The 219,773-nt window shown below is 65.4% G+C and carries 236 protein-coding genes and 4 tRNA genes (2 of these 240 running past the window's edge); 140 read left to right on the top strand and 100 right to left on the bottom strand.

Annotated features, from left to right (window positions below; genetic code table 11):
• Together CP958_RS16910 and CP958_RS16905 are read left to right on the top strand one after the other, a co-directional pair.
• Positions 1 to 12, top strand: the 3' portion of a protein-coding gene (locus CP958_RS16910; RefSeq protein WP_197706413.1) for a DUF2924 domain-containing protein. 402 nt of this gene lie to the left of the window's left edge; the window shows 12 of its 414 coding nt (coding positions 403-414); the start codon falls outside the window, past its left edge; its stop codon occupies positions 10 to 12.
• A complete protein-coding gene (locus CP958_RS16905) occupies positions 9 to 1,526 on the top strand; it encodes a recombinase family protein (protein ID WP_197706412.1) in 1,518 nt (505 codons plus the stop codon). Before CP958_RS16910 ends, CP958_RS16905 begins: the two co-directional genes overlap by 4 nt.
• 357 nt (positions 1,527 to 1,883) lie before the next feature.
• Here CP958_RS16905 and CP958_RS16900 read toward each other — a convergent pair whose 3' ends face one another.
• Entirely contained in the window at positions 1,884 to 2,612 is a 729-nt protein-coding gene (locus CP958_RS16900; RefSeq protein ID WP_009871150.1) for a response regulator, read from the bottom strand.
• Complete coding sequence (locus tag CP958_RS27075) at positions 2,609 to 3,982, bottom strand: ATP-binding protein (protein ID WP_160295528.1); 1,374 nt, start codon at positions 3,980 to 3,982, stop codon at positions 2,609 to 2,611. The genes CP958_RS16900 and CP958_RS27075 overlap by 4 nt, the downstream gene beginning before the upstream one ends.
• A gap of 174 nt (positions 3,983 to 4,156) precedes the next feature.
• Here CP958_RS27075 and CP958_RS16890 point away from each other — a divergent pair, with 174 nt between their 5' ends.
• The 14 genes from CP958_RS16890 (at position 4,157) to CP958_RS16830 (ending at position 15,924) form a co-directional block, all read left to right on the top strand.
• A complete protein-coding gene (locus tag CP958_RS16890) occupies positions 4,157 to 4,582 on the top strand; it encodes a FixH family protein (RefSeq protein WP_096703374.1) in 426 nt (141 codons plus the stop codon).
• Between the two features lie 75 nt (positions 4,583 to 4,657).
• On the top strand, positions 4,658 to 5,914 hold the full coding sequence (locus CP958_RS16885) for a TolC family protein (protein WP_160295529.1): 1,257 nt from the start codon (positions 4,658 to 4,660) through the stop codon (positions 5,912 to 5,914).
• On the top strand, positions 5,911 to 7,356 hold the full coding sequence (locus CP958_RS16880; RefSeq protein ID WP_009871154.1) for an efflux RND transporter periplasmic adaptor subunit: 1,446 nt from the start codon (positions 5,911 to 5,913) through the stop codon (positions 7,354 to 7,356). The genes CP958_RS16885 and CP958_RS16880 overlap by 4 nt, the downstream gene beginning before the upstream one ends.
• Before the next feature lie 19 nt (positions 7,357 to 7,375).
• The gene (locus CP958_RS16875) at positions 7,376 to 10,510 is read left to right on the top strand and encodes a CusA/CzcA family heavy metal efflux RND transporter (protein WP_009871155.1); all 3,135 of its coding nucleotides are present in this window, start codon (positions 7,376 to 7,378) and stop codon (positions 10,508 to 10,510) included.
• Positions 10,503 to 11,135: a cytochrome c gene (locus CP958_RS16870; protein WP_009871156.1), complete on the top strand. Its 633-nt coding sequence runs from the start codon at positions 10,503 to 10,505 to the stop codon at positions 11,133 to 11,135. The genes CP958_RS16875 and CP958_RS16870 overlap by 8 nt, the downstream gene beginning before the upstream one ends.
• A 32-nt stretch (positions 11,136 to 11,167) precedes the next feature.
• The gene (locus tag CP958_RS16865) at positions 11,168 to 12,391 is read left to right on the top strand and encodes an HD-GYP domain-containing protein (protein WP_009871157.1); all 1,224 of its coding nucleotides are present in this window, start codon (positions 11,168 to 11,170) and stop codon (positions 12,389 to 12,391) included.
• 19 nt (positions 12,392 to 12,410) lie between these two features.
• Positions 12,411 to 12,860: a DUF411 domain-containing protein gene (locus tag CP958_RS16860; protein WP_009871158.1), complete on the top strand. Its 450-nt coding sequence runs from the start codon at positions 12,411 to 12,413 to the stop codon at positions 12,858 to 12,860.
• Positions 12,861 to 12,991: 131 nt separating this feature from the next.
• Positions 12,992 to 13,312: a hypothetical protein gene (locus CP958_RS16855; RefSeq protein WP_009871159.1), complete on the top strand. Its 321-nt coding sequence runs from the start codon at positions 12,992 to 12,994 to the stop codon at positions 13,310 to 13,312.
• Between the two features lie 164 nt (positions 13,313 to 13,476).
• A complete protein-coding gene (locus tag CP958_RS16850) occupies positions 13,477 to 13,815 on the top strand; it encodes a hypothetical protein (RefSeq protein ID WP_009871160.1) in 339 nt (112 codons plus the stop codon).
• 161 nt (positions 13,816 to 13,976) lie between these two features.
• Complete coding sequence (locus CP958_RS27380) at positions 13,977 to 14,105, top strand: hypothetical protein (protein ID WP_269078874.1); 129 nt, start codon at positions 13,977 to 13,979, stop codon at positions 14,103 to 14,105.
• A gap of 246 nt (positions 14,106 to 14,351) precedes the next feature.
• Positions 14,352 to 14,750: a flagellar basal body protein gene (locus CP958_RS16845; RefSeq protein WP_009871161.1), complete on the top strand. Its 399-nt coding sequence runs from the start codon at positions 14,352 to 14,354 to the stop codon at positions 14,748 to 14,750.
• A gap of 11 nt (positions 14,751 to 14,761) precedes the next feature.
• The gene (gene flgC / locus CP958_RS16840; protein ID WP_041040847.1) at positions 14,762 to 15,172 is read left to right on the top strand and encodes a flagellar basal body rod protein FlgC; all 411 of its coding nucleotides are present in this window, start codon (positions 14,762 to 14,764) and stop codon (positions 15,170 to 15,172) included.
• Positions 15,173 to 15,193: 21 nt separating this feature from the next.
• Positions 15,194 to 15,565: a hypothetical protein gene (locus tag CP958_RS16835; protein ID WP_041040849.1), complete on the top strand. Its 372-nt coding sequence runs from the start codon at positions 15,194 to 15,196 to the stop codon at positions 15,563 to 15,565.
• A 32-nt stretch (positions 15,566 to 15,597) separates the two neighbouring features.
• Positions 15,598 to 15,924, top strand: a complete 327-nt coding sequence (locus tag CP958_RS16830; RefSeq protein WP_041040851.1) for a hypothetical protein — start codon at positions 15,598 to 15,600, stop codon at positions 15,922 to 15,924.
• Here CP958_RS16830 and CP958_RS16825 read toward each other — a convergent pair whose 3' ends face one another.
• Together CP958_RS16825 and CP958_RS16820 are read right to left on the bottom strand one after the other, a co-directional pair.
• On the bottom strand, positions 15,925 to 16,221 hold the full coding sequence (locus CP958_RS16825; protein WP_041040853.1) for a hypothetical protein: 297 nt from the start codon (positions 16,219 to 16,221) through the stop codon (positions 15,925 to 15,927).
• A 27-nt stretch (positions 16,222 to 16,248) separates the two neighbouring features.
• Entirely contained in the window at positions 16,249 to 17,328 is a 1,080-nt protein-coding gene (locus CP958_RS16820; RefSeq protein WP_141400554.1) for a class I SAM-dependent methyltransferase, read from the bottom strand.
• 201 nt (positions 17,329 to 17,529) lie between these two features.
• On the opposite strand from CP958_RS16820, the gene CP958_RS16815 reads away from it, so the two are divergent.
• The 8 genes from CP958_RS16815 (at position 17,530) to CP958_RS16780 (ending at position 26,680) form a co-directional block, all read left to right on the top strand.
• On the top strand, positions 17,530 to 18,801 hold the full coding sequence (locus CP958_RS16815) for a hypothetical protein (protein WP_041040879.1): 1,272 nt from the start codon (positions 17,530 to 17,532) through the stop codon (positions 18,799 to 18,801).
• 156 nt (positions 18,802 to 18,957) lie between these two features.
• Positions 18,958 to 19,377, top strand: coding sequence for a hypothetical protein (locus CP958_RS16810; protein ID WP_141400553.1), 420 nt, complete (start codon positions 18,958 to 18,960; stop codon positions 19,375 to 19,377).
• 83 nt (positions 19,378 to 19,460) lie between these two features.
• On the top strand, positions 19,461 to 19,916 hold the full coding sequence (locus CP958_RS16805; protein ID WP_096703370.1) for a hypothetical protein: 456 nt from the start codon (positions 19,461 to 19,463) through the stop codon (positions 19,914 to 19,916).
• Between the two features lie 38 nt (positions 19,917 to 19,954).
• Positions 19,955 to 20,221 (top strand): hypothetical protein, encoded by a 267-nt coding sequence (locus tag CP958_RS16800; RefSeq protein ID WP_096703369.1) that lies wholly within the window; start codon positions 19,955 to 19,957, stop codon positions 20,219 to 20,221.
• The gene (locus CP958_RS16795; protein WP_141400552.1) at positions 20,218 to 21,450 is read left to right on the top strand and encodes a TolC family protein; all 1,233 of its coding nucleotides are present in this window, start codon (positions 20,218 to 20,220) and stop codon (positions 21,448 to 21,450) included. The genes CP958_RS16800 and CP958_RS16795 overlap by 4 nt, the downstream gene beginning before the upstream one ends.
• Positions 21,447 to 23,027, top strand: coding sequence for an efflux RND transporter periplasmic adaptor subunit (locus tag CP958_RS16790; protein ID WP_096703367.1), 1,581 nt, complete (start codon positions 21,447 to 21,449; stop codon positions 23,025 to 23,027). The genes CP958_RS16795 and CP958_RS16790 overlap by 4 nt, the downstream gene beginning before the upstream one ends.
• Before the next feature lie 13 nt (positions 23,028 to 23,040).
• Positions 23,041 to 26,175, top strand: coding sequence for an efflux RND transporter permease subunit (locus CP958_RS16785; RefSeq protein WP_096703366.1), 3,135 nt, complete (start codon positions 23,041 to 23,043; stop codon positions 26,173 to 26,175).
• Between the two features lie 10 nt (positions 26,176 to 26,185).
• Positions 26,186 to 26,680, top strand: coding sequence for a hypothetical protein (locus CP958_RS16780; protein WP_141400551.1), 495 nt, complete (start codon positions 26,186 to 26,188; stop codon positions 26,678 to 26,680).
• On the opposite strand, the gene CP958_RS16775 is transcribed toward CP958_RS16780, so the two are convergent.
• Positions 26,656 to 27,291 carry a cation transporter gene (locus tag CP958_RS16775; RefSeq protein WP_096703364.1) on the bottom strand — a complete coding sequence of 212 codons (636 nt, stop codon included), beginning with the start codon at positions 27,289 to 27,291 and terminating at the stop codon, positions 26,656 to 26,658. The genes CP958_RS16780 and CP958_RS16775 overlap by 25 nt on opposite strands.
• Before the next feature lie 63 nt (positions 27,292 to 27,354).
• Here CP958_RS16775 and CP958_RS16770 point away from each other — a divergent pair, with 63 nt between their 5' ends.
• Positions 27,355 to 27,759, top strand: coding sequence for a helix-turn-helix domain-containing protein (locus CP958_RS16770; RefSeq protein WP_096703363.1), 405 nt, complete (start codon positions 27,355 to 27,357; stop codon positions 27,757 to 27,759).
• 10 nt (positions 27,760 to 27,769) lie between these two features.
• On the opposite strand, the gene CP958_RS16765 is transcribed toward CP958_RS16770, so the two are convergent.
• The 6 genes from CP958_RS16765 to CP958_RS16740 form a co-directional block, all read right to left on the bottom strand.
• Positions 27,770 to 28,096 (bottom strand): YnfA family protein, encoded by a 327-nt coding sequence (locus tag CP958_RS16765; RefSeq protein ID WP_096703362.1) that lies wholly within the window; start codon positions 28,094 to 28,096, stop codon positions 27,770 to 27,772.
• Positions 28,097 to 29,119, bottom strand: coding sequence for a DMT family transporter (locus tag CP958_RS16760; protein WP_096703361.1), 1,023 nt, complete (start codon positions 29,117 to 29,119; stop codon positions 28,097 to 28,099). It abuts the gene before it with no gap.
• 158 nt (positions 29,120 to 29,277) lie between these two features.
• A complete protein-coding gene (locus tag CP958_RS16755) occupies positions 29,278 to 29,877 on the bottom strand; it encodes a hypothetical protein (protein ID WP_096703360.1) in 600 nt (199 codons plus the stop codon).
• Positions 29,878 to 29,879: 2 nt separating this feature from the next.
• Positions 29,880 to 30,317, bottom strand: a complete 438-nt coding sequence (locus CP958_RS16750) for a structural protein (protein WP_096703618.1) — start codon at positions 30,315 to 30,317, stop codon at positions 29,880 to 29,882.
• 62 nt (positions 30,318 to 30,379) lie between these two features.
• On the bottom strand, positions 30,380 to 32,707 hold the full coding sequence (locus CP958_RS16745; RefSeq protein WP_096703359.1) for a host specificity factor TipJ family phage tail protein: 2,328 nt from the start codon (positions 32,705 to 32,707) through the stop codon (positions 30,380 to 30,382).
• The gene (locus tag CP958_RS16740) at positions 32,704 to 33,141 is read right to left on the bottom strand and encodes an NlpC/P60 family protein (protein WP_096703358.1); all 438 of its coding nucleotides are present in this window, start codon (positions 33,139 to 33,141) and stop codon (positions 32,704 to 32,706) included. The genes CP958_RS16745 and CP958_RS16740 overlap by 4 nt, the downstream gene beginning before the upstream one ends.
• A gap of 41 nt (positions 33,142 to 33,182) precedes the next feature.
• Between CP958_RS16740 and CP958_RS16735 the strand changes: the two genes are divergently transcribed.
• Positions 33,183 to 33,431: a type II toxin-antitoxin system Phd/YefM family antitoxin gene (locus CP958_RS16735; protein ID WP_068490561.1), complete on the top strand. Its 249-nt coding sequence runs from the start codon at positions 33,183 to 33,185 to the stop codon at positions 33,429 to 33,431.
• Complete coding sequence (locus CP958_RS16730) at positions 33,428 to 33,841, top strand: type II toxin-antitoxin system VapC family toxin (RefSeq protein ID WP_096703357.1); 414 nt, start codon at positions 33,428 to 33,430, stop codon at positions 33,839 to 33,841. Before CP958_RS16735 ends, CP958_RS16730 begins: the two co-directional genes overlap by 4 nt.
• 6 nt (positions 33,842 to 33,847) lie before the next feature.
• Here the strand turns inward: CP958_RS16730 and CP958_RS16725 are convergent, their stop codons facing one another.
• Genes CP958_RS16725 through CP958_RS16670 form a run of 12 tightly spaced genes read right to left on the bottom strand, consistent with a single transcriptional unit; the run spans position 33,848 to position 44,495 of the window.
• Positions 33,848 to 34,372, bottom strand: a complete 525-nt coding sequence (locus CP958_RS16725) for a DUF1833 family protein (RefSeq protein WP_096703617.1) — start codon at positions 34,370 to 34,372, stop codon at positions 33,848 to 33,850.
• Positions 34,365 to 34,697 carry a hypothetical protein gene (locus CP958_RS16720; protein WP_096703356.1) on the bottom strand — a complete coding sequence of 111 codons (333 nt, stop codon included), beginning with the start codon at positions 34,695 to 34,697 and terminating at the stop codon, positions 34,365 to 34,367. The genes CP958_RS16725 and CP958_RS16720 overlap by 8 nt, the downstream gene beginning before the upstream one ends.
• Positions 34,698 to 34,703: 6 nt before the next feature.
• Positions 34,704 to 34,973 carry a hypothetical protein gene (locus tag CP958_RS16715; RefSeq protein ID WP_096703355.1) on the bottom strand — a complete coding sequence of 90 codons (270 nt, stop codon included), beginning with the start codon at positions 34,971 to 34,973 and terminating at the stop codon, positions 34,704 to 34,706.
• A gap of 15 nt (positions 34,974 to 34,988) precedes the next feature.
• A complete protein-coding gene (locus tag CP958_RS16710; protein ID WP_096703354.1) occupies positions 34,989 to 37,196 on the bottom strand; it encodes an RCC1 domain-containing protein in 2,208 nt (735 codons plus the stop codon).
• A gap of 17 nt (positions 37,197 to 37,213) precedes the next feature.
• Positions 37,214 to 37,858: a hypothetical protein gene (locus tag CP958_RS16705; protein WP_096703353.1), complete on the bottom strand. Its 645-nt coding sequence runs from the start codon at positions 37,856 to 37,858 to the stop codon at positions 37,214 to 37,216.
• 6 nt (positions 37,859 to 37,864) lie between these two features.
• On the bottom strand, positions 37,865 to 38,362 hold the full coding sequence (locus CP958_RS16700) for a hypothetical protein (protein ID WP_096703352.1): 498 nt from the start codon (positions 38,360 to 38,362) through the stop codon (positions 37,865 to 37,867).
• The gene (locus CP958_RS16695) at positions 38,359 to 41,349 is read right to left on the bottom strand and encodes a tape measure protein (protein ID WP_096703351.1); all 2,991 of its coding nucleotides are present in this window, start codon (positions 41,347 to 41,349) and stop codon (positions 38,359 to 38,361) included. The genes CP958_RS16700 and CP958_RS16695 overlap by 4 nt, the downstream gene beginning before the upstream one ends.
• A 10-nt stretch (positions 41,350 to 41,359) precedes the next feature.
• Complete coding sequence (locus CP958_RS16690; protein ID WP_096703350.1) at positions 41,360 to 42,334, bottom strand: radical SAM protein; 975 nt, start codon at positions 42,332 to 42,334, stop codon at positions 41,360 to 41,362.
• Between the two features lie 15 nt (positions 42,335 to 42,349).
• On the bottom strand, positions 42,350 to 42,535 hold the full coding sequence (locus CP958_RS16685; RefSeq protein WP_096703349.1) for a hypothetical protein: 186 nt from the start codon (positions 42,533 to 42,535) through the stop codon (positions 42,350 to 42,352).
• A gap of 26 nt (positions 42,536 to 42,561) precedes the next feature.
• The gene (locus tag CP958_RS16680; RefSeq protein ID WP_096703348.1) at positions 42,562 to 43,077 is read right to left on the bottom strand and encodes a hypothetical protein; all 516 of its coding nucleotides are present in this window, start codon (positions 43,075 to 43,077) and stop codon (positions 42,562 to 42,564) included.
• The gene (locus CP958_RS16675; protein WP_096703347.1) at positions 43,074 to 44,039 is read right to left on the bottom strand and encodes a phage tail tube protein; all 966 of its coding nucleotides are present in this window, start codon (positions 44,037 to 44,039) and stop codon (positions 43,074 to 43,076) included. Before CP958_RS16675 ends, CP958_RS16680 begins: the two co-directional genes overlap by 4 nt.
• A 27-nt stretch (positions 44,040 to 44,066) precedes the next feature.
• A complete protein-coding gene (locus CP958_RS16670) occupies positions 44,067 to 44,495 on the bottom strand; it encodes an acyl-CoA transferase (protein WP_096703346.1) in 429 nt (142 codons plus the stop codon).
• 50 nt (positions 44,496 to 44,545) lie between these two features.
• Between CP958_RS16670 and CP958_RS16665 the strand changes: the two genes are divergently transcribed.
• Both CP958_RS16665 and CP958_RS16660 read left to right on the top strand, forming a co-directional pair.
• Complete coding sequence (locus CP958_RS16665) at positions 44,546 to 44,803, top strand: type II toxin-antitoxin system RelB/DinJ family antitoxin (protein WP_096703345.1); 258 nt, start codon at positions 44,546 to 44,548, stop codon at positions 44,801 to 44,803.
• A complete protein-coding gene (locus CP958_RS16660) occupies positions 44,800 to 45,072 on the top strand; it encodes a type II toxin-antitoxin system YafQ family toxin (protein WP_096703344.1) in 273 nt (90 codons plus the stop codon). The genes CP958_RS16665 and CP958_RS16660 overlap by 4 nt, the downstream gene beginning before the upstream one ends.
• Positions 45,073 to 45,078: 6 nt before the next feature.
• Here CP958_RS16660 and CP958_RS16655 read toward each other — a convergent pair whose 3' ends face one another.
• From CP958_RS16655 to CP958_RS16615, 9 genes are read right to left on the bottom strand one after another with little or no spacing between them, the layout of a single operon-like run.
• The gene (locus CP958_RS16655) at positions 45,079 to 45,717 is read right to left on the bottom strand and encodes a DUF6441 family protein (RefSeq protein WP_096703343.1); all 639 of its coding nucleotides are present in this window, start codon (positions 45,715 to 45,717) and stop codon (positions 45,079 to 45,081) included.
• Positions 45,714 to 46,010, bottom strand: coding sequence for a hypothetical protein (locus tag CP958_RS16650; RefSeq protein ID WP_096703342.1), 297 nt, complete (start codon positions 46,008 to 46,010; stop codon positions 45,714 to 45,716). Before CP958_RS16650 ends, CP958_RS16655 begins: the two co-directional genes overlap by 4 nt.
• A 2-nt stretch (positions 46,011 to 46,012) precedes the next feature.
• A complete protein-coding gene (locus CP958_RS16645; RefSeq protein ID WP_096703341.1) occupies positions 46,013 to 47,035 on the bottom strand; it encodes a major capsid protein in 1,023 nt (340 codons plus the stop codon).
• Positions 47,036 to 47,049: 14 nt separating this feature from the next.
• On the bottom strand, positions 47,050 to 47,439 hold the full coding sequence (locus CP958_RS16640) for a head decoration protein (RefSeq protein ID WP_096703340.1): 390 nt from the start codon (positions 47,437 to 47,439) through the stop codon (positions 47,050 to 47,052).
• A 12-nt stretch (positions 47,440 to 47,451) separates the two neighbouring features.
• Complete coding sequence (locus CP958_RS16635; protein ID WP_096703339.1) at positions 47,452 to 48,660, bottom strand: S49 family peptidase; 1,209 nt, start codon at positions 48,658 to 48,660, stop codon at positions 47,452 to 47,454.
• Positions 48,657 to 50,450, bottom strand: a complete 1,794-nt coding sequence (locus tag CP958_RS16630) for a phage portal protein (protein WP_242442946.1) — start codon at positions 50,448 to 50,450, stop codon at positions 48,657 to 48,659. The genes CP958_RS16635 and CP958_RS16630 overlap by 4 nt, the downstream gene beginning before the upstream one ends.
• 2 nt (positions 50,451 to 50,452) lie before the next feature.
• On the bottom strand, positions 50,453 to 50,662 hold the full coding sequence (locus CP958_RS16625) for a hypothetical protein (RefSeq protein WP_024080787.1): 210 nt from the start codon (positions 50,660 to 50,662) through the stop codon (positions 50,453 to 50,455).
• A 2-nt stretch (positions 50,663 to 50,664) separates the two neighbouring features.
• Positions 50,665 to 52,623 (bottom strand): phage terminase large subunit family protein, encoded by a 1,959-nt coding sequence (locus CP958_RS16620; RefSeq protein WP_096703338.1) that lies wholly within the window; start codon positions 52,621 to 52,623, stop codon positions 50,665 to 50,667.
• Complete coding sequence (locus CP958_RS16615) at positions 52,589 to 53,149, bottom strand: elements of external origin (protein WP_096703337.1); 561 nt, start codon at positions 53,147 to 53,149, stop codon at positions 52,589 to 52,591. The genes CP958_RS16620 and CP958_RS16615 overlap by 35 nt, the downstream gene beginning before the upstream one ends.
• Before the next feature lie 99 nt (positions 53,150 to 53,248).
• On the opposite strand from CP958_RS16615, the gene CP958_RS16610 reads away from it, so the two are divergent.
• The 3 genes from CP958_RS16610 (at position 53,249) to CP958_RS16600 (ending at position 54,343) form a co-directional block, all read left to right on the top strand.
• On the top strand, positions 53,249 to 53,470 hold the full coding sequence (locus CP958_RS16610; RefSeq protein WP_096703336.1) for a hypothetical protein: 222 nt from the start codon (positions 53,249 to 53,251) through the stop codon (positions 53,468 to 53,470).
• A gap of 102 nt (positions 53,471 to 53,572) precedes the next feature.
• Positions 53,573 to 54,136, top strand: coding sequence for a DUF3489 domain-containing protein (locus CP958_RS16605; protein WP_096703335.1), 564 nt, complete (start codon positions 53,573 to 53,575; stop codon positions 54,134 to 54,136).
• 9 nt (positions 54,137 to 54,145) lie between these two features.
• The gene (locus CP958_RS16600; RefSeq protein ID WP_096703334.1) at positions 54,146 to 54,343 is read left to right on the top strand and encodes a hypothetical protein; all 198 of its coding nucleotides are present in this window, start codon (positions 54,146 to 54,148) and stop codon (positions 54,341 to 54,343) included.
• A gap of 101 nt (positions 54,344 to 54,444) precedes the next feature.
• Here the strand turns inward: CP958_RS16600 and CP958_RS16595 are convergent, their stop codons facing one another.
• Together CP958_RS16595 and CP958_RS16590 are read right to left on the bottom strand one after the other, a co-directional pair.
• Positions 54,445 to 54,714, bottom strand: coding sequence for an HU family DNA-binding protein (locus CP958_RS16595; protein ID WP_170959006.1), 270 nt, complete (start codon positions 54,712 to 54,714; stop codon positions 54,445 to 54,447).
• A gap of 66 nt (positions 54,715 to 54,780) precedes the next feature.
• Positions 54,781 to 54,990 (bottom strand): hypothetical protein, encoded by a 210-nt coding sequence (locus CP958_RS16590; protein WP_096703333.1) that lies wholly within the window; start codon positions 54,988 to 54,990, stop codon positions 54,781 to 54,783.
• A 92-nt stretch (positions 54,991 to 55,082) separates the two neighbouring features.
• On the opposite strand from CP958_RS16590, the gene CP958_RS26465 reads away from it, so the two are divergent.
• Entirely contained in the window at positions 55,083 to 55,247 is a 165-nt protein-coding gene (locus CP958_RS26465; RefSeq protein ID WP_170959005.1) for a hypothetical protein, read from the top strand.
• A gap of 2 nt (positions 55,248 to 55,249) precedes the next feature.
• The gene (locus CP958_RS16585; RefSeq protein ID WP_242442945.1) at positions 55,250 to 55,459 is read left to right on the top strand and encodes a hypothetical protein; all 210 of its coding nucleotides are present in this window, start codon (positions 55,250 to 55,252) and stop codon (positions 55,457 to 55,459) included.
• Here the strand turns inward: CP958_RS16585 and CP958_RS16580 are convergent.
• The 6 genes from CP958_RS16580 to CP958_RS16555 form a co-directional block, all read right to left on the bottom strand.
• Positions 55,446 to 56,714 carry a site-specific DNA-methyltransferase gene (locus CP958_RS16580; RefSeq protein ID WP_096703615.1) on the bottom strand — a complete coding sequence of 423 codons (1,269 nt, stop codon included), beginning with the start codon at positions 56,712 to 56,714 and terminating at the stop codon, positions 55,446 to 55,448. The genes CP958_RS16585 and CP958_RS16580 overlap by 14 nt on opposite strands.
• Positions 56,715 to 56,716: 2 nt before the next feature.
• Positions 56,717 to 57,583, bottom strand: coding sequence for a phosphoadenosine phosphosulfate reductase family protein (locus tag CP958_RS16575; RefSeq protein ID WP_096703331.1), 867 nt, complete (start codon positions 57,581 to 57,583; stop codon positions 56,717 to 56,719).
• Complete coding sequence (locus CP958_RS16570) at positions 57,580 to 59,256, bottom strand: DNA cytosine methyltransferase (protein WP_096703330.1); 1,677 nt, start codon at positions 59,254 to 59,256, stop codon at positions 57,580 to 57,582. The genes CP958_RS16575 and CP958_RS16570 overlap by 4 nt, the downstream gene beginning before the upstream one ends.
• 343 nt (positions 59,257 to 59,599) lie before the next feature.
• A complete protein-coding gene (locus tag CP958_RS16565) occupies positions 59,600 to 60,088 on the bottom strand; it encodes a DUF6362 family protein (RefSeq protein ID WP_096703329.1) in 489 nt (162 codons plus the stop codon).
• Positions 60,081 to 60,272, bottom strand: coding sequence for a hypothetical protein (locus tag CP958_RS16560; protein WP_096703328.1), 192 nt, complete (start codon positions 60,270 to 60,272; stop codon positions 60,081 to 60,083). Before CP958_RS16560 ends, CP958_RS16565 begins: the two co-directional genes overlap by 8 nt.
• Positions 60,269 to 60,736: a hypothetical protein gene (locus tag CP958_RS16555; RefSeq protein ID WP_096703327.1), complete on the bottom strand. Its 468-nt coding sequence runs from the start codon at positions 60,734 to 60,736 to the stop codon at positions 60,269 to 60,271. Before CP958_RS16555 ends, CP958_RS16560 begins: the two co-directional genes overlap by 4 nt.
• Before the next feature lie 665 nt (positions 60,737 to 61,401).
• Between CP958_RS16555 and CP958_RS25990 the strand changes: the two genes are divergently transcribed.
• Genes CP958_RS25990 through hxsC form a run of 4 tightly spaced genes read left to right on the top strand, consistent with a single transcriptional unit; the run spans position 61,402 to position 64,673 of the window.
• Complete coding sequence (locus CP958_RS25990) at positions 61,402 to 61,707, top strand: hypothetical protein (RefSeq protein WP_141400549.1); 306 nt, start codon at positions 61,402 to 61,404, stop codon at positions 61,705 to 61,707.
• 5 nt (positions 61,708 to 61,712) lie between these two features.
• Positions 61,713 to 62,063, top strand: coding sequence for a His-Xaa-Ser system protein HxsD (gene hxsD / locus CP958_RS25985; protein ID WP_242442980.1), 351 nt, complete (start codon positions 61,713 to 61,715; stop codon positions 62,061 to 62,063).
• Entirely contained in the window at positions 62,056 to 63,552 is a 1,497-nt protein-coding gene (gene hxsB / locus CP958_RS16545) for a His-Xaa-Ser system radical SAM maturase HxsB (protein ID WP_141400547.1), read from the top strand. Before hxsD ends, hxsB begins: the two co-directional genes overlap by 8 nt.
• Positions 63,540 to 64,673, top strand: coding sequence for a His-Xaa-Ser system radical SAM maturase HxsC (gene hxsC, locus CP958_RS16540; protein ID WP_096703324.1), 1,134 nt, complete (start codon positions 63,540 to 63,542; stop codon positions 64,671 to 64,673). Before hxsB ends, hxsC begins: the two co-directional genes overlap by 13 nt.
• Before the next feature lie 68 nt (positions 64,674 to 64,741).
• Here the strand turns inward: hxsC and CP958_RS16535 are convergent, their stop codons facing one another.
• From CP958_RS16535 to CP958_RS16480, 12 genes are all read right to left on the bottom strand, one after another.
• Entirely contained in the window at positions 64,742 to 67,252 is a 2,511-nt protein-coding gene (locus CP958_RS16535; RefSeq protein ID WP_096703323.1) for a VapE domain-containing protein, read from the bottom strand.
• On the bottom strand, positions 67,249 to 68,556 hold the full coding sequence (locus tag CP958_RS16530; protein WP_242442944.1) for an AAA family ATPase: 1,308 nt from the start codon (positions 68,554 to 68,556) through the stop codon (positions 67,249 to 67,251). The genes CP958_RS16535 and CP958_RS16530 overlap by 4 nt, the downstream gene beginning before the upstream one ends.
• A 2-nt stretch (positions 68,557 to 68,558) precedes the next feature.
• Positions 68,559 to 69,155, bottom strand: coding sequence for a hypothetical protein (locus CP958_RS16525; protein WP_096703322.1), 597 nt, complete (start codon positions 69,153 to 69,155; stop codon positions 68,559 to 68,561).
• Positions 69,152 to 69,949 carry a hypothetical protein gene (locus tag CP958_RS16520; protein WP_096703321.1) on the bottom strand — a complete coding sequence of 266 codons (798 nt, stop codon included), beginning with the start codon at positions 69,947 to 69,949 and terminating at the stop codon, positions 69,152 to 69,154. Before CP958_RS16520 ends, CP958_RS16525 begins: the two co-directional genes overlap by 4 nt.
• Positions 69,950 to 69,957: 8 nt before the next feature.
• Positions 69,958 to 70,185: a DUF6511 domain-containing protein gene (locus CP958_RS27070; RefSeq protein WP_242442943.1), complete on the bottom strand. Its 228-nt coding sequence runs from the start codon at positions 70,183 to 70,185 to the stop codon at positions 69,958 to 69,960.
• Between the two features lie 140 nt (positions 70,186 to 70,325).
• Entirely contained in the window at positions 70,326 to 70,553 is a 228-nt protein-coding gene (locus CP958_RS16510) for a hypothetical protein (protein ID WP_096703320.1), read from the bottom strand.
• 37 nt (positions 70,554 to 70,590) lie between these two features.
• Positions 70,591 to 71,331 carry a hypothetical protein gene (locus CP958_RS16505; protein WP_096703319.1) on the bottom strand — a complete coding sequence of 247 codons (741 nt, stop codon included), beginning with the start codon at positions 71,329 to 71,331 and terminating at the stop codon, positions 70,591 to 70,593.
• Positions 71,332 to 71,350: 19 nt separating this feature from the next.
• Positions 71,351 to 72,187: an ATP-binding protein gene (locus CP958_RS16500; protein WP_096703318.1), complete on the bottom strand. Its 837-nt coding sequence runs from the start codon at positions 72,185 to 72,187 to the stop codon at positions 71,351 to 71,353.
• A gap of 98 nt (positions 72,188 to 72,285) precedes the next feature.
• Positions 72,286 to 72,765, bottom strand: a complete 480-nt coding sequence (locus CP958_RS16495) for a hypothetical protein (RefSeq protein ID WP_096703317.1) — start codon at positions 72,763 to 72,765, stop codon at positions 72,286 to 72,288.
• A gap of 2 nt (positions 72,766 to 72,767) precedes the next feature.
• A complete protein-coding gene (locus CP958_RS16490) occupies positions 72,768 to 73,058 on the bottom strand; it encodes a hypothetical protein (RefSeq protein WP_141400546.1) in 291 nt (96 codons plus the stop codon).
• Positions 73,055 to 73,270: a hypothetical protein gene (locus tag CP958_RS16485; protein ID WP_024078965.1), complete on the bottom strand. Its 216-nt coding sequence runs from the start codon at positions 73,268 to 73,270 to the stop codon at positions 73,055 to 73,057. Before CP958_RS16485 ends, CP958_RS16490 begins: the two co-directional genes overlap by 4 nt.
• Entirely contained in the window at positions 73,260 to 73,490 is a 231-nt protein-coding gene (locus CP958_RS16480) for a hypothetical protein (RefSeq protein WP_052473386.1), read from the bottom strand. Before CP958_RS16480 ends, CP958_RS16485 begins: the two co-directional genes overlap by 11 nt.
• An 89-nt stretch (positions 73,491 to 73,579) precedes the next feature.
• On the opposite strand from CP958_RS16480, the gene CP958_RS16475 reads away from it, so the two are divergent.
• The 10 genes from CP958_RS16475 (at position 73,580) to CP958_RS16435 (ending at position 78,511) form a co-directional block, all read left to right on the top strand.
• Positions 73,580 to 74,272 carry a LexA family transcriptional regulator gene (locus tag CP958_RS16475; protein WP_096703315.1) on the top strand — a complete coding sequence of 231 codons (693 nt, stop codon included), beginning with the start codon at positions 73,580 to 73,582 and terminating at the stop codon, positions 74,270 to 74,272.
• Positions 74,273 to 74,312: 40 nt separating this feature from the next.
• The gene (locus CP958_RS16470; protein ID WP_096703314.1) at positions 74,313 to 74,621 is read left to right on the top strand and encodes a DUF3572 domain-containing protein; all 309 of its coding nucleotides are present in this window, start codon (positions 74,313 to 74,315) and stop codon (positions 74,619 to 74,621) included.
• 52 nt (positions 74,622 to 74,673) lie between these two features.
• On the top strand, positions 74,674 to 75,204 hold the full coding sequence (locus CP958_RS16465; RefSeq protein WP_096703313.1) for a phospholipase D family protein: 531 nt from the start codon (positions 74,674 to 74,676) through the stop codon (positions 75,202 to 75,204).
• A 2-nt stretch (positions 75,205 to 75,206) separates the two neighbouring features.
• Positions 75,207 to 75,428: a hypothetical protein gene (locus tag CP958_RS16460; protein WP_082036694.1), complete on the top strand. Its 222-nt coding sequence runs from the start codon at positions 75,207 to 75,209 to the stop codon at positions 75,426 to 75,428.
• A gap of 9 nt (positions 75,429 to 75,437) precedes the next feature.
• Positions 75,438 to 75,644, top strand: a complete 207-nt coding sequence (locus CP958_RS25980; RefSeq protein ID WP_141400545.1) for a hypothetical protein — start codon at positions 75,438 to 75,440, stop codon at positions 75,642 to 75,644.
• A 139-nt stretch (positions 75,645 to 75,783) separates the two neighbouring features.
• Positions 75,784 to 75,987 (top strand): hypothetical protein, encoded by a 204-nt coding sequence (locus CP958_RS16455; protein ID WP_096703312.1) that lies wholly within the window; start codon positions 75,784 to 75,786, stop codon positions 75,985 to 75,987.
• Positions 75,984 to 76,433, top strand: coding sequence for a DUF2924 domain-containing protein (locus CP958_RS16450; protein WP_096703311.1), 450 nt, complete (start codon positions 75,984 to 75,986; stop codon positions 76,431 to 76,433). The genes CP958_RS16455 and CP958_RS16450 overlap by 4 nt, the downstream gene beginning before the upstream one ends.
• Positions 76,430 to 77,770, top strand: a complete 1,341-nt coding sequence (locus CP958_RS16445) for a recombinase family protein (protein WP_096703310.1) — start codon at positions 76,430 to 76,432, stop codon at positions 77,768 to 77,770. Before CP958_RS16450 ends, CP958_RS16445 begins: the two co-directional genes overlap by 4 nt.
• Positions 77,767 to 78,171 (top strand): hypothetical protein, encoded by a 405-nt coding sequence (locus CP958_RS16440; RefSeq protein WP_096703309.1) that lies wholly within the window; start codon positions 77,767 to 77,769, stop codon positions 78,169 to 78,171. Before CP958_RS16445 ends, CP958_RS16440 begins: the two co-directional genes overlap by 4 nt.
• Before the next feature lie 94 nt (positions 78,172 to 78,265).
• Positions 78,266 to 78,511, top strand: a complete 246-nt coding sequence (locus CP958_RS16435; protein ID WP_096703308.1) for a hypothetical protein — start codon at positions 78,266 to 78,268, stop codon at positions 78,509 to 78,511.
• Between the two features lie 76 nt (positions 78,512 to 78,587).
• Here CP958_RS16435 and CP958_RS16430 read toward each other — a convergent pair whose 3' ends face one another.
• Positions 78,588 to 81,326, bottom strand: a complete 2,739-nt coding sequence (locus CP958_RS16430) for a DEAD/DEAH box helicase (protein WP_170959004.1) — start codon at positions 81,324 to 81,326, stop codon at positions 78,588 to 78,590.
• Positions 81,327 to 81,887: 561 nt separating this feature from the next.
• Positions 81,888 to 81,980, bottom strand: a tRNA-Ser gene (locus CP958_RS16425).
• A 181-nt stretch (positions 81,981 to 82,161) separates the two neighbouring features.
• On the opposite strand from CP958_RS16425, the gene CP958_RS16420 reads away from it, so the two are divergent.
• Both CP958_RS16420 and CP958_RS16415 read left to right on the top strand, forming a co-directional pair.
• Positions 82,162 to 82,461 (top strand): hypothetical protein, encoded by a 300-nt coding sequence (locus CP958_RS16420; protein ID WP_096703306.1) that lies wholly within the window; start codon positions 82,162 to 82,164, stop codon positions 82,459 to 82,461.
• A 535-nt stretch (positions 82,462 to 82,996) separates the two neighbouring features.
• On the top strand, positions 82,997 to 83,203 hold the full coding sequence (locus CP958_RS16415) for a hypothetical protein (RefSeq protein WP_096703305.1): 207 nt from the start codon (positions 82,997 to 82,999) through the stop codon (positions 83,201 to 83,203).
• Positions 83,204 to 83,267: 64 nt separating this feature from the next.
• On the opposite strand, the gene CP958_RS16410 is transcribed toward CP958_RS16415, so the two are convergent.
• The gene (locus tag CP958_RS16410) at positions 83,268 to 84,113 is read right to left on the bottom strand and encodes a hypothetical protein (protein ID WP_141400543.1); all 846 of its coding nucleotides are present in this window, start codon (positions 84,111 to 84,113) and stop codon (positions 83,268 to 83,270) included.
• Positions 84,110 to 84,448, bottom strand: coding sequence for a MobC family plasmid mobilization relaxosome protein (locus tag CP958_RS16405; protein ID WP_096703303.1), 339 nt, complete (start codon positions 84,446 to 84,448; stop codon positions 84,110 to 84,112). The genes CP958_RS16410 and CP958_RS16405 overlap by 4 nt, the downstream gene beginning before the upstream one ends.
• A gap of 536 nt (positions 84,449 to 84,984) precedes the next feature.
• On the opposite strand from CP958_RS16405, the gene CP958_RS16400 reads away from it, so the two are divergent.
• From CP958_RS16400 to CP958_RS16390, 4 genes are all read left to right on the top strand, one after another.
• The gene (locus CP958_RS16400) at positions 84,985 to 85,344 is read left to right on the top strand and encodes a hypothetical protein (protein ID WP_096703302.1); all 360 of its coding nucleotides are present in this window, start codon (positions 84,985 to 84,987) and stop codon (positions 85,342 to 85,344) included.
• 193 nt (positions 85,345 to 85,537) lie between these two features.
• Positions 85,538 to 86,086: an HAD domain-containing protein gene (locus CP958_RS16395; RefSeq protein ID WP_096703301.1), complete on the top strand. Its 549-nt coding sequence runs from the start codon at positions 85,538 to 85,540 to the stop codon at positions 86,084 to 86,086.
• Between the two features lie 97 nt (positions 86,087 to 86,183).
• Positions 86,184 to 86,333, top strand: a complete 150-nt coding sequence (locus CP958_RS26460; RefSeq protein WP_170959003.1) for a hypothetical protein — start codon at positions 86,184 to 86,186, stop codon at positions 86,331 to 86,333.
• Entirely contained in the window at positions 86,330 to 86,944 is a 615-nt protein-coding gene (locus tag CP958_RS16390; protein ID WP_096703300.1) for a hypothetical protein, read from the top strand. The genes CP958_RS26460 and CP958_RS16390 overlap by 4 nt, the downstream gene beginning before the upstream one ends.
• Before the next feature lie 115 nt (positions 86,945 to 87,059).
• Here the strand turns inward: CP958_RS16390 and CP958_RS16385 are convergent, their stop codons facing one another.
• The 9 genes from CP958_RS16385 to CP958_RS16355 form a co-directional block, all read right to left on the bottom strand.
• Complete coding sequence (locus CP958_RS16385; RefSeq protein ID WP_096703299.1) at positions 87,060 to 87,953, bottom strand: SIR2 family protein; 894 nt, start codon at positions 87,951 to 87,953, stop codon at positions 87,060 to 87,062.
• Positions 87,950 to 88,684: a hypothetical protein gene (locus CP958_RS25975; protein WP_141400541.1), complete on the bottom strand. Its 735-nt coding sequence runs from the start codon at positions 88,682 to 88,684 to the stop codon at positions 87,950 to 87,952. The genes CP958_RS16385 and CP958_RS25975 overlap by 4 nt, the downstream gene beginning before the upstream one ends.
• Complete coding sequence (locus CP958_RS25970; RefSeq protein ID WP_141400540.1) at positions 88,681 to 90,639, bottom strand: hypothetical protein; 1,959 nt, start codon at positions 90,637 to 90,639, stop codon at positions 88,681 to 88,683. The genes CP958_RS25975 and CP958_RS25970 overlap by 4 nt, the downstream gene beginning before the upstream one ends.
• A 533-nt stretch (positions 90,640 to 91,172) precedes the next feature.
• On the bottom strand, positions 91,173 to 92,201 hold the full coding sequence (locus CP958_RS16380) for a site-specific integrase (RefSeq protein ID WP_141400539.1): 1,029 nt from the start codon (positions 92,199 to 92,201) through the stop codon (positions 91,173 to 91,175).
• 85 nt (positions 92,202 to 92,286) lie between these two features.
• Positions 92,287 to 92,376: transfer RNA gene (locus CP958_RS16375), tRNA-Ser, on the bottom strand.
• Positions 92,377 to 92,491: 115 nt separating this feature from the next.
• Positions 92,492 to 93,013 (bottom strand): translation initiation factor IF-3, encoded by a 522-nt coding sequence (gene infC, locus CP958_RS16370; RefSeq protein WP_008619837.1) that lies wholly within the window; start codon positions 93,011 to 93,013, stop codon positions 92,492 to 92,494.
• 102 nt (positions 93,014 to 93,115) lie between these two features.
• A complete protein-coding gene (gene thrS, locus CP958_RS16365) occupies positions 93,116 to 95,032 on the bottom strand; it encodes a threonine--tRNA ligase (protein ID WP_096703297.1) in 1,917 nt (638 codons plus the stop codon).
• Positions 95,033 to 95,096: 64 nt separating this feature from the next.
• On the bottom strand, positions 95,097 to 96,026 hold the full coding sequence (locus tag CP958_RS16360; protein WP_096703296.1) for a glycosyltransferase family 9 protein: 930 nt from the start codon (positions 96,024 to 96,026) through the stop codon (positions 95,097 to 95,099).
• A gap of 218 nt (positions 96,027 to 96,244) precedes the next feature.
• Complete coding sequence (locus tag CP958_RS16355) at positions 96,245 to 97,441, bottom strand: glycosyltransferase family 4 protein (protein WP_096703295.1); 1,197 nt, start codon at positions 97,439 to 97,441, stop codon at positions 96,245 to 96,247.
• A gap of 16 nt (positions 97,442 to 97,457) precedes the next feature.
• Here CP958_RS16355 and CP958_RS16350 point away from each other — a divergent pair, with 16 nt between their 5' ends.
• Positions 97,458 to 98,252, top strand: a complete 795-nt coding sequence (locus tag CP958_RS16350; RefSeq protein WP_096703294.1) for an alpha/beta hydrolase — start codon at positions 97,458 to 97,460, stop codon at positions 98,250 to 98,252.
• A gap of 68 nt (positions 98,253 to 98,320) precedes the next feature.
• The gene (locus tag CP958_RS16345; protein WP_096703293.1) at positions 98,321 to 98,731 is read left to right on the top strand and encodes a hypothetical protein; all 411 of its coding nucleotides are present in this window, start codon (positions 98,321 to 98,323) and stop codon (positions 98,729 to 98,731) included.
• Here the strand turns inward: CP958_RS16345 and CP958_RS25965 are convergent, their stop codons facing one another.
• Positions 98,732 to 98,950, bottom strand: coding sequence for a hypothetical protein (locus tag CP958_RS25965; protein ID WP_141400538.1), 219 nt, complete (start codon positions 98,948 to 98,950; stop codon positions 98,732 to 98,734).
• A gap of 200 nt (positions 98,951 to 99,150) precedes the next feature.
• Here CP958_RS25965 and CP958_RS16340 point away from each other — a divergent pair, with 200 nt between their 5' ends.
• From CP958_RS16340 to CP958_RS16275, 14 genes are all read left to right on the top strand, one after another.
• Positions 99,151 to 100,821, top strand: a complete 1,671-nt coding sequence (locus tag CP958_RS16340) for a SpoIIE family protein phosphatase (RefSeq protein ID WP_096703292.1) — start codon at positions 99,151 to 99,153, stop codon at positions 100,819 to 100,821.
• On the top strand, positions 100,818 to 101,144 hold the full coding sequence (locus CP958_RS16335) for an STAS domain-containing protein (protein ID WP_096703291.1): 327 nt from the start codon (positions 100,818 to 100,820) through the stop codon (positions 101,142 to 101,144). Before CP958_RS16340 ends, CP958_RS16335 begins: the two co-directional genes overlap by 4 nt.
• Before the next feature lie 4 nt (positions 101,145 to 101,148).
• Positions 101,149 to 101,964 (top strand): ABC transporter permease, encoded by an 816-nt coding sequence (locus CP958_RS16330; RefSeq protein ID WP_096703290.1) that lies wholly within the window; start codon positions 101,149 to 101,151, stop codon positions 101,962 to 101,964.
• Entirely contained in the window at positions 101,964 to 102,821 is an 858-nt protein-coding gene (locus CP958_RS16325) for an ABC transporter ATP-binding protein (protein ID WP_096703289.1), read from the top strand. Before CP958_RS16330 ends, CP958_RS16325 begins: the two co-directional genes overlap by 1 nt.
• Positions 102,818 to 103,780 carry an MlaD family protein gene (locus CP958_RS16320; protein WP_096703288.1) on the top strand — a complete coding sequence of 321 codons (963 nt, stop codon included), beginning with the start codon at positions 102,818 to 102,820 and terminating at the stop codon, positions 103,778 to 103,780. Before CP958_RS16325 ends, CP958_RS16320 begins: the two co-directional genes overlap by 4 nt.
• A gap of 70 nt (positions 103,781 to 103,850) precedes the next feature.
• Positions 103,851 to 104,231, top strand: coding sequence for a GxxExxY protein (locus tag CP958_RS16315; protein ID WP_096703612.1), 381 nt, complete (start codon positions 103,851 to 103,853; stop codon positions 104,229 to 104,231).
• Positions 104,228 to 104,890, top strand: coding sequence for an ABC-type transport auxiliary lipoprotein family protein (locus CP958_RS16310; protein WP_242442942.1), 663 nt, complete (start codon positions 104,228 to 104,230; stop codon positions 104,888 to 104,890). The genes CP958_RS16315 and CP958_RS16310 overlap by 4 nt, the downstream gene beginning before the upstream one ends.
• On the top strand, positions 104,887 to 106,203 hold the full coding sequence (locus CP958_RS16305) for a TRAM domain-containing protein (RefSeq protein ID WP_096703287.1): 1,317 nt from the start codon (positions 104,887 to 104,889) through the stop codon (positions 106,201 to 106,203). Before CP958_RS16310 ends, CP958_RS16305 begins: the two co-directional genes overlap by 4 nt.
• A 63-nt stretch (positions 106,204 to 106,266) precedes the next feature.
• Entirely contained in the window at positions 106,267 to 106,881 is a 615-nt protein-coding gene (locus tag CP958_RS16300) for a histidine phosphotransferase family protein (RefSeq protein ID WP_096703286.1), read from the top strand.
• 170 nt (positions 106,882 to 107,051) lie between these two features.
• Positions 107,052 to 109,718 carry a chemotaxis protein CheW gene (locus tag CP958_RS16295; protein WP_096703285.1) on the top strand — a complete coding sequence of 889 codons (2,667 nt, stop codon included), beginning with the start codon at positions 107,052 to 107,054 and terminating at the stop codon, positions 109,716 to 109,718.
• A gap of 133 nt (positions 109,719 to 109,851) precedes the next feature.
• On the top strand, positions 109,852 to 110,262 hold the full coding sequence (locus CP958_RS16290) for a chemotaxis protein CheW (protein WP_242442979.1): 411 nt from the start codon (positions 109,852 to 109,854) through the stop codon (positions 110,260 to 110,262).
• Positions 110,263 to 110,348: 86 nt separating this feature from the next.
• Complete coding sequence (locus CP958_RS16285; RefSeq protein WP_096703283.1) at positions 110,349 to 110,714, top strand: response regulator; 366 nt, start codon at positions 110,349 to 110,351, stop codon at positions 110,712 to 110,714.
• A gap of 23 nt (positions 110,715 to 110,737) precedes the next feature.
• Positions 110,738 to 111,883: a chemotaxis response regulator protein-glutamate methylesterase gene (locus tag CP958_RS16280; RefSeq protein WP_096703282.1), complete on the top strand. Its 1,146-nt coding sequence runs from the start codon at positions 110,738 to 110,740 to the stop codon at positions 111,881 to 111,883.
• Positions 111,884 to 111,887: 4 nt separating this feature from the next.
• A complete protein-coding gene (locus tag CP958_RS16275) occupies positions 111,888 to 112,724 on the top strand; it encodes a protein-glutamate O-methyltransferase (protein WP_096703281.1) in 837 nt (278 codons plus the stop codon).
• A 100-nt stretch (positions 112,725 to 112,824) separates the two neighbouring features.
• On the opposite strand, the gene CP958_RS16270 is transcribed toward CP958_RS16275, so the two are convergent.
• Positions 112,825 to 113,541 (bottom strand): response regulator transcription factor, encoded by a 717-nt coding sequence (locus CP958_RS16270; protein WP_096703280.1) that lies wholly within the window; start codon positions 113,539 to 113,541, stop codon positions 112,825 to 112,827.
• A 91-nt stretch (positions 113,542 to 113,632) separates the two neighbouring features.
• On the opposite strand from CP958_RS16270, the gene fliI reads away from it, so the two are divergent.
• Together fliI and CP958_RS16260 are read left to right on the top strand one after the other, a co-directional pair.
• Positions 113,633 to 114,985, top strand: coding sequence for a flagellar protein export ATPase FliI (fliI, locus tag CP958_RS16265; RefSeq protein WP_096703279.1), 1,353 nt, complete (start codon positions 113,633 to 113,635; stop codon positions 114,983 to 114,985).
• A 29-nt stretch (positions 114,986 to 115,014) separates the two neighbouring features.
• Entirely contained in the window at positions 115,015 to 115,449 is a 435-nt protein-coding gene (locus tag CP958_RS16260) for a flagellar export protein FliJ (RefSeq protein ID WP_096703278.1), read from the top strand.
• A gap of 287 nt (positions 115,450 to 115,736) precedes the next feature.
• On the opposite strand, the gene CP958_RS16255 is transcribed toward CP958_RS16260, so the two are convergent.
• On the bottom strand, positions 115,737 to 116,315 hold the full coding sequence (locus tag CP958_RS16255) for a YqaA family protein (RefSeq protein ID WP_096703277.1): 579 nt from the start codon (positions 116,313 to 116,315) through the stop codon (positions 115,737 to 115,739).
• A 118-nt stretch (positions 116,316 to 116,433) separates the two neighbouring features.
• Here CP958_RS16255 and CP958_RS16250 point away from each other — a divergent pair, with 118 nt between their 5' ends.
• On the top strand, positions 116,434 to 118,917 hold the full coding sequence (locus tag CP958_RS16250) for a PAS domain-containing sensor histidine kinase (RefSeq protein WP_170959002.1): 2,484 nt from the start codon (positions 116,434 to 116,436) through the stop codon (positions 118,915 to 118,917).
• A 22-nt stretch (positions 118,918 to 118,939) separates the two neighbouring features.
• The gene (locus CP958_RS16245; RefSeq protein ID WP_096703275.1) at positions 118,940 to 119,980 is read left to right on the top strand and encodes an alpha/beta hydrolase; all 1,041 of its coding nucleotides are present in this window, start codon (positions 118,940 to 118,942) and stop codon (positions 119,978 to 119,980) included.
• 92 nt (positions 119,981 to 120,072) lie between these two features.
• Here CP958_RS16245 and CP958_RS25960 read toward each other — a convergent pair whose 3' ends face one another.
• Positions 120,073 to 120,495 (bottom strand): hypothetical protein, encoded by a 423-nt coding sequence (locus tag CP958_RS25960; RefSeq protein ID WP_141400537.1) that lies wholly within the window; start codon positions 120,493 to 120,495, stop codon positions 120,073 to 120,075.
• Between the two features lie 230 nt (positions 120,496 to 120,725).
• Positions 120,726 to 121,940 carry a DNA polymerase IV gene (locus CP958_RS16240; RefSeq protein ID WP_242442941.1) on the bottom strand — a complete coding sequence of 405 codons (1,215 nt, stop codon included), beginning with the start codon at positions 121,938 to 121,940 and terminating at the stop codon, positions 120,726 to 120,728.
• A gap of 110 nt (positions 121,941 to 122,050) precedes the next feature.
• Between CP958_RS16240 and addB the strand changes: the two genes are divergently transcribed.
• The 5 genes from addB (at position 122,051) to CP958_RS16215 (ending at position 132,006) form a co-directional block, all read left to right on the top strand.
• Complete coding sequence (gene addB, locus CP958_RS16235) at positions 122,051 to 124,969, top strand: double-strand break repair protein AddB (protein ID WP_096703273.1); 2,919 nt, start codon at positions 122,051 to 122,053, stop codon at positions 124,967 to 124,969.
• Between the two features lie 84 nt (positions 124,970 to 125,053).
• Positions 125,054 to 126,937: a potassium transporter Kup gene (locus CP958_RS16230; RefSeq protein WP_096703272.1), complete on the top strand. Its 1,884-nt coding sequence runs from the start codon at positions 125,054 to 125,056 to the stop codon at positions 126,935 to 126,937.
• A gap of 155 nt (positions 126,938 to 127,092) precedes the next feature.
• On the top strand, positions 127,093 to 128,121 hold the full coding sequence (dctP, locus tag CP958_RS16225; protein ID WP_096703271.1) for a TRAP transporter substrate-binding protein DctP: 1,029 nt from the start codon (positions 127,093 to 127,095) through the stop codon (positions 128,119 to 128,121).
• 1 nt (position 128,122) lies between these two features.
• Positions 128,123 to 130,078: a TRAP transporter large permease subunit gene (locus tag CP958_RS16220; RefSeq protein ID WP_096703270.1), complete on the top strand. Its 1,956-nt coding sequence runs from the start codon at positions 128,123 to 128,125 to the stop codon at positions 130,076 to 130,078.
• A 350-nt stretch (positions 130,079 to 130,428) separates the two neighbouring features.
• The gene (locus tag CP958_RS16215) at positions 130,429 to 132,006 is read left to right on the top strand and encodes a methyl-accepting chemotaxis protein (RefSeq protein WP_242442940.1); all 1,578 of its coding nucleotides are present in this window, start codon (positions 130,429 to 130,431) and stop codon (positions 132,004 to 132,006) included.
• 25 nt (positions 132,007 to 132,031) lie between these two features.
• Here the strand turns inward: CP958_RS16215 and CP958_RS16210 are convergent, their stop codons facing one another.
• Together CP958_RS16210 and CP958_RS16205 are read right to left on the bottom strand one after the other, a co-directional pair.
• On the bottom strand, positions 132,032 to 132,736 hold the full coding sequence (locus CP958_RS16210) for a DUF2786 domain-containing protein (protein ID WP_096703268.1): 705 nt from the start codon (positions 132,734 to 132,736) through the stop codon (positions 132,032 to 132,034).
• A 7-nt stretch (positions 132,737 to 132,743) separates the two neighbouring features.
• On the bottom strand, positions 132,744 to 133,637 hold the full coding sequence (locus CP958_RS16205) for an MYG1 family protein (protein WP_096703267.1): 894 nt from the start codon (positions 133,635 to 133,637) through the stop codon (positions 132,744 to 132,746).
• Positions 133,638 to 134,100: 463 nt separating this feature from the next.
• Here CP958_RS16205 and CP958_RS16200 point away from each other — a divergent pair, with 463 nt between their 5' ends.
• Entirely contained in the window at positions 134,101 to 134,457 is a 357-nt protein-coding gene (locus CP958_RS16200; RefSeq protein WP_096703266.1) for a hypothetical protein, read from the top strand.
• A 132-nt stretch (positions 134,458 to 134,589) separates the two neighbouring features.
• Here CP958_RS16200 and CP958_RS16195 read toward each other — a convergent pair whose 3' ends face one another.
• Positions 134,590 to 134,886 carry a BrnA antitoxin family protein gene (locus CP958_RS16195; RefSeq protein WP_242442939.1) on the bottom strand — a complete coding sequence of 99 codons (297 nt, stop codon included), beginning with the start codon at positions 134,884 to 134,886 and terminating at the stop codon, positions 134,590 to 134,592.
• The gene (locus CP958_RS16190; RefSeq protein ID WP_096703264.1) at positions 134,870 to 135,136 is read right to left on the bottom strand and encodes a BrnT family toxin; all 267 of its coding nucleotides are present in this window, start codon (positions 135,134 to 135,136) and stop codon (positions 134,870 to 134,872) included. The genes CP958_RS16195 and CP958_RS16190 overlap by 17 nt, the downstream gene beginning before the upstream one ends.
• A 155-nt stretch (positions 135,137 to 135,291) precedes the next feature.
• Here CP958_RS16190 and CP958_RS16185 point away from each other — a divergent pair, with 155 nt between their 5' ends.
• Positions 135,292 to 135,624, top strand: a complete 333-nt coding sequence (locus CP958_RS16185) for an outer membrane beta-barrel protein (protein WP_141400536.1) — start codon at positions 135,292 to 135,294, stop codon at positions 135,622 to 135,624.
• Between the two features lie 217 nt (positions 135,625 to 135,841).
• Here CP958_RS16185 and CP958_RS16180 read toward each other — a convergent pair.
• A tRNA-Leu gene (locus CP958_RS16180) sits at positions 135,842 to 135,924 on the bottom strand.
• A gap of 511 nt (positions 135,925 to 136,435) precedes the next feature.
• Between CP958_RS16180 and CP958_RS16175 the strand changes: the two genes are divergently transcribed.
• Both CP958_RS16175 and secA read left to right on the top strand, forming a co-directional pair.
• Positions 136,436 to 138,763 (top strand): methyl-accepting chemotaxis protein, encoded by a 2,328-nt coding sequence (locus CP958_RS16175; RefSeq protein ID WP_170959001.1) that lies wholly within the window; start codon positions 136,436 to 136,438, stop codon positions 138,761 to 138,763.
• A 122-nt stretch (positions 138,764 to 138,885) separates the two neighbouring features.
• A complete protein-coding gene (gene secA, locus CP958_RS16170) occupies positions 138,886 to 141,588 on the top strand; it encodes a preprotein translocase subunit SecA (RefSeq protein WP_096703261.1) in 2,703 nt (900 codons plus the stop codon).
• Between the two features lie 85 nt (positions 141,589 to 141,673).
• On the opposite strand, the gene CP958_RS16165 is transcribed toward secA, so the two are convergent.
• The 4 genes from CP958_RS16165 to CP958_RS16150 form a co-directional block, all read right to left on the bottom strand.
• Positions 141,674 to 142,552, bottom strand: coding sequence for a 3-hydroxybutyryl-CoA dehydrogenase (locus tag CP958_RS16165; protein ID WP_096703260.1), 879 nt, complete (start codon positions 142,550 to 142,552; stop codon positions 141,674 to 141,676).
• A gap of 53 nt (positions 142,553 to 142,605) precedes the next feature.
• On the bottom strand, positions 142,606 to 143,541 hold the full coding sequence (locus CP958_RS16160; RefSeq protein ID WP_096703259.1) for an FAD-binding protein: 936 nt from the start codon (positions 143,539 to 143,541) through the stop codon (positions 142,606 to 142,608).
• 162 nt (positions 143,542 to 143,703) lie between these two features.
• On the bottom strand, positions 143,704 to 144,453 hold the full coding sequence (locus tag CP958_RS16155; RefSeq protein ID WP_096703258.1) for an electron transfer flavoprotein subunit beta/FixA family protein: 750 nt from the start codon (positions 144,451 to 144,453) through the stop codon (positions 143,704 to 143,706).
• Between the two features lie 96 nt (positions 144,454 to 144,549).
• Positions 144,550 to 145,116, bottom strand: coding sequence for a cob(I)yrinic acid a,c-diamide adenosyltransferase (locus tag CP958_RS16150; RefSeq protein ID WP_096703257.1), 567 nt, complete (start codon positions 145,114 to 145,116; stop codon positions 144,550 to 144,552).
• 100 nt (positions 145,117 to 145,216) lie between these two features.
• On the opposite strand from CP958_RS16150, the gene lptG reads away from it, so the two are divergent.
• From lptG to CP958_RS16130, 4 genes are all read left to right on the top strand, one after another.
• A complete protein-coding gene (gene lptG, locus CP958_RS16145) occupies positions 145,217 to 146,320 on the top strand; it encodes an LPS export ABC transporter permease LptG (RefSeq protein WP_096703256.1) in 1,104 nt (367 codons plus the stop codon).
• Positions 146,320 to 147,042 (top strand): phosphatase PAP2 family protein, encoded by a 723-nt coding sequence (locus CP958_RS16140; protein WP_096703255.1) that lies wholly within the window; start codon positions 146,320 to 146,322, stop codon positions 147,040 to 147,042. Before lptG ends, CP958_RS16140 begins: the two co-directional genes overlap by 1 nt.
• A gap of 126 nt (positions 147,043 to 147,168) precedes the next feature.
• A complete protein-coding gene (locus CP958_RS27375; RefSeq protein ID WP_096703254.1) occupies positions 147,169 to 147,771 on the top strand; it encodes a cold shock domain-containing protein in 603 nt (200 codons plus the stop codon).
• 301 nt (positions 147,772 to 148,072) lie between these two features.
• Positions 148,073 to 148,270: a hypothetical protein gene (locus CP958_RS16130; protein WP_096703253.1), complete on the top strand. Its 198-nt coding sequence runs from the start codon at positions 148,073 to 148,075 to the stop codon at positions 148,268 to 148,270.
• 88 nt (positions 148,271 to 148,358) lie between these two features.
• Here the strand turns inward: CP958_RS16130 and CP958_RS16125 are convergent, their stop codons facing one another.
• Positions 148,359 to 149,210: an SDR family oxidoreductase gene (locus CP958_RS16125; RefSeq protein ID WP_096703252.1), complete on the bottom strand. Its 852-nt coding sequence runs from the start codon at positions 149,208 to 149,210 to the stop codon at positions 148,359 to 148,361.
• A gap of 47 nt (positions 149,211 to 149,257) precedes the next feature.
• On the opposite strand from CP958_RS16125, the gene CP958_RS16120 reads away from it, so the two are divergent.
• On the top strand, positions 149,258 to 150,010 hold the full coding sequence (locus tag CP958_RS16120; protein ID WP_096703251.1) for a tetratricopeptide repeat protein: 753 nt from the start codon (positions 149,258 to 149,260) through the stop codon (positions 150,008 to 150,010).
• A gap of 29 nt (positions 150,011 to 150,039) precedes the next feature.
• Here CP958_RS16120 and CP958_RS16115 read toward each other — a convergent pair whose 3' ends face one another.
• Positions 150,040 to 150,303: a BolA family protein gene (locus tag CP958_RS16115; protein WP_096703610.1), complete on the bottom strand. Its 264-nt coding sequence runs from the start codon at positions 150,301 to 150,303 to the stop codon at positions 150,040 to 150,042.
• Positions 150,304 to 150,458: 155 nt separating this feature from the next.
• Between CP958_RS16115 and CP958_RS16110 the strand changes: the two genes are divergently transcribed.
• From CP958_RS16110 to CP958_RS16095, 4 genes are read left to right on the top strand one after another with little or no spacing between them, the layout of a single operon-like run.
• Complete coding sequence (locus CP958_RS16110) at positions 150,459 to 151,031, top strand: J domain-containing protein (protein ID WP_242442938.1); 573 nt, start codon at positions 150,459 to 150,461, stop codon at positions 151,029 to 151,031.
• A gap of 20 nt (positions 151,032 to 151,051) precedes the next feature.
• The gene (cobS, locus tag CP958_RS16105) at positions 151,052 to 152,053 is read left to right on the top strand and encodes a cobaltochelatase subunit CobS (RefSeq protein WP_096703249.1); all 1,002 of its coding nucleotides are present in this window, start codon (positions 151,052 to 151,054) and stop codon (positions 152,051 to 152,053) included.
• Positions 152,054 to 152,069: 16 nt separating this feature from the next.
• Positions 152,070 to 153,959: a cobaltochelatase subunit CobT gene (gene cobT, locus CP958_RS16100; RefSeq protein WP_096703248.1), complete on the top strand. Its 1,890-nt coding sequence runs from the start codon at positions 152,070 to 152,072 to the stop codon at positions 153,957 to 153,959.
• Between the two features lie 2 nt (positions 153,960 to 153,961).
• The gene (locus CP958_RS16095; protein ID WP_242442937.1) at positions 153,962 to 155,605 is read left to right on the top strand and encodes a histidine kinase dimerization/phosphoacceptor domain -containing protein; all 1,644 of its coding nucleotides are present in this window, start codon (positions 153,962 to 153,964) and stop codon (positions 155,603 to 155,605) included.
• Positions 155,606 to 155,615: 10 nt separating this feature from the next.
• On the opposite strand, the gene mog is transcribed toward CP958_RS16095, so the two are convergent.
• Positions 155,616 to 156,155: a molybdopterin adenylyltransferase gene (gene mog / locus CP958_RS16090; RefSeq protein WP_096703246.1), complete on the bottom strand. Its 540-nt coding sequence runs from the start codon at positions 156,153 to 156,155 to the stop codon at positions 155,616 to 155,618.
• Positions 156,156 to 156,327: 172 nt separating this feature from the next.
• Between mog and CP958_RS16085 the strand changes: the two genes are divergently transcribed.
• Both CP958_RS16085 and CP958_RS16080 read left to right on the top strand, forming a co-directional pair.
• Positions 156,328 to 156,651, top strand: a complete 324-nt coding sequence (locus CP958_RS16085) for a YbjQ family protein (RefSeq protein ID WP_096703245.1) — start codon at positions 156,328 to 156,330, stop codon at positions 156,649 to 156,651.
• A gap of 109 nt (positions 156,652 to 156,760) precedes the next feature.
• Complete coding sequence (locus CP958_RS16080; RefSeq protein WP_096703244.1) at positions 156,761 to 157,423, top strand: extensin family protein; 663 nt, start codon at positions 156,761 to 156,763, stop codon at positions 157,421 to 157,423.
• Between the two features lie 50 nt (positions 157,424 to 157,473).
• On the opposite strand, the gene CP958_RS16075 is transcribed toward CP958_RS16080, so the two are convergent.
• From CP958_RS16075 to CP958_RS16060, 4 genes are all read right to left on the bottom strand, one after another.
• A complete protein-coding gene (locus tag CP958_RS16075) occupies positions 157,474 to 158,211 on the bottom strand; it encodes a PhoH family protein (protein ID WP_096703243.1) in 738 nt (245 codons plus the stop codon).
• Between the two features lie 329 nt (positions 158,212 to 158,540).
• Complete coding sequence (locus CP958_RS16070) at positions 158,541 to 159,824, bottom strand: HlyC/CorC family transporter (RefSeq protein ID WP_096703242.1); 1,284 nt, start codon at positions 159,822 to 159,824, stop codon at positions 158,541 to 158,543.
• A 15-nt stretch (positions 159,825 to 159,839) separates the two neighbouring features.
• Complete coding sequence (gene aroB / locus CP958_RS16065) at positions 159,840 to 160,955, bottom strand: 3-dehydroquinate synthase (protein ID WP_096703241.1); 1,116 nt, start codon at positions 160,953 to 160,955, stop codon at positions 159,840 to 159,842.
• Positions 160,952 to 161,527 (bottom strand): shikimate kinase, encoded by a 576-nt coding sequence (locus CP958_RS16060; RefSeq protein WP_096703609.1) that lies wholly within the window; start codon positions 161,525 to 161,527, stop codon positions 160,952 to 160,954. Before CP958_RS16060 ends, aroB begins: the two co-directional genes overlap by 4 nt.
• Positions 161,528 to 161,710: 183 nt before the next feature.
• Between CP958_RS16060 and CP958_RS26455 the strand changes: the two genes are divergently transcribed.
• From CP958_RS26455 to CP958_RS16045, 4 genes are all read left to right on the top strand, one after another.
• A complete protein-coding gene (locus CP958_RS26455; RefSeq protein WP_170959000.1) occupies positions 161,711 to 161,851 on the top strand; it encodes a hypothetical protein in 141 nt (46 codons plus the stop codon).
• Entirely contained in the window at positions 161,832 to 163,592 is a 1,761-nt protein-coding gene (locus CP958_RS16055; RefSeq protein WP_096703240.1) for an antifreeze protein, read from the top strand. The genes CP958_RS26455 and CP958_RS16055 overlap by 20 nt, the downstream gene beginning before the upstream one ends.
• Positions 163,593 to 163,600: 8 nt before the next feature.
• Positions 163,601 to 164,515 (top strand): site-specific tyrosine recombinase XerD, encoded by a 915-nt coding sequence (locus tag CP958_RS16050; RefSeq protein ID WP_277948886.1) that lies wholly within the window; start codon positions 163,601 to 163,603, stop codon positions 164,513 to 164,515.
• Between the two features lie 194 nt (positions 164,516 to 164,709).
• Positions 164,710 to 164,940, top strand: coding sequence for a hypothetical protein (locus tag CP958_RS16045; protein ID WP_096703238.1), 231 nt, complete (start codon positions 164,710 to 164,712; stop codon positions 164,938 to 164,940).
• A 56-nt stretch (positions 164,941 to 164,996) separates the two neighbouring features.
• Here CP958_RS16045 and CP958_RS16040 read toward each other — a convergent pair whose 3' ends face one another.
• Positions 164,997 to 166,004 carry a complex I NDUFA9 subunit family protein gene (locus CP958_RS16040; RefSeq protein ID WP_096703237.1) on the bottom strand — a complete coding sequence of 336 codons (1,008 nt, stop codon included), beginning with the start codon at positions 166,002 to 166,004 and terminating at the stop codon, positions 164,997 to 164,999.
• 205 nt (positions 166,005 to 166,209) lie between these two features.
• On the opposite strand from CP958_RS16040, the gene CP958_RS16035 reads away from it, so the two are divergent.
• The 8 genes from CP958_RS16035 to ptsN all read left to right on the top strand — a co-directional run bounded on the left by CP958_RS16035 (position 166,210) and on the right by ptsN (position 172,718).
• Positions 166,210 to 166,296, top strand: a tRNA-Leu gene (locus tag CP958_RS16035).
• Positions 166,297 to 166,383: 87 nt separating this feature from the next.
• Entirely contained in the window at positions 166,384 to 166,995 is a 612-nt protein-coding gene (locus CP958_RS16030) for a ribonuclease H-like domain-containing protein (RefSeq protein WP_096703236.1), read from the top strand.
• Positions 166,996 to 167,127: 132 nt separating this feature from the next.
• Positions 167,128 to 168,093: a KpsF/GutQ family sugar-phosphate isomerase gene (locus tag CP958_RS16025; RefSeq protein WP_096703235.1), complete on the top strand. Its 966-nt coding sequence runs from the start codon at positions 167,128 to 167,130 to the stop codon at positions 168,091 to 168,093.
• Positions 168,090 to 168,812 carry an LPS export ABC transporter periplasmic protein LptC gene (gene lptC / locus CP958_RS16020; RefSeq protein WP_096703234.1) on the top strand — a complete coding sequence of 241 codons (723 nt, stop codon included), beginning with the start codon at positions 168,090 to 168,092 and terminating at the stop codon, positions 168,810 to 168,812. The genes CP958_RS16025 and lptC overlap by 4 nt, the downstream gene beginning before the upstream one ends.
• Entirely contained in the window at positions 168,809 to 169,771 is a 963-nt protein-coding gene (locus CP958_RS16015; protein WP_096703233.1) for an LptA/OstA family protein, read from the top strand. The genes lptC and CP958_RS16015 overlap by 4 nt, the downstream gene beginning before the upstream one ends.
• Positions 169,768 to 170,565, top strand: coding sequence for an LPS export ABC transporter ATP-binding protein (gene lptB / locus CP958_RS16010; RefSeq protein ID WP_096703232.1), 798 nt, complete (start codon positions 169,768 to 169,770; stop codon positions 170,563 to 170,565). The genes CP958_RS16015 and lptB overlap by 4 nt, the downstream gene beginning before the upstream one ends.
• 8 nt (positions 170,566 to 170,573) lie before the next feature.
• Positions 170,574 to 172,088, top strand: a complete 1,515-nt coding sequence (rpoN, locus tag CP958_RS16005) for an RNA polymerase factor sigma-54 (RefSeq protein WP_096703231.1) — start codon at positions 170,574 to 170,576, stop codon at positions 172,086 to 172,088.
• Positions 172,089 to 172,253: 165 nt separating this feature from the next.
• A complete protein-coding gene (ptsN, locus tag CP958_RS16000; protein WP_096703230.1) occupies positions 172,254 to 172,718 on the top strand; it encodes a PTS IIA-like nitrogen regulatory protein PtsN in 465 nt (154 codons plus the stop codon).
• Between the two features lie 250 nt (positions 172,719 to 172,968).
• Here ptsN and CP958_RS15995 read toward each other — a convergent pair whose 3' ends face one another.
• From CP958_RS15995 to CP958_RS15985, 3 genes are all read right to left on the bottom strand, one after another.
• Positions 172,969 to 173,202 (bottom strand): DUF1150 family protein, encoded by a 234-nt coding sequence (locus tag CP958_RS15995; protein WP_096703229.1) that lies wholly within the window; start codon positions 173,200 to 173,202, stop codon positions 172,969 to 172,971.
• 2 nt (positions 173,203 to 173,204) lie between these two features.
• Positions 173,205 to 173,702, bottom strand: a complete 498-nt coding sequence (locus CP958_RS15990; protein ID WP_096703228.1) for an Hsp20 family protein — start codon at positions 173,700 to 173,702, stop codon at positions 173,205 to 173,207.
• Between the two features lie 211 nt (positions 173,703 to 173,913).
• Positions 173,914 to 174,768, bottom strand: a complete 855-nt coding sequence (locus tag CP958_RS15985; RefSeq protein WP_096703227.1) for a DUF4743 domain-containing protein — start codon at positions 174,766 to 174,768, stop codon at positions 173,914 to 173,916.
• A gap of 147 nt (positions 174,769 to 174,915) precedes the next feature.
• Here CP958_RS15985 and CP958_RS15980 point away from each other — a divergent pair, with 147 nt between their 5' ends.
• Genes CP958_RS15980 through CP958_RS15970 form a run of 3 tightly spaced genes read left to right on the top strand, consistent with a single transcriptional unit; the run spans position 174,916 to position 176,718 of the window.
• Entirely contained in the window at positions 174,916 to 175,587 is a 672-nt protein-coding gene (locus CP958_RS15980) for a glutathione S-transferase family protein (RefSeq protein ID WP_096703226.1), read from the top strand.
• Positions 175,588 to 175,633: 46 nt separating this feature from the next.
• The gene (locus CP958_RS15975; RefSeq protein WP_170958999.1) at positions 175,634 to 176,245 is read left to right on the top strand and encodes a polysaccharide deacetylase family protein; all 612 of its coding nucleotides are present in this window, start codon (positions 175,634 to 175,636) and stop codon (positions 176,243 to 176,245) included.
• Positions 176,242 to 176,718 (top strand): GNAT family N-acetyltransferase, encoded by a 477-nt coding sequence (locus CP958_RS15970; protein WP_096703224.1) that lies wholly within the window; start codon positions 176,242 to 176,244, stop codon positions 176,716 to 176,718. The genes CP958_RS15975 and CP958_RS15970 overlap by 4 nt, the downstream gene beginning before the upstream one ends.
• On the opposite strand, the gene CP958_RS15965 is transcribed toward CP958_RS15970, so the two are convergent.
• Positions 176,710 to 177,333, bottom strand: a complete 624-nt coding sequence (locus CP958_RS15965; protein ID WP_096703223.1) for a LysE family transporter — start codon at positions 177,331 to 177,333, stop codon at positions 176,710 to 176,712. The genes CP958_RS15970 and CP958_RS15965 overlap by 9 nt on opposite strands.
• Before the next feature lie 163 nt (positions 177,334 to 177,496).
• On the bottom strand, positions 177,497 to 178,348 hold the full coding sequence (pdxY, locus tag CP958_RS15960; protein WP_096703222.1) for a pyridoxal kinase PdxY: 852 nt from the start codon (positions 178,346 to 178,348) through the stop codon (positions 177,497 to 177,499).
• A gap of 91 nt (positions 178,349 to 178,439) precedes the next feature.
• On the opposite strand from pdxY, the gene CP958_RS15955 reads away from it, so the two are divergent.
• The 6 genes from CP958_RS15955 to CP958_RS15930 all read left to right on the top strand — a co-directional run bounded on the left by CP958_RS15955 (position 178,440) and on the right by CP958_RS15930 (position 184,038).
• Positions 178,440 to 179,327, top strand: coding sequence for a CoA ester lyase (locus CP958_RS15955; protein WP_096703221.1), 888 nt, complete (start codon positions 178,440 to 178,442; stop codon positions 179,325 to 179,327).
• A gap of 10 nt (positions 179,328 to 179,337) precedes the next feature.
• On the top strand, positions 179,338 to 180,417 hold the full coding sequence (locus tag CP958_RS15950; protein ID WP_096703220.1) for a MaoC family dehydratase: 1,080 nt from the start codon (positions 179,338 to 179,340) through the stop codon (positions 180,415 to 180,417).
• 259 nt (positions 180,418 to 180,676) lie between these two features.
• The gene (gene sdhC / locus CP958_RS15945; protein WP_096703219.1) at positions 180,677 to 181,054 is read left to right on the top strand and encodes a succinate dehydrogenase, cytochrome b556 subunit; all 378 of its coding nucleotides are present in this window, start codon (positions 180,677 to 180,679) and stop codon (positions 181,052 to 181,054) included.
• A 16-nt stretch (positions 181,055 to 181,070) separates the two neighbouring features.
• Complete coding sequence (gene sdhD / locus CP958_RS15940; protein WP_096703218.1) at positions 181,071 to 181,451, top strand: succinate dehydrogenase, hydrophobic membrane anchor protein; 381 nt, start codon at positions 181,071 to 181,073, stop codon at positions 181,449 to 181,451.
• Between the two features lie 4 nt (positions 181,452 to 181,455).
• Positions 181,456 to 183,237 (top strand): succinate dehydrogenase flavoprotein subunit, encoded by a 1,782-nt coding sequence (gene sdhA, locus CP958_RS15935; protein ID WP_096703217.1) that lies wholly within the window; start codon positions 181,456 to 181,458, stop codon positions 183,235 to 183,237.
• Positions 183,238 to 183,258: 21 nt separating this feature from the next.
• A complete protein-coding gene (locus tag CP958_RS15930; RefSeq protein WP_096703216.1) occupies positions 183,259 to 184,038 on the top strand; it encodes a succinate dehydrogenase iron-sulfur subunit in 780 nt (259 codons plus the stop codon).
• Between the two features lie 202 nt (positions 184,039 to 184,240).
• Here CP958_RS15930 and CP958_RS15925 read toward each other — a convergent pair whose 3' ends face one another.
• A complete protein-coding gene (locus tag CP958_RS15925; protein WP_096703215.1) occupies positions 184,241 to 184,648 on the bottom strand; it encodes a hypothetical protein in 408 nt (135 codons plus the stop codon).
• Positions 184,649 to 184,808: 160 nt separating this feature from the next.
• Between CP958_RS15925 and CP958_RS15920 the strand changes: the two genes are divergently transcribed.
• The 8 genes from CP958_RS15920 to lpdA all read left to right on the top strand — a co-directional run bounded on the left by CP958_RS15920 (position 184,809) and on the right by lpdA (position 196,233).
• Positions 184,809 to 185,741 (top strand): exopolyphosphatase, encoded by a 933-nt coding sequence (locus CP958_RS15920; protein WP_096703214.1) that lies wholly within the window; start codon positions 184,809 to 184,811, stop codon positions 185,739 to 185,741.
• A 90-nt stretch (positions 185,742 to 185,831) separates the two neighbouring features.
• Positions 185,832 to 186,995, top strand: a complete 1,164-nt coding sequence (zapE, locus tag CP958_RS15915) for a cell division protein ZapE (RefSeq protein ID WP_096703213.1) — start codon at positions 185,832 to 185,834, stop codon at positions 186,993 to 186,995.
• 297 nt (positions 186,996 to 187,292) lie between these two features.
• On the top strand, positions 187,293 to 188,252 hold the full coding sequence (gene mdh, locus CP958_RS15910) for a malate dehydrogenase (protein WP_096703212.1): 960 nt from the start codon (positions 187,293 to 187,295) through the stop codon (positions 188,250 to 188,252).
• 31 nt (positions 188,253 to 188,283) lie between these two features.
• Positions 188,284 to 189,480, top strand: a complete 1,197-nt coding sequence (gene sucC / locus CP958_RS15905) for an ADP-forming succinate--CoA ligase subunit beta (RefSeq protein ID WP_096703211.1) — start codon at positions 188,284 to 188,286, stop codon at positions 189,478 to 189,480.
• A 2-nt stretch (positions 189,481 to 189,482) separates the two neighbouring features.
• Entirely contained in the window at positions 189,483 to 190,358 is an 876-nt protein-coding gene (gene sucD / locus CP958_RS15900) for a succinate--CoA ligase subunit alpha (protein WP_011386313.1), read from the top strand.
• Positions 190,359 to 190,533: 175 nt separating this feature from the next.
• A complete protein-coding gene (locus tag CP958_RS15895) occupies positions 190,534 to 193,500 on the top strand; it encodes a 2-oxoglutarate dehydrogenase E1 component (RefSeq protein ID WP_096703210.1) in 2,967 nt (988 codons plus the stop codon).
• A gap of 17 nt (positions 193,501 to 193,517) precedes the next feature.
• Complete coding sequence (gene odhB, locus CP958_RS15890; RefSeq protein ID WP_096703209.1) at positions 193,518 to 194,726, top strand: 2-oxoglutarate dehydrogenase complex dihydrolipoyllysine-residue succinyltransferase; 1,209 nt, start codon at positions 193,518 to 193,520, stop codon at positions 194,724 to 194,726.
• Between the two features lie 97 nt (positions 194,727 to 194,823).
• Positions 194,824 to 196,233: a dihydrolipoyl dehydrogenase gene (lpdA, locus tag CP958_RS15885; RefSeq protein ID WP_096703208.1), complete on the top strand. Its 1,410-nt coding sequence runs from the start codon at positions 194,824 to 194,826 to the stop codon at positions 196,231 to 196,233.
• A 103-nt stretch (positions 196,234 to 196,336) separates the two neighbouring features.
• Here lpdA and CP958_RS15880 read toward each other — a convergent pair whose 3' ends face one another.
• Positions 196,337 to 196,774, bottom strand: coding sequence for a hemerythrin family protein (locus CP958_RS15880; protein ID WP_096703207.1), 438 nt, complete (start codon positions 196,772 to 196,774; stop codon positions 196,337 to 196,339).
• Between the two features lie 109 nt (positions 196,775 to 196,883).
• On the opposite strand from CP958_RS15880, the gene CP958_RS15875 reads away from it, so the two are divergent.
• Positions 196,884 to 198,080: an MFS transporter gene (locus tag CP958_RS15875; protein WP_242442936.1), complete on the top strand. Its 1,197-nt coding sequence runs from the start codon at positions 196,884 to 196,886 to the stop codon at positions 198,078 to 198,080.
• On the opposite strand, the gene CP958_RS15870 is transcribed toward CP958_RS15875, so the two are convergent.
• Together CP958_RS15870 and CP958_RS15865 are read right to left on the bottom strand one after the other, a co-directional pair.
• Positions 198,073 to 198,315, bottom strand: coding sequence for a type II toxin-antitoxin system RelE/ParE family toxin (locus CP958_RS15870; protein WP_096703206.1), 243 nt, complete (start codon positions 198,313 to 198,315; stop codon positions 198,073 to 198,075). The genes CP958_RS15875 and CP958_RS15870 overlap by 8 nt on opposite strands.
• Position 198,316: 1 nt before the next feature.
• Positions 198,317 to 198,601: a transcriptional regulator gene (locus CP958_RS15865; RefSeq protein ID WP_242442935.1), complete on the bottom strand. Its 285-nt coding sequence runs from the start codon at positions 198,599 to 198,601 to the stop codon at positions 198,317 to 198,319.
• 116 nt (positions 198,602 to 198,717) lie between these two features.
• On the opposite strand from CP958_RS15865, the gene pap reads away from it, so the two are divergent.
• Entirely contained in the window at positions 198,718 to 200,268 is a 1,551-nt protein-coding gene (pap, locus tag CP958_RS15860; RefSeq protein WP_096703204.1) for a polyphosphate:AMP phosphotransferase, read from the top strand.
• Between the two features lie 144 nt (positions 200,269 to 200,412).
• The gene (locus CP958_RS15855; protein ID WP_096703203.1) at positions 200,413 to 202,119 is read left to right on the top strand and encodes a cache domain-containing protein; all 1,707 of its coding nucleotides are present in this window, start codon (positions 200,413 to 200,415) and stop codon (positions 202,117 to 202,119) included.
• Between the two features lie 68 nt (positions 202,120 to 202,187).
• Here the strand turns inward: CP958_RS15855 and metW are convergent, their stop codons facing one another.
• Both metW and CP958_RS15845 read right to left on the bottom strand, forming a co-directional pair.
• Positions 202,188 to 202,811 (bottom strand): methionine biosynthesis protein MetW, encoded by a 624-nt coding sequence (metW, locus tag CP958_RS15850; protein WP_170959021.1) that lies wholly within the window; start codon positions 202,809 to 202,811, stop codon positions 202,188 to 202,190.
• On the bottom strand, positions 202,811 to 203,992 hold the full coding sequence (locus tag CP958_RS15845; protein WP_170958997.1) for a homoserine O-acetyltransferase: 1,182 nt from the start codon (positions 203,990 to 203,992) through the stop codon (positions 202,811 to 202,813). The genes metW and CP958_RS15845 overlap by 1 nt, the downstream gene beginning before the upstream one ends.
• Positions 203,993 to 204,128: 136 nt before the next feature.
• On the opposite strand from CP958_RS15845, the gene CP958_RS15840 reads away from it, so the two are divergent.
• The 6 genes from CP958_RS15840 to CP958_RS15815 all read left to right on the top strand — a co-directional run bounded on the left by CP958_RS15840 (position 204,129) and on the right by CP958_RS15815 (position 208,697).
• Positions 204,129 to 205,004: a chorismate mutase gene (locus CP958_RS15840; protein ID WP_096703201.1), complete on the top strand. Its 876-nt coding sequence runs from the start codon at positions 204,129 to 204,131 to the stop codon at positions 205,002 to 205,004.
• A 65-nt stretch (positions 205,005 to 205,069) separates the two neighbouring features.
• On the top strand, positions 205,070 to 206,131 hold the full coding sequence (gene hisC, locus CP958_RS15835) for a histidinol-phosphate transaminase (protein WP_242442977.1): 1,062 nt from the start codon (positions 205,070 to 205,072) through the stop codon (positions 206,129 to 206,131).
• A complete protein-coding gene (locus tag CP958_RS15830) occupies positions 206,128 to 207,018 on the top strand; it encodes a prephenate/arogenate dehydrogenase family protein (RefSeq protein ID WP_096703199.1) in 891 nt (296 codons plus the stop codon). The genes hisC and CP958_RS15830 overlap by 4 nt, the downstream gene beginning before the upstream one ends.
• Positions 207,019 to 207,223: 205 nt before the next feature.
• Positions 207,224 to 208,048: a VOC family protein gene (locus CP958_RS15825; RefSeq protein WP_096703198.1), complete on the top strand. Its 825-nt coding sequence runs from the start codon at positions 207,224 to 207,226 to the stop codon at positions 208,046 to 208,048.
• Between the two features lie 44 nt (positions 208,049 to 208,092).
• Positions 208,093 to 208,377 carry a type II toxin-antitoxin system Phd/YefM family antitoxin gene (locus tag CP958_RS15820; protein WP_096703197.1) on the top strand — a complete coding sequence of 95 codons (285 nt, stop codon included), beginning with the start codon at positions 208,093 to 208,095 and terminating at the stop codon, positions 208,375 to 208,377.
• On the top strand, positions 208,374 to 208,697 hold the full coding sequence (locus CP958_RS15815) for a type II toxin-antitoxin system RelE/ParE family toxin (RefSeq protein WP_096703196.1): 324 nt from the start codon (positions 208,374 to 208,376) through the stop codon (positions 208,695 to 208,697). The genes CP958_RS15820 and CP958_RS15815 overlap by 4 nt, the downstream gene beginning before the upstream one ends.
• 43 nt (positions 208,698 to 208,740) lie before the next feature.
• On the opposite strand, the gene CP958_RS15810 is transcribed toward CP958_RS15815, so the two are convergent.
• Positions 208,741 to 209,790: a CoA ester lyase gene (locus tag CP958_RS15810; protein ID WP_096703195.1), complete on the bottom strand. Its 1,050-nt coding sequence runs from the start codon at positions 209,788 to 209,790 to the stop codon at positions 208,741 to 208,743.
• Positions 209,791 to 209,997: 207 nt separating this feature from the next.
• On the opposite strand from CP958_RS15810, the gene CP958_RS15805 reads away from it, so the two are divergent.
• The 3 genes from CP958_RS15805 (at position 209,998) to CP958_RS15795 (ending at position 211,322) form a co-directional block, all read left to right on the top strand.
• The gene (locus CP958_RS15805; protein WP_141400535.1) at positions 209,998 to 210,207 is read left to right on the top strand and encodes a hypothetical protein; all 210 of its coding nucleotides are present in this window, start codon (positions 209,998 to 210,000) and stop codon (positions 210,205 to 210,207) included.
• A 65-nt stretch (positions 210,208 to 210,272) separates the two neighbouring features.
• Positions 210,273 to 210,821, top strand: coding sequence for a GAF domain-containing protein (locus tag CP958_RS15800; RefSeq protein WP_170958996.1), 549 nt, complete (start codon positions 210,273 to 210,275; stop codon positions 210,819 to 210,821).
• A gap of 45 nt (positions 210,822 to 210,866) precedes the next feature.
• On the top strand, positions 210,867 to 211,322 hold the full coding sequence (locus CP958_RS15795; RefSeq protein ID WP_242442934.1) for a gamma-glutamylcyclotransferase family protein: 456 nt from the start codon (positions 210,867 to 210,869) through the stop codon (positions 211,320 to 211,322).
• Here CP958_RS15795 and CP958_RS15790 read toward each other — a convergent pair.
• Positions 211,306 to 212,598 (bottom strand): D-alanyl-D-alanine carboxypeptidase, encoded by a 1,293-nt coding sequence (locus tag CP958_RS15790; RefSeq protein WP_096703191.1) that lies wholly within the window; start codon positions 212,596 to 212,598, stop codon positions 211,306 to 211,308. The two genes, CP958_RS15795 and CP958_RS15790, sit on opposite strands and share 17 nt — an antisense overlap.
• A gap of 179 nt (positions 212,599 to 212,777) precedes the next feature.
• On the opposite strand from CP958_RS15790, the gene CP958_RS27370 reads away from it, so the two are divergent.
• From CP958_RS27370 to clpA, 5 genes are all read left to right on the top strand, one after another.
• Entirely contained in the window at positions 212,778 to 213,431 is a 654-nt protein-coding gene (locus CP958_RS27370) for a hypothetical protein (RefSeq protein ID WP_277948885.1), read from the top strand.
• 172 nt (positions 213,432 to 213,603) lie between these two features.
• The gene (locus CP958_RS15780) at positions 213,604 to 216,030 is read left to right on the top strand and encodes a bacteriohemerythrin (RefSeq protein WP_242442933.1); all 2,427 of its coding nucleotides are present in this window, start codon (positions 213,604 to 213,606) and stop codon (positions 216,028 to 216,030) included.
• 176 nt (positions 216,031 to 216,206) lie between these two features.
• Positions 216,207 to 217,076, top strand: coding sequence for a TIGR01841 family phasin (gene phaP / locus CP958_RS15775; protein ID WP_096703189.1), 870 nt, complete (start codon positions 216,207 to 216,209; stop codon positions 217,074 to 217,076).
• 158 nt (positions 217,077 to 217,234) lie between these two features.
• Positions 217,235 to 217,567: an ATP-dependent Clp protease adapter ClpS gene (clpS, locus tag CP958_RS15770; protein ID WP_096703188.1), complete on the top strand. Its 333-nt coding sequence runs from the start codon at positions 217,235 to 217,237 to the stop codon at positions 217,565 to 217,567.
• Between the two features lie 44 nt (positions 217,568 to 217,611).
• Positions 217,612 to 219,773, top strand: the 5' portion of a protein-coding gene (clpA, locus tag CP958_RS15765) for an ATP-dependent Clp protease ATP-binding subunit ClpA (RefSeq protein ID WP_096703187.1). 133 nt of this gene lie beyond the right edge of the window; 2,162 of the gene's 2,295 nt are visible here — the first part of the coding sequence; its start codon is at positions 217,612 to 217,614; the stop codon falls past the right edge of the window.

Here is a 219,773-nt window from a genome sequence, read left to right as displayed (position 1 = left end):
CCTCGAGCATGAAGCCCCAACTTCGCCGCTGCGCGGTCTATACCCGCAAATCCTCGGAAGAAGGGCTCGAACAGGATTTCAATTCGCTGCACGCCCAGCGCGAAGCCTGCGAGGCCTTCATCCGAAGCCAGAAGGGTGAGGGCTGGAAGCTGGTCGAGACCGCCTATGACGACGGCGGCATCTCGGGCGGCACCATGGAGCGTCCGGCGCTGCAGCGCCTGCTGGCCGACATCGTCCTACGCAAGGTCGATGTGGTGGTGGTCTACAAGGTCGACCGCCTCACCCGCTCGCTCGCCGACTTCGCCAAGATGGTCGAGGTGTTCGACGCCCACGGAGTCTCCTTCGTGGCGGTGACCCAGCAGTTCAACACCACCTCGTCCATGGGGCGCCTGACGCTCAACATCCTGCTGTCCTTCGCCCAGTTCGAGCGGGAGGTCACCGGCGAGCGTATCCGCGACAAGATCGCCGCCTCCAAGAAGAAGGGTATATGGATGGGCGGCAACGTACCGCTCGGCTATGACGTCACCGACCGTAAGCTGGTGGTCAACGAGCCTGAGGCCGAAACGGTGCGGAGCATCTATCGCCGCTATCTTGAGGCGGGCTGCGTCCGGACGCTGAAGGACGGGCTGGATCGGGACGGTATCCGCTCGAAGACCGGTAACGCCTTCTCGCGCGGCGCCCTCTATGCCCTGCTCGCCAATCCCCTCTATATCGGCGAGATCCGCCACAAGGACGTCCGCCACCCCGGCCAGCACCAAGCCATCGTTGATCGCCCCCTATGGGACACCGTGCAGCAGCGTCTGGCCGACAATGGTCCCGAGCGGCAGGTCAATCGCAGGGTCGAGGCAAGTCCGCTGGTGGGCAAGCTGTTCGACGCGGCGGGCGAACGCCTCACGCCCAGCCACACCGTCAAGAATGGTCGGCGTTACCGCTATTACATCTCGCGCCCCCTGGTGACCGGCATCGCCGAGACGGCGCCATCGGGATGGCGGCTGCCGGCCCACGAGATCGAGCGGGTGGTCGCTGACGGGATCAGGACTCTGCTTGTCGATTCCAACACCATCACCAATGCCGCCCGCGACGCCGGTCTTCCCCCAGAGCGCATCCCCGCGCTTCTCGACACCATCGCCGGACAGGACGGCGATCCGCTCGATCTGGTTCGGCGGGTCGAACTGGGTAGTGAGGCCCTGACCCTGACGGTCGCCCTGGCTCAAGACCTCGCCATCACCCGCCGGATCCCCATGGTCATCAAGCGCCGCGGCGTCGAGATGCGTCTGGTCATTCCCGGTGCCAATACCGCAGCGTCGAAGGCCGATCCGGCCCTACTCAAGGCCATCGCCCGCGCCAGGGGATGGTTTGATGATCTGATCTCCGGCCGCGCCGTCTCGATGGTCGCCATCGCCGAACGGGAGGGGATCAGCGACCGCTATGTCAGCAGTCTGATGCCGCTGGCCTTCCTCGCCCCGATATCGTCGAGGCCATCGCCGCCGGTCGTCAGCCCGCCGATCTTACCGCCGAGACCCTGATCCGGCATGTCGACCTGCCCCTGGATTGGAGCGATCAGCGGGCGCTGCTGAACGTCGCCTGACCATCCATCAACCGACCTATCCCACGGCCCGGGCACCCCATCCGGGTCGTCGGCGTTTCCACGGTCGGGAAATCAAACCGAACCGCCCTACTGGCCAACGGAGAAAAGGGGAGAATACGGCGCGCAAAGATTCCGAAATCCAGTCTCTCCGGTTCGGAATGGATGGTGAAAACCGCCGGAACCCCGCGCCTTTCGGCGCAAGGTCTCGGAGAATGAGATGTCTTGAAGATGAAGTGGCGGAGGGGAGGAGGCTGGAGGAGAACCTTCTCCAAGCCAATCCATATTTATACGTATCTCAGCTATATTTCACATCCACCGTCAGCACATAGCCGCCACCGCGCACCGTCTTGAACAATTCGGGCGTTTTGGGGTCAGTCTCCATCTTGCGGCGCAGGCGGCCGACCTGGACGTCGATGGTGCGATCGAACGGCCCAGAAACCCGCCCTCGCGCCAGGTCAAGCAACTGGTCGCGGCTGAGCACCTGATGGGGATGGCGAAGGAAGGCCAGCAGTAGGTCGAATTCGCCGCTGGTTATTTCCGCCAGGACGCCGTCAGGTGAGGTCAGACGGCGGCGGGAGACGTCCAGGTGCCAGCCGGAAAATTCCAGGATTTCGACTGGTTCATCTGCTGGCGTGGGTTCTCTGGGGGCGCTCTGCATCATCTGACCAGCCCGGCGCAGGACAGCGCGGATACGGGCCAGAAGTTCGCGGGTGCTGAACGGTTTGGCGAGGTAGTCGTCGGCTCCCATTTCCAAGCCCACTACCCGGTCTGTCTCGCTGCCCATGGCGGTCAACATGATGATCGGCAGGCTGGTTGTAGCCCGCAGGTGGCGGCACAGTGACAGGCCGTCCTCACCCGGCAGCATCAGGTCGAGGATCACCAGATCGGCAGCCTCGTTCACTAGCGCCTGGCGCATGGTATCGCCGTCGCCTGCCGTGGCAACGGTGTAGCCTTGTCCCGTCAGGAATTGGGTCAGCAGGGCGCAGATCTCAGGGTCGTCATCGACAATCAGGACATGGGTCATGGCACGCCCTCCTGCGGCAAGGTCACGGTGACACGCAAGCCGCCTTCCTGGCGGTTCTGGAGGAGAATATTGCCGCCATGAGCGCGGATGATGCCGCGGGCCACTGTCAGGCCCAGGCCGATTCCTCCGGTCTTGCGGTTGCGCGAGCCTTCGACCCGGTAGAATGGGCCAAACACCTTGTCCAGTTCGGCTTCGGGAATGCCGGGGCCGGAATCCTCGATCACCACCTCGACGGCCTGATCGGTCGCATGAGCCCTGACCTTGGCCTGCCGGCCGTAGCGGGCGGCATTTTCGATCAGATTGGCCAGCGCTCGTTTGATCGCGGCGGGGCGGCAGGCGCAGACCAAGCGCCGCTCCCATTCAAATTCCGCCGCGAGGCCCATGTCGGCGGCGTTGTCGCAGATGGCCTCCAGCGTGGCGGCGAGGTCGATGGTCTCGGTCGTTTCATCGACCGCCTCGCCACGGGCGAAATCCAGGGACGAGGCCACCATGGTTTCCATCTCGTCCAGGTCGCGCAACATCTTGTCGCGCCCCTCACCCTCGGGTAGCAGTTCTGTACGCAGACGCAGGCGGGTGATGGGGCTACGCAGGTCATGGGAGATGGCAGCCAGCATCTGGGTTCGATCCTCGACGAAGCGACGGATACGGCTCTGCATTTCGTTGAAGGCCGCTACGGCGCGGCGAACCTCGCGCGGCCCGCCCTCGGGCAATCGGGGAGCATTGACATCGCGGCCCAGGCGGTCAGCTGCGGTGGCGAAGGTGGCCAGCGGGCGGCCCACCCAGCCGGTGGCCCAGGTGCCGAACACCAGGACGGCGACCATCATCACCAGAGTCGAAAGGGCGGCATGGGGCGACCACAGGGTGGCGGCACGGACCATGGCCATGTCGAAGTTCACCCAGGTTCCGCTCTCCAACTGGAAAGACACCTGCATAATCCGGTCATGGGGGAAGCCGGCAGCTAAGTTCCGCCAAAATCCAGCTTGCTCTCCGCTTTCCGTTCGGTGATGCACCACATGCAGGCGGGGATGCTCCACCGCCCCAAAATAGGGCTGCAGTGCCGTTTGCATCAACGACAGTTCCTCCTCATCCTGGTGAATGAGACCGACCTTGGGCTGGTCCGACAGGGTGATTTCGGTCAGTGCCCCACCTAGCCCACCGACGATGGCGCCTCGGTCTTGAGGAGAAGCCCGCTCGATTAGATGGGCGATGACGGCAATATGATCGGCGCACAGGCGTTCGCTGGTTTCGATGAGAGTATCATGGCGGTCGGAGGACAGCACCCAGGTGCTGGCGATGTGCGACAGCGTCAGCCCGATCAACAGGACGATCATCGTCCGACCGGCGATGGAATCGGGAAGCAATGACCTCATTCGAGAACTCTCCGGTCTTTCGGACTTACAGATCATCATTACCGCCACCGTGGCTACGGTGCGAGAGGGGATTTGGTAAAGAATCGTGTCTTGCTCATTTACATAAATTTACACGCCATCCTTCTCCCTGGGGCGTATACCGATTGTCAGGTTTGACTTGATCGGGAGCCGACGATGCGACTGAAGTTGATGGCGGTGATGAGCATGGTGGTGGGCCTGGGTGCCGCCTCGAGTACGGCCTTGGCCGACCCCAAGGATTACCGTTTCGAGGCGGTGGATTCTCAGGTGGCGGTCTCCTCCACAGCCACGGTAGCGGTACGACTGATCCATCTGCCCGATGGCAAGCCGGTGGCGGGCGCCATTCTCTTTCAGCCCAGGATGGAAATGCCCATGGGTAACATGGCCCCAATGCCGACCAAGGTGGCGCCCAACACTCCTGATGGGAAGGGCATCTACCCTTTCACCGCGGATATCGGCATGGCGGGGCCTTGGACCCTAACGGTGTCCGCCAAGGTCCAGGGTGAAGCCACGACCATTTCGGGATCCGTGCCCTTCGTCGCGGCCGCGGCTGCCCACAGTAGCGCCGACCACAAGCACTGATACCAATCGGAAGAGGAAAATATGGCGATGAACCGGCGAAATCCTGCGGTAACGGCTTTGGTCGCGGTTGGACTGATGTTCGCATCGGCAGCCAGGGCGGAAGAAGGCCAACATCGTCATGATCATCAGGCCAATGCTGCCGTTGGCGGTACGGTCGATGACCTAATCTCCATCGCCCGCCAGATGAGCCCAGAGCTTCAGATTGCCGCCCTGGAGGCTGCTGCTGCTCTGGCCAAGGTCGATGGCGCCGGTTCGCTGGCCGACCCCAAGGTGTCGCTGGCGGTCGAGGATTGGAGCACCAACCGCAATGGCGGCAATTTCCCCTCTAATCCGGCCTCACAGACCACCAAGAAGCTGCGGGTCAGCCAGGAATTGCCGTTCTGGGGCAAGCGCGACCTGAAGCGCGAGATCGCCGAGGCCGGGGCGCGCAAGGCCGCCATCCTCAAGCGGCAGGTGGAGAACGAGTTGGTGGCCAAGGTCAAGGTGGCCTATGCCGAATACCATTCCGCTCACTTGGCAATTGATGCCGCCCGTGATCTTCGGGGGCGCTTGGACACCCTGGCCAAGTTGGCGCGGGCCCGCTACGGCCAAGCCCTGGGGCGGCAGCAGGATGTTACCCGCTCCGAGGTCGAGAAGTCGGTGCTGGACACCGAGATCGTCCGCATGGACGGTGAGCGCCGCAAGGCCCGGGTCAAGATCAACCGCCTGCTGGCCCGTCCGCTCGATGCTCCCCTGGTGGAAGCCCCGGCACCGCGCGTCATCCCGGCCATGGAAGCCCTCGACCTCACCGCCTTGACGGATCGGGCCCAAAGCGCCAATCCCGAGATCATCGCGCAGCAAGTGACCATCGAGGGCTCGGACAAGGCACTTAGTTTGGCCGAGAAAAGCTGGTATCCCGATTTCGAGTTGACCGCCGGGGCGGTCAAGCGCGAGGGCGAATGGCGCGGCTATGAGGCCATGGTCGCCATGAACATCCCGCTGCAATGGAACCTGCGCACTTCAGAAATCGGCGAGGCCAAGGCCATGGCCGGCGCCGCCCGGACCAAACGCGAGCTGCGCGCCCTCGAACTGGGCAACGAGGTAGCCGATGCCTGGATCAGCCTGAAATCCGCCCGCGAGGTGGAGAGGCTGCTGCGCGAAAGCCAGTTACCCCAGGCTGAGATCGGCTTTCAGGCCGCCGCCAAGGGCTATGAACTGGGGCGGTCGGATCTGATCGACGTGCTGCAGACCGAGCAGCAGTTGTGGAAATCTAACATCGACCTGATCAAGGTGCTGTTCGAGCAGCAGATGCGCTTGGCCGAACTGGAGAAGCTGGTGGGAGGCGACCTATGAGCACCACACGCGCCATCCTGCTCGGCGGTGTCGCCGTTATCGCCGCCCTGGGCGGCGGCTACTGGCTGGGCCGTTCCGGCCAACCGCACAAAGCCCCGGCGACCAATACCGCCACACCGCCAGCTGCCGCCGGCTCCCATACCGGCCACGACGCGGCGGCGCAGGTCGCTAAAGAGCGCCAAATCTTGTTCTACCAGCATCCCGACGGCAATGCCGATTACTCGCCGGTGCCCAAGAAGGACGATAAGGGCCGCGACTACACCCCGGTCTACGCCGATCCCGAGCCGGAACCCGTTGCCGCCAAGCCGGCTGGCAAGGGCAAGATTCTCTACTATCGCAATCCCATGGGTCTGGCCGACACCTCCCCGGTGCCGAAGAAGGACGGCATGGGCATGGATTACGTCCCGGTCTATGAGGGTGAGGACGACGGCACCACCCTGAAGGTCAGCCTCGACAAGGTCCAGAAGCTGGGCGTCCGCACCGAGGCCGCCCGGATGACCACCCTGGCCCGCTCCATCCGCGCCGTGGGCTCGGTCCAGGTGGACGAGCGCAACCTCCATGTGGTGGCGTCCAAGTTCGAGGGCTACATCGAGCGCCTCAACGTCAACCAGACCGGTCAGGCGGTCAAACGCGGCCAGTCGCTGATGGAGGTCTACAGCCCCGATCTGGTGCTGGCCGAGCAGGAATTCCTGGTAGCCGCCACGGGGGCAAAATCCCTGGAGAACGCCAGCCCGGAGGCCCGCGATGCCGCCCGGTCCCTGGCGGATGGCGCCCTGGCGCGGCTGAAGAACTGGGACATCCCCACCGCCCAGATCGAGAAGCTGCGTCAGGGTGGCCAGATCACCCGCACCCTGTCTTTCGCCGCGCCAGCCTCGGGCATCGTGCTGGAGAAGCGGGCCATCCAGGGCATGCGTTTCATGCCGGGCGAGATGCTCTACCAGATCGCCGATCTTTCCACCGTCTGGGTGATCGCCGAGGTATTCGAGCAAGATCTGGCTCAGGTCAATCTCGGCCAGACCGCCCGCGTCAATTTTAACGCCCTGCCGGGTCTGACCTTCACCGGCAAGGTCACCTTCCTCTATCCCACCGTGACGCCTGAGACCCGCACCGCCAAGGTACGGATCGAACTGCCCAACCACGACGGCCACCTGAAGCCCGCCCTCTACGGCGCGGTGGAGCTGGCCTCGCCTGTGGCCGACCGGCCGGTCCTGACCATCCCCGACTCGGCAGTGTTGGACAGCGGCACAAAGCAAGCGGTGCTGGTGGAGCGCGGCGAAGGCCGCTACGAACCGCGCGAGGTCAAGGTCGGCGTCCGGGCCGGCGGCCTGATTCAGATCCAGGAAGGCCTGGCCGAAGGGGAAAAGGTGGTGGTGAGCGCCAACTTCCTGATCGACGCCGAGAGCAATCTGCGCGCCGCACTCCAGAGCTTCCACAACCACTGAGAGTGGGAAGAGCCCGATCATGATCGCCGCCATCATCCGCTGGTCCGCCAAGAATGTCTTCCTGGTGCTACTAGCCACCCTGTTCATTGTCGGCGCCGGCACCCTGGCGGTGAAGCATCTGCCGCTGGACGCCCTGCCCGACCTCTCCGACGTGCAGGTGATTCTCTATACCGAGGTGCCCGGTCAGGCCCCCCAGGTGGTGGAGGACCAGGTCACCTATCCGCTGACCACCGCCATGCTGAGCGTGCCCCGCTCCAAGACGGTGCGCGGCTTTTCGTTCTTCGGGGTCAGCTTCGTCTACATCATCTTCGAGGACGGCACCGACATCTACTGGGCGCGGTCGCGGGTGCTGGAATACCTCAGCTTCGCCGCCAAGCGCCTGCCGGCCGGGGTGACCCCGACACTGGGCCCCGACGCCACCGGCGTGGGCTGGGTCTACCAGTACGTGGTGCTGGCCAAGGACCGCACTCTCGCCGAACTGCGCACCACCCAGGACTGGTATCTGCGCTACCAGCTGGCCAAGGCCGAGGGCGTGGCCGAGGTGGCCGGCGTCGGCGGCTTCGTCCAGCAATACCAGGTGGTGGTCGATCCCCAGCGCCTGCAGGCCTACAACATCCCGCTGGCCAAGATCACCGAGGTCATCCGCAAGAGCAACATCGACGTGGGCGGCCGGGTGGTAGAGCTGGCCGAGACCGAATTCGTGGTGCGTGGCCGCGGCTATCTGCGCGGCATCGCCGATATCGAGCAGTTGGTGCTGAAGTCGGAACGTGGCACCCCGGTGCTGCTGCGCGACGTGGCTCGGGTCGAGCTCGGCCCCGACGAGCGGCGCGGCCTGACCGAACTGAACGGCGAGGGCGAGGTGGTCAGCGGCATCGTGCTGCAACGCTTCGGCCAGAATGCGCTGGACGTCATCGAACGGGTCAAAGCCAAGATCGCCGAGGTTTCCTCCGGCCTGCCCGAAGGCGTCACCATCAAGGCGGTCTATGACCGCTCCGACCTGATCCTGCGGGCCGTCGAGACCCTCAAGCACACCCTGATCGAGGAAAGCCTGATCGTCGCCGCCGTTTGCCTAGTGTTCCTGCTGCATCTGCGTTCGGCCCTGGTGGCCATCATCATGCTGCCGGTGGGCGTGCTGATCGCCGCTATCGTCATGCAGGCCCTGGGCATGACATCGAACATCATGAGCCTGGGCGGTGTCGCCATCGCGGTAGGGGCCATGGTGGACGCCGCCATCGTCATGATCGAGAACGCCCACAAGCATCTGGAGCGCATGAAACCGGGCGACAGCCGGGCCGAGGCCCTGATCGCCGCCGCCATCGAGGTGGGGCCGAGCCTGTTCTTCGGCCTGCTGATCATCACCGTGTCGTTCCTCCCCGTTTTCACCCTGGAGGCCCAGGAGGGACGGCTGTTCAAGCCGCTGGCCTTCACCAAGACCTTTTCCATGGCGGGGGCGGCGCTGCTGTCGGTGACCCTGGTGCCGGTGCTGATGATGCTGTTCATTCGGGGCAAGATCATTCCCGAGCACAGGAATCCCATCAACCGGGCCCTGATCTGGAGCTACCGGCCGATGATCACCGGGGTGATGAAGGCCAAGATCGTCACCATCGCCGTGGCCTTGGCCGCCCTGGCAGCGTCGTGGTACCCGCTGTCCAAACTGGGCAGCGAGTTCATGCCGACGCTCAACGAGGGCACCCTGCTCTACATGCCGACCACCCTGCCCGGCCTGTCCATCACCAAGGCGGCCGAGTTGATCCAGACTCAGGACAAGATCATCAAGAGCTTCCCCGAGGTCGAATCGGTGTGGGGCAAGGCCGGTCGCGCCGGGACCGCCACCGATCCTGCCCCCACCGAGATGTTCGAGACGGTGATCAACCTCAAGCCCGAGGCAGAGTGGCGGCCCGGCCTGACCACCGACAAGCTGATCGCCGAAATGGACAAGGCCTTGCAGATGCCCGGCGTGTCCAACGCCTGGACCATGCCGCTGCGTGCCCGCATCGACATGCTGTCCACCGGCATCCGCACCCCCATCGGCATCAAGGTGTTCGGCAAGGATCTGGACGAGATGGAGAAGATCGCCCGCCAGATCGAGGCGGTGGTGCGCACTGTTCCCGGCACCACCTCGGCTTATGCCGAGCGTATCGGCGGCGGCTTCTACCTCAATATCGAACCCGACCGCGCCCAACTGGCCCGCTACGGCATCACCATCGGCGATTTCCAGGAGGTGATCCTGACCGCGCTCGGCGGCGAGACCGTCACCACCACGGTGGAGGGGCGCGAGCGCTTCTCGGTCAATGTCCGCTATCCCCGCGAGTTCCGCTCCGACCCCCAGGCCATCGCCGACCGGGTGCTGGTGTCGGGCATGGACGGCGCCCAGGTGCCTTTGGGCCAGTTGGCCAAGGTACGGCTGTCCAAGGGCCCCGCTGGCATCCGCACGGAGAACGCCCTGCTGTCGGCCTATATCTACGTCGACATCCGCGACCGCGATATCGGCGGCTATGTGGCCGATGCCAGGAAGGCGGTGGCCGAGTCGGTCAAGATGCCGCCCGGTTACTTCGTCACCTGGTCGGGCCAGTTCGAGTACATGGAACGCGCCATCGAGAAGCTGAAGATCGTGGTACCGCTGACCATCGCCATCATCTTCCTGCTGCTCTACCTCAACTTCAAGCGGGTGACCGAGACCCTGATCGTCATGCTGTCGCTGCCCTTCGCCCTGGTGGGCGGGCTGTGGCTGCAATGGGTTCTGGGATACAACATGAGCGTGGCTGTGGCGGTGGGCTACATCGCCCTGGCTGGCGTCGCCGCCGAAACCGGCGTGGTGATGCTGATCTATCTCGACCACGCCCTGAACGAATTGAAGGCCAAACGCGTCGCCGAGGGGCTGCCCTTCACCCGTGCCGATCTCTACGAAGCCATCATGGAGGGCGCGGTGGAGCGGGTGCGGCCTAAGATGATGACGGTGGTGGCGATCATGGCCGGTCTGCTGCCCATCATGTGGAGTACCGGCACCGGCTCGGAGGTGATGCGCCGCATCGCCATGCCCATGGTCGGCGGCATGGTGTCGTCCACCATCCTCACCCTGATCGTCATCCCGGCCATCTACGGCCTGATCAAGCAGCGGGGTCTGCCGAACCGAAAGGAAGAGGCTCATGAATAGGCGCTCCATCACTTTTATCGCGGCGGGCCTGTTCACCGCCATCGGCGGGGCCGCCGCTATTGCCCTCTCGACCTTCGACGTATCGGCCCGAACCCGGCATTGGCCGGCGACCACCTGGGCGATCGAGACGATCCGGGACCATTCCATCCGCAACGCCGCCGCTGGCATTGCCGTGCCGGCCGGGCTGGAGGATCGGGTCAGCATCATGGCGGGTGTCGAGCACTACCGTGCCCATTGCGCCGTCTGCCACGGCGCTCCCGGCATCGAGCCGGACGTCATCGCCCGCGGAATGTACCCCGCGCCCCCCGATCTTCGCCATGCGGCGGAGCATCGTGGCCCGGCCGAACTGTTCTGGATCGTCAAGAACGGCATCAAGATGTCGGGTATGCCCGCCTGGGCCGATCACGGTGATGAGGAATTGTGGCCGGTGGTCGCCCTCATGCTGCAACTGCCCAAGATGACGGAGGCGGAGTACGTCAGACTTACGGCTGAGATCGATCAAGCCGCCGGCCATCACCAGCATGACACGGGGGCGATGCCTACCCCCGCCGCCATACCGGTGGCGGAAGCAGCCGCGCCGACACACAAGCATGATGGTCATTCCCACTCCCATGGCCATCACTGACGACGCAAACGGGTGAAGCTGACGAGGACAACATGACGACCGGCCGGCTGCGAGGATTGAGGCGCAAGATCGTCGGCCTGATCGGGCTGGGCGGCATCGTCCTGGCCATTCTTGGCGGCGGGATCACCTACATGGTGGAGATGGAGCGGCTCGACAGCTTGGTCGAGCGGTTGGCCCGTGATCAGGCCCTTCACCTCATCCACGCCCTGCGCGGGAGCCAAGGCGCGACCGGAGCGCCCACCCTGGCGACCGGCGGCTTCCTTTACCTCCGGGTCGATGCGGGCGATGGAAGTCCCACCCAGGAAATCCGGCAAGGCGATATGCCCACGTCCGCCCGGCAGCGGCTCGACACCCTGCTGTCCACGGCGGATGTCGAGCATAGCCACCTCAACTTCACCGATGGCGGCCGAACCTACATGCTGCTGTCGTTTCCCCTTGCCGATACCGTCGGCCGGTTCACCGGCCTTTACCGCGTCGAGGAGCCCCTGGCCCGTGAGTTGTTCCGGCAGGTCGTGTGGTCCGTGGCGGGTGTTTTCCTCATCGTCGTCACCTCGACCCTGATCCTCATCCCGCTCATCCTCGGGCTCGAACGACAGGTGCTGCACCATGCCCGCGATGCCATCGAGGCCAATCTCGATGCGCTGGTCACCCTGGGCAGTGCCATCGCCAAGCGCGACAGTGACACCGACGCCCATAACTACCGGGTCACCCTTTATGCCATCCGCCTGGCTGAAAGCATGGGGCTGGGGGCCGAGCGGATTCGCCACCTGATCCGCGGCGCCTTCCTGCACGATGTCGGCAAGATCGCCATTCCCGACCACATCCTGCTCAAGCCCGGCTCGCTGAGTCCCGACGAATTCGAGGTGATGAAAAGTCATGTTCGCCATGGCGTCGATATTGTCGCCCAGTCCCGTTGGCTCGCTCCGGCCGTCGAGATCATCGGCGGCCATCACGAGAAATTCGATGGAAGTGGCTATCCGCAGGGCCTGACAGGGGAGAACATCCCGTTGCTGGCCCGGATCTTCGCCATTGCCGACGTCTTCGACGCCCTGACCTCGATACGGCCCTACAAGCTGGCCTTTCCCCTTGAATTGGCCAGCAACCTTCTGGCGGAGCAGCGCGGGCGGCATTTCGATCCGCAACTGCTGGATCGCTTTCTCGACCGTGCCAATGAGCTTTACGCCCATTACGGCAACGGCACCGACCGGGATATACGCAGGGAACTGGCGGTCGAACTGAAACGCTATTTCGGATGAACCAGACAGGATGAAACCCATGATCCCTCGACGTCTCATTCTCGCCGGTGCTGTCGCTCTGGGCGCTGCCGCCACCTTTGTCGCGTTCCAGCCGTCACCCGTCGCGGCACGCGAGGCCGTCGTTTACAAGAATCCGCAATGTGGCTGCTGCAAGGGCTGGGCGACCTACCTTCAGCGCAATGGCTACAAGGTCACGGTCATCGACGTCGACAACATGGAAGACCTGAAACGGCGCCTTCAGGTGCCCGACAGCCTGCATTCCTGCCACACCGCCAAGATCGATGGCTATGTGGTGGAGGGTCATGTGCCGGTGGAGGCCATCGACAAGTTGCTGACCAAGCGTCCCAGCTTCACAGGGATTGCCTCGCCGGGCATGCCGTCAGGTTCCCCGGGAATGGACGGCCCGAAGGAGGACAATGTCGTCAAGGCTTTCGGCCCCGGTGGGATCAGGGTTTTCGGGATATATTGATCCTCAGGCTGGCTTTACAAATCTTTACACGCGCTGTCGTCTGCCATTTACGTACAGGTGGTCCAATAGGTGTGTCGCGGGAAGCAGGGGCCCCACAGGGGGGCAACGCCCCGCCCACCGAGGAGACTAAAATGAAGAAGCTCATGATCGCCGCCGCCGTCCTCGCCGCCATCGCGGTCGCGCCGGCCTTCGCCCAGACCAAGTCGGAACCGCTGGACCCTCACACCTTTCCGTCGGGTGGTGACCACCAGATGAACAACGACACCAAGCCGGCCTATGGCGCCAAGAATATCCCGGTCGATACCCATTCCCAGATCATGACGGGTCCAGAGCATCAGATGGGGCCGCAGACGAAGCCGGCCCACGATGCCAAGAACGTCCCGCTGGATCCCCATACCCTTCCGTCGGGCGGGGATCACCAGATGCCCGTCACGCCGCCCGCCAAGAAGTAGGGACCGCGATTATCCGGTAATGGATGGGGCCGGACTTCACGGGCCGGCCCCATCTCTCGATCGGAACTTACAAAACTTTACAATTCAGGTCGTTGACGATGTCCGAAGCCCTGTTCCAATGGGGCAGTCGCAGGACGCGACGGAAATCGAGAAGGAGATTGACCATGAAGACCCTGTTCGCCGTTGCCGCCGTTACCCTGATGGCCATCGCCGCGACGTCCGCTTCCGCCGCCCCGGCTTGCGAAGGCCAAGTTGCGGAAATGCAGGCCGCCTGGAAGGCCGTGCCGCATCCCTACAGCAAGCTGGCCGAAAAGAAGACCCGAGCCGATCACGACCACAACGCCATGTCCGAAACCTATATGAACGGGCAGATGCGTCAGGCCGAGTCGCTGTGCAAGGGCGGCAATGACCACGAGGCGATGCTGCGGCTCGATGTGGTCCGTGCCTGGCTGAAGCTCCCCGAGATCACCCATCCGACCGAGCACAATTACCAGCCGAAGTAAGTCCAGTGAAGCGGCGTCATCACCCCCGACGCCGCTTCGGGGCGAGAACGGTCATCGGCGCCGACCGTTTTTGCGGGCGAGCGATGATGGTCGGCGCTCCCCCCTCGCCGAGCCATCATCGCCTCTCCACACTCCGCAACACTGACCCCAGAAAGCGCCTAATGTCCAAGAAGCTCACCATCCTGATCGTCGCAGTACTGGCGCTTGCCGCCTGTGAGCCCACGGGGCGCTACCGCAACGCCGATTCCGAGCGCTCCCCATCCTACGGCGGTACCGGTCATTCGCATTAGGGCGGGATAAAAGAGGGAATATCGGGCTGCGCACACCCTCGACGGCCCGATGGGGGCGATGGTGGCGGGGCTTTCCCCCGACTGAACCCACCATCGTCTTCCTCCTCAGGCGGATGTTTACAAAAGTTTACAATCGCCGACATCAGCCATTTACATGGCGATGCTGTGATGGTGGCACCCCAGGGAGGGAGGCCACCATGGAAACGACCGGCACTGAATCGTCGAAGGGCTTGGAGGGCTAAGGACATGCTCGACCAGCTCACGATCTTCAAGATGGCGCGGGCGCGCATGGACTGGGCCGCCCAACGACAAGAGGTGCTGGCCGGGAATGTGGCCAACGCCAACACCCCACGCTATCTGCCAAGGGACGTCAGGAAATTTGACTTCAAGGAAATGCTGGCCGAGGTTCAGGCACCGCCGCTCGCCACCACCCATTCCCAGCATATCGCCGGTCCAGCCAGTAATCCCCTTGCCGTAGAAACCACGCGCAAGCCTTTCGAGAGCACCCCGAACGGCAACGGTGTGGTGCTGGAGGAGCAGATGGCGAAGATCAGCGACACCAAGGGCGCCCACAACATGGCCGCCGACATCTACCAGAAGAACCTGAAGATGATGCGCCTTGCGCTCGGTCGCACCGGCGTTTGAGGAGGATGGTCATGGACCCCTTGATGAACAGTTCGAAGATCGCTAAATCCGGCCTGAAGGTACAGTCGCAGCGGCTGCGGGTGATTTCCGAGAACCTCGCCAACGCAGATTCCCTGGCCCAGACTCCCGAGGGGCTGCCCTACCAGCGCAAGACGGTAACCTTCAAGAACGAACTCGACCGCGAGATGGGAACCAAACTGGTCAAGGTGGACAAGGTCCGCCCCGATAACGCCGAATTCCAGCGGCGCTATGATCCCAAGCACCCGGCCGCCGACCGCGACGGCTATGTGCTGGCCCCCAACGTCAACCCGCTGATCGAGATGATGGACATGCGCGAGGCCCAGCGCAGCTACGAGGCCAATCTCCAGGTGATCCAGACCTCCCGGACGATGATGGACCGGACGATGGACCTGCTCAAATAGGCCCGGCCAGAGGAGGTTGACATGACGGCATCACGACTCATTCCTGCCCTGGTGATCGCCTTGCTGGCGCCGCCGCTCTCCCTGGGAACGGTACATGCCGGCGAGGTTACCGAGGCCGAAGCCTGCCAGACCCAACTCGATGAACTCGGCGCCAACCTGCGGGGCGCCCCCATGGGAGCAATCGGTCGGCCCGGACAGCCCCCAGTCAAACTCGATAACGGGAAGTGGTATCCGGTCTCCGAGATTGATTCAATTCGGCAGGAGTTGCACCGGGCGGCAAGGCTATGCCGGGAAGGAAAAACGCACGAGGGCCTCAACGAACTGAATCTGGTCCGGCGGCATTTCGACCTTGCCGCCCTGCCGCATCCGGAAAGCCATGGAGTCCAGAAGTAGAGCCCGGGCCCCTCCAGCACGGAGTTGCCGCCATGACACGCACACCGCTCATCGTCACCCGCTCCCTCTCGTTCAACGGTATTGGCGTCGAAGCCGCAACGGCGGCTCTGGCTGCCCTCGGGGGCGGCGCCGATATTGACGCCGAATCCAGAGGAGCACGGCTGATAATCCGCTATGACCTTCGTCGCTTGCGTCTCGACGATATCGAGAAAGCAATAGCGGAAGCCGGGGGGCGGCCCGCCGGAGGCATCTTCGAGAAAGTCCGGCGGAGTTGGATGCGGTTCACCGATGAGAACCGGCTGAACAATGCCGAAGCGCCGTCGCATGGTTGCTGCAACCGGCCCCCGAGGGGGAAATAACTACGACGGTTGGACCGGCAATCGGATTTGCTGGAAGATCATCCGGCGGCAGTCGGCGATCTCGACCACGATGGCGTCGTCCCGAGAATGCTCCACGTCAAGCGATGTGACCGGATGGGCCGTCGCCAGGACGTTGGAGACATCCACGAAAAGGCCGGGGGCGGCGGCCTCATCGATAGTTGCCACCCACTCCAGACACTGCCCCCGCCATCCCCTGGAAAAGCCCAGTTGGGCGAGGGCGATCGCCGTCATTACCGATCTGGAGGCTTGGCCGAAGCGAACGGTGATCCGCAACATACCGGCCTCCTCCAGTCCGGCCACCGCTCACCGCCGATGTGTGCTGGTCGAACTGACGACCTTCTTGTAGAGCTTCTGGTTGGGTGCCATGGGGAACGGGAAGGAGGCGTCAACCGGTTGGAGCCCATGGCGGCGCAGAAGATCGTCCTCCTTGCCGGCGAACACCACGTTGCGACGAAGGTGGGACGGATAGGGGTAATGACCGAACGAGGCGGAGAAGAACAGCAGCCCATCCTTCTTCAGCAGGGCCGCCATGGCCGCCACCGCCTTCTCGACGTCGAAAATGTGCTCCATCACCTCGGTACAGACGCCGAAGTCGAAGCTTTCCTTAAAGGGATGGGGAAGACTGGACATGGCCACGTCGAGTTCCAGGTACTCGACGTTGGTGACGCCCATACGCCGGTCCTTCCAGCGGGCGAAGTCCAGCATCTTGCTGGAGAAATCAACCAGCAGGCAGCGCCCCGTGCCGGTGGTGGCCATCAGGGTGGTCATCAGACCGGAATTGCCGCCAAAGTCGAAAGCCGCCTTCGGTTTGATGTGGGTGACCGCCCAGAACGGTAGGGCCTGGAGGGCCAGTTGCAGATTATCCGAGATCAATTTTCGGAAGGTGCAGCCCACCGGGAAAGCCAGGCTGTCATAGAAACTCTTCAGGGTATCCGCCGAAAGATCGTCCTCATCGGCCGCCAGATTCTTCCAGCCGGTGTCGAAAATTTCGCCGGTCTGGGCAGCCAGCGTCATCATCTCGGCCGGAGTCGATTTGGCGTAGATGGCGTAGAGCTGCCAGATCAGATCAGGAATGGATGTCCCCTGCGGCGCTCCAACCGCGACGAGCAGTCTGGGATAAATCGCCTCGCGGATCTTGAGGGCGACCTTCTCCACCTGGACCGTCTGCTCGATCAGCGCCAGAATTTTCTGCGCGGCACCAAAATTCAGCTTCCGATATTGGTCCTGAAAGTGAATGCACCCTCGGGACAGGTCTTCCGGGTTGAGGATCGACATCCTACCGTCATTGCGGTTGATTACCGCCGCATGACGTACATAGGTTTCATCAGCATTTGGGGCGGCCAAGCCCGTAAAGATCAGGTCAATGACATCCGCTTGCGCCACGTATCCCCCCTTGGCATTGGGAAACCATGCCCAAGACCATACAGATTTTGGGAGGAACGATGGTGTAATGAAGTGTAAATATTACCTCTATCCACGGTTACAAAACTTTACATTCCTCCCTTCCGAGCCAAGGGGGCGCGGGCTTATTGCAAATGCGCCGAATGCTTGCATCATAGGGGCGGGGAAAATGCCGGAGATCTGGTGGTGGATCCTATCCGTGAATTGCTGACACGTTGGCGCGACGATCCCGGCGGCACTTATCGCCTGTGGTTCCTGTGGGAGGAGCGGCTGAAGAATTTTCGCTCGATCCGCCGGGGCGTCGCCCAAGTGGTGGCGGAGATCGAGACTGGCACCTTCGGCAATGCTTACAAGGGGTCGTCGCTGGAAACGGCGGTGGGGGCCATCGCAGAGCAGCGGCAGATATTCAAGGGGGCGGATCATGCCTTCCTGTGGAAGCCGAAGCTGCGGATTCCCGACATCTATGAGAACCGGGACAACCAGCTGGCCTTCGCCCGCTGCCTTGCCGCCTGCGCCTGCTGTAGCGGCGAGGATGCGGTGATCGCCGCCATCCGCAGGCTCGATTCTCAGGCCATCAAGGGATTGGGGCCGGCGGTGGCCAATCTGCTCTACTTCCATCACCCGACCATCATCCCGCCGTTCAACACCGCCATCGTCAACGGTTACAACGCGCTGACCGGGGCCAAGGTCAAGCTGGGGCGGTGGGAAGAATACCTGGCCATGCGCGCCGGAATCCTGGCGCTCAACGCCAAGTACCGGGATCTGCTGTCCAATGATCTCGGCGCCGTCGCCGGCTTCCTGTTCGACATCGGCAGTGGGCGTTATCCGCCGCCGCCCTTAGCCGACGACGAGACCACCCGCAATGCCTGGAAGAGCGATCTGGCCCAGGTCCGGGCGGAAGGGGCCAAGTCCGAAAAAATCCTGGCCGCCGCCCGCCAGAGCGATCTCACCCACACCGAGGTGCAGGCGTGGCTGCGCGACCTCGGCCGCTCGCTTGGCTTCGACGTCTGGGTCGCCACCAACGACCGCAACCGGCCCTTTGCCAATGGTCGGCTGTCGGATGGCTGCCTTGCCGTGCTGCCACCGGCCATCGACCAAGCCCCAGGTGCCGATGCCATCCGCCTGATCGACGTGCTGTGGCTGGAGCGTGGGACGCCCAAAGTGGTCGGCGCCTTTGAGGTCGAGCACACCACATCCATCTATTCCGGTATTGTCCGTCTGCTCGACCTCGCTCTCGGAAGCGACTTGCATTCCCCCAACGGCCTGTTCCTGGTTGCCCCCGACGACCGTGAAGGTGAGGTCTGCGCCCAACTGGCCCGCCCGGCCTTCAGCCGTGTCGGCGATCTTAAAGTGCGGTTCCTGCCCTACGGCGAATTGAAGGCAAATCGCGAGGCCATGGCCCGCTTCGGCCAGGGTATAAAGGCGGTCGAGGCGGTGTCGCGGGTATTGGTGTAATGTCTCCGGGGATTGGGCCGGAGGCGCTTTTATGAGGAGCATCGCCGAATGCAAGAAAGGCTCACTTCACCCCACTGTCATTAAAATGCGTTCATTTGCCAGCCCGTTTCCTGCATGCTATCCAATCAGATGGTGATAACTGCAAGGATCGCCTCGGTGTCCCGTTTGATGTCCTCCCTACCGGTTCGGAAGCTGGCTGCGCTGCTCAGCCTGCTGATGATCCTGCTTGGGGGGCCGGCGGGCGGGGCATTCGCCTTGTGCCTTGGCGGCGATGGGCATCTGGCCATCGAGGCCGCCCAAGCCCGGCATCACGATCACGGATCGACGGAAGGCATTTCTGCCAAGCATCATCTAAATGCTGCGGTCGATTGCATCGACATTCCCCTGGTCCAGTCCGCTCCGCCGATCATCAAGAAGCAGACTATCCCTGCTTCGGACGTGGCTCTGCCCGTCTCGCCGGCTCCGTGGGTCCTTTCCCCCAAGGAGCCGCCGACCATTGTCGCCGCCTTTCCCACGGAAGGGCCGTCGCTTGACCCGCGCTTGGTCTCCCACCGCTCGGTGGTTCTGCTGAACTGAGCTTTCTCCGGCAACCGAACGTCTTTGCGCGTCTGCCTTCGGGCGGATGCGTTCGTCCCGCGTTTGATTACGGAGATCTCTCCATGCGTACCAATGCTCTGATCATCGTGCTGTTCGCCGTGGCACTGTCGGCCTGCACCTCCACCCCCAGCATCCCTCTGACCAAGCGTCTGGAGGGCAAGACACCTGAAGATCGTCAGGAAATCCTAAGGCGCGCCTGCCTGACCGAAGCCGACTGGAATCTCGACCAGACCGCCGCGCGGATGCCGGCCAATGCTCAACACCGTTACCGTGATTCCAACACCACCCGCGAGACCAGCCATTTGCGGGCTCTGTGCCGTGAGATGGCCGACTTGCCCGCTATCCAGGGGCGCTCCCCCATCGAGACCAAGCGGCGGGCCGACCTCGCGGAGAAGTGCCGCCGGGAAACCGACGATCACCTCGATCTCCGCAGCAGGGAGAGCGCCGCCCACATGGTCCGGGTGCAGGAAATCTGCGAAGCCATGACCGGGTTCGATCTTCCCGCCCAGACGGATTAAAGCCCTCTTTTCCCATCCCCCCAAGAGGAGACCACACCATGTCCCGTTCCTTTGCCGTCATCGCCGTTGCCGCCGCCCTGATGTCCGCTCCGGCCATTGCCCAATCGTCCAAGGCCAAGTCCTGCGAACTGCTGCCCGAACTGAAGCAGGGTCTCAAGCATTTCGACGGCAAGCCCGCCGACCGCGACCGCGCCAAGTGGCAGATCGAGACCGCCGAGAAGCTGTGCAAGGACGGCAAGGCCGGCGAGGCCAAGGGCTACATCGACGTGGCCCACGGCCTGGTTCTCAAGGACCACAAGCATTGAGGCCGCTCTTCCACCCCGTCCTGGCGGCGGCCTTGGCCCTGGCTCTTCCGGCCTGGGCCGAGACCGCTCGTCTCGACGAGCAAACCGCCATCGCGGCGGCGCAAGCGCGCGACGACCTTCGCAACGCCACCGAAGGCGCGGTCGATGCCGCCAGGGCCGAGGAGGACGAGGCGGGGCTGTGGCCCAACCCTACTTTCGAATACGAGCGTGATCGCACCAAGGGGGCCGGTGGCGCCACGGTGCAAGACACCTACCGCCTGTCGCAGCCGGTGGACGTCTCCGGACGGCGCGGCCTGCGCCAGGACGCCGCCGGTCGGCGGTTGGATGCCAGCCGAGCCGAGACCCGGCAACGATATCGCGAGGCGGGGGGCGAAGCCCGCAAGCTGTTCCACACCGTGCTGATGCGCCAGCAGGCCAAGGAAGCGGCCGCCCGCTGGGCCACGCGGCTGGGCGAGGCCGAAACCGTGCTGGCCAAGCTCAGGACCGGCCGCGAGGTGTCGGGCTACGACGTGCGGCGCCTGACCCGCGAACGGGTGGCCGCCGAGGCCAAGGTCAGGGCGCTGAACGCCGATCTGGCCGAAGCGTGGGAGCGCCTGCGCGCCCTGATGAACTGGCCCGCCGGCACCGCCATGCCCCGGATCGAGGGAGCCCTGCTGCCGCCCCCGCCGCTCGGCCTCGACGACCTGATGTCGCGCATGGAGGATCGTCCCGACCTCCAGGTATTGCGGGCCAAGGTCGCCGCCTCCGACCTGGACCGCCGGGCCGCCGACCGGGGCTGGGTCCCGGACCTCACCCTGGGGGCCGGGCTGAAGCAGGTGGATCAACCGGAGCGCAGCGACCAGGGCGTGCTGCTCACCATCTCGGCGCCGCTGCCGCTGTTCGACCGGGGGCAGGCGGCCAGCCGCAAGGCCGCCGCCCAGTCCCGCGCCACCGCCGCCGATATGGCCCTGGCCCGCGCCAAGGCCGAGGGCGAAATCCGCGGCTTGTGGCGCCGAACGGCTGAGTTGCGCGAGACGGCGCTGAAGTTCCGGGAAAGCTCACTGCCGGCGTCTCGCGACCTGTCGCGCATTGCCGAGGGTGCCTACCGGGCGGGCGAGATGAATGTGCTGGAACTGCTCGATGCCCACAAATCCCTGCTGGAAGCCGAAACCACCGCCATCGAACTGGAGTTCGGCGCCCGCGAGGCCCACACCGAACTGACGCTTGCCACCGGAGAGACCTCCCAATGAAAAAGCTGATCATCGCCTTGGCCGCCGGCGCCGTACTGGGCGGAGCCGGCGTCTACGCCACCGTGGCCCGCCCTCCCGCCGTCAAGCCTCCCCATGCCGGGGAAGGCCAAGCTCACGCCGGCGAGCATGCCCATGCCGAGGAACGCCTGTCCTCGACCACCTACGCCGCCAATACAGAACTGTTCATGGAATATCCGGTTCCGGTGGCGGGTGAGGCCGGTGATTTCGTCCTGCATTTTACCCGGCTGGCTGATTTCAAGCCGGTGGAGGGCGCCGAGGCCGTCATCCGCCTTTCGGGTGGCGGGCAGCCGGACGAAACCTTCCCGGCCATGGCCGACAAGCCGGGTATCCTCCGCGCCCTGGTCATTCCCAAGGCGGCGGGGCAGCGGCGGCTGAGCGTGTCCTTGCGCGCCAAGGACGGCGCCGACGACCACGATTTGGGCGAAATCGCGGTCCATGCCGACGACGGCGCGGCCAAGACCGCCATGGACGAGGCCGGCCACGCGGAAAAGGAGGGTGGCATTGCCGTCACCAAGGAAGTCCAGTGGAAGATCGAGTTCGCCACCGCCGAGGTCCGTTCCCGCCTGATCCGGGACTCGGTGGCCGCCAGCGGAACCATCCGGGCGCGAGCCTCGGACGAGGCGATCATCGCGGCGCCCGGTGCCGGGATGCTGGCTCCGTCGCCCGACTTCCCGCGCATCGGCCAAAGCGTTGAGAAGGGGCAGGTTCTGGCCTGGCTGGTGCCGCAACTGGGCGGTGAGACCGATTCCGCCACCCTGGAGCTGGGGCAACGCAAGGCCCGTCTCGCCCTCGACCTGGCGATGCAGGAGCGCCAGCGCCTGGAGGGGTTGTTGAAGATCGAGGCCATCCCCGAACGCCGGGTTGTCGAGGCCCGCAATCAGGAAGCCGCCGCGCGGGCGGAAATGGACGCTGCCGGCAAGCGCATCGCCCCCTACCAGGGGGCCAAGGGCGGCATCGCGCTCCGTGCTCCCGTCTCGGGCCGCATCGCGGCGGTCAACGCCCAGCCGGGGGCCACCATCGGCCAGGGTCAGCCCCTGTTCCACATCGCCGGTCTGTCCCGGCTGTGGCTGGAGACGCAGATCCCCGAGGCCCAGATCGGGCGCATCCGTGATCCCCTGGGGGCGTGGTTCACCGCCGACGGCTACGAGGGCGCCACCCTCATCGAGCATGGCCGCAATGGCCGCCTGATCGCCCTGGGCGGCGTGGTTGATCGGGAAAGCCGTACCGTCCCGGTGCTGTTCGAGTTCGACAATCCCGAGGAGCGCTTCCGCATCGGCGCCTATGCCCAGGCCCGTGTCTTCACCGGCGCCGCCGAGGAAAGCCCCGCCGTTCCGGCCTCGGCCATTCTTGATGATAACGGCGCGCCTGTGGTGTTCGTCCAGACCGGCGGCGAGTCCTTCGAGCGCCGTCCGGTGGTGCCCGGCCTGCGCGACGGCGATTTCGTCGCCATCCGGAACGGACTCTCGCCGGGCGAGCGGGTGGTATCCAAGGGCACCTATCAGGTGAAACTGGCGGCCTCGGCTCCGGCCTCGCTGTCCCACGGCCACGCGCATTGAGGAAACCCAGTCCATGATCGCCTATATCATCCAGTGGTCGCTGCGCTCGCGGCTGTTCGTGCTGGCCGCCGCCGCCCTACTGCTGGCCTGGGGAACCTATGAAACGCTGCGCATGCCGGTGGACGTCTTTCCCGACCTCACCGCGCCCTCGGTCACCGTCGCCACCGAGGCCCACGGCATGGCGCCCACCGAGGTGGAGCGGCTGGTGACCTTCCCCATCGAGACGGCGCTGAACGGCGCGGCGGGAGTGCGGCGCGTGCGGTCCTCCACCGGCGTCGGCCTTTCTACGGTGATCGTCGAGTTCGACTGGGGCACCGACGTGCTGACGGCGCGGCAGATCGTCGCCGAGAAACTGCAACTGGCCCGCGCCTCGCTGCCGCCCGACGTGGCGGCGCCGGTCATGGCGCCCGCCGCCTCGGTGATGGGCGAGATCTTGTTCATCGCGCTCCGCTCCGACCGCCACGACGGCATGGCGTTGAAAGGGGTAGCCGACTGGAGCGTGCGCAAGCGTATCCTGGCGGTGCCCGGCGTGGCCGAGGTTCTGCCCATCGGCGGCGACGAGCGCCAGTATCAGGTGACGCTGCGCCTCGACCGGCTGGCCGCCTATGGAATCACCGTGGACGAGGTGCTGGCCGCCCTGAAGGACGGCAACCAGAACGCTCCCGCCGGTTTCTACGCCGAGGGCGGGCAGGAATACCTGATCCAGGGCCTCGGGCGCATCAGTTCGCTGGACGACATCGGCGCCACGGCTGTGGGACGGCGTGGCGGCATTCCGGTGCTGGTCCGCGACGTGGCCGAGGTGGTGGTCGGCCCCGGCATCCGGCGCGGCATCGGCTCCAACAACGGCCGCGCGGCCGTGGTGTTGGGCATCCAGAAGCAGCCGGGCGCCAATACCCTGGAACTGACCCGGCGTCTCGATTCCGTGTTCGCCGATATCCGCAAGACCCTGCCCGATGGCATGGTGCTGGCCACCGACATCTTCCGTCAGGCCGACTTCATCAATGTCTCGGTGCGCAATCTGGTGGATGCGCTCAGAGACGGCGCCATCCTGGTGGTGGCCATCGTCTTCGCCTTCCTGATGAACGGCAGGGCCACCCTGATCACGCTCACCGCCCTGCCGCTCTCCCTGGTGGCGGCCATCCTGGCCATGAAGTCCATGGGGGCCTCCATCAACACCATGACGCTGGGCGGTCTCGCCATCGCCCTGGGCGCCCTGGTGGACGACGCCATCATCGTGGTGGAGAACATCGTCCGCCGCCTGGGCGACAACCGGCGCTTGGCCCCCGATCGGCAGCAATCCCCGGTCCATGTGGTGTTTGAGGCCACCCGCGAGATCCAGGGCTCCATTGTCTTCGCCACCCTGATCATCATGCTGGTGTTCCTGCCGCTGTTCTTCCTCACCGGCGTGGAAGGGCGGCTGATGGTTCCCCTCGGTCTCGCCTACGTCATCTCGCTGGCCGCCTCCCTGTTCGTCGCCATCACGGTGACGCCGGTGATGGCCTCGCTGCTGCTCGTCCGCCGCAAGGAGGGCGAAGCTGGGCACGAGCCCGCCCTGATCCGCTGGCTGCTGGCCCGCTACGACCGCGTGCTGGCCTCCACGCTCACCCGCTGGAAGGCGGTGGCCTGGGGGGCGGGCATCGCCCTGGCCTTGTCCATGGCGGCGCTCTCCATGGCGGGCAAGGCATTCCTGCCCGACTTCAACGAAGGCACCCTGACCATCTCGGCCTCCACCCTGCCGGGAACCTCGCTGGAGGAATCGGCCAGTCTCGGCCAATTGGTCGAGGACGCCCTGCTGCGCCAGCCCGAGGTGACGGCGACGGCGCGGCGCACCGGTCGCTCGCCGCTCGATCCCCACGCGCTCGGCATCCACGAATCCGAGATCGAGGTCAGTCTGGCAATGAAGGAGCGGAGCAAGGAGGATTTTCTCGACTCCCTGCGCCGTGACTTCGCCCAGATTCCCGGCATGAACATCATCGTCGGCCAGCCCATCTCGCACCGCATCGACCACATGCTGTCGGGCAGCCGCGCCAATATCGCCATCAAGATCTTCGGCACCGATCTCTACGACCTGCGCCGGGTGGCGGGGCAGGTGAAGGCGGCGGTGGAGAAGGTTCCCGGCGCCGTCGACGTCTCCGCCGAGCAACAGACCGACATCCCCTTCCTGACCGTGAAGTTCAACCGTGCCGCCATCGCCCGGCACGGCCTGACGCTCCGCCAGGTGGCCGATTCCATCGAGACGGCCTTCGCCGGGGTCACGGTCTCCAAGATCATGGAGGGCCAGGCCACCTATGATCTGGTGGTGCGTTACGACCCTCGGGTGCGGGGCAGCATGGAGGCGATCCGCGAGACCCTGATCACCACTTCGTCCGGCGCCCGCCTGCCCCTGATCGCCCTGGCCGATATCACCAAGGACCGGGGCCCCAACAGCGTCAGCCGCGAGAACGTCCAGCGCAAGATCGTGGTCACCGCCAACGTGGCGGGACGCGACCTCGGCGGCGTGGTCGAGGAGATGCGGGCCAAGGTGGAGGCCGAGGTCAAGCTGCCCGAGGGCTATCACGTCGAATTCGGCGGCCAGTTCGAGAGTGCCGCCGAGGCTACCCGTACCCTGGGCCTGCTGAGTCTGGTGGTGGTGGTGGGCATCTTCCTGCTGCTGTTCCTGGCATTTCGTTCGGTCAAGGATGCCCTGCTGGTCATGCTCAACCTGCCGCTCGCCCTGATCGGCGGCGTGGCGGGGGTCTACCTGACCGGCGGCGTGATGACCATCGCCGGGCTGATCGGCCTGATTACCCTGTTCGGCATCGCGACGCGCAACGGCGTGATGATGATCGCCCATATCCACCATCTGGCCGAGCGCGAGGGGGTGAGCGACCCCGCCGAGGCGGTCAGGCGCGGCGCCCGTGAACGTCTGGCGCCGATCCTGATGACGGCGCTGGCCGCCGGTCTGGCCCTGATCCCGCTGGCGCTTTCCGGTGGGCAGCCGGGCAGCGAGATCCAGGCTCCCATGGCGGTGGTGATCCTGTGCGGGCTGGTGTCCTCGACCATCCTCAACATGGTGGTGGTGCCGGCCCTCTACCTGCGGTTCGGCTCCATCCGCCGGGAAATCCTGCGCCATGACACGGTTCGCCGCCGCGCCACGGACATGGCCTGAGGAGGGGAACGTGATCCGGCCATCCGCCGCATGCCTCCTCTGCGCCGTCCTGCTCTCGTCGCCGGTCTTGGCGCGGCAGCAGGACGGCGGTCCCATCGGCGACCGGTCGGCCGCGCCGGTGCGGGAACATCTCGCCAATACCCGCGCCCTGCCGCTGTCGCGGCTGCTGCGGCTATGCGGCGAGGTCAAGAAGCTCCTGGTCCTCGAAGGACAACTGGGTAAGCGCCCACTGACCCAGGAGGACATCCATGTGGTCAGCAACGGTACCAAGTGTCTGGCGGCCACGGCGGCCATCTTCGAGACCATCCGGGTGATGGCCCCCCTGTATCAGGAGCGTCTGGTCTGCATGCCCGTCGGGGTCAAGGACCAGGACTTGCTGGAAGGCCTGTTGAAATGGCTGGAAGGCCAGGATCGCCAGGGGAATGACGAAATCTTCCGTCTCAGCGCGCCGCAGGCCTTCATCGTCTACATCCGCAAGGCTTATCCCTGTGCCACCGGGCAATAGCGCAGTTCGGCCAGGGCATGGCGCAGGACCTGGTACGCCCCGCTCAGCGCCAGGGCGGCCATGATCCCGGCCACCGCGAAATCGGGCCAACCCGAACCGGAAGCGAATACGCCGCCGGCAGCGGCCAGGACGGCCAGATTGCCGATGGCGTCATTGCGCGAGCAGATCCACACCGAGCGCATGTTGCTGTCACCCTCGCGGAAGGCATAAAGCATGATCGCCACCACCACGTTGGCGATGAAGGCGGCGATGCCGACCGCCCCCATCACCTGAGATTCCGGGACGGTGCCGTTCAGCACATGCAGCAAGGTGTTGCCGATCACCCACAGGCCGAATGCCCCCATGGTCGCCCCCTTGATCACGGACGCCTGCGCTCGGCGCCGCAGGCTCATGCCCAGGACGAACAGGCTGACGGCGTAATTGGCGGCATCGCCGAGGAAATCCAGGGAATCCGCCTGCAGCGACGACGACCCGGCCGCCATGCCGGCGACGACCTCCACTACGAACATGCCTGCGTTGATGACCAGCGCCGCCCATAGCGCCCGGCGGAAGAGTGGGGTGGTCCCATCCGATGGTGGCTGGCATTCACCCTGACAGCAGCTTGCACCCAAACCTACCTCCCGAAACTAATCCAGGATATGGTGAGGCCTGTAGCGACTACAGGGTCAAGAGTGATGACGAATCAGAATCGTGGACTGACCATCGGGGCGCTTGGCAAGGCGACCAGCGTCAATATCGAGACCATTCGCTACTACGAGCGCATCGGATTGCTGTCCCAGCCGGACCGGACGGCGGCTGGGTACCGACAATACAGCGGTGACGATTTGCGGCGGCTGTCCTTCATCCGCAAGGGCCGTGATCTGGGCTTCAGTATCGAGGCGATCCGGGCGCTGCTGCGACTGGCCGAGCATCCCGAGCAACCGTGCGAGGATGCCGACCGGTTGGCCTCGGCGCATCTGGCCGAGGTCGAGCGCAAGATCGAGGAGTTGGGTCGGTTGCGGGACGCTCTGCGCGAGATGGCTCACTGTTGCGCGGGAACCGTCGCCGAATGCCGCATCATCGACGCTCTGGCATCGTGACGCCCTGAAATCAGGATGACCGGGGCGCGAACAGAATGATGGCCGCGCCAGTCAGGCAGATTGCCGCGCCGAGAACATCCCAGCGGTCGGGACGATTGCCCTCGACCCGCCACAACCACGCCAGCGAAGCCAGGATGTAGACCCCGCCATAGGCGGCATAGGCGCGTCCGGCGAAGTCTGCCTCGATCCGGGTCAACAACCACGCGAATACGGCAAGGCTCGCCATGCCGGGCAGCAGCCAGACCATCGACTTGCCCAGCCGCAGCCACGCCCAGAAGGCGAAGCAGCCCCCGATCTCGGCGAAGGCCGCCAGAACGTAGATGGGAATGGACAGCATTCAGCTATGCCCATGCCGATGGTGGGCATCCGGGAAATGGGGGTGCTGGTGGATCATCGGCTCGTGCCGGTGAGGATGCACATGCGTCCCCAGCGGCTCGTCCCCGTGATGGTGATGATGTTCGTCATGCTCATGGGCATGTTCATGCTCCATGGCATTGTGCTGGTGATCATGCTCGTGACGTTCGGTCAGATGCAGCCAGACACCAACGCCCATCAGCGCCGCCGCCGCAACCAGACGCAGGCTGATCGTTTCCCCGAGCAGCAGCACCGAGACAATCGCCCCGACGAACGGTGCGGTGGAAAAATAGGCTCCGGTCCTGGCGGTTCCCAGTTCCCGCAGCCCGACCACGAAGGCAACGAGGCTGATGCCGTAGCCGAGGAAACCGTTGGCCCCGGCGGCGGCGATGGTTGCGGGCGATGGAATTGGTGCGCCCATGGCTACGGCCAGCACCACATTGGTCACGCCCGCGGCCAGCCCCTTGATGGCGGCGATTTGCACCGGGTCGGACAGCGACACCTTGCGGGTCAGGTTGTTGTCGATGGCCCAGCACAGGCAGGCGGCCAAAACCGCAAGGGACGGCCAGGATGGTTCGACCGAGCCGGTCGGCCAGGACAGCACCGCCGCCCCCGCCACGATGGCGAGCATGCCGAGCACGATACGGCGGTCGGCGTTTTCCTTGAACACCACCCAGGCCAGCACGGCGGTGAGCACCCCTTCGGCATTCAGCAGTAGCGACGAGGTGGCGGCGGATGTGCCCGACAATCCATACATGAGCAGTACGGGACCGGCGACACCGCCCGATAGAATCGCACCGACCAGCCACGGCCATTCCCCGGAGCCAAGTCTGGCTCTCTCCCCCTTGGTCACCAGCCTGACGGCGGTCAGGCCGATCCCCGAGCCCAAATACAGGATGCCTGCCAACAGCCAGGGATCGATGCCGCCGAGCAGCAGCTTGGCGAACGGAGTGCTGCCGCCGAACAGGATCGCGGCGGCCAAGGCGGCGAGGATACCTTTGTTCATTTCAGCCCCTTCAAGAGCCGGCCAAATTGAAATCAAGCCAAAGCCCCTGGAGATTGATCCGCCGGTTTGGAGGTTGCAAGCCCAATACAAACGCGAAAAACTGCCGACCGGGGGATTGCTCACTCCGGTCGGCAGCGTTATGCGAAATCCGATTTGTTCTATTTGCCAATGGGCGGGGCCTGGGCCAGCAGGGTGCGGGTCTGCTCGGAATCGGCCGATCCGCCGAACTCGAAATCGAAGGCGGTGGCAAACTTGCCCGCCAGCAGCGTCACCACCGAGATGATGCAGCCGCCGACGGCGGTGTTGCCGTCCACATGGCCGAACACCATGAAGCCGATACCGCCGACGATGCCAAGTCCGGCGGTGACCAGCAGGACGTTAGCGCGGAGATTGTTGCGCCCGGCCTTGATGAACTCGCTGTCCCTGGCTCGGGCGTTCTGGCGGTCGGCCAGGGTGGCGGTCAGCGTGGTGAGCGCGACAGCCATCTGCTGCATCCGCTCCTCGTGGGCGAAGGCCTGGGCCTGGGAGCGAAGCTGGAACACCAGATTGGGATCGGCCAGCGCCTCGCGGGCCTTGTCGAGATCGTCGGTGCCGGTGATGGCGCGGACGGTGTCGGCCAGTTTGCCGACCGCCTTTTCGGCATCGTCGCCGAACAGGCTGGCGATGTCCGGCGCCACGTCCAGCGCTACCTTGGCCAGCCCCGCGATGGGATTGGCGGCGATGGCGGCGGCATCGCCGAGGAGATCGAGCAGGTTCATGGTCAGACACTCCCCAGCCCCATGCCGACCCCGGCCAGGATCACTTCTCTGGTGTAAGGTTGCTGGCCGTTCTCATGGCGGATGATGGCTTCGACCAATCCGGCCATGGTGTCGGCCTTGGTCAGGTCGATGGCCTGATCGGACGTCACGCCCAGGCGAGAAGCGACATGGGCGATGTATGAGCCGGTGTCGTTCTCGCAGCCCGGCGCCCAACGGGTGATGATTCCCGTCACGGTGTTGAGGCCATGGCGACGTTGATAGCCGAGCAGGATGCGGGCCAGGGCACGAATACCGGCCTCGGGGCTGACGAACTCCTCGAACACCGGATCATCATCGGTGGCGCGCTCGCCCTGCCACTGAGTCTTGTCGCCGGGGGATTCCTTGATATTGCCGGGATTGTTGAGGCGAATGCCGCGAGGAATGGTGCTGGACTGGGTCATGGTCATTCTCCAACAAAAAAAGCCGCCCGGAGGCGGCTGTGGGGACGGGAAATGAAAGACGGCTAATTGACGTGGACGCGGGAATCCTCGGCGACGGCGGTAATCTCCACCTGCTCGGCGCGGGGACGGATGGCGAGGATGCGGGCGGTCTGCGCCCAAGCCTGGCCGGGGCCGAAGGAGAAGTAGGTCCGCTCCTCCGAGCCGCCGGTATAAGGCGTGACGGTCAGCGGCTCGGCGAGACGCACCATGGTGGGCGCATCGGCCATTGGCTCGACCCGGAACGGCCCCGCCAGACTTCCGTCGCGGCGGCGCAGCGCCAGATAATGACTGGCGCCCTCGGTCCAGGTCAGCGGCTCGGACAGCATCAGCACCGCCCCAATCCAAGGCGGCTTCGGGGATTCGGCCCGCCAGTCGATCACCTCGCCGCCCTGGCCCCAGCGGGGCATGTCGTGGGTGATGGCGACGAGATCGCCATAGGTGGGGATCATGCCCTCCAACTCGGTGCGGAAGGTGACCATGCGACGGCGATAGCGGTTGTTGGCGGCGATGTAGAGACCTTCCCGCTGGGCATGGTCCTTGGCGGTGCAGCCGAACAGGTTGACCTTGGCGGGATTGTCGCCAGCACTGTCCGCCAGCTTGGCCGTGGTCTCGTCGGGCTTCCAGGTGCGCGACGAGAAAAACTCCACCGTCACCGCGTCGGCGGTGTCGTCGCCGGGCATGACGTATTTGATCTTGAACGAGCCCTTGACGATGTTGCGCGGCCCGAACATGGCCACCGGCATGGTCTGGGGCGCATCACGGATGATCCGGACGATACCGCCCTGCTGGATGGGCACGGCACGGCCGCAGCGGGCGATGCGGGTCAGGGCTTCCCATACCGTCATGCTGGAGTCGAACACCGCGTCGAAGGAATCGCCACGGGCAGCCCAAACGGTATCCAGGACGGCCAGCGTCTTGAGGTCGATCCTGGAATCGGCCAGCTTCGCCCCATACTCGGCCTTGCAGGCATCGGCGAAGGCCCAGGCGATGGACCGGGTCGGCTGCGGGGCCGACCAACCGCCCGCCGCCGACCACACAGGCAGCTTGCGGGTGGCGATGACGTTGATCAGCCGCGACGAGCGCTGGCTGAGATTGTCGGTGGCCCGCATCTTGACCGCCAGCAAGGTGACGGCGCCGAAATCGGGCTGGCCGGTCAAATAGGCGCGCAGAGCGCCCCAGCGGATTTCATGGCCGGCGCGTTCGGCGGTGTCCTTGGCGTCGAGACGCTTGAGGCGGACCTCGTAACGGCCCGGACTGACCGAATAGCGGAAGAACAGACGGATAGTGCTGTTGGTGGCGGCGGTATGCGACGGCTGCGCCAGAACCGCCCAGCCGCCGATGGCTCCTCCCTCGGCATCGATGGCGCGCGCCTCGACCTGCCACTGGACGGTGCGGCTGTCGAGGCTGCCGCCGTCATTGGCGTAATAGAGGCCACGCGGCATCACCACGTCGATGCCCAGCGCCCCGGTCGTGGTATCGACCGGATTGGCGGTGAACGGGCCAATGTACCCATCGTCGCCGGACTGCACCAGATTGGGGGCGACCAGTTCCTGGCCGGCAATCTCGGCGGCGGTGACCACGTCCGGCTCGAACAGCGTCACCGGGGAACCGGGCGGGACGATCTCGGTCTGCACCTCCTCGAACGAAGAGATGGGGGTGTCCTCGATGCGGATCTGCTCGACCGCGTAGTCGCCCTGGCCGATGACGTGAAGCTGGTAGAGGTACTGCTCGCCGCCGACGTAATCCTGGTAAGGTTCCGAGGCGAGGTCGGGATAGATCAGGTGGCGCCCATAGATCACCGGGATCGGCTGGCCCAATCGGCCCTGGTTGCCTTGAGCCTGGATTGAATAGGTCGGGCTGGGGGCCGGCGCGCTGCCGCTGCCGCCCCAGTTGAGCGACGGCATGGACGGCTTGGGGGCCGGGATCACCGTATTGATCAGCATCGAGCCGGCCAGGGCGATACCGGCGGTTGCCATGGCGGCGGCACTGCCGGCGGCGGTGTAGCCCATGGCCACCGCCGCCATGGGACCCAGATAGATGGCGGCCACCATCACCGCGATGGTCAGCACGATCCGCATGGGGTTCTTGCCGCCCCCACCACCGCCCCCGCCGCCCTGGGGCCAGCGAATGACGGTGACGACCTCGCCGTCGCCGATGGCCCGGACGGCGTAAATGCCGACCGGCACCGTCATGCCGCCGATCAGGATTTCCGGGCCATCGGACCAGCAATCCTCCGCAATGCCGCAGCCCTGCAACAGGCCGCCCAGCGTGATCCCGGATTCCACCGCATGCACCGAGCGGCTGGCCACCGGCTCGAACGGGTTGGTGACGATGACGATGGAGGCGGTCATCCCTGGCCACCGATGAAGCGGTAGAAGCCTTCGACGGCCCAGCCGTTGAGCGCGAGCGCGTCCGAACGCTGGAACACCACCCCGGCACCCTCGGCGCAATGCAGGACGCCGCCGCCATCCACATCGAGCCAGACGCCCACATGGATGGGATGGCGGGACCGACGCAGCAGGACGCAATCGCCTTCCGCAGGCGAATCAACCTTGGCCCAGCGCCGACGCTCGGGGTGGTCGCGGAAGGTGCGCCCCATGACCAGCATATCTTGGGGATTGCTGATCTCGGGCAGCAGGCGGCCGAAATGCTCGGCTTGGACCATGCGGACGAATTCCCAGCAATTGAACGAGTCCGGCCCGCTGCCGTGGACGGACCACGGCACGCCGATCAAAGCGATGGCCCAATGGGGGGCTCCAACCGGCGACTGGCATTCGCGGGTCATTGTCGCTATCCTCATCTGGTCAGAATGGTCAGGAGACGCCCATGCACGCGTGGCAGGTTCAGGACGCCAAGGCCCGGTTCAGCGAACTGCTGCGCAGCGCCGCAGCCGAAGGTCCGCAGGCGATCACCGTTCGGGGCCGTACCACGGCGGTGGTGATGTCCCAGGACGAGTACGAACGGCTGAAGGGGCGCAAGCCGTCGCTGGTGGAATTCCTGCGGGCTTCGCCGCTGTCCGGCGTGGACCTCGACATCGAACGCGATCGCTCGCCATCGCGGGACATCGAGTTGTGAGCTATCTGGTCGATACCTGCGCCTTGTCGGAGTTGATCCGACCCGTCCCGGCGCCGCAGGTGGTGGAGTGGTTCGAAACGGTGCCGCAGGAGGCGCTGTTCATCAGCGCCCTGACCCTGGGCGAAATCCGCCGGGGTGCCGAGAAGCTGGCGGATGGGCGGCGGCGCGGCCGGATCATCGCCTGGCTGGAAATCGAGCTACCCGACTGGTTCGAGAGCCGCGTGCTGCCGGTCGATGCCGCCGTCGCTGACGAATGGGGCCGCCTGACCGCACGGATCAAACAACCGCTGCCGGCCATCGACAGCCTGATCGCCGCCACCGCCCTGAAGCACCGGCTCACCGTGGTAACCCGCAACGTCGCCGATTTCGCCGCGGCCGGCGTCGATATCCTCAATCCCTGGGAAACCTGACCCTCATTACCGCGCCAAGCCGGGAAAGCGCCGGGCGGTATAGGTGATGGACGGGAAGGACTTGTTCCCCGCATCCAGCATGCGGGCACGCCCGGTGACTCTCATGGTGTCGGCCTCGACATCGGTCAGGGTCATGGTGATGGGCGGGTCCATATGGGGGCCGTTGAGATCGGTGGAGAGATAGGGCCGCCAGGTGATCTCGATCACCTGCTGGCTGATGGCGGCGCCCTCAAGGGCATCGGTGATGTCGCTGCCGACATTGTCGAGGGTGACGGTGATTTCCGGTACCGGGGCGGTATCCACCGGCGGCGGCGAGAACTCGAAGGCCAGCGCGGCGAAGGTCACCCGTTTGCCGCCATCGCGGGGGGCACCGGCCTCCAGCCGGGCGGTGAGGTCGGCATGATCGCGCACCACCCGAATCGGTTCGGTGAAGGTTGGATGCCAGATTTCCAATGTATCCAGGATCACCGTTCCGGCCGGGGCTGATGCAAACGCCTCCTTCAGCGCCTGCGACAATGCCGGATCAGGCATGGCGCCGGTCTCCATAGGGGCATAGGGTGCGGGCTTCCAGCAGCTTGCGCATCTCGTGGACAATCTCGGACAGGCCTTCGACCGCCGAGCGCAGAGCCTCGGTCTGGCGGGCCTGTTCCTCGACCACATGGGCAAAGGCTTCGACGGGAATACCCGTGGGTTCGGACTCGGCCTTCTTACGCGACCATGCCCAGGCCAGGATCGCCACCACGATCACCACGGCGATGATGGCGGCGATCTGGACCATGGGAGCGGCCTGACCCCAGGCGCCCACATACTGGGTGGCGACACCGGCCCAGATGTCGGGGGAGTTTTCCGCGGCCATGGCCGGTCACTCCAGAACGATACCGACCTTGGCCGCCTCGGCGGTCAGGTCAGGGGTGCCGCGCCAGCGGAAGAAATAGGGGGCGGTCTCGACCACCTGACGGAATTCATCGGCGTCGGTGATTTGGGAGAAACCGATCTCCTCGGGCTGCTCGGGAATATCGGTATCGTCGGGAATGGCGAAGTAATGCTTCCCGCCGCACTGGCCCAGGGATTCGTACTGGGCGGCAGGCAGCCAATGCACACCGTCCGCCGGGGTATAGGCGTAGACCTTCATAATCGTATTCTCCGATCAGAATTTGAGCGGCTGCGGGCAGATGCTGCCGGTGTTCATCCAGTCGCCGAGGGAATAGGTGCTGGACGGCCCCCAGGCGAAGACGGTGCCGTCCATGGCCAGGGCGTAGGCGTCCTGCTCGGAGGTATTGGTGCCGTCGTGATAGCCCGAGCAGCCGATGCGGCGGATGCGTCCGTGGTATTTGGGCGGGAAACCCACATACTTGAATGCCGTGGTCGGGTTGGAGGCGTTGGGGGTGCCCATGAACGCCCCGCCATATCCCGCCGTCATGGGGTAGCCGTTGCGCCGCGCGATGCGGTCGGCCGCATTGGCGTGCCGCAGAACCATGACGTTGTTGTAGTGGTACTGGGTGGATTGGTTGACCCCGGTGGTGGGCGAGGCGACCTGCGAGACATGCTCGACACCCGGCACCAGGGCGGGGGCTTGGCGGCTGGTGGTGTCGCCCAGGCCCAACTGGCCGTTGACGTTGCTGCCCCAGGCCCAGAACTGCCCGTTCTTGGTCAGCGCGAAGGCCCCGGCGCCATAGCGGGCGCCGTAGGCCCAGATGTCGATTACCTTGGTGAGATCGGTCAGGCCGAGAGTGCTGACCAGGACCGGAGAGTTGCGCTGGGTGGTCGAGTTATCGCCGAGTTGGCCGCTTTCGTTGAAGCCCATGGCATAGAGCTTGCCGTCCGCCTTGATGTAGAAGGCGAAGTTGAACGAGCCGTAGCCGGTGTTGGCGCATTTCACCACCGGCCCGGCATCGATCAGCACCGGCGCGGCCTTGTTGGCGGTGGTGCCGTCGCCCAGATTGCCGTAGCCGTTATAGCCGCAGCCGAATAGCCGGTTGTCGGTGGTGACGAAATGGGCGAAGCCGTAGGAGCCGCCCGCTGCCACAATGCATTGGACGTTGCGGTCGAAGGCGGCGAGCTTGGTGGGCATGGTCCGGTTGCTGCCGTCGCCCAGACCGAGCTGACCATAGCCGTTATAGCCCCAGGAATAGACGTCGCCGTCTTCCATCAAGGCGTAGAAGGCGGCGCTGCTGTCCGGCCCGGTCATGCAGGTGGAGACGACATAGCGGACGGGCCCGGCGTCGCCGGGAAAGACGATGCGCTGGAAAAACGACTTGCTCGACGTGGTACCGTCGCCTTGCTGGCCGTGGCCCCCATAGCCGGTAGCGTAGAGCTCGCCATTCTCCAGCAGGATCATGGTGGTGCCGTAATTGCCGTAGATCTGCTTGATGGCGGAATCGGTGAGCGTCTCGCCGAGCAGATGTCCCTCGTTGGTGGTGCGGTACAGCGCCGGCTGGAAATGCGGCCAGTGCGAACCGTTGGGATCGCCGTTGCGCCCCGAATTGGAATTGCCCCACACGGAAAGGCCGCCGTCCTGGAACACCGCCGCGAAGCCGCGATAGATGGAGGTCATGCCGGACTGGCTGTCGGCGTCCCAGATGCCGAGATTGGCGTGATCGGGGAAGGTGACGGCATTGGTGATCAGGTTGCCCAGCCTGGACGTCGCCGTCAGCGAAACGGCTGTGCCGCCGGGGATCGGATTGTCGTCGGCATCGCGGGCGATGAAATCATTGGCGAGATACCGAACCCGCGCATTGGGGCGTCCCGGCGGCAGCAGCCATTTGGGATCGGTGCCGTCCGAGCCGAGGAACTTGGCGGCGGCCCCCACAGCCAGACGGGCATTGCCGGAGCCGTCGCGCACATAGAGGTCTCCGCGCATCGCCAGCGGGGAGGCGGCGGCCGCTACGGCGGCGGCAACGTCGAACACATGGTCGACCACCGCCCCGTCGCAGAACAGCCATCCCTTGCGGCCCGGCGCGATGTCCACCGGGGTGGCCTGGGTGGCGGTCCTGACCCGCAGCGGGATGGCCAGCTCGTTGTCGAAAACGGCGGCCCAGCCCCGTGACGGCGCCACGATCAGCGAAGCATTCGCCGTGTAGGCCCCCTGATCGGGACGCACCACGACCACGTCGCGGCTGACCTGATCGGAGGTCAGGGTGACGGTGGCCGTGCCGGGAGCCGGAACAATGACGATCTCGGCGGGACGGCCGGCGGTATCGAGCAGGTCCAGCAGGGCGTCGGCGCCAACCATGGCTTCCACCGCCTTGGCGAGATAGACGAGATCGCGGGCGGTGGCGGCGCCAACGCCCTCGACGGACGCCAGGGACTGACCCCGCCCCTTGATAGCCTCAAGGAGGGAGTGGAGGGACGACATGGACAAGGGGATGTCTCCTACAGCAGATCGAGGCCGAGAAGGGTGGCCTCTTCCCAAAGGGCGCGGATTTCGGCGACGTCGCCTCCATCCAGGCCGAGGTCGGACAGCGAGGTCATGATCGACCGGGCCTGCTCCGCCTGATCGCCAGCCACCTGAGCGGCGGCTTCGGCAGAGGCGGCGGCCTGTTCGCAGGCGATCCGCGCAGCCATGGCCGTACCTGCGGCTTGAGTGGTCTGGTCTGCCGCTTCAGCGGCCTGGGCAGCCTCGGCCAGCACCTGATCCAGCACGATGCGGGCCTCGGTCAGGGCTGCCTGGATTTGGCTCAGGCTCTCGCCGATGGGGGCGGCGGCATAAAGAGCTTCCAGGTCGGCGATGGCGCGTTGCAGCGTCTTCACCGGCCCGGAGGCGGTCTCGACCAGGCTGTCGGCACCGGTGGCCGGGCCGTTGGCCATGCGGTCGATGATATCGGCGGCGGTGGACGCCTTGCTCTTTTCCTCGGCGAGGGCACCGGCGATATCGGCCAGCACGGCGGCCACGGTCTTGACCATCCCGCCCTCGGTGACGACGGCGCCATCGGCGGGGCCATGGACGATCCGGTGCAGCAACGCCCCATCCGCCGTCACCTTGGCGATGGCGGTCTGAAGATCGGTTTGCAGGCTCATGGGGATTTACCAGGACAGGGGGCCGGGAAGGCTGGAATGGATCAGGAGATGGAAGCCATCGATGGTTCCGAACAGAGCGGAGGGATCGCTGTCGAGCACGATATCCAGCGCCCCTTCGTCGAGCATCGGCTTGTCCCGGGCCTCCAGAATGGCGGTAACGATCCAGGTGCCGCCCCGACTGGGGACCGCCTTATAGGGAGCGTTGCCCTGGCCGACGAAGCGGGCCTCGTGGGCGGCGATGCCGATGCCGCCCAGCAGGGAGATGGCGAACCAGTCGGCGCCATCGTCCAGCTTCAGGCGAAACCATGCCTCGAAGGTGGCGAAGTCCACGTCCCGAAAGCGCCAGCGCACCGGGATGCGGGTGGGCGTTTGCGTGAACCGCCGCCGCTGCCGGGCGGGGCCGGATTCCATGTCGGTGCGGGTGACGGCGGATTCCGGTTCCAGGGCATAGCCGTCATAGGTCGGCAGCGGCAGCCGAGCGGGCCAGGAGACGAGCGTGGTCATCGATAGGTCCCTGCCGCCGGGTTCAGTCCATAGCGATGCTCCAGCATCGGGGCCATGCCCTCGCCCTGACCAATGCGGCGGCTCATGCGGCCTTCGATCTCCTCGACGATGATGTCGAGATGGATGCGGCCATCGGCCCCCTGGGATTGCTCTGCGCGGGCCTGGGTGCCCGACGCATGATTGTTGACCGTGACCACCACGCCCACCGCCGTCGGCTGCGATAAGGCGGCGTTCAGGATGCGGTCGGCATTGTCCATCTGCCGGGGCGTGAAGACCCCCTCGCCGACGCGAGCGACGATAGGGCGTTCGCCAGCCACCAGACCGCCGCCGTGGAATTTCGGCGCATTAGAAAACACCGACGCGCTGTATGAACGAGCGTCCAGCCGGTCGAGACCGATCAGGCCGCCGGTATGGGCGATGGCGAAATTACCGGTATCGGGCACCGGCGTTGCGCCGCCGGAACTGGCGCCACCAGAAGCGGTCCCGGAAAAGAAACTGCCGATGCCGGCGATCATGCCGCCGAAGATGCCGCCGCCAGCCCCACCGAACAGGGGCGCCACCACCGACATGCGCCAGGCGGCGCGCAGGGCCTCCTCGGCCAGGCTGTTGAACAGATCCTGTCCGGCCAGCTTGCCGGTCATGGCCCATTTGACGAAGGAATCCTCGCTAGCCCGCAAGGCTCCCGACATGGCGCGTTCGGCGGAAACCGCCGCGTTGCTGGCTTCGTCGGCATAGGCCCGCACCGCCCGGATGGCCCCGTCCTGCCAATCGCGGCTGGCGGCCAGCTTATCCTGCTCCAGCTCCCGATAACGGCGGGTGTAAGCCTCTTCCGACAAGGTGCCGCTGGCCCGCTGCTCGTTGAGCTTGGCCAGTTCCTCGGCAAACCGCAGAGTAGCGTCATAGGCCAGCGTGGTCTGGCGGGCCTCGTCCTTGACCGACTCGGCATATTGCCGCGAGCGGGCCGCCCGGTACTCATCGAGTTTGGGATCGTCCTCTGCCAACTTGTGGCTGCGGGCGAATTTGACAACATCATTGTCGATGGTGACGTCACGGACTTTGGTGCGATCACTGCTCCGCACCGCCTCGGCCAACCGAACCTGGGCGTCGATCTCGCGTTCCAGATCGGCAACGGCGCGAGCGGCCTCGCTGTTGGCGCGCGATTTCTGCACCTGGGCGTAGGAGGCCGCCAGTTCGCCATTGGCATCAATCAGCCCCTTGGATGCCTGTTCAGCCAGCCAGTTGGTGCGCTCCGCCAGGATGGTGTCAGCCACCGATCCCTTGGCGGAATCGGCGAGACGGTCATTGGCGGCGGCTTCCTGCCCCAGGGTGCGGATCAGGCCGTTCTTCTGCTCCAGCAGCTTGGCGTCGTCGATGCGGCGCAACGCCCGGTCATACTCGGCCACCGCCGCACCATTGTTCTTGAAGGCGAATTCCAGCACCTTGGCGGCTCGCGCCGCATCGATCTGGGCCTGTCCGCCGGTGCGGGCGGCTTCGGCCAGACGCTCCTGGCCACGGGCCTGGAGGTTCAGCCCCAGCACCTCGGCCTGAGCCTGGGCCGACATCTCGCCATTGCCCTTGGCTTCGGCCTCGCGGGCCAGCAGATCCTTGATCTCCTGTTCCTTGGGTTTGGTGCGATAGACGCCACCTTGCTGGAACAGCTCCTTCTCAATCTGGCGAAAGCCCTTGGCGGCCTCGTATTGGGCCTTGGTGCGGGAGAATTCCGCGTTGCCGGCGGCGCGGGCCGTATTGAGCTTCTCCTGCCATTCCACCTCGAATTTGAGGTCGGTCAGCTTCTCGATATAGGTCGGCTCGCGCTGCTCGGCCCGGACCCGGTCGCGCTCCATCTTGGCCTGGGCTTCCATGCCCGCGCGCTTGCGGGTGATCTCGTCGAGATCGGCGGCGACGTCCTGGCGCTCGGCCAGCAGGCGGCGCAGTTCCTCGTTTTCCTCCCTGACCGCCTGCACCACCACCGAATGGGTGCCCGTCGGCAGCGGCTTGTCGAGCGCCTGCTCGCCCCCCAGGGCGGCAATGCGGCGATCCAGATCGGCCAGCCGCGACTTGACGGTGGATTCCCCCGGCGTCAGCGATTCCAGCGTCGCCGCCCCGGCATTGGCGCCGCCCGACAGAACCTTGCGCAGCCAGGAGGCGTTGGTGAAGCCCTGCCAGGCATTGGCCATGCGGGTGAAGGACCGCTCGGCGGTGTCGGCGCTTTCCTTGGCGGCTTCGTCGAAGCCCCGCAGCGCCTTGATCAAGGTGTCGCGGAAGAAATCCGCCGTGACCTTGCCCTGGGTGACCATCTGGCGGAAGCCGCCCGAGGGCAGCGCGGCGGCCCGGTCGAGAGCCTGCAGCAGCCCCGGCATGGGCTCGACGATCTGGTTGAGTTCCTCGGCGCGGAGCGTGCCCGACGACAGCCCCTGGGCCAGACCGAACAGGGATTGCTCCAACTGTTCGGACGAGGCCCCCAGCGCGATGGCAGTGGACTGGAAGCCCTCCAGCAGGGCGCGGGACTCGCCGGTGGTGATGATCCCGGCCTTCTGCAACGCCGCCAGTCGGGAATAGGCCCCGACCACCGTCTCCAGGGCGGTGCCGGTCTTCTGCGCCTGGGTGTAGAGATAGCTGGTGGTTTCGCTCAGGGCGGCGGCGCCGACCAGACCCTTGAGGCGGGCCTCCAGGCTTTCCACCTTGATGGTGGACTCGACCATGGCCTTGCCGAAGAAGCCGATAGCCGCCCCGGCCGCCAACCCCGCCGGTCCCAGCGCCATCATCACCGAGCCGATGGGGCCAAGCCGCGAGGCAAACCCCGCCATGCCGCCCTGGATATCCTGACTGGCGGCATTCATGGCCAGCAGCGACTTCGACGCCGGTTGCGCCGCCGTCTCGATGCGCAGCAGGGCCTTCTGTCCGTCCTCGCCCAGTTGCAGCAGGGCGCGGCGCACGGTTTCGCCGTCCTGCAAGGACAGGCGGATGGAGACGGATTTGGTGGCCATGGATCAGGTCTCAGGCGACGGCCAGGGCCAATTGGCTCCCGGCATTCCGCTTTCGGATGGATGGATCGTAATCGGCCCAGGGGACGGCCCGATAAAGCCCGGTCACCGCCCAGCGTTGGAATTGCTTCAGGTCGCGGCGGGCGGGATCGAACACCATGGGATAGGGGCGGATACCAGCGGCGACCATGCGGCCGAAGCGGTAATGGATGCGGTCCCAGGTCTCCGCCGGATCGAACCCCACCAGCATGTAGGCCATCAGATGCCGAGGCGGCACCCCGGCCTTGTCCAGCCGTTCGACACCGCGAAAGAACACCCGTTCATCGCCGAGATTGTCCCAGGCGGTGTAGAGGCGGCGCTGGCGGAACTGGTCGTCGCGGTATTGGACCGAGGCCAGGGCCTCGGCCACCCGGTCATCCACCAGCCGGATATTGATGCCCTGGCTGAAACAGACCCGGAAATCGCCACCCCGGATCTCGGCGACGCGGGCCTGCCATTGCTCCTCCGGCTGGCCGAAGAAATCGTTGTCGAGCAGCAGCAGCTTCCTGGCGTGCCCCGGCCCGCGCCACAGATCGGCGATGGCGTTGACCGATCTGGGGCGGCCTTCCGATCCCGGCACCATGCAGAACCGGCATTTCATCCGGCAGCCTCGGGCGGTGAAGCCGAGCGAGGGCAGGAAGCCGGGATGATCCCGGTAATCGCAGCGTTCCCACCTTCCGCCCACCACCTGTTCCACGGTGATGGCGGAAGTGCTGCCGGTCCCCCCGACGATGGCCGAGGGCCAGCATTGACGGAACCGCTCGATCAGCGGCTGGCTGGCGGTGAAGATGGCCGAACCATAGACGGCATCGTACTCGCCCTCGAACATCTCTCGCTCGACCTGACGAGTGAACACCACCTCGTGGCCCCGGCCCCGATGCCATGCCGCCAGCCGCATCAAGGCAAGATTGGGCAGCTTGCCGTCGAGCTGGGTCAGGCGGACGCGCATGGTGATCCATCACTGTCAGGAATCGGATTGCAGCTTGGCCGCCCCCGCCACCATGCCGCGCTCGGCGAAGGGCAGCAGCCGCGCCAGCAAAGGCTGGTCGTAACCCAGCGCCTCGGCCTGGATCAGCAGGGCAGGAAGGTCGAGACCGGTGATGCCGCCACGGGGACCAAGACGGATGGTTCCAATGGAACCGGTCAGCAATTCCCAGGCTTGCCAGCCGGATTCGGTCAGGGGGGCGTTGCGGTCATAGGGGCAGTCGCAGTTTCCGCCGCAGCCTCGGCAGTAGTCAGGCCCGCCGCCGAAGTGCCATTCGGCGCGGGCCTGGAGACGTTTCCCTCGGCGATGACCGCTTCGTGGGTTTCGGTGTATTGGACGACGAAGGACTCGGCCATGCGGGGAAGCTGCATCAGCTCGGCGATGCTTGTGTCGGAGACCTCAGCAGGCTCGTTGGTTTCCCCCAGAACGCCCTCCCACTTGGTGATGGCGGAACGGGCCAGACCTTGGGCGAACAGCATCTGTGACAGTCCGGCCAGGGCGTCCTCGTCGGACAGATCCGGCAGGCCGGTGATGTCGGCCCCGGCGGCTTTGAGATCGGCATGCTCGGCGGCGATGGCACGCGCCATGCGCCAGCCACGCGACCGGGCGGCCTCGTAGACCGCCGTGGTCAGGGGGCGCACGAACACCCGCACCCCATGGGGCAGATCGAGCCAATACGGCTCCTTCGGCAGGGAGAGGCGAATCATGATCCGTACCCCGCCACGTCGTTGACCAGGGTGACGCGGAGCAGATACCCCGCCACCGGATCGCGGGCCGCCCGCCAGTCGTAGCTGGCCTGGATGCCGCCGGGGCCTTTGATCTCCTGCTTCTTCTTGGGACAAAAGACACGGGGCAGATGGAAGGTCAGGGCAAAGGCCGAGCCGGGAATGGTGAAGCCGTATTCCATCGCCACCGGGCTCTCGTCGGCGATGGCGGCAGTGAGCGTGGTGTCGGTGCCGAAGCGGATATCCACCGAACCCTCGGCGGTGGCTTCGGTCTCGTCCACGCCGTCGATCAACCCGTCGGCCCGGATGGTCTCGACCCGCTCCAGGTTGTTGGAAAACGACAGCTTGCCGCCCACCACGTTGGCCAGTTGGCCACCGCCGACCCGGATGGCGCCGCTGCCCTGGCTGAACCGCTTCAGGGCGAAGGTCGCCGGGCTGGCATCGATGGTAGCGGCGGTTTCGGTCTCGCCCTGGGCAATCACCCCGATGCTGGCGTTGGCGGTGCCGGAGCGGGCCATGTCGAAGGACAGCTTGTCCAGCTTGGCGCCGCCATGACGGAAGAACTTCGGCACCGCCAGCTGGGCATGGCCGATCTCGATGGCGAGGCTGGGCAGTGTGCCGCCCGAGGTGAAGACATGGTCGAAGGTACCATCACCGTTGTCGGCGGTGGCGGGTGCGCCGAACAGGCCCTTCAGCCAGAACCCCAGCGCCCGCACATCCAGCGGCACGCCGATATCGCCCTCGTCCTTGATCGCCTCATAGAACGGGTCCTGGGCGTCGCGGCCCTGGCCCAGCAGCGGGTCGTAACCCAGGGGGCGCTCGGCCCCCAGGCTGGATTCCTTGAACGATAGCCGGGTATAACCGTCGGCCGGCAGGGTGCCGTAAACGGTCTCGAAGGCGGCCAGCAGGATGCAATCGGCACCATAGGCCCGCGTTTTTGCCATGGGAAACTCCCATATATAAAGTGTTGGTCAGCCCAGCGGGTCGCTGGAGCCGTAATGGATGGTGATCGGCACCATGGCGCCGCGCAGGGCGGCGGCACCGTCAATGGCGAGGCCGGAGGTCTTGGGAGCGCCCCAGTCCAGCCATTCGGCCAGACCACCGAGGGAGCGGTCGGCGGCCAGGGCGGTGCCCACCGCCATCAGCAGTGCATCCAATGCGGCGCTGTCGTCGTCCTGGCCGCGTTGAAGGATGACCTCGATCTCGGTCTGGTGTTCCCAGAGATAGGAGAGCGGTGACAGCAGCACCTCCGGGTCGCCGGGATCGCCGTCGCGCAGGATGATCAGACCACCGGCAGGCACCGCTTCCGGCAGCGGCGCTTCCCGTTTGATCGTAGCGCCGGGGATGGTTTGCAGCCGCGCCAGCAGGGCGGCGAGGATCTGTTCACGAATGGAGGACATTGAAATGTTCCCCGAATGAGGCACATAATGGGGACAACCAAGGAGGCCCTATGTCCAAGACAGAATCGATCCGCGCCCGCGTCGAACCCGACCTCAAGGCTCAGGCCGAGGCCGTTTTCGGCGCCCTCGGTCTGACGCCGACCGAAGCGATCACCCTGTTCTATCGTCAGGTGACCCTGCACCACGGACTGCCGTTCCCCGTCCGCATTCCCAACGAGGCCACGCAGGCGGCTCTCCGGGATGCCATGGACGGCGAGAACCTGACCGAGTGGTCGAGCCTTGATGCGCTGAAGGCAGCCCACCGTTGAGTTTGCGCCTTCGCACCACGAAGCAGTTTGAGCGCGATCTCAAGACGGCGACCAAACGAGGCAAGAGTCTCGACAAGCTCTGGCAGGTGGTGGAGTGCCTAGTGAACAGCGAGCCGCTGGCCATCCGGCACCGTCCCCACCGTCTGTCCGGTAATTGGAGTCCCTGCTGGGAATGCCATATCGAACCGGATTGGCTGTTGATCTGGTACGAAACCGAAGAGGAACTGGTGCTGGCGGCTTCCGGCACCCATTCCGACCTGTTCGGCTGATTGGGTCTATTCCCGCCAGTTCCTGACGATCAGCTCCGGCAGCGCCGAAGCCCACCGCTCGGCGGCGGCGTCCACATCGAGGCGCTTCTTCAAACTCACCTGCGGCACCAGGATGAACATCACCACCGTGGTCATCCCGCGCCCGGAGCGGAGCGCCGAGGCGCTGCCCTTGGCGAAGCCGCCCCTTTTCCCCGCCCGTGCCCGCATGTTTTCTGCCACCAGCAGCGAGGGCGCGCCCCGGCGGTAGATGAAGCGCAGCCGGGCACCATGCATCTGCTCCCACAGACCCGGCGTCATGCGCTTGCCTCGGGCGCCGGTGCCGGCGGCGGGTGTGGGGATCGCCAACCAGAAGCCATGCTTGGATTTGATCACCGCCCCCTGGTCGAAGGCGCGGATGATGGTGGGGGCCCTGGTGAAGACGAAGCCCGCCGCCTTGATGCTCTTTTGGCCCTTGGGATACAACTCGGCTCGCCAGGTATTGGCGAGGCGCTGGCCCATGCCCGCTTCGGTGACCTGACGGCGGAGATCCGCCTTCAGCCCGTCGGCGGCTTGGCGCATGGCGGCGGTGACGGCGTCTTCGGCGTCCTTGACCTCCTCGGCCATGATCTTGCGCAGATCGCCCGAAATAGCCGCCGCCAGTTTCATGCCGGTCTCGTGTCCAAGGTCCAGGTCAGCCGCTCGGCATCCAGGCGGGGTTCGCCCTGGACGACGAAGTTGTCGCCGTCATGGTGGATGATGTCCCCCGCCTGGGGAGCCGGAATCTCCCGCCGTCGGATATCGAACACCGCCGTCCCCGTGTGGACGGTGATGTCGGAGAACTCGATATCGCGGTCGGGCCGCCGTACCAGGGCACGCACGGGGCGGCCCTGATACGTCACCGTGACCGCCATGTTCGGATCGGCGAACAGGTCGTCGAGGGCGTCGGCAAAGGCGGTCATGCTCAGTTGCCCGAGAACAGGCGCACCGCCAGGCGGGGCCGCTTGTTCACGGGGAGGATGGAGGCCTCGGTCTTGACGTCGATGGCGCTGCCGTCCTGGCGAGCAAGCTGGCGGGCGTACATGGGCACGCCCAGGGTGTTGACCGTCTCGATCAGATTGGCCGGAGCGCCATAGGTGACGAAGGTGTCCATGGTGCCCAGCGGGAAGGCGATGCCCTCGCCCGCCGGGATCAGGGTTTCCGTCGCACCGGTCGAGAGGGTGACGGTGGCGCTGTATTCCTCGAACACCATGCCGGCGAAGGGGAAGCGGCGCCGCACGTCTTCCCGCAGCGGCTGGGCACCGGTCGAGGAGAAGTACTGGTAGGCCTGCTCGACCTTTGCATGGCCGATCAGTTTGTCGAAGAATTCCGGGCTGACCAGGGCCAGCACGCTGGTCATGGTCTCGCCCTTGAGTTCGGTCTCCACCTTGCGCAACACGTCGCGGATCTTGGCCTGGACATTGGTCGCGGCGGTGCCCAGGGCGAAATCCACCTGCTGGCGGGACAGGTCGAATTCGGCGAAATAGTCGTACAGCGTGCTGCCGGCACCATCGCGGACGATGCCCTTGAGCGCGTTGACCTCCATGAATTCCCGCGTCTGGGCGTGCTTGCTCCGCATGCGGGTCAGCTTGCGCTCCATGACGGTGGCCAGGGGATCGGCTGCGTCGGCGACTCCGAAACCACGCACGCCCTGGACGTCCTGGGGGGTGATGGAATCGTCGTGGGGAATCCACGGCACCGTGAAGGACCGCATGCTCCGGGCATCGCGGTTGGCGACGGTAGCCGGGCCGCCCAGCGGCACGGTGGGCAGTAGGTTGAGGACGCCCTCGGCCTGCTCGATGATGACGCTGCGCTGGGTCACACCCTCGAAGCGGAACAGCCCCATCTGGCCCAGCCGGGTGTAGAGGTTGGGCAGCAGGTTGATGGCCTGGGTCATTTCGGCGAGCGAATAGCCGCCCGCGTCGAAGGGATTGATGATGGCGTTCATGAAAAAGGCTCCGATCAGACGGTGGCGCGGGCGACGAGGCCCAATGCGGCGAGCTGGGTGATCTTGGCGGCCCGTTCGGCGGGCTGGTCGACCGAGGCGTCGAACGCCAGAGCGGCATCGGCCAGGATGACCGGGCCACGGGCGGCGATCAGGCCGGTGGCGGCGCCGTCGGTGGCATCCACGGCCTGCAGCAGCACGGCGATAGCGGTTTCCGCGCCTTCGTCACCGACCACCTCGGCAGCAGGGGACAGGCGGTATTCACCGCTGGCGGCGATGCGGCCCAACACCGCACCGAGGGGATAGGACGTGCCCGCCTTCAGGGTGACGGTCTCGCGGGTGTAGCTGGCGTTCAGTTCGAACTTCAGCAGATCGCCCAGGGTGGGCGAAGCATTCAGCACAGGCATGGCAGCGTGTCCTTATTTCCGGGCGGCGGCTTCACGGGCACGCCGGACGATGGGGCTTTCTGTGTCCGCCTTGGGGGCCGCACCCGCCGGAGCGGCGGCGACCACGTCGGTGGCATCGGAACGCTCGGCCAGTTGATCCAGCACGGTGCGGCGCAGGGCCTCGGGGCGGATACCCTTGGCCATGGCTTCCGCCGGATCGATGGTCACGCCCAGGCGAGCGGCTTGGGCAGAAATGGCGCTGATCTCGGCATATTCGGCCCGCAGGCGCTGCTCCAGATCGGCGTTGGGCTGGGCGGGCGGCTGCGGTACCGCAGCGATCACGGGGATTTCCCCCTGGGGTTCGGACATCGGGACTTCCTTTCGGGCGGCGATGGGACGGGAAACGGTGGGTCGGGCCAGCACGGCACCAAGATCAGCCAGGGCGACACGCAGGGTGCCGACCTTGTCGGCCAGCTTGGCGGCGACCGCCTGGTCGCCGCGATAGACCGCAGCCTCGGTGGCCCGCACGGCGTCGGGGGACAACCGCCGCCGCTCGGCCACCAGGGTGGTGAATTTTCCGTACAAGGCATCGACATCGGCCTGGAGCGTGGCGCGGGCGGTGTCCGACAGCGGCTGATGGGGATTGCCATCCACCTTCGCCGCCCCGGCATGGATGAAGCTCCAGGCTCGCCCGGCCTGGGCATCGGCAGCGGATTCGTCCACATGGATGGCGACCACCCCGACCGAGCCGACCTCACCGGTCTGGGTGACGTAGAGGCGGTCGGCGGTGCAGGCGATGGCGTAGGCCGCCGACAGCGCCGCCTCGTCGGCCACCGCCCAGATGGGTTTGCCACACTGGGCGCGGATGGCCTGGATGTGGTCGACCAGATCGAACAGGCCGCCGACCTCGCCACCGGAAGAGTCCACATCCAGCAGGATGGCGCGGATGCCGGGATCAGTGGCCGCCGCCTCAATGGCATCGGCGATGTCGGAATAGGCGGTGAGGCCGCTGGCGGCGCCCAGGTAGCCCGAGCGCGCCACCAGGGTGCCGATCGCCGGCACGATGGCGATGCCATCGAGCGTCACCGCCACATCGGCGGACGGAGCCGTATCGCCGTCGAAGGAGATGGACTGCCCAGCCAGCCGGGGGCCGAGAGCACCCAGGATCACATCCAGCTTACTGCGGGCGACCAGCAGCGGCGTCCCATACAGGCGAGCCGCGAGATGAGGGAGGTCCGTCATGACCGCTCCCCCGCCATCCGGTCGCGGACACGGTCGGCGATGCGGGCGACATCGACGGTGATTTCGATATCGCCGCTGCGGCAGGTGACAATATCCCGCCCTGCTGTGCCATCAGCCGAGGAGCCGACCATATTCACCGCCCGCCTGAGATCGATGCCGATGGAGCGCAGATCGGAAATGACGGCGAGATGCACCATGTCCCGCAGCGTGAAGTCACGAGCAACGCCATTTCGAGTGCTGTGGATGGGCACGAAATGCCGGCGGCAAATCATCTGGTGGAGGTTCGCTCGTGAAATCCCCGTCACCTCACTGACGGTGTCGATACTGAAGGCGCGTTCGCTCATATCCATCCTCCGGCTGATGGGGCTGGTGTCATGGGTGGGAGCTGCCGGCGGCGTGGCGCCAAACGACAGCCCCAGCTGCTGTTCGCGGGCCTTATCGGCGGCGATCTCGGCATCCACCTGCTCGGCGTCGTAGCCGCGTTCGGCCAATGCCTGAGTCCGGCTTTTCAGCCCTGCGTCGATCTGCTCGATCTCGGCCTTGGCATCCTTCAGCGGATCGACCCAGTCCCATTTCGGCGGCAGCCAGGAGCAGGCGATAAAGGCTGCGCGGTTGCGCTCATATCCGGGAATCTCGAGCGCCCCGGACAGCACGGCCACATCCAACCAGCGCTGCCACACTTTCCTGCACATCTGGTGGACCATCACCGAGTGCTGCCATGCCTCGACCCGGCGGCGGAACTCCAGCAGGGCCATGCGCGAGTTGGAGTAATTGGCCTTCAGCATGTCGTTGGACAGATAGGCGTAGGGGATGCCGGTGGCGGCGGAGATCTGCAGCAGCGTCCGATACTCGAACGGCTCATACGATCCACCGACATCGGCGGGAGCCGAGGTCTGGATCTGCTCGCCCGGCTCCAGCGGCACCACCTGGCCGGGCTGAACCTCGACAATGCGGTCGCCGGAACCGTCATCGGCGGGCACTAAGTCGATCACGTCAGCGGGGGCCGGAGAGGTCACGAACATGGCGTACATGGCCGCGATCTTCTTGCGTTCCAGTTCGGCGTCGTCGTACTGGTCGAGCAGGAACAGCTTGACGATGGCCGGGGCTAGCCGCGACACCCCGCGCAACTGGCCGGATTCCACCGGGTCGATGACATGGATGATCTCGGCGGCCGGCACCCGCACCGTCTCGCCGGCCAGACCGGGATCGGTGAGATCACCGGGGTGGCGGCGCAGGAAGTGATAGGCCACCCGCCGCCCGATGCGGTCGAACTCGATCCCCTGGCGGATAGTGTTGCCGTTGGGAAGGATCTCGGTTCGGGTCAGCGGCAACATCTCGGAGGGCAACATCTGAAGTTGCAACGGCACCGTCAGGCCGTCCTCGGGGCGACGCGGGCGCAGGCGGAAGAACACTTCGCCTGCGATGAACACCTCGCGGGCGGCGCGGCGCTGCTGGCCGTAGAAATCGGTCAGGCCCTCGGCATCGGATTCATCGGTCCAGGCCAGCCAGAGCTGCTGCACCCGGGTCTTCAGATCCTTGTCGGCGATCAGCGACGACGGCTTGATGCCGGTGCCGACGACATTGCCGGTCCAGCTTTCGGCGGCATTGAGGGCATAGCCGTTGTTGCGAACCAGATGGCGGGCGCGCGCCGTGATGTCCGACCCGGCGGCGGCGATCAGGGTGTTGACGTGGGCGCGGCTGGGCTGGAAGCCCTTGAGCCGACGGCTGCCCTGGGCGGCCTCGAAGCCGCCGATCAGGGCACCTACCTTTCGCCGGAAGGCCGACAGCATGGTCACAGCCCCTTGGTGGCGACGGCAAGAATGCGGCGGCGGGGCTTTTTCCCTTCCAGCACAGCGATGCGGCGGTCGAGATCGGCCAGGACGTGATTGGCCTGGGTCAGGTCGTACTGGACGGTGCGGTCGCCGACGGTGACGCGGGCGACCAGCGAGTTGCGCCGCGCCAGAACGCGCTCGCGCTCGGCCTTCATTTCGTCGAGAGTCATGATCAGTGCATTCCGCTGAACTTGATGATGCGCCGTGGGCGACGAACGGTGCGGCGGATCTGGCCCGCCTGGGTTTCTTCGGGTTGAACCGTCTTGGACGGGCCAATCTGGGCTTCCAGATCCCGCCACTTGGCCTCCGACCAGCGGTCGGCACCGACGATCCAGACGGCGGCGCGGGCATAGACCCGGCAATCCAGCGCCTCGTTGCGTTCGCGCAGCTTCTGCCATTCCAGCTTGGTGAAGCCGCGGCGGTTCTTGACCGTCACCAACTGCTCGGCGACGAACTGCTTGCACCACTCGGACTCCGCCCACGATGGCAGATGCACCGTTCCGGCCGGGTAACGGCTTCCTTCGGCCAATTCCTCGTCGGTGGGCCGTTCCAGCCGCAGGAAGCGATAGGTCTCCGACTTGAAGGTGGACACCGCCACCGTCCAGAGGCGGGCACCACGGCGCACTTTCTTGCCGCCCTCGGTAGCGTCCACAAAGGTCGGCCCCGACACCGGGCTGGAGCGGTTGAAGCCCTCGACGCCCTTGATGGGCGAGACCTGGCCGACGCCCATCTGGCGAGCCCAGGTGTAGACCGCCGAGGATTCGTAGCCGGAGTCGATGGCGAGGCGGGCGATCTTCAGGGCCGCGCCGCTGGCATGGGTCCAGGTTTGCCCCAGCACCCGCTCCAGCGCAGCCCAGGTCTCGGCATGTTCCGGCCCGCCGTCGATGACGATGTGATCGATCAGCCAGCTTTCGAGGCCACGGCCCCAGGCCCAGACATCGATCTCGATGCGGTCCTTCTGCACGTCGGCACCGGCGGTGAGGAACAACCCGCCAGCGGGCACGGTGCCGTTGGTCCAAGTTTCGCGGCGGTCGTAGAGGCGCTGCCAATCGGGTGCCTCGCCGCTCTCGACCCAGGTCTCGCCCAGGACGGTGTTGCGAAATACCCTGAGCGCGTCGTCATTGCCCTGGGCTGTTTCCCACATGCGGGCGATGCTCTCCCAGGATTGCCAGCCCGGCGGCGAGTAGAGGGCCGAGATGTGGAAGCCGACGGTGCCGGGATCCTCGGCCACCGCCGTCGCCCGCCACACTCCTGCCGCCAGCATGGTGGCCTTGGCCGATTCGGTGATCGGCTGGTCGCAGGACTCGCACCGGTAATGGACGGAGGCCGGCTGGCCCTTGTCCCATTTCAGCCGCTCGAACTTCAGCCACTGCATCGCGCCGCAATGGGGGCACGGCACGAAGAAACGGCGCTGATCGGAGGCCTCGTATTCCCGCTCGATCCTGGACAGCCCCCGGATGGTCGGCGTCGAGGCCAGGAACGCCTTGGCCCGGTGGGCGAAGGTGGCCATGCGGGCGCAGGCCAGCGCCACCGGGTCGCCTTCCTCGTCGGCGGAAGCCGGATAGGCATCGACCTCGTCGAGAAACAGGTAGCGGGCGGGCATGGAGCGCAGGCCCACCGCGCTGTTGGCCCCGGTCATCACCAATGTGCCGCCGGGGAAGTCCTTCGACAGCATGGTGTTGCCGGCGTCGCGCGAGCGGGCCGGCTTGACCCGTTCCCGCAGGATGGGACTTTCGTCGATCAGGGTGTCGATGCGCTGGCGCGAGTTGCGCTTGGCCATCTCGACGGTGGGCTGTACCGCCAGCACCGGACCAGGGGCGTGGTGGATGATGAAGCCGAGGAAGTTGTTGCCGGCCTCGGTGGCACCGACCTGGGCGCCCTTCATGAACACCACCCGCCGGCAGGGATGCGACGGCGACAGGCAATCCATGATCTCGCGCAAATACGGCGTGCGATTGGTGCGATAGCGGCCTGGTTCGGCGGAAGCGCGCGACGACAGGACCCGGTGCTGGTCGGCCCATTCCGACACCGTCAGCAGCGGGTCGGGCCGCATTCCGTCGCTCCAGGCCGACAGAATCAGCTCCGCGCCGTCGAACTCACCGGAAGTCCGGCTTGATGTCTGCAAGCTCATTCAGATGCGCCCTGACGTGGGTTTCCAGCAAAACCTGCATCACATGCGGGTCCAGCCCGGCCTCCGCCGCCATCAACCCGGCGACACGGGCGGGCCAGCCAACCCAGGCGTCGCGTTCCTGGCGGGCCAGCTTGAACACCAGGGCCAGGGCATTGGCGCGATCGATGACCTCATCCTTGAGGCGCTGGACCTGGATGCGGGCTTTCTGGGCCTTGGCCACCTCGTGAGCGGTACGGGCCTGGGTGAAATTGGTGCCTGTCGAGGGCAGGGAATCACGCTGGGGTGACGGAAGTGGTGCGGCTGACGGTACCGAAGGCGGCGATAACGGAATCGGTGTGGCCTTCTCCGGCGCAGGTGCCGGAGCCTTGCGGGCCGGATCGGTCTGGACATCCCAGGCGGCATCGGCCTTGGCCGGGTCGATGGTGCCGTCCGGCTCCTGGGAAATGCGTCCAGCCTTGGCGGCCCGCAGCACCGAGACGTGACTGACCCCGCGATGCCGCGCATAGGCGCGTATCGACAGTCCCATGGCCGGAACCCCGCAGAAAGCAATCTAATGATCGACTTATCGAGTTGATGTCATCGCCCGGTAGAGCGATGGATGGTCCCACGAACACCGGAGGGAACCATGACGAAGCGCAGCGAGAACACCCAGGCCATCGACGCCTTTATTGCCAAGAAGTCCGACTTCGACGCGATGCTGGCCCGGCTGCAGACTTTGAGCGCCGACCACTTCAACCGGACGCCCGAAGAGATCAACTGGGGCCACGCCGGGACCATGGCCCACCATGCCGAGATGCTGAAGCGCATCACCGACAGCGCCTTCCAGGAGGGCGAATTCGCCGTCTGATCGACGGCTTTTCCTTCCCGCTCCGCCCGGCTTCAGGCTGGCGGGGCTTGGGGTGGTACAGGCGGCGGGACTGGCCCGCGCCGCATCCCGGAGGGAACCACCATGTCGTTGTCCGATACCCAAGCCATCATCCTGTCCACCGCCTGCGCCCGCGAAGGCGGTTTCCTGCTGCCCATCACCGCCGCCTTGAAGGGGGGCGCGGTGAAGATGGTACTGACCAGCCTGATCAAGAAGGAACTGGCCGAGGAGATTCCCGCCGAACCCGGTATGCCGGTCTGGCGCGAGGACGAGGACGGGATCCCGTTCACCTTGCGGGCCACGCCTGCCGCCTACACCGCGTTGGGCATGATGGCCGACACGGGCGCGGCCACCGCCCCGGAAGAAGAACCGGCGACGGACATGGCCGACCAGCCGGAAACCGCGCCCACGGAGGCCGACGGCGCGAATACGCCGCGCAAGACCCGCCAGGGGACGAAGCAGGAAGCCCTGATCACCATGCTGAAGGGGCCTGAAGGGGCCAGCATCGACGAGATTACTGCAGAATTTGGCTGGGCGAATCATACGATTCGCGGGGCCATTGCCGGGGCCTTGAAGAAGAAGCTGGGCCTGACGATCACCAGCGAGAAGGTCGATGGGCGCGGTCGCACCTATAAAATCGCCGAGTAGGAGCCGCCCATGCCCCGCTACAGCGTCATCATCACCCGCGACGTCACCGAAAGTACCATCGTCCAGGTCGAGACCGAAACGCCGGAGCAGGCCGAAACGGCGGCCATCGAGAAACTGTTTGAGAGTACCGACACCGAGTGGGAACTCGACGAGGGCTCCTGGAACAAGGCAGATGCCTACGTCTCCGGTGTTGACGAAATCCGCTGATGGCGCTCGATTTCGGTCAGCACCATCAGGGCTTGGTCAAGGGCAAGATGGTCACTTGCCCTTGACGCGCGGTCCACATGCTCGGGATTGATCGCCATGATTTACAGCGACTTCTTCAAAGCCGCCGCCGTGCTGAACTTGATGCTCGTCGAGGCGGAGATGTCGATGGCCTCGCCGGTCTTCGGATTGCGGCCCTGACGTGCGGCGCGTTCCGACTTGGCGAAGGTGCCGAAGCCGATCAGGCGGAAGTTGCCGTCGGTCTTCACGCCTTCGACGATGGTGTTCAACACTGCGTCAACGGCGGCATCGGCCTGGGCGACGGTGCAACCGGTGGCCTCGCGGACGGACTTTGACAGGGCGGACTTGGACATGGTTAACGAAGCCTTTCTTGGATGCGATTTCGAACAGTAGATTCGGTTGGCGCCAAATCCAAGCCTTCACCGGATTCGTTCGAACATCCGCCGCAGCACATAGCTGCGTGACAGAGAAACCACCAAGAACGCCAGCCCGATCATCAGATCGTCGGCCAGGGCGATGTGAATGCCGAACAGCGGGAACACCGCCACCTGCGTCGCCACCGCCAGAATGTAGCCGATGACCACGTTGGCGATGGCCTCGGTCAACGACATGCGGCGGGATTGTGCCATCAGTATAATCCATTGAAAACGATTGATTAATCGACTTGATAAGGCCGTGGCATGGAGCGTTACTGGGGCCACCAAAACGGAGGAACACCACGATGCAAACCCGCGACGAAGCCCTGGCGAAGATCGCAGCCACCATCCTGGACCTGGAAACCCTGGCGACCCGCAACGGCGACCGCCTCGACTTCCACGAGCTTTCGGTCTGGGGCATCAAGGCCGCCCTGGAAGCCGCCTACGCAGCCGGCCAGGAGGCGAAGTGAACATGGCCTTGACCGTTCGCCCCACCGCCGCCCTGAAGGCCCATCCGCAGTGGTCGCAGACCGACTTCGAATACTTCCGGGGCAAGGGCTATTCCAACCAGCAGATCCTCGAATTCTGGGAGCGCGACCTGCGCCTCGGCTGCCAGCCGCTGAACTGGAAGCCCACCGACGCCAAGTACCAGCATTCACTGCGCCGGATTACCCTGCGCTGACTGCCTTCCCGGCGGCGAGTTCCTCGAAGCTCCGGCCATCGCCGTCCAGCACGGCCTTCTGGCCGGTCAGCTTCTGCCAGCGGCCGATAATCACGTCGGCATAGGCCGGGTTCAGTTCCATTGCAAAGCAGATGCGACCCGTGGTCTCGGCGGCGACCACCGTGGTGCCACTGCCCGCGAAAGGCTCGTAGACCGAATCGCCCTCGGCGCTGTTGTTGAGGATCGGGCGGCGCATGCATTCCACCGGCTTCTGGGTACCATGAACCGTGGCCTCGTCCTCATCACCGTTGTTGCCGATGGCCCAGACGGTGGCCTGATCCCGCGCCCCCTGCCAATGGCCGGTGCCGGTCTTGCGCACAGCATAAATGCAGGGTTCGTGCATCCAGTGGTAGTCGCCGCGGCCCAGGACGAAGCGATTCTTCGACCAGATGATCTGGGCGCGGATTTTGAAATCGTTGGCTTCCAGGCTCTCGGCCACCACCTTGGCGAAGATCGCGGCGTGCCAGACATAGGCCACTTCTCCGGGAAATAGCGCCCAGGCTTCCCGCCAATCGGCGCGGTCATCATTGGCGACCTTGCCGGTGCGGGCCGAGGACGACACCCCGGCTTCGTTCCGCCAAGTGGGATCGTATTCCACCCCGTAAGGCGGGTCGGTCACCATCAGGTGCGGCGTGGCTCCGGCCAGCAGACGCTCCACATCGGTGGCGACGGTGCTGTCGCCGCACAGCAGGCGGTGGCGGCCCAAGATCCACAAATCGCCCGGCCGCGTCACCGGATCGACGGGCGGTTCGGGGATCTCGTCTTCGTCACCTTCTCCCTGGCCGTCGCCCTCGTCGTCGAGGGGAGCCATCAGGGCATCCAGTTCCTCTTCCGAGAAACCGATAAGGTCGAGGTCATAGCCCTCGGCATTCAGCGCGTGCAGTTCCGCCGCCAGAGTCTCGTCGTCCCAGCCGGCATTCAGCGCCAGCTTATTGTCGGCCAGGATGTAGGCGCGGCGCTGGGCTTCGCTCAGATGATCGAGAATCACCACCGGCACCGTATCCAGGCCCAGGGATTTGGCGGCGGCCAGTCGGCCATGCCCGGCGATGACGTTGCCCCGGCTGTCGGCCAGAACCGGGTTGGTCCAGCCGAACTCGACCATGCTGGCGGCGATCTGAGCGACCTGCCCGTCCGAATGGGTCCGCGCATTGCGGCCATAGGGGATCAGCCGGTCGATGGGCCAAGCCTCGACCGTGTCGGGAAACGGTTGGGTCATGATCAGTCCGTGCAATCGCAGGGCAGGCAGTCATCGGATGGACCGCCCTCGAAATCCCGCTGGTGGCGGACGAAATTGAGCAATTCGCGGTAGCTGGGCCGGTCGGCGCGGAACAGGGCCATCTCCGGCTTGGTCAGGGTGCCGAGCGCCGGGGCGTTGCGCTCCATGTCGATCCACCATCTGGCCCGCTCGGGGAACAGCCGCATGATCCCCTTGATGGTGGCGGCACCCTTCATGTAGCAGAGGTCGCAGTTGCCGAGCGGCGTCTTGCCGTTGTTGTCGGGCAAGCCGAGGTCAAAGGGCTGGCGCTTCCAGAACGCCGACACGTCGCGGCGATTCACCTTGGCGGCGTCGAGCGGCAGGACGGTCTCGAACCGCTCCTTGCCGGCTTCGTTCATGGCCTTCTGGCGGGCGACCCGGCGGGGCTCGTCATGGCGCAGGCCGACGACGTTGACCCATTCCTCATAACCCAGCATGTCGCGCATGAAGGCGATGCCGCGCTTGACCTTGAGGTAATGGGTGCAGAGCCGCATGGTCGGGTTGGGCAGGAAGCCCCGGACCTTGATGATCTTCTCGAAGGGCTCGCCGTCGCGCGACGCGCTGTTGTAGCCCACCACGCTGGTGTCGAACGGCTCGGCGGGATCGAATTCCAGCCAGGTGATCGGGACCGACCAGCGCACCGAGCATTCGTGGACGAAGCGCAGGGTCTGCTCGAATTCCCGCCCGGTATTGAAAAACACCACATGGATGTCGGCGGGCAGTTGGCCATCATGGGCGTCCAGGATCTGGTGCAGCATGTAGCCGGACGTGCGCCCGCCCGAGAACGACACCAGGGCCGGGCCGTCGATGCGATAGGGATTGCGGGTCATGACCGTTGTCCTGCCGCCTGGATGCGGCGCCCGATCCAGCGCATCACCGGCACGGCCATGGAGTTGCCCAGTGCCCGATAGCGGGGGCCGTCGGGACAATCTTCGGCAGCCTTCTTGCGCCAGAGGATCTGGGTGTAATCGTCGGGGAAACCCTGGAGCCGCTCACATTCGCGGGGCGTCAGGCGGCGCACCGCCATGTCGTGCTGGATCGCCAATTGGCCGCCGCCATTCTCTCTGCCCTGAGCCGACATGGCCCGCAGGGTCGGAGTGACGCCATCGGCATTGATCGTCTGGAACCCGGTGCCGGCCTTGCAATCAAACGCCACGTAAGTCTGCTGTTTGGTTCCCGGCTCCGCCGCCAAGGCACCAGCCACGGTCAGGGAGCGGACCTCGTCACGCTGATTCTGGGCGAAGGCGACATAGCTGCGGCTGGAGCCGCCGCTGGCCGCCCGCAGGCTGGCGAGGTTGTCGGCATCGATCTCGGCCTGCGCCCCACCGTCGCGGCCGCGCAGATTGAACGCCACGGCGTGCTGCTTGCCCGCCTGCAAAGTGAACATCGGATCGCCATCACTGCCGACACCGATTCCGGCCCGCACGTCGGTGGTGCTGATGCCGGTGCGGGCACCGGCCTCCTGAATGGGAATGGCCACCGGCACCAACGGGGTGCCGCGTCCGGTGCCGTCTTCCGAGGCGTCGAAGCCCTCGCCGCGCAGGGAATGGGTAACCAGGGTGTCGATGTCGGGCCGATGGGCGAGGTTTGCCTTGGCCCGCAAGGTGTGGGCGATCAGCGTGTCGGTGCAGTCGCTATCGACGCCACGGGACAGATCGCGGGCCCGCAAGGTTGTGGCGACGAAGGTCTCGCTCTCGAAATCCATCCGGCCACTGGCAGACGCACAGGCATTCAGAGCGGTGGCGACGTCGATGGGGCCGGAGGTATTGTTGCCGCCATAAGCGCGGCATGCAGCCGAACCGGCAGCGCCTTGCCCCGCTTCTCTGCTCGGCGGAGAATCCCGGCGCAGGCCTTGGCGCTCAAGAAGTACTTGGACGGGATCTGCCCGGTCTCCAGCACCTGCGACAACGAACACACGACGGCGTCGTTGGGCCAGGCCGAAATATTGGGCGTCGAGCACCCGCCACGCGACTGTGCGCGCGGGTCCAACGACAACACCAGCGTCCGACCATTTGCCCCCTGGCGGGACAACCGGACCATCTTCTCCGGCCAGTCCGCCCAGAAGGCATCCGAAGGCGTTGTCGCGGGTGGACAGGACTCCGGGGACGTTTTCCCAAATAATCCAAGCTGGATCGATGGCATCGGCGAGTTCCACGAATTTGAGGGCAAGGTTGCCACGGGCGTCGTCCAGCGACTTGCGCAGGCCCGCCACCGAGAACGCCTGACAGGGCGTGCCACCCACCAGCACGTCGATCTTGCCCCGCCATACCGAACCGTCGATGGCTGTCATATCGCCGAGATTCGGGATGGTGGGATAGCAGTGCGCCAGTACGGTGGAAGGAAACGGCTCGATCTCGGCGAAGAACGCCGCCCGCCAACCCAACGGTTCCCAGGCCGCCGTCGCCGCCTCGATTCCGCTGCACACGCTGCCATAGACCAGCCCCTGGGCGTGCGGCATGGAGTCGAGCGCCGGGGATACCGGCTCGGTGAGAGCAAGTTGCATGGTGGTAGCCGTGGTACGGGTGGTACAGGGGTGGTAGCCGGAAGGCGGCTACCGGGCTGGCTACCACCCCCCCGTACCACCCCGCCCGAAAGCGTGAAAGGCGCGATGTCCTTGGACAAACGCGCCTTCCGGGGTGGCAACTGGTACGGGGTGGTAGCCTTGATTTTTCGGCTGTCGCTAGCGAAATCGGGCGCTGATGCCCCCCGCATAGCGTGTGCTCCAGGGAGGACCCGCGATATTCCGCGCCCCCTCGCCTTGGCTTGTTCTAATCTTTCGCCCGCTTCGGGCGGCGGATCATTTAGTGATCGTCGCCGCCGCCCGTTCTGCGAGCCTAGAATTACATCTACCCCAAACTGGCCATCACTGTCGCGCCCTGCGATGTATCGATACACTTTTCGCTTTCCTCCGCCGCCTTGGTCCGGGCGATCAGATCGACCTTGGAAATGTGACGAGGGATGCGTTTGCCGTTCAGCTTCCAGGCCATGACGCACAGTGCGAACAGCCAGTGCCGGTGAGCGGTCGCCCGCGTCATGCCGACCTTCCAGCAGATCACCTTCCATGGCGCGTTGGTGGCCCGCAGCCAGATGATCTTGGCGTCGGAGGGATCGAGGTGGCGCAACCAGGGCAAGGCTTCGTCCATGCGGGTGATGGCGGCGGCGGAGGGTGGCGGACGGCGTAGCTTCACCTCGGCGGATTCCAAGCATTCCTGCACATACGGCGGCCAAATGCTGGCATGCCCCTGAACTCTGGTTTCAGGCAGGCGGCGCAGGGTGTCAGCAGCCTCGGCGAGGCGGTCCTCGACCAGGGAAGGCGTCCAATGGATCTCAGCCATAGGACACCTCCGGGCGCGGACCATACAGCTTAGCACCCAACTGGCGGATCAGTTCACGCTCGGGCCAGGTCAGGCGTTGGTCATCCTCGGCAATGACCAGGACGCCGCGCTCTCGCCAGCCATCCTGCTTGACCTGTTCAGGATCACGGCGGGTTCCGCCGAAACCGGGAGGGTGCCACTTCATCGCACACCTCCGGCTGTGTCGATGGCCCAGGACAAGATGGCCAGGGCATCGGCCTCGTTGTCGTCCTCGGGATTAAAGCCGCGAGACCGCATGGCGGCGACCACCGCATCCTTGCCAGCATTGCCCTTGCCGGTGGCGTGGCGTTTGATGGTGCCGACCGGGACGCCCTGATAGGGGATGTGCTTCAGTTCGCACCAAGCCGACAGATGGGCGAGGAAGCCACCATAGAGGTGGGCGGCGTCGGTGCCGGCGTGGCGGCGTACTTCTTCGAAATACACGGTGCCGATACCCTTGGCACCGGCTTCGAGGTGGTCGAGCCAGGATCGGAAGCGTAGGAATCTCATTCCACCCCCCTCGAATCGGCCGGGGCGGAATTCCATAGTGCCGGAGACAATGACGCCATCGGCCAGGCGCATGGCCCAGCCGGTGGTGGAGCCCAGATCAAGGGCGAGGATGGTGGTCATGGTGAAGGCTCACAAGAACAGTGGGCCTTCGGCTTCGGTCGAGGGGGAGTCTATGGAAAGGCGGAATCGGCGGCAAGAAATTTCGGTGACCGGGCGTGGTCGGAACTGATTGTTCCCACGTTCCCACCTGGAAGCACGTTCCGTTAGTACTCCTAGGGTTCGACTAATTTACAATGTATAAGGCGTATAAATTAGAGCGCATGACAACCTTTATGGATCATTTTTCCATCCCCCTACAGACTTCATCAACAAGGTGGGAACAGTGGGAACAGCAGGAACAACCAGGGTCTCTGCGGCCTGCTGTGTTCCCACCTTGGTGATGAAGTGGGAACAGGTGGGAACGCAATGCCTGAAATATGGGCATAGATTGGTGCAAGCCATTCACTAGACGTGTGCATGGCAAGCGCATGAAGAAGTCCGCTGAACGCTTTGTGATAAAATGGGAATGCCAGATTATCGGCCGATCGGGCGCTTCCTGGCATTTTTTTCCGCCCAGTGATAGTGCTGATGTTCCCGATTTACGCTGCCCGTCACTTGGTGGGCGAAACGTCCCGTCCATGGCCATACTTTCGACGACATCCATCATTGGCTGTCCTTCCGGACTCGCCAACAGGTCCGACCGGTGATATCCTCCCGGAAGAAATGCAATCCAAAAGGGGATTTCCATGGGCAAGGACAAGATGAAGAGTCAGCTGTCGTCCACGGCGCTGGATATCGCCGAGAAGTGCGTCGTCGGCGCGCTGGTCGCGGCGGGCGTCGCCGTGGTTGCCACGGATGCCAACGCTTCGTCGTCCACCCCAACCGAGTCGGCCACCGTCGCCACTTCGAGCGTACTTGCCGTCGCTCCGTCGTCCGAGGGCGCCATCCTGCTCGACATCGTGCGGCGCGACCCCGCCACCGGCGTCATGGTGGCGGACCACTATTCCCACTCGTCCCACGCCTCCCACTCGTCGCACTATTCGTCGCGTTGATCGTCGTGGGTTTTCCAAGTTCGTCCGGAGTCGTCGTCGATGAGCGCGGCGCCGCCGCCGTCATCGCCCTCGACCCCGGGCTGTATTCCGAAGACGTGGCTCTGAAGGCGGCCTATTGGCTGACGGATCGCTGCCACGTCCATGTCGGGCGAAGCCAAGAGGGCGGACTGGTCGCGGAGATCCGCACGAAGGATGGGCGCGAGGGCCTGGAGCTCACCGCCGCCTGCGGGGAGTTCTGCAACGCCTTGGTCGATTTCGCCCTGCGCGCCCGCATCGCCGAGGAAACGCGCGGGACACAGGAGGCCCTTTTGCAACGCGCCTTCGTCCAACTGCTGCCAAGAGCGGCAGGTGGCTGACACCCGCTTCAAGGACAGAGACGCCTATGTTGAGGCGGGCCCCTACCGCCCGATGCCGTTCCGGTTCGAACGGCTCGACGCCGAGCGCGTCTTGATGACGCATTCGGGCGGCGAGTTCGTCATCGTCAAAAGGGCTGTCTTCGAAGACTTCGCCGCCGGGACGCTCGCCATCGGCTCCTCCGAATATCTCGATCTGAAATCCCGCTCCTTCCTGACGCACGGCCCCGACGCCGCGGAGCTGCGCGCGTCCGCGTCGCAGTGGCGGACCAAGAAGGCCTTCTTGGAAGGCGGGCCTAAACTCCACATCTTCGTGCCGACGCTTCGCTGCAACCAAAGCTGCGGCTATTGCCAGGTCTCCCGCGCGGATGTGTCGGCCCCGGGCGTAGACATGACGCGCGAAGACGCCTCCCGCGCCATCGACCTCATGCTGGCGGCGCCGGCCACGACCCTCACCATGGAATTCCAAGGGGGAGAGCCGCTGCTTGCCTTCGACACCGTGCACTGGATGGTCGAGACCGCCGCTGGACGCTCTGTCCGGGCGGGCAAGGACCTGCGCTACGTCATCTGCACCAACCTGACGCTGCTGACCGACGAGCACATCGCCTTCTTCAAGCGGCACGACGTCGCCATCTCGATGTCGCTGGACGGCCCCGCCGACCTCCATGACCGCAACCGCCCCCTGGCGGGCTCGGCGGCCCACGCCATCGTCGCCGCCAACATCCGGCGCTGCCACGAAGAGCTGGGGCCGGGCAGCGTGTCGGCGCTGATGACCACCACCAAGCACAGCCTTGGCCGGGCGCGCGAGATCATCGACGAATACGCAGCCCTCGGCTTGCACTCGATCTTCCTGCGCGAGCTCAATCCCTACGGCTTCGCGACCAAGTCGGCCAAGGCCGTCGGCTACGACACGGCGGAGTTCGCCGCCTTCTACAAAGAGGCGTTGGCGCACATCCTCGACGTGAACCGCCGCGGCGTCCCCATGGTCGAAGGCTACGCCTCCATCCTGCTGCGCAAAATCCTGACGCCGTTCGGCGTCGGCTTCATCGATCTCCAATCTCCCACCGGAGAAGGCTTCGGCGTCGTGCTCTACAACCACGACGGCGGCGTCTACGCCTCCGACGAAGCCCGCATGCTCGCCGAGATGGGCGACGAGACTTTCCGGCTCGGCTCCGTGTCGGACACCTACATCGACCTGATGACCGGCAAGACCATGCAGCTCCTCGCGGCTTCCGGCGTAGCGGAATCCCTGCCGGGCTGCTCGGACTGCGCCTACGTCCCCTACTGCGGTGCCGACCCTATCCGCCACTACCGCACCCAAGGCGACCTCGTCGGGCACCGTCCGACCAGCGGGTTCTGCCAAAAGCAGAAGGCCGTCTTCGCCACCCTGTTCGACCTACTCGACAAAGCCGACAAGGAGACCATGAGCATCCTGCTCGGGTGGCTCAATGTCGGAAATCCCCGCCTGCCAAGGCCGCCATGGCTGTCGTGATGGCCGCCCATGGGCGCTTTTCCCACCCGTTCGAGCCCGTGATTGGGCGCGTGTCCGAGACGGTTGCGGTGGCGTCGCCCGCTGACACCGTCTTGGTCTGTCGAAGCGGGCGGGTTCCCGATGTCGACCTATCGTCCTTCGCCGCGGTGCTGATGGAGGGCAGGGAAGCCGAGGGTCCGCGCATCGGCGCCTACGACGACCTGTCCCATCTGGCCGATGGCGACTTGGTGATGGTCGACGGCACGAATGGGCGGACCCGAACGCTGTTCCGCCGAGGCTCCCCGCACAACGCCCTGTTCGTCACCGAGCGGTGCAACAGCAACTGCCTGATGTGCTCGCAGCCTCCGAAGGACGACGACGGCATGCTGGGCACCTGCCACCGCATCATCGGCCTCCTCAAAGACCAGCCTCCCGTCCGGCTCGGCATCACCGGCGGCGAGCCGACCTTGTTCGGAGTCGGGTTCGTGCGCTTATTGGAACATTTGAAGGCCGATCTGCCGAACACCGCCATAACCTCCCTGTCGAATGGGCGAACCTTCGCCGACCCGGCGTTGGTGTCGGCCATCGCCGCCGTCAGGCACCCGAACCTGCGGTTCAGCATCCCGCTCCATGCCGACGTGCCAGACGTCCACGACCACATCGCCCAGGCCCGCGGTGCGTTCCACCAGACGCTGGCCGGGTTCTACAATCTGGAGGCCCATGGCATCGAGGCGGAAATCCGGGTGGTCCTTCACGCCCAGAGCGTGCCTCGACTTGGCCAGCTCGCCGAGTTCGTCTGGCGCAAGCTGCCGTTCGTCGCCCAAGTCGCCTTCATGGGCCTCGAGCAGATGGGCTACGTGAAGAAGAACTGGGACAGCCTCTGGATTGACCCCATCGATTACGCCGACGGGCTTTTGGCGGCGTCCGAACACCTATTCCGTCGAGGCGTCGACGTGTCGATCTACAACCTCCCGCTTTGTGTCCTACCGCAAGCGGCGTGGGGCCTGGCTCGAAAGAGCATCTCTGACCACAAACAGATCCTCATCGAAGAGTGCGCCGGGTGTGCGGTTCGAGACCATTGTCCCGGCTTCTTTACCTCGGGAACCGCGCGACCAAGCCGAGCGATCTCTCGCATCATTTGACGGCCTTTTGGTCTCCGCCCTGACGGATTGAGCCCGCGTGGCCTGCACAAGCACTGTGATGATGGCAGTCAGTCTGGTTTCCGATGCCGCCATTCAAGCCCGCCGCCAGAGCGACGGCGATACCGTTCCCAGCCACGGGTCTTGAGATACGCACCGACGCGCATTTGGTCGCTCTTCGTCCATTTGGCCGGCTCGATGCCGATGGCATTCTGCAAAACCTCGCCGATGGACAGGTCTGTCAGCGGTTCGGATCGGGCAACCTCGACGTCACGCCAATTGTCGTAGGCGCCATAGCCTTGGTTGACCCGCTCCTTGTCGTAGACCAGCCAGCGATCGATCAGGCCGTCCCAGGCGTCACCCTGGTACCGTTCTTCCTGTGCGTCTTCGGCCATACGCTTGGTTTCTTCGTCTTCGATCCACCATTCGACACCGTTGGCGTACCAGACCATGGCCTCGGCCCAGAGCTGGTCGCGGTCGCGGCGGAGCGCGGCGATGTCGATCTTGCCGCAGCGGACGGGCCAGAAGCGGCGGTTGCCGGTTTCGTCTCGCAGGTAGGTGTCGGGATTGACGGTGCCCGCGAACACGCACTGGCGCGGCACGTCGATGACGTAGCGTTCATAGGGCGGGCGATACCGATCGACAGAGCGGGATAGGAAGGACTTGATCCTGGAGGTCTCGGCACGGCCGATGGCGTCGAGTTCAGCGATCTCGATGATCCAGACGCCGCGTGTTTGCTGGGCGGCATCCTTGCTGCCGATCTCGGCCAATTCGTCGGTGAACCATTCCACCCCGGCCAGGGTCTTCAGCGCGGTCGATTTCTTGGCCCCCTGCGGCCCTTCCAGAATCAGCACCTGATCGGCCTTGGCCCCAGGGTCCATGACGCGGGCCACCGCCGACAGCACCCACAGGGAGCCAAAGGCGCGAGATAGGCGGGTATCGGCAGCACCGAGATAGGTGATGGCCCAGGCTTCCAGCCGGGGGATGCCGTCCCATTTCAAATTGGTCAGGTATTCCCGCACAGGATGGACACGGATGGTTTTGGCCACCGCGCCGATGCTGCGGGCCACCACCTTGGGGGAAACATTGATGTCTCGGCGCTGGAGCCATTCGGCGCAACGGACGTCGTCGGCCTCGCCCCAGGGGCGGGGAATGGTGATGCTGCCATCGTCCCAGGGCAGAGGTCGATTGACGATAATTTCCTGGCGGAACTCGTCGAAGATCAGTGTTCCGGCGAAGGCCGCGTCGCAGGATAGGGCGGTGATCACGTTGGCCTCGTTGCGCTCGGGATTGCCGTCGGTGCCGGTGCGGATCTGAGCGAACCAGGCCGGGCGGGCGGACTGCGTGCTGTCGCCGCTGCGCAATTCACTGCGTAGTATCGCAAGATGCTTCTCTGTGGTGGCGATCGGGATACGGGCTGCCGCCTTAATGGCCACCAGCACCTCGCGTTCATGGGCGGGTTCGAGTTTGGCGCGGGCAAGCTGCCCCAGCACCTGGCTGAACTTGTCCATGTCGGGCGGAAAGGTCAGCTTCAGCGCGGCAGCCCGCAGATCATTGAAGCTGGTGGGGATCTGCGGCTCCACGATTGACGGCAGCTTGTTATAATATGCAGCCACCGCCCCCTTCCCGATGTCGTCGTTGAAATCATCCCCGTGCAGGGGCGAGACGATGGTGGACGGGATGTCGGCGGCGTTGAGACGATCGGCCAAGGTGGCGGCGGCCTGCTGACCGGCGTCGCCGGCATCGGCAAAAATGGTGACGCGGCTTGTGCCCTCGGGCCACTGCCACTGACGCATACCTCCCGCCGACAGTGCGGCCCAGGTGGGGATGCCGAAGATGGCCCAGGCCGACAGGGCGGTCTCGATGCCCTCGGCGATTCCGAGGTGGCCGTCGGCGGGCATGGGGGCGAGACGCACGCTGCCGCCGTCGACCGCCCCCAGCATCTTCTTGCCCGGTGGCGCCTTGCCGCTACCGTCGTCGAGCAGAAAGGTGCGGTGGATGCCGCCGACAGGATTGCCGGCACCGTCACGGACGATCCCCACCAGCCCCGGCCAGCCGCGCCGTCCATCGAAATCGGGCAGGTCGTCGTGGTACAGCAGGTCGGGCGACCGCGGATCGCCGATACCACGGTGGCGGAGATAGGTCTCGCCGATGGTGCCGACCAGCGGTTGGACACCGCCGAGGATGCGGGCGATTTCCAGGTCATGCGTCGGCTTGGGCGTCATGGCTCGTTGCGGGGCTGGCAGATCCATCCGCGCCAGCCGGGCGGCTTCCTCGAACAGATCGCGGTCGGCGAGACCGGTGGCGTGGTGGATCAGATCGATGGGACCAGCGCTCTCGCCGGTGGCATGGTCGAAGCCCCAGCCGGCATGGTGGCCGGCAAGATGGATGATGCACGAGCCCTCCTTACGCGGCGACCGCCCCGCCAGATCGGCACAGCGCAGCGTCCGGCGATCCGGCGACAGGCGGCCATGCGGAAACAGTCCGGGCAGCCAGTCCGGTGCCGTGGCGGCGAGGCGACCCCGGATTTCGGGCAGATCAAAACGTGCAGGCGGTTGCCAGACGTCGTTGAGGTCGATCATGCGAGTATCACCAGCCCCCTTTCGGCACGAGTAATGGCGGTGTAGAGCCAGCGGCGGCGATCCTGCTCGGTGCGGCCCAGACCGTCGTCCCAGACGACGACGTTCCCCCAACTGGAGCCCTGGGCCTTGTGACAGGTGATGGCCCAGCCGAAGGTGGCCTCGGTCAGCAGGCGTTTATTCTTCCAGTCGCGGTCGTGGCGATGGGCATCGAGAGCGACATGGTCCTCGAAGTGGCCCTTATAGATAAGGAGACGGCCGGGCTTGCCGTTGGTCCCCGGATGCCCGACCGGCTTGCCATCCTCGTCGATGCCCACCGCCGAGAAATACAGGCTGCCCTCGTCGACGATGTCGGAGAGCGATACGAACATGCCGTTGATCAGACCAAGGTCGTTTTGGTTCTTGAGGCAGATGATTTTCTCGTTGGGGCCGGTGGGCAGGTACGATCCGCCAAAGCCGGCGGCACGGCGCAACGCATTGTTCAACTGGAACCGGGTGGCGTTGCGACCGCAGATGACCTGTCCGCCGCGCAATGCCTGCGGCGGGGTGACGTCGGCCATGGGCATTTTCCAGGCATGGTCGTCGTACTGGCCGAAGCCGATGGGACGGCCTTCACGCGCCATCGTTGCCAGCCGGATAATGGCGCTTTCGGCTGCTTGGCGGTGAATCTCGGTCAGCATGACGTCTGGGGCGTCCTTGGTGAAGGCACCTTCGCCCTTGATCGGCGGCAACTGGCCGGGATCGCCCAGCACCAGGATAGGGCGCTCGAAGCTCATCAGGTCGGTCGCCATGTCCTCGCCGACCATGGACACCTCGTCCAGGACGATCAGTTTGGCATCAGCGGCCGCGCTGGCGGGGTTGAGGGAGAATCGCGGTTTTTTCATTTCGCGCACCGCTTGTCGCATGGCTTCGATGGCCGCTTCCGCGGTGGTGCGATCGAACCCGCCAAGAGTGCGGGCCTTGATCTCGGCCTCGGCGATGCGCTTCTGGGCTTCCTCGACCTCTTCTTCTGTCGCCTCAATGACGCTGTAGATCAGGCTGTGGATGGTCCGCGCCGGAGTTCCCTTGCGCCGCAGCACCAGAGCGGCCTTGCCGGTGAAGGTGGCGGTGACCACACCGGGACGATCCTCGGCATGGGGGCTGAGGCCCAGATCGTCGAGGGCGAATTTCAGCACGGTTGATTTTCCCGTTCCGGCAAAGCCAAACAGTCGGAACACCTGCTGCTCGTCCGTGCGGTTCTGGAACCACTGGCGGATGGCGGCGATGGCCTGGGCCTGAATGTCCGACGGAGTGATGTCGCCCATCATCGTCACCGGGCCAGATAGCGTTTTTCGACATCGGCCAGTCGGTTGGCCAGCGTGCTGGCCTGGGAGACCAGGGAGGCGATGTCGGTGCGCAGTTGCTCGATTTCGGGATCGGTGCGGATGGGTCCATAGGCTGCTTCGCGGATCTGCTCGATCATCTTGCGCGGGAGCTTCAATTCCTCGGCAACTCGCTGGTCGCTGAAGCTATCCAGGTACATGCCCTTGGCATCGTCGAACACCCCATCCAGCTTGTGGCGGATGCGCATGCGCTCGTCGGGGGTGGCGGGGCGGAGGGCGGGCGTCGTCATCAGCATTTCCTTCCTGATGGTGGGTTTGATGGGGTTCGGCGCAGCCGGTTTGATCGGCGGGCTCGGACGGGCCTTGCAGTCGGGGCAGATGGTGCGGCGCGGACGGTTCTTGTCACAGTCCCATCCCTTGGCCCGCGCCATGCGCTCGACACCATCGGCGTGATGGGCACTGTTCAAGGTGATATCCAGCGTGTCGCCGCATTGGGCGCACCACAGGCGGGCAATGGTGCGTGGTCCGGTGATGTCGCGAACCTGAAGAACGTCGTAGCTGAGGCCGCGGCGTTTACCGGTCATCGGCACGTCCCCCAGCAACGGTCCTGCCAGGAACAGGCCCCGTGCCAGCCGTCGGCCGTCTTACCGCCGCGGCAAACCACCGAGGTCCGTTCGGCACTCGCGCGGGGCAGCATCTCCTGGGCGTCGCTGGCCTGGACCACCTGGAGGGCACGGTCGCTCATGGTCTGGGCCAGGGCGGCGTCAAACGGTACCAGTTCGCAGTGGATTTCCCAGGTATCCCGGTTGAGCGCGGTGAACAGCGCCGGGGCCGGCAGATCCATATAGGCCTGATAGAGGGCAAGCTGGGCGGCATAGACCGGCTTGGACAGCACCACGCCGCGTTTCACCACGTCTTTCCAGGACGATACGCCCAGCGCCTTGTTCTCCCACAGGGCGGGATAGCCCATAGCCACCGGCCCGCCGACCAGGCAGCCGTCGATATGGCCCTTGAAGCGACCGTTCAGCACCGAGAACCCAAACTGCCGCCCGTCGCGACGCTCGGTGCGCAGATCGAACCCGGCGGCCCGCAGCCAAGCCGCTACCACGTCCTCGCCCCGATGACCGGCCTCGAAGATACGGAGCGTCTTGGGTTCAAAATCCCGGCCTTCATCCTTGGGCACGGCGAGATAGTCGTACTGGATCTGGCGCAGGCATTCGCGGCCAATGCCCGAGGTGCTGACATACTGGCGGGCCACCTGAGAGCGGTTGCGCACGACCAGGGCGGCATCGATGGCGGCGTTGACCGCCATGGTGATGCCGGGGTCGTGGTCGGGCTTCTGGTACTGGCAGCCGGAGCCATGGTTGAGGTCGAGCATGGCGGGCCTCAAAATGGAATTTCGTCGTCGAACGGCAGGCCGGAGCGTTCCTTCACACCAGCCTGTCGCTGCATGGACTCGACGTAGCCGGTGACAGCGGCTTCGATCAGGCGGTCGATATCCTCTGGTGTGCGGTTGTAGAACGGCTCCATCAGTGCCAGCGCCGTCAGTGCCTCGGCGAAGGGACGGCGGGCATCCTTGATGGCCTGGTTTTCTCGGGCGGTCTTGTCGATCATGCCGTTATGGTCCCTTGCGATCTTGGCGCCGGCCTGCTGGCAGCGCATTGAGCAGAAGCGGTGGAACGGGTATTCGTCATGGCGCAAGCGGTGGACGTAACCGAAGCCCTTGGCCTCGCGACCGCAGATGGCGCAAAGACTCAGCCCAGCAAGAGCCGGGTCAGCTCCGGGTGCTGATCGGGCTCCGCCTTGATCCGCTGCGAGGCCAGCACGATGAAGCTGCCGATGGCGTTGGTGGCCATGGCCTCCAACTCCCACATGGCCAGCGCCCTTATGGGCTGGTGCAGTTTTCCGCGGGCTTCGAGCCATTCGCCGATCGCCTTCGCCGCTTGGCGCGTCGTATGCGCCTGCCATTCATCATCGGTCATGGTGGGGCCGCCCGCCCGAGGACGAGCGGCATCTCCCTCAGCCATTGAGCCAAGCCGGGCCGTTGGCCGCCGGCTGCGGTGAAGCCTGCGGCGGGGCCGCTGCCGGGGGCTGCTGAGACCACGCCGCTCCCCCCTGCTGTTGGGGCCCCTGGGCCGGGGCTGCCTCGGTGGCCCAGGCAGGGGAATTGCCTCCGGCGGCGGTCTTGGTCGACTTGCGCGGCTTGGCGTTGATGGGTTCCGGTTCCACCGTTTCGCCCTTCATGATCAGGGCGTATTGCTGGTCGCCGGGTAGCACCACATTGGCCAGCCGATTCTGGTCGTGATACTTGTCCGGATCACTGGCCGGCTCGACCATGATGCGGGCGACAAAGGTGATCCCGTCCAACTGCTTCAACCCCAGCAAGACCCGCTTTGCCTTGGCGGCATCGCTCATATCCTTGGGGTCGAGGCCAAGGGCCGAATCGACCATGGCGCGGAACGATGCCTTGGAGATATTCCAGGCGATGGACTGGCCCTTGTCGTCCAGCTTGCCGCCGGCCACGGTGAAGTTCTGCCAGAACTTGCGGCGCACGCACGGCCCCTCGACCACGGTGAATTCGCAGTCCAGCATCTTGGCGTCGCTCTCGGCGGCGGCTTTCAGCAGCCCGGCATCCATCGGCACCGAGCCATTAACCCCACCGGGGCGGATGGTCATGCGGACCTTGGCGAAGGTGCCGTCCGGGATCAGTTCACCCGCGGGCATCCGCTGGGCCTGGGCGTCGTTGAAATCGTAGGACATGGTGATGGGTTCCTTTCAATCAGACGGGGATACGGTTGATCTTGGAAAGCAAGGCGCCGAGGTCCGGCGGTTCGGTCACATCGAGTCGACCGGAGCGATCCTTGGCGGGCAGGCCATAGGGATTGCCGGAGCGGCAAACGAGGCGGCGCTCGGCGGCCTTCTCGTTCAGTTCCCAGTTGCCGTCGGCGTCGTGGGAGAACAGGTGCATTGAGATGACCTGATCGACGATGCCGGGCAGTTCGCGCCCCGCCTTCGATCCCTCCATCTGCGGTTGCCAGCTGATGGCGTTGAATTCATCGGTGACCTTCTCCAGCACGCCGACGAAGATCACCGTCTTGCCCGGCGCGTGCTGCAGGTGCTTCAGCGCCTGGATGACTTCCCGGCCCAGCAGGCCATAGGCGCCGCGGATATCGGGCTTGCCGGTGCGATCGGAGAAGGCTTCCGGCTGCTGCTTGGCGAAGGCCATGGCCTGGCGAGTGAGGTCGGTGATGGAATCGACGAAGATTACCGGCATGGAGGCGAGGAATTCCTCGACGCCCGATCCGGCATAGAGTGAACGCACATGCTGGTGATGCTGGGCGCTGTAATAGGCATTGGGATCGGCCGCCGGATCGGGGCCGCCGATCAGCACCACCAAGTCCCGGAAGTCGCCGAAGCTGCGCACCGGGATGCTGGCGCCGGACCAGTCCTGGACCGACTTCATGCCCGCCTCCAAGTCGAGGCAGACGGTGTGGGCGGGCGGCAGGGTCTTCAGCAGCGAGGTCTTGCCGACTCCAGGTGGGCCGAAGATGGCCACCGAGGTCTTGTTGCCGGCGGACGACAGTCGCTCGTCGGCGGTGATGATGCGAACGGCCATGGGATCTGGTCTCCTTGATGTGAGGGACGGCGGGGCGTTGACCGGGCGCCGAAGGGATGCCGGCCCGCCCTTGCGGAACGGGCAGCCCCGCCGCTGTCTCAGGGGGTGTTGGGCTTCAGCGTGAATGTCAGCTTGCCGGTCTTGACCGTGCGGGCCGCCTCGAAGGCTGTGCGGATGTGGGCGGGCCAAGCGCCGTATTTGCGCTCCGGCACCTTGAAGGCGGTCTCGATGTATTCGCTCGGATCATCGCCGCTGGCGCGGATGCGCTCGACGATGGCGGTCAGCAACGACTGGTCCCACTCCACCTTCTTGGGCAGATCGGCTACCACGGTGATGTCGCCGTCGTCGAACCGCACAGTGCCGGTATCCTTGCCCTCACGGCTGCGCAGCTCGGTGGCGAGGTTGGCGTAGCGGCGGGTCAGCGCGCCGTCGAGCCAGTCCTTCTGCATCTTGGCGAGACGCACGGTCTGCTCGGCTTCTTCCTGCAGCAGGGCCAGCATTTCCGCCGGCAGGCTGGCGGCCTCACCCAGCGGCAGGCGCATCATGTCGGCGAGGCTGGGACGATTGGGGATGGTCATAATCAGTTCCTCCGGGGCTTGTCGCCGCTCGCCTTGATGGCGATGTAGGCGATGCGGTCTTCGGCGATGCGGCGCTGCACGAGCAGCAGGCAACCGTCTTTGGCCTGCGCCATGGCGTGGTCGGCGATACGGTCGAGTTCGGAACGGGCGGATCCGGGCAAAGCCGAGGGATCTCGTGCCCGATCTACGCCCAGCAGGCCCTCGTGATACGAGATGCTGTCGCCGGGCTGGGCTTGATCGATCCAGGCGAGAAAGCTGTGTTCATTCATTACGGGTGAAGTAATGGGCGTCATGATGCGACCCGCGTTTCACCGGTGCGCTCGCGCATATGATCGGCCTCGTAGGCGACCACATCGTCCAAGCGATAGACCACCTTGCCTTCCAGCTTCAGAAAGCGAGGGCCTTTGCCGCGCCAGCGCCACTTCTCCAGCGTGCGGGGGCTCAAGCCCCACCGGCGGGAGAGCTGGACCTGATTGATGTGAGAGATAGGACGATCAGTCGTCATTCTTCCTATTCCTTGCCGTTCGCGGGACGGTCGTTTCGATCGTCCGAATGAAGGTCATCACCTTGTCGGCGGTCGCCAATGTCGGTGAACGGCCGCGTCGCAAGCCGAGCACAAACGATGGATCGCCAACGGCTTGACGCCCAAACTCGGTGGGCTTGAAGCCGCTATTGGCGAGGAAAGCCTCGACGGTGGCGCGGAACTGTTCGCTTAATGTGCTCATGATAGGAAATATAAAATCCGCATGCGCCTCTTGCGTCAAACGGAAAAGATTGTTAATTTCCTACATAGCCGAATCAATGGGATACCAGCATGGACCTCGACCCTGTCCGCCTCCGCCTTCTCCAGCTCGTGCAAGAGCAGAAGACCGATCTGAAAAATCTCTCGCTGGCAATCGGGCGCAATGCCGCCTATCTGCACCAGTTCGTGTTTCGGGGAACGCCGAAGATCCTGGCCGAAGACGTCCGCCAAGCGCTGGCGGAACATTTGGCCGTCGAAGAGGACGAACTACGTCACTCGCAGATCCCGACGCGCAAGCCACGATCACCGAACCAGCGGGACGATGTGGGTCTGGCTCTCCCGGATGGGTTCCTGCCGGTTTCCGAGATTGATGTTCGTGCGTCAGCTGGGTACGGCGCCGTGCATGACGGCTTGGAAGAAACCAAGGCGACCTGGTTATTTCCGGATGCGGTGGTCCGCTATGAATTTCGCGCTCAGCCAAGTGACCTTCGCATGATCACCATCACCGGCGATTCCATGGAACCGCTCCTGTCCAGTGGGGATCGCATCCTCATCGACACCAGTCAGAAGGTGCCGGTGCCGCCGGGAATCTTTGTCATCTGGGACGGCATGGGGTTGGTGACCAAGCGGATCGAGCACATCCCCCATTCAGATCCGCCGACCGTGGTGATCCGGTCAGTCAACCCGGAGTACCAGACCTACGAGCGCACCGCCGATGAGATCAACATCATCGGGCGCGTCATCTGGGCGGCGAAGCAGTTTTAAGCCGGCCAAATCTCCAAAACATCTGGCCGTCGGAGGACAAGTGGACCCGTTCAAACCTTACCAACCTCGCCCGAAGGTCGTGATCCCCAAGCTGACGGTGAATGATGCCGAGACCATCGCCATCAAGGCCATGGCCTTTATCGCGGCTGACGAAGATTTGATGCCCAGGTTCATTAATCTGACGGGTTGCGGCAGCGTCGATGACATGCGCGGTCGTTTGGCTGAAAGGGCATTTCTGGGCTCGGTCCTCGATTTCGTGCTGGGGAATGAGCAGACCACCATCGCATTTGCCCAGAGCCTGTCCCTGGCGCCTGAGGTGCCGATGCTGGCTCGCGCGAAACTGCCTTGATCCGAGCACGGGTCGTCCCGTCCATCGTCATCACATCCATCATGGAGCCCCCATGCGCCCCTTTCTTCTGAGCCTTTTCCTGCTGGCGTCAACTCCCGCATGGAGTTCCGACATAGTCTCCTGCTTCACCCCCGGTGAGGATTGCACCGGCGTGATTGTCGATCAACTCGCCGCTGCCAAGCGGGAAGTCTTGGTCCAGGCGTACAGCTTCACCAATCCCGATATCGTCAAAGCGTTGGTTGCCGCCAAAAAGCGGGGTGTCGATGTCAGAGCCATCCTCGACAAGTCGAATTTCTGCCGGGCAGAAAAGGCGGGATGTGAAAACAAGGGACAGATTGCAGCCGACACATTGGTCATCGCCAAGGTGCCCGTGACTGTCGATCGCGAACACGCCATCGCCCACAACAAGATCATGGTGATTGACCGGGAACGCGTCATCACCGGCAGTTTTAACTTCAGCCGTGCCGCCCAGGAAAAGAACGCCGAGAACCTGTTGGTAATCACCGACGCCGCCCAGGCGCAGCGATATACAAGGAACTGGCAATTTCATGCCGAGCATTCCGAACGGTATGCCGGACGATGAGCATGCTCCGTGGATTGAAGTGGCTGGGGACGGCGGCGGGCATCCTTGGGGCGCTTCTGGTTGCCGCCAATATCCCGTCAAGCGGGTGGGGATTCGTCTTGTTCCTGGTGTCATCGCTGTCATGGTCGGCTGCGGGCCTGCTGATGCGCGAGCCGTCGCTTGTGGCCTTGAACGTGACGTTCGTCGCCATCAATATCCTGGGGATCGTGAGGTGGCTGTTGTGAGTTCCGTCCATGCCGGTTTCTGGCCCCGATATCTGGCGGGCAGCAAAACTGCTGATTGACCGCCATGGTGACGAGGCGCCCGTGCATGCCGCTATGCGCTGCGATGACCTGATGGCAGCCGGTGATACGGAAGGCTGGGCGGTTTGGCGCCACATCTGCACTGCCATTGATGAACTGCTCCGCCCGATTCCGAACGACGGAGAGAGCCGACACTAATCTCTGAGGTCAATTCACCTCCTTTCGCCCCGGCACCTTTGTTTTCGCCACCCTGCGACGGAAGTGCTGCTGCGCTTGGAACCCATGCGTTTTTGCATCTACGGTGGTTGCCGAAAGGTTCTCAAACCAGGCATCCGCAATGTCCATCGCCCTCCATCCCGACCACATGACCGCCGCCGAACGCCTCGACGAAATCGCCGAGATTCTGGCGGCCGGGGCCATGCGCCTGATGGCGCGGAAGTCCACTCGTTTATCTGCTGACGCCGGAGACTGTTCCGTCGACTTCACTGGTCACCAGAGCGTCCATGGGTCCGACCGCAATTGCAGGAGACCCCGTAAATGACGACCGCGATCCTCACCCAGGTGGCCGAATTGCCCACCCTGCCGACACCCAAGTTAAAGGCGATGTGGCGGGAGCTGACCGGCACCGAGCCGCCGCCCTACAACCGCACCTTCCTGGTCAAGCGACTGGCCTACCGGATTCAGGAACTGGCCTTCGGCGGCCTGTCGGTCCAGGCCGAACGCCGCCTCGACGACCTGGTCGATGAGTTGGACGGCAAGAAGAAGCCCAAACCCAAGGACATGACAGCCCCCATCGTCGGCACCAAGCTGATCCGGGAATGGCAAGGCGTGCTGCAGGAGGTGACCGCACTGGCCGATGGCTTCGAATGGCAGGGCCGCCGCTACCAGAGCCTGTCGGCGGTGGCCCGCGCCATCACCGGCACGCGGTGGAATGGGCCGCTGTTCTTCGGTCTGCGCAAACACGGCAAGCTGGAGGTCGCCCGATGATCCCGCCCAAGCCGATCCGCAAGGTCCGCTGCGCCATCTATACCCGCAAGTCTTCGGAAGAGGGGCTGGAGATGGAATTCAACAGCCTCGACGCCCAGCGGGAATCCTGCGAGGCCTATATCACCAGCCAGAAGGCCGAAGGCTGGGTGCCGGTGCCCGACCGCTACGATGATGGCGGCTTCTCGGGCGGCACTCTCGAGCGTCCCGCCCTGAAGCGCCTGCTGGCCGACATCGAGTCCGGGATGGTCGATGTGGTGGTGGTCTATAAGATCGACCGGCTGTCGCGCTCGCTGATGGATTTCTCCAAACTGGTCGAGGTGTTCGACCGCAACGCCGTCACCTTCGTGTCGGTAACGCAAAGCTTCAACACCACCACGTCCATGGGGCGGTTGACGCTGAACATCCTGCTGTCCTTCGCCCAGTTCGAACGCGAAGTGATCGGCGAGCGCATCCGCGACAAGTTCGCCGCCTCGCGCCGCAAGGGCATGTGGATGGGCGGCGTCCCGCCGCTCGGCTACGATGTGGTCTCCCGCAAGCTGGTGGTCAACCAGCCCGAGGCCGATCTGGTCCGCCACATCTTCGACCGTTTCCTCAAGGTCGGCTCCGCCACCCTGCTGGTGAAGGAACTCAACGCCGCCGGTCACCATACCAAGTCTTGGACCACCCAGGACGGCAAGGTCCGCGATGGCATGCCTATCACCAAGAACTTCCTCTACAAGCTGCTCGACAATCGGGTCTACCTCGGCGAGGCCGTCCACAAGGGCGAAGCCCATGCCGGTGAGCATCCCGCCATCATCGACCGCGCCACCTGGGACAAGGTGGTGGCGGTGAAGAGCGACAATGCACCCCGCAAGCGCGCCAATGCGGTACGGTCCTCGACCCCGGCGCCGCTGAAGGGGCTGATCGTCTGCGCCCATTGCGGTCGGGCCATGACGCCGAGCTCGACCCGCAAGAAAGGTCGCCTCTACCGCTACTATACCTGCATGAAGGCGATCCATTCCGGCCATGAGTCCTGCCCGGTACGCAGCATCGCCGCCGGTGAGATCGAGGCCGCCGTCATCGGACAGGTCCGGGCATTGCTGCGCGCCCCAGAGATCCGGGCGCGGGCCGAACGGATGGCACCAACCATGTCGCCGGCCGATCTGCACGCCGCCCTCGATCGCTTCGAGGCACTCTGGGACGAGTTGTTCCCGGCCGAGCAGGCCCGTATCCTCCAGCTTTTGGTCGAGAAAGTGGCCATCGCCCCCGACGGTGCCGAGGTCCGCCTCCGCGCCGAGGGACTGGCCAGCGTCATCGCCGACATCACCGCCCAGACCGGCGACAGGAGCGCGGCATGACCGCCGACATCCGGATCGACACCCTGACCATCCGCGTGCCGCTGACCCTGCGGCGGTATGGTGGCCGCAAACTGGTGATCGTGCCCGAGGGCGAGGGCGTTCCGGGGCGGGCCAAACCCACCCCCGACGACACGCTGCTGAAGGCGCTGGCTCGCGCCCACCGCTGGAAGCGCATGCTGGAATCCGGTCAGGTGGCATCCCTGAACGAGTTGTCCGAAGCCGAGAAGATCAATCCGTCCTACATGACCCGCATCTACCGCCTGACCTTGCTGGCCCCCGACATCGTCGAAACCATCCTCGACGGCCGCCAGCCGCGCACACTCCAGCTTGCCAACCTGATGGACGACATGCCGGTGGAATGGCACCGGCAGCGGGAAAGGTACGGGATGGTGACGCGGTGACCGGGCACCAGAACCCCGGCGGGACCATGCATATTGACAAAAGAACGAAATGGAAACACCCTGTGGCGGTTACCCTTGCCGCAGGAATACCGCCATGGCCCTCGAAACCTTGTTCATCTGCCAGCCGTACATCCTCGGCAAAAGGGGCGGCCTGAAGCCTCAGCCGCCCATTTCCTACAAGACCGAGCCACAGGCCCTGCAACGCGCCAGCCGCATGATGGAGGGTGGCAGCGTAGCCGGCGTGGATGTCGTCCGTCAGACCGCCGACCCGGAAATGGGCGATTACGACGAACCTGAGTTTCTGCAGCGTCTGGGGTCCGTACCGAAGGTCGAAAACTGAGCCACGATCAGCGTCAAATCATCATGGATCAATATCTTGAATCTGGGCTGGCCCTGCGCCACCATAGATCAACGTCCTACTCGCGCAACAATTCATAGCTCGCTTTGCCGCCTAGCCGATCCAGTTCCGTCAATCCGGGAACTGCCAGCCACGCAAGAAACTCCTGCGGCGTGATCTGCTTGGCGTGCACCCGAAACAGCCCTTCCATAAATATATCATGGGAAGCGAGGGCTACGTCGGTTGCTGTTTGAACCTTCTTTTTCGAGTGTTCATCAAAGCCGGGTTTGCCCAGCGTCACGCGATGCATGCGTCTATCGTAGCCTATAGCTTTCTGCATTACGGCAAAGGCGTCTTCTTTTTTTATCAATGGAGGATTTTTAGTTGTCGTCTTGCATTCAACAATTACGGAGACATCACCCATAACTATAAGTAAATCTGGTACGTTTTGCTGCTTTCCGTCATCAAGGACATGGACGGTCCAGCTCCGTTCGATTACCAAGAATTGGCGCATTGCCTCCTCGTATTCGGTACCAAGTGTGTCTGCGCATTGAGCATATTGCTGACCAATCCCAAGTTTTTCCGCCAGCGCGGTATGCGTCTTCTGATACCTCACTGTCTGCATGCCGAAACAAGTCGCAACAGCTTTTAGCAGTGCCCCGGCCCGCCCTTCGTTACCCACGGCAGCCGATAACGTGTCTTTTGTGGATGCAAGAAGCTGGTCGAACGTTTCGATTCCTTGGCGCAACAATGCCATGGCCCGTTGTCGACCAAAACCGGGAACACCTTCACGTTGAGCAACGCGCAGAATGTCAAGCGCTTCGGTTGGTGTGCCCCATTGCACTTGGCGCGCAAGCATGGACATTTTATTGGTCAACGTTTGAGGGTAACCAAGATCGGGCACGCTAATGATCCGCCGAAGCCCATCGAACACCCACGCTATATCTGTCGCGAGCCGGTGAATCTGGCCCGAAGGAATGTTGGTTTGGTGGCGAATGGATCGCTCCGCCTCACCTTGGCAAAACAAGGCCAGCGCGTGAGCGCATTGGTTCGTCCGTCCGTCCGTCCGATCCAGCGCCGCCAGCAACTTATGCGCTTGAAGGAAGCCAGTCGAATGCACAGGCGCTCTACCGGCAGGAAACGGTAAGAAGCGCGACGGACGGTCGCCAGCGAACTCCTCGCACTGGCACACCCAGTGAATCAGCCCAACGATGTAACTCTCAAAATCATGATCAATGGCGGAATAATTTTCAGCAATCATGGCAAGAAATTGCACAGCAGTAGTCGGAAGCAGACCAGACCCAGCAACAGCTTTTCCAACTGGAGTTGACAACAAAATGCCATAATCTTCTTCGATGAAGTGATGCGAAATCAACCATTCGGTCGCGCGCAACGCAGATTGAATCACATCTTCAAGCTTTCTTGGATTTCGCTCTCGGATTTGATGCCAATAAAAGGTGTTCTGAAAAAAGTCCGTCAGAGTGCCGCGTGCGTCTATAACGCGCGACGAAACGAGTGAAAGCACCGTCCGGCGCATGCTCAACCGGACCATCTTCGATTCCAGGTTTTGATTTTCTGGCAAGACTAGCCGATTGGCGTGCGCAAGCTCGGCGGGGGTTCGTGGAAGCAGGACTGCGAAACCATCAGGATGCAGTCCAAGCCTCCCTGCACGGCCAGACATATTCCGGTAATCCGAGAGGGCAATCATCTGCCCTTCTCGGTCACCCCACTGATATGTGAGCTTCGGAAAAACGACACTGCGGAAAGGAAAATTTACACCTGCCGCCAACGTGGATGTCGCAAAGCATGCATCAAAACTAGAACTTATAAAGCCTTGCTCGATCACTTGGCGTTCTTGCGCCGTCAGGTCTGCTGAATGGAATGTCACGCGCCGCTGTGCATTCTGTTGTAGCTGCTGGGAGGACTCGGTTGGCTCGGAGAAAAGCTCCAGTTGGCTGGCCATCGCGATGCCATCGGCAGTTTGTACCAGCGATTGGCAATATGTCGTAGAAAGGCTGGTGGCCTCGTTGCGCGATTCCGTAAAAACAAGGACGGGGCCGCGTCCCATTGCAACAAGCTGACGCACGGCACCAATAGCATCTCCCGCCAAGTGCGTTCCTTCGTGACAGCCTACACCGTCCTCTTGGCCAAATCGAACCACATGTCCGTGTCCGCCATTCCAAATTTCCTGATAAAGTTCGACATCTCGGGTGTAGCTGACAGCAACTGCACATTCGAGCCAGTCCGCCAGCTCCTGAGCATTCCCAACAGTAGCAGTCAGCGCAACGAACTGGTCAATTTTGCGTTGAAGAAATATAACGCACAGAGTTTCTATGTTGGGTCCGCGACCTTCCTCGGCTAAAATCTGTAATTCATCCGCTACAACCAGCAATGATTTGGTATCAAGTTGACCGGATAGTAGAAGGGCCAACCCCTTTTCATAGGTAGCCACCATGATCTGTGGCGATACATCACCCTCTTCGCGGTCTCCTGTACTCAGTCCTACTGTTGCCAGCGGGTCGGATGCCGCACTACCAAACCGTTGCTCGAAGTCGATAAACTTCTGGTCGGCAAGCGCCTTATGCGACACAAGATAAAGACATTTGCTGCCGCGATTTATCGCCGAGAATATCGCTATCTCGCCTGCGAGTGTCTTACCTGACGATGTCGGCGCACATACAACCAGACCCTTGCCAGCCGCCACCCCCGCACGAAGCGCTGTTTGCTGTATATCGGTGAATTGGTGAATGCCCCAGGAAAGCAAGCATTCTTTAAGCTGAGGCGTAAGACCGGGGGCGTCAAAGTCGGATACCAGCATAAGCCGCCTCTTAACATCGTGGCCAAACGACATTCTTGCCACTAATGATCCTCCTTGGCCAGCGTCGTCGGTACGTTATGAGGTGCGTCGCCGGAGGTCCGCGTTAACGTTCGAAATCTTTAGCGAAAGACTGCCTTCGACTTGATGCTGAGGCAAGGGGGCGGTCCGGTTCCGACCCAATTCGGGCGCACCGAAATGCTTGCTCAAATGTCTGTCCCTGGCACATGAGGCACCCTGACCTTGATTGCCGTATCGGTTCTGACCAAGGAAGCTGTTGACCGCCAAATCCGTCCCCAGACTCCAGCCCGCGCCAATAAAAACAGCGAAATGGTCAATAGCTTTCCGGCCCCCAATCGCTTGAAATTAAATGGTATTTAAAACCCGTACCTTTTCCGGGCGGTCAACAGCTTCCAGAGAAACAGGGCGGGAGAGAAGAGAAAATTGGTTAAAAATGCGCCGCCACAAGACCAGAAGGTCAACAGCTACTGGCCATAAACGGCGCAGAGCCTTGGGCTTTCGCCCAAGGCTCTATGCGTCAGAGAATCTATTCTTTAGAAGTAATGGCGGAGGGAGAGGGATTCGAACCCTCGATACGGCTCAACACCGTATACACACTTTCCAGGCGTGCGCCTTCAACCGCTCGGCCACCCCTCCGCAACACACGAACCGGGCTCGCCAGGTTCGGGGAAGGGCGGGAAGATACACGAGCGTCGCGAGGCATGCAACCCCCCATGAGATGTGATGTATGTCACGGAAAAACGGTTGAATTTCAGCTTACTTCGGCGCAAAGCTATATTCATCCGTGAGATAAACGTTCTGGTCGTCGGGGGCATGTATGTTCTTCGGGCGTGTGATGGGTTGGCTGCTGATCGGCCTCGCCGTGATCATGGCATCGGCCGATGCCGTGTTGGCCCTTGGTCCAGCTGAATATGCGGGAATTATTACCGCCGACGTCGTCACCCTGATCGCCGGTCACGCTCCCGATACCACCGACGCCGGCCGCTCCATGTCCAGCACCCTGGCCGTGGCGCTTCTCGACATGCCCGCCTGGGTCGCCGTCGGTCTGATGGGCCTCAGCCTGTCCGTCGCCTGCCGCAAGCGCCAGCGCCAGCGCCGCTTCGTCTTTCGCCGCTGAGCCGCTCGACCATCGCACCAAAGACGAAGGGCCGCCCGGTGACGGGCGGCCCTTTGTTTCGTATGGCGGAGGGGGTGGGATTCGAACCCACGATGAGCTTGCACCCATACCGGTTTTCGAGACCGTTATAATTGCCCACAATTGCTGCACGTTGCCGCATATTGCGTTTATATATCATTGTATTAGCTTGCCGTGCATTGCGGTAGATTGCCATGGATTTCCGTGGCTAGTGGAGCATTTTTGGAGCGCCAATGCGTAGCGAGCGTCTTGCCAGACCACGCCTTTTGAGCTAAATATTGCTGCACGTGATTGCCGTTGCCGAGCGTACGACATCGCCCGGCGGCGCGAAAGCGACAATGGACGCCTCCCCTGCCTAGCAGGATGGCAAGCGCTTTGAGTTCGACTGAGACCAAGACCCGCTGGACGGGGAGTATTTCTCTCAGCACTCGTCTACCAGTCCATTGTGCTCGCTTAGCGCCACGATCACCGGCGGACTGCGGCAAAAGTCCCCGGGCCATATGGCTCGGGGATTTATATGTCCAGCAGCAAATACCTCACGCGACAGCAGGTTGAGAAAGAATATCCAATCAAGGCGTGGACTCTCGCCCATCTGGCTTCTCAGAAGCGCGGTCCGCGCTACGCAATAGTCGGCAAGAATGCGGTCTATGCCCGCACAGACATCGAATCCTGGATCGATTCCCTGATGGTAGAGCCCAGCCAATCTGTTGGCACGGGCGGCTGAAATGACAGAAAGGTCAGCGAATCGACCGGCCAGCCCTGGCGAACAGGTGCAGCGGAAAACTGACTTAGGCTGGGTGCATCTGCTTCGAGCTTTCTTTTTTTGCGGAGACGCTGCTCGGCTGGGCCCTCACGCTTCCGTCGTTCTCTTGGCCATTAAGAGCCACACCGACTTTCAAACAGGTGATGCATGTCCGTCCGCATCCCGGCTCGGCTCGGCTGCCGATCTCGCCGGCGGCGAAACCGGCCTCGACCCAGTCACTGATTTGCTCAACGAGAGGTTTCTTGCCGGCCTTTCCCGCCCGTGCGGTCTCGGCGGCTATCTTTTGAACCCAGTTCGGCGTCTTCGTTAGCCTTGCTCGCGCGGGGTCTTCCGGATCAGCCCAGCCATATCGGGCGTTGAAGACGTCCCGAAAGGCGTCGAACAGCTTGATGCTTTCGCGTCCCGGCGGATGCGGGTTGATCGACCGCAGGCGACCATCGCTGGCGAGGATTGCACGCGGCATGCAGTAATTTAACTCCAACCTGCCGGTATGCGTGTGGGTGGTCCAAAAGGTTGGCGGCCGATGCTCTTCGGCAATGCCGGCATAGGCAGTGTCCTCGAATTCCTTGATGACCTCAGCCACTTGGCGCCGCAGTTCGACATCGCCAGCATTGAACCTGGCTACGTCAATATCTCCCTGTTCAAAGCTCAGGACACCTGAGGAATAGCGGCACTGAAATGGCACCGCCCGGATGGCTTGGCGCATCAGCACTTCGTCGCCCTTTAGCACCTCGGGTGGCGGGATGCGCTGAACCCGCTCACGCCCGCCTTCGGGACGTGGCTTCCAGACGGATTCGGCCATCATGTAATCAACGACGCCAATTCCCTCGGGGTCGTCAGCGCCGGTATGCCTCGACCACATTACCATCATGGCGAGGGCTCTCCTTGGTCGAGGCCGTATTCACTACGGAGCGCTCGCTCCAGGCGCAGCAAGGCGACGATCACCTGCCGCGCCTCGGCCGCCGACTTGTGGATGTTTGCCCAGTGGACCAACTGGTTCAGATTCACTCCGATTCGGCCCAGTTGATAGGTCCGCAAGCGCCAATCTGCGCGATTGACCACGGCGAGTTGGTCGCCATGGTCCCGCAACAACTCAGCCATCGACATCCCTGCCGCCTGGGCCTTCGCCCTCAGCTCAAGGTACTGATCATGGGTCACGCGGACCTTGATGACGGGGCCGTCAGATAGGCGGCGGGGACGAGGCATGATGCCTTAACTATCCTCGTACCTATAGACGCGCGCCCGAACGAAATCCGGCCCTCGGTCCAAGACCAAAAATTCAGTGTCTGGAATCTGGCGCCGATATCCGTCCGCGTCCCAGACGTCTCGCGTGAATTGCACTCGGTCGCCGTTCTCGGTGCCTACGAGGCAAGGCCAAATCCAATTGCCGGGACCAAAGGTATGGATAACCTCGGCCGCATTCCCTGTTTCATCCATTTTTCCTCTCCCTATTGCCCTGCGGGGGTGAAGGGGGCGGAGCCCCCTTCCATGGCTTCCTGGGGACCGCGTTAGCGGGCCTCCGGGAGGTGCCTTGCTCATCAAGGTAAGCAGAGAGAAAATTTCATGTAAATAGAAATCAATTTCTGACATGAACAAAACAATACGTCAGAATTAAAGCAATAGGTGAAGGCCGTGATTTACTCACGCCCCGGCATCCGTGAGTAACTCACGCTACATTGTGCGTATTTACTGTTTCGTCGCCGCATATGATATTTGATCTAAATATGCGCTGGAGACGACCTATGAGCCATGATCCGACGACCACCGCCTACCGCTCCGCTCTTGGGCAGGCTTGGGCCCAAAACGATGTGGCCCAAGATCCCGATCATGCCCTTCGGCTGATCGGTGAGGTGCTCCTGCACGAAGGGGATATCGAGAGCGGTAGCGGCCTGACTGGGCCGGAACAGTGCGCCACCCTGCTGCGGGCCGCCGCCATGCTGAGCTATGTGGCGGCGATGCGGAGTCCGGTTGATCATGCCATTGCATGGCAAGCCGCCTGTGAGGCGGTGCAGGACCAGGAGCGCTATGACGTAGCCTCGGCAGCCAAGCAGATGGCTGCCGTTTTCGAGGGGCTGGGTAAGCGCTCCCGCCTCAGCCCATAGCCTTTCAACAGCCGGCCGAATATGCGATCATTGGCCCTGCGCGGAACATGCCGCGCAGGGCTGAGAACACCATGTGCCCAGCATGGGTGGCCTGAGCAGTGACAGGGAGATCACTGCCGACCTGGGATAACCGGTGCCAGGTTGCCGGGGGCGATTCCGTAAAACGCCCGGCTCCAAATTTGGAGCCCAAACCATGTTCAGGATCATATTTCTCGACATAGACGGAGTCATCCTGCCGCTTGGAGCCGAGCAATTCGATCTGGCTGCCATTGAGTGTATCAATGCCATTGCGCGCCAGGCCCGAGCTGAGATCGTCGTGGCGTCATCCTGGCGCCGGCATGTCGGGCCAATCGAGACGATAGACGCACTTCTCGCCGCCGGACTGGCAAAGCCACTTTGCTGCCTGCCGGAAACGTCTGAGTTCTCGACCAAGGCAGAGGACGTGGCGGCTTGGCTCGGTGGTCATGCCGAGGTGGAGGCGTGGGTTCTGATCGACGATGGTCAGGCGGTCTGCCGATCCGTCAGGGCGCTGAAGGATCGCCGTGGGCTTGTAGTTGAGGTCGGAGCGGGCGGTTTCGGCCAGGGGGCTTTGAAGCGTGCGCTGCGCCACCTTTGTGGACATCAAGCGATCAGCATAGAGGACATGCCGCCCGAGTTCGTGAGCGCATTCCAGCACCCCTATGAAAGCTCGGAACAGGCAGCTCTGGACCATCTGCTGGACGAGGAAGGGAGCAAGCCATGATCGTCGTGACCGACCTTGAGCAAACGATGTCGGACGCTATCGCCGCACCCTGGAACAGGCGTGGGCGGATGGCGCCGATGACCGTCAGGTTGCCGCCATGCTGATGGAGGTGGCCACCAGGGTGGCCGCCGGCAGCCTGGGGCCGACAAGGATCGAGGAGATCGTGCGCAAGACGCTCTCCGAGCCGAAGCCCGGTATCCCCTCCGTGCCACGTTGGTACCGTGGCATCGTGGAAGGTGGGCGATGATCTTTATCGACGTCGAAGCCTCCGGTTTGCATCCCACGAGCTACCCTGTGGAGGTGGCCTGGGTGTCGCACGACCTTCAGCAGGGATGGCCTGCCCTGATCCGGCCTGCTTCCGCTTGGGGTGAACTGGACTGGAATGCCGAGAGCGGGAGGATTCATGGTATTTCCCGCCACCAGCTCGTGATGACGGGAATGGACGTGCGCGAGGTGGCGGCCCGGCTGAATGCAGATCTGGCTGGGGCCGAGGTGCTGAGCGACAGCCCGGGCACGGATGGCCGATGGCTCCAGACGCTGTACGGCACCACTGGCATTGCTCCAGCCTTCAGAATTAGCCAGTCGCCCGACGTGCAGGCGGTGATCGCCGAGGCATGCCAGCGGACAGGCATTCAGGCGGAGGACCATGAACGATTGGCTGCGGCACTCCATGCCGAGGCGGGGCTGATCACTCACCGTGCGCTTGATGACGCCATCGGCCACGCCTTCAGCTTGGGAGCCGTCACCCTGCTGAATATGGCCTTGTCCAGGGAGGAGGTGGAGATCCGCGCCTTTCGTCAGCAACTGGTGGAGCGGGCTCGCGGGTTGTTGCGCCAATATGGCCGGGGGGCATCATGATCTTCCTGGATTTCGAGGCCAGCGCCGGCATGGGCGGATAACCAAAGAAATTTGAGCACAGCGCAAGACGTACGGCTCTAATCCATGAGTCACCGCACCACCGGCTAGCACTTAGCTATACATCCATAGCCATGCGCTTAACTCGCGCTTCCTGGCATATTCTGAACAGGAAGTCAGGCAACTCATCATAGCTGGTGAGGCTGTGCGTATGAATACCCCATCCTTGCGTGACGACGCTCAGGTCATCGTCCCCGCCGCCGGTCGTGAACCGGACCCCATGGTAGCAAATGCGATCTTTTGCGATTGCGTGCACATCCTTTAGTGTCGCCCAATGGCTGTGCAAATGCATATCTTCGCCCGAGAGGCCGAGATAGAGAAAGGTATGCTGCCGCAGCGCAGTCTCAAGTATCGGTCGCCACAGGTCCGATTGCATGATCTTGTGAAAGCTCGTCGTCCCCAGAACGATCTCTTTGCTATCCAAATCGTGACCGAGTGGCAGGAAGCCATGCGGATGATACACGACAACATCGGCATTCTGAGCCCAATGACAGCCGTCGTGCATTGTCGCGGTAGTGAAGCCGTGATACTCGAGATATAGTTCTAAAAGATCGTCGAAATTCAATGTAATCACCTTGGCCGCCGTCCCGCGACGTGAGGCCATGACAAGAGAGCCGATCGCCGCAAGCAACCTATTCCCGCTGATTTTGGCAAAATCGAGCGCTACGCCTTGGTATAGAGCGGCCTTAGTCGCGCCCTTGAGCAAGTCTGAAGTCGTAAAATACTTAAGTGCTAGCGCCTCTACTTTGTTTGTAGCATTGAAACTTCCAGCCACCGGCGCCGCCTCTCCGGCAGCAACCGCCATTCGTGACACCAACGTGTCCCAGTCGGGCAAGCCGAACGGCCTTGAGACGCCCGCACCAAGGAAGAGGCCCAATCGCCCGGCCAACAACTGGGTTGCGAGATGGTCAATCAGCGACACCTCATTATGCCAACTGTCTGGCATGTTCATGTTTGCCACGTCCGCTCCCCCTTACTATCCGGAACCCAATCGTCAACCCACCGATTAACCATAATGAAATTTACAACCTCAAGAAGTTCCTTTGCCCTCGATCTTGTACTTAAATAAAGATAGATAAACCCATCACTCGCAACATGAACAATCTCACGGTCCTCTGGGGAGCGAACACGCGGCAGACCATCAAACAAGCGCCGACCAAGACCCGCTGAGTGAAAATTAAATAAATTATGATAATTAATGTAAATTGACGACTGCGTTACATCATCACCATAAAGAGCTATACTGCTTAGCTGGGTATCTGGACCAGAAAAACGCCCATGCATAGATGTAACCAGGAACTCGCTTTCCGCCCCACCGCAGTGTTTGATCATATCTGATATCGCAATATTTACTTTCTCAAGTTTTGGTGAAATCTTTTTGTCAATAATATTTGAGATAACGTAGTCAATTATTTTTCTGCGATGCGCCAGAAAAACCATCATGGTAAATCCGCGCACAATGAAGATTTGATATTGGTATCTCTGCTGCTTATCGACCTCGTCAGAAAGCGGTATCGGACTATGTAGGAGGTATTCGTCCCATCGTGAAATGCCAAACACCCGGTCGCTTCGATGGGTAAGCGTCGGACCATTGGCGACACTAGGTGTGCGCTCCTCAAATTCGCCAGATGAAAAATCTCGCGCAGTTCGACCGGCGACGATATAACCGCTATACGACGTCATGTTATGACCTTTGGCGCAGTTTTAACATCAAAGGCTAAACAGTGCAGGACCCAAAGCGACTCGGCTTCTGATGGATTTTCCTTAAGATGATTTTTGAGGAAAACAAGTGCGTTGCCAAGTGGAGCCGTCGTATAGGTTAGCTTTTCCTTTTTGGTTACGGCCTTCCCTCCCCGTACAAACGAATCCACAAATAGCTTCGCCGCGAGGCGTTCCGAAAATAGATAAATTCTAACAAGGCGGACTAAGTATATCCTTGCAGAAAAATCCTTTTCCACCTGCGCATATAATTGAGGATCCACCTCAAGGCGAGCCATCCAGTTTATAGCCTGCTCAACATAATTACTTTTTGCGTCAATATTTGACTTTACGCATGACAGAAGGTCTTTTACGTTCTTAAGCGCAGCCTTGAACAAGGTTGCCGAACTAGTTGTCAGCAGCTGTGCCGCAATAGCGCAGAGCGTACGCATTAGGTACTCCGGAACTCGATCGCTAATTCCCGGAATTGCACACCAGCTATGCCAGATATTATTTACATAAAATGCCGGGTCACCTTGGTGGAAGTACATAAAATCAAAGGTATGAACGAGAATTTCCTGCACCTCGTGACGCCAACGTTCGAATAATTCTGGGAGTCGCTTTTCGACCTGGGCTGCCGGGAACTCGGTCTTTGCCATCTCCATTGTGATGACGGCTTCAATAAGCAATTGGCGCGCCGCATCTAGGTGATTAGAGGCGCTAAACCCTGGCTTGGCAATGTTGCGCGCGATTTCCATCTCCGCCTCATCACCGAGAGATGGCGAGAGCACAGCAAGCGCTGATTGCACGAATATATGAGTAATCTCATGCGTAACGGTCAGTAAGTTTGATCGAAAACTATTACATTCCGCAAGCGTCGTGAGCGGCGCACTAAGTGTCTGGAGCTGGCTGCTGAAGCCATCGCGACCGCTGAAATAAGTAACTAGTGGCACAATCGGATCGCCAGAGATGGCATCATCTTCAGTGGCATCAATAATGTCAAATTTAAGAAGATCTTTATCTGAAACCAGACTCCTCTTATTCGGCACCTTGCCTGTTTTTTTTGCAAGAGCCTCAAGGCGCTCAGGAATCCGGGCTTCTCCGAGGACCTGCTGAATTGTATCAACTAGATTGGCTAGCGCGATATTCGCACTCCCCGTCCCAAGGAGTGAATGAATCCAGAAATGACACTCCGTCCCCAGAATCGGCGGCACTCCAGAAAATGCCTGGGACGAGAAGCGCGAAAGCGCCGCATTCATACCCAGAAGACGAGACTGCATCTCAAGCACGCCAAGCTTATTTGCACCATATTCCTCGGCAATTGCACCGACTGCCTTGGCGACGGCATTGAGTTTTTGGAAGAAGGGTGGGTAGACCGCAGATGCCCGAGCCAAGCTGGTCGCGGTCACAATAATATTTTCTTGAAACGTGGGACGTAGCACCGGCCCGTCACAACGACTAAATAGTGTAGCAAGATTATCAATCTCGGGCTGTCCGTCACCATTTTGGTGAGTCCATTGCTCGGTCGAGCCGATCTCTCCATCTGTAAGGGACCACAGTTCGCAAGCGATATTCTGGCTGCAAGCCCATTCAATGACGCTGCGGCAAAGAGTATCTTTGCTTTTTGGTAAACGCATTACGACATTGAAGCAGCCAGCTGTAAGCCAAATACCGGCATCGCGCTCATCCGCCAAGCCCGGCACAGTGACAAACAATTCTGCGGGCTGGATGGGGCCGACGAAAAGAAGTGACTGGCTGCCCGCAAAGGCATCCACGCTTCCGTCAAATCCTTCAATCAGCCAAATAGGCGACAGTCGCGAACCGGACGTCCAATTAGCAACAGCCAACGGCAACGTTTCAGCCAATCCGACTGTACGCGCCTGCTTCTTCCCTGGACAATCGTGGAGAATGAGATACTGCGTCCGTGACTCGAGGAGCATCAGAGCTCCTCAGTCGTCGCAGAATATCTTTAGCTCATCGTCCCAACGGCGAGCCGGCTTAGAATCAACGTCACAAGTGGCAGCACCGCCAGCCATCCGCTTGCGCTCACGCGGCCCCTGAACGCGCGCAGGCAAATGGTCAAGCGCACCGGCAGTGCCGCGCTCGCCATAAGTGGCCATTTGGCGTGTAGCCTTCAATATGGATGCAAGGGTCAGCATTGGTTGAATTAGGCTTCCGGCGAATGCGACTACAGACGTCTGCGAAGAAGACGGGGGTATAACGACAAATCCATATGGGGTCAAGCCGTAAATGCACCCCAACCGCGGGAACAATCCGCCGCAATTTTCTCGAACTCTCGGACGACACAATACCTTTGCAGTCCGCTACGCACAAGAGGCCCCAAAAGCCCACATCTATCACCCTAACTGCCTTCCCAGCCTATTCACTCCCAGAGGGGCAAATCTCTTCAGCCAGTCGAGGATAGCCGCCGATGTCCATGATCTCGTTGCCGGGGAGATCGGTGCGCTCATCTCTAATCCAACCTCTTCGCCAATTCCTCGGGATCTGGCTGATAGTAGCGTTTGAGCGTCTGAAGGGTTTTGTGGCCTGTGACCGCCGACAGTTCCAGCACGTTGTGAAGCTTCTTGGATAGGCGGGTTGCCGCCTCATGCCGCAGGTCGTGGAACGTCAACCCCGTGATCTCCGCCGCCTTGCAAGCGTCCTTGAATGCCTGAATGACCTCTCCTTTGGTGAAGGGGAACACCTCGGCCGCGTCAGGATAGAGCTTGCGAAGCTCAGCGAACGCCGTTCGCGCCCTGGTGGACAAGGGTACGGTGCGGGGCTCGCCGTTCTTGGTGTCCGGCAGGTATGCCGTGGGGCCGTTGATGTGCTGCCAGATCAGCGCACGAAGCTCTCCCTGGCGCATGCCGGTTTCGATGGCGATGATCACCATCGCTTCCAGCCAATTGAATTCGGACGCCTTGCAGGCAGTCAGCAGTCGCCCCTCCTCATCACCGACCAACCGGCGCTTCCGGCCTGCGTTGGCCTTGGGTCGCTTCACGCCAGCCACCGGGTTGTTCAGACTCGGCATGTGCCACTCGCTGGCGGCATGAACGAAGATCGCGCTGAGGAGGTTCATGGCGTTGGCGACGGTGGAGGGCGCGGGAAGGCGTTCCGTGCCGTCCTTGAGCTTCCTGGGGGTCGTCATTCGTCGATTTCGCCACTCGGCAACGTCCGACGCGGTGATGGAGGCCATGGAGCGAAGCGCCAGGGGATCGCGGCGCCAAGCTGCCAGCACATACCGCTCCTCAGCCGCGCCCTTCTTGGCGGGCGTCACCTCCTGTTCGTACCGCTCCAGAGCCTCCAGGAGCGTCGTCTGGTGGGCTTTGGCGTCATCCCGGTAGGTGCGGCGCCGCATGGGGCGTTCTACGCCCGCAGCCCAGTCCTCGGCTTCCTTCTTGGTCTTGAAGCCGCTGGCCGTCTTCGTGCCGTAGCCAACGATACGTACCCGAGCCTGCCATGCAGGCTTTGCGTCAGTGCCCCGGTTCTTATAGGTCGCCATGGCGTGTTGCTCCACCTCGCCCAACGGCAAGTGGAGCAAAATTGGAGCATTTCGGCAAGTCCAGGATGCCCGAAGGCCCTGGCGATGGCGGAGGGGGTGGGATTCGAACCCACGATGAGCTTGCACCCATACCGGTTTTCGAGACCGGCGCATTCGACCACTCTGCCACCCCTCCACAGGGTTGCTGATCCCCTGGTCGGTGGGGAGGCGCGGAAAATAGCGTAAAGCCTTGCGCTCCGCAACCCGCTTTGCGCGGGTGCGGAAACAAAGTTCCGGGACCCCGCCGAAGATTACTTCGCCGAGATCACCATGACCATCTGGCGGCCTTCCATCTTGGGAATCTGCTCGACCTTACCCAGGTCCTCCAGGTCGTCGCGCACTCGCTCCAGCACCTTCATGCCCAGGTCCTGGTGAGCCAGTTCGCGGCCACGGAAGCGCAGGGTGACCTTCACCTTGTCGCCTTCCTCGAGGAACTTCCTCATGCTCCGCATCTTGACGTCATAGTCATGATCGTCGATGTTCGGGCGGAGCTTGACCTCCTTGACCTCGATCACCTTCTGCTTCTTGCGGGCGGCATTCTTCTTCTTCTGGTCTTCGTACTTGAACTTGCCGAAGTCCAGAATCTTGCAGACCGGCGGGTCGGCGTTGGGAGAGACCTCGACCAGGTCAAGCCCGGCTTCCTCGGCCATCACCAGACCCTCGCGCAGGGTCACGACTCCGATCATTTCTCCGTCGGCGCCCACCAGGCGGATGGAACGCACATCGATTTCGCGGTTGACGCGCGGCCCGTCGTTCTTGGGCGGCGTCTGCATCGGGGGCCTAGCTATAGAACAATCTCCATCGTTTCGAGTACACCGATGGGCCCGAGTGCGGGTTTCGCGGGCCGAGCCGTCGGTTCCATGGGGTGGCTCCCGTCACGCGGGCGGGGTCGCCTCTGCGACGAGTGTAGCGACTGCCTGATCCAGCGCAACAATTTCTTGGTTTTGGCTGCCCAGACGGCGCATGGCGACCTGGCGGCTTTCCGCCTCGCGCTTGCCGACCACCAGCATCACCGGCACCTTGGCGACGGAATGTTCGCGGACCTTGTAGTTGATCTTCTCGTTGCGCAAGTCCAGCTCGACCCGGATGCCGACGGCCTTAAGAGCAGCCTCGACCTCGCGGGCGAAGTCGTCGGCCTCGGAGACGATGGTGGCGACCACCACCTGGGTCGGCGCCAGCCACAGCGGGAAGCGCCCGGCGAAGTTCTCGATCAGGATGCCGAGGAAGCGCTCGAACGAGCCCAGGATGGCGCGATGGAGCATGACGGGACGCTTCTTGGTTCCGTCCTCGGCCACATAGGCCGCGTCCAGGCGCTCGGGCAGCACGAAGTCCACCTGCAGCGTGCCGCACTGCCAGTCGCGGCCGATGGCGTCCCTGAGCACGAATTCCAGCTTGGGGCCGTAGAAGGCGCCTTCGCCCGGATTGAGGACGGTCTCCAGCCCGGCGGCCTTGGAAGCCTCCAGCAGCGCACTCTCCGCCTTGTCCCAGGTCTCGTCCGATCCGGCCCGCTTGGCCGGGCGGTCGGAAAACTTGACCCGCACGTCGGTGAAGCCGAAATCGGTGTAGACCTCCTTCAGCAACTGGCAAAACGCGATGGTCTCCGAGGTGATCTGGTCCTCGGTGCAGAAGATGTGGGCGTCGTCCTGGGTGAAGGCGCGCACCCGCATGATGCCGTGCAGGGCGCCCGACGGTTCGTAGCGATGGCACGAGCCGAACTCGGCCATGCGCAGCGGCAGGTCGCGGTAGCTCTTGATGCCCTGGCGGAAGATCTGCACGTGGCAGGGGCAGTTCATGGGCTTCACCGCCAGGTGACGCTCGTCCTGGGTTCGGATGGTGAACATGGACTCGGAGAACTTGTCGGCGTGGCCCGAGGCTTCCCACAGGGAGAAGTCCACCAGTTGCGGCGTCTTCACTTCTTCGTAATTGTTGGCCTCCAGCCGGCGGCGCATATAGGACTCGACGGCCCGATACAGCGTCCAGCCCTTCTTGTGCCAGAACACCGACCCGGCGGCCTCTTCCTGCTGGTGGAACAGCTCCATCTCGCGGCCCAGGCGGCGGTGGTCGCGCTTTTCCGCCTCCTCCAGCATGTGCAGGTAGGCGTCCAGCTCCTTCTTGTCGAACCAGGCGGTGCCGTAGATACGCTGCAGCATCTCGTTCCTGGAATCGCCGCGCCAATAGGCGCCGGCCAGCTTCATCAGCTTGAAGGCCTTGCCCAGCTTGGCGGTGGACGGCAGATGGGGGCCGCGGCACAGGTCGATGAAGGCGCCCTGGCGGTAGAGGCCGATCTTCTGGTCGGCGGGGATGGAGGCGATGATCTCCGCCTTGTACTTCTCGCCGGCATCCAGGAAGAACTGCACCGCCGCGTCGCGATCCCATTCCTCGCGGGTGATGGCCTCGTCGCGGTCGACGATCTCGGCCATGCGCGCCTCGATCCTGGCCAGATCGTCGGGCGTGAACGGGGTCGGGCGGGCGAAGTCGTAGTAGAAGCCGTTCTCGATGCTGGGGCCGATGGTCACCTGGGTCTCGGGATACAGTTCCTTCACCGCCTCGGCCATGACGTGAGCGGCGTCGTGGCGCAGCAGTTCCAGCGCCTCCTGCCCGCTCTTGGCGGTGATGATGGAGAGGTTCACGTCGCGCTCGATCAGCGTGGCGAGATCCTTCATCTCGCCGTCGATGGTGATCGCCAGCGCCGCCTTGGCCAGACCGGGGCCGATATCCTTGGCCACGTCCAGACCCGTCACCGGGTGATCGTATTGGCGGACCTTGCCGTCGGGCAGGGTGATGGCGACCATGACACTCTCTTTCACGCTTTGGGCATAAACAGGGGGAGGGAGTCTAAGGGGAAACGCGTCCGAGTCAAGGTGCGGGCAACATTCCGTCCAGCGCCGCCTCGACCTCCGATTCGCCCAGCTCGGCGAGGGACGGGCGGCGCAGCACGGTGACGTTGCCCCTGGGCGCGCACAGCGCCGGATCGGAATCGTGGGAGAACAGCACCACCGAGGGGCAGCCGCCGGCGGCGATCAGGTGCATGGGGCCGGTATCGTTGCCCAGCGCCGCCTCGGCCCGGCGGGCCAGGGCGATGATGTCGGGAAAGCCGGTACGCTCGGCCAGATCCACCGCCTGCGGGCAGATGGCGCGGATGGTGTCGATCTCGGCCCGCTCCTTGTTCGTGCCCAGCAGAACGGGAGTAAAGCCGCGCTCCGCCAGCCAGAGAGCCACCCGGCCGAAGCGCTCCACCGGCCAGCGCTTGGCCGGGCGATGCGGCGCGCCGCCGGGAACCAGCAGCACGAAGCGTCCAGGGATGTCGAAGCGGCCCGGCGCGGCTTCCGCCCAGGCGAGGTCGGGCGGCGGCACCTTGTTGATGCCGGCCATGGCCAGTTGCTCGCGCTGGCGCTCGATGGTGTGCATGAAATCCCGCCGGGGATTGGCGTGGGGATGGGAGCAGCCCTTGGCGATGCCCGACCACTCCACGCCCTGGCCCATCAGGCGGAAATACCAGGACGAGCGGTCCGAGGTCTGCAGGTCGTAGACCCGCCCGAAATGCCCGCCGCGCAGGCGGGCCGCCAGGACCAGCACCTTGTCGAGGCGCCACAGCGGCGGCTTGTCGTCCAGCCATACCTCGTCGAACCACGGGCAGGCGGCGGCCAGTTCGGCGAAGGGCCGGGTGGTGAGCAGGGTGATGCGGGCGCCCGCGTGGTGGGCGCGGATGGCGGCGAACGGCCCCATGGCCTGGACGAAATCGCCCAGGGCGCCGAGCTTGATGACCAGGACGCGTTGGGTGGTCACGATCCGCCCCTCAATCGCCGGGCGCCCGCTCGCGCGGGCTTGGCTTTCCTCCGCTCCGCTCCGGGCCGCTCAACGCGGCCGCGCTTCGGCTGCGCCTCGCTCATTGCCCGCCCCTCAAGCGCCGGGCGCCCGCTCGCGCGGGCTTGGCTTTCCTCCGCTCCGCTCCGGGCCGCTCAACGCGGCCGCGCTTCGGCTGCGCCTCGCTCATTGCCCGCCCCTCAAGCGCCGGAAGGAGTCACGGGAAGACCCAGCACCTCGCGATAGACGTCGATGGTGTGGGTGCACATGGCTTCCTTGGAGAAACTGCCGCGTACGAAGTCCATGGCGTCCTTGGCCATCAGGTCGCGCTCCTCGGCGGACAGGGCCAGGAAGCGGTCCAGGGCCTGGGCCAATGCCGCAGGGTCGCCCGGGGCGGTCAGCCAGCCGGTGCGGCCGGGCAATACCGTCTCGTCGGTGGCGCCGTGGGCGGTGGCGATCACCGGCCGGCCCATGGCCTGGCCCTCGACGGCGATGCGGCCGAAGGCCTCCGGGTCGGTGGAGGCAGATACCACCACGTCGGTCAGCATGTAGGCGGCGGGCATGTCGGTGCACTCGTCCACCAGATGGACCACGTCGGTGAGGTCGCGGCGCTTGACCAGCTCCACCAGCTCCTCGCGGTAGCCGGTCCGCCCCTGGTCGGAGCCGACCAGCAGACAGCGCACGTCGTGGCGGCCCAGCAGCGCCAGAGCCTCGATCAGCACCGCCTGTCCCTTCCACCGGGTCAGACGGCCGGGCAGCATGATGACCTGATAGCCATCGGGCAGCCGCCATTTCTGGGCCAGCTGGATGATGCGCTCGGGGCTGACGCGGGAGGGATCGAAGCGCGACATGTCGATGCCGCGATGGACGACGCGGATACGGTCGGCCTCCAGGCCATAGACGCGCCGGGCGTGCTCGGCGATGAAGTCCGAGATGGCGATCACCTTCTCGCCCCGGGTCATGACGGCGTTGTACTTCTGCTTCAGCCCGAACCAGCCGAGATTGTAGGTGCCGTGGAAGGTGGTGACGTAATGGGCGCCGGTGGCCTGGGCGGCGATCCAGGCGCTCCAGGCCGGGGCGCGCGAGCGGGCGTGGACGATGTCCACCCCGTTGGCGGTGATGATCTCGGCCAGCTTCAGGGCGTTGGCCCGGATGGTCAGCGGATTCTTGGAGGCCAGCGGCAGGGTGATGTGCTGGACCCCGGCGCGGGTCAGCTCGCGCACCATGGGGCCGCCCTCGGAGGCGACGATGGCCGTCCACCCGGCCTCGGCCAGGGCGACGGCCATGTCCACGGTGCCGCGTTCCACCCCCCCGGTGACCAGGGCGGGCAGCACCTGCAAGACGACCGGTTGACGAACGGCCGCCGATGGCGCTTCGATGGGGGAGACGTGATCCATGGCTTTCCGAACGGCGATGACTGACAATACTGACAATGGGCATAACCCGGAAGGGTGCGGAACGCTGACGCGTCCCGATGGCGCGACAATCGCTTACCGCAAGCTGGAAGGCAAGGCCCCCGGCGTGGTGTTCCTGCACGGGTACCATTCCGACATGGAAGGCGGCAAGGCCCTGGCGCTGGAAGACATGTGCCGGGCCGAGGGGCGCGCCTTCCTGCGCTTCGACTATTTCGGCCACGGCAAATCCTCGGGCGACGCGCTGTACGGCACGGTGGGACGCTGGGCCGCCGACGCGGTGGCGGTCATCGACCGGCTGACCGAGGGACCCCAGGTCCTGGTGGGGTCCAGCCTGGGGGGCTGGATCGCCCTTTTGGCCGCGCTGGAACGCCGCGACAGGGTGGCCGGGCTGGTGGGCGTCGCCGCCGCACCCGACTTCACCGAGGACCTGATGTGGCAGGACTTCACCTTCGAGCAGCGCCGCACCCTGATGGAAACCGGCGCGCTGGAACTGCCCAATTGCTACGAACCGGAAAATCCCTGGCGCGTCCATCGCTCGCTGATCGAGGACGGGCGCAATCACCTTCTGCTGCGCGACCTGATCCAGATTCATTGCCCGGTCCGACTGATTCACGGCCAGAAGGATGCCGACGTACCGTGGCGTACCGCGTTGCAACTGGCCGACTGCCTGGCCTCGGAGCAGGTGGAAATGGTCCTGGTCAAGGACGGCGACCACCGCCTGTCCCGCGACGGCGATCTGGTCCGCCTGACCAACGTCGTGGCGGCCATGCTGGAAACCATCCAGGAGTCGTAGGGTTAAAACCCTAGTTTCGTTATGATCCGAACCCGGTTAGGATTTCGGCAGGCCGTATCGGAATTGTCATGAGACTTCCTGTCATCCTTGCTTTGGCGCTGGTCCTGGGGGGCTGCTCCATGATCACCCCCGACCGCACCCCCGAGGACGCGCGCGCCAACGCCGACCGGCGGGTAAGCCTGTACACCGCCATGAGCCCGGCCAACGCCTGCCCCAAGGTCGCCCGGATGCTGTCGTGGTGCGCGCGTGGCCCCAACTATCACTATCGCTGCAATATAATGCCCAACGGCGGCCGCGCCGAGCTGATCGGCGAGCTGGAGGCGGTGTTCCGCACCGAGATCTTCCTGGTGGTGGATTTCGCGCGCAAGGGCAACGATACCGAAGTTACCGTGCATCAGCGCGACAGCATGCTGATCTACGATTATCCGCCGCTTATCGAGAAGCATCTGGCGGGCAGCCTGGACTGCCGGCCGCCGTGATCAGGCGGGACGCCTGACGAAATTGTCGGGATCGAGCAGCATGTTGGCCGCCACCGTCATGGTGCGGCCGCTGTTGCGATCGATCAGCCGCACATGACGGGGGATGTCGGCGTAATCGAAGATCCGCTCCACCGTCCAGTCGCTGCCATAGGTCCCAAGCTTATGAAAAACGTCTCCGGGCTCGATCCCGGAACCGCCCTTGCCTCGTGAAAAAAACATCACTTCCCCAACACGGCCTTCCCCGTCCCCCCCATCCCTTTACACGGGCGGAACCGGGAAAGTCGAGCCCCCCGCGCATCTTTTTTGTATCGGCTTTATCATTGTCCCTCGCCGGGCGGGCGCATCCGCGCCCTTGGCCGCGCCCTCAACGGCCGCTCTAAGCGATTGGCCGTTTCCATCATCCTTGGCATGATGGGGATATGCCGAGCCCGCTTCCCGAGACAGATTCCGCCAGCCACCTCGACCTGATCGTCGAGATGACCGGCGATTTCGCCCATTCTCACGACGTGGAAGCCACCCTGCGTCTGGGCCTGGAACGCATCGCCCAGCGGATGGGGGCGGAAGCCGCCTCGCTGTTCCTCATCGACGAGGACAGCGGCGAACTGGTATGCCGCGCCAATATGGGGCCGGTGGACGTCATCGGCCTGCGGCTCACTCCCGGCACCGGCATCGTCGGGCGGACCATCGACCTGGGCGTGCCGCAGCTGGTGAGGGATACCAGGCGTGATCCCGACTTCACCGGCGCCGTCGACGCGGCCACCGGCTTCGAGACCCTTTCCATTCTGTGCGCCCCCATGGCGGTGCGCGGCACGAAACTGGGCGCCATCGAGCTGTTCAACAAGAAGGGCGGCGGCGCCTTCTCCCAGACGGATTCCCGCCTGCTGCAGGCCCTGGCCGCCAGTTCGGCCCTGGCGCTGATCAATGCCAGGCTGGTGGCCGACATGGCCGAGGAGCAGGGGCTGAAGCGCGAACTCGAGCTGGCGTCGGAGATTCAGCGGGCCATGCTGCCGGGGCCGCAATCCGAGGATTCGCCCATTCACGGCATCAACCTGCCGGCCCGCGGCGTTTCGGGGGATTTTTTCGAGATCATCCCGCTGGCCGATGGACGGACGGCCTTCGCCATCGGCGACGTGGCGGGCAAGGGCATGAAGGCTTCGCTGCTGATGGCCAAGACCGCCAGCCTGTTCCGCTGTCTCGTCAAGCGGGAGGCCGGCCCCGGAGCGGTTCTGACCGCCATCAATTCCGAACTGCTGGAAACCCGGATGCCCGGCATGTTCGTCACCATGGCGGCCGGCCTGTTCGATCCGGCCAGCGGCCGGGTGGTGCTGGCCATCGCCGGCCACGAGCCGCCGCTGCTGCTGAAGGACGGCACCTTCACCCCCATCGAGGGCGAGATGCCGCCGCTCGGCATCGCCGTGGAACTGTTCGCCGACGGCTGCCCGGAAAGCGTGGTCGACCTGGATGGCGGCTCCCTCTATCTCTTCACCGACGGGCTGACCGAGGCCCGCCCCCGCCACGACGCCATGCTGGAGAACGAGGGCGCCCGCGCCCTGATCCAGAGCTTCTCCGCCCTGCCGGCCACCGAGCGCCTGGAGGCGCTGGTGCGTTCGCTGGACGACAGCGGCGGCCTGCTCGACGACATCACCCTGGTGGTGATCGAGGACCGCCGGAGCGGCGCGGTCGCCGCCTTCGAGCGGCGATACCCCGCCCGGCCCGAGGAACTGGCCGCCATCCGCGCCGCGGTAGGCGGGGCGGCCCGCGCCATGGGCTGCGGCGAATCCATGGTCGGCGACGTGGTGCTGGCGGTGGACGAAGCCTGCCAGAACATCATCCGCCACGCCTATCACGGCGGCGAGGGCGACATCGTTCTTCGCCTGGACCGCGAAGACGATCGGTTGGTCATACGACTTATGGATTTCGCTCCCGCCGTGGATGTGGCTAAAATCCATCCCAGGTCGCTGGACGAGGTGCGGCCCGGGGGGCTGGGCACCCATCTGATGCGCTCTATCATGGATCATGTGGATTTCCTGCCGCCGCCGGCCGGAATCGGCAACCTTTTGCAAATGGTCAGACGGATCGACCCGACATGAAGCTGGAAACCCGTACCGCCGATACCGCCACCGTCGTGATCCTGTCCGGCGAGGTGGACCTGCGCCACAGCCCCTCGCTGCGCAAGGCGCTGATGGAGCTGATGCTGGAGAAGCGCCCGGTGGTGGTCGATCTCTCCAAGGTGGAATACATCGACAGCTCCGGCATCGCCGGCCTGGTCGAGGCCTACCAGATGGCCCGAAAGAACGGCACCCGCTTCGCCCTGGCGGCCATCAGCGATCCGGTCCGCCGGGTGCTGCAACTGGCCCGCCTGGATCGCGTCTTCACCATCGCCGACACCGTCGAAGCCGCGCTCGGGGGATGACGCGGTGAGCTCCGAGGCCGAACCCAGGGGATTCATCGGACTGCTCGACCGGCTGGGACGCCGGACGGTGACCGGGATCGCCGAATTCGGCTATGGGGCCTCGCTGCTGGCCGAATGCCTCTATTGGCTGGGCATGGGAGGCAAGCGCCGCCAGCCGGTGCGCCTTTCCCCCGTGGTGGCCCAGGCCATGGAGATCGGCATCGGCGCCCTGCCCATCGTCACCGTTCTGTCGGCCACCATCGGCATCATGCTGGCCATCCAGGGCATCTACACGCTTCGCCTGTTCGGCGCCGAATCCCGGGTGTCCATCGGCGTCGCCATGTCGGTGGTGCGCGAGTTCGGCCCGCTGATCACCGGCATTCTGGTGGCGGGGCGTTCGGGCTCGGCGCTGGCCGCCCGGCTGGGCACCATGCGCATCAACCAGGAAATCGACGCGCTCACCGTCATGGGTATCTCGCCGGTACGCTTTCTGGTGGTGCCGCCGCTGCTGGCCATGCTGGTGATGCTGCCGGCCCTGACCCTGTGGTCCGATCTGGTCGGCCTGTTCGCCGCCGGGCTGTACATCGCGCCGCAGCTGGGCAGCTCGCTGGGCGCCTATGTGGACGAGATGACCGATCTGGTGCGGCTCAACGACGTCTGGCACGGCCTGGGCAAAAGCGCCATCTTCGCCGTGCTGATCACCGTGGTCGGCGTGGTCAACGGCGCCTCGGTGACCGGCGGGGCCGAAGGAGTGGGCCGCATGACCACGCGGTCGGTGGTGCATGCCATCTCGGCCATCGTCATCACCGACATGATCTTCGTCTTCATGGTGACCCGCTGATGGCCGGGCAATCCCCCAGTCCCACCCCCTACAGCATCGAGGTCTCCAACCTCGTCACCCATTACGGCGACCGCCAGATCCTGCACGACGTGTCGCTCACCGTGGCGCGCGGCGAGATCATGGTGATCATGGGCGGCTCGGGCTCGGGCAAGACCACGTTCCTCAACCACCTGCTGGGGCTGAAGAAGCCCAGTTCCGGCACGGTGCGCATCCTGGGCCACGACATCGCCAGGCTGTCGCCCATCGCCCTGCAGCGGCTGCGCACCCGTACCGGCGTGGCGTTCCAGTCGGGCGCCCTGTTCAGTTCCATGAGCGTCGGCGACAACATCGCCCTGCCGCTGCGCGAACATACCGGGCTGGACGAGACCACCATCGGCATCATGACGCGGCTCAAGCTGGAAGTGGTGAGCCTGGCCGGCTTCGAGCACCTGAGGCCGGCCGAACTGTCGGGCGGCATGATCAAGCGCGCCGCCCTGGCGCGGGCCATCGTCATGGACCCGGAACTGCTGTTCTGCGACGAGCCGTCGGCGGGGCTGGACCCGGTGGTGGCGTCCTCCATCGACGACCTGATCCTCAGGCTGCGCGACGCCATGGGCATGAGCATCGTGGTGGTGACCCACGACCTGGATTCCGCCTTCAAGATCGCCGACCGTATCTGCGTGCTGGACAAGGGCCACGTGCTGGCGCTGGACACCGTCGAGGCCATCCGGGCCAGCAGCGATCCGCGCATCCAGAACCTGCTGAATCGTCGCACCGAGGACGTCGAGCCCGACGCCGATTCCTATCTGCGCCGGCTGATCGGCGGCCCCGCCCAGCCCCCCTCTCCACCCTCCACCACCCGGACACCGCGCCCATGAAGGATTCCCGTATCAACTACGCGCTGGTCGGCGGTTTCGTTCTGGCCATGCTGGTATCGCTGGTGGCGGTGGTGGCGGTGCTGACCGGGCGGAGCGGCTCGACCGAATCCTATTACACCCAGTTGGCCAACGTCGCCGGCATCAAGTACGGCACCAAGGTGACCTACGAGGGCTTCGCGGTCGGTCAGGTGGAGAACATCTATCCCCTGCGCGAGGGCAACAACACCGTCTTCCGCCTGGAGGTGTCAGTGGCCCGTGACTGGCGCATCCCCAAGGATTCCCAGGCCCGCGTCGCCGCCTCGGGACTGCTGGCGGCGGCGACGCTCGACATCAAGGGCGGCACCTCGTCCGAGATGTTGCCTCCCGGTTCGGATATCCCGTCCGGCCCCGCCGCCAACATCTTCGCGGCCATGAACGACATGGCCGGGCAGATCACCGATCTCAACCAGACGGCCCTGAAGCCGCTGCTGTTCAGCCTGACCCGGCAGGTGGGCAGCCTGGGCACCATTCTGGAGAAGCACGCCCCCGACCTGATGGCCAACCTGCTGGTGGTCACCCAGGATCTGGCCGCCAAGACGCCCAGGATCACCGCCGACGTGGAGAAGATGACCGGCACCCTGTCCGCCAAGGTGGTCACCGACGCCAACGCCGACCGCATCAAGGAAACCCTGACCAACGCCGCCCAACTGTCGGCCGGCCTGCAGGACAGCCGCAGGAAGGTCGACGCCATGCTGACCTCCCTGGACAAAAGCATCACCGGCAACCAGGACAACATCGACCAGTCCATCAAGGACCTTCGCCATACGCTGCAGGCGGTATCGCGCTCCATCGACTCGGTCACCTACAACCTGGACGGCACCACCCGGAACCTGCACGAATTTTCGCGCCAGATCAGGGACAATCCCGGCGTGCTGATCGGCGGCAACAAACGGGGCGAGGACGGCCCGGGACGGAAATAGGGCGACATCCGACCATGACGGCACGGATGGACACGGATGCGGCGCCGACGCGCCGCCACGGATGGATGGGATGAGGCTTAGGCTTTCCGACGAGTTGGAGGCGATCACCGAACGGATCATCGGAGCCGCATTCGAGGTCTCGCGGACGTTGGGGCATGGTTTTGCCGAAAGCGTGTATAAGAATGCCCTGCGGCACGAACTGGCCTTGGCCGGATTGAAGGCGGCGGAAGAGGTCCGGTTCGAAATCCGCTACCGCGATCAGGCTGTGGGCACGTATATCGCCGATCTGATCGTCGCGGACCGCGTCGTGGTGGAACTGAAGGCCGTCGAAAAGCTGGCCCCACCCCATGTCGGACAGGTCCTGAATTATCTCAAGGCCGGGCGTCTTCCGGTCGGATTGCTGCTCAATTTCGGCACCCCACGTCTGGAAATACGGAGAGTCTTGCCGTGACCGCCCCGATGCCCCTGGACATTCATCCACGTTCATCCGTGGCCCGCGCAGCGGGCATCCGTGTCCATCCGTGTCTTCGGGTGACCCTGGTCGCCCTGGGGCTTGCCCTTGCCGCCTGCGCCGGGCCGGCGGAGCCGCCCGATTCGTTCTATCGCATCGAGCCGGGGGCGCCGGTTCAGCACTTCGCCAAGCCGGTGCTGCCGGGGGTCATCGAGGTCAACCGGCTGGCCGCCGACGGGGTGGCGTCCGAGCGCGCCCTGGCCTTCGCCCGTGGTGAGGGCGGCGCCTTGGGCCACTACAAATACGATTTCTGGAGCGAGCCGCCGGGCATGCTGCTGCAGGACCGTCTCGCCCATTATCTGGCCGCCGCCGGTCTGGCCGACCGGGTGGTGACGCCGGAGTTGCGGGTGCTGCCCGATTGGGTGCTGCGTGGCAAGGTGCGGCGCTTCGAGCAGATCGCCGGACGCTCCGAGGTGGTGATCGACGTCGAATTGGGGGTGGTCAGCGCCCGCGACGGGCGGCTGGTGCTGCTGGAAACCTACGTGGCCCGCGTGCCCGCTGCCTCCGAGCGGGTCGAGGACGCCGCCCAGGCCATGGAAAAGGGCGTGGCCGACATCTTCGCCCGCTTCCTGGCCGATCTGGGGCGGGCGGCCCGATGAGAAAGCCGCGCCGCGCCGCGCCGCGCGCCAACCGCAATGCGCCGCCGCCTCGCACCGTCGAGCTGACCATCGACCTGCTGGGGGCACGCGGCGACGGGATCGCCCGTCTGGACGGCGAAGCGGTGTTCGTCCCCTTCACCGTCGCCGGTGACCGGGTGCTGGCCCGCATCGAGGGCCGGCGCGGCGACGGCCTGACCGCCGCCCTGATCGAGGTGCTGGAGCCCGGCCCCGGCCGCGCTTCCCCGCCTTGCGCCCATTACGGCCGCTGCGGCGGCTGCTCGGCTCAGCACCTGGACGACGCCCTTTATGCCGAGTGGAAGCGTGAACTGTTGATCACCCAACTGGCCCGTCAGGGGTTGGCCGAGGTGACGGTGGGACCGCTGGTGCGGGTGCCGCCCGCCTCGCGGCGGCGCGCCGACTTCACTTTCGTCCGCGCCAAGGGCGCCATCCTGCTGGGATTCAACGGCCGGGCCAGCCACACCGTGGTCGATATCGAGCGCTGCCCGCTGCTGGACCCGGATTTAAGCGCCGCCTTACCGGGGCTGCGCGGCATGCTGTCCGGCATCGCCGTGGATGGCGGCGGCGAGATGACCGTCACCCTGACCGAAGGCGGCCTGGACGTACTGGTGGAGGCGCCGGCCCGCCTCGATTTGTTCGAGCGCGAGACCCTGGCCGCCGCCGCCGAGGCCCTCGACCTCGCCCGCCTGCACTGGCGGCGCCCCGGTACCGGGCTAGTGGAACCCATCGCCCGGCGCCACCCGGCCACGGTGCATTTCGCCGGCATCGCTGTGGAACCCGCTCCCGGCGCCTTTCTGCAGCCGACCCGCGGCGGCGAGCTGGCCATCGCCGAGGCCATCCTGTCGGCCATCCCGAGGGACGTGCCGGTGGCCGATCTTTATGCCGGCTGCGGCAGCTTCAGCCTGCCCCTGGCGCTCCGCGGCCCGGTCCGCGCCGTGGAGGGCGAGCAGGGGCCGGTGGCGGCCCTGGACGCCGCCGCCAGGGCCGGGGGGCTGCCTCTGACCACCGAGGTGCGCGATCTGGCCCGCCGCCCGCTGGCCGCCCACGAGTTGAAGGCCTATCCGGCCGTGGTCCTCGACCCGCCCCGCGCCGGGGCGGCAGCCCAGGCCGCCGAACTGGCCAAGCCTGTTCGCGGCGGTCCCACCACCATCGCCATGGTGTCGTGCAATCCCGCCACCCTGGCCCGCGACCTGCGCACCCTTTGCGACGGCGGCTGGCGCATCGAGCGAATCACGCCGATCGACCAGTTCCCGTGGTCCGCTCACCTGGAAGCGGTGGCCATCCTTCGATTATGACGTATTGACTGTGTCCATAGTATGATTATGTACTGTAGGTGAAATTCCGGATGCTCCCGCCCCATGAGTGACACTCTCGATACCAAGCTCTCGGAGCTTTTGTGTGCCCGCCTGTGCCATGACCTGGCCAGCCCCCTGGGGGCGGCCGCCGCCGGGCTGGAACTGCTGGAGGATGGCAGCGATCCGGAAACCCTTGGGCTGATCTCGGCCAGCATGGGCGCCGCCACCGCGCGGCTGAAGTTTTTGCGCGCTGCCCTGGGTCCGGCCAACGACATGCCCCACACGCCCAAATCCCTGGGTGATCTGATCCGCGCCTATCTCAACGGCGCGGCGGCCGGCGGCACGGCGCTGGACTGGTCCAGCGAGCGCGCCGACATCGACGGCGAGACGGCCCGGCTGCTGCTCAACATGGTGCTGATCGCCCGCGATGCCCTGCCGCGCGGCGGCCGGATCGTCGCCCGGTGCGGGCGGGAGGTGGGTGACGATGCCGGATTGCGCGTCAGCGCCACGGGCGAAGGTATGGGGCTCAGCGCCGAGGCGCGCCTGGTGCTGATCGACGGGGCTCCGCCATCGGGGCCGCGCGGCGCCCAGGCCTGGTTCGCCCTCCACCTCGCCCGTGCCAAGGGCTTGAAAATCAGGCTTGATCCCGGGCCGGGGGAGATTTCCATCATGGCCTGACGAACATTGTGGAAAAAATCGTTTCGCAAGCGGATTTACCCGGCTCAGGGTTCTTCTAAAGACTTCCTCGGCGTGCTATTAGTCGGCATGGCCTGTCCGATTTGGATGGGGGGAGAGGCAGTTTTGGTGCCGCGCGCGGATGCTGAAACAGGACCGTAGTGGAGTCGATCATGGATGATCTCCTCAGTGAATTTCTGACTGAGACATCGGAAAGTCTTTCCGTTCTCGACGTTGCCCTGGTGAATCTCGAACAGAATCCCAATGACCCGCAGATTCTGGGCAACATCTTCCGCTTGGTCCATACCATCAAGGGCACCTGCGGTTTTCTGGGCCTTCCGCGCCTCGAGCATGTGGCCCATGCCGGCGAGAACGTGCTGGGCAAGTTCCGTGACGGCGAGCTGGAGGTCACTCCCGACGCCGTGACCCTGATCCTGCAGTCCATCGATCGCATCAAGCTGATCCTGGGCCACCTGGAACAGAACGAGTGTGAGCCCGAGGGCAGCGACGACGATCTGATCGAGCGCCTGAACGCCATGGCCGAGGGGCGCTCCGTGGGCTCTCCCGCCGTGCCGCCGCCGCCGTCGCCGCCCATGCCGACATTCGAGTCCGTGGTCACCGCCTCGGCTGCGCCGCCGCCCGCGCCGGAACCCGAGCCGGAGCCCGAGCATGAGCCTGAGCCCGAGCCGGTCAAGGCCGGCGTGCCCGCCACCGCGCCGCAGCCGCCGGCCGTGACCGCCGCCGCCGCCCCGCCGGTTCCGGCGGGCGAGGCCAAGGAATCCGCCGTCGCCGCCCAGACCATCCGCGTCAACGTGGAACTGCTGGAAAACCTGATGACCCTGGTGTCCGAGCTGGTGCTGACCCGCAACCAGCTGCTCCAGATGGTGCGCGGCAAGGACGACAGCGAGTTCGCCACGCCGCTGCAGCGCCTGTCCCACATCACCACCGACCTTCAGGAAGGTGTGATGAAGACCCGCATGCAGCCCATCGGCAACGCCTGGGCCAAGCTGCCGCGTATCGTCCGCGACCTCGCGGTGGAAATGAACAAGAAGATCGACCTCCAGATGCTCGGCGCCGAGACCGAGCTGGACCGTCAGGTGCTGGAGCTGATCAAGGACCCGCTGACCCACATGGTGCGCAACTCCGCCGACCACGGCCTGGAGGGCACCGAGGAGCGCAAGAAGGTCGGCAAGCCGGAAATCGGCAAGATCGTCCTGAACGCCTTCCACGAGGGCGGCCACATCATCATCGAGATCTCCGACGACGGCCGTGGCCTCAATCTTGACCGCATCAAGCAGAAGGCCATCCAGAACGGGCTCGCCACCGAGTCCGAGCTGGAAGCGCTGACGCCGCAGCAGATCTACCAGTTTATCTTCAAGGCCGGCTTCTCCACCGCCGAGAAGGTCACCAGCGTGTCGGGCCGTGGCGTCGGCATGGACGTGGTGCGCACCAACATCGAGAAGATCGGCGGCACCGTCGAACTGAAGAGCCAGCCCGGCAAGGGCTCGTCCTTCGTCATCAAGATCCCGCTGACGCTCGCCATCGTCTCGGCGCTGATCGTCGAGTGCGCGGTCGAGCGCTTCGCCATCCCGCAGATCAGCGTGCTGGAGCTGGTGCGTGTCACCGCCAATTCCGAGCACGGCATCGAGATGATCAACAACGCGCCGGTGCTGCGCCTGCGTGATCGCCTCCTGCCGCTGGTTTCGCTCAAGCGCCTGCTCAAGCTGGCCGAGAGCGAGGAAGAGCAGCAGGAGACCTTCATCGTCGTCACCCAGGTGGGCACCTACACCTTCGGCATCATCGTCGACCGGGTGTTCGACACCGAGGAAATCGTGGTCAAGCCGGTGGCGCCGATCCTGCGTCACATCTCCATGTTCTCGGGCAACACCATCCTGGGCGACGGTTCGGTGATCATGATCCTCGATCCCAACGGCATCGCCGGCGCCACCGGCGAGTCGGGCATGATGGGCGCCGGCACCCGCGACGCCGAGTCCCAGACCGTGCGCGAGAGCCATGCCGACCTCAAGACCTCGCTGCTGGTGTTCCGCGCCGGCGGCGACGATCTCAAGGCCGTGCCGCTGGCCCTGGTCGCCCGTCTCGAGGAGATCGAGGTCGGCGAGATCGAGCACAGCCATGGCAAGCCCATGGTCCAGTACCGTGGCCACCTGATGCCGCTGATCGCCATCGACGGCATCCTGAACCTCCGCGACGAGGGCCGCCAGCCGGTGCTGGTGTTCTCGGACAAGGAACACACCATGGGTCTGGTGGTCGACGAGATCGTCGACATCGTCGAGGACCGCCTGAAGGTGGAGCTGTCGGCCGACAACCCCGGTGTCATCGGCACCGCGGTCATCGCCGGCAAGGCCACCACCATCATCGACGCCGGCTACTACCTGCCGCAGGCGTTCGGCGACTGGTTCGGCCGCAACGACAAGGAATTCGGCAATGCCGACTTCCACGCGCCGCGCGTCCTGCTGGTGGACGACTCGCCGTTCTTCCGCAACCTGCTGACGCCCTTGCTGTCGGTGGCCGGCTACGAGGTGATCTCGGTGGACGGTGCCGACAAGGCCCTGGCGCTGCGCGAGCGGGGCGACGAGTTCGACGCCATCATCAGCGACATCGAGATGCCGGGCATGAGCGGCTTCGAGTTCGCCCAGGCGGTGCGCGCCGACGGACGCTGGGGTACCATCCCCATGGTGGCCCTGTCGTCGCACGCCACGGAAAAGGACTTTGAACGCGGCCGCACGGTCGGCTTCAACGACTACATCGCCAAGTTCGACCGCGATGCGTTGCTGCAGACCCTGGCCACGACCATCGCAGCCTCCAAAGGTGCCGCATGACCACCCTCCGCACCAACGATGTCGCAACGCTCCAACCCTTGAATAGGGGGGCCACGAAGTGAACCAGTTAGTCCCCGCCGGTAAGCGCCCTGGAACGGAGCTGGCCGCTCCCGAGACCCAGGACTTCGTGACCATGTTCATCGAGGGTCAGCTCTTCGGTATCCCCGTGCTGACCGTCCAGGACGTGCTGGGCCCGCAGAAGATCACCCGCATCCCCCTGGCGCCGCGCGAGGTGGCCGGCAGCCTGAACCTGCGCGGCCGCATCGTCACCGCCATCGACGTGCGGCTGCGTCTCGGCCTCAAGAAGCGGGCCGAGGACAAGAAGGGCATGAGCGTGGTCGTCGACATGGGCGGCGAGCTCTATTCCCTGATGGTTGATCAGGTGGGCGAGGTGCTGTCGTTGCCGGCGGCCAAGTTCGAGCGCAATCCGCCGACGCTCGATCCCCACTGGCGCGAGTTCTCCATCGGCATCTATCGCCTGGATGACAAGCTGCTGGTGGTGCTCGACGTGGGCAAGCTGCTGGATTTCACGCGGAACGAATAGTATAGGCATGGGGTACGGGACCACGAAGGGGTGGTAGTCCCAGTGAGGGGATCCAGACCGCCCTTCCATCGGAGGCAAGCTTGGGCATGAAGTCCTGTCTGATCGTTGACGATTCCAAGGTCATCCGCATGGTGGCCAAGAAGATCCTGCACGAGTTGAGCTTCAAGACCGAGGAGGCCGAGGACGGTTCCGCGGCCCTTGAGGCCTGCAAGCGCTCCATGCCGGATGCGGTGCTGCTGGACTGGAACATGCCGGTAATGAACGGCATCGACTTCCTGCGGGCGCTGCGCCAGCTTCCCGGTGGCGAGCATCCGGTGGTCGTGTTCTGCACCACCGAGAATGATATCGAGCACATCCAGGAAGCCATCACGGCGGGCGCCAACGAATACATCATGAAGCCCTTCGACAGCGAAATCCTTCAGGCGAAGTTCTCGCAGGTCGGATTGCTGTAGCCCCTGGTTCGGTGATTTTGCCCATGGCCATCGATTCCCCTTCTCCGGCCGCCGACTCCATCCGGGTCATGCTGGTCGACGATTCCGCAGTGGTCCGCGGTCTCGTCACCCGCATCCTGGAAGGTGAAGCCGGCATCCAGGTGGTCGCCTCGGTCGGCAACGGCCAGATGGCGCTCGCCTCGCTGGAGCGCAACGAAATCGACGTGGTCATTCTCGACATCGAGATGCCGGTCATGGACGGTCTGACGGCTTTGCCCAAGCTGCTGCAGATCGACCCCGGCCTCAAGGTCATCATGCAGTCCACCCTGACGCTCAAGGGGGCCGACGTCAGCCTGCGCGCCATGCAGATGGGCGCCGCCGACTACATCCCCAAGCCCACTTCCACCCGCGATCTGGCGGGCGGCGTCGACTTCAAGACCGAACTGGTGGGCAAGATCCGCGCCCTGGGCCAGGCCCGCCGCGCCGGCGCCCGTCCGGCCCGTCCCGGCGGCCCGCCGGCCACCCGGCCGGTCACCATGCCGACCACGCCGCGTACCCCGGTCGCCATCCACCCGCCGGGGCCGCTGCAACTGCGCAGCAATACTCCCGAGCCGCCGGACGTCATCGCCATCGGCTCCTCCACCGGCGGTCCCCAGGCGCTGTTCACCGTGCTGGGCACCATGAAGGCGGGCACGGTCCGTCAGCCGATCCTCATCACCCAGCACATGCCCGCCACCTTCACCACCATCCTGGCCGAGCACATCAGCCGCGTTTCGGGCTGGAATGCCCGCGAGGCCCAGGACGGCGAAGTCATCCAGAGCGGGCGGGTCTATATCGCGCCGGGCGACTTCCACATGGTGGTCGAGACCAAGGGGACGGACAAAGTGCTGCGGCTGAACAAGAATCCTCCTGAGAATTTCTGCCGCCCGGCCGTCGATCCCATGCTGCGGTCCATCGCCGCCGCCTATGGCAAGCGCGTGCTGACCTGCATCCTGACCGGGATGGGCGCCGACGGCATGAAGGGTGGCCAGGCGGTTGTCGCCTCGGGCGGGACTGTGATCGCCCAGGACGAACCCACCTCGGTTGTGTGGGGCATGCCGGGGGCAGCGGCAACGGCGGGCATTTGCTCGGCCGTCCTGCCTCTGCCGGAAATTGCCCCTTGGATCATGAAACTGGCGGCGAGGCGCTAAACCCATGCGGCCCGAAGATTTCGATTTCGTCGCCAAGTTGCTGAAGGACCGTTCCGGTCTGGTCATCACCCGCGACAAGGCCTACCTCCTGGAGAGCCGGCTCACCCCGGTGGCGCGCAAGCGCGGTCTCAAGGGGTTGGAGGACCTTGTCTCGGGCTTGCGGACCGCCGGAGAGGACCTGCTGCGTGAAGTCACCGAAGCCATGACGACCAACGAGTCGTTCTTCTTCCGCGACATCAAACCGTTCGATCAGTTCAAGAGCGTCGTTCTGCCCCATCTGCTGGCCACCCGAGCCGCCAAGAAGTCGTTCCGCATCTGGTCGGCCGCTTCCAGCTCGGGCCAGGAGGCCTACACCCTGGCCATGGTGCTGAAGGAAGAGGGCGCCAGGCTGGCCGGCTGGAAGATCGAGATCGTCGGCACCGACATCTCCACCGAGATGCTGGAAAAGGCCAAGGCCGGCCTCTACTCCCAGTTCGAGGTGCAACGCGGCCTGCCCATCCAACTGCTGGTCAAGTACTTCAAGAAGACCGCCGAGATGTGGCAGATCGACCCGGCCATCCGGGGCATGGTCCAGTACCGCGAGTACAACCTGCTGCACGATCTGAAGCCGCTCGGTCAGTTCGACGTGGTGTTCTGCCGCAACGTGCTGATCTATTTCGATCAGCCGACCAAGACCCGCGTGCTGGACAACATGAGCCGGGTGATGCCCGACGACGGCTTCCTCTATCTGGGCGGTGCCGAGACGGTGTTGGGCATCTCGGACAAGTTCAAGCCCATCCCCGACCAGCGCGGCATCTATTCGACCACCCGCGCTCCGGCCGGCATCGGCACCACCAAGTAGTTCTTCCGTTTCTTCCAGACGGCGAAAAGCCCCTTCCGGGAAACCGGAAGGGGCTTTTTCATGGCCTGAATGGCGATGGCTTGGGACCAAACGGGTCCGCCTATTCCGCCGCGCCGGCCTTGTTGGAATTGGCGGCGGGCTGGTCGGGGTCGCGCAGCACATAGCCGCGTCCCCAAACCGTCTCGATGTAGGACTCGCCGCCGGTGGCGGTGGCCAGCTTCTTTCGGAGCTTGCAGATGAAGACGTCGATGATCTTCAGCTCGGGCTCGTCGATGCCGCCATAGAGGTGGTTGAGGAACTGCTCCTTGGTCAGCGTCTGGCCCTTGCGGAGCGACAGCAGTTCCAGGATGCCGTATTCCTTGGCGGTGAGGTGCAGAGGGTCGCCGGTGACGGCGACGGTGCGGGCATCGAGATTGACCGACAGCTTGCCGGTGTCGATCACCGACTGGGCGTGGCCCTTGGAGCGCCGCACGATGGCCTGGATGCGGGCCACCAGCTCGCCCTTGTCGAACGGCTTGGTCAGGTAGTCGTCGGCCCCCGAGCCCAGGCCCTTGATCTTCTTGTCCGGCTCGGAGAGGCCCGACAGGATCAGGACCGGCGTCTCGATGCGCGCCGAGCGCAGGCGGCGCAGCACCTCGTAGCCGTCCATATCGGGCAGCATCAGGTCCAGAAGGATGATATCGTAATCGTAGAGTTTGCCGATCTCGAGCCCGTCTTCGCCCAAAGCGGTGGTGTCCACCACCATGCCCTCGGCCTTGAGCATGGATTCGATCGCTCTGGACATTAACTGGTCGTCTTCGACCACCAAGACTCGCATCGTAAGGTCCCCGATCCCATCCCTCTCTACGATGTGTTAACCATACGGGTGTATTCTGACGAGTTCAAGGCGGCTGGAAGGGGCGGCGCAATTGAAATTCCTTGTCCGCAACCTGATCAGCGACATTGAGCGGGTTTCCAACATCCAGGTTTACGGCCAGGTAGCTGCCGTTCAGGGCATGCTGCTGGAGGCCGGCGGCGTGCAGCGGACCATTTCGGTGGGTGATCGCTGCAACGTGGTGGCCCGTGACGGCCGCCGGGTAATCTGTGAAGTGGTGGGCTTCCGCCAGGGGCGCGCGCTGCTGATGCCCTATTCTCCCATCGAGGGGATCGGCCTGGGCTGCCGCACCGAGGTGCAGGACGCCGAGCCGGTGGTCTTTCCCGATCGCGGCTGGCTGGGGCGGGTGATCAACGGCTTCGGCGAGCCGGTGGACGGGTTGGGGCCGTTGCCCGGCGGCGACACCGCCTATCCGGTCAAGGCCCAGCCGCCCTCGGCCCATTCCCGCTCGCGGGTTTCGGGCAAGATCGATCTCGGTCTGCGCTCGGTCAACGCCTTCCTCACCTGTTGCCGCGGTCAGCGCATGGGCATCTTCGCCGGCTCGGGCGTCGGCAAGTCGTCGCTGATGTCCATGATGGCGCGCAACACCTCGGCCGACATCTCGGTGCTGGGGCTGATCGGCGAGCGTGGCCGCGAGGCCCGCGAGTTCATCGAGGACGACCTGGGGCCGGAAGGCATGAAGCGCTCGGTCGTCGTGGTCTCCACCTCGGATGAAAGCCCCCTGATGCGCCGTCAGGCGGCCTACATGACGCTCACCGTGGCCGAGTACTTCCGCGACCAGGGACTGGACGTGCTGTGCATGATGGATTCGGTGACCCGTTTCGCCATGGCCCAGCGCGAAATCTCGCTGTCGGCGGGCGAGCCGCCGGCTTCCAAGGGTTATACCCCCACCGTGTTCGCCGAACTGCCCCGCCTGCTGGAGCGGGCCGGGCCGGGGGTGGGCAAGGGTTCCATCACCGGGCTGTTCACCGTGCTGGTGGACGCCGACGACCACAACGAACCCATCGCCGACGCGGTGCGCGGCATCCTGGACGGCCACATCGTGCTGGACCGCTCCATCGCCGAGCGCGGCCGCTATCCCGCCATCAACATCCTGCGCTCGGTCAGCCGGACCATGCCCGGCTGCAACAACAGCCAGGAAAACGATCTGGTGCGCCGGGCCCGCGCCCTGCTGTCCACCTACGAGGACATGGCGGAACTGATCCGCCTGGGCGCCTATCGCCGGGGCACCGATCCCAAGGTCGACGAGGCCATCCATTATTACCCGGCCATCGAGGCCTTCCTGGGCCAGTTGAAGACCGAGGCCACCAACCTGCAGACCTGCTACGCCCAATTGGCCGAAGTGCTGGGCATGCCGTTCGACGGCGATGGCATGGGACGGAAGTAGCCGTCATGCTGACCGGGGCTATGAAATAGATGGCCGCCAAGGGGCTGCACACCCTCATCCGTCTCTCCAAGTGGAACGTCGACGAGAAGCAGCGGGTCCTGGTGGCGCTGCAGGGGCGCGAGGACGAGATCCTGGCCGCCATCCGCCACGCCGAGGAAAGCCTGATCCACGAGCAGCAGGTGGCCTCGGCCGACGCGGCCGGGGTGGGCTTCGCCTATGCCGCCTTCGCCAATGCCTGGCTGTCGCGGCGCGAGCAGTTGATGCAGATGCTGGAGCAGGTGCGCCAGGAAATCATCAAGGCCCGCGACGATCTGGCCGACGCCTTCAACCAGCTCAAGACCTACGAGCTGACCCAGAAGGAACGCGAGCGCCGCGCCCAGGCCGAGCGCGACAAGAAGGAACAGGCCTTCCTGGACGAGATCGGGCTGAATATCCACCGTCGGCGGGACAAGGAACCGGGCTGAGGAGGCTTTATGGGCCGGCGAGGGATGGGGGCCGGTTGCCCGGTTCCGTCCCTCGCCGCCCGTGGCTGCTTCGCGCCCCGTATGGGGGGAGGGTGGCGCGAGCGAGGCCCTTTTCCCACCCGTCTCCCTGAGATTGAGCGGTGGGGCCCTTGCCACCCGCCCCGGCGGAGTGGGGGGAGCTGGGGCGAACGGCAGGGTGAGAAGTAGAATAATTCAACTACTCGGAATCGGCAAGGCCTTTGCCGCCGGACCCCAAAGGTTATCGGGGTTTCAGCAGGGGGCGTTTCCTACAGCAGCTTCACCACGAAGAAGCCGCCCACCAGCACCACCACGAACACGGTGGTGACCAGCTTCAGGCGCCGTTCGACGAAGTCGCGGACGGGCGGGCCGAACTTCCACAGCAGGGCGGCGACCAGCAGGAAGCGCATGCCGCGCGCCACGATGGAGGCGAAGGTGAACTTGACGAGGTCGAAGTCGAAGGCGCCGGCGGTGATGGTCACCAGCTTGTAGGGAATGGGGGTGGCGCCCTTGACGATGATGAACCACACGCCCCATTCGTCGATGATCGGCTTCAGGGCCAGGAACTTTTCCTGCAGGTGGAAGGCGCCCAGGATGGCCATGCCGATGGAATCCATGGCGTAGTGGCCGATGGCGTAGCCGAGGAAGCCGCCCACCACCGAGGACACCGTGCAGATCAGGGCGATGCGCAGCCATTGGGTGGGCGCGGCGATCACCATGGGGATCAGCATGACGTCGGGCGGAATGGGAAAGAACGAGCTTTCGATGAACGAGATGGCGGCCAGCCACCAGATGGCGTGCCGGTGGGCCGCCTTGGCCATCATCCAGTCGTACAGGCCCTTCAGCATCACGCACTCTCCTCGGAACAGCGGCCGAGGTGTAGCAGCCGGAGGGCGAAGGGGCAACCACCCCTTGTCATTTGCCCGGGGTATCGGCACTTTGGGGCCGTATCGGGGAGGATATGGAATGCGCGCGGGAGTCGCGGCGGGTTTGGCTTTGGCGATGGCGGCAGGCGAGGCGGCGGCCCAGGAGGCGCATGCGCTGGCCTCTCTCCGGTTCGATCCCCTGTCGCTGGGCATCGGCGCCCTGCTGGTCCTGGTCCCCGCCGTGGCGGTGCTGGTGCTGCTGCGCTGGCGCATGGCCGGGCTGGCCGCCGACGCGCTTCGCGCCGGGAGCCTGGCCGAGCGGCTGAGCGAGAGCCTGCTGGCGGCGCCCGATGGGTTCTATGCCTGGCTGGGGGCCGAGCGCGAGGTCTGCTCGCGGCGCCTTGCCGTGCTGCTGGGCCTGTTCGGCGGCACCGATTCCACCTTCATGGACGTCCTGGAATCCTTCGCCGCCGCCGATGCCGCCCAGTTGGACGGCGCGGTGCGGCGCCTGCGCGAGGAAGGCCAGGGCTTCGAGCTGGAACTGCGACTGCGCGACGGCGGGCGCCGGGTGCGCGCCGTGGGCGTGCGCGCCGCCGGACCGGACGGCACGGCCTTGGCCGATCTGATCTGGATGCACGACGTCACCGAGGGAGCCGCCTTCGAGGCGGAACTGGCCTCGCGTCTGGCCGGGCTGGCCGGGGAGCGCGAGCGGATCGAGGGGCTGCTGGGCGTGCTGCCCATTCCCATCTGGGTGCGCGACGACGATCTGTCCCTGCTGCACGTCAACCGGGCCTATGCCCGGGCGGTGGATGTGGCCTCGCCCCAAGCGGCGGTGGCGGGGCAGATCGAGCTGGCCTCGGACGGTTCGGTGCGCGAGGCCCGCGCCCTGGCGGCCCGCGCCCGCGCGGCGGGCGAGCCGCGCGCCGAATCCTTCCATCTGGTGCTGGGCGGCCAGCGCCGCTTCACCGAGATCACCGAGGCGCCGTTCGAGACCCATGACGGCGGGCTGCTGACCGCCGGTTATGCCATGGACCTCACCCGCATCGAGGACCTGCAGGTTGAACTGGCCCGTCACGCCACCGCCCATGCCCAGGTGCTGGAGCATCTGGCCACCGCCATCGCCATCTTCTCCACCGACACGCGGCTGACCTTCTTCAATACCGCCTTTACCCGGCTGTGGCGGCTGGAGGCCGATTGGCTGGGGGCGCAGCCGACCTATGGCGCCGTGCTGGATTCGCTCCGCGAGCGCCGGCTGCTGCCCGAGGTGGCCGATTATCGCGCCTACAAGGAAGACGAGTTGAAGCGGTTCATCTCGCTGATCGATGCCGCCGAGACCCTGCTGCACCTGCCCGACGGCCGGACGCTGCGCCGCATGATCGCCGCCCATCCCTATGGCGGCCTGATCTTCACCTACGAGGACGTCACCGACACCCTGGCGCTGGAGCGCTCGTTCAACACCGCGCTGGCGGTGCAGCGGGAAACCCTCGACCATCTGCACGAGGGCGTGGCGGTGTTCCGGGGCGACGGGCGTCTCCGGCTCTACAATCCCGCCTATGCCCGCATCTGGAATCTGCCGCCGGCCATGCTGGAAGCCGAACCCCATCTGGCCGAACTGGTCGAGGCCCATCGGCCCTATTTCGAGGGCGGCGCCGAGCGCGCCTCGGTGTGGCCCGAGGTGCGCGAACGCCTGATGGCCCTGTTCAACACCCGTGCGCCCCAGAGCGGCAGGGTCGAGCGCCTGGATGATTCCATCGTGGATTTCGCCTCGGTGCCGCTGCCCGACGGGGCCATGCTGCTGACCTGGCTGGACGTCACCGATTCGGCGCGGGTGGAGCGCGCCCTGCGCGAGCGCAACGAGGCGCTGGCCGCCGCCGACCTGCTGAAAAGCGAGTTCATCGCCAATGTCTCGGCCGAGGTCAGGAAGCCGCTGACCACGGTGATCGGCTTTTCCGAGATGCTGGCCGCCGAGTATTTCGGCAAGCTCAACAAGCGCCAGCACGAATACGCCCGTGGCATCACCGAGGCGGGCCAGGGGCTGCAGGCGCTGATTTCCGACATCCTCGACCTCGCCGCCATCGAGGCGGGGCAGATGACCCTGGAACTCGATACCGTCGACATCCACCCCATGCTGTCGGGCGTGCTGGGGCTGGTGCGCGAACGGGTGCGGGAGAAGAAGCTGCATCTGGACTTCGACTGCCCGCTGGATATCGGCTGGATCGTCGCCGACGAGCGTCGTCTCAAGCAGGTGCTGTTCAACCTGCTGGGCAAAGCCCTGAAGCGTACCCCGGCCGGCGGCAGGGTGACGGTGCGGGCCGAGCGGCGGCCGACGGAACTGGCGCTGACCATCAGCGATACCGGCGCCGGCCTCTCCAACGAGCAGCAGGAGCGGCTGTTCGGCGGCTTCGCCCTGGCTGGCCGCCGCGAGGCGCTGCCGGCCGGTCAGGACGACGACGATGCCGGTATCGGTCTGGCCCTGGTGCAGCGCTTCGTCGACCTCCATGGCGGAAGGGTGGAATTGGCATCGGTGCCCGGTGAGGGTACGGTGGTGACCGTGCGGCTGCCCGTGGGCGCAGGGGCGGCATGACCAACAAGGGAGCGGACGGGTAATGACGACGAAGACGGGGTGGCGGCTGGGCCTTCTGGTCGCCGCGATGCTGGTCGGGACGGTGAATTCCGCCACGGCCCAGATGGTGACCGAGGAGTTCTCCATCAGCAGCAAATGGCCGGACCAGAAGCTCTATATCCGCAACAAGCATCCGGCCGCCCTCTACGACGTCAGGCCCGAGAAGACGGTGCTGTTCCTGCACGGCGCCACCTATCCCGCCCATTCCTCGTTCGACATGGCGGTCGACGGCCAGAGCTGGATGGACTGGATGGCCGCCCGGGGCTACGACGTCTATTCGCTCGATATCCACGGCTACGGCAAATCGGGGCACCCGCCCGAGATGAAGCAGACTCCCGAGGCCAATCCCCCGGTGGTCGACACCACCGACGCCGTCGAGGACGTCACCCGCGCCGTGGACTTCATCTTGTCGCGGCGCAATTCCCAGAAGGTGGTGCTGGTCGGCTGGTCGTGGGGCGCCACCCTGGCCGGAGCCTTCGCCAACAGCGCCCAGGACAAGGTGGAGCGTCTGGTGCTCTATGCGCCGCAATGGCTGCGCGAGGTGCCGCCGCCCACCGACGCCGACCTCGCCCGGGTTCCCGCCTGGCGTCAGGTAGATCCGCGCGACGCCCGCGACATCTGGCTGAAGGCTGTGCCCGAGGCCAAGCGCGAGGCCGTGTTGCCCAAGGCGGTGTTCGGCGAATGGCTGAAAGCCACCCTGGCCAGCGATCCCGAGCCCGCCACCCCCAATACGGTGCGCGCTCCCAACGGCGTGGTGTTGGATACCATGCGCTATTGGGCGTCGGGCAAGCCCCGCTGGAACCCGGAACGCCTGTCCATTCCCGCCCTGGTGATCCAGGGCGAGTGGGACATGGAGGCTCCGCCGGCCATGGGCATGAAGCTGTTCAACAAGCTCACCACCTCGCCCTACAAGCGCTACGTCATGGTGGGCGAGGCCACCCACGCCGCCCTGATCGAGAAGAACCGCAAACAGCTTTATCAGGCGGTGGCCGAGTTCCTGGAATCCCCGGCGCCGCAACGCTAGGGGCCGATATCGGGCTATCGCCCAAACCCATCCGGGGCTAATGCCCCGGACCCCATTTCTATTCAGCCCGTGCCGCAGAACCGGCGACGCGGCTATTGCACCTCGGCTGTAGGGGCAATTCGGGTCGTACCCTCGGCGCCGATCGAAATTCTAAGGTAGTGGGTCCGCATCGGCTCAATGCGGAGTGAAGTTTCATAAATGCTGTGGGTGCCAAAGAGATTTGGTGTTGGGATCACGCCAAATACGTGGTCACCCGGCGCCATGTACAAGGTTACCGATTCGCTTGTATCAAGTTTAGCAGCCCATATTCCATCGACTTTTAGTGCCTGATAGACCCCGCTGCCAACGAAACCGCTATCACGAACAACGATCACGGTGGATAGGCCACTGCCGGGATTGCCAAACGCTAATATGCGATTCGGGGGCGTTGGAGTGGTCGCATCCAGCTTGACCGGAGAAGTCCCGCAGGCAGCCAGCCCGAGGGAAGCCGCCATAACTATAGCAATCAAGCGCATATGTATTTGCTCCTCTCAAAGCGAAAATCAAAGGAGACGGTATCAAATTTGTGTCGACTGTCATTGCGCCATTGCTTTTTGGGGGCGTTGCGCGAGGGCGGGGCGCAGACCCCGCATTGAGCGCGGCGTAGTCGCAGGGGATGAGGTGTTGCGAATCCCCCTTCCCAGATCTTTCATGAGCGGGGTTTGGGGCAATTGGCCCCAAGCGGGTTTGGGCGGCAGCCCATAACTCAACCGAACAGGTCGGGCGGGTCGGCGTCCTCGGCTGGGCAGAGGTCGGTGATGCCGATACCCAGCAGGCGGAAGGCGCGGCCGTCCGTCTGGCGTTCCAGCAGGGCCAGACCGGCGCGCAGGATGATCTCCGCCCGGCCGGTGGGGTCGGCCAGCCGCTGGTGGCGGGTGATCACCTTGAAGTCGGCGGTCTTGAGCTTGAGCACCACGGTGCGCCCCGCCAGCCGGGCCCGGTCCAGCCGCCGGGCCACGCCCTCGGCCAGGGGGACCAGCGCCTCGGCCAGCACCTTGCCGTCACGGGTGTCGCGGGCGAAGGTGGTCTCGGTGGAGACGCTCTTGGTCGGGCGGTCGGGATTGACCGGGCGGCTGTCGATGCCGTGCACCATGCCGGCCAGCCTGCGGCCGAACTTGCCCCAGCGCGCCACGAATTCCGCCTCGGGCAGGGCCTGAAGCTGGGCGATGGTGGTGATGCCCTGGTCGGCCATGCGCGCCGCCGTCGCCGCCCCGATGCCGAACAGTGCGGTCACCGGGCGCGGCGCCAGGAAGCGGGATGCCTCCTCGCGGCCGATCACCGAGAAGCCCTCGGGCTTGTCGAGGTCCGAGGCCATCTTGGCCAGGAACTTGTTGTAGCTGAGACCCACCGAGACGGTGATGCCCACCTGCAGGCGAATGGCGCGGGCCAGCCGGGCCAGCAGCACCGCCGCCGGCCGCTCGACCAGCCGCACCCCCGGTGACAGGTCGAGATAGGCCTCGTCCAGGGAGAGCGGCTCCACCAGGGGCGTGGCCTTCTCGAACAGGGCGCGGATTTCGCCGCTGACCTGTTTGTATTTGGCGATGTTGGGGGGAATGACCACGGCGTGGGGGCACAGCTCCAGCGCCTTGAACATGGGCATGGCCGAACGCGGCCCGAACTTGCGCGCCACGTAGCAGGCGGTGGTCACCACTCCCCGCCCGCCGGGATGGCCGACGATCACCGGCTTGTCGGCCAGGGACGGATTGTCGCGCTTCTCCACAGAGGCGTAGAAGGAATCGCAGTCGATATGGGCGATGGTGAGGTCAAGCAACTCGGCATGGCTTACCCGCCGCTCCGAGCCGCAGGCGGCGCAGACCCCGCCCCCGGTTCCCAGGGCGCCGCAATCCCGGCAGACGGCCGGTGCCTGATCACCATATGTTCCCATAACGGAACTATAGCGCCACACGGTTTCCCCGCCCATGGAAAAGAACTCTCCGGTCCGCGCCGCCGCAATTTTCTCTTCTCTCTTGCGCGCCGTCTCCGGAAGCCGTTGACTGCCCTCTCACCAAGGCCATGGCGAGAGGCCATTCCATGAGTCCGGTCTTCACCATCCCGCCCGGCGCGGCGTTCGTCGATACCCTGGCGGCCTGCCTGCTGGCCGAGGCGGGGGGCGATCCGCTGGCGTTGGCCGACATGGAGATCCTGCTGCCGACGCGGCGCGCCTGCCGCGCCATGAGCGACGCCTTCCTGCGCCTGTCGGGGGGGCGGCCGCTGCTGCTGCCCCGGCTGCGGCCACTGGGCGACATGGACGAGGAGGAGTTGGAGCTGTCCGGCGCCGATCCCCTCGACCTGCCGCCGGCGGTCAGCCCCACCGAGCGGGTGCTGATCCTGGCGCGGCTGATCCTGACGGCCGCCGCCGCCCAGAAGGGGCATGTGCCCAGCCCGGACCAGGCGGTGCGGCTGGCCTCGGAACTGGCCAAGCTGCTGGACGCGGTCCAGGTGGAGCGTCTGGACTTCGCCGGGCTGGTCAAGCTGGTGCCCGAGGATTACGCCAGCCATTGGCAACTGACCCTCGATTTCCTCAAGATCCTCACCGAGGCTTGGCCGGGCATCCTGGCCGAGCGCGGCGTGCTCGATCCCGAGGACCGGCTGAACCGGGTGATGGCGGCCCAGATCGAGGCGTGGCGGGCCAGACCGCCCAGCCACAAGGTGATCGCCGCCGGCTCCACCGGCTCGCGCCCAGCCACCGCCGATCTGCTGGCGGCGGTGGCCCTCCTGCCCGCCGGGCGGGTGGTGCTGGCCGGTCTCGACCGCGAGATGGACGAGGAATCCTGGGTCGCGCTCGATCCCGCCCATCCGCAATACGGCTTGAAGGCCCTGCTGGCCCGGCTGGGCGTGGAGCGCGGCGCGGTGCGGCCGCTGACCGCCGATGCCGATTTGCGGCAGGACCGTGTCCGTCTGCTGGCCGAGGCCCTGCGCCCCGCCGCCACCTGCGAGGCGTGGCGCGACCTGCCCGCTCTCGACTCCCGGGTGCTGGACGGCGTCTGGCGCCTCGACGCCCCCACCCCGCGCGAGGAAGCCGGGGCCATCGCCCTGATGATGCGGCGCGAGTTGGACCGGCCCGGCCACACCGCCGCCCTGGTCACTCCCGATCGCGGGCTGGCCCGGCGGGTGGCGGGTGAACTGGAACGCTGGGGCATCCGCATCGACGATTCCGCCGGGCGGCCGCTGGGGTTGAGCGAACCGGGTGCGTTCCTGCGGTTGACCGCCGAGATGGTGGCCGACGACTTCGCCCCCCACGGGCTGCTGGCCTGTCTCAAGCACCCGCTGGCGGCGGGCGGCATGGAGACCGGCGCCTTCCGCGCCCTGGTCCGCCGGCTGGAGCGTCTGGCCCTGCGCGGCCCGCGCCCGGCCCCCGGCGTGGCGGGCCTGCGTCAGGTGGTCAAGGACCCGCGCCTGTCCTCCTGGCTCGCCGACCTGGAAGCCATGGCGGCGCCGCTGGCCGATCGCCTGAAGGCGGCCGAGACCTCCCTGGCCGATCTGCTGCGCGCCCATATGGAATTCGCCGAATGGCTGGCTGGCGACGACCAGCTTCCCGGCCCGGCCCGGCTGTGGCGGGGCGAGGCGGGCGAGGCCGCCGCCCGCTTCGCCGCCGATCTGGCCGCTGCCGCGCCGGTTCTGGGCGGTATGGCCGGGCGCTGCTATCCCGCCCTGTTCGACGAGGTGATGGCCGGGGTGGCGGTGCGCTCCAACTGGGACCACCATCCCCGCCTGTTCATCTGGGGGCCGCTGGAGGCCCGCCTGCAGCACGCCGACCTGCTGGTCCTGGGCGGGCTCAACGAAGGGACCTGGCCGGCGCCGCCCGAAGCCGATCCGTGGATGAGCCGTCCAATGCGCACCGCCTTCGGGCTGGCGCCGCCCGAGCGCCGCATCGGTCTGGCCGCCCACGACTTCGCCCAGGGCTTCGCGGCGCCCCGGGTGGTGCTGAGCCGCTCGGCGCGGGTGGACGGCACCCCCACCGTGCCGTCGCGCTGGCTGATGCGCCTGGACGCGGTGATGAAGGGCTCGGGCCTCGCCTTCGACCAGGATGCCGGCCAGTGGCTGGACTGGCACGCCCTGCTCGACCGGCCGGATAGCTGGAAGCGTCCGGAAATTCCGGCCCCCGCCCCGCCGGTCAAGGTCCGCCCCCGGCGGTTGTCGGTCACCGAGATCGAGACCTGGATGCGCGATCCCTACGCCATCTACGCCAAACACGTGCTGCGCCTGAAGGCGCTGGACCCCATCGATGCCGATCCGGGAGCGGCGGAATACGGCAGCATGGTGCACGAGGCGCTGGAACTGTTCCTCAAGGCCTGGCCGCGCGCCCTCCCCCCCGAGCCGGAAGCGGAATTGCTGCGCATCGGCCGCGAGGTGTTCGAGGCCAAGGTGGTGTCCCCCGCCCTGTGGGCCTTCTGGTGGCCGCGTTTCGAATCCGTCGCCCGCTGGGTGGCGGCCCGCGAACGGGGACGCCGCCCCGCCCTGCGCAACGTCCACGCCGAGGCCGGCGGCATCCTGGAGATCGAGGCGCCGGCCGGGCCCTTCACCCTGACCGCCAAGGCCGACCGCATCGACGAGATGAGCGACGGCACCCTGGCGCTGATCGACTACAAGACCGGTACGCCCCCCCGAGCCCGCGAGGTGGCGGCCGGTTTCGCGCCGCAATTGCCGCTGGAGGCGGTGATCGCCCGCCACGGCGGGTTCGCCGGCATTGGGGCGGCCGAGGTGTCCGAACTGCTGTACTGGCATCTCAAGGGCGGCGCGGCGGGCGGCGACGAGCGCTCGGCGGGCGGTGACGCTGCCGCCCTGGCCGACGAGGCGCTGGAGGGGCTGCATGCCCTGGTGGCGGTGTTCGACGATCCGGCCACCCCCTATGCGGCGCGGCCCCATCCCGAGCACGCGCCCAAATACTCGGATTACCTGCATCTGGCTCGGGTGCGGGAATGGGCCAGCGGCGGCGACGGAGAGGAATAGTTAGGGCCGCACCCCAGTTCCATATGGAATCTTTATGCCCCGCCGGGCCAAGGTCGGCCTATCGCAGGCTGCCCGGATTTTTTCATGGCCGATCACCCTTCCGCCCCGGCACCCGACCTCCGTCGGATGTTCGCCCTTGCCCTCGGTGCCGTGGGGATTGTTTACGGAGACATCGGCACCAGCCCGCTCTACACCCTCAAGGAATGCTTCGGGGCGGGCGGCGGAGTGGGCGTGACGCCCGACAACGTGCTGGGCATCCTGTCGCTGATCTTCTGGGCCATCCTGCTGGTGGTGACGCTGAAATACGTCACCTTCGTCATGCGCGCCGACAATCGCGGCGAGGGCGGCATCCTGGCGCTGCTGGCGCTTACCGTGCCCAAGGACGGGGTGGCCGGCGGCAAGCTGATGCTGGCGCTCGGGCTGTTCGGGGCGGCGCTGTTCTATGGCGACGGCATGATCACCCCGGCCATCTCGGTCCTGTCGGCCATCGAAGGGTTGCAGGTCGCCTCACCCCAGTTCGAGGCCGTGGTGCTGCCGCTGACCATCGCCGTGCTGTTCGGCCTGTTCACCATCCAGAAGCACGGGACCGGCGCGGTGGGGGCCTGGTTCGGCCCCATCACCCTGGTGTGGTTCGCGGCGCTGGGCGCGTTCGGCGGCGCCGAAATCCTCCATAATCCCGGTGTCCTGGCCGCCCTCGATCCGCGCTATGGCGCCCGGTTCCTGGCGGCGGACGGCTTGCGGGCCTTCCACGTGCTGGGCTCGGTGGTGCTGGCGGTGACCGGCGGCGAGGCGCTTTACGCCGATATGGGCCATTTCGGCCGCACTCCCATCAAGCTGGCCTGGTACGGCGCCGCCATGCCGGCCCTGCTGCTCAATTACTTCGGCCAGGGGGCGCTGATCCTCTCCGACCCGGACGCCCTGACCAATCCCTTCTACCTGCTGGTGCCGGGCTGGGCGCTGTATCCCATGATCGGTCTGGCCACCGCCGCCACGGTGATCGCCTCGCAGGCGGTGATTTCGGGCGTGTTCTCCATTACCCGGCAGGCGGTGCAGTTGGGGTTCCTGCCCCGGCTGGGCATCGACCACACCTCGGACGAGGAGCAGGGGCAGATCTACATTCCCGCCGCCAATTGGGGGCTGCTGGCGGCGGTGCTGGCCCTGGTCGTCGGCTTTCGCACCTCGTCCAGCCTGGCCGCCGCCTATGGCATAGCGGTGACCGGGACCATGGCCATCACCTCGGTGCTGGCCCTGATGGCGGCACGTCGGTTGTGGGGCTGGCCGTCTCCGCTGTGCTTCGTTCTCGGCATCGCCCTGCTGACCATGGACCTGTCGTTCCTGGGCGCCAACCTGCTGAAGATTCCCGAAGGCGGCTGGGTGCCGCTGGCGGTGGGCTTCGCCATGTTCATGGTGATGACCACCTGGGCGCGTGGCCGCGCCGCCCTGTCCCACCGGCTGTCGGCCGAATCCATGCCGCTCGACACCTTCCTGGCCAATCCGCCCCAGGTGATAAGGGTGCCCGGCACGGCGGTGTTCATGACCGGCAATGCCGATACCGTTCCCCTGGCCCTGCTGCACAACCTGAAGCACAACAAGGCGCTGCATCAGCGGGTGGTGTTCCTGCGGGTGGTGACCGAGGACGTGCCGCGCGTCGCCGCCCGCGACCGGCTGGTGGTCGAGGGGCTGGCCGACGGTTTTTATCGCATCACGCTGCGCTACGGCTTCTTCCAGGACCCCGACATCCCCAAGGCGCTGCGGCTGTCCAAGGCGTTCGGCCTGGAATTCGAGATGATGGCCACCTCGTTCTTCGTCGGCCACGACGTCATCGTGCCGGCCGCCGACCATGCGGCCCTGCCGTGGTGGCGGATGAACCTGTTCATGGTGCTCAGCCGCTTCTCGGCGCGGGCCACCGATTTCTTCCGCATTCCGTCCAACCGGGTGGTGGAGCTGGGGGCGCAGGTGGTGTTGTAGTCGAGGTTGCCACGGCAAAACCGGGGATTGAAGAGTTTTTACCGGTATCCCCTTTTGAACTCCGGATGGCGAGACCATCTTGAGATGGAAAGCGGGCGGACAACGCGCCCGAACAAGAAAAATCCATCCAAGTGCGCCATTGGGAGGAAACAGGGATGAAGATCAGCCGCCGTCAGGCGCTCGCCGGTCTCGCGAGCGCGCCCGCCATTCTGTCGTTCGGCCGCTCCGGTTGGGCGCAGCCGGCCACCACCACCCTCAAGATTTCCCATCAATTCCCCGGAGGCACCCTCGAGCAGGGCGATTTCCGCGACCGGCTGTGCCGCATCTTCGCCCGCGAGGTGGAGAAGCGCACCGGCGGCGGCCTTAAATTCGAGGTCTACGCCAATTCCTCCCTGATGAAGACCAACGCCCAGTTCTCGGCCATGCGCAAGGGCGCGCTGGATATGTCGCTCTATCCCATCGCCTATGCCGGCGGTGAACTGCACGCCTGCAATCTGGGCCTGATGCCCTGTCTGGTCACCAGCTACGAACAGGGCGCCCGCTGGAAGACCGCCCCCATCGGCAAGGCGTTCTCGAAGATCGTCGAGGACAAGGGCGTCAAGTTCATCGCCTGGATCTGGCAGGCCGGCGGCGTCGCCTCGCGCCGGACCCCGATCATCGCGCCGGCCGACGTCAAGGGCCTGACCATCCGGGGCGGCTCGCGCGAGACCGACATGATGTTCGCGGCGGCCGGGGCCAAGGTCTCGACCATGCCCTCCAACGAGATCTATATCGGCATGCAGACCAGCGCGCTGGACGCCGCCGTCACCTCGTCCACCAGCCTGATCTCGTTCCGGCTGGAGGAACTGGCCAAGTCGCTGACCGCGGCGCGCAAGGGCTCGTTCTGGTTCATGCTGGAGCCGTTGCTGATGTCCAAGGCCATCTTCGATACCCTGCCGCCCGCCCAGCAGCAGGCGTTGCTGGAGGTGGGGGCCGAGATGGAGGCCTGGGGCATGGCCGAGGCCAGGAAGGACGACGACCAGGTGGCCGCCGTCTACGGCGCCAAGGGCTGTCAGGTGGCCGATTTCGGCGCCGAGCATCTGGCGCAGTGGCGCAAGATCGCCGAGGAAAGCGCCTGGAGCGATTACGCCGCCAAATCGGCCGAGGCCGCCGAACTGCTCAGGCTGGCCCGGGATGTGACGTGATATGTCGGGTGGGGCGCAGCACGACGCCATCCTCGCCACCGAAGCCCTTCCCTCCGAGACGACCCGCAATCCGGCCGTCGCCGTGTTCGAGGCCGTCATGGAGGGAGCGTTCAGGCTTTCGGCCCTGGCCCTGCTGGCCGCCGCCGGGGTACTGACCTTCGGCGTGGTGATGGGGCATCTTACCGGGCGCGGGCTGTTGTGGCAGGACGAGGTCACCGTCTTTCTGATCTCGGGCGCCGTCTTCCTGTCGGCGGCCAGCGTCCAGGCCCGGCGCGGCCATGTGGCCATCGACGTCCTCGACCACGCCTTTCCCTACGCCAAGGAACTGCGCCATGGAGTGGTGGAGGCGGGCATCCTCGCCTTCTGCCTGATCTTCGCCTGGAAGTCTGGAATGCTGCTGGCCGAGGCGGTCCAGGAAGGCCAGACCTCCCACTCGGCCTGGGGGCCGCCCTTGTGGATTCCCTATTCGGTGCTGACCGCCGGCATGGCCCTGCTGGCCCTGCAGATGGTGCTGCAGGTGGGGCGGCGCTCGCCCTGGCTGCTGGCCCTGGTGGCGGCCGGAGTGGCGGCCTTCCTGCTGGCCACGCCGCCGGCCCGGCCGCTGATCTCCGGCCTGCCCCACTGGGTCACCGGTATCGCCTATAGCGTCGTCACCCTGCTGGTCATGTTTTCCGGCATGCCCATCGCCTTCGCCCTGGGGGTGGTGGCGCTGATCTTCATGCTGCTGTTCATGCCGGCCGCCTCGGTGGATACCATCGCCCAGAATTTCTACGAGGAACTGGCCAACGTCATCATCCTGGCCATTCCGCTGTTCATCCTGAAGGGCGCCACCATCGGCCGTTCCAATGCGGGCAAGGATCTCTATTCCGCCCTACACGCCTGGCTGCACCGCATTCCCGGCGGGCTGGGGGTGGCCAACACCATCGCCTGCGGCCTGTTCGCCGCCATGGCCGGCTCGTCGCCCGCCACCTGCTCGGCCATCGGCTCGGCGGGAATCCCCGAGATGCGGGCCAGGGGCTATTCGCCGGGTTTCGCCGCCGGCATCATCGCCGCCGGCGGCACGCTGGGCATCCTGCTGCCGCCCTCGGTGACCATGCTGCTCTATGCCGTGGCCGCCGAGGTGTCGCTGGGCCGGCTGTTCCTGGCCGGCATCGGCCCCGGATTGCTGCTGATCACCCTGTTCGCCGGCTATTCCATGGTCCGCTATCGCCACGAATACCGGCGGGCGGAACTGGCGGCGGCGGCCCATGGCACCCATTCGGCGCTGCTGGCCGACGAGCACTACTCCACCGGCGAGAAGATCCGCATGGTCATCTGGGTGGCGCCCTTCGTCACCATCCTGGCCGGGGTAATGGTGGTGCTTTACGCCGGCTGGGCGACGCCGTCGGAAACCGCCGGAGTGGGCGCCGTGCTCGCCCTGCTGGTCATCGGACTGATGTACGGCATCTGGCGGCCCAGGCTCCTGATGCCCATCCTCACCGGTACGTTGCGCGAGTCCACCATGCTGCTGATGATCATCGGCATGTCGCTGCTCTACGCCTATGTGATGAGCTATCTCCACATCTCGCAGTCGGCGGCCGACTGGATCATCGGCCTTTCCCTGTCCAAATGGTTCCTGCTGGCGGCGATCCTGCTGTTCACCATGGTTCTGGGCTTCTTCCTGCCGCCGGTCTCCATCATCTTGATGACCGCGCCGATCATCCTGCCGCCGCTGAAGGCCGCCGGCTTCGACCTGATCTGGTTCGGGGTGGTGATGACCGTGGTGATGGAGATGGGGCTGATCCACCCGCCGGTGGGGCTGAACATCTTCGTGATCAAGAATATCGCCCCCGATATTCCGCTGAAGGACATCATCTGGGGCACCATCCCCTTCGTCCTGATCATGATGGCCGCCGTGGTGCTGTGCTCGCTGTTCCCCGGCATCGCCACCTGGCTGCCCTCGGCGGTGATGAACTGAGGGTGGCTTTCCCGATATCTCCCTGAAAATGATCCTTCGCAACTGTTGGCTTATGGTGGCTGATGGGATATCAATCCTGTGGCGACGAATCTGCTCCGGAAGCATAGCCGGAGTGCAGATTTGAATAGTCGTAAATCTACCTAGGATTATGCAGAAGACCTCCCATACGGATATATCCAGAGCCATGGACAGCGCCTAACTTCTTTATATTGGGGAATGTTATGGAGGGAACGTGAATGAAAATCGGCAGCAGACTAGTTATGGGGTTCGGGACTATCTGTGGGGTATTGACGGTAATTGCCGGTATATCCGCATTTGAGGCAAGTAGACTCGACACTACTATCGAGGGCGTGACGGCATTTCGGACGCCGGTTTCTGAGACAAGCTCCGGCATCGGGAAGGAGCTCTATGTTTCTCTTGCCGCATTGCGCGGCTTCCTGCTGGCCAACAGCGACGCCTTCAAGGCGGATCGGGCCAGGGCCTGGGATGAAATCGGCCGTCTCAGCGCCGCCATGGATAAGCTGGCGGTGAGGTTCACCGAACCAAGGAACCTGGAGTTGTGGACGCGGGCCAAGCAGAATCTTGCCGAGTTGCGGGCCGCCCAGGACAAGGCGGAGCAGGCCGGATCGGGAGACGCGGCGCTGAAGATTCTCGTCGAGGAAGCCGTTCCTCGGGTTCGCCAGCTCGAAGCCGCTCTTTACGGAGAACTCGCGGCGGACGGAACGCGGGCCGGGGGGCTGATCAGCAACCAGAAGATCATGCTCGCCCAGGACGCCCGGCAGGCCCAGGCCGATTCGGACCTTCTGAAGATAGTCTCCCTTCTCGGGCTGGTCGTCGGATTGGCGGTCGCCGCCGCCACCGCCTTTCTGACCCGTAAGTCGATCGTCCCGCCGCTGGTGGAGATCACCGGCGTGATGGGCACGCTGGCCAAGGGCGACCTTGCGGTTTCCGTTCCCAGCCGGGAGCGCAACGACGAAATCGGTGAAATGGCGGCGGCGCTCGAGGTCTTCCGGGCCGGGCTGCTGCGCCAGCGGGAGCTGGAAGCCCGGCAGAAGCAGGAGGACGAGGCGCGCAGCCGGCGGGCCGCCGCCATCGCCGACCTGACCGCGCGCTTCGACGAAAGCGCCGCCAAAACCGTCCACGCCGTGGCATCGGCGGCGCATCAGCTGCAGGGAACGGCCCAGGGGCTGAGCTCCACCGCCGCCCAGACCAGCCAGCAGGCGACCGCTGTCGCCGCGGCGGCCGAGCAGGCTTCGGTCAACGTTCAGACCGTAGCCTCGGCGGCCGAGCAGCTTTCGGGCTCCATCAACGAGATCAGCCGGCAGGTGGCCCATTCCTCGCTGATTTCCGGTACCGCCGTGTCCGAGGCGGTGCGGGCCGAGGAGGTGGTCGGCGAATTGTCGAGCGCGGTCCAGAAAATCGGCGACGTGGTCAACCTGATCAACGACATCGCCAACCAGACCAATCTGCTGGCCTTGAATGCCACCATCGAGGCGGCGCGGGCCGGCGAGGCGGGCAAGGGCTTCGCGGTGGTGGCGGGCGAGGTCAAGAACCTCGCCAACCAGACGGGCAAGGCCACCGGGGAAATCGGTCAGCAGATCGCTTCCGTGCAGGAGCAGACCGACCGGGTCGTCTCGACCATCCAGGGCATCGTCAGGGTGATCGAGGAGATCGGCCAGATTTCCGGCGGCATCGCGGCGGCCGTCGAGGAGCAGAGCGCGGCCACCAGCGAGATCGCCCGCAACGTGGAGCAGGCGGCGGCGGGAACCTCCGAGGTGAGCAACAACGTCGTCGGAGTACAGGCCGCCGCCAGCCAGACCGGTGGTGCGTCCGGGGAGGTTCTTACCGCATCCGGCGATCTGGCGGCCCAGGCCAACGAGCTTCGGCGGATGATCGAGGGGTTCCTGGCGGATGTGAGGAGCGCATAAGGCGGTGGCCGGGGGCGGACCGAATTCAGGTCCCGTCCCCCGGCTTGCCACCCACGCCGGGACGCAGGGCCACGGACTGGCCGGCCGCATGTCCGGCATTGAAGGCCGACGCCTCGACCTTCTTGCCCGAAGCCCGCCTGCGGCGAAGATTGAGGTTCAGCTTTTCGTATTCGGCGTCGACGATGGCATGGCGGAGCACCACGAGGTCACGGCGGGAGCTTCGCCGGTTGGCCTCGTCCCGCTCGGCCTTCATGTCCGTCAGCTTTTCGGCGATGGACACCGCCATGCCGAACAGGAACGAGCCCTTTTCATCATGCCGGTGACGGATGAACCGTTGGCTGCTGACATAGTGCTGCCATCCGCCTTGCAAGGCGGAGGCGATCACGTCATAGACGTAACGGGCCATCTCGATACTGGGGCGGAGCCCGAAGAAGACGTAGCGGATGCCGCTCTCATCCTTCTCCAGCCAGACCTTGCAGTCGCAGTATTCGGCGATGGCCGGCACGCAGGCCGAAATGGGCTGCCGCTGCTTGCGTCCGGTTGCGATGACGGATTTCTCGCACTGCTCCTCGCGGATTTCCAGGTCGCCCATGGACAGGTCATGCTGGTCGAGGAGCTGGGCGACCTTGGCCGCCGCCGCCAGGGCCTCCTCCTCGGTACAGCCATTGGCGATGGTCTTGGCCCTGAGGGCCTGCAGGCGCCCCTTCAGCTTGTCGAGGTCGGTCGCCATGGTGATCCTAGGCCGCTGCCGATACGGCGATGCGCGCCAGGGCCACCGCCCCCTCGCGGGTGCGCGCGCCGCAAACGAACAGGGCCGGGTGGCAGAAGGTGGCATCGGTGATGCCGGTCAGACCGGCGAACGCCTCGTCCCGCAGACCACCCCAGGCCTGGGGCAGGGGGTGGCGCTGGGCGAACGATCCGCGCTCGGGCGGAACGGCGCTGCAGGTCCAGGCGGCTCCCGCCGGGCGGATCACATAGAGCGCCTCGTCCAGCCCCAGATCGTAGACCGCGTCTTCCCAGGGAACCCTGCTGTCCAGGACGATGATCCTGGAATCCTCGGCGATGCCGGCGGCGGCGGCCACGGTGGCTTGCGCCTGGATGGAGGCGTACGCCCTGGCGCAAGCCCGCTCCAGCACCATCGCGGCGATATCGGCGGCCTGCAGGAAGGCGGCGTTCTCGTCGCGCTCGTCCTCGACGAAGGTGGCGTTGAACGCCTCGATGACGGTGGAAAAGTGCCCCGGCGTGGGCGTCATGGCTCCGTTGTCCATCAGGTCCACGTCACGGACCAGCCCGGCGTCGACCATCTCGACCACCCGCACGATTGCTTCCGCCGAGGCTTCGGGGAGCATGTGGCCGACGGCGGCCTCTCCGAAGTCCCGCCAGACCAGTCCCGCCGAGCTGTAGGGCTTGCCGCCGGGACGCAACGGCTTGTCGCGCATGTGATGGTCGTAGCGGCGCGCGTCACGGTCGTAGACGCCCCCCACATCGAACACCACCGCCGCCGTATCCCAGGCCTGCCGGTCGCGTGAACGCGCCAACTCGATCTGGCCGTCCGACGCCGCGCGAAGAATCGCGAAGGCGAAAACGTCGTCGGCGTGAAACGTTCCGTTATGGGTGGCAACCTTCAGCATTTGGGCTCTCGACTGGTGTTGGGGGCACAAAAAGAAAAAGGCGGCCGATGCCGCCCCTTAACCCACTGATGTAAAATGGTGCCCCAGGCCGGACTCGAACCAGCACGCCGTTGCCGGCAACAGATTTTGAGTAAACAGCGTTTAGGCAGAGCATTGATTTAAAACGATAAAGTTGCGTACATTCGCCAATGTGCTACAAAGTGTGCTATGCGCATTGGCGCTGCTTCTTCCTGCGAATTTACATCATGTAAGCTCGCCAGCAAACTGCTCCGTATCGATATGCGGGTGGTGGCGCTCAATCTCGGCACCAGCCCCGAGATGGTTTACCGCCATTACGGCCACGACAATCCGCTCCGACAACATCAAGGTGTCGCAAGGCCAGTGGGTTTGGCGTTTGGAGGATAGCGAAGACCGTATCCGCGCCGCACCGCCCAAAAAACTTTTCCAGAAATAGGGCTACGCCATGGCGAATAAATCACGCAGGTCCGATGTGACAACGGCTGAGCGAGCAGCAGCATACGACGCTCTTGAGCCGTTACTCAATGCGATGTTCAGAGAGTTTCAGGAATTATCGAAGAAGAAACCTGATGGGGTTCTGAACAAGAATAAGATCAACGTTGTTAACAGGCTTCTGATTGACGTCCAGAAGGTGCTTGATGATGAGCCGAACCGCTCGTACCTTGACCTTCTTAATGAGGATGACGTGCCGCAATACAGCGATGTCGTAATTACGCTTGGCCAGCACGTAGCTGCCATGGCAGCTTTTCATAGCCGGTATCATGGGCGTAGTGAATTTTCTTATGGGTGGGCTATTGGATAGCTACACGGCATAACTCCCCGCCGATAACGGAAGCCCATTCGAGAACCATCGCTTCAGATCACAAATCCATGTGGCGCGCTCCTACGTGGGCTTCCCAATGATATACGCGCGCGTACCGCAGGTAACGCTCCTTCAAAGTCCGGCAGCCTTGCGCAAAGCGTCATTCATGCGGGCTTGCCAGCCCGGTCCCATGGCGCGGAAGCGTTCGATCACCTCGGGATCAAGACGCAAGGACACCAGCTTCTTGGTCGGTGCCTTCTGCGGCCCGCGCATGCGCTTCGCCTTGGCGAAGAACTCCTCGCCCAATTCAGGATTATCGGCGTCGGCCTGGATGCCGCCGTTGATCCTCTGGTTCTCACCCTCGGGCATCGCGGCCAATGCCTTCAAAGCGCGTTCGCGCAAAGTATTGCGGTCAGATTTGGTCGGCATAGCGTTTGATCTCCCGCGCGTTGGCCTTCCTGAGACTGATGATGCGGAAACATGCCTCACGTTCCGTCCACACCAGGACATGCAGGCGGTCACCGATGAAGCCGATGGAGACGTGCCGCCGTTCACCGTAATCCTGACGGCTATCCTCGGCGGTCAAGGCAGTGTTCCACTCGAACGCCAGGGCGGCGGCGAAGTCCACGCCGTGCTTGGCGAGGTTGCTTGCCCGCTTGTCGTCATCCCAGTCCCACATAGGCAAATTATAGCTACAGCTTCTGTCTATCGTCAATCAAATCGTAGCTGCGCTCCGCGGTGCCGCGCGGAAAGCACCCTCGCCTTGCTCCAGCATGCTGGTCGCTGGGGCGATCTCGACGAGCACTGTACGGGCACACCCGGAACCGGTGGGGCATGAACTACACCTATGGGGCATCCCTGCGAGGCGGCTATCGCATCACCAACACTGCAATGCTGTACGGTCGTGTCGGAGCCGTCCGCAGCGGCGTGGAATACAAGAGCAACCGTGGCCGTCACAGCGAGGAAGAGCTTTGGGGCCTCAGAATGGGCGTCGGCATGGAGATCGCCATGACCGAAAAGGTGATGGTGCGGGGCGAGTACGGCCTGCGCGCTCCACCGCCAGTGCCTTGGGCGCTGGGCACACCGCGACGAGCAGCGTGCGAGCACGGCAGGGCTGCGCAAGCGTTGTTGATCCGTGTCCGGGGGGGCAAAACGTACACAGTTTAGCCGACTGTGTATTGGTGGGGACGGCGGGACTTGAACCCGCAAGGCCGAAGCCGGGCGATTTTAAGCAATAATATCACCAATGTTTTCAGCGCACTACATGCTGCTATAAAAATTTTATAAATGCATAAGCACTACAATTGTAATCCCAACCAAGACTAATTCACCACGCATGACCTTGCTTTAAAGCAAGCGCTCAACCCTCTTATTGCATGGTATTTGGTGCGGACGACGGGACTCGAACCCGTAAGCCGAAGCAGCGGTGTTTAAGACCGCAGTGTTTACCAATTTCACCACGTCCGCTAATTTGATCCTCTAGATATACCGATTCTGCGGGATATTTGGGAGACACATTTGACTGTTAGTCGCTTGTGTTAAGCCCATGATCGATTCCGCCGGAAAGCGCATTGAAAACTGTAAATTTACAAACAAATGTAAATATACAAAATCATTATCACTCAAATAGTTGCGCGGGTTTTTCCTGGTTTTAAGTCGCTTGCGTCTACCAGTTCCGCCAAGGGGCCTTGGGGAAGCCCGCCCGAGGGGCGGTGCGGTCCTTATACCCCAGCCTTGCCCGCACCCCAAGTCCTGGCATGCGTTCGATTGGTCAGACCAAAACATTCGTTGCTAATATAACGATATTTATATTAAATGCCGTTCCAGCACTCTATGAGGGATGCCTACCGATGGCGAATCGCCCTCGACGTGTGCGGCGCGATACCCCCGTGCCAGGGGGACGGCTCCCAAGGACGGTGGTCCGTCACCGAACCGCATCCAATTGGTATCGGCCTTTTCAGGGGAAGGGACAGCAACGATGGCCTTTGGAATTGCCGCGCGCTTCGGCGCCGCCCTGGTCGCCATGTCGGTGGGCACCGCCGCCACCATGGGGTGGTTCAGCAACAACCACGCCGTCTCGCTGATCGAGCAGGCCGAGCAGCGGGAGCTGATGGGCCGCTTCGAGCAATTGTCCGACGCCATCGGCGGCGCGGCCGATCAGGCCCAGGCCATGGCCGGCCTGGTGGCCAACCTGCCCGGTATTCCCCATCAGGTCGCCACCGGCCAGCGGGACGCCCTGGCCGCCCAGATGGTTCCCATGTTCAAGGCCATCGCCGCCCCCTTCGGCGTCGAGCAGTTCCAGTTCCATACCCCGCCCGCCACCTCGTTCCTGCGCGTCCATGCCCCGGCCAAGTTCGGCGACGATCTGTCGGCCATCCGCCAGACCGTGGTGGAAACCAACACCACCCAAAAGCCGACCCACGGCCTGGAATACGGCGTGGCCGGCCTGGGGGTGCGCGGCCTGATGCCGCTGTTCGACGCGGGCCGGCACGTGGGGTCGGTGGAGTTCGGCCTCTCCTTCGGCCAGCCGTTCTTCGTGGAGTTCAAGAAGGCGTTCGGCGTCGACGTGGCGCTGCACGTCAAGGCCAAGGACGAGTTCAAGATCTTCGCCGGCACCGTCGCCCAATCGGCACTGAGTTCGGCCGAGATCGCCGCCGCCCTGGACGGCAAGGACATCGTCAAGGCGCGGGAGGACGGCAAGGGCGGCCGCGTCGCCCTGCTGGGCCGAGCGGTCAAGGATTACGGCGGCAAGCCGCTGGGCGTGGCGGAGATCGCCATGGACGCCTCCCACTATGCCGCCCAGTTGTCCGAGGCGCGGCGGACCATGGCCGGGCTGATCCTGGGCGCCGTCACCGTGGCGATGATCCTTAGCATCCTGCTCAGCCGCACCATCACCCGGCCGGTCCTGGCCATGAGCGCCGCCATGGACCGCATCGCCAGGCGGGATTTCGCGGTCAACATCCACGGCCTGGACCGCAACGACGAGATCGGCCACATGGCCCGCGCCGTCCTGGTGGTGCAAAAGGAGGTGGAACGCACCGCCGAACTGGAGGCGGCGCAGCAGCGCAGCCTGATCGAACTGGAGAAGGGGCAGAAATCCCTGAAGGACGGCATGCAACTGCAGTTGGAGGGCATCGTCGAGGCCGCCATGCAGAGCAACGAGGCCGGCGTGGTGCTGACCCGCATGTCGGGCTCGGTGCGCCGCGCCTCGGAGCAGAGCCAGTCCATCGCCAGCGCCATCGAGGAACTGGTGGCCTCGGTCAACACCATCTCGCAATCCTCGGAGATCGCCGCCGGGGAGGCCTCCGACGCCGAGAGCGCCGCCAAGGAAGGCGTCGCCGCCACCAGCGCCGCCCGCCGGGCCATGGACGGCCTGCTGCAGGCGGTATCGGACGTGGGCGGCAAGATCGAGGCCCTGTCCGGGGCCTCGGACCAGATCGCCGCCATCATCGATCAGATCGAGGCCATCGCCGGCCAGACCAATCTGCTGGCCTTGAACGCCACCATCGAGGCGGCGCGGGCCGGCGAGGCGGGCAAGGGCTTCGCCGTGGTGGCCGGCGAGGTGAAGACCCTGGCCAATCAGACCGCCAAGGCCACCGTCGATATCCGCGCGCGCATCGAGACCCTGGTCGCCGACATGAACGGCGCCCGCGAGTCCATGGAGCGCTCGCGCTCCGCCGCCAATGACGGCATGGCCGCCGTCGGCCAGGTGACCGGCGGGCTGGAATCCATCGCCGGGCGCATCGACGGCGTGACGCGGCGCATGCACGACATCGCCGGCATCCTGGGGCAGCAGAACGCCGCCGCCGCCGAGGTCTCGGCCGCCACCGGCCAGATCGCCAGCCTGTCCGAGCATAATCTCGAGGAAATCGATCAGGTGCTGGGCTCCATGACCGAGGCGGCCCAGGTGCTGGACCGCCGGGCCGAGGACTTCGCCAAGCTGGGTACCGCCGAGACCCTGCTGCAGGTGGCCAAGAACGACCATATCCGCTTCAAGCGCTCGATCATCGACCGCATCATGGGGCGCAACGACCTGACCCCCGACCAGTTGGCCGACCACCACACCTGCCGCCTGGGCAAGTGGTACGACACCTTGAAGGACGACCGCCTCACCGGCCTGCCCGCCTATGGCAACCTGCTGACCCCTCACCAGCGCGTCCACGCCCACGGCAAGCGCGCCCTGGAACTGCACGCCCGAGGAGAGGTGTCCGAGGCCCAGGCCGAGGTGGAACGTCTCAACGACGCGTCGCACGAGGTGCTGGCCCTGCTGGAGGAAATGGCCGCCGCCCTGCGCCACGCCGCCTGAAAACCGGCATTCCTCCGGCCACAAATCGGCCCGCGACATTGACAGAACGCGGGCCGGCCTCTATCTCTTGCCGGTCGCGATAGGCCCCTTTCGGGCCTGCTCTCTTATCTTGGGGAAGCTTCATGTTCGGCGCCCTTGCCCGGCGGATCTTCGGAACCGCCAACGACCGTGTTCTCAAGCCGCTGAAGAAGCATGTCGAGGCGGTCAACGCCTTGGAGCCTGCCTTCGAGAAGCTTTCCGACGACGAGCTGCGCGCCAAGACCGCCGAGTTCCGCTCGAGGCTGGAAAACGGCACCGAACTGGACGACCTGATGGCCGAGGCCTTCGCCACGGTGCGCGAAGCCGCCAAGCGCACCCTGGGCCAGCGCCACTTCGACGTCCAGTTGCTGGGCGGCATGGTGCTGCACCAGGGCCGCATCTCCGAGATGCGCACCGGTGAAGGCAAGACCCTGGTCGCCACCCTGCCGGTCTACCTCAACGCCCTGTCCGGCAAGGGCGTGCACGTGGTCACCGTCAACGACTATCTGGCCAGCCGCGATTCCGAATGGATGGGTCAGGTCTACCGCTTCCTGGGCCTCACCGTCGGCGTCATCACCCACGGCCTCGACGACGTGGAACGCCAGCAGGCCTATGCCTGCGACGTGACCTACGGCACCAACAACGAGCTGGGCTTCGACTACCTGCGCGACAACATGAAGTTCCGCCTGGAAGAGATGGTCCAGCGGCCCTTCAACTACGCCATCGTCGACGAGGTCGACTCCATCTTGGTGGACGAGGCGCGCACCCCGCTGATCATCTCGGGTCCCACCGAGGACAATTCCGAGCTGTACCGTCTGGTCGACAAGCTGATGCCGTCCCTGGTGCCCGAGGATTTCGAAAAGGACGAGAAGGTGCGCGCCGTGACGCTCACCGACCGCGGCACCGAACACGTGGAAGAGATGCTCCAGGCCGCCGACCTGATGAAGGGCACGCTGTACGACATCGGCAACGTCAGCCTCGTTCATCACGTCAATCAGGCGCTGCGCGCCCACAAGCTGTTCACCCGCGACGTGGACTACATCGTCAAGAATGACAAGGTCATCATCATCGACGAGTTCACCGGCCGCATGATGGAAGGCCGCCGCTATTCCGAGGGCCTGCATCAGGCGCTCGAGGCCAAGGAAGGCGTGACCATCCAGAACGAGAACCAGACCCTGGCCTCGATCACCTTCCAGAACTATTTCCGCCTCTACCCCAAGCTGGCCGGCATGACCGGCACCGCCATGACCGAGGCCGGCGAATTCGCCGAGATCTACAACCTGGAAGTGGTGGAGATCCCCACCAATCTGGCGGTCAGCCGCAAGGACCACGACGACGAGGTCTATCGCACGGCGCGCGAGAAGTACGAGGCCATCGTCACCCTGATCGAGGAATGCCGCGGCCGCATGCAGCCGGTCCTGGTCGGCACCACCTCCATCGAGAAGTCCGAGCTGCTGGCGGACATGCTCAAGAAGAAGAAGATTCCGCATCAGGTGCTGAACGCCCGCTATCACGAGCAGGAGGCCTATATCGTCGCCCAGGCCGGCGTGCCCGGCGGCGTGACCATCGCCACCAACATGGCGGGCCGCGGCACCGACATCCAGTTGGGCGGCAATCTCGAGATGCGCACCAGAATGGAACTGGCCGAGATCACCGACCCGGCCGAGCGGGTCAGGCGCATCGACGGCATCAAGGCCGAGATCGAGGTCAACAAGCAGAAGGTGCGAGAATCCGGCGGCCTCTACGTGGTCGGCTCGGAACGCCATGAATCGCGGCGCATCGACAACCAGCTGCGCGGCCGTTCGGGCCGCCAGGGCGATCCCGGCGCGTCGAAGTTCTTCCTGTCCCTGGAAGACGATCTGATGCGCATCTTCGGTTCGCAGCGCATGGACGGCATGCTGCAGAAGCTGGGGCTCAAGGATGGCGAGGCCATCGTCCATCCCTGGATCAACAAGGCCCTGGAAAAGGCCCAGCAGAAGGTCGAGGCCCGCAACTTCGACATCCGCAAGAACCTGCTGAAGTTCGACGACGTGATGAACGACCAGCGCAAGGTCATCTACGAACAGCGCAAGGACCTGATGAGCGCCGACGACGTCTCGGAGGAGATCGTCGCCTTCCGCCACGAGGTCATCACCGAGATGGTCGCCCGCTGCATCCCCGAGCGCGCCTACGCCGATCAGTGGGACGTGGCGGCGCTGCACGAGGAAGTGCTGCGTGTCTTCAACCTGGACCTCCCCATCGCCGAATGGGCCAAGGAGGAAGGTATCGCCGACCAGGAAATCCGCACCCGCGTCACCGACCATGCCGACCGCAAGGCGGCGGGCAAGGTGGCCGAGTACGGCCCCGACACCATGCGCATGGTGGAAAAGAGCCTGCTGCTGCAGATTCTCGATCAGGCGTGGAAGGAACACCTGCTGCAGTTGGACCATCTGCGCCAGGGCATTTCCCTGCGCGCCTACGCCCAGCGCGACCCGCTCAACGAGTACAAGCGCGAAGCCTTCAACATGTTCGAGCAGATGCTGCTCGACCTGCGCGAACGCGTCACCTCGGTGCTGTCCCATGTCCAGTTGCGCTTCTCCAACGAGGAGGAAGCCGAGCAGGCCCTGGAGCCCCAGCGCCCCACGCGCACCCAGGAAACCCGCGAGGACCCGGCCTTCGCGTCGGGCGGCGCGGCCGCCGTCGCCCTGTCCCAGCGCAGCACCACGGTGGACCCCAACGATCCCGCCACCTGGGCCGCGACGCCGCGCAACGCGCCGTGCCCCTGCGGCTCGGGCAAGAAGTACAAGCACTGCCACGGGGCGGTCTGACCGCCTCCGGCACCAGGCATCCGAACAAGAAAAAGGGCGGGAAGCTTTCGCTTCCCGCCCTTGGTCTTTGGCCGGAGCCGCCGGATCAGCGGGTCGGAACCGGGGTGTCGCCGGTGTAGTCATAGAAGCCACGGCCGGTCTTGCGGCCCAGCCAGCCGGCTTCCACGTACTTCACCAGCAGCGGGCAGGGACGGTACTTGGTATCGGCCAGACCGTCATGCAGCACCTGCATCACCGCCAGACAGGTGTCCAGGCCGATGAAGTCGGCCAGTTCCAGCGGACCCATGGGGTGGTTGGCGCCCAGCTTCATGGCGGTGTCGATGCAGGTCACCGAGCCGACGCCCTCGTACAGGGTGTAGACGGCCTCGTTGATCATCGGCAGCAGGATGCGGTTGACGATGAAGGCCGGGAAGTCTTCGGCCGAAACCGGCTTCTTGCCCAGCTTCAGGGTCATCTCGCGCACCAGGGAGAAGGTCTCCTCGCTGGTGGCGATGCCACGGATCAGCTCGACCAGCTGCATGACCGGCACCGGGTTCATGAAGTGCATGCCCATGAACTTGGCGGGGCGGTCGGTGGCGGCACCCAGGCGGGTGATGGACAGCGACGAGGTATTGGACGCGATATGGGCCTCGGGCTTCAGCACCGGGCAGAGCTGGGCGAAGATGGCCCGCTTGATCTTCTCGTCCTCGGTGGCGGCCTCGATGACCAGATCGCTGTCCGAGAAGTCGGCATAGGCGGTGGTGGTCTTGATGCGACCCAGCGTGGCGGCCTTGTCGGCCTCGGTCAGCTTGCCCTTGGAAACGGCACGGTCCAGGTTCTTGGAAATGGTGCCCAGCCCCTTCTTCAGGGCCTCTTCGCTGACATCCAGCAGGACGATATCAAAGCCGGATGCGGCACAGACATGGGCGATACCGTTGCCCATCTGGCCAGCGCCGATAACACCAATCTTCTTGATAGCACTCATTGATCAGGCTCCCGAATGGTAGGGCGTTTGCCTCAGGGCAAGTTTGTTGATGATTATTTGTTCAGTTCGGCGGCCAACTCCGGCAACACCTTGAAGAGGTCCGCGACCAGGCCGTAATCGGCGACCTGGAAGATGGGGGCCTCTTCGTCCTTGTTGATGGCGACGATGACCTTGGAATCCTTCATGCCGGCCAGATGCTGGATGGCGCCCGAGATGCCGACGGCGATGTAGAGGTCGGGGGCGACGATCTTGCCGGTCTGGCCCACCTGGAAGTCGTTGGGCACGAAGCCGGCGTCGACGGCGGCGCGGCTGGCCCCCACGGCGGCGCCCAGCTTGTCGGCCACCGCCTCGAGCAGCGGGAAGTTGTCGCCCGACTGCATGCCGCGCCCGCCCGAGATGATGATGCGGGCCGAGGTCAGTTCGGGGCGCTCGGACTTGGACAACTGGCTGCCCACGTAGGACGACAGGGCCGGATCGGCGGCCGCCGCGACGGCTTCCACCGAAGCGGAACCGCCTTCCGCCTTGGCCGCCTCGAAGCCGGTGCCGCGCACGGTGATCACCTTGGTGGCGTCCTTGGACTGCACGGTGGCGAGCGCGTTGCCGGCATAGATCGGGCGGATGAAGGTATCGGGGGACACCACGCCGGTGATCTCGGAGACCTGGGCCACGTCGAGCAGCGCCGCGACGCGGGGCGCCACGTTCTTGCCCCCCGTGGTGGCGGGCGCCAAGATGTGGCTGTAGCCGCCGGCCAGGCTCACCACCAGGGCGGCCAGGGGCTCGGCCAGATGGTTGGCGTAAAGGGCGGCGTCGGCGACCAGCACCTTGGCGACGCCCGCTACCTTGGCAGCGGCCTCGGCCACGGCGGTGATGCCGCTTCCCGCGACGAGGACGTGCACGTCGCCGCCGATCTTCGACGCGGCGGTGACGGTGTTGAGCGTGGCGGCCTTCAGCGCCCCGCCCTCGTGTTCGGCAATAACCAGAATGGTCATGGTTCCCTGTCCTCGTTCTCTGCTGCGGCCCGGCCTATCGCCGGGGCTTCCGCCCCGCACCCCGACCGGGGAAGACCCCGGACCCCTTTTGAGTCAAAGGGGGTTTGGGGCATCGCCCCGAATGGGTCTGGGCGATAGCCCGGCTGCGCAGCTTTATGTTGCTCAGATCACCTTCGCTTCGTTCTTCAGCTTGTCGACCAGGGCGGCGACGTCGGGCACCTTGATGCCGGCCTTGCGCTTGGGCGGCTCCTCGACCTTGAGCGTCACCAGGCGCGGCGCCACGTCGACGCCCAGATCGGCCGGCGAGACCGTGTCGATGGGCTTCTTCTTGGCCTTCATGATGTTGGGCAAGCTGGCGTAGCGCGGCTCGTTGAGGCGCAGATCGGTGGTCACCACCGCCGGCAGCCTGAGGCTCACCGTCTCCAGGCCGCCGTCCACCTCGCGGGTCACCGTGATGGATTCGCCCGCGATCTCCACCTTGGAGGCGAAGGTGCCCTGGGGGCGGCCCAGCAGCGCCGCCAGCATCTGGCCGGTCTGGTTGCTGTCGTCGTCGATGGCCTGCTTGCCCAGGATGATCAGGCCGGGCTGTTCCTTGTCTACCAGGGCCTTCAGGACCTTGGCGACCGCCAGCGGCTGCACCTCCTCGTCGCTCGCCACCAGGATGCCGCGGTCGGCGCCCATGGCCAGCGCGGTGCGCAGGGTCTCCGAGCAAGCGGCCGGCCCCACCGACACCACCACCACCTCGGCCGCCTTGCCGGCTTCCTTGAGGCGCACGGCTTCTTCCACCGCGATCTCGTCGAACGGGTTCATGGAGAACTTGACGTTCTGCGTCTCGACGCCCGAACCGTCCGACTTCACCCGAATCTTCACGTTGTAGTCGATCACCCGCTTGATCGCGACCAGGACTTTCATTTGTCTTTCAATCCTCTAATCCGGAGTGCGAATAAATCGGCATCGCCGGGCGGAATTTGCTATTGCATCGCACAATATGACGGGAGGGGTGGGTTGTCAACGCGCACCCCCCGGCACCCAAAGCACGTCGGCGGCTCCATTGCCGTTGGCGACGCGGGCCAGGACGAACAGCAGATCCGACAGACGATTGGCATAGATGATCGCCGCCGGATTGACCGCCTCCACCTCGGCCAGGGCGACCATCAGACGCTCGGCCCGGCGCACCACGGTGCGGGCATGATGCAGATGGGCGGCCAGCGGCGAACCGGCGGGCAGGATGAACGATCGGAGCGGCGCCAGATGTTGGTTGGCGGCGTCGATTTCCGCCTCCAGACGGTCCGCCTGGGATGGGACGATGCGCAGGCGCGAGCCGGCCGCCTCGTCGGCGGCGGCCGGGGTGCACAGATCGGCCCCCAGATCGAACAGGTCGTTCTGCAGCCTTTCCAGCAGCGGCGTCATCTCGGGGCCGGCATGCAGGCGGGCCAGTCCGATCACCGCGTTGGCCTCGTCCACGGTTCCGTAGGCCTCGACCCGCAGGTCATGCTTGCCCACCCGGCTGCCGTCGCCCAGTGAGGTCTTGCCCTTGTCGCCCGTCCGGGTATAGATGCGCGTCAGCGTAACCATCGCCTTGCCGTCCTTGTTGTGTGCCCAAAAGGTTTATGACACGGAGACGGGCGAAACCTCTATACTCGGCTTTCATCGCTCGGCATCGAATCCGGACACCATGCGCCTATCCCCCATCATGAGCGGCTATATCGGGCGGCAATTCGCCTCGGCTTTCGCCACGGTGCTGCTGGTGATTCTGGGGATCATCCTGCTGTTCGACGTGATCGAGCTGATCCGCCGCGCCGCCGCGCGGCCTGACCTGGGCATCGCCCCGATCCTGCTGATGGCGTTCTTCAAGCTGCCGCAGATGCTGCATACGGTGCTGCCCTTCGCGGTGATGATCGGCGCCATGGTGTGCTTCTGGCGCCTGACCCGCACCCACGAGCTGGTGGTGGCCCGCGCCGCCGGCATCTCGGCCTGGCAGTTCATCACCCCGGTCCTGGTCGTGGCCGGCATCTTCGGCATCTTCGAGATCACCATCTTCAATCCCATGGCGGCCGCCATGTACGGCCGCTACGAGCGCCTGCAGGACGAGTTGCTGGCCAACAAGCCCAGCGCCTTCGACCTGTCCGAGGGCGGGTTGTGGCTGCGCGAGCCCCATGACGGCGGCGAGATGGTGGTCTATTCGGAATCGGTGCGCCAGGAAGGGCTGGTCCTGCACATCCGCGACGCGCAATTCTTCCTCTACGATCGCCCCGACCACTTTCATCAGCGCATCTCCGCCGAATTCGCCTCGCTGGTGGACGGCACCTTCGAGGTGCGGCGCGCCTGGGTGATGGAGGGCGGCAAGCCCTCGGTCTTCAAGGAGCAGATGCGGATTCCCACCCAATTGACGCTGGACCGCATCCACGACAATTTCGCCGCGCCCGAAACCCTGTCCTTCTGGCAGTTGCCCGGCTTCATCCACTTCTTCGAGCGGGCCGGCTTCACCGCCAGCAAGCACCGCCTGTACCTGCAGTCGCTGCTGGCCTCGCCGGTGCTCTATTGCGGCATGGTGCTGATGGCGGCGGTATTCTCGCTCAGGCCCAACACGCGCTCGGGCGGCCTGCTGGCCCGCATCGGCGCCGGAGTGGCCGCCGGCTTCGCCGTCTATTTCTTTTCCAAGGTGATCTACGCCCTGGGCCTGTCGTCCACCCTGCCGCAGACGCTGGCGGCGTGGACGCCGCCCGTGTTCGCCGGGCTGATCGGCCTGTCGGGACTGTTCCATCTCGAGGATGGCTGATGGGGCCTGCCTTGCTGCGTAATCCCTGGACCTGGGCGATCCTGGCCCTGGTGCCCCTGACCCTGTTCCCCCGCATCGACATCGCCACCTCGGCGCTGTTCTTCGATACGGCGACGCGCGGCTTTCCCTTCCGCGTCCATCCCATCGGCGAATTCGCCCGCAAGACCCTGCCCATCTTCCTGTTCGCCGCCGCCGGGCTGATCGCCCTGGCCGGCGCCGCCGCCGCCATCGCCAGGCGCCCGGTGGCCGGCGTCAGCCCGCGCATGGCCCTGCTGGTGGTGGCGTCGCTGGCCCTGGGCCCCGGCCTGGTGGTCAACCTCGTCCTCAAGGACAATTGGGGCCGGGCGCGCCCCTCGACCATCGCCGAGTTCAATGCCGGCCATCAGGCGGCCCGCCGCTACACGCCGCCGCTGGTCATCTCCGACCAGTGCGAGGACAATTGCTCGTTCCCCTCGGGCCACGCGGCGCTGGGCTTTTGGACGGTATCGCTGGCCCTGATGGCCCCGCTCCGCCGCCGCCGGGCCGCCATGACCGCCGCCCTGGGATTCGGCGTCGTCATGGGCGTGGTCCGCATCGCGCAAGGCGGGCATTTCCTTTCCGATGTCGCCTTTTCCGGGGTCATCGTCGTCGGCCTGACCATGGGGTTGTACCGGCTGATTCGCCCTGACGACCGCAGTGCAGCACAAAAAAATAATTATCACGAGCCCTTGCACGGCCCGTAAGCCCCTATGCGGACGCCTGATTCTCAGGTAATGATATAGGTTCAGGCTGACCTTGGCGCGTTGAGCCGGGCGGAATGCCCTCGCGTGGGTGCGGGGGAGTTTGTTTACTTACGACGAGAATGACACATGGCATGGAACCGAGATAATCATGGCAGGGGCGAGCGCGGTCGCGGTCGTCGGGACGACTTTGGCGAGCCGGCTTTCGATCCGCGTCCTACGCGGCCGATGGCGCCCAGCTCCTTTGACCGTCAGATGGTCAGTCAGGCGAACGTCAGCGCCACTGTGAAGTGGTTCAATGCCTCCAAGGGCTTCGGCTTCGTTGCCCCGTCCGATGGCAGCCCTGACGCCTTCCTGCATATTTCCGCGCTCGAGCGCGCCGGCCTTACCCAGGTCGCCGAAGGTGCCACTCTGGTGGTCGACCTCGGCGCCGGCCAGCGTGGTCCGCAGGTGGTGATGGTCCATGAAGTGGACAGCACCACCGCCACCCCGCGCGCGCCGCGCCGGGAAGAACGCGGCCCGACCCAGACCGTCGAGGGCGTGGTCAAGTTCTTCTCCGCCGAGAAGGGCTTCGGCTTCGTCGCTTGCGACGAGGGCGGCAAGGATGTGTTCGTGCACGTGAAGGCGCTGGAGCGCTCGGGGATCAAGACCCTGGAATCCGGTCAGCGCGTCCGCGTCACCACCACCCTGGGGCTCAAGGGCCCGCAGGCGGATACCGTCGCGATCCTCTAGGTCGTAGAGCCAGACCCTCCCATAAGGAGGGTCTGGTCCGATCTTGAGGAATTTTGCTTGACCCGAATCCGGCATTCTGGTACCACAATGCTCATTACTGCTTTGTCTCCCTGAGATTAGGCGGGACACGGTGATGAACCGGGTCCCGCCACTTTTTTGCCCATCGTCCCCTTTCAGGCCGCCGATAGGCAGTAACACCGACGGATGCTGCAACGCACAAAATCCTGTCGCATTCCGCCGCCGTTTCGGTGCAGACTGTGTTTCGGGGATGCCTGCCAAGGTTTTGGGCTGAGGAACGAGAATGCTGGGACCCGCGGAACTTCGCGAAATTTACGACTGCCTCAAGGGCATGGGACTCGAACCGGTACGGGTGGCCGATGGCCGCAGCCCGTACATCAATCCGGCCTTCGCCGCCGGCATGGCCTTGACCAAGGCCGTCCGCGCCAAGATCGCCAAAGTCCCCGCCGCGCCGGCCGCCGAGTCGGCCAAGCCGGAATAGACGACACTTCCCCCGACTGGGCTTCCCCCGTCCTGAACGCATCGGGCGGGAGAAGACGGTCATGGGAAAAGGTCGCCGGCCGGATCGGTTACAGGCAGTCTGCCAGCCCCTCGCGGTAGCTGGGATATTTCAGCCGGATGCCAAGCTCCTGCTTCATCCGGCCGTTATGGACCCGCTTGTTGTCGGCGTAGAAGCTGAGCGCCATGGGCGACAGCGTTTCCCTGGCCACATCCCAGGGGATTTCCGGCGGCGGCTCGACCCCCAGCAGCCGGCAGGCGTGAAGGATGACCTCCTGGGGCGGCGCCGCGTCGTCGTCACAGAGATTGTAGACGGTGCCGGGATGGGGGCGGCCCAGGGAGGCCTGGACCGCGCCGGCGATGTCCTCCACATGGATACGGCTGAACACCTGATCCGGCTTGACCACCCGGCGGGCCTGCCCGGCCCGCACCGTATCCACCGCCGAGCGGCCGGGGCCGTAAATCCCGGCCAGCCGGAAGATGTGCGCCCCCAGGTCGCGCCAGCGGGTCTCGGCCGCCAGCCGGCGGCGGGAGCGTTCCAGGCTGGGATTGGGCGGCGTCGCCTCGTCCACCCAGGCGCCGCCGTGATCGCCGTAGACCCCCGTGGTGGAAAGATAGCCGATCCAGGCGGGCGAGGCCGCCGCGATGGCCCCGGCCATCCGGTCGAGCACCGGATCGCCGGCCGCGTCGGGCGGCACCGAGGACAGTACCGCGTCGACACCGTCCAGGCACCCGGCGGGCAACGGATGGTCGCGGTCGAAGGGCAGGACCTGAATTCCGGGGCAATTCGCCGCTTCGCCCGAGCAGGCCACCGCCTCGCCCGAGCGGGTGGTGGCGGTCACCCGCCAGCCCGCCTCGGCCAGCCGGCGGGCGATCACCCGCCCCGAGAAGCCCAGCCCGAACAGGAAGAAACGCCCAACCATCAATCTCTCCCTTGCGTCCGCCCGCCGATTGGTGACACTACCGCCCCATGAGATTCCGCGCCATCCCCCTGCTGCTGCCGCCCCTGCTGTGGCTGTCCACCCCGGCCCCGGCCGAGACCATCAATCCCAAGATGGAATACCGCACCTGCCTGACCCTGGCCCGCGCCAAGCCGGAAGAGGGCTGGGAGGAAGCCATCGCCTGGAGTTCGCTGGGCGGCGGCGAGCCAGCCCGCCACTGCGCCGCGGTGGCGCTGATCGGGCTGGGCAAGTACGAGGAGGCCGCCAAGCGGCTGGAAACCCTGGCGGGCCAGAGCCGACGGGAAGAACCGCTCCGCGCCGAAATGCTGGCCCAGGCCGGCCAGGCCTGGCTGCTGGCCGGCAAGCCGGAACAGGCCCTGGCCGACCAGGACACCGCGCTGAAGCTGGTGCCCGGCCACCCCGAACTGATGCTGGACAAGGCGGTGACCCTGGCCTCGGTCAATCATTACGCCGAGGTGGTCGAACTGCTGAGCGCCCTGCTCAAGGTCCAGCCCAACCGCATCGAGGCCATGGTGCTGCGCGCCGTGGCCTACCGCTACCTGGAAAAGCTGGAACTGGCCAAGGAAGACCTGTCCCGCGCCCTGATCCTCGACCAGACATTTCCCGACGCCCTGCTGGAACGCGGCATGATCCGCCGCCTGGAGGAGAACAATGCCGGGGCGCGCGAAGACTGGATGAAAGCCATCGCCGCCGCCCCGGAAAGCACCGCCGCCGACACTGCCCGGCGGAACCTGGAGATGATGGACGTCAAGGTGAAGTAGGCGCGCCTTATGGCGCGAAAAAACAGCCTTTACAGGCGCCGCGCTTCCTCGTCCTTGGTCAGGGTGGTCAGGGCCAAGGCGTGCACCCGCCCGGCCAGTTCATCGGCCAGCAGGGCGTTGACCATGCGATGACGTTCGACCCGGCTCTTGCCGGCGAAGGCCTCGGAGACGATTTCCAGGCGGAAATGGCTTTCGCCCTGGGGATTGTGGCCGGCATGCCCGGCATGACGGTTGGATTCGTCGATGATGTCCAGGCGCGACGGCGCCAGCCCTTCTTCGAGTTTCTTGCGCATCACCGGGGTCACCTGCATATCCTGGCCCTTTCGCCCATTGGAACCCTCCCCAATTGGGGCCAATGGGCGCCGCCGTCAAGAGGCCGTTGGCCAGAGCCATAATTTCCGCTCCCGCCTTGCCTTGGGGCTAACGAGCCTCCATTATGACCGGTGCCATGAAAGCGACCAACGCCCGCAGATCCTGGCGGCCGGCCTTCGGCCCCACCCCGGCGCAACCGGCCACCCGCCGGTGCGACCATCCCGGCTGCGCGCTGGAAGCCGAATACCGCGCCCCCCAGGCCCGCGACCGGCTGACCGATTACTACTGGTTCTGCCTGAACCATGTGCGCGAGTACAATTCCGCCTGGAACTACTATGCCGGCATGGGCGCCGAGGAGATCGAGGCCGAGCTGCGCAAGGACACCACCTGGCAGCGCCCCACCTGGCCGCTGGGCATCCAGGGCGCCAAGCGGGGTTTCGCCTACACCGTCCACGACCCGTTCGAGGTCTTCGAGGATGCCGCCACCGAGGAGGCGCGGCCCAAGGCTCGGGCCGCCACTCCCGAGGAAGAGGCCATGAGGGTTCTCGAACTCACTCCGCCGCTCACCGCCGAGACGCTGAAGGCCCGCTACAAGGAGCTGGTCAAGCAGCACCATCCCGACGCCAACAACGGCGACAAGGATGCCGAGGAACGCTTCAAGCGCATCAACCAAGCCTACAACACCCTGAAGCTCAGCCTGAGCCTTTAGCAGCCCCTTAGGACAAGAGTATGACTTCCAAGACCCAAAGCCCGCTTGCCTCCGACCACCCCCTGGCCATGCCCGACACCGAAATCTCCGCCCGCGAGGTGTTCGGCATCGACATCGACATGAAGGTCCCGGCCTTCTCGGTGGGCAGCGAGCACGTCCCCGACGTGGACCCGGCCTACCGCTTCGACCCGGATACCACCAAGGCCATTCTGGCGGGTTTTGCCTATAATCGCCGAGTCATGGTTCAGGGCTATCACGGCACCGGCAAGTCCACCCATATCGAACAGGTGGCCGCGCGCCTCAACTGGCCGTGCATCCGCGTCAACCTGGACAGCCACGTCAGCCGTATCGACCTGATCGGCAAGGACGCCATCGTGGTCAAGGACGGCAAGCAGATCACCGAGTTCCGCGAAGGCATGCTGCCCTGGGCGCTGCAGCACCCCTGCGCCCTGGTGTTCGATGAATACGACGCCGGCCGCCCCGACGTGATGTTCGTGATCCAGCGCGTCCTCGAGGTGGAGGGCCGTCTGACGCTTCTGGACCAGAACCGGGTGATCCGGCCGCATGCCGCCTTCCGCCTGTTCGCCACCGCCAACACCGTCGGCCTGGGCGACACCACCGGCCTGTATCACGGCACCCAGCAGATCAACCAGGGCCAGATGGACCGCTGGAACATCGTCGCCACCCTCAACTACCTGGCCCATGACGACGAATGCTCCATCGTGGTGGCCAAGCTGAAGGATTACGACACGCCCGAGGGTCACGATCTGGTGTCCAAGATGGTCATGCTGGCCGACCTCACCCGGTCGGGCTTCATGAACGGCGACATCTCCACGGTGATGAGTCCACGCACGGTGATCACCTGGGCCGAGAACACCCGCATCTTCTCGGACCACGCCTATGCCTTCCGCGTGACCTTCCTCAACAAGTGCGACGAGGTGGAACGGCCGATCCTGGCCGAATACTACCAGCGCTGCTTCGGTACGGACCTGCCCGAGGGGCCGGCCCGCATGCTCGCCTAAGGTTCGAGGAGCGATCTTGCAGCAGAACCCCACGGGCAAGGACGGCACCAGGGGCGAGAGCGTCGGCGACACCATCCGCCGCACCACCGCCGCCACGCTGAAGGCCATGTCCGGCCATTCCGACCTGGATGTCGGCTTCGCCGCCGGCAACGGCAGCGTGCGCGGCACGGAAATCCGCCTGCCCTCGCCGCCGCGGACCATCCTGGCCTCGGACCTGGCCCGCCTGCGCGGCACCGCCGACGCCATCGCGCTCCGGCTGCGCTACCACGACGACACGGTGCATGTGCGGCGCATGCCGCAACTGCCCGACGCGCGCAAGATCTACGATATGGTTGAGCAGGCCCGGGTCGAGGCCCTGGGCGCCCGCCTGATGCCCGGCGCCGCCGCCAACATCGCCGAGGTGCTGGAGGTCAAGGCCCGCGCCGAGGGCCTGGATCGCGCCGTCCGGCGCGAGCAGGTGCCCCTGGCCGACGCCATGCGCCTGATCGCCCGCGAGGTCTTCGCCGGGCTGGAGCCGCCGCCGTCGGCCAAGGCCGCCGTGGATTTGTGGCGCGACGAGATCAAGGCCAAGGCCGGCCCGACCCTGGACAGCCTGAAGGACCTGCTGCGCGACCAGGAGGGCTTCGCCAAGGGCCTGCACAAGCTGCTGCGCGACCTGGATTTCGGCACCGACCAGCCGTCCGAATCCGATGAATCGGAAAATTCCGACCAAAGCGGCCAGGAGCAGGATGCCCAGGGCGCCGGCCAGGAAAAGGAAGGCGAGCAGGAAGGCCAGGGGCCGCAGCAGGAAGGCGACACCCAGGCCCCCGGCTCGTCGGAGGGCAGCGGCGAGGACCAGGGCGAGGGCGACGGCGAGGAGATGATGCTGACCGGCACCGGCACCGAGGAGCCGGGCGGCCCGTCCAAGCAGCATCAGGAGCAGTTGTCCAATTCCGCCGCGTTCCACGACCGGCCCTACCGCCCCTATACCACCCAGTACGACCAGACCATCACCGCCGAGGACCTGTGCGAGCAGGAGGAACTGAACCGCCTGCGCCGCCAGTTGGACCAGCAGCTCTCCCACCTGCAGGGCGTGGTCTCCAAGCTGGCCAACCGCCTGCAGCGCAAGCTGATGGCCCAGCAGACCCGCAATTGGGATTTCGACCTGGAAGAGGGCATGCTCGATACCGGGCGGCTGGCGCGCATCGTCGCCAACCCCATGCATTCCCTGTCCTTCAAGATCGAGAAGGAAACCAATTTCCGCGATACGGTGGTGAGCCTGCTCATCGACAATTCCGGCTCCATGCGCGGCCGTCCCATCACCGTGGCGGCCATGAGCGCCGACATCCTGGCCCGTACCCTGGAACGCTGCGGCGTCAAGGTCGAGGTTCTGGGCTTCACCACCCGGGCGTGGAAGGGCGGCTCGTCACGCGAGAAATGGCAGGCCGAGGGCAAGCCGGCCAATCCGGGACGCCTCAACGACCTGCGCCACATCGTCTACAAGGCGGCCGACGCCCCCTGGCGGCGGGTACGGCGCAATCTCGGCCTGATGCTCCGGGAAGGCATCTTGAAGGAGAACATCGACGGCGAGGCGCTGATGTGGGCGCACGAACGCCTGATCGCGCGGTCCGAGCAGCGGCGCATCCTGATGGTCATCTCGGACGGCGCGCCGGTGGACGATTCCACCCTGTCGGCCAATCCCGGCAATACCCTGGAAAAGCATCTGCGCGACGTCATCACCTATATCGAGAACCGCTCGCCGGTGGAACTGGTGGCCATCGGCATCGGCCACGACGTCACCCGCTATTACCGCCGGGCCGTCACCATCATGGACGCCGAGGAGCTGGGCGGCACCATGATGCGCCAGCTGACCTCGCTGTTCGACGACGAGGCAGAGGCCCCAAGCGGCCGTCGCCGGGCGGGATGACCATGAACGGCGGCAGCGTGGCGATCAACCATCCCAGCCGCCCGGATAAGGAGTCCGAGACCGCCCGCCCCTCGCGGCTGCCGCGTCCCAGGCTGCTGCTCGGCCTGATCACCGCCATCGCGGTGCTGGGCGGCATGGCCGGTCTGTCGACGCTTACCTGGTTCGATCACCAGGCGACCCTGGCCGACTGGAGCAGCAATCTCCGCCTCTCGGCCCGGCTGGTGGAATCCCAGGCCCGCGCCGCCCACAGCGCCGCCCACGCCAATCTCGGCATGATCATCGACCATGTGGCCGACCAGCCGCTGAGCAAGCTGAAAGACTCGCGTCGCGAGCGCGAATGGCTGGATTCCGTCCTCGGCAATCTTCCCTATGGCGTCGCCATCGCCATCCATGACGAGCGCGGCGATCCGGTCCTGACCACCGACCGTATGGGCCTGTTCGTCGCCAACGCCGCCCAGCGCGATTATTTCGCCCTGCCCCTGGCCCGGCCCAACCGCACGGCCATGAGCGCCATGGTGGCGGGGCGCGGCGATCAGGGACGGGTGATCATCTTCAGCCGGGCCATCGTGGACAGGACCGGCCGCACCCTGGGTGTGGCGGAAATCGCCGTCAAGACCGACTACTTCATCGACTTCTACCGTGATCTCCAGCCCGAGCCGGGCTCCATCTTCCTGGTGTCGCGCCTGGACGGCGGGCTGGTGGCGCGCTACCCCGCGCCCGACGCCACCTTCACCCGCTTCGACACCACCAAGCCGCCGTTCACCCGCTTCGCCCAGTCCCAGTCGGACGTCTACCGCTCGACCTCGGTGGTGGACGGCATCGAGCGGCTGGTGGCCTATCGCAACCTCCCCGACCTGGAGATGGTGGTCACCTCGGGCATGCCCACCGACACGGTATTCCGCGAGTGGAGCGTGCGCACCAGGCGCAACGTGCTGCTGTTCGTCGCCGCCATGGCGCTGCTGCTGATCCTGGCGGCCATCACCAGCGAGAGCCTGCGGCACGAGGCGCGGCTGCTGGCCACCGGCGAGCGCCGCACCCGCGAGCTGACCAACGCCCTGGCGGAAAAGGACGTGCTGTTCCAGGAGGTCCACCACCGGGTGAAGAACAACCTGCAGGTCATCTCCAGCCTGCTGACCATGCAGTCGCTGCACGTCACCGACGAGAAGGTCAAGGCGACGCTCAAGGATGCGCTTGACCGCATCCATTCCATGGGTCTGGTGCACCAGACCCTTTACGAGCGCAATCTGGCGTCCAACGTGGATCTGGGCACCTATTTCGGCAAGCTGGCCGAGGCCCTGGCCAATTCCTATTCCTCGTCTCCCGGCGGCGTCACCGTCGAGGTGGAGGTGGAAGGCACCCTGGACCTCGAACGCGCCGTGCCGCTGGGCATGCTGGCCAACGAGGTGCTGTCCAACGCCCTGAAGCACGCCTTCTCGGACGGGCGGCGCGGCACCATCTGGGTGACCCTGGTGCGCGAGGCGGGCGAATGGCACTTCACGGTGCGCGACAACGGCGTGGGCATGCCGGACAAGCCGGGGCGCGGCATCGGCATCGGCCTGATCCGCGCCCTGTCCCGCCAGTTGGGCGGCCGCTCCCACATCTTCGTCGACGAGGGGACGGTGGTGTCGGTCACCTTCCCGGCTTAACGGCCCCCCCCTACTTGGCCTTGGGGCGGAAGGCCTTGCACACCGCCGGGTCGGTGTCGATGAACGGGCCGCCGATCAGATCGATGCAATAGGGTACCGCCGGCATCACCGCATTCAGGCAATCGGCGATGGCCGAGGGCTTGCCCGGCAGGTTGATGATCAGGCTTTTGCCCCGAATGCCCGCCGTCTGGCGCGACAGGATGGCGGTGGGCACCACCTTCAGGCTTTCGGCGCGCATCAGCTCGCCGAAGCCCGGCATCATCTTGTCGCACACCGCCTCGGTGGCCTCGGGGGTCACGTCGCGGGGTGCCGGGCCGGTGCCGCCGGTGGTGACGATCAGGGCACAGCTCTCCACGTCGGCCAGTTCCTTCAGCGTCGCCTCGATCAGCGCCTGCTCGTCCTCGATCACCCTGGCCACCGGCCGCCATGGAGTGGACAGGAAGCGGGTCATCTCGGCGACGATGGCCGGCCCGCCCTTGTCCTCGTAGACCCCCCGGCTGGCCCGGTCCGAGATGGTGACGACCCCGATGGGAACGGGCTGATCGGTCATGGCGGCTTTCTCCCAGAACCTGATCCGGCCGATATGACCGGATCAGGCTCAATCCGAATTGAGCTGGAGCGAGATTGACGCATCAGGCTTTGGCCTGGATGCGATCTTGCTCTGGCAAAGATGCCCGGAGTGTGATGACCTCATTGGGCCGGGTCAAGAGCACGAGGGCACCATGATCATCACCACCACCGATTCCGTCGAAGACAAACGCATCACCGCCTATCTCGGCATCGTCAGCGGCAACGCGGTCATGGGCACCAACATCTTCCGCGACATGATGGCCAGCGTGCGCGACATCGTCGGCGGCCGCTCGGAATCCTACGAGACCATCCTGCGCGAGGCCAAGGAGGCCGCCCTGGCCGACCTGCAGGCCCAGGCCGGCCAGTTGGGCGCCGACGCCGTGGTGGCGGTGGATCTGGACTACCAGACCATCGGCGGCGATCACAAGACCATGCTGATCGTCTCGGCCAACGGCACGGCGGTTAAGCTCGGTTAACAGAAGATTAAGATTCACAAGGGGTTCCACGGAATTCTTGAGATATTCCGTGACTTTCCGGCCGCAATTGCGCTAGATGATTGGATTCTAGCGCTGCGGAACCGCGACCGTGTCTGTTCGTCTTGCCTTCGCCGTTCTGACCTTGGCCCTGCTGGGCGCGTGCGCATCGCCGCCGCCCCGGCCCGCTCCGCCGCCGCCCATCCTCGACCCCGATTCCGCCTGCCTGAAGGAGCTGCATGACCGCCACGTGGCCTTCGAGCCCCAGGCGGCGTTCGGCAGTTCCGGCTCGTGCTCCATCGCCAATCCGGTCAAGGTGACCGCCGATTCCCAGACCTCGTGGAACCGCCCCGGCGTGATGTCGTGCTCCATGGCGCGCACCGTCGAACGCTTCGAGACCCAGGTGGTTCAGGCCGCCGCCCAACGCATCTTCGGGCAGAAGGTGGCGCGGCTCCACCACATGGGCACCTATAATTGCCGCACGCGGCGCACCGAGACCACGGTGGCGGCGGCCGACATGGGCAGCCGGGGCGGCCGTCTGTCCGAGCACGGCAAGGGCCAGGCCATCGACGTCGGCGCCTTCGAACTGGCCGACGGCACCATGATCTCGGTGAAGAAGGACTGGAAGGGCGCCGGCAAGAAAAGCGAGTTCCTGCAGGCGGTGGCGCGGGCCTCGTGCGAGCACTTCAACGTGGTGCTCACCCCCAACCACAACAAGCTGCACGCCGATCACCTGCACCTGGATATCGGCCCGCACAAGCTCTGCGGAATATAGGGGAACGGGTCTGCGCGAAGGGGCAAGCCCCTTCGCGTCCCCTTTGCGCCCTACAGTACCGTCAGCATGCTGGCCACCAGCGGGTGGCGGACGATGTCCTTTTCGTCCAGGGTGACCACCGAGACGTCGGCCAGCTCCGACAGCCGCGCCGCGATGTCGGCCAGACCGGACATGCCGGGCAGCAGATCGCTCTGGTCCGGGTCGCCGGTCAGCACCATGGTGGAATGCCAGCCCAGGCGGGTCAGCAGCATCTTGATCTGGCCGTAGGTGCAGTTCTGCGCCTCGTCGATGACGATGAAGGCGTTGTTCAGCGTCCGCCCGCGCATATAGGCGATGGGAGCGATCTCGATGGAGCCGTCGGCCAGCAGGGCGCGCAGCCTTTTGCCGCCCAGGCGATCCGACAGGGCGTCGTAGAGCGGCCGCAGATAGGGCGCCAGCTTTTCCTGCAGGTCGCCGGGCAGGAAGCCCAGGCTTTCCCCCGCCTCCACCGCCGGGCGCGACAGCATGATGCGCGCCACCCGGCCCTCCTCGAAGGCTTCCACCGCCGCCGAGATGGCCAGATAGGTCTTGCCGGTACCGGCCGGCCCCAGGGCCACCGTCAGATTGCAGTCGGCGATCGCCGCGAGCAGCCGGCGCTGGTTGTCGCTTTGCGGACGGACCTTGCGCACGTAACTCTGGTCGCGATGCTGGTCGTCGTCCCCCAGCGGGCTCCAGACCTTCTCGGCAGGATAAAGCGACACCACCGGCTCATTCTTCGACGCGGCAATCCGCGTAGCGCGCTTGGCCATCTGGGACTCCTTCGCAAACACTGAGGGGATGGGACAACAAAAAAGGGCCTCTCGACACGAGAGACCCCTGATGGGAGAGGCGGACTTCGCTGCGGCCCGCAAGTGGCGGGCGACCCTGTCCCGAAATGCATTCAGGTGCTCGGTCAAAGCAGCGAATCAACGTGGATTCCTCCGTCCGCGATCACAACCCGCAAAAAGCTTAACCAACCGGGACTCGGCTTGTCGACAACAAATCGGCCCCGTAACGTGATTGTAATACCATATATGGAGTTAATGGGATGTGAACGGATTCACGTATGACGGCGGCCCACCGCCATCGGCATTGACCTTCAGCCGCCGGCCGGAACGGGCGGGGTCACCCGGATGGAGGTGATCTGGTTGCGCTGGCGCCGGGCGATCTCGAAACGGAAGCCGTAGAAGCGGAACACCTGGCCCACGTCGGGAATCTGGCGTGCCTCGTGCAGGACCAGACCAGCGATGGTGGCGGCTTCCTCGTCGGGCAGGCGCCACTCGAACTGACGGTTGAGGTCGCGGATGGTCACCGAGCCGTCGACGATGTAGGAACCGTCCGATTGCGGCCTGACGCCGGCCACCGCCACGTCGTGCTCGTCGGCGATATCGCCGACGATCTCCTCCAGGATGTCCTCCAGGGTTACCACCCCCATCAGGGTGCCGTACTCGTCCACCACCAGGGCGAAGTGCTCGCGCCGCGACCGGAAGGCCTGCAACTGCTCGAGAAGAGTGGTGGAATCGGGGATGAACCAGGGCGGCGACGCCAGCTCGGCCACGTCCAGCGCGTCCCAATCCCCTTCCAGGGCGCGGACGGCGCGCAGCAGATTCTTGGCGTGGACCACGCCGACGATGTTGTCGGGGTCGTCCTTCCACAGCGGCACGCGGGAAAACGACGAATTGACCACCAGTTCCAGAATCTCGGCGGCGGGCCGCCCGGCATCGGCGGTGAGCACGCCGCGCCGGTGGGTCATCACCTGTCCGACCTCCACGTCGCCCAGTTCCAGGATGGAGCGCAGCATGCGGCGCTCCTCGCGGACCTCCTCCTCGCCGGCATGGACCTCGATGGCGCCCTTCAGCTCCATCATGGAGGCCTCGACGCTGACCTTGGTGGAGTACTTGGCGCCGAACAGGCGGAACAGCCCCATGACCACCACCTCGACGGTGCGCACGAAGGGAGTCAGCAGCCAGACCACGCCGGTGACCGGGGCCGAGAACAGCAGCGCCATGCGGTTGGCGTGATAGATGGCGTAGGTTTTGGGCAGAACCTCGCCGAACACCACGATGATCACCGTCATGCCGGCCGAGGCATAGGCGATGCCGGCATCGCCGAACAGGCCGACCAGCACGCCGGTCGCCAGCGACGACGACAGGGTGTGGGTCAGGCTGTTGCCGACCAGCAAGGCGCCGATCAGACGCTGACGGGCGTCGATCAGGCGGTTGACCCGCTTGGCCGCCACGCTGCCGTCCTGCTCCAACTGGTGCATCACCGGGCGCGATACGGCGGTCAGCGCCGTCTCGGTGCCGGCGAAGAACGCCGACCCCACCTGAAGCACCACGATGGCGATCACCGAAAGGGTGAGGAAAAGCGTGCCCTGGTCCATCGCCGCATCCCCCTGTTAACGTCCCGCGGCCATCTCCGCCAGCATGGACACCAGTTCGGCCTCCGCCACCTCGCGGGTCAGGAAGCTCTTGCCGATGCCCTTGGCCATCACGAAGGTGACCTTACCGTCCTTGACCTTCTTGTCGCCGGCCATGTGCCCGATCAGCCGGTCCACCGCCCACAGCCGGGGCTTGGGCAGGGCGACGGGCAGGCCCACCACCCGCAGGTGCCGCTCCAGCCGCTCGGCGTCGGCGACCGGCGCCAGCCCCAGGCGGGCCGACAGGCGCAGCGCCATGACCATGCCCAGCGCCACCGCCTCGCCGTGCAGCATTTCCTCGGAAAAGCCGGTCTCGGCCTCCAGGGCGTGGCCGAAGGTGTGGCCGAGATTGAGCAGGGCGCGCACGCCGCCCTCCCGCTCGTCGGCCCCGACGATGCGGGCCTTGGCGCGGCACGAGGTGGCGACGGCGTGACGCCGGGCCTCCATGTCGCCGTCGACCACCTTGGCGCCGTTCTCCTCCAGCCAGGCGAAGAACGGCTCGTCGTCGATCACTCCGTACTTCAGCACCTCGGCATAGCCGGCCAGCACCTGACGGCGGGGCAGCGTGTCGAGCACGGAGGTGTCGGCCAGCACCAGACGGGGCTGGTAGAAGGTGCCGATCAGGTTCTTGCCCTGGCGGGTGTTGATGCCGGTCTTGCCGCCCACCGAGGAATCCACCTGGGACAGCAGGGTCGTCGGGATCTGCACGAAATCCACGCCGCGCAGCAGGATCGAGGCGGCGAAGCCGGTCAGGTCGCCGATCACACCGCCGCCCAGCGCCACGATCATGGCGCCGCGCTCGGCACGGGCCTCCAGCATGGCGTCGAGCAGGGCCTCCAGATGCTTGAAGTCCTTGGTCTGCTCACCGGCCGGCACCACGGTATGCATGGTGGTCACCCCGGCCTCGGCCAGACTCTTCTGCACCCGATCGAGATAGAGCGGCGCCACGTTGGCGTCGGTCACCACCAGGGCGCGGCCGCCCCTCATCTTCGGCTTGATCAGCTCGCCCGCCCGGTCCAGCAGGCCGGGGCCGATATGGATGGGGTAGGAACGCTCGCCCAGTTCGACCAGGACCTGTTCAGGGGCGGCACTCATGCGGTCTTCTCCGAATCCAGATAGGCGATCAGGCCCTCCATGACGCGGATCACGGTGGCCTCGGGAATTTCGTCGGTGGAATCGACGATGATATCGGCGTCGGCGTAGACGGGATAGCGGGCGTCCATCAGGCGGCCGAGAATCTCCCTGGGGTCGCCCTGCTTGAGCAGCGGCCGGTGGTCGCGGCCCACCGTGCGCTTCAGCAGCAGGTCGAGATCGGCGCGAATCCACACCGAGGTGCCGGCCGCCTTGATCCGCTGGCGGGTGGCGGGGTCGACGAAGGCGCCGCCGCCGGTGGCTAGCACCACCGGGGAGCCGTCCAGCAGGCGGGCGATCACCTTGCGCTCGCCGTCGCGGAAAGCCGCCTCGCCGAAGCGGGCGAAGTAATCGCTGATGGTGCAGCCGGCGGCGGCTTCGAACTCGGCGTCGGAATCGAGGAAGTCCATGCCGAGGCGGGCGGCGAGGCGGCGCCCGACGCAGGACTTGCCCGCCCCCATCAGGCCGACCAGCACCACGGTGCGGCCGATCCGCCCGGCAAGCAGCGCCGCCAGTCTCGCCAGTTCGTCGGCCATGCCCTGATCCAAGGTCCGTCCCGCTCTCTCTATATTTAAAAATCCGGTGTGCCGGCGTTGATCGTCGCCTCCGGGGCCGATACACTGCCCCACGAAAGCCATGGGGCCGCACCTGCCGCTTTTAGCCGCAGCCCACCGGTCCTGTCCAGAAATGTCGCCATCGCGAGAGGTCATCCGTTCCCCATGAGCAAGATTGCCGGCCTTCTTGTTGCCCTGCTGCTGGCGGTGATCGTCGGCGGCGGACTGTTCCTGTCCACCTGGAACCCGCCGGCCCCGTCGGCGAAGATCGAGAAGGTCGTACCGGATGCCCGCTTCCCGCGCTAAATCCCTGATCCTGGCCGCAGGCATCGCATTGCTGGCGCCCGCCGCCCTGGCACAGCAGCCGGGCAAGCCGATGATCCTGACCTCGCCCAACCTGGAGCCGGCGCCCAGGGCCGAGGCTCCCGGCGCCGCCCCGGCGGCCCAGGCCGAGCATCCGACGGCCACCGAATTCCCCGGTGGCCCCGCCAAGCCCGCCCCCCGCTTCGAGGTGGAGGAGCTGAAGGCCCCCGATCCCGACGCGGTCGGCGCCCTGGACGAAGGCCAGGGCGGCCTCGGCATGGGCATGTGGCACGGCACCCCGGCCGCCACCGTGCGCAGGATGCTGCCCGCCCTGCCCGCCGCCGCCGGCTCGCGGGCCATGCATTCCCTGACCCGCCGCCTGCTGCTGTCGGCCGCCACCGCGCCCGAGGGCAATCGCGGCCAGATGCCCTCGCTGCTGGAATTGCGGGCCGAGCGCCTGTTCGCCATGGGCGAGGTCGACGGACTCGCCACCCTGCTCAAGGCGGCGCCCGCCTCGCTGGCCTCGCCCGGCCTGTCGCGGCTCAAGGTGGACACCTGGCTGCTGGCCGACGATGCCAAGGCCGCCTGCGCCGAGGCCGCCGCCATGTCCCAGACGGTGCCGCTGGACCCCCGCCTGTCGGTGTTCTGCCAGATCACCGCCGGCAAGGGCCTCGAAGCCGGCATGGCCATCGACCTGATGCGCGAGCGCAAGGACGCCGATCACGCCTTCATCGCCGCCGCCGAGGCCATGACCGGCACCCCGCCGGCCAAGGTGGAAAAGCTGCCCAATCCGACGCCGCTGCATCTGGCCGCCTTCAAGGCCGCCAAGCTGCCGCTGCCCGCCGACACCGTCGCCAATGCCCCACCGGCCATGCTGCGCGCCATCGCCGACAATCCCGGCATGGCCGCCGATCTGCGGATCACCGCCGCCGAGCGGGCCGAGGCGCTGGGGGTTCTCGATACCGATTCGCTCCGCAAGCTGATGGCGGCGGTGACGTTCACGCCGCCCGAACAGCAGGCCGCCGCGGCCCAGGGGGACAAGACGCCCAAGGGCCGCGCCCTGTGGCTGCACGCCGTCGGCGCCGAGGCGACCCCTGCCGTGCGCGCCGAACTGATCGCCCGAATTCTGCTGGCGGCGACGGAGCGCCATGCCTTCTCCGCCACGGCGCGGCTTTACGCCCCGCTGATCGCCGACCTGAAGCCGGCCCCCGATCTGGTCACCGCGTCGCCCATGCTGGCCCGCGCCCTTTACGCGGCGGGACGGCCCGAGGCGGCGGGGCAATGGCTGGCCCTGGCCAGGACCGACCCGGCCGCCGCCAAGCTGGCCGCCGGCCTGTGGCCGCTGACCCGCATCAGCCATATCGGCCTCGACACCAGCCCGGCCGGCGCCTTTGCCGGCTGGCAGGAGAGCGCCCAGTTGAACGAGCGCCGCGCCGTGGTCACCATGTCCATGCTGCAGGCGGTGGGCGAGACCGTTCCCGCCTCGGCATGGCTGGCCCAGGCCAGCGGCAGCGTCACCGCCCCCGGCCCCAAGCCGGCCCTCAAGGCCATGCTGCGCGCCGCCGCCGAAGGGACGCGCCGCGCCGAGACGGCGCTGCTGTCGGCGGTCGCCCTGGGCGAAACCGGACTGGACAGCGTCGATCCCGACACCCTCAACCGGGTGGTGGTGTTCCTGCGCCAGGCCGGATTCGAGCGCGATGCCCGCGAACTGGCCATCGAGGCGGTGCTGGCCAACGGCGGGTGAGCGTTCCCGTGGACCGGCACATCGAGTCCTTTCTCGAGATGATGCAGGTCGAACGGGGCGCCAGTCCCAACACGCTGGACGCCTATGGCCGTGATCTGGCCGATTTCACCGACTTCCTGGCCGGGCGCGGCTTGGCGCCGCTCAACGCCGATGGCCGCGCCGTGGCCGCCTATATCGCCAGTCAGGCGGATATCGGCATGGCGGCCCGCACCCAGGCGCGGCGGCTGTCCTGCCTGAAGCAGTTCTACGGCTTCGCCTTCGCCGAGCGCCTGCGCCCCGACGACCCCACCGCCAATATCGACGCGCCGCGCCTGGGGCGACCGCTGCCCAAATACCTGCGCAAGGAAGAGGTGACGGCATTGCTGGATGCCGCCCGCGCCCTGGAAGGATCGGACGGCGTCATGATGACGGCGCTGTTGGAGACTCTGTATGCCGCCGGGCTGCGCGTCTCGGAACTGGTGTCGCTGCCGCTCTCGGCCGTGGCCCGCGACCCGACGGTACTGGTGGTGCGCGGCAAGGGCTCCAAGGAGCGCATGGTGCCGCTGTCCGATCCCGCCCGCGCCGCCCTGGCCGCCTGGAAGGCCGAGCGCGCCGCCCTGCTGCCCAAATCCAAGCCGTCGCGCTGGCTGTTCCCCTCCTCGGGGGCCTTGGGCCACCTTACCCGCTCGGGCTTCGCCAAGATGCTGGCCCGCGCCGCGTTCAAGGCCGGCCTCGACCCCGCCAAGGTGTCGCCCCACGTGCTGCGCCACTCCTTCGCCAGCCATCTGCTGGCCGGCGGCGCCGATCTGCGCAGCGTGCAGGAGATGCTGGGCCATGCCGATATCGCCACCACCGAGATCTACACCCACCTGATCGACGACGAGGCCAACCGGCTGGTCCGCGCCTACCATCCCCTGGCGGGAAAGCCCCCGCCGAAGGGATAGCCCCCTATATCGGGGCGCATATAAACTCATTCGTTGCGGATTATATGATCTTCCGATAAGCATAAACACTTATTCCCGTTTCGTTCCGTTGACAGCCCCACCCCCGCCCGCCAATTCTGTTGGCGCCAAAGGGGATTTCGCCTTGATTCTCAAGGCGTCTGCATCGGCCGCTCCGGTTGGGGAGAGCACAGGATATGACGGACGACGAGTTCACGGAGACGTTGCGGAGACTGGGCCTGTCACAGGCCGCCCTGGCCCGGCTGCTCGACGACCTCGGCGAGCAACAGCCCGCTCCGACGACGGTGTGGCGCTGGGCCGACGGCCGGTCGCGGGTGCCCATCGGGGTGGGCGCCCTGCTGCGCCTGCTCGAGCAACTGCCCACCGACCTGCGCAGTCAGGTCACCCGCAAGGCCTTGCGGGCCTGACAGCAAAAGGGCCGCCCGAGGGGCGGCCCTGATCGCTTTCCGTCAGCGAAGAAACCTCAAGCCGCCTGGTCGCCGCCCTGCTGCGCCGGCTTGCCGTAGCGCTTCATGTAGAGCGGCAGGATCGCCTCGGCCGAGGTGGGGGTGATGCCCAGCTCGCCCAGGCCCGGCTTGCCGCCGCGCACCACGTTGTCCACCTTCATCATCCGCACCTGATCCTTGGTCAGCAGCGGCGACGGCAGCATCTGCAGGAAGGTGGCCTGCAGCATGCCCAGGCCGAAGGGCAGCGGCACCAGGGTGCGCTGGCGCCCGGTGGAGGCCATCACCAGTTCCATGATCTCCTTCATGGAATAGCGGCGCGGCCCACCCAGTTCGAAGGTCTTGCCGGCATGGCGGGGGTCGTCGAGCATCTGGACCACGGCCTGGGCCACGTCGGAAACGCTGACCGGCTGGAAGATGGGACCGCCCGAGCCGAACAGGTCGATGGAACAGCCGTTCTCGCCGCACACCGGCTTGAAGCCGTCGCCGGTGAACACCGGCAGCACCGGCGACACCATGGCCAGCTTGCCGAAGCGGTTGAAGAAATCGTCATCGGGGCCAAACACCACCGAGGGACGCACGATGCAGGCGCCGGGGAAGGCGGCCAGAACCGCTTCCTCGCCCGAAGCCTTGGAGCGGGCATAGGCGGCCTCGGAATTCTTGTCGGCGCCCAACGCCGACATATGAACCAGACGGCCGACGCCGGCCGCCTTGGCCGACGCCGCGATATTGGCGGCGCCCTTCACGTGAATGGCGTCGAAGGTGGCCCGGCCGCTCTCGTAGAGAATGCCCACCACGTTGACCACCGCATCGACGCCGGCCACCGCCATGGCCACCGACTTGGGGTCGGTGATGTCGGCGCGCAGCGGCGTCACCTGACCCACATCGCCCATGGGCTTCAAGAACTCGGCGGCGATGGGGTCGCGCACCGCGGCGCGCACCACCCAGCCCTGGGCGGCAAGACGCTTGACCACGTTCCTGCCGATGAAGCCCGATCCTCCGAAAACCGTGACCACGCGCCGCGCCATCCGTCCCTCCATCATGACCCCGGCGACGCCTCGCGCCGCCTCGTCCTTATTTGGGCCGAAAGCTAGCCCATAAGCCGCCCGGGTGTAAAGGGCGGGGGGCGGAATCGGAAAAAGCGGAACGGGGCGCAAAAACATCGTTGACACCGCCCTCCGCCTCGAATATTTCTTCGCGCCTCGGACGGCTGAGGCGGTTCGGGAGCTACCTGCCCAGGTGGCGGAATTGGTAGACGCGCACGGTTCAGGTCCGTGTGGCAGTGATGTCGTGGAAGTTCGAGTCTTCTCCTGGGCACCATCTCTTAAACCGCGGCGCGGTCCAGCAGATGGATACATCGGACGCGGAGCCGCCCTCCCCCAACCGGGGATTAGAAGGAGCGGCTCCGTGACCGTTTTCTACCACAAGAACGATCTCCCGGACGGCCTCGACCTCGGTAAGCTGGTCGCCATCGATTCCGAGACCATGGGTCTCAACCTGCAGCGCGACCGCCTGTGCGTGGTGCAGCTGTCGGCCGGCGACGGCGACGCCCATGTGGTCCACTATCCCAAGCCCGAATGGAACTCGCCCAACCTGGTGCGGATGCTGTCCGACCCGACGGTGACCAAGCTGTTCCATTTCGCCCGCTTCGACGTGGCCATGATCCGCCGCCATCTGGGCGTGCGCTGCACACCGGTGTTCTGCACCAAGATCGCCTCGAAACTGACCCGGACCAATACCGAGGGCCACAGCCTGAAGGTGCTGTGCAAGGAATTCCTGGGCGTCGACCTGTCCAAGCTGCAGCAGAGCTCCGACTGGGGCGCGCCCGAGTTGAGCGCCGACCAGTTGGCCTATGCCGCCTCGGACGTGCTGTATCTGCACCAGCTCAAGAACCGCCTCGACATCCTGCTGGACCGCGAAGGCCGCCGCGCCCTGGCCGAGGCCTGCTTCGCCTTCCTGCCCGACCGCGCCGAGCTGGATCTGGCCGGCTGGGATGCGGAAGACATCTTCTCGCACTGAGGCCTCATCCCCCGGAATGCACGAAACGGACCAACCGGACGCGTTTTGCCTTTCCGTCCCGTGGCCGTTGCGTATAGTTATGCACCCTCGCCGCACCGGGCGGGGAACGGACCAGCCTGACCGGACCCATTGATGACCGTCGATTCCGATGCCCTCGCCACCGCCCGCCGCGTCCTCCACACCGAGGCCCGCGCGCTGGATTCCCTGGCGGCGGGACTGGACGGCCCCTTTCTCAGGGCGGTGACCCTGATCGAGGGCGCCTCCGGCCGCGTCATCGTCACCGGCATGGGCAAGAGCGGCCATGTGGCGCGCAAGATCGCCGCCACCATGGCGTCCACCGGCTGTCCCGCCTTCTACGTCCATCCGGCCGAGGCCAGCCACGGCGACCTGGGAATGGTCACCCGCGACGATGCGGTGGTGGCGCTGTCCAATTCGGGCGAGACGCCGGAACTGGGCGACATCATCGCCTATACCCGGCGCTTCGAGATCGGGCTGATCGGCATCACCTCGCGCGACGGCTCGACGCTGGCCACCGCGTCGGACGTCGCCCTGGTGCTGCCCGCCAATCCCGAGGCCTGCCCCATGGGGCTGGCGCCGACCACCTCGACCACCATGATGCTGGCGCTGGGCGATGCCCTGGCCGTCACCCTGCTGGAGCGCAAGGGCTTTACCGCCGCCGATTTCAAGGTCTTTCATCCCGGCGGCCAGTTGGGCCAGCGCCTGCTCAAGGTCGCCGACCTGATGCATGGCGGCGAGGGCCTGCCGCTGGTCAGCGCCGAGACCCCCATGGCCGACGTGCTGCTGGTGATGACCGCCAAGAGCCTGGGCTGTGCCGGTGTGGTCGGAACCGACGGCCGGCTGGCCGGCATCCTCACCGACGGCGACCTGCGCCGCCACATGAGCCCGGACCTGATCAGCCAGACGGCGGGCAAGGTGATGACCGCCTCGCCCCGCACCGTGCCACCCAACCTGCTGGCGGCGGAAGCGCTGCGCCAGATGAACGAGCGCTCCATCACCAGCCTGTTCGTGGTGGAAAACGACGGACGCCCGGTGGGCGTGCTGCACGTCCACGACTGCCTGCGAGCCGGTCTGGCATGAGCTTGCGCGCCGACACCGACTCGCCCGAGCGACGGCCCGCCACGCGGCCCCAGCCGAAGCGGCATCCGGGGGGGCCGCGGCGCGGCCCCTTCACCGACCATTCCCATTTCGTCTCGGTGATGAAGATCGCCCTGCCGGCCCTGGCGGCCCTGCTGCTGGGCCTGGTGGTGGTGTGGCCCAAGCTGTCGCGGCTGGACAGCGGCTTCAAGCTGGGCTTCGCCAACCTGTCGCCCAAGGCCGTCGATACCCTGGTGATGAAGAACGCCCGCTATTTCGGCATCGACGAATCCAACCGCCCCTTCGCGGTGACCGCCGAGACGGCGACCCAGGCGCCGGGCGACCAGGACCTGATCTATCTGGTCAATCCCAAGGCCGACTTCACCTCGACCTCGGGCGCCAATATCGTGGTGGATGCCGTGGCCGGCATCTATCACCAATCCACCAAGGTGCTGGACCTGTCGGGCGGCGTGAACCTCTATCACGATACCGGCTACGAGATTCATACCCCCACCGCCACGGTGGAGCTTGCCAACAACTCGGCCCGGGGCTTCGATCCCGTCGAGGGCCACGGCCCGCAGGGCGCCATCAGTTCGGCCGGGTTCGAGATCACCGGCAAGCGCCACGACATCACCTTCACCGGCAAGTCGCAGCTGAACCTGCGCGCCGTAAGCCACAAGGCCCAGGACAAGGGCCGGGGCAAGGGAGCCAAGACGCAATGAAGCCGCCCGCTCTGATACCGCTGGTTTTCGCAGCCCTGGCGGCAGCGCTGCCGTCCGCCGTCCTGGCCCAGGGCTTCGAGATGAGCAAGTCCGGCGACCAGCAGATCCAGGTCTACGCCGACAACGGCATCGAATGGCATTCCGAGGAATTGCGGGTCATCGCGCGCGGCAAGGCCCACGCCGTCCGCGGCAACATGACGGTAGACGCCGACGTGCTGACCGCCCATTACCGCAAGGGGCCCAAGGGCGACGAGATCTGGCGCCTGGACGCCGACGGCAACGTGGTGATCCGCTCGCCCGGCGACACCGCCACCGGCCACAAGGCCATCTACGATCTGGACAAGTCCATCTTCGTGCTGAAGGGCACTCCGGCCAAGCTGGTGACCGCCACCGACACCTTCCAGGCCAGCGACAGCCTGGAATACTGGGAACTGAAGAAGATGGCCGTGCTGCGGGGCGACGCCATCGCGACCCAGGATGGCAGCAAGACGCTCAAGGGCGACGTGCTGACCGCCCATTTCAAGGACAAGGATAAGTCCGCCACATCCAAGGCCGGCGCCAGGCCCGCGCAGGGCGGCCAGCCCGGCGAAGGCGGCGGCAGCCTGGAACTGCAGCGCGCCGACGCCTACGGCCACGTGATGATCCTGTCCGGCAACGAGACGGTGACCGGCGACCGGGGCGATTACAACGCCGAAACCGGTATCGCCACCGTCTCCGGTTCGGTTAAGATCAGCCGCGAAGGCGGCAATCAGCTGGAAGGGGGATGGGCGCACGTGAACCTCAACACCGGGGTCAGCAAGCTGTTCCCCGTCGCCGCCGGCGGCACCGACAGCGGCCAGAGGGTTCAAGGCGTGTTCATTCCGCAGAAAAAAGATAAGGGCGGGCCGCAAGATGGCCAGCCGCAAGGGCGTGCCGGCTTCACCGGCAATGCGCCGACGCCCGGATCGGGGGAACGATGAAGACCATCAAGCCAGGCTCGCCGCTCGCCGCCGATGCCCCGATCATCCCGGGACCCCGCCTGGTGGCCGACAATCCCGGCCTGCTGGCCCGCAACATCGGCAAGAGCTTCAAGGGCCGCCCGGTACTGCGCGACGTCTCCATCTCGGTGCAGCGGGGCGAGGCGGTGGGTCTGTTGGGTCCCAACGGCGCCGGCAAGACCACCTGTTTCTACTGCATCACCGGCCTGATCAATCCCGACGTGGGCTCCATCTCGCTGGACGGTACCGAGATCACCGATCTGCCCATGTATCGCCGCGCCCGGCTGGGCATCGGCTACCTGCCGCAGGAAGCCTCGATTTTCCGGGGCCTGTCGGTGGAAGGCAACATCATGGCGGTGCTCGAAGTGGTCGAGCCCGACCTGGAACGCCGCCAGCACGATCTGGAAGGCCTGCTGGCCGAGTTCTCCATCAGCCATCTGCGCCGCGCTCCGGCCATGGCCCTGTCGGGCGGTGAACGCCGCCGCGTCGAGATCGCCCGCGCCCTGGCCTGCCGCCCGCATTTCATCTTGCTGGACGAGCCGCTGGCCGGCATCGATCCCATCGCCGTGTCCGATATCCGTGATCTGGTGTCCCACCTCAAGCACCGCGGCATCGGGGTGCTGATCACCGACCACAATGTGCGCGAGACCCTGGACCTCATCGACCGTGCCTACATCCTGCACGACGGCGCGGTGCTGATGGAGGGTCGCCCCGCCGAGATCGTCGCCCACGAAGGGGTGCGGCGCGTCTATCTCGGCGAGCGATTCAGCATGTAACGCCCGCCATGGCCATCGGTCCCAGGCTTGATATCCGCCAGACCCAGTCTCTGGTGATGACGCCGCAATTGCAGCAGGCCATCAAGCTGCTGCAATTGTCCAATTTCGAGCTGACCGCCTTCATCGACCAGGAACTGGAGCGCAATCCGCTGCTGGAGCGGGAGGAGGGCGAGCGCGGCCCCGAACCCACCGAGCCCAAGGCCGATGCCTCCGACCTGCCGGTGCTCGATTCCGCCCCCGCCGAGGCGCCGCTGCTGGACGGCATGAACGCCGGTTCGGCCGAGGACGGCATGGATGTCGATTACGACAACACCTTCAACAACGACAGCGCCTCGGACGCCGTCCAGGATGAATCCCTGGGCCAGTGGGGCAATGTGGGCAGCGGCGGCGGCAGCGGCTTCGACGACGGCGAGTCCAATCTGGAGCAGATGGTGGCGGGTGAGATATCCCTGCGCGACCATCTGGCCGCCCAGGTCAACATGGATATCCCCGTCCCCGCCGACCGGCTGATCGCGCTGCACCTGATCGAGATGTTGGACGAGGCCGGCTATCTGATCGGCGACCTGGACGAACTGGCGGAAAAGCTGGGCTGCACCCGCGAGCATGTGGAAGTGGTGCTGCGGCGTGTCCAGGGCTTCGATCCGGTCGGCGTCTTCGCCCGCACGCTGAAGGAATGCCTGGGCCTGCAACTGGCCGAGAAGAACCGTCTCGACCCCGCCATGCAGGCCCTGCTCGACAATCTGGAACTGCTGGCCCGCCGTGACCTGCCCGGCCTGATGAGGGTCTGCGGCGTCGACGCCGAGGACATGGCCGAGATGATCGGCGAGATCAAGGCGCTGGACCCCAAGCCGGCGCTGGCCTTCGACCATATCGTCGCCCAGCCGGTCACCCCCGACGTGCTGATGCGCCGCACCCAGGACGGCGCCTGGGTGGTGGAGCTGAACTCCGACACCCTGCCCCGCGTGCTGGTCAACACCCGCTATTATTCCAAGATCGCCGGGTCGGCGCGCAGCAAGGACGACAAGACCTATATTTCCGAGCGCTTCCAGTCGGCCAACTGGCTGGTGAAGTCGCTGCACCAGCGCGCCACCACCATCCTCAAGGTGGCCACCGAGATCGTGCGGCAGCAAGACGCCTTCTTCCGCCTGGGCGTGCAGCATCTGCGCCCGCTGGTGCTCAGGGACATCGCCACCGCCATCTCCATGCACGAAAGCACGGTCAGCCGCGTCACCTCCAACAAGTACATCGCCACGCCGCGCGGCATCTACGAGCTGAAGTACTTCTTCACCCAGGCCATCGGCTCGGCCGACGGCGGCGACGCCCATTCCGCCGAGGCGGTCCGTCACCGCATCAAGGCGCTGATCGATTCCGAGGGCAAGAGCGTGCTGTCCGACGATTCCATCGTCGACGCGCTGAAGGCCGAAGGCATCGACATCGCCCGGCGCACGGTGGCAAAATACCGTGAGGCCATGAACATCGGCTCGTCGGTCCAGCGCCGGCGCGAAAAGTCGCTGGGCATGTGAGCACCCCCGTCGTCCGGCATGCTTGACTTCGGACAAGGCGGGGCCTATTTTCCGCCCGCCCCGTGGGAAGACGGGACGGGGCTCGATCCGCGCGGTAGAGCGTATCCCGCGCGCGTTATGGAAGACCCAGCGGAACCACAGGTTCCGCCCTCATAGGGTGGATTCATGGAAATCACTGATCTGATCAGCCCGGCCGCCGTCATTCCGAATCTGCGCGCCACCTCGAAGAAGCAGGCCCTGCAGGACCTGGCCAAGAAGGCTGCCGAGATTACCGGCCTGCACGAGCGGGCCATCTTCGACGTGCTGCTGGAGCGCGAGCGCCTGGGCACCACCGGCGTCGGCAACGGCATCGCCATTCCCCACGGCAAGCTGCCGGCCATGGAGCGTCTCTACGGCCTGTTCGCCCGCCTGGAGAAGCCCATTCCCTTCGAGTCCATCGACGAGCAGCCGGTGGACCTGATCTTCCTGCTGCTGGCCCCCGAATCGGCCGGCGCCGACCACCTCAAGGCCCTGGCCCGGGTGTCCCGCCTGCTGCGCGACAAGGGTGTGTGCGAGAAGCTGCGCGGCACCGACAACGCCGACGCCCTGTACGCCCTGCTGACCGAATCGCCAGCCAGCCGGGCGGCCTGATGGACTTCGCAGAAAGTCCTTCGCCCTGTGGGCTCAGTGTACTTTCTGCGAGATTCTATTGAAAAAATGGGCTTAAGGCGGCTTCGCGCCCATTTTTGACCCGTCTTACCCGATCCGAGACATTCGTCTCGGATCGGGGAGAAAGAAGTCAAAGCCCGCGCGCCGGGCCGCCCCAAGCGCGGGCTTTTCCTTAATCTTCCTGCGAAAAAGTACACTGAGACGAAGCCGAAGGACTTTTTCGCACACGCACTCAGTGCACGCTCATGGGCTCCATCTCGTGCTGGACGATGGCGGCGAAGGCGGTGTCGCGCGACGGGGCCGCGCCGATCACCGTGCCGTCGGCGGCATGGATGGACCAGCCGCCCTGGCCGCCGTTGTCCTCGTGCTTGAAATAGGCGATGGCGGGCAAGCCCCAATTGAGGAAATCCGTGGCGTTCATCAGGGTGTGGCTCAAGCCGAAGGACTTGTTGTCGATGGTCTTCATGTTCAGACCTCCCTCTTCTGGCCGGTTCTGGCCCGGGATGCCGGCGAGGCTTCGTCGGCGGAAACGGTAATGGTGTGGGGAGCCTCTCCCGCCCGCCCGATGGGAATGGTGCGGACCTTGGGTTCCGGCACCCGGCGGATCAGGTCGATATGCAGCAGGCCGTTATCGAGCGACGCGCCCGTCACCTCCATGCCGTCGGCCAGCAGGAAGGCCCGCTGGAACTGGCGCGAGGCGATGCCGCGATGGATGAAGATGCGTTCCCCCTCGTCCTCGGACTGGCGGCCGCGGATGACCAGTTGGTTATCCTCCAGCGCCACCGACAGATCGTCCCAGGAGAACCCGGCCACCGCCAGGGTGATGCGCAGGCCGTTTTCGGAAATCTGCTCGATATTGTAGGGGGGATAGCCCTCGGGCGAGGACTTGGACATACGGTCCAGCAACCGGTCGAAATGATCGAAGCCGAGCAGCAGCGGGGAATTGAACGCGGACAAACGTGACATGATCTTCGTCCTCCTCGGGCATGAGCGAGTACGCCAAGGAAGGGCCCGACCATCGGCACCCTTCGATATATTATCTTGGGAGGAATTAAGGGATCGTCAAGCGGGGTGGCTGACGCCCCATCTTATCATGGCCCCTCAGACGCCGGGCGCGCTTGGCTTCCGCTGCATAAGCAGCGCAGCCCGTTGGGCCTAGGCCATGCGCGGCATGGCCTCACCACCCCTTCCTGAGCCCACCCACCAGTTCGACGTAATCATGCTCGTCATCGGGCGAGATCAGGCCGTGGCGGATCAGGAAATCGATGATCACCAGATTGACGTTGAACTTGAACTCGTCGGTATCGCGGACCAGCCGCGCCACCTCGGCCACCGGCATCAGGGTGAAGCCCTGCAGCTCACCGTCGGTATTCCGGGGGACGAAGTCCTGCGGCACGTCCAGGTCGTAGCAGAACATCACGTCGGGCTTGAGGCCCCACTCGTCCTCCAGGCAATAGGAAATGGCGCCGACCGGCCGGGCGGTGGCGGCGATGGCCGCCGGGATGTCCGCCTCCTCGGCCGCTTCCTTGATCAGGTTGTCGGCCAGGGTCAGGTCGCTGGGCTGGCCACCCGCCACCATGTTGTCCAGCTTGTCGGGGGCCACGCTCTTGTCCTTGGCGCGGCGCCCGATCCACAGATGCAGGCCGTCGGGGCGGTGCACCAGGCCGTTGACGTGGACACCGTAGGCACGGATGCCGAACAGGCTGACCGCGCCGCGATCGATGCTCATCAGAGCCGGATCGCCGAAGCGTGCCGCCACCCGGTAGCGCTCGCCGCGCAGGCGGGGGGCACCCCAATCCTCGGCCAGTTCCCGCGTCACCTCGTCGATGGCCGCGCTGCGCGCCTCGGGAGTGGACAGGGCGGGATGGAGACTGACGCCCTCGATGGAGACGCGGAAGGCCTCGGGAAAGGCGGCGAGATGCTGGGCCACGTCGTGGCGCACCCAGCCGATCCACTTGCCCTCCACCGAGAACGGCCGGAACTTCGACAGGTCGTGGCGGTTGCAGACTTTGATGTGATCGAGGAAGGCCATGGCGGGGCTCCAACGAGGAAGGTCGTCAGGGTGACGCCCGCCGCCCCACTCGTCAAGGTCGCGACGCGGGACAATTTCATTTAAGAAATGTTCATATGGCATTCCCTCCCCCTGTTCTCGCCACGGGAAAAGCGGTAAAAGGGACGCATGAGGACCCTTTATCACCATCCGCTCTGCCCCTTCTCGCGCCTCGTGCGCGTCGTGCTCGCCGAGAAGAAGCTGGACTTCGAGTCCCAGATCGAAAAGACCTGGGAGCGCCGCCCCGAATTCCTCGCCATGAATCCGGCCGCCCTGCTGCCCGTGCTGGTCGAGGAGGATGGCGCCGCCCTGGCCGACGCCACCGCCATCGTCGAGTATCTGGAGGAAACCAGCCGCGAGACCCCGCTGCTGCCCGCCGAGCCGCTGGCTCGGGCCGAGGTGCGGCGCCTGGTCGCCTGGTTCGGCCAGAAATTCCACGCCGAGGTCACCGACCACCTGGTGGGCGAGAAGGTGTTCAAGCGCCTGGAATCCGGCCGCAACGAGCCCGATTCGCGGCGCATCCGCACCGGCTATGGCCATATCCACCAGCATCTGGACTATGTGGGCCAGTTGGCCGAGCGGCACGGCTATCTGGCGGGGGCCACCTTCACCCTGGCCGACATCGCCGCCGCCGCCCAGATTTCCGCCGTCGATTACCTGGGCGACGTGCCATGGGACGCCCACGCCCCGGCCAAGGACTGGTATGCCCGCGTCAAGTCGCGGCCCAGCTTCCGCGTTCTGCTGGCCGACCATCTGCCCGGCATGCCGCCACCCCGGCACTATGCCAATCCGGATTTCTAGCCTCCTCCTTGGGCTGCTTCTCCTCGCCTTTGCCGCCCAGGCGGAGGTGATCGAGCGCCTGCCCACCACCGATAAGGTGGTGGCGCTGACCTTCGACGCCTGCGAGGCCAGGGGCGCCCCCGCCTTCCTCGACCACACCATCCTGAAGGTGCTCGAGACGGAGAAGGTGCCCTACACCATCTTCGCCAGCGGCCTGTTCGCCAGACGCAACGCCGCCGAACTGGCCCGCCTCGCCGCCGGCGACGGAGTGCGGATCGAGAACCATTCCCTCGACCATCCGCAGCACATGGAGCGCCTCGACCCCGCCGCGATCCGCCGCGAGGTGGAGGAGGCCGATGCCGCCATCCAGGCGGTGACCGGCCGCAAACCCCGCTTCTTCCGCTTTCCCGCCGGCAATTACGACGCCGCCACCTTAGGCGTGGTGGAAGCCACCGGCCATAAGGTGGTGCACTGGACCTTCCCGTCCGGCGACCCGGCCCGGGGCCTGACGCCCGAGCATTTGAAGGAGTGGGTGCTGTCCAAGACCCGGCCCGGCGCGATCCTCATCTTCCACGTCAACCAGCGCGCCCCGGCCACCGGCCCCGCCCTGCCCGGCCTCCTGGCCGAGCTGCGGCGCAGGGGTTATCGCTTCGTGTCCCTGGAGGAGGCCCTGCCGTGACGACCACCATCGCCCTGGACGGCGGCGCCCTGCGTCCCCTGGCGACCGCCGACGCCGCCCCGCTGGCCCTGATGCTGGCCGCCATGGACCCTTGGACGCGGCTGGGCTATTCCGCCTCGGCGCTGGAGCGCTATCTCGACCGAGAGGACGGGGCGCTGAGCCGCTGGATCATCCAACGCCACGGCGAGACGGCTGGCGTGCTGGCCTTGCGCTCGCCATGGCTGCGCGGCCCCTATGTGGAGCTGTTCGCCATCCTGCTCCCGCATCAGGGCCACGGCCTGGGCGGCACCGTCATGGATTGGGCGGCGAAAAGCGCGGCGGAGGTCGCCCACAATCTGTGGGCCTGCGTCTCCGACTTCAACACCCCGGCACGCGCCTTCTATGCCCGGCACGGCTTCGCCGAGGTGGCGCCGCTGGATGGGCTGGTCATGCCCGGCAATGCCGAGATTCTGCTGCGTAAGCGGTTAAAGTAGCAGACTGCCCACGGCCGCCAGACCGAACACCATCAGCATCGCCCCCGACAGGTGATTGAACAGCCGCATGCGGTCGGGCGTGAAGCGGTTGCGCGCCGCCGAGGCCAGGGCCGACAGGGTCAGCCACCACAGGGCCGAGCCGCTGAAGATGCCAGCCACCAGCAAGGCGGTGGGCAGGCCGATGCCCGGCCGCCCAACGGGGCCGAGCGCCGCGAACACTCCCGCCACCCCGAAGATGGTGCCGGGATTGGTGATGGTGATGGCGAAGGTGGAGAGGAAGTCGCGCAGCATGCCGGGGCCTTTGCCCGGTTCGGCCTCGACCGCCACCGCCGCCGAACGCCAGGTGTGGATGCCCAGCCACAGCATGAACACCCCACCGACGATCTTCAGGGCGACCATCTGGCCGTCGATGAAGCTCATCACCGCGCCGATGCCGAAGGCCGCCACGCCGCCGAACAGGGAATCGGCCAGCGCCGCCCCCAACCCGGCCACGAAGGCGGCCAGCCGCCCGTCGGCCAGCGCCTTCCTGATGCATAAAATACCCACCGGCCCGATGGGCGCGGCGATGGCGAAACCGATGGCGATTCCGCGCAGGAAGGGGATGACGGACTCCAAGGGACGACCTCGACGGCGAAAAGGGCCGCCAGAAGAGACCAAAACCCCGGCCAAGGCAATTGCCTTGGTCAAGCCGCACGGCGAGGGAAAATGATAAGGCCTATAGTGTGATAGGCCGCCAGCCAAAATGGTGGCACCGCTCTGGCGCCGGTCGCGGCATTGGCTATACCCTGACCGGCAGGGGTGGGAAGAATCGGGTGGGCAGGGCGATCTCGTCCTGCCCCGCCACCAGGGCCAGTTCCCGCCCGCCGGCTTTCTGGGTCTTCTCCAGCACGCCGTACAGGCTGGAGACCGCCATGGACAGGGCCTCGGGCAGATCACGGCCCTTGAGACGGTGGGCCAGCAGCAGCGCCGACAGGGTATCGCCGCCGCCATTGGGCGGCGTAGCGAAGCGCAGCAGCGGCGTGCGCACCATCCAGGCCCCCTCGCCGTTCACCGCCAGACAGCCGATCATGCCGTCGCCGGCCGTCAGGCTGGTGGTCACCACCGCCCCGGTTCCCCGCTCCAGCAACTGGCGCGAGGCCTGGATGGCGTCCTCGACGCCGTCGATGGACCGACCGGTCAGTATTCCCAGCTCGAAGCGGTTGGGGGTGGCGATGTCGGCCAGGGGCAGCAGGGTGCGGGCGAAGATTTCGGGAATGCCCTCGGCCACGTAAAGGCCGCCATCCTCGTCCCCCATCACCGGGTCGCAGAGATAGGGAGCGCCGGGATGGTAGCCGCGCAGCCGCCGCACCGCCTCGGCCACCACCGCGCCGGTTGCGGCCTGCCCCAGATAGCCCGACAGCACCGCGCCGCAGCCTTCCAGCAGGCCGGCGCCGTCCAACCCTTCCAATACCTCGCTCAACGAAGCGGCGGAGTGAGGGCCGCCCCGCCACATCCCATAGCCGGGATGGTTGGAGAACTGCACCGTATCCACCGGACAGGCCTCGAGACCCAGCCGCTGCAAGGCGAAGATGGCGGCGGAATTGCCCACGTGCCCGAAGGCGACCGCCGATTGGAAAGAAAGAATCTTCATGTCGAAGCCGGTATAGACGATGCAATGTTGCGCCGCAACCAGACCATCGGGTAGTCTGCCCCGCCTTTTGTCACTTTTGGGAGTTTCGTCCATGGCGACCACCGCGCGGCCCCGCCGTTCCGTCCTCTACATGCCCGGCTCCAATCCGCGCGCCTTGGAAAAAGCCCGGACGCTCGCCGCCGACGGCCTGATCCTCGATCTGGAGGATGCGGTCGCCCCCGACGCCAAGGAAGACGCCCGCCGTCAGGTGGTGGACGCGGTCAAGGCCGGCGGCTACGGCGCCCGCGAACTGCTGATCCGCGTCAACTCGCTGGCCACCCCCTGGGGGCAGGCCGACGTGGCGGCGGCGGCGGCATCGGGGGCGCATGCCGTGCTGATCCCCAAGGTGGAGAGCGCCGACACCGTGCGTCAGGTCGAGGCCATCATGGTCGCCAACGGCGCGCCCGCCGACATGGCCATCTGGTGCATGATGGAAACGCCGCGCGGCATGCTGAAGGCGGAAGAGATCGCGGGCTCCAGCCCCCGCATGGGCGGCTTCGTCATGGGCACCTCGGATCTGGCCAAGGACCTGCATTGCGCCCACACCCGCGACCGCCTGCCCATGATCACCAGCCTGGGGCTTTGCCTGCTGGCCGCCCGCGCCTACGGCCTGGCGGCGCTGGACGGCGTCTATCTCGACCTCAACGACGACGAGGGCTTCGAGTATTCCTGCGTCCAGGGCCTGGAACTGGGCTTCGACGGCAAGACCCTGATCCACCCCAAGACCATTGACGCCGCCAACCGCGTCTTCGCCCCTTCCGGGAAGGAAGTCGACTGGTCGCGCAAGATCATCGCCGCCCATGCCGAAGCCACCGCCGCCGGCAAGGGCGTGGTGGTGGTCGACGGCAAGCTGGTCGAGAACCTGCACGTGGAAAATGCGCGGCGCATCGTCGCCCTGGCCGAGCAGATCGCCGCCATGGCCGCCGAATTGAAGGCGTAAGGAGGACACAATGAGCACCAAGACCAACGCCGGTAATTTCTTCGAGGACTTCCGCCTCGGCCAGGTGATCAACCATGCCACGCCGCGCACCGTCACCGCCGGCGATGTGGCCATGTACACCGCGCTGTACGGCTCGCGCTTCGCCGTCAATTCCTCGGCCGAGTTCGCCAGGTCCATCGGACTGGCCGCCGAGAGCATGGGCCACCTCGCTCCCGTCGACGACCTGCTGGCCTTCCACGTGGTGTTCGGCAAGACCGTGCCCGACATCAGCCTCAACGCCGTCGCCAATCTGGGCTATGCCGTCGGCCGCTTCGGCGAGTTGGTCTATCCCGGCGACACCATCACCACCACCTCGACGGTGATCGGCCTGAAGGAGAACTCCAACAAGCAGACCGGCGTGGTCTATGTCCGCTCGGTGGGCACCAACCAGCTCCAGGAAATGGTGGTGGAATACGTGCGCTGGGTGATGGTCAGGAAGCGCGACCAGAACGCTCCCATCGCCGAGGAGAAGGTGCCGGAACTGCCGGGCGCCGTCGCCGCCGCCGACCTGATGATCCCCGAAGGGCTCAAGCTCGACGCCTATGACACCACCCTGGCCGGCAGCCCGCATCTGTGGGACGACTACGCGGTGGGCGAGAAGGTCGACCACGTGGACGGCATGACCATCGAGGAAGCCGAGCACATGATGGCCACCCGCCTGTGGCAGAACACCGCCAAGGTGCACTTCAACCAGTATACCGAGGGCCAGGGCCGCTTCGGCCGCCGCCTGATCTATGGCGGCCACATCATCTCTCTCGCCCGCGCCCTGTCGTTCAACGGCCTGGGCAACGCCTTCAAGCTGGTCGCCATCAACGGCGGGCGGCACACCAACCCCACCTTCGCCGGCGATACCATCCACGCCTGGACCGAAGTGGTGGAGAAGATCGAGGTGCCCGGCCGCAAGGACGTGGGCGCGCTGCGCCTGCGCCTGATCGCTACCAAGAACCAGCCTTGCGCCGCCTTCCCGTTCAAGGCGGAGAACGGCAAGGATTTCGACCCGGCGGTGGTGCTGGATTTCGACTACACGGTGCTGATGCCCCGCAGGGCGTAAGGTAAAGGATGCGAGGGGACCCGTCCCCTCGCATCTCCCTTCGAATTCCAGCCATCCCTTAAAAGCGTTTCACTCCAGCCATTTTGCCGTATCACACCCGTCCCGGCGTTCCGTCCTACTCCCTCCGGGTAGGATTTCCCGCCGGAAAGTGTGGTCCCCATCGTTGACTCCAAGGGCGCGAGGGGCTAAACACCTACACCGCATCGCCGCAAAGGGCCGATCACAGGCCCTCGTCGTCCGTATTTCAGGGGCTATTGCCATGACAACGCGCACCCGGCCGCTTTCGCCTCATATCCAGGTTTATCGGATGCCGTTCACGGCCATCCTGTCCATCAGCCACCGTATCACCGGTATCGCCCTCGCGGTCGGCACCATCGTTCTGGCGTATTGGCTGGCTTCGGCCGCTTACGGCCCCGTCGCCTACGGCCATGCCCAGGCGGTGCTCGGCTCCTGGCTGGGCAAGCTGGTGCTGTTCGGCTGGACCGGCGCCCTGTTCTATCACCTGTGCAACGGCATCCGTCACCTGTTCTGGGACAAGGGCCGTGGCTACGAGATCGCCGAGGCCGACAAGTCGGGCCGCATGGTCGTGGGCGCCGCTGCGGTGCTGACCGTGCTGGCCTGGATCTTCGGCCTGTAATCGGGAGCGCACGACAATGAGCCTCGAATCCCCTGTCGGCCGCGCCCGCGGCCTCGGTTCCGCCAAGGAAGGCGCCGGCCACTGGATCGCCCAGCGCGTCACCGCCATCTTCCTGATCCCCCTGTCGCTGTGGTTCGCCGTCTCCGTGATCGGCCTGTCGCACGCCGACTACGCCACCTTCAAGGCGTGGATGGCCAAGCCCGGCAATTCCTCGCTGCTGCTGCTCACCATGCTGACCGTGATGTATCACGCCCAGCTGGGCCTGCAGGTGGTGATCGAGGATTACGTCCACTGCGAGTGCAAGAAGATCGCAGCCCTGGTCGGGTCCAAGCTGATCATCGCCTTCCTCGCCGTCTTCATGACGGTGTCGATCCTCAAAGTCGCGATTGGAGCCTGACGCCATGGCCGCCTACAAGATCATCGACCACACCTACGACGTGGTGGTCGTCGGCGCCGGTGGCGCCGGCCTGCGCGCCACCATGGGCATGGGTCAGGCCGGCTTCAAGACCGCCTGCATCACCAAGGTGTTCCCCACCCGCTCGCACACCGTGGCCGCCCAGGGCGGCATCGGCGCCTCGCTCGGCAACATGGCCGAGGATAACTGGAAGTGGCACATGTACGACACCGTCAAGGGGTCGGACTGGCTGGGCGACCAGGACGCCATCGAGTACATGTGCCGCGAGGCCGTGCCGGCCGTGCACGAGCTCGAGCATTTCGGCGTGCCGTTCTCGCGCACGCCCGAGGGCAAGATCTATCAGCGCCCGTTCGGCGGCCACATGTCCAATTTCGGCGAGAAGCCGGTGCAGCGCGCCTGCGCCGCCGCCGACCGCACCGGGCATGCCATCCTGCACACGCTGTACTCCCAGTGCCTGAAGCACCAGTGCGAGTTCTTCATTGAGTACTTCGCCATCGACCTGATCATGGAGAACGGCGTCTGTCGCGGTGTCGTCGCCTGGAACCTGGACGACGGCACGCTGCACCGTTTCCGCGCCCATAAGGTCGTGCTGGCCTCGGGCGGTTACGGCCGCGCCTTCTTCTCCTGCACCTCGGCGCACACCTGCACCGGCGACGGCCATGGCCTGGTCGCCCGCGCCGGCCTGCCGCTGCAGGACATGGAATTCGTGCAGTTCCACCCCACCGGCATCTACGGCTCGGGCTGTCTGATCACCGAGGGCGCCCGCGGTGAAGGCGGCTACGTCACCAATTCCGCCGGCGAGCGCTTCATGGAGCGTTATGCCCCCACCGCCAAGGATCTGGCGTCCCGCGACGTGGTGTCGCGCGCCATGACCATGGAAATCCGCGAAGGCCGCGGCGTGGGCAAGGAAAACGACCATATCTATCTGCACCTGGAGCATCTGGGGGCCGAGACCCTGGAACTGCGCCTGCCGGGCATTTCCGAGACGGCGAAGATCTTCGCCGGCGTGGACGTGACCAAGGAGCCGATCCCGGTGCTGCCGACCGTGCACTACAACATGGGCGGTATCCCCACCAACGTGTACGGCGAGGTGCTGCGCCCCACCGCCGAGAACCCCGACGCCACCGTCGAGGGCCTGATGGCCATCGGCGAGGCGGCCTGCGTCTCGGTGCACGGCGCCAACCGCCTGGGCACTAACTCGCTGCTGGACATCGTGGTGTTCGGCCGCGCCTGCGCGCTCCGCGCCGCCGAGACCATGAAGCCCGGCACCGCGCACAAGCCGCTGCCCAAGGACGGCAGCGACCTGGCCCTGTCGCGCTTCGATCGTCTGCGCAACGCCAACGGCTCCATGCATACCAGCGAGATCCGTCTCGCCATGCAGAAGACCATGCAGATGGACGCGGCGGTGTTCCGCACCTCCAAGTCGCTGGCCGAGGGCTGCGCCAAGATGGAGCAGGTGGCCTCCACCCTGCCCCAGCTCAAGATCAACGACCGCTCCACCGTGTGGAACTCGGATCTGGTCGAGGCGCTGGAGCTGGAAAACCTGATGGATTGCGCCCTGGCCACCATCGTGTCGGCGGAAGCCCGTCACGAGAGCCGCGGCGCCCACGCCCACGAGGATTATCCCGACCGCGACGACGTCAACTGGCAGAAGCACTCGCTGGCCTGGGTCGAGAACGGCAAGGTGAAGCTGGACTACCGTCCGGTGCACACCTACACGCTCACCGACGAGGTCGAGTACATCAAGCCGCAGAAGCGCGTGTACTAAGGAAGGGTTAGGAGAACGCACATGGTTGAATTCGCCCTGCCCCCCAATTCGCGGGTCCAGCCCGGCAAGGTCTACAAGGCCGTCGGCGCCAAGAACGTCAAGGTCTTCAAGATCTACCGCTATGACCCCGATTCCAACGCCAACCCGCGGCTCGACAGCTACGAGATCGATCTCGACGCCTGCGGCCCGATGGTCCTGGACGCCCTGCTGAAGATCAAGAACGAGATCGACTCGACCTTGACCTTCCGCCGCTCGTGCCGTGAAGGCATCTGCGGGTCGTGCGCCATGAACATCGACGGCACCAACACCCTGGCTTGCCTCAAGCCCATCGAGGACATCAAGGGTGACGCGGCGGTCTATCCGCTGCCGCACATGCCGGTGGTCAAGGACCTGATCCCCGACCTGACCCTGCCCTACGCCCAGTTGGCCTCCATCAAGCCCTGGATGCAGACCCAGACCGCGCCCCCGCCCGACGGCGAGCGCCTGCAGAGCCCGGAGGAGCGCGAGAAGCTCGACGGGTTGTGGGAATGCATCCTGTGCTTCTGCTGCCAGACCAGCTGCCCCAGCTACTGGTGGAACGGCGACCGCTACCTGGGCCCGTCGGTGCTGCTGCAGGCCGCCCGCTGGATTCTCGACTCCCGCGACGAGATGACCGGCGAGCGTCTGGATGATCTTGAAGACCCCTTCAAGCTCTATCGCTGCCACACCATCATGAACTGCACCAAGACCTGCCCCAAGGGCCTCAACCCGGCCAAGGCGATCGGTGCCATCAAGGAAAAGATCATGGAGCGCCGCGTCTGACGCGGCCTTTCATCGGTCAAGCGATTAGAGCGGCGCGCCTCAAATATGAGGCGCGCCGCTCCAGCGCCCGTTGAGGGCGCGGCCAAGGGCGCGGAAGCGCCCGCCCGGCGAGGGAAAATGATAAGGCCTATAGCGTGATGCACATTTTGGGCATCACGCTATAAGGGGCGGTTCCCGATGGGAACCGCCCCTTTTTCCGTTCCTATTCCCCGGTCTGTCCCCGGCTGTCCGTCCGGCGTTCGCGTTGCCAGGCACTGACCTGGGAACTGGAAAACGGATTCACCAGGGTTCCATTGGCCATGCGCATGTCCGGATCGTAGCAGTAATAGTTGGCCTGATGGGGTGTCGTGAAGCGGCATTGCCACCGGTTATCCGTATCGAGGATGGCCCTCAGGCCATAGACTTCGCACGCCTCGGCGGCCAGCCGGTCCCGTTCGGCCCGGGGGGTGTCGCTGTCGTAGCAGACGGTGACCCGCCCGTCATACCCGGGCAGTTTCTGCTTCTTGATGGATCGCACCATCTCGCGGCGGTCGACGAAGGCTTCGTCCGACGAACAGCCGCCGACCAAGGTCACAAGGATGGCAATTGCGGCATAGCGAAAGGTATGCATCGGAGGGGCCCATGAAAACCGGTGGGGTCAACCCCAATGTTTAAACCAACGGCCCGGTTTTGGAAACATTCCTGCGCCAGGGACGTTGTCACTGGAACCGTGCGGGGCTATTCTCGGGGAAATGGCGTCTACCCCTGGGGTGGGAAAGAGGAGTAGGTCTATGTCCGACGGCAAGAAATTCCGGCTGGTTACCCGCAGCGACTTCGACGGTCTGGTCTGCGCGGTGCTGCTGAAGCAGCTCGATCTTATCGATGATATTAAATTCGTGCATCCCAAGGACATGCAGGACGGCATCATCGAGATCGGACCGAAGGACATCACCACCAACCTGCCCTATGTGGAGGGTGTGCATATCGCCTTCGACCACCACCTGTCCGAGACCATCCGGGTGGGTAAGAAGGAAAACCACATCATCGAGGCCGAGGCCCCCTCGGCGGCCCGCGTGGTCTATAACTACTATGGCGGCGCCAAGGTCTTTCCGGCCGCCTGGAACGAGATGATGGCGGCGGTGGACCAGGGCGATTCCGCCCAGTACTCGCTGGAAGAGATTCTCGACCCCGCCGGCTGGACCCTGCTGAACTACATCATGGACGCCCGCACCGGCCTTGGCCGCTTCCGGGAATTCCGGGTGTCCAACTACCAGCTGATGATGGACCTGATCGATTACTGCCGGAACCACAACATCGATCAGATCCTGGCCCTGCCCGACGTCAAGGAACGGACCGACATCTATTTCGAGCACGCCGAGAAGTTCAAGGACCAGATCAAGCGCTGCTCCACCGTCCACAAGAATCTGGTGGTGCTGGACCTGCGCGGCGAGGAGACTATTTTCGCCGGCAACCGCTTCATGATCTACGCGCTCTACCCGGAGACCAACATCTCCATCCATGTGTTGTGGGGCGTCAAGAAGCAGAACACCGTCTTCGCCATCGGCAAGTCCATCGTCAACCGCTCGTCCAGGACCAATGTGGGCGAGCTGTGCCTGAAGTACGGCGGCGGCGGCCACGCCAACGCCGGCACCTGCCAGGTGGACAACGCCGTGTGCGACAAGGCGATGGGCGACATCATCGCCAAGATCACCGCCGACGGCTGAGCGGCCGGACATCCAAGACCGGGCGGGAGGCGACTCCCGCCCGCTTTCGTTTCGGGAGCCCCACTTTTATTTCGGGAGCACAACGTCACCATGGGCGAAGGCCCCCTGTTCTCCTACCGCGCCAAGGTCCAGAACGGCGAGGTCCGACCCGACGTCGCCCAGGAGCTGGCCATGGAGAAGCTGCAAAGCCTCCATCACGCCCTGGCACGCTATCGCCCGGCGCTCGGCGAAACCGGCTGGCTGGCCCGCTTCGGCCTGAAGAAGGCGGCGCCGGCCTCCGCCTGGACCTGGGGCGGCGGCGATCTGGCCGCCCAGGCGGCGCCCAAGCACGGCCTGTACATCTTCGGCGAGGTGGGGCGCGGCAAGTCCATGCTGATGGACCTGTTCTTCCAGACCGCCTCCATACCGGGCAAGAAGCGCGTGCACTTCCACGAGTTCATGCGCGACATCCACGCCGATATCCACAAATGGCGCCAGACGCCGTCGCGCGGCGATGCCGATCCCATCCCCAAGCTGGCCCGCGCCATCGCGTCGGAGGCCTGGCTGCTCTGTCTCGACGAGTTGCAGGTCACCGACATCGCCGACGCCATGATCGTCGGCCGCCTGTTCAAATGCCTGATGGACGACGGCGTGGTGGTGGTGATCACCTCCAACCGCCCCCCCGGCGACCTCTACAAGGACGGCCTCCAGCGCGACCGCTTCGTCCCGTTCATCCGGCTGATCGAGGACAAGCTCGACATCTTGGAGCTGAACTCGGAGCGCGACTACCGCCTGGGCCGCAAGCGCGGCCTGCAGGTCTATCACGCGCCGCTTTCCGAGGAGGCGGAGAACGCCCTGGAACTGGCCTTCGCCCGCCTGACCGAGGGAACCAGCACCAATCCCCACACCATCGAGGTCAACGGACGCCAATTGCGCGTGCCCCTGGCCGGCGCCGGGGTGGCGCGCTTCTCGTTCTCCCAGTTGTGCGGCACGGCGCTCGGCCCCAGCGACTACCTGGCCCTGGCGGGGCGCTACCACACCCTGGTGCTGTCGGACATTCCCCTGCTGTCGCCGGCCAACAAGGACGAGGCCCGGCGCTTCGTCACCCTGATCGACGCGCTCTACGAACACAAGGTGACCCTGATCTGCTCGGCCGCCGCCCCGCCCGAGACCCTCTACCCCGAGGGCGTCGGCGCCTTCGAGTTCCAGCGCACCGTATCCCGCCTGATGGAGATGCAGGCCGAGGACTACGTGATGCGAGAGCATCTGGGGTAGGCGGCCGTTGCGGCGCGGCATCGCCCACCCCACCCCCGAGGGTAGCCAATAACCCCTTCCGGGTAGGCTATCTTTGAACGAGTCCAAAGGATTACGGCCTTGGTCCTACCGCTTCCCGGCCAGTGTTCGGAAATCCCAAGGTTTCCCGGCGGGGCGGCTTTGCGTGCGCCGCATGCCAATCCACTTGCCCTTGGGCGCGAATCGAGTTACCTAAGCCCCCCAGGCCATTTTTGCGCGCGCGGCGCGCCCCACCCGTTCGTCTAGAACCATCTCATCGAATTCGAGGGAACTCCATCCATGGCACGCAAGAAGATCGCTCTCGTAGGGTCCGGCAACATCGGCGGCACGCTCGCCCACCTGATCGGCCTCAAGGAACTGGGTGATGTCGTCATGTTCGACATCGCCGAGGGCATCCCCCAGGGCAAGGGTCTCGACATCCTCGAGTCCACCCCGGTCGAGGGCGTGGACTGCCGCTATTCCGGCGCCAACGACTACTCGGCGATCAAGGGCGCCGACGTGGTGATCGTCACCGCCGGCGTGCCCAGGAAGCCCGGCATGAGCCGCGACGATCTGGTCGGCATCAACCTGAAGGTGATGGCCGCCGTCGGCGAGGGCATCAAGAAGAACTGCCCCGGCGCCTTCGTGATCTGCATCACCAACCCGCTGGACGTGATGGTCTGGGCGCTGCAGCACTATTCGGGCGTGCCCGCCAACATGATCGTCGGCATGGCCGGCGTGCTTGATTCGGCCCGCTTCCGCACCTTCCTGTGCGAAGAGTTCAACGTTTCGGTCGAGGACGTCACCGCCTTCGTGCTGGGCGGCCACGGCGACACCATGGTCCCGCTGGTCCGTTACTCCACCGTCGCCGGCATCCCGCTGCCCGACCTGGTGAAGATGGGCTGGACCACCCAGGAGAAGCTCGACCAGATCGTGCAGCGCACCCGTGACGGCGGCGCCGAGATCGTCAACCTGCTGAAGACCGGCTCGGCCTACTATGCCCCCGCCGCCTCCGGCGTGGCCATGGCCGAAGCCTATCTGAAGGACAAGAAGCGCGTCCTGCCCGTCGCCACCCTAGTCAAGGGCGGCACCTACGGCCAGCCCGACGACGTGTTCGTCGGCGTGCCGGTGGTGATCGGCGAAGGCGGCGTGGAGCGCATCGTCGAGATCGAGCTGAACGCCGCCGAGCAGGCCGAGTTCAACAAGTCGGCCGACGCCGTTCGCGGTCTGGTCAAGGTCGCCAAGGGCCTGATGGGCTAATCGACAAGACACTCAAGGGGAGCGAAACCCGATGAATATTCATGAGTATCAGGGCAAGCAGGTGCTGGCCAAGTACGGCGTCGCCGTACTGAAGGGCGGCGTCGCCTACACCCCCGACGAGGCGGTGTCGGTTGCCAAGGAACTGGGCGGCCCGGTGTGGGTCGTGAAGTCGCAGATTCACGCCGGTGGCCGTGGCGCCGGTCGTTTCAAGAACGACCCCCAGGGGAAGGGCGGCGTCCGCGTCGTCAAGTCCATCGACGAGGTCAAGGCCAACGTCGAGCAGATGCTGGGCCAGATCCTGGTCACCAAGCAGACCGGCCCGGCCGGTAAGGAAGTCAAGCGCGTCTACATCGAGCAGGGCTGCGACATCAAGCGCGAGCTGTACCTGTCCATGCTGATCGACCGCGCCACCTGCCGCGTCACCATCGTCGCCTCCACCGAGGGCGGCATGGAGATCGAGGAAGTGGCCCATAACCACCCCGAGAAGATCCTGAAGGTCGCCATCGACCCGGTCGAAGGCTTCCAGCAGTACCACGGCCGCCAGATCGCTTTTGGCCTGGGCCTCGAGGGCAAGCAGGTCAACACCGCCGTCAAGTTCATCGGCGCCCTGTACAAGGCCTTCATGGACCTGGACTGCTCCATCGTCGAGATCAACCCGCTGGTGGTCACCGGCGCCGGTGAGCTGGTCGCCCTGGACGCCAAGGTCAATTTCGACGACAACGCGCTGTTCCGTCACAAGGACATCGAAGAGCTGCGTGACGAGTCGGAAGAAGATCCGGCCGAGCTCGAAGCCGCCCGCCACAGCCTGAACTACATCAAGCTGGACGGCCAGATCGGCTGCATGGTCAACGGTGCCGGTCTCGCCATGGCCACCATGGACATCATCAAGCTGTACGGCGCCGAGCCGGCCAACTTCCTCGATGTCGGCGGCGGCGCCACCAAGGAGCGCGTCACCACCGCCTTCAAGCTGATCCTGTCGGACCCCAACGTCGAAGGCATCCTGGTCAACATCTTCGGCGGCATCATGCGCTGCGACGTCATCGCCGAAGGCGTTGTCGCCGCCGCCCGTGAAGTTTCGCTGAATGTCCCGCTGGTGGTTCGCCTCGAAGGCACCAACGTCGAGCTGGGCAAGAAGATCATGGCTCAGTCCGGCCTGCCGATCATCGCGGCCGATAATCTTGCCGATGCCGCCGAGAAGGTGGTGAAGGCCGTGAAGGAGGCTGCATAAAAATGGCCGTTCTCGTTAATTCCAACACGAAGGTCATCTGCCAGGGCTTCACTGGCGCCCAGGGCACCTTCCACTCCGAGCAGGCCATCGCCTATGGCACCAAGATGGTTGGCGGCGTCACCCCCGGTAAGGGCGGCACCACCCACCTGGACCTGCCGGTGTTCAACACCGTCGCCGAGGCCAAGGCCAAGACCGGCTGCAACGCGTCCGTGATCTACGTGCCGCCGCCGTTCGCCGCCGACGCCATCCTGGAAGCCATCGACGCCGAGATCGAGCTGGCCGTCTGCATCACCGAGGGTATCCCGGTGGCCGACATGCTGGCCGTCAAGCGCGCCCTGCAGGGCTCCAAGACCCGCCTGATCGGCCCGAACTGCCCGGGCGTCATCACGCCTGGCGAGTGCAAGATCGGCATCATGCCCGGCCACATCCACATGCGTGGCAAGATCGGCATCGTGTCCCGTTCGGGCACCCTGACCTACGAAGCGGTGGCGCAGACCACCGCCACCGGTCTGGGCCAGACCACCTGCATCGGCATCGGCGGTGACCCGATCAACGGCACCAACTTCGTCGACAGCCTGGAGCTTTTCCTGGCCGACCCCGAGACCCAGGCGATCATCATGATCGGCGAAATCGGCGGCGACGCCGAGGTTCAGGGCGCCGAGCTGCTGAAGCGCTCCAAGATCAAGAAGCCGACCGTCGGCTTCATCGCCGGCCGTACCGCTCCGCCCGGCCGCCGCATGGGCCATGCCGGTGCGGTGATCTCGGGCGGCAACGACACCGCCGACTTCAAGGTGGAAGCCCTGAAGTCCGCCGGTATCGCCGTCGCCGACTCGCCCGCTTCGCTGGGCTCGACCATGGTGAAGCTCCTCAAGGGCTAAACCGCTTAGTACCAAACGGTCCGGCGCGTCGCCGGAGCGCCGGACCGCCGGTGCGCCGGACCGTTTTTAATAATAATAAAAAAGCAGTTTGCGCCGTAAATGAGCGGCGCCCGGCGGCGCCGCCCGGCCCAAGCACGAAAGGGACGCGGGCTAGAACCTGCGTCGAATCCCGAACATGACAAAGCAGTTCGACGAATCGTCCTTTCTGAGCGGTGGCAACGCCGTCTTCATCGCCGAGCTTTACGCCCGCTACCTGGAAGATCCGGCTTCGGTCGATTCCTCGTGGGTCTCCTTCTTCCAGGACTTGAAGGATGACGGCTCGCAGCTGGTGCAGGACTTCAAGGGCACCGCCAACGCCAGACGCGACGTCAAAATCATTGGCGCCGTCGACCCGGAGGCCGCCGCAGCAGCAGCGGCCGCCGCCAAGAAGGGGGCCAAGGACGGAGCCAAGGGCACGGCCGCCCCAGCCGCCGATCCCGCCGCCATCCGCCAGGGCCAGATCGATTCGATCCGCGCCCTGATGCTGATCCGCTCGTACCGCGTGCGCGGCCATCTGATGGCCCAGCTCGACCCGCTGGGTCTGACCAAGCGCGAGCAGCACCCCGAGCTGGATTACCGCACCTATGGCTTCACCGATGCCGATCTCGACCGCGAGATTTTCATCGACCACGTGCTGGGCCTGGAAAGCGCCACGCTCAGGACCATCGTGCGCATCGTGCAGGAAACCTACTGTTCGTGCATCGGCGTCGAGTTCATGCACATCCAGGACCCGGACCAGAAGGCCTGGATTCAAAAGCGCATCGAGTCGATCCACAACCGCACCGACTTCACGCCGCGCGGCAAGACCGCCATCCTGGAGCGCCTGACCGAGGCCGAGGGCTTCGAGCGTTTCCTGCAGATGAAGTACACCGGCACCAAGCGCTTCGGCCTCGAGGGTGGCGAGAGCGTCATTCCGGCGCTGGAGCAGATCCTGAAGCGCGGCTCGCAGCTGGGCGTCGACGAAGTGGTGCTGGGCATGGCCCACCGCGGCCGTCTCAACGTGCTGGCCAACTTCATGAAGAAGCCCTACCAGGCCATCTTCTCGGAGTTCCAGGGCAACGCCGCCAACCCGGAAGACGTCCAGGGCTCGGGCGACGTGAAGTATCACCTCGGCACCTCCGCCGACCGTGACTTCGACGGCAAGGTGGTCCACCTGTCGCTGATGCCCAATCCCAGCCACCTGGAAGTGGTCGGCCCGCTGGTGGTCGGCAAGGTGCGCGCCAAGCAGACCCAGTTCGGCGATACCGAGCGCAAGCGGGTGATGGGCATCATCCTGCACGGCGACGCCGCCTTCGCCGGCCAGGGCGTGGTGCCCGAGGTGATGTTGCTGTCGCAGCTCAAGGGCTATGCCACCGGCGGCACCATGCACATTATCGTCAACAACCAGATCGGCTTCACCACCGCGCCGCAATACTCGCGTTCCGGCCCTTATTCGTCGGACGTGGCCAAGGGCTTCCAGGCCCCGGTGTTCCACGTCAACGGCGACGACCCGGAAGCGGTGGTGCACGTGACCCGCATCGCCACCGAATACCGCCAGGAATTCGGCGCCGACGTGGTGATCGACATGGTCTGCTATCGCCGCCACGGCCATAACGAATCGGACGAGCCGGCCTTCACCCAGCCGCAGATGTACCGCAAGATCGCCAGCCACCCGACCACCCGCGCGCTCTATTCCGAGAAGCTGGTGGCCGAGGGCACCATCTCGCGCTACGAAGCCGATGCCATTTTCGCCAACTTCCAGGCTCGCCTCGAGCAGGACTACGAAGCGGCCAAGAGCTTCAAGGTCAACAAGGCCGACTGGCTGGAAGGCAAGTGGCAGGGACTGGTGCAGTTGTCCGAGGAAGAGGAGTTCCGCGAGGAAAAGACCGGCGTCACCGCCGAGACCCTCAAGGAAGTGGGCCATGCCCTGGCCCGCACTCCCGACGGCTTCAACGTCAACCGCAAGATCATCCGCCAGCTCGCCGCCAAGAAGGAAATGGTGGATTCGGGCGAGGGTATCGACTGGGCGACCGCCGAGGCCCTGGCCTTCGGCACCCTGCTGGTGGAGGGCAACCCGGTCCGCCTGTCGGGCCAGGATTGCGGACGCGGCACCTTCTCGCAGCGCCACTGCCGTCTGACCGATCAGGAGACCGAGGAGCGCGTCGAGCCCCTCAACGCCATCCGTCCGGGCAATCAGGCCTATTTCGAGGTCATGGATTCGCCGCTGTCGGAAGAGGCGGTGCTGGGCTTCGAGTACGGCTATTCCCAGGCGGAACCCAACACGCTGACCCTGTGGGAAGGCCAGTTCGGCGACTTCGCCAACGGCGCCCAGGTGATCATCGACCAGTTCATCAACTCGGGCGAGTCCAAGTGGCTGCGCATGTCGGGTCTGGTGATGCTGCTGCCCCACGGCTATGAAGGCCAGGGGCCGGAGCATTCCTCGGCCCGCTGGGAGCGCTACCTCCAGCTCTCCGCCGAGGACAACTGGCAGGTCTGCAACATCACCACGCCGGCCAACTACTTCCACGCGCTCCGCCGTCAGCTGCGCCGCAACTTCAGGAAGCCGCTGATCATCATGACGCCGAAGTCGTTGCTGCGTCACAAGCTGTGCGTCTCCAAGCTGGACGACCTGACCACCGGGTCCCGCTTCCGCCGCGTGCTGCCCGAGGTCGAGACGCTGGTGGCCGACGCCAAGGTCCGCCGGGTGCTGCTGTGCTCGGGCAAGGTCTATTACGACCTGCTGGAGGAACGCACCAAGCGCGGCCTCAAGGACGTGGCCATCATCCGCGTCGAGCAGCTTTATCCCTGGCCCAAGGACACCATCAAGGCCCAGCTGGCCCGCTATCCCAACGCCGAGTTGCTGTGGGTGCAGGAAGAGCCGGCCAACATGGGTCCGTGGACCTTCGTCGACCGCCGTGTCGAGTTCATCTGCGAGGAACTCGACATCAAGGCGAAGAAGGCCCTGTACTGCGGACGCCGCGCCGCCGCGTCGCCCGCCACCGGCCTGTACAAGACCCACGTGGCCGAACAGGAATGGATCACCAGCATGGCGCTGACCGGTGAACTGGTCACCCTGCCCCAGCCGTTCCGCCGCGCCTCCAAGCTCTCCCGTCTGACCGCCTAGAAAGAGGGAAATCAATAATGTCCACCGAAATCAAGGTGCCCACCCTGGGCGAGTCCGTCACCGAAGCCACCGTCGCCAAGTGGTTCAAGAACGTGGGCGACGCCGTCCGCGCCGATGAGCCGCTGGTCGAGCTGGAGACCGACAAGGTCACCGTCGAGGTCAATGCCCCCTCCGCCGGCACCCTGGTCGACATCGTGGCCGCCGCCGGCGTCACCGTGGAAGTCGGCGCCCTGCTGGGCGTGCTGGGCGCCGCCGGTGCCGCCGTGGCCGCTGCTCCGGCCGCCGCCAAGGCCGCCGCTCCGGCCCCGGCCGCTCCCGCCGCCGCCCCGGCCGCGGCAGGCGTCATGCCCTCGGCCAAGAAGATCGCCGCCGATGCCGGCATCGACACCGGCGCCATCGCCGGCACCGGCAAGGACGGCCGGGTGACCAAGGGCGACGTGCTGGCCGCCGCTTCGGCCCCCGCCGCCGCCCCGGCCCCGGCCCCGGCTAAGCCCGCCGCTTCGTCCGGCCCGCGCGCCAAGGCCGATTGCGAGGAGCGGGTCAAGATGACCCGCCTCAGGAAGACCATCGCCGGCCGCCTGAAGGAGGCCCAGAACACCGCCGCCATGCTGACCACCTTCAACGAGGTGGACATGGGCGCGCTGTTCGACCTCAGGAACCAGTACAAGGACCAGTTCGAGAAGCGCCACGGCGTCAAGCTGGGCTTCATGTCCTTCTTCGTGAAGGCCTGTGTCGCCGCGCTCAAGGACTGGCCGGCGGTCAACGCCGAGATCGACGGCGATGATCTGGTCTACAAGAAGTACTACGACATCGGCGTGGCCGTGGGCACGCCTCAAGGGTTGGTGGTGCCGGTGCTGCGCGGTGCGGACGCCCTGTCCTTCGCCGGCGTCGAGCAGGGCATCGCCGCCCTGGGCAAGAAGGCCCGCGACGGCAAGCTGTCCATGGAGGACCTCTCCGGCGGCACCTTCACCATCTCCAACGGCGGCGTCTACGGTTCGCTGATGAGCACCCCCATCCTCAATACGCCCCAGTCGGGCATCCTGGGGATGCACAAGGTGCAGCAGCGTCCCATGGTCATGCCCGATGGCAAGATCGAGGCGCGCCCGATGATGTACCTGGCGCTCTCCTACGACCACCGCATCATCGACGGCCGCGAGGCGGTGTCGTTCCTGGTGCGCGTCAAGGAGTGCATCGAGGACCCGCAGCGCATCCTGCTGGAAATGTAGGATCAGCCATAACAGCCGTCATGGCCGGACTTGATCCGGCCATCCATGGACCCCCGGGCCAAGCCCGGGGGTGACGCCCTATCAGGGGGATAGACCCATGTCCGAGAACTCCTTCGACGTCGTCATCATCGGCGGTGGCCCCGGCGGCTACGTCGCCGCCATCCGCGCCGCCCAGTTGGGCCTCAAGACCGCCTGCGTCGAGAAGCGCGGCTCGCTCGGCGGCACCTGCCTCAACGTCGGCTGCATCCCGTCCAAGGCGTTGCTGACCGCGTCCCACCACTACCACGCCGCCGCCCACCAGTTCGGCTCGTTCGGCATCAAGGTGGCCAAGGTGGAGATGGACGTGGCCGGCATGCAGGCCCACAAGGACAAGGTGGTGGCCGACAACACCAAGGGCATCGAGTTCCTGTTCAAGAAGAACAAGGTGACCTACATCGTCGGCGCCGGCGCCATCACCGCCCCGGGCCAGATCGAGATCACCGCCAAGGACGGCGCCAAGTCCACCGTCGCCGCCAAGCACATCGTCATCGCCACCGGTTCCGATGTCACTCCGCTGCCCGGCGTGACCATTGACGAGGAGGTGATCGTCTCGTCCACCGGAGCGCTGGCCCTGCCCAAGACGCCGAAGCACATGGTGGTGATCGGCGGCGGCGTCATCGGCCTGGAGCTGGGCACCGTCTGGGGCCGCCTGGGCGCCAAGGTCACCGTGGTCGAATTCCTCGACCGCATCCTGCCGTTCAACGACGGCGAGGTGTCCAAGCAGATGCAGCGTCTGCTCGCCAAGCAGGGCATGGAGTTCAAGCTGGGCACCAAGGTCACCGGCATCGCCAGGTCGGGCAAGAAGGCCACCGTCACGGTGGAGCCCGCCGCCGGTGGGGCGGCCGAGAAGATCGAGGCCGATTGCGTGCTGGTCGCCATCGGCCGCAAGCCCTACACCGACGGTCTGGGCCTGGATAAGGTCGGCGTGGCGCAGGACAAGCGCGGCTTCGTCCAGATCGACGGCCATTTCCGCACCAACGTGCCCGGCATCTACGCCATCGGCGACGTGGTCGGCGGCGCCATGCTGGCCCACAAGGCCGAGGAAGAGGGCGTCGCCCTGGCCGAGATCCTGGCCGGTCAGCACGGCCACGTGAACTACGAGGCCATCCCGGCGGTGGTCTACACCTGGCCGGAAGTGGCTTCGGTGGGCAAGACCGAGGAGCAGTTGAAGGCCGAGGGCATCGCCTACAAGGCCGGCAAGTTCCCCTTCACCGCCAATGGCCGCGCGCGGTCCATGAACGAGGTCGACGGCTTCGTCAAGGTCCTGGCCTGCGCCACCACCGATAAGGTCCTGGGCGCCCACATCGTCGGCCCCAACGCCGGCGACCTGATCGCCGAAGTGGTGCTTGCCATGGAATTCGGCGCCGCCGCCGAAGACATCGCGCGCACCTGCCACGCCCATCCGGGCCTGGGCGAAGCGGTCAAGGAAGCCTGCCTCGCCGTCGACGGCCGCCCGCTGCACACGTAGTTCTTTCGTTTCCCGAACGGAAAAGGGCGCCCCCAGCGGGCGCCCTTTTTTGTTGCGGGGAAAGAAGGACGGGGCGAAGGGAGTGTCCTTCCGTCGCGCGCCCCTATTCCTCCTGCGGGTCGCCCCGCATGAACGCGGCGAAGGCGGCGTCGAAGGTCAGGATGTGGTCGCACAGCCAGCGCCGCAGCAGATCGACCAGTTCCTCGGCCACGTAATCCGGGCCGGAGGTCATCAGGCGCTCGATCAGCACGTCCAACTGGAAGATCAGGTATTCGTGGTCGTAGCGGTGAGCTTCACGCTCGGGATAATCGGCGCGATCCATTTTGTTCTGCTCGCGCGCGAAGTGCTCTCCGGTGAACAGGCACAGATCGGCGACCGCCTGGGTCACCATGTCGGCCCCCAGCCGGGCCGTCGAGAAGACCTGATTCATCAGGGCAAACATCTCGCGATGGTCGTCGTCTTCCGTTTCCATATCGAGCAGAAGATCATCCGACCACTCGATCTTCTCGTTCCCCCATGAAACAATCCGATTCGAGGCCATATGACAGGTACTCCCTCGCCTGACGGCACCCAAGGCGCATCCCCGGCGCCTTCGGGTACGGTATACACCCGATGCGTGAATTGATACGGACCAAAAGTCATGGGTCATTGTGATAAATAACCCACCGTCCATAGGCGCCAAGGCTGTCTTTTGCCTGTGCACCGCCGAGGTGCTGACCATGGTGGGCGTCTTCGCCTTCCCCGCCCTGCTGCCCGCCTTCGTGGCCGAATGGGGGTTGTCCAATACCGAGGCGGGGTGGATTTCCGGCGTGCTGTTCGCCGGCTATACGATGGCGGTGCCGGTCCTGACCACGCTGACCGACCGCATGGACGCCAGACGGGTCTACCTGTTCGGCGCCCTGGTGGCCGGAATCTCCGGCCTGCTCTACGCCTTCATGGCGGAAGGCTTCTGGTCGGCGCTGGCCCTGCGCTTCGCGGCCGGAGTGGGGTTGGCCGGCACCTACATGCCGGGACTGAAGGCCCTGGTCGACCGCACCAGCGGGCCGCAGCAGGCCCGCTGGATCAGCTTCTACACCGCCTCTTTCTCGCTGGGCACCAGCGGCTCGTTCATGGTCATCGGCACCGTTGCCGAGATATGGGGATGGAAGGCCGCCTTCACCCTGGCCGGCGCCTGCGCCCTGGCCGGCTTTGTCCTGGTCCTGGCGCTGCTGGAGCGGGCCGAGCCCATCGCCCCCGCCCAGCCGGTCAATCCCTTCGACTTCGGTCCGGTATTCCGCAACCGCGCCGCCATGGGCTATGTCCTGGGCTATGCCGCCCATGTGTGGGAGCTGTTCGGGGCGCGCTCGTGGATGGTGGCCTTCCTCGCCTGGGTGCTGGCGAGCCAGCCGGGGGCCGGCGGCCCCTCGCCCACCACCACCGCCACCATCGGCGCCCTGCTGGCCATGGCCGCGTCGCTGCTGGGCGCCGACCTCGCCCTGCGCTTCGATCGCCGCCGGGTCTGCGCCCTCGCCATGCTGTCCTCGGCCGCCCTGGCGGCGGTGATCGGCTTCCTGGGCGGCCTGCCCTATGGCGTCGTCGTCGGGCTGATGCTGCTCTACAACGTGCTGATCCAGATCGATTCGGCGGCGCTCACCACCGGGGCGGTGATGGCCGCCCAGCCGGAGCGGCGCGGCGCCACCATCGCCATCCACTCGCTGCTGGGCTTCGGCGCCGGCTTCATCGGGCCGCTGGCCTTCGGCATGGTGCTGGACCTGGGCGGCGGCGGGACCTCGCCGGCCTGGGGCCTGGCCTTCGCCTCCCTGGCGGTGGTGGCGGGGCTGGGGCCGCTGGCGTTGCGGCTCAGATGACCCGCAGGATCATCACTCCGCCGCCATTCTCACGGTAGACCAGCCGCCAGGGCAGGCCGGGCAGCGACAGTTCCCTGGTGCCGGGAGCGGTCCCACTCCGCCCCCGCTCGGGGAAGTCGCCCAGGCAATCGGCGGACTCGGCGATCAGCCGGCCGACCCGCCTGGCGGCGTCGGCGGCCAGACCGCCGCGCAGCCGGAACAGGTCGGTCAACGCCGCATCGGACCAGCGGGTCATCTCAGCACGAACCCGGCGGGCCGGATTCGCCGTCGCCGCCCCAGCCCAGCAGCCAGAGACGGACGCGGGCGTGGTCGGCGGACAGGCCGGGCGCGGCGCCGAACTCGCCTTCGCCCGCCGCCCGGATGATGGCGTCCCGTGCCGCCGCCCGCTCGGCCTCGGTGTCGAGAAAGGCCCTCAACACCCGCTCCAGCAAGGCCGGCGCGTCGCCGCCATCGGCGGCCAGACGCTCGTCCAGCCGGCGGGCCATATCGTCGTCGAGAACCAGTTGAACCGTCCTGGGCATGGTTTTCTCCTGCAAGACGGGGAATTTTACAGCCTCTTGTCGCCCCTGCCTAATGAGCATACGCTCATACTTACGGTTGATGGCGTCATGTTGATCGAGACGTGGGGGGATGGGACATGTTCGAGGCCGCCGAACTGGGGCGCAAGATTTCGCGTGAGGATTTCGATGCCATGGCGCCGGGCCTGCGCACCGATCTCCTGGATCTGCAGCAGCAACTGCGCGAGGCCGACTTTCCGGTCATCGTGCTGTTCGCCGGCGTCGACGGCGCCGGCAAGAACGAGACGGTCAATCTGCTCAACGAATGGATGGACCCGCGCTGGATCGTGACCCGCGCCTATGGTCCGCCGTCGGACGAGGAGCGCGAGCGCCCCGAGTATTGGCGCTACTGGCGCGACCTGCCACCCAAGGGCAAGGTCGGGCTGTTCATGTCGTCATGGTATCACCATCCCCTGATCGACCGGGTCAACGAGAAGATCAGCGGCCCGGAACTGGACGAACGGCTGGAACGCATCGTCCACTTCGAGAAGACCCTGGCCGACGAGGGCGCCCTGATCCTCAAGTTCTGGATGCATCTGTCGCAGAAGGCCCAGAAGAAGCGCCTCAAAAGCCTGGAGAAGGACGAACTGACCGCCTGGCAGGTGACCGCCCAGGACTGGCAGCACTGGGAGATGTACGACAAGTTCGTCGCCGCCGCCGAACGCATGATCATGCACACCAGCAAGGGCCATGCCCCCTGGCAGATCGTCGAGGGCGCCGATCCCCGCTACCGCTCGGCGGTGGTGCTGCAGACCCTGAAGGAAGCCATCACCAAGCACTTCGCCAAGCGCGAGGCGGTGAAGAAGGTCAACGCCGAGATCAAGGACACGGCCAAGACCAAGACCAAGGCGGCATCGAAGCCCACCGTGCTGGCCTCGCAGCCCTCGATCCTGTCGTCGCTCGACATGACCCAGGCCATCGAGGGGGCCGACTATAACCAGGCCCTGCAGGAACAGCGGGCCCGCCTCGCCCACCTCTATCACGCCGCCAAGCAGCGCGGCGTCTCCACCGCCCTGGTGTTCGAGGGCTGGGACGCCGCCGGCAAGGGCGGCACCATCCGCCGCCTGACCAACGCGCTCAACGCCCGCGACTATCAGGTGATCCCCATCGCCGCCCCCACCGAGGAGGAGCGCGCCCAGCACTATCTGTGGCGCTTCTGGCGCCACGTGGCCCGCGCCGGCCGCGTCACCGTGTTCGACCGTTCGTGGTACGGCCGCGTGCTGGTGGAACGGGTCGAGGGCTTCTGCACCGAGGAGGCCTGGCGCCGCGCCTATGGCGAGATCGTCGATTTCGAAGGTCAGCTCACCGACCACGGCATCGTCATGTGCAAGTTCTGGCTGCACATCACCGCCGAGGAGCAGTTGGCCCGCTTCAACGCCCGCGGCGAGATCGAATACAAGAAGTGGAAACTGACCGACGAGGACTGGCGCAACCGCGAGCAATGGGGCGTCTACGAGCAGGCGGTCAACGACATGGTGGAGAAAACCTCGACCACCAACGCTCCCTGGACCCTGGTGGAGGCCAATTCCAAGAACTTCGCCCGCGTCAAGGTGATGCGCACCGTGGCCGACGCCCTGGAAGCCGCCCTGGGAAAGCCGGGGAAAAAGAAGAAGGATTCAGCCGGAAAATGAGTCTTTCGGATAGGACGATCTATACGACAGACGCATTAGAGGTTAAATCGGTCATTGACTGCGCCTTTGTTTCTACATAAAAACCCTTATGAATGGGGAGAAGAACGCGCCAAGCGTCAACTCCCTTTTTGGTAGGGGGGTTATATGAAGATCGCAATCCGGCTGTGGCTGATCGTCGCCACCGCGCTGTGTGGCATTGCCGCCGTCGTCGCGGCCAGCCTGGCTCAGATGAACCACGACCTGCTCGATGACCGCGAGGTCAAGACCCGCCATATCGTCGAGGTCGGTCAGTCCCTGCTGTCCCACTACGAAGAGATGGAGCGCGCCGGCAAGATGGGCCGCGAGGAGGCCCAGGCGGCCGCCCTGGCCGCCGTGTCGAAGCTGCGCTACGAGGGGGCCGAGTATCTCTGGGTGCACCGGCTGAGCGAGTCGGTGATGCTGTCCCATCCCAACGCCAAGCTGGTCGGCCAGCCCGTCGAGGACATGAAGGACCCCAACGGTCTGTTCCTGTTCCGCGAGATGAACCGGCTGGTCAGGGAAAAGTCCGTCGGCTTCGTCTACTACATGTGGCCCAAGCCCGGCGCCACCGAGCCGGTCAGGAAGCTGTCCTACGTCCAGGGCTTCGCCCCCTGGGGCTGGGTGATCGGCAGCGGCATCTACATCGACGACGTCTCGGCCGCCTTCCGCACCCGCGCCGTGGAATTCGGCGCCGCCGCTTTTGCCATCCTGGCCCTGGTCTGGCTGATCGCCGCCTGGGTTGGCCGTGGCATCACCCGCCCGCTGGGCGACGTCACCGCCACCCTGGATCACCTGACCAAGGACGACCACGGGGTGGAAATCCGCCATACCGAGCGGGTCGACGAGATCGGCGCCCTGGCCCGCGGCCTGAAGGTGTTCCAGAAGCACATCGAGGCCGCCGCCCAGGCCGCCGCCGAAAAGATGCGCCAGCAGGAGGCCGATCTGGCCCGCCAGCGCCGCATCGAGCGCCTGACCGCCGAGTTCGACGCCAAGGTGGCCGGAGTGATCAAGTCGGTGGGCGCCGCCGCCTCCCAGATGCAGTCCACCAGCCAGTCCATGTCGGCCATCGCCGACCAGACGGCGCGGCAATCCACCGCCGTGGCCGCCGCCGCCAACCATGCCGCCATGAGCGTGCAGACCGTGGCCGCCGCCACCGAGGAGCTGCATGCCTCGGAGGCCGAGATCGCCCGTCAGGTGGAGGTCTCCACCGCGCGGTCCCGCACCGCCGTCGAGGAGGCCGAGCGCTCCAGCGAGATCGTCGCCGGCCTCAACTCCGCCGCCGGCCGTATCGGCGAGGTGGTGGCGCTGATCAACGACATCGCGTCGCAGACCAACCTGCTGGCCTTGAACGCCACCATCGAGGCGGCCAGGGCCGGCGACGCCGGAAAAGGTTTTGCCGTCGTGGCCAACGAGGTCAAGACCCTGGCCAACCAGACGGCGCGCGCCACCGACGAGATCACCACCCAGATCGGCGAGGTCCAGTCGGCCGCCACCCAGGCCGCCGACGCCATCGCCGCCATCGTGCGCACCATCTCCGAGATCGACGAGACCTCGTCGGTGGTGGCCGAAGCGGTGGACCAGCAATCGGCCGCCACCACCGAGATCGCACGGAGCATCGAGCAGGCCGCCACCGGCACGGCCGAGGTGTCCAGCAATATCGGCGAGGTCAGCGACGCGGCCCGTCATGCCGGCTCCACCGCCTCCGAGGTGCTGGCGGCGGCGGCCGAGCTTACCGGTCAGGCCGATGCGCTGCGCACCGAGGTCGAGCACTTCCTGGAAGCCATCCACGGCGGCAAGAAGGCCGCCCACCTGCAGTTGATCGCAGCGGAATAATCGGGGGGAGGACCCTCTCCCATCGTCATGGCCGGGCTTGTCCCGGCCATCCACGCCGCCGTCCCGCCCTATCCCTTGCGCGACAGGACGAACAATCCCTGATCGGCGAACAGGTTGGCGATCCCCTCGCAAGACGGGATCGCCATCGTCTTGCCGTTGCGGTCCAGCGGAATGGAGCGCTCCACCGTGATGCCCAGGTCGCGACAGAGGTCGAGGAAGTCGCGGATGGTGCAGAAATGGATGTTGGGCGTGTCGTACCACTCGTAGGCCAGGGTATCGGTCACCGGCATGCGGCCACGGGCCAGCAGGTGCAGGCGCACCCGCCAATGGCCGAAATTGGGAAACGACACGATGGCGCGCCGTCCGATGCGCAGCATGTGGCTGAGCACGGTGCGCGGCTCGTAGGTGGCCTGCAGCGTCTGGCTGAGGATCACGTAGTCGAAGGCACCGGAGGGGTAATCCTTGAGATCGGTGTCGGCATCGCCCTGGATCACCGACAGGCCGTGCGACACCGCCGCCGACACGCCGGCCATGGACAGCTCGATGCCCCGCCCGTCGACGCCCTTGGCGCGGCCCAGCCAGTCCAGCAGGGAGCCCTCGCCGCAGCCCACGTCGAGAACCCGCGAGCCCGGCTCCACCATGTCGGCGATCAGGCGCAGGTCGACGCGCAGATTGCCGTTGGACACGGTCATCATCGGCCGGTTCCTCCGTCGCGCGGCAGGCCGCGATGGGCGGCGGCGCCTTCCAGGAAGCCGGTCAGGGTGGCATGGAACTCGGGCTCGTCCAGCAGGAAGGCGTCGTGGCCCTTGTCCGACTTGATCTCGACGAAGCTGACATTGGCGGCCACCGCGTTCAGCGCATGCACCACCGCCCGGCTTTCCGGGGTGGGAAACAGCCAATCGCTGGTGAAGCTGACCACGCAGAAGCGGGTGCGGGTGCCGCGGAAGGCATTGGCCAGCACGCCGCCGTTCTCCGCCGCCAGATCGAAATAATCCATGGCCCGCGTGATGTAGAGGTAGGAATTGGCGTCGAAGCGGTCGACGAAGGTCGAGCCCTGGTGGCGCAGATAGCTTTCCACCTGGAAATCGGCGTCGAAGCCATAGGTGATGGTGTCGCGGTTCTGCAGGTTGCGGCCGAATTTCTGGTGCAGCGCCGGCTCGGACAGATAGGTGATGTGGGCCGCCATGCGCGCCACCGCCAGCCCGCGATGGGGCCGCGTGCCCTTCTGGTGGTAATTGCCCTCGCACCAGTCGGGATCGGCCATGATGGCCTGACGCCCCACCTCGTGAAAGGCGATGTTCTGGGCCGAATGCCGCGCCGCCGACGCGATGGGAATGGCCGAGAACACCCGCTCGGGATAGCTCTGCGCCCATTTCAGCACCTGCATGCCGCCCATGGAGCCGCCGACCACGCAGAACAGCTGGTCGATGCCCAGATGGTCGATCAGGCGGGCCTGCACCTTGACCATGTCGCCGATGGTGATGACCGGAAAATTCAGCCCCCAGGGCTGGCCTGTGGCGGGATTGTCGTCCATGGGACCGGTGGTGCCCATGCAACCGCCCAGCACGTTGGAGCAGATCAGGAAGTAGCGGTCGGTGTCGAACACCCGGCCCGGCCCCACCAGTTCGCTCCACCAGCCGGGCTTGGCCGTGATGGGATGGGGATCGGCCACGTAATGGTCGCCGGTCAGCGCGTGACAGATCAGGATGGCGTTGGACTTGTCGGCGTTGAGCTGGCCATAGGTCTGGTAGGCCACCTGGACCGGCCCCAGCTCGACGCCGCAATCCAGGCGAATCGGCCGGTCGCGCCCCAGTTCGACCTTGAGGCCGGGGGCGTTGGCGGTAGCAGTCGGAACAGGCTCGCTCTGGGACATGGGATCACGCGCCGCGACAGGGAATGGATTAGCTATGGTCGCGGGCGGGGACTGTCAACGTTTTCTTTGATTTCCGGGCCAAGCCGCACTAAACCTATCTCCCTTGGACTCACCAATTCCGGCCCCCTTTTCCGCCATGAACCAGGACAGCGCCGCCCTCGAGCAGCTCCGTCGTGAAATTGATCGCATCGACGATCAGTTGCACGACCTGCTGATGCGCCGTACCAGCCTGGTGGGAAGGATCGCCGCCGCCAAGGGCGACCGGCGGGTGACGTTGCGCCCCGGCCGCGAAGCGCAGATCCTGCGCCGCCTGCTGGGCCGCCATGCCGGCCAGTTCCCCAAGTTGGCCGTGGTGCGCATCTGGCGCGAGATCGTCGGCGCGCTGACCGGCCTGCAGGCGCCGCTCACCGTGGCGGTCCACGCCGCCGGCCGCTCCACCGCCGCCATCGAGCTGGCCCGCAATCATTTCGGCGTGGTCGCGCCGCTGCATGCCTTCCGCAGCCCCGGTCAGGTGGTGCGCGCCGTCGCCGACGGCGTCGCCACGGTGGGGGTCATTCCGCTGATCCCCGGCACCGAGGCCGCCGACGAGGCCGAGCCGTGGTGGACCAGCCTGACTCTGGAAAGCGGCGACGCGCCGCGCGTGGTGGCCCGCCTGCCCTTCGCCCCCATCGCAGCGGTCAAGGGCGCGGCCGAGCCCCTCCAGGCCCTGGTCATCGCCTGTCGCGACCACGACGAGTCCGGCGACGACCGCACCCTGGCGGTGCTGGAGACCGGCCCGGACCTGTCGCGCGACCGCCTGCGCGCCATCCTGGCGGCCGGCGGGCTGGAACCGGCCGAGCTGCTGGCCATCCACCGCCACGGCGCCGTCTGGCTGCACATGGTGGAAATTCTCGGCCACGTCACCGCCGCCGACCCCCGGCTGGCGGCCCTGGTCGCCCCCAAGGACCCCGTCGGCCGCATCGCCGTGGTCGGCGGCTACGCCACTCCCTTCGCGCCCGAAGCGCTCGTCTGACCCATCACCTCACCCCTTCCGCTGGAGATAGAATCGTGACCGCTCCCACGCCCCGCCCCGGCATCATGGACATCCGCCCCTATGTCGGAGGCGAATCCGCCATCGAGGGTGTCGACCGCATCTTCAAGCTGTCCTCCAACGAGGGCGCCCTGGGCCCGAGCCCCAAGGCCGTCGAGGCGCTGCGCGCCATGGCCCCCGAGATGCACCGCTACCCCGACGGCGGCGCCGAGGAGCTGCGCAAGGCCATCGCGGCGCGCTACGGCCTGGACGCGGCGCGCATCGTCTGCGGCGCCGGCTCGGACGAGCTGCTGGGCATGCTGTGCCGTTCCTATGCCGGCCCCGGTGACGAGGTTCTGTACTCGGCCCACGGCTTCCTGATGTACGCCATCGCCGCCAAGTCCTGTGGCGCCACCCCGGTCACCGCCCCCGAGGTGGACCTGACCGCCAACGTGGACAACCTGCTGAAGGCGGTCACGCCCAGGACCAAGATCCTGTTCCTGGCCAATCCGAACAATCCGACCGGCACCTATCTGCCGGCCTCGGAAGTGGCCCGGCTGCGCGCCTGCCTGCGCTCCGACATCCTGCTGGTGATCGACGCCGCCTATACCGAGTTCGTCACCCGCAACGACTATTCCGGCGGCATCGAGCTGGTGGAGGCCGGCGACAACACCGTGGTCTGCCGCACCTTCTCCAAGATGTACGCCCTGGGCGGCCTGCGCCTGGGCTGGGCCTATTGCCCCGAGAACGTGGCGGGCGTGCTGAACCGGGTGCGCAACCCCTTCAACGTCGGCGCCCCGGCCCTGGCCGCCGGTCTGGCGGCGTTCAACGACACCGCCTATGCCGACCTGTGCAAGAGCCACAATGATTACTGGCTGCCCTGGCTGTCGGGCAAGATCGCCGACCTGGGCCTCCACGTGGTCCCCAGCGTCTGCAACTTCATCCTGGTGCGCTTCCCCGCCACTCCGGCCAAGGACGCCCCCAGCGCCGACAAGTTCCTGCGCTCCAAGGGCATCATCGTGCGGGCCATGGGCGGCTACGGCCTGGGCGATTCCTTGCGCATCACCGTCGGCACCGCCGAGGAGAACCAGGCGGTGGTCGACACGCTGAAAGAGTTCCTGGAAGCATGAGCAACCGGACACCGTTGTTTGACACCGTCTGTTTCGTCGGCATCGGCCTGATCGGCTCGTCCCTGGCGCGGGCCATGCGCAAGCATGGCCTGGCCCAGCGTTTCCTGACGCTCGATCCCAGTGAGAAGGCCCGCAAGACCGCCGTGGAACTGGGTGTGGTCGATGCCGCCGCCGATAATCCGGCGGCGGTGATCCCCGAGGCCGATCTGGTGGTGATCGGCGCCCCGGTGGGCGCCACCCAGGCGGTGGGCGAGGCCATCGGCCCGCACCTCGCGCCCGGCACCATCGTCACCGACGTGGGCTCGGTCAAGCTGTCGGTGATCCGCGACCTCGGCCCCCACATTCCCGACGGCGTCGAGCTGGTCCCCGGCCACCCCATTGCCGGCACCGAGCATTCTGGGCCGGAGAACGGCTTCGCCGAACTGTTCGAAGGCCGCTGGCACGTCCTCACCCCGGTGACCGGCGGCGATCCCAAGGCGGTGGAGCGGGTGGCCGAGCTGTGGCGTCTGGTCGGCTCCCAGGTGGAGATCATGGACCCCCACCACCACGACAAGGTGCTGGCCATCACCTCGCATCTGCCGCATCTGATCGCCTACACCATCGTCGGCACCGCCAACGACCTGGAAGGCCACATGCAGCAGGAGGTCATCAAGTTCTCGGCCTCGGGCTTCCGCGACTTCACCCGTATCGCCGCGTCGGACCCGGTGATGTGGCGCGACGTGTTCCTCAACAACCGCGAGGCGGTGCTGGAAGTCATCCAGCGCTTCACCGAGGACCTGACCGCGTTGCAGCGCGCCATCCGCTGGGGCGAGGGCGAGGTGCTGCACAAGCGTTTCACCGAGACCCGCGCCATCCGCCGCGCCATCATCGACGCCAAGCAGGCGTAAACATCCATATTGGGCTATCGCCCAAACCCATTTGCCAGCTTCGCTGGCCCTTTCAGGACCGCACCTTCGGTGCGTCGTTTGCCCCTTCGGGGCTGCACGGGGCGATAGCCCAAACCCCATTCTGTTCTATGAATGGAATAAATGGAGGTTTGGAGGCATCGCCTCCAAGCGGGGCCGGGGCGGCAGCCCCGGCAGGAGAAACGCCATGACCAGCCACATCACCGGTCTCGACCACGTCATCATCGCCGTCGCCGACCTGGACAAGGCCGCCGCCACCTTCCGCGCCCTGGGCTTCACCCTGGCGACGCGGGACGAGCATGCCGAGTGGGGTACTGCCAATCACTGCATCATGTTCGAGGACGACTACCTGGAACTGCTGGCGGCGGTGGGAGACGGCGGCCCGGCCGAGCGGGTCCACGCCTTCATCCAGGATAAGGGCGAGGGGCTGATGGGCCTGGTGTGGGGCACCGGGGACGCGGCGGCCGACAGCGACCGATTGGGGACCGAGCCCCCCGGCGACCTGTCGCGCAGCATTGAAGGCGACGTGGCGCGCTTCAAGGCCGGCATCCTGCCCCCCGAAACCACGCCGGGCATCGCCTCGTTCCTGTGCCAGCACCTGACCCCGGAAAAGCTGCGCCGCCCAGGCTGGACCGAACACGCCAACGGCGCCGCCGGCATCGTCTCGGTCACCGCCCTGATGGCCGAGCCCCTGGACCTGATGTCCGCCTGGGATCGCCTGATCGGCCCGGCCGCCGCCACCGCCACCGACGAATTGGTGACCGTGCACACCCGCCACGGCATGGTCTTTCTCTGCCGCCCCGACGATCTGGGGCAGATGCACCCCGAGGCGGAGGACGAGGAATTCCCCCATGCCCCCGCTTTGGTGGCCCTGACGCTCCGGATCAAGGATGCCGAGGCCGCCGCCCAGGCCCTGAAGGCGGCGGGCATCGCCTTCGAGCGCGACCGCCAGGGCAAGGTGGTGATCTACCCCGAGGATGCCTGCGGCGTGCTGATCGAGTTGCAGGAATAGCCATCGACCAGAATTCAGCCTATATTCAGGTCGGAGGCTGGATCATGAAGCTGTCTGAGCGCGTCAAACCCATCAGCTATCTCAAGGCCCACGCCCCGGAGATGATTCGGGGTCTGGCCGACAACCGCGAGCCGGTGATCATCACCTTGCATGGCGAGGCCAAGGCGGTTCTTCAGGACATCGACAGCTACGAGCAGATTCAGGAATCCCTGGCGCTGCTGAAGATGCTGGCCCTGACCACAGCCCGCGTGGAGGCCGGCGAGGTCCGGCCGGCGGCCGAGGCGTTCACCGCCCTGCGCGGTCGACTGAAGCCCGTCTCCGAACAATGACGTTCGAGGTTCTGCTGTCCTCGGATGCCGAGCGGGACATGGAGGACCTCTACCGTTTCATTGCCCTCAGCGATTCCCCGTTAAAGGCGGAGGCTTTGCTGTCGACCATGGAAGCCGCGTGCCTGGGATTGGCGACAATGCCCGAACGCGGCAATGTTCCGAAGGAACTGGAGCGGCTGGGCATAACGGAGTTCAGGGAACTCCACCACAAGCCCTATCGGCTGATCTATCGGATCAGGGGCCGTCAGGTGGTGATCTATGGCATCCTGGATGGCCGCCGCGACATACAAACCCTGTTGCAGCAGCGATTGCTGCGGTGATCCCCCTCCTTCCCGAATGGAAGGAGGGGGATCACCGGCAGTCTTACAGCCCGTAGGCCTGGGCCATCGCCGGGTCCTTGGCGGCGACGGCCTTGGCCAGATCGACCATGACCTTGGCCTGCTTCCAGGTGGCGTCGTCCTGCATCTTGCCGTCGATCATCACCGCGCCGGTGCCGTCGGGCATGGCTTCGAGAATCTTCTTGGCGAACAGCACTTCGGCCACGTCGGGGCTGAACACCTTCTTGGCGATGTCGATCTGCTTGGGGTGCAGCGACCAGCCGCCGGCACAGCCCAGCAGGAAGGCGTTGCGGAACTGGGCCTCGCAGGCGGCATCGTCGGAGAAATCGCCGAACGGGCCGTAGAAGGCCTTGATCCCCGCCGACTGGCAGGCATCGACCATCTTGGCGACGGTGTAGTGCCACAGATCCTGCTGGAACAGGGTCCGGCCGGCCTTGCCCTCGGCGGCGTCTTCCAGCACGCCGTAGAAGGGATGGCCGCCGCCGACGCGGGTGGTCTTCATGCCGCGCGACGCCGCCAGATCGGCCGGGCCGAGGCTGATGCCGTGCATGCGCGGGCTGGCCTGACAGATGGCCGCGACGTTTTCCACGCCCAGCGCCGTCTCCAGGATGGCGTGGATCATGATCGGGCGCTTCACGCCGTGCCTGGCTTCCAGCTGGGCCAGCAGCTGGTCGAGGTAATGAATGTCCCAGGGGCCTTCCACCTTGGGCAGCATCACCACGTCCACCTTGTTGCCGGCCTCGCCGACCACGGCGTTCATGTCGTCCAGGAACCACGGCGAGTTCAGGCAGTTGACGCGGGTCCACAGGCCGGTATTGGGATTGTCCCAGGCCTTGGCCACCTCGACGAAGCCGGCGCGGGCGGCGTCCTTGGCGTCGGCGGGAATGGCGTCTTCCAGATTGCCCAGCAGCACGTCGACGTTCCGGCCCATCTCGGCGGCCTTGGCCCGCATCTTCTCGTTGTGCGGCGGGAAGAAGTGGATCATGCGCTCCAGGCGGACCGGCAGCTCGCGGTACGGGGCGGGCGCACCGATGGCGAGCGGCTCGAAGAACTGGCGGGGCGGCTTGACGGACATGGGGCGCAATCTCCTTGCGGCAAACAATAGTGGGCCGCAATAATGCTTCGCCACATTGCAGCGCACAAGCGGAAAGCAGCCGCCCGGGGCAATCGCCCCGCCCGGTATCGTCATATACGGTCGCCCATAGCTACATTTCGGGTATTTCCCTGCATATGCCCCCACCAATACCATGGAACGAGATCAATGGCGGAAACGAGGGTCGCCGTGGACAGGGATCTGCGCCACTGCCTGCCGGACCGGGTGCGGACCATCCTCGGATTGATGAGGACCCAGGCGGGTTACGACTCCATCGCCCCGCTGATCGAGGATGGCTGCCACTGCGCCGACCGGCGCCCCTGCCTGCTTTGGAGCGCATGCCAAGGCATACACCGGGCGTTCCGGCCCGATGCCCAAGGCCCCGCCCGCCCCGTTTGAAACCATCACGATCTGTCTAAAGTCGTGGGTTCCTCTTGGGGAATCCCGGCGTTTAGCATCCCACCATGAGCACCAACGCTACCCTTGCCGGCGGCCCTTCCGCCGCGCCCCCCGCGCCGCCGGGGAACAGGCCGTCCATGGACCGGATGGTGGCCTGGCTGCACGAGCCCGCCCGGCGCCTGCACGGCATGATGCGCGAGATTCCCGGCTTCGCCCCTCTGCGCCATGTGTCGCTTTCGGTCTACGACCCCCAGCATGACATGCTGTGGGCCTTTCCATGCAATTGCGACGGCACGGGCATGCCGGCGGTCACCGAGGTCGAGATGGCCAATGCGCCGTCGCTGGCGCTGCTGGCCGACGGCCACGAACCCCGGATCGTCGCCGATCTGGCGGCGTTCGGCGAGGAGGGGCGTTGCCACACCGACGGCGCCCGCAACTCGGGCAGCCGCTCCTGCATGACCGCCCCCATCAATGTGGATGGCCACTTCCTGGGCTTCGTCATCTTCGGGGCCGCCATCCCCAACTTCTTCACCCCGCCGATCAACGAAGTGCTGCTGACCTTCACCGAAGCCTTCGGCATACTGATCGAGCGGGCCAGGAACCTTTCCGACTGAGGCGGGCGGCGCTATCCTGCGGCGAATTGCCGCCCGGAGGTCGCAGTGCAGCCCGTTCTCCCCGACGACCCTCCCATGTTCTTCTTCGGCACCCTGATGGACGGGGACGTGCTGGCCGCCGTGCTGGGCCGGCCGGTCGCGCCGAAATCCATGGAACCGGCGCGGCTGCGGGGCTGGCGGCGGGTAGGCATCGCCGGACGCAGCTATCCCATGCTGACGCCCCACGCCACCGGCGCGGTCGATGGCCTGCTGGTCCATGGGCTGGACGAGCGGGACCGCAATCACCTCGACTACTACGAGGGACCGGAATACCGGGTGGCGCTGCTGACGGTAAGACTACGCGACGGACGCGAGATGACGGCCGAGACCTATCTCTGCCAGCCCGGAATCGTGGCGAGCCGGAGCGAATGGCGCCTGGAAACTTGGCGCCTGCGCCACAAGCGGTCCGCCCTGGCCCGCATCCGCGCCCTGATGGCGGGAATAATCAGGCGTTGGGGGTGACCGGCTTGCAGGACTTGCCCGCCTTGCCCAGGCGTTTGCAGGCGGCGCGGGCCTGATCCTCGGTAAAACCGGAGATGCGGGCACGGTAGACGGCCTTGGAGCCCTTGCCGGCCTTGTCGATGTCGATGGACGCCCTGGACACCAGCCCGCCCAGCTTCTTGGCGGCGTCGCTGGCCGCCTTGTGGGCCGGACGGTATTCGCTGAAGGCGCCCACCTGGATGGCCCAGCCGGCCGGGTCGGCATCGCCCACCGCATCTTCGTCGTCGTCGTCATCGTCGTTGGCGGCACGGGCCGGGGTCTTCATGACCACCTTCTTGGCGGGAACAGGCTTGGCCTTGGCGGCCTTAGCGGCCTTGGCCGGAGCCTTGGCCGACTGGGCGGCGGCCACCAGTTCGTCCAGGTCGGGCAGATCGTCGTTGCTTTCCGCCTCGGCCACCTCGACGCTCTCACCCTTGCGCAGCCTGGCGAAGCCCTTGTCCAGCAGTTGGCCCATGTGCTTGTCGCGCGACGCGGCGGTGGTGCCGCCGAACACCACGCCGATGACGCGCTGGTCGCCACGCTTGGCCGATGAGATGAGGTTGAAGCCCGACGCATGGATATAGCCGGTCTTGATGCCGTCGGCGCCCTGGTAGCGCAGCATCAGCCGGTTATGGGTGTTGATGGGCTGACCTTCGTAGACGAACTGCCGGGTGGAGAAATACTTGTAATAGCCCGGATGGCTGCGGATCAGGGCGCGGGCCAGGGTCGCCTGGTCGCGCACCGTGGACACCTGCCCCAGATCGGGCAGGCCAGAGGCATTGCGGTAGACGGTGCTGCGCATGCCGAGGGCATGGGCCTTGCGGGTCATCATCTGGGCGAAATTGGCCTCGGTGCCGCCCACGCCCTCGGCCGCCACCACGGCGGCGTCGTTGGCCGACTTGGTCACCAGGGCGAGGATCAGGCTTTCCACCGAAATCTTCTCGCCGGGCTCGAGGCCCAGCTTGGACGGCGACTGGGCGGCGGCATGGGCCGAGGTGGTGAACTTGCTGTCCATGCGGATGCGGCCCGAATCCAGCTCGTCGAACAGCAGGAACAGCGTCATCACCTTGGTCAGCGAGGCCGGATAGGATTTTGTGTCGGGATTGGTCGCATGCAGGATCGAGCCGGTTTCCGCGTCGATGACGATGGAGGCGTAGCGCCCGGCCTCCGCCGATTGGGCCGCCAATGTCAGGGCGGCGGCCAGGGCAAGGGCGAACAGGCGAACACGGTTCAGGAATCCGGGGCGGCTCAGGTGCAACGTCTCGACCTTCCGTTCAGCGACTGAGTTGGGTTAGGGTATCGCCGAAACCTTAAAGATTTTGCGAATCCGTGTAAAGCATCGCGGACGCCCGATTCCCGCCATATTTTCCTGCGCATCGTTCCGTTCCCCGTCCTCCTGCCAACGGATGCATCATGCCCCCTCGTCCCGGACCCTCAGTGACCGTCGCCGCCCTCGCCCTGCTGGCCGGATGCGCCTATACCGGGGACGATATCGGCAACCCCTTCTACCGCAAGGTCCAGTGGTTCTCCTTCCTCGAGGGAACCGACATCGCCGCCGCCTGCGCCCCCGATTCGCCGGAGCGTTTCCGCCTGATCTACAACGGGCTGTGGGAGCAGCAGGTCCGAATCTACGAGTGGGGCTCCACCGACAAGGCACTCAAGGTCAGTACCCTCCGCTCGGGCAACGTGGCCGAGATCGACCTGTACGATCCGCTGTCGCCCTGGCGGGCCGACGTCACCACCACGCCCCTGGATCAGGCCGCTTACGGCCGGCTGGACACCGCCCTGGCCGAATCCGGGGCCTTTGGCCCGCCGGCGGTGGGGCTGGAATTGCCGTCCCATTCCTACTACTGGACCGCCGCCAGTTGCCACCAGGGCAAGTACGTCTTCACCGCCTGGGCCTACCCCTCCGCCGCCTTCGACGCCGCCCGCTTTCCCGCCGCCCTGGCCGCCCTCGATCCCGGCCGCGACAAGATCATCCCGCCCGGCCCCGTTCCCGTCGACCCTTTCCGCGAATATAACCGCAAGCGCGGTCCGCTGAACGAGTTCAACCTCAAGGTAGGCACCAACGGACTCAATTACGGGCTCTGACCATCGCGATTTCAATATTAGAGCTTCGCAACACTAACCACTAGTAATACGCCCTTTGCCTGACGCCTTGGGCAAAAGAGATACCTTGGATTTCGCTTATGCTTAACCTTATCTGATCAAGATATCCTGGCCCCGATGGGATTCCCACCATCACATGCCGAGGATCACAGATATGGCCGCCACGTTCACGGTAAAGACCCGCATTTACGGCGGGTTCCTCAGCATCCTAGCCTTTCTGGTGATCGTTGCCGTCATGGTCGGCATCGGCTTTGCGACCATCGGGCGCAACGTCTCGGAATTCCAGCGGGTCAACAAGAACACCATCCGGGTTCTGACCATCGACCGCAACGTGGTCGGCCTGCGGCGCAACGTCCTGGCCTTCACCGGCAGCCAAGGCGACGAGACGGCGCTGAGCCGCATCCGCGCCCTGCAGACCGGCCTGGACAAGGACCTGACCGATGCCCTCGCCAGTACGCTCGATCCCGAACGCAGGGCTATCCTGGAGCGGATGAAGGCCCTGTTGGGAGAGTACAACGCCAATCTCGAGAAGGTCATCGCGCTGAGGGCGTCCCGCGACAAAGCCCTGATCGAGCGGGCCACTCCCGCCGGAGCCGGCATGGTCGAGGCCCTGAGCGGGGCGGTGGATGGGGCCATGGCCGACGGCGACTACCTGATCGCCGCCCATGCCGGCAGGGCCCTGCAGCATCTGCTGCTGGCCCGGGTCAACGCTAACCGTTTCCTCGCCACCCCGGACCAGAAATTCTCGGACGCCACCCTGGCCCAGCTCGACGCCACCGAAGCGTCGCTGAAGGCCCTGGCCGGGCAGGCCCGCGACGCCCGCACCCGCAAGGCGGTGGAAAGCACCGGGCAGATCCTGCCCGCCTACCGCGCCGACTTCGCCCAGATCATGGGTGACACCAACGAGATCGACCGGCTGGTGTCCAAGGAGGCGGCCCGCCTGGGGGCCGAGTTCGCCGATCTGGCCGTCAAGGTCAAGGATTCCCAGCTTCTGGTCCTGAGTACGCTCAGCAGCAGCACCGAAGCCACCATCAGCAGCCAGGACGTCTGGTCCAAGGCGGTATCGACCATCGCGGTGCTGCTCGGCCTGGTCTTCGCCATGCTGATCGCCCGCTCCATCCTGCGCCCCATCGATGCCATGACCGGAGTGATGGGCCAGTTGGCCGCCAACAATCTGGGGGTCCAGGTTCCCTATGCCGAGCGCGGCGACGAGATCGGCGCCATGGCCAAATCGGTAGCCCACTTCAAGGATCAGCTGATCCGCGTGAAGCAGTTGGAGACCGAGCAGGAGGAGCAGAAAAAGCAGGCCGAGGCCGACCGGCTGGCCGCCATGCGCAAGATGGCCGACACCTTCGAGGACAGCGTCGGCAAGGTCATCGAGACGGTGACCTCGGCCGCCACCGAGTTGCAGGCCGCCTCGGGCCAGATGGCCGGCACCGCCACCGAGACCAGCACCCAGGCCACCACCGTGGCGTCGTCGGCGCAGCAGGCCTCGGCCAACGTGCAGACCGTCGCCTCGGCCACCGAGGAACTGTCGTCCTCCATCAACGAAATCTCGCAGCAGGTGGAGCGTTCGCAGGCGGTGGCCCAACGGGCCCGCGACGAGGCGGGACACACCACCGAGCAGGTCCGCTCGCTGTCCGAAAACGTCGGACGCATCGGCGAGATCGTCAATCTGATCAACGACATCGCCGCCCAGACCAACCTGCTGGCCTTGAACGCCACCATCGAGGCGGCCAGGGCCGGCGACGCCGGCAAGGGCTTCGCCGTGGTCGCCAACGAGGTCAAGAACCTCGCCAACCAGACGGCGCGGGCCACCAGCGAGATCGCCGGCCAGATCTCCGCCGTACAGCAAAGCACCTCGGCCGCCGTCTCGGCCATCGACAGCATCTCGACGGTGATCGGCGAGATGGGCGAGATCAGCACCTCGGTGGCCTCGGCCGTGCAGCAGCAGACCGCCGCCACCGCCGAGATCGCCCGTAATGTCGAGCAGGCGGCGCTGGGCACCGCCGAGGTGTCGAGCAACATCGTCTCGGTGGAACAGGCGGCACGGGAAACCGGCGCCGCCGCCGAGCAGATCCGGGAATCCTCCACCGACCTGTCGCGGCAGGCCGAATTCCTCCGCCACGAGGTTTCCACCTTCCTGGCCCAGGTGCGGGCCGACAGGAAGGACATGGTGCTGCTGCGCTGGGACAAGGCCCTGGAAACCGGAGTGACCTCGGTGGATGGGCACCACCACGCCCTCTACGACCTGGTCAACGAGGCCTACCGCCACATGATGGGCGGCGAAGGCCGCCAGGCGGCCCTGACCCTGCTGACCGAGCTGGACCGCTCCATGCACATCCATTTCGACGACGAGGAAGCGCTGATGAAGCGCCAAGCCTATCCCGAGGTCGAGGCCCACACCCGCAGCCATCGCGCCTTCTTCAAGCGCCTCGAGGAACTGCGCGCCGCCATTACCGCCGGCAGCGCCAGCGGCGGGGCCGAGCTGTTCGACTACGTCGCCACCTGGCTGGTCCAGCATATCGGCAAGGAGGACGGCGCCATGGCCCGCTTCCTGGCGGAGAAACGGGTGGCCTGACCTGCCGCCCGCCATATCCGATTACGAATATGTTGCACTGCAATATACTCTATTGACTCGCTGCTATCCGAGTCCCATGATACGCCCCATGTTGCATTGCAGCATGGGGCGAGCTGTTTGCCCCCTGCCGCGCGAACCCGCAGGCATGATGCCTCGCCCATCAGGGAGTCCCGACCATGACCACCGCCAAGGCCAAGCCGGCCGCCGTCGCCACCGCCGCCAAGACCGTCGCCGCCGCTCCGGCTCCCGCCCCGGTGAAGGCCACCAAGGCCCCCATCGCCGAGGCGCATGCCGAGGCCGTCAAGTCCATCGAAGAAGCGGTGACCGTCGGCAAGGAGACCATCCAGACCGTGGTCAAGGCCTCGGCCGAGGCCGCCGCCAAGGGTTATGACAAGGCCGCCAAGGGCTACGACAAGGCCGTCGCTTCGGCCAAGGAGCAGGTCGAGGCCGCCGTCGCCGTCTCCAAGGAGACCATCGAGCAGGTGGTGAAGGCCTCCACCGACGTGGCCGCCAAGGGCTATGACAAGGCCGTCGCGCTGGGCAAGGAGCAGGTGGACGTCGCCACCGCCGTGTCCAAGGAGACCATCGAGAGCGTGGTCAAGGCCTCGTCCGAAGCCGCCACCAAGGGCTACGACAAGGCCGTCTCCATCGGCAAGGAGCAGGTCGAGGCCGCCGTCAAGGCGCAGACCGCCGCCTACAAGGGCTACGAGGACGTGCTGTCCCAGGCCAAGGACAACGTCGAGGCCTTCGTCAAGGCCGGCACCATCCTGACCAAGGGCCTGCAGGACATCTCCAAGGCCTTCGTCAGCCTGACCCAGGCCGGCATCCAGGAGCAGGTCGCCGCCTCCAAGGCCCTGCTGTCGACCAAGACCCTGAAGGAATTCATCGACCTGCAGACCGACCTGACCAAGGCCGGCGTGGACAAGCTGGTGGCCGAGTCCACCCTTCTGGCCGAGCAGTCGGTCAAGCTGGTCGAGAACACCCTGGCCCCCATCAGCGACCGGGTCAACGCCACCGTCGACAAGCTGGTGAAGAAGGTCGCGTAACGCGCTCCATCATCACGATGATCAGGGCCCGGCGGGTGACCGCCGGGCCTTTTTCATGCCCGCAATCCCCCCATGCGGAAAAAGGGGCCTTTTCGCCGGGCGCCCGCACCCAATATGATAGGGGTGTAAAAAGCAACCAAGGCCCAAGCACACAGGCTATGAGCGAAAACGGTAACGACAAGCGCAACGGCGACGACGGTCAGACGGGAGTGGTCATCAAGACCCGTCCCAAGACCAAGAAGCCGTCCATGTACAAGGTCCTGATGCTGAACGACGATTACACTCCCATGGAGTTCGTCGTGCATGTCCTTGAGCGGTTTTTCAACAAATCGCGTGAGGACGCGACCCGCGTGATGTTGCATGTCCATACCAGAGGTGTCGGGATTTGCGGTGTTTACACATATGAGGTGGCGGAGACCAAGGTAACCCAGGTCATGGACCTGGCGCGCCAGAACCAGCATCCGCTGCAGTGTACGATAGAAAAGGAATAGCCCGCCCGTCGCGGCGCGTTCCCCTTGGATAAGGATCGGCCCCTATGCTGTCGCGCAACCTGGAGCAGAGCCTGCACCGTGCCTTGTCTCACGCCTCGGAGCGTCGCCACGAATACGCGACCCTCGAGCATCTTCTGCTGGCCCTTACCGATGATCAGGATGCCGTGGCGGTGCTGCGGGCCTGCAACGTCGACATCGACAAGCTGAAGCGGGACCTGGGCGAGTTCATCGATACCAACCTGTCGGAGCTGGTGTCGCCTCGCGGTACCGACCCCAAGCCCACCGCCGGTTTCCAGCGCGTCGTGCAGCGCGCCGCCATTCACGTCCAGTCCTCGGGCAGAGAAGAGGTGACCGGGGCCAACGTCATCGTGGCGCTGTTCTCGGAACGGGAAAGCCACGCCGTCTATTTCCTGCAGAACCAGGACATGACGCGCCTCGACGCCGTCAACTACATCAGCCACGGCGTCGCCAAGGCGCCCGGCCGCGGCCAGAACCGCACCGTCCACGGCGCCGACGAGGAAGCCAACCCGGACAAGGTGGTCAAGAAGGGGCAGGAGGCGCTCAACGCCTATTGCGTCAACCTCAACAAAAAGGCCGCCCAGGGCAAGATCGACCCGCTGATCGGCCGTGACGAGGAAATCGACCGCACCATCCAGATCCTCTGCCGCCGGTCCAAGAACAACCCGCTCTACGTGGGCGACCCCGGCGTGGGCAAGACCGCCATCGCCGAAGGCCTGGCCCGGCGCATCGTCAACGGCGAGGTCCCCGACGTCTTGAAGAACGCCACCATCTTCGCCCTCGACATGGGCTCGCTGCTGGCCGGCACCCGTTATCGCGGCGATTTCGAGGAGCGCCTGAAGGCGGTGGTCACCGAGCTGGAGAACTACGACGGCGCGGTGATGTTCATCGACGAGATCCACACGGTGATCGGCGCCGGCGCCACCTCGGGCGGTTCCATGGATGCGTCCAACCTCCTGAAGCCGGCCCTGGCCTCGGGGTCCTTGCGCTGCATCGGCTCGACCACCTACAAGGAATTCCGCAATCACTTCGAGAAGGACCGCGCCCTGGTGCGGCGCTTCCAGAAGATCGACGTCAACGAGCCGTCCATCTCGGACACCATCAAGATCCTGAACGGCATCAAGACCTATTACGAAAGCCATCACAAGGTCCGCTACACCGCCGAGGCCATCAAGGCGGCGGTGGAGCTGTCGGCCAAGTACATCACCGACCGCAAGCTGCCCGACAAGGCCATCGACGTCATCGACGAGGTGGGCGCGTCGCGCATGCTGCTGCCGGAATCCAAGCGGCGCAAGACGGTCACCGTCAGGGATGTGGAGGAGATCGTCGCCAAGATCGCCCGCATCCCCCCGAAAAGCGTGTCCACCAACGACATGGAAGCGCTCAGGAATCTCGAACGCGACTTGAAGACTCTGGTATTCGGCCAGGACAAGGCCATCGAGGCCCTGTCTTCCGCCATCAAGCTGGCCCGCGCCGGCCTGCGCGAGCCGGAAAAGCCCATCGGCTGCTACCTGTTCTCCGGCCCCACCGGCGTCGGCAAGACCGAGGTGGCCCGCCAGTTGGCCAAGATCATGGGTATCGAGCTGACCCGCTTCGACATGAGCGAGTACATGGAGCGCCATTCGGTGTCGCGGCTGATCGGCGCGCCGCCCGGCTATGTGGGCTTCGACCAGGGCGGGCTGCTCACCGACGCTATCGACCAGCATCCCCATTCGGTGCTGCTGCTCGACGAGATCGAAAAGGCCCATCCCGACCTGTTCAACATCCTGCTTCAGGTCATGGATCACGGGCGGCTTACCGACCACAACGGCAAGACCGTCGACTTCCGCAACGTGATCCTGATCATGACCACCAATGCCGGCGCCGCCGATCTGGCCAAATCGGCCATCGGCTTCGGCCGGGAATCACGGGAAGGCGACGATTCCGAGGCCATCAACCGCATGTTCAGCCCGGAATTCCGCAATCGCCTGGACTCGACCATCGCCTTCGCCAACCTCACCCCCGAGGTCGTCGCCCAGGTGGTGGACAAGTTCGTCATGCAGTTGGAAACCCAGCTGGGCGACCGCGACGTGGCCATCGAACTGACCGACGAGGCCCGCGCCTGGCTGGCCAAGAAGGGCTACGACCGCTCGTTCGGCGCACGCCCCCTGGCCCGCGTCATCCAGGAGCACATCAAGAAAGCCCTGGC

This window comes from Magnetospirillum sp. 15-1 (assembly GCF_900184795.1).
Taxonomy (GTDB): Bacteria; Pseudomonadota; Alphaproteobacteria; order Rhodospirillales; family Magnetospirillaceae; genus Phaeospirillum.
This window is presented reverse-complemented; position numbering and strand designations above follow the sequence as displayed.

What these genes read in the sequence shown, in the direction of transcription:
- CP958_RS16905 (WP_197706412.1), top strand. Translation starts at nt 9, where the DNA reads ATGAAGCCCCAACTTCGCCGCTGCGCGGTCTATACCCGCAAATCCTCG.
- CP958_RS16900 (WP_009871150.1), bottom strand. Translation starts at nt 2,612, where the DNA reads ATGACCCATGTCCTGATTGTCGATGACGACCCTGAGATCTGCGCCCTG.
- CP958_RS27075 (WP_160295528.1), bottom strand. Translation starts at nt 3,982, where the DNA reads ATGAGGTCATTGCTTCCCGATTCCATCGCCGGTCGGACGATGATCGTC.
- CP958_RS16890 (WP_096703374.1), top strand. Translation starts at nt 4,157, where the DNA reads ATGCGACTGAAGTTGATGGCGGTGATGAGCATGGTGGTGGGCCTGGGT.
- CP958_RS16885 (WP_160295529.1), top strand. Translation starts at nt 4,658, where the DNA reads ATGTTCGCATCGGCAGCCAGGGCGGAAGAAGGCCAACATCGTCATGAT.
- CP958_RS16880 (WP_009871154.1), top strand. Translation starts at nt 5,911, where the DNA reads ATGAGCACCACACGCGCCATCCTGCTCGGCGGTGTCGCCGTTATCGCC.
- CP958_RS16875 (WP_009871155.1), top strand. Translation starts at nt 7,376, where the DNA reads ATGATCGCCGCCATCATCCGCTGGTCCGCCAAGAATGTCTTCCTGGTG.
- CP958_RS16870 (WP_009871156.1), top strand. Translation starts at nt 10,503, where the DNA reads ATGAATAGGCGCTCCATCACTTTTATCGCGGCGGGCCTGTTCACCGCC.
- CP958_RS16865 (WP_009871157.1), top strand. Translation starts at nt 11,168, where the DNA reads ATGACGACCGGCCGGCTGCGAGGATTGAGGCGCAAGATCGTCGGCCTG.
- CP958_RS16860 (WP_009871158.1), top strand. Translation starts at nt 12,411, where the DNA reads ATGATCCCTCGACGTCTCATTCTCGCCGGTGCTGTCGCTCTGGGCGCT.
- CP958_RS16855 (WP_009871159.1), top strand. Translation starts at nt 12,992, where the DNA reads ATGAAGAAGCTCATGATCGCCGCCGCCGTCCTCGCCGCCATCGCGGTC.
- CP958_RS16850 (WP_009871160.1), top strand. Translation starts at nt 13,477, where the DNA reads ATGAAGACCCTGTTCGCCGTTGCCGCCGTTACCCTGATGGCCATCGCC.
- CP958_RS27380 (WP_269078874.1), top strand. Translation starts at nt 13,977, where the DNA reads ATGTCCAAGAAGCTCACCATCCTGATCGTCGCAGTACTGGCGCTTGCC.
- CP958_RS16845 (WP_009871161.1), top strand. Translation starts at nt 14,352, where the DNA reads ATGCTCGACCAGCTCACGATCTTCAAGATGGCGCGGGCGCGCATGGAC.
- flgC (WP_041040847.1), top strand. Translation starts at nt 14,762, where the DNA reads ATGGACCCCTTGATGAACAGTTCGAAGATCGCTAAATCCGGCCTGAAG.
- CP958_RS16835 (WP_041040849.1), top strand. Translation starts at nt 15,194, where the DNA reads ATGACGGCATCACGACTCATTCCTGCCCTGGTGATCGCCTTGCTGGCG.
- CP958_RS16830 (WP_041040851.1), top strand. Translation starts at nt 15,598, where the DNA reads ATGACACGCACACCGCTCATCGTCACCCGCTCCCTCTCGTTCAACGGT.
- CP958_RS16825 (WP_041040853.1), bottom strand. Translation starts at nt 16,221, where the DNA reads ATGTTGCGGATCACCGTTCGCTTCGGCCAAGCCTCCAGATCGGTAATG.
- CP958_RS16805 (WP_096703370.1), top strand. Translation starts at nt 19,461, where the DNA reads ATGCGTACCAATGCTCTGATCATCGTGCTGTTCGCCGTGGCACTGTCG.
- CP958_RS16800 (WP_096703369.1), top strand. Translation starts at nt 19,955, where the DNA reads ATGTCCCGTTCCTTTGCCGTCATCGCCGTTGCCGCCGCCCTGATGTCC.
- CP958_RS16790 (WP_096703367.1), top strand. Translation starts at nt 21,447, where the DNA reads ATGAAAAAGCTGATCATCGCCTTGGCCGCCGGCGCCGTACTGGGCGGA.
- CP958_RS16785 (WP_096703366.1), top strand. Translation starts at nt 23,041, where the DNA reads ATGATCGCCTATATCATCCAGTGGTCGCTGCGCTCGCGGCTGTTCGTG.
- CP958_RS16770 (WP_096703363.1), top strand. Translation starts at nt 27,355, where the DNA reads ATGACGAATCAGAATCGTGGACTGACCATCGGGGCGCTTGGCAAGGCG.
- CP958_RS16765 (WP_096703362.1), bottom strand. Translation starts at nt 28,096, where the DNA reads ATGCTGTCCATTCCCATCTACGTTCTGGCGGCCTTCGCCGAGATCGGG.
- CP958_RS16760 (WP_096703361.1), bottom strand. Translation starts at nt 29,119, where the DNA reads ATGAACAAAGGTATCCTCGCCGCCTTGGCCGCCGCGATCCTGTTCGGC.
- CP958_RS16755 (WP_096703360.1), bottom strand. Translation starts at nt 29,877, where the DNA reads ATGAACCTGCTCGATCTCCTCGGCGATGCCGCCGCCATCGCCGCCAAT.
- CP958_RS16750 (WP_096703618.1), bottom strand. Translation starts at nt 30,317, where the DNA reads ATGACCCAGTCCAGCACCATTCCTCGCGGCATTCGCCTCAACAATCCC.
- CP958_RS16745 (WP_096703359.1), bottom strand. Translation starts at nt 32,707, where the DNA reads ATGACCGCCTCCATCGTCATCGTCACCAACCCGTTCGAGCCGGTGGCC.
- CP958_RS16740 (WP_096703358.1), bottom strand. Translation starts at nt 33,141, where the DNA reads ATGACCCGCGAATGCCAGTCGCCGGTTGGAGCCCCCCATTGGGCCATC.
- CP958_RS16735 (WP_068490561.1), top strand. Translation starts at nt 33,183, where the DNA reads ATGCACGCGTGGCAGGTTCAGGACGCCAAGGCCCGGTTCAGCGAACTG.
- CP958_RS16725 (WP_096703617.1), bottom strand. Translation starts at nt 34,372, where the DNA reads ATGCCTGATCCGGCATTGTCGCAGGCGCTGAAGGAGGCGTTTGCATCA.
- CP958_RS16720 (WP_096703356.1), bottom strand. Translation starts at nt 34,697, where the DNA reads ATGGCCGCGGAAAACTCCCCCGACATCTGGGCCGGTGTCGCCACCCAG.
- CP958_RS16715 (WP_096703355.1), bottom strand. Translation starts at nt 34,973, where the DNA reads ATGAAGGTCTACGCCTATACCCCGGCGGACGGTGTGCATTGGCTGCCT.
- CP958_RS16710 (WP_096703354.1), bottom strand. Translation starts at nt 37,196, where the DNA reads ATGTCGTCCCTCCACTCCCTCCTTGAGGCTATCAAGGGGCGGGGTCAG.
- CP958_RS16705 (WP_096703353.1), bottom strand. Translation starts at nt 37,858, where the DNA reads ATGAGCCTGCAAACCGATCTTCAGACCGCCATCGCCAAGGTGACGGCG.
- CP958_RS16700 (WP_096703352.1), bottom strand. Translation starts at nt 38,362, where the DNA reads ATGACCACGCTCGTCTCCTGGCCCGCTCGGCTGCCGCTGCCGACCTAT.
- CP958_RS16695 (WP_096703351.1), bottom strand. Translation starts at nt 41,349, where the DNA reads ATGGCCACCAAATCCGTCTCCATCCGCCTGTCCTTGCAGGACGGCGAA.
- CP958_RS16690 (WP_096703350.1), bottom strand. Translation starts at nt 42,334, where the DNA reads ATGCGCGTCCGCCTGACCCAGCTCGACGGCAAGCTGCCCAATCTTGCC.
- CP958_RS16680 (WP_096703348.1), bottom strand. Translation starts at nt 43,077, where the DNA reads ATGATTCGCCTCTCCCTGCCGAAGGAGCCGTATTGGCTCGATCTGCCC.
- CP958_RS16675 (WP_096703347.1), bottom strand. Translation starts at nt 44,039, where the DNA reads ATGGCAAAAACGCGGGCCTATGGTGCCGATTGCATCCTGCTGGCCGCC.
- CP958_RS16670 (WP_096703346.1), bottom strand. Translation starts at nt 44,495, where the DNA reads ATGTCCTCCATTCGTGAACAGATCCTCGCCGCCCTGCTGGCGCGGCTG.
- CP958_RS16665 (WP_096703345.1), top strand. Translation starts at nt 44,546, where the DNA reads ATGTCCAAGACAGAATCGATCCGCGCCCGCGTCGAACCCGACCTCAAG.
- CP958_RS16655 (WP_096703343.1), bottom strand. Translation starts at nt 45,717, where the DNA reads ATGAAACTGGCGGCGGCTATTTCGGGCGATCTGCGCAAGATCATGGCC.
- CP958_RS16650 (WP_096703342.1), bottom strand. Translation starts at nt 46,010, where the DNA reads ATGACCGCCTTTGCCGACGCCCTCGACGACCTGTTCGCCGATCCGAAC.
- CP958_RS16645 (WP_096703341.1), bottom strand. Translation starts at nt 47,035, where the DNA reads ATGAACGCCATCATCAATCCCTTCGACGCGGGCGGCTATTCGCTCGCC.
- CP958_RS16640 (WP_096703340.1), bottom strand. Translation starts at nt 47,439, where the DNA reads ATGCCTGTGCTGAATGCTTCGCCCACCCTGGGCGATCTGCTGAAGTTC.
- CP958_RS16635 (WP_096703339.1), bottom strand. Translation starts at nt 48,660, where the DNA reads ATGACGGACCTCCCTCATCTCGCGGCTCGCCTGTATGGGACGCCGCTG.
- CP958_RS16630 (WP_242442946.1), bottom strand. Translation starts at nt 50,450, where the DNA reads ATGCTGTCGGCCTTCCGGCGAAAGGTAGGTGCCCTGATCGGCGGCTTC.
- CP958_RS16625 (WP_024080787.1), bottom strand. Translation starts at nt 50,662, where the DNA reads ATGACTCTCGACGAAATGAAGGCCGAGCGCGAGCGCGTTCTGGCGCGG.
- CP958_RS16620 (WP_096703338.1), bottom strand. Translation starts at nt 52,623, where the DNA reads ATGAGCTTGCAGACATCAAGCCGGACTTCCGGTGAGTTCGACGGCGCG.
- CP958_RS16615 (WP_096703337.1), bottom strand. Translation starts at nt 53,149, where the DNA reads ATGGGACTGTCGATACGCGCCTATGCGCGGCATCGCGGGGTCAGTCAC.
- CP958_RS16610 (WP_096703336.1), top strand. Translation starts at nt 53,249, where the DNA reads ATGACGAAGCGCAGCGAGAACACCCAGGCCATCGACGCCTTTATTGCC.
- CP958_RS16605 (WP_096703335.1), top strand. Translation starts at nt 53,573, where the DNA reads ATGTCGTTGTCCGATACCCAAGCCATCATCCTGTCCACCGCCTGCGCC.
- CP958_RS16600 (WP_096703334.1), top strand. Translation starts at nt 54,146, where the DNA reads ATGCCCCGCTACAGCGTCATCATCACCCGCGACGTCACCGAAAGTACC.
- CP958_RS16595 (WP_170959006.1), bottom strand. Translation starts at nt 54,714, where the DNA reads ATGTCCAAGTCCGCCCTGTCAAAGTCCGTCCGCGAGGCCACCGGTTGC.
- CP958_RS16590 (WP_096703333.1), bottom strand. Translation starts at nt 54,990, where the DNA reads ATGGCACAATCCCGCCGCATGTCGTTGACCGAGGCCATCGCCAACGTG.
- CP958_RS26465 (WP_170959005.1), top strand. Translation starts at nt 55,083, where the DNA reads ATGCAAACCCGCGACGAAGCCCTGGCGAAGATCGCAGCCACCATCCTG.
- CP958_RS16585 (WP_242442945.1), top strand. Translation starts at nt 55,250, where the DNA reads ATGGCCTTGACCGTTCGCCCCACCGCCGCCCTGAAGGCCCATCCGCAG.
- CP958_RS16580 (WP_096703615.1), bottom strand. Translation starts at nt 56,714, where the DNA reads ATGACCCAACCGTTTCCCGACACGGTCGAGGCTTGGCCCATCGACCGG.
- CP958_RS16575 (WP_096703331.1), bottom strand. Translation starts at nt 57,583, where the DNA reads ATGACCCGCAATCCCTATCGCATCGACGGCCCGGCCCTGGTGTCGTTC.
- CP958_RS16570 (WP_096703330.1), bottom strand. Translation starts at nt 59,256, where the DNA reads ATGCAACTTGCTCTCACCGAGCCGGTATCCCCGGCGCTCGACTCCATG.
- CP958_RS16565 (WP_096703329.1), bottom strand. Translation starts at nt 60,088, where the DNA reads ATGGCTGAGATCCATTGGACGCCTTCCCTGGTCGAGGACCGCCTCGCC.
- CP958_RS16560 (WP_096703328.1), bottom strand. Translation starts at nt 60,272, where the DNA reads ATGAAGTGGCACCCTCCCGGTTTCGGCGGAACCCGCCGTGATCCTGAA.
- CP958_RS16555 (WP_096703327.1), bottom strand. Translation starts at nt 60,736, where the DNA reads ATGACCACCATCCTCGCCCTTGATCTGGGCTCCACCACCGGCTGGGCC.
- CP958_RS25990 (WP_141400549.1), top strand. Translation starts at nt 61,402, where the DNA reads ATGGGCAAGGACAAGATGAAGAGTCAGCTGTCGTCCACGGCGCTGGAT.
- hxsC (WP_096703324.1), top strand. Translation starts at nt 63,540, where the DNA reads ATGGCTGTCGTGATGGCCGCCCATGGGCGCTTTTCCCACCCGTTCGAG.
- CP958_RS16535 (WP_096703323.1), bottom strand. Translation starts at nt 67,252, where the DNA reads ATGATCGACCTCAACGACGTCTGGCAACCGCCTGCACGTTTTGATCTG.
- CP958_RS16530 (WP_242442944.1), bottom strand. Translation starts at nt 68,556, where the DNA reads ATGATGGGCGACATCACTCCGTCGGACATTCAGGCCCAGGCCATCGCC.
- CP958_RS16525 (WP_096703322.1), bottom strand. Translation starts at nt 69,155, where the DNA reads ATGACCGGTAAACGCCGCGGCCTCAGCTACGACGTTCTTCAGGTTCGC.
- CP958_RS16520 (WP_096703321.1), bottom strand. Translation starts at nt 69,949, where the DNA reads ATGCTCGACCTCAACCATGGCTCCGGCTGCCAGTACCAGAAGCCCGAC.
- CP958_RS27070 (WP_242442943.1), bottom strand. Translation starts at nt 70,185, where the DNA reads ATGATCGACAAGACCGCCCGAGAAAACCAGGCCATCAAGGATGCCCGC.
- CP958_RS16510 (WP_096703320.1), bottom strand. Translation starts at nt 70,553, where the DNA reads ATGACCGATGATGAATGGCAGGCGCATACGACGCGCCAAGCGGCGAAG.
- CP958_RS16505 (WP_096703319.1), bottom strand. Translation starts at nt 71,331, where the DNA reads ATGTCCTACGATTTCAACGACGCCCAGGCCCAGCGGATGCCCGCGGGT.
- CP958_RS16500 (WP_096703318.1), bottom strand. Translation starts at nt 72,187, where the DNA reads ATGGCCGTTCGCATCATCACCGCCGACGAGCGACTGTCGTCCGCCGGC.
- CP958_RS16495 (WP_096703317.1), bottom strand. Translation starts at nt 72,765, where the DNA reads ATGACCATCCCCAATCGTCCCAGCCTCGCCGACATGATGCGCCTGCCG.
- CP958_RS16490 (WP_141400546.1), bottom strand. Translation starts at nt 73,058, where the DNA reads ATGACGCCCATTACTTCACCCGTAATGAATGAACACAGCTTTCTCGCC.
- CP958_RS16485 (WP_024078965.1), bottom strand. Translation starts at nt 73,270, where the DNA reads ATGACGACTGATCGTCCTATCTCTCACATCAATCAGGTCCAGCTCTCC.
- CP958_RS16480 (WP_052473386.1), bottom strand. Translation starts at nt 73,490, where the DNA reads ATGAGCACATTAAGCGAACAGTTCCGCGCCACCGTCGAGGCTTTCCTC.
- CP958_RS16475 (WP_096703315.1), top strand. Translation starts at nt 73,580, where the DNA reads ATGGACCTCGACCCTGTCCGCCTCCGCCTTCTCCAGCTCGTGCAAGAG.
- CP958_RS16465 (WP_096703313.1), top strand. Translation starts at nt 74,674, where the DNA reads ATGCGCCCCTTTCTTCTGAGCCTTTTCCTGCTGGCGTCAACTCCCGCA.
- CP958_RS16460 (WP_082036694.1), top strand. Translation starts at nt 75,207, where the DNA reads ATGCTCCGTGGATTGAAGTGGCTGGGGACGGCGGCGGGCATCCTTGGG.
- CP958_RS25980 (WP_141400545.1), top strand. Translation starts at nt 75,438, where the DNA reads ATGCCGGTTTCTGGCCCCGATATCTGGCGGGCAGCAAAACTGCTGATT.
- CP958_RS16455 (WP_096703312.1), top strand. Translation starts at nt 75,784, where the DNA reads ATGTCCATCGCCCTCCATCCCGACCACATGACCGCCGCCGAACGCCTC.
- CP958_RS16450 (WP_096703311.1), top strand. Translation starts at nt 75,984, where the DNA reads ATGACGACCGCGATCCTCACCCAGGTGGCCGAATTGCCCACCCTGCCG.
- CP958_RS16445 (WP_096703310.1), top strand. Translation starts at nt 76,430, where the DNA reads ATGATCCCGCCCAAGCCGATCCGCAAGGTCCGCTGCGCCATCTATACC.
- CP958_RS16440 (WP_096703309.1), top strand. Translation starts at nt 77,767, where the DNA reads ATGACCGCCGACATCCGGATCGACACCCTGACCATCCGCGTGCCGCTG.
- CP958_RS16435 (WP_096703308.1), top strand. Translation starts at nt 78,266, where the DNA reads ATGGCCCTCGAAACCTTGTTCATCTGCCAGCCGTACATCCTCGGCAAA.
- CP958_RS16430 (WP_170959004.1), bottom strand. Translation starts at nt 81,326, where the DNA reads ATGCTGGTATCCGACTTTGACGCCCCCGGTCTTACGCCTCAGCTTAAA.
- CP958_RS16420 (WP_096703306.1), top strand. Translation starts at nt 82,162, where the DNA reads ATGTTCTTCGGGCGTGTGATGGGTTGGCTGCTGATCGGCCTCGCCGTG.
- CP958_RS16415 (WP_096703305.1), top strand. Translation starts at nt 82,997, where the DNA reads ATGTCCAGCAGCAAATACCTCACGCGACAGCAGGTTGAGAAAGAATAT.
- CP958_RS16410 (WP_141400543.1), bottom strand. Translation starts at nt 84,113, where the DNA reads ATGATGGTAATGTGGTCGAGGCATACCGGCGCTGACGACCCCGAGGGA.
- CP958_RS16405 (WP_096703303.1), bottom strand. Translation starts at nt 84,448, where the DNA reads ATGCCTCGTCCCCGCCGCCTATCTGACGGCCCCGTCATCAAGGTCCGC.
- CP958_RS16400 (WP_096703302.1), top strand. Translation starts at nt 84,985, where the DNA reads ATGAGCCATGATCCGACGACCACCGCCTACCGCTCCGCTCTTGGGCAG.
- CP958_RS16395 (WP_096703301.1), top strand. Translation starts at nt 85,538, where the DNA reads ATGTTCAGGATCATATTTCTCGACATAGACGGAGTCATCCTGCCGCTT.
- CP958_RS26460 (WP_170959003.1), top strand. Translation starts at nt 86,184, where the DNA reads ATGCTGATGGAGGTGGCCACCAGGGTGGCCGCCGGCAGCCTGGGGCCG.
- CP958_RS16390 (WP_096703300.1), top strand. Translation starts at nt 86,330, where the DNA reads ATGATCTTTATCGACGTCGAAGCCTCCGGTTTGCATCCCACGAGCTAC.
- CP958_RS16385 (WP_096703299.1), bottom strand. Translation starts at nt 87,953, where the DNA reads ATGAACATGCCAGACAGTTGGCATAATGAGGTGTCGCTGATTGACCAT.
- CP958_RS25975 (WP_141400541.1), bottom strand. Translation starts at nt 88,684, where the DNA reads ATGACGTCGTATAGCGGTTATATCGTCGCCGGTCGAACTGCGCGAGAT.
- CP958_RS25970 (WP_141400540.1), bottom strand. Translation starts at nt 90,639, where the DNA reads ATGCTCCTCGAGTCACGGACGCAGTATCTCATTCTCCACGATTGTCCA.
- CP958_RS16380 (WP_141400539.1), bottom strand. Translation starts at nt 92,201, where the DNA reads ATGGCGACCTATAAGAACCGGGGCACTGACGCAAAGCCTGCATGGCAG.
- infC (WP_008619837.1), bottom strand. Translation starts at nt 93,013, where the DNA reads ATGCAGACGCCGCCCAAGAACGACGGGCCGCGCGTCAACCGCGAAATC.
- thrS (WP_096703297.1), bottom strand. Translation starts at nt 95,032, where the DNA reads ATGGTCGCCATCACCCTGCCCGACGGCAAGGTCCGCCAATACGATCAC.
- CP958_RS16355 (WP_096703295.1), bottom strand. Translation starts at nt 97,441, where the DNA reads ATGGATCACGTCTCCCCCATCGAAGCGCCATCGGCGGCCGTTCGTCAA.
- CP958_RS16350 (WP_096703294.1), top strand. Translation starts at nt 97,458, where the DNA reads ATGACTGACAATACTGACAATGGGCATAACCCGGAAGGGTGCGGAACG.
- CP958_RS16345 (WP_096703293.1), top strand. Translation starts at nt 98,321, where the DNA reads ATGAGACTTCCTGTCATCCTTGCTTTGGCGCTGGTCCTGGGGGGCTGC.
- CP958_RS25965 (WP_141400538.1), bottom strand. Translation starts at nt 98,950, where the DNA reads ATGTTTTTTTCACGAGGCAAGGGCGGTTCCGGGATCGAGCCCGGAGAC.
- CP958_RS16340 (WP_096703292.1), top strand. Translation starts at nt 99,151, where the DNA reads ATGCCGAGCCCGCTTCCCGAGACAGATTCCGCCAGCCACCTCGACCTG.
- CP958_RS16335 (WP_096703291.1), top strand. Translation starts at nt 100,818, where the DNA reads ATGAAGCTGGAAACCCGTACCGCCGATACCGCCACCGTCGTGATCCTG.
- CP958_RS16325 (WP_096703289.1), top strand. Translation starts at nt 101,964, where the DNA reads ATGGCCGGGCAATCCCCCAGTCCCACCCCCTACAGCATCGAGGTCTCC.
- CP958_RS16320 (WP_096703288.1), top strand. Translation starts at nt 102,818, where the DNA reads ATGAAGGATTCCCGTATCAACTACGCGCTGGTCGGCGGTTTCGTTCTG.
- CP958_RS16315 (WP_096703612.1), top strand. Translation starts at nt 103,851, where the DNA reads ATGAGGCTTAGGCTTTCCGACGAGTTGGAGGCGATCACCGAACGGATC.
- CP958_RS16305 (WP_096703287.1), top strand. Translation starts at nt 104,887, where the DNA reads ATGAGAAAGCCGCGCCGCGCCGCGCCGCGCGCCAACCGCAATGCGCCG.
- CP958_RS16300 (WP_096703286.1), top strand. Translation starts at nt 106,267, where the DNA reads ATGAGTGACACTCTCGATACCAAGCTCTCGGAGCTTTTGTGTGCCCGC.
- CP958_RS16295 (WP_096703285.1), top strand. Translation starts at nt 107,052, where the DNA reads ATGGATGATCTCCTCAGTGAATTTCTGACTGAGACATCGGAAAGTCTT.
- CP958_RS16290 (WP_242442979.1), top strand. Translation starts at nt 109,852, where the DNA reads ATGTTCATCGAGGGTCAGCTCTTCGGTATCCCCGTGCTGACCGTCCAG.
- CP958_RS16285 (WP_096703283.1), top strand. Translation starts at nt 110,349, where the DNA reads ATGAAGTCCTGTCTGATCGTTGACGATTCCAAGGTCATCCGCATGGTG.
- CP958_RS16280 (WP_096703282.1), top strand. Translation starts at nt 110,738, where the DNA reads ATGGCCATCGATTCCCCTTCTCCGGCCGCCGACTCCATCCGGGTCATG.
- CP958_RS16275 (WP_096703281.1), top strand. Translation starts at nt 111,888, where the DNA reads ATGCGGCCCGAAGATTTCGATTTCGTCGCCAAGTTGCTGAAGGACCGT.
- CP958_RS16270 (WP_096703280.1), bottom strand. Translation starts at nt 113,541, where the DNA reads ATGCGAGTCTTGGTGGTCGAAGACGACCAGTTAATGTCCAGAGCGATC.
- CP958_RS16260 (WP_096703278.1), top strand. Translation starts at nt 115,015, where the DNA reads ATGGCCGCCAAGGGGCTGCACACCCTCATCCGTCTCTCCAAGTGGAAC.
- CP958_RS16255 (WP_096703277.1), bottom strand. Translation starts at nt 116,315, where the DNA reads ATGCTGAAGGGCCTGTACGACTGGATGATGGCCAAGGCGGCCCACCGG.
- CP958_RS16250 (WP_170959002.1), top strand. Translation starts at nt 116,434, where the DNA reads ATGCGCGCGGGAGTCGCGGCGGGTTTGGCTTTGGCGATGGCGGCAGGC.
- CP958_RS16245 (WP_096703275.1), top strand. Translation starts at nt 118,940, where the DNA reads ATGACGACGAAGACGGGGTGGCGGCTGGGCCTTCTGGTCGCCGCGATG.
- CP958_RS25960 (WP_141400537.1), bottom strand. Translation starts at nt 120,495, where the DNA reads ATGCGCTTGATTGCTATAGTTATGGCGGCTTCCCTCGGGCTGGCTGCC.
- CP958_RS16240 (WP_242442941.1), bottom strand. Translation starts at nt 121,940, where the DNA reads ATGGGCGGGGAAACCGTGTGGCGCTATAGTTCCGTTATGGGAACATAT.
- addB (WP_096703273.1), top strand. Translation starts at nt 122,051, where the DNA reads ATGAGTCCGGTCTTCACCATCCCGCCCGGCGCGGCGTTCGTCGATACC.
- CP958_RS16230 (WP_096703272.1), top strand. Translation starts at nt 125,054, where the DNA reads ATGGCCGATCACCCTTCCGCCCCGGCACCCGACCTCCGTCGGATGTTC.
- dctP (WP_096703271.1), top strand. Translation starts at nt 127,093, where the DNA reads ATGAAGATCAGCCGCCGTCAGGCGCTCGCCGGTCTCGCGAGCGCGCCC.
- CP958_RS16220 (WP_096703270.1), top strand. Translation starts at nt 128,123, where the DNA reads ATGTCGGGTGGGGCGCAGCACGACGCCATCCTCGCCACCGAAGCCCTT.
- CP958_RS16210 (WP_096703268.1), bottom strand. Translation starts at nt 132,736, where the DNA reads ATGGCGACCGACCTCGACAAGCTGAAGGGGCGCCTGCAGGCCCTCAGG.
- CP958_RS16205 (WP_096703267.1), bottom strand. Translation starts at nt 133,637, where the DNA reads ATGCTGAAGGTTGCCACCCATAACGGAACGTTTCACGCCGACGACGTT.
- CP958_RS16200 (WP_096703266.1), top strand. Translation starts at nt 134,101, where the DNA reads ATGGCGAATAAATCACGCAGGTCCGATGTGACAACGGCTGAGCGAGCA.
- CP958_RS16195 (WP_242442939.1), bottom strand. Translation starts at nt 134,886, where the DNA reads ATGCCGACCAAATCTGACCGCAATACTTTGCGCGAACGCGCTTTGAAG.
- CP958_RS16190 (WP_096703264.1), bottom strand. Translation starts at nt 135,136, where the DNA reads ATGTGGGACTGGGATGACGACAAGCGGGCAAGCAACCTCGCCAAGCAC.
- CP958_RS16185 (WP_141400536.1), top strand. Translation starts at nt 135,292, where the DNA reads ATGAACTACACCTATGGGGCATCCCTGCGAGGCGGCTATCGCATCACC.
- CP958_RS16175 (WP_170959001.1), top strand. Translation starts at nt 136,436, where the DNA reads ATGGCCTTTGGAATTGCCGCGCGCTTCGGCGCCGCCCTGGTCGCCATG.
- secA (WP_096703261.1), top strand. Translation starts at nt 138,886, where the DNA reads ATGTTCGGCGCCCTTGCCCGGCGGATCTTCGGAACCGCCAACGACCGT.
- CP958_RS16165 (WP_096703260.1), bottom strand. Translation starts at nt 142,552, where the DNA reads ATGAGTGCTATCAAGAAGATTGGTGTTATCGGCGCTGGCCAGATGGGC.
- CP958_RS16160 (WP_096703259.1), bottom strand. Translation starts at nt 143,541, where the DNA reads ATGACCATTCTGGTTATTGCCGAACACGAGGGCGGGGCGCTGAAGGCC.
- CP958_RS16155 (WP_096703258.1), bottom strand. Translation starts at nt 144,453, where the DNA reads ATGAAAGTCCTGGTCGCGATCAAGCGGGTGATCGACTACAACGTGAAG.
- CP958_RS16150 (WP_096703257.1), bottom strand. Translation starts at nt 145,116, where the DNA reads ATGGTTACGCTGACGCGCATCTATACCCGGACGGGCGACAAGGGCAAG.
- lptG (WP_096703256.1), top strand. Translation starts at nt 145,217, where the DNA reads ATGCGCCTATCCCCCATCATGAGCGGCTATATCGGGCGGCAATTCGCC.
- CP958_RS16140 (WP_096703255.1), top strand. Translation starts at nt 146,320, where the DNA reads ATGGGGCCTGCCTTGCTGCGTAATCCCTGGACCTGGGCGATCCTGGCC.
- CP958_RS27375 (WP_096703254.1), top strand. Translation starts at nt 147,169, where the DNA reads ATGGCATGGAACCGAGATAATCATGGCAGGGGCGAGCGCGGTCGCGGT.
- CP958_RS16130 (WP_096703253.1), top strand. Translation starts at nt 148,073, where the DNA reads ATGCTGGGACCCGCGGAACTTCGCGAAATTTACGACTGCCTCAAGGGC.
- CP958_RS16125 (WP_096703252.1), bottom strand. Translation starts at nt 149,210, where the DNA reads ATGGTTGGGCGTTTCTTCCTGTTCGGGCTGGGCTTCTCGGGGCGGGTG.
- CP958_RS16120 (WP_096703251.1), top strand. Translation starts at nt 149,258, where the DNA reads ATGAGATTCCGCGCCATCCCCCTGCTGCTGCCGCCCCTGCTGTGGCTG.
- CP958_RS16115 (WP_096703610.1), bottom strand. Translation starts at nt 150,303, where the DNA reads ATGCGCAAGAAACTCGAAGAAGGGCTGGCGCCGTCGCGCCTGGACATC.
- CP958_RS16110 (WP_242442938.1), top strand. Translation starts at nt 150,459, where the DNA reads ATGAAAGCGACCAACGCCCGCAGATCCTGGCGGCCGGCCTTCGGCCCC.
- cobS (WP_096703249.1), top strand. Translation starts at nt 151,052, where the DNA reads ATGACTTCCAAGACCCAAAGCCCGCTTGCCTCCGACCACCCCCTGGCC.
- CP958_RS16095 (WP_242442937.1), top strand. Translation starts at nt 153,962, where the DNA reads ATGAACGGCGGCAGCGTGGCGATCAACCATCCCAGCCGCCCGGATAAG.
- mog (WP_096703246.1), bottom strand. Translation starts at nt 156,155, where the DNA reads ATGACCGATCAGCCCGTTCCCATCGGGGTCGTCACCATCTCGGACCGG.
- CP958_RS16085 (WP_096703245.1), top strand. Translation starts at nt 156,328, where the DNA reads ATGATCATCACCACCACCGATTCCGTCGAAGACAAACGCATCACCGCC.
- CP958_RS16075 (WP_096703243.1), bottom strand. Translation starts at nt 158,211, where the DNA reads ATGGCCAAGCGCGCTACGCGGATTGCCGCGTCGAAGAATGAGCCGGTG.
- CP958_RS16070 (WP_096703242.1), bottom strand. Translation starts at nt 159,824, where the DNA reads ATGGACCAGGGCACGCTTTTCCTCACCCTTTCGGTGATCGCCATCGTG.
- aroB (WP_096703241.1), bottom strand. Translation starts at nt 160,955, where the DNA reads ATGAGTGCCGCCCCTGAACAGGTCCTGGTCGAACTGGGCGAGCGTTCC.
- CP958_RS16060 (WP_096703609.1), bottom strand. Translation starts at nt 161,527, where the DNA reads ATGGCCGACGAACTGGCGAGACTGGCGGCGCTGCTTGCCGGGCGGATC.
- CP958_RS26455 (WP_170959000.1), top strand. Translation starts at nt 161,711, where the DNA reads ATGAGCAAGATTGCCGGCCTTCTTGTTGCCCTGCTGCTGGCGGTGATC.
- CP958_RS16055 (WP_096703240.1), top strand. Translation starts at nt 161,832, where the DNA reads ATGCCCGCTTCCCGCGCTAAATCCCTGATCCTGGCCGCAGGCATCGCA.
- CP958_RS16045 (WP_096703238.1), top strand. Translation starts at nt 164,710, where the DNA reads ATGACGGACGACGAGTTCACGGAGACGTTGCGGAGACTGGGCCTGTCA.
- CP958_RS16040 (WP_096703237.1), bottom strand. Translation starts at nt 166,004, where the DNA reads ATGGCGCGGCGCGTGGTCACGGTTTTCGGAGGATCGGGCTTCATCGGC.
- CP958_RS16025 (WP_096703235.1), top strand. Translation starts at nt 167,128, where the DNA reads ATGACCGTCGATTCCGATGCCCTCGCCACCGCCCGCCGCGTCCTCCAC.
- lptC (WP_096703234.1), top strand. Translation starts at nt 168,090, where the DNA reads ATGAGCTTGCGCGCCGACACCGACTCGCCCGAGCGACGGCCCGCCACG.
- CP958_RS16015 (WP_096703233.1), top strand. Translation starts at nt 168,809, where the DNA reads ATGAAGCCGCCCGCTCTGATACCGCTGGTTTTCGCAGCCCTGGCGGCA.
- lptB (WP_096703232.1), top strand. Translation starts at nt 169,768, where the DNA reads ATGAAGACCATCAAGCCAGGCTCGCCGCTCGCCGCCGATGCCCCGATC.
- rpoN (WP_096703231.1), top strand. Translation starts at nt 170,574, where the DNA reads ATGGCCATCGGTCCCAGGCTTGATATCCGCCAGACCCAGTCTCTGGTG.
- ptsN (WP_096703230.1), top strand. Translation starts at nt 172,254, where the DNA reads ATGGAAATCACTGATCTGATCAGCCCGGCCGCCGTCATTCCGAATCTG.
- CP958_RS15995 (WP_096703229.1), bottom strand. Translation starts at nt 173,202, where the DNA reads ATGAAGACCATCGACAACAAGTCCTTCGGCTTGAGCCACACCCTGATG.
- CP958_RS15990 (WP_096703228.1), bottom strand. Translation starts at nt 173,702, where the DNA reads ATGTCACGTTTGTCCGCGTTCAATTCCCCGCTGCTGCTCGGCTTCGAT.
- CP958_RS15985 (WP_096703227.1), bottom strand. Translation starts at nt 174,768, where the DNA reads ATGGCCTTCCTCGATCACATCAAAGTCTGCAACCGCCACGACCTGTCG.
- CP958_RS15980 (WP_096703226.1), top strand. Translation starts at nt 174,916, where the DNA reads ATGAGGACCCTTTATCACCATCCGCTCTGCCCCTTCTCGCGCCTCGTG.
- pdxY (WP_096703222.1), bottom strand. Translation starts at nt 178,348, where the DNA reads ATGAAGATTCTTTCTTTCCAATCGGCGGTCGCCTTCGGGCACGTGGGC.
- CP958_RS15955 (WP_096703221.1), top strand. Translation starts at nt 178,440, where the DNA reads ATGGCGACCACCGCGCGGCCCCGCCGTTCCGTCCTCTACATGCCCGGC.
- CP958_RS15950 (WP_096703220.1), top strand. Translation starts at nt 179,338, where the DNA reads ATGAGCACCAAGACCAACGCCGGTAATTTCTTCGAGGACTTCCGCCTC.
- sdhC (WP_096703219.1), top strand. Translation starts at nt 180,677, where the DNA reads ATGACAACGCGCACCCGGCCGCTTTCGCCTCATATCCAGGTTTATCGG.
- sdhD (WP_096703218.1), top strand. Translation starts at nt 181,071, where the DNA reads ATGAGCCTCGAATCCCCTGTCGGCCGCGCCCGCGGCCTCGGTTCCGCC.
- sdhA (WP_096703217.1), top strand. Translation starts at nt 181,456, where the DNA reads ATGGCCGCCTACAAGATCATCGACCACACCTACGACGTGGTGGTCGTC.
- CP958_RS15930 (WP_096703216.1), top strand. Translation starts at nt 183,259, where the DNA reads ATGGTTGAATTCGCCCTGCCCCCCAATTCGCGGGTCCAGCCCGGCAAG.
- CP958_RS15925 (WP_096703215.1), bottom strand. Translation starts at nt 184,648, where the DNA reads ATGCATACCTTTCGCTATGCCGCAATTGCCATCCTTGTGACCTTGGTC.
- CP958_RS15920 (WP_096703214.1), top strand. Translation starts at nt 184,809, where the DNA reads ATGTCCGACGGCAAGAAATTCCGGCTGGTTACCCGCAGCGACTTCGAC.
- zapE (WP_096703213.1), top strand. Translation starts at nt 185,832, where the DNA reads ATGGGCGAAGGCCCCCTGTTCTCCTACCGCGCCAAGGTCCAGAACGGC.
- mdh (WP_096703212.1), top strand. Translation starts at nt 187,293, where the DNA reads ATGGCACGCAAGAAGATCGCTCTCGTAGGGTCCGGCAACATCGGCGGC.
- sucC (WP_096703211.1), top strand. Translation starts at nt 188,284, where the DNA reads ATGAATATTCATGAGTATCAGGGCAAGCAGGTGCTGGCCAAGTACGGC.
- sucD (WP_011386313.1), top strand. Translation starts at nt 189,483, where the DNA reads ATGGCCGTTCTCGTTAATTCCAACACGAAGGTCATCTGCCAGGGCTTC.
- CP958_RS15895 (WP_096703210.1), top strand. Translation starts at nt 190,534, where the DNA reads ATGACAAAGCAGTTCGACGAATCGTCCTTTCTGAGCGGTGGCAACGCC.
- odhB (WP_096703209.1), top strand. Translation starts at nt 193,518, where the DNA reads ATGTCCACCGAAATCAAGGTGCCCACCCTGGGCGAGTCCGTCACCGAA.
- lpdA (WP_096703208.1), top strand. Translation starts at nt 194,824, where the DNA reads ATGTCCGAGAACTCCTTCGACGTCGTCATCATCGGCGGTGGCCCCGGC.
- CP958_RS15880 (WP_096703207.1), bottom strand. Translation starts at nt 196,774, where the DNA reads ATGGCCTCGAATCGGATTGTTTCATGGGGGAACGAGAAGATCGAGTGG.
- CP958_RS15870 (WP_096703206.1), bottom strand. Translation starts at nt 198,315, where the DNA reads ATGACCCGCTGGTCCGATGCGGCGTTGACCGACCTGTTCCGGCTGCGC.
- CP958_RS15865 (WP_242442935.1), bottom strand. Translation starts at nt 198,601, where the DNA reads ATGCCCAGGACGGTTCAACTGGTTCTCGACGACGATATGGCCCGCCGG.
- pap (WP_096703204.1), top strand. Translation starts at nt 198,718, where the DNA reads ATGTTCGAGGCCGCCGAACTGGGGCGCAAGATTTCGCGTGAGGATTTC.
- CP958_RS15855 (WP_096703203.1), top strand. Translation starts at nt 200,413, where the DNA reads ATGAAGATCGCAATCCGGCTGTGGCTGATCGTCGCCACCGCGCTGTGT.
- metW (WP_170959021.1), bottom strand. Translation starts at nt 202,811, where the DNA reads ATGACCGTGTCCAACGGCAATCTGCGCGTCGACCTGCGCCTGATCGCC.
- CP958_RS15845 (WP_170958997.1), bottom strand. Translation starts at nt 203,992, where the DNA reads ATGTCCCAGAGCGAGCCTGTTCCGACTGCTACCGCCAACGCCCCCGGC.
- CP958_RS15840 (WP_096703201.1), top strand. Translation starts at nt 204,129, where the DNA reads ATGAACCAGGACAGCGCCGCCCTCGAGCAGCTCCGTCGTGAAATTGAT.
- hisC (WP_242442977.1), top strand. Translation starts at nt 205,070, where the DNA reads ATGGACATCCGCCCCTATGTCGGAGGCGAATCCGCCATCGAGGGTGTC.
- CP958_RS15830 (WP_096703199.1), top strand. Translation starts at nt 206,128, where the DNA reads ATGAGCAACCGGACACCGTTGTTTGACACCGTCTGTTTCGTCGGCATC.
- CP958_RS15825 (WP_096703198.1), top strand. Translation starts at nt 207,224, where the DNA reads ATGACCAGCCACATCACCGGTCTCGACCACGTCATCATCGCCGTCGCC.
- CP958_RS15820 (WP_096703197.1), top strand. Translation starts at nt 208,093, where the DNA reads ATGAAGCTGTCTGAGCGCGTCAAACCCATCAGCTATCTCAAGGCCCAC.
- CP958_RS15815 (WP_096703196.1), top strand. Translation starts at nt 208,374, where the DNA reads ATGACGTTCGAGGTTCTGCTGTCCTCGGATGCCGAGCGGGACATGGAG.
- CP958_RS15810 (WP_096703195.1), bottom strand. Translation starts at nt 209,790, where the DNA reads ATGTCCGTCAAGCCGCCCCGCCAGTTCTTCGAGCCGCTCGCCATCGGT.
- CP958_RS15800 (WP_170958996.1), top strand. Translation starts at nt 210,273, where the DNA reads ATGAGCACCAACGCTACCCTTGCCGGCGGCCCTTCCGCCGCGCCCCCC.
- CP958_RS15780 (WP_242442933.1), top strand. Translation starts at nt 213,604, where the DNA reads ATGGCCGCCACGTTCACGGTAAAGACCCGCATTTACGGCGGGTTCCTC.
- phaP (WP_096703189.1), top strand. Translation starts at nt 216,207, where the DNA reads ATGACCACCGCCAAGGCCAAGCCGGCCGCCGTCGCCACCGCCGCCAAG.
- clpS (WP_096703188.1), top strand. Translation starts at nt 217,235, where the DNA reads ATGAGCGAAAACGGTAACGACAAGCGCAACGGCGACGACGGTCAGACG.